Origin of the sequence: Halovivax cerinus, from assembly GCF_024498195.1 — an archaeon.
GTDB lineage: Archaea > Halobacteriota > Halobacteria > Halobacteriales > Natrialbaceae > Halovivax > Halovivax cerinus.
The window spans coordinates 2,677,674-2,906,338 of the sequence record NZ_CP101824.1; the positions used below are offsets into that span (position 1 = coordinate 2,677,674).

The following is a 228,665-nucleotide window of genomic DNA, read 5'->3' on the forward strand; positions in this document are numbered from 1 at the left end:
AAGCCATCGAACTCGGTGGCGAAGTGGACGACACGACCGAGACCAGCCCGGAACAGAGCGAATAACGCTGCGGCGACGACCCCGTCCGTCGAGGGTCGTGCCGGCGACCGGAACCGATCACGAAACACCCGATCCGATTCCGGTTCGCTCGTCCTGTCAGGGTTGTACTAGTGTGTCGATAGGTGGGCACCGTCGCACTCGAAGAACGAACCGGTGAGGGTGATCCGACCGCGACCGAAGTGTCCGTTTTCTGCCTCGTCGTGACCGATTAGCGGTGCCCGAGTTTTCCTTGCTGTGCCGTATCGAGTTCGTCTCTCTCTCTCTCTCTCTCTCTCTCTCTCTCTCTCTCTCTCTCTCTCGATTCGGGTCTCGACTCGTGGTGGAGACGTCGAACCCGTTCGGGAGTGGAGGTCCGTCTTCGACCGAACTGGACATCTTGCATCGACCGATCGACCCGTCTGGCATCGACCGATCGACCATCTGACGTCGATTCCAGACCCGGCGTCCGGTTCGCCGCTCGTCCGTTCGATGGGGGAGCGTTTCGCTCGCCGGCTTCGTGAGCCACCACGGCGGGCGTTGGAGAAATAATACCAAGTAAACCCGCCTCGATGCACCAACATTTAAACCAAAGTGCGCACAAGGTGGTCCTGATGACGAGCAACAAGATTCTCGGGATCGACCTGGGGACGACGAACAGCGCGTTCGCGGTGATGGAAGGCGGCGATCCGGAGATCATCGTCAACGCAGAGGGCGATCGGACGACGCCGTCGGTCGTCGCGTTCACGGACGACGACGAGCGACTCGTCGGGAAACCGGCGAAGAACCAGGCGATTCAGAATCCGGAGCACACGATCTCCTCGATCAAACGTCACATGGGCGAGGAGGACTACACCGTCGAGATCGAGGACGACGAGTACACACCCGAGGAGATCTCGGCGATGACGCTCCAGAAGATAAAGCGCGACGCCGAGGACTACCTCGGCGACGAGATCGAGAAGGCGGTCATCACCGTGCCCGCGTACTTCTCCGACCGCCAGCGCCAGGCGACCAAGGACGCCGGCGAGGTCGCCGGCTTCGAGGTCGAGCGCATCATCAACGAGCCGACGGCCGCGGCGATGGCCTACGGACTGGACGACGAGTCCGATCAGACTGTCCTCGTCTACGACCTCGGTGGCGGGACGTTCGACGTCTCCATCCTCGACCTGGGTGGCGGGGTCTACGAGGTCGTCGCGACGAACGGTGACAACGAACTCGGCGGCGACGACTGGGACCACGCCATCATCGACTGGCTCGCCGACGGGTTCGAAGACGACCACGGCATCGACCTGCGCGAGGACCGACAGGCCCTCCAGCGGCTGAAGGATGCCGCGGAGGAGGCCAAGATCGAACTCTCCTCGCGCAAGGAGACGGAGATCAACCTGCCGTTCATCACGGCGACCGACGACGGCCCGATCCACCTCGAGGCGTCGCTCACCCGTGCGAAGTTCGAGTCACTCACGTCGGACCTGATCGAGCGGACCGTCGAGCCGACGGAACAGGCGCTCGACGACGCCGGGTACGACAGAGACGACATCGACGAGGTGCTGCTGGTCGGCGGGTCGACCCGGATGCCGCAGGTCGCAGATCAGGTCGAGGATCTCACCGGCAAGGAGCCCCAGAAGAACGTCAACCCCGACGAGGCCGTCGCGCTGGGCGCCGCGATTCAGGGCGGCGTCCTCGGCGGCGAGGTCGACGACATCGTCTTACTCGACGTGACGCCACTCTCGCTCGGGATCGAGGTCAAGGGCGGACTCTTCGAGCGCCTCATCGAGAAGAACACGACGATCCCCACGGAGGAGTCGAAGATCTTCACGACCGCCGCCGACAACCAGACCTCGGTCCAGGTGCGCGTCTTCCAGGGCGAACGCGAGATCGCCGAGAAGAACGAGATGCTCGGCGAGTTCCACCTGACCGGCATCCCGCCGGCTCCGGCCGGGACGCCCCAGATCGAGGTCGCCTTCTCCATCGACGAGAACGGCATCGTCAACGTCAGCGCCGAGGACAAGGGCACCGGGGAATCCGAAGAGATCACCATCGAAGGCGGCGCCGGTCTCTCCGATGATGAGATCGACCGTATGCAGCGCGAGGCCGAAGAGCACGCCGAGGAGGACGAACAGCGCCGTGAGCGCATCGAAGCTCGAAACGCCGCCGAGGCGACGATCCAGCGCGCCGAGACGCTCCTAGAGGAGAACGACGACGTCGACGACGACCTCCGCGACTCGATCGAGGCCGCCGTCGACGACCTGGAGGAGACGATCGACGATTCGGACGCCGACGCCGAGGACATCGAAGCCGCGACCCAGGAACTGAGCTCCGAACTCCAGGAGATCGGCAAGCAGATCTACCAGGAGGCAGCCGCCGGCGCGGAAGGCGCTGGTGGCGCGGGTGCTGGCGCTGCAGGCGGCGCGGCCGGTGCCGGGATGGGCGGCGGCGCTGGTGCCGGTCCCAATCCCGGACCGGGCGGCGCTGCCGACGACGGAACCGAAGAGGAGTACGTCGACGCCGACTTCGAAGAGGTCGACGACGAAGCCGACGACGAGTAGGACCGTCAGTTTCGTCGGGGGTCGTCCCAGATCCCCGGTCGCTTCAGCGTCACCGTCGGGTTCGGACGACTGCGGTTCCGGTCACCGTCGAACGGTCCCTTGAAGTGTTTCAACCCAGTATCTGGAGGTAACGAATGAGCGAGGACTTCTACGACGTGCTCGGTGTGAGTGCCGACGCGTCCGCCGAGGAGATCAAGCGGGCCTACCGGGAGAAGGCCACCGAGTATCACCCGGACGTCTCGGACGAACCGGACGCCGAAGAGAAGTTCAAGAAGATCCAGAAGGCAAAGCAGGTACTCACCGACGAGGAGAAACGCGAGGCCTACGATCGGATGGGCCACGACCGCTACGAACAGGCCGAGAAACACGGCTTCGACGCCAGCGAGGCTGGCGGCGGCCCGTTCGGTGGCGGTATGGGTGGCGATCCGTTCGGGGGTGGCGGTGGGATGGGTGGCGGCCTCGGCGACATCTTCGAACAGGTGTTTGGCGGCGGAGGTGGCGGCCGCCGACGGCCACGCGCCGGCCGGGACCTGCGAACGGAACTCGAGATATCCCTCGAAGACGCCTACGACGGCGTCGAACGCCAGTTCTCGTTCGAACGACCGACCGAGTGTGACACCTGCGGTGGCACCGGCCATCCGCCGTCGGCCGACGCCCGTCAGTGTCCTGAGTGTCAGGGGCGCGGGCAGGTCACCCAGGTCCAGCAGACACCGCTGGGTCGGGTCCAGCAGACGACTACCTGCCGACGCTGTGAGGGCGAGGGGACGCTGTATACGGAGACCTGTAGCGACTGTCGCGGCGACGGCTACGTCCGCGACGAGGTGTCGCTCACGGTCGACGTGCCGGCCGGCATCGAGGACGGACAGACGCTCCGGATGGAACGTGAGGGCGCACCCAGCCCGGAAGGCGGCCCGGCAGGCGATCTGCTGATCGACGTTTCGATCGCCGACCACGAGGAGTTCGACAGAGACGGCGCCGACCTGCACTATCACCTTCCCGTGTCGTTCCCGCAAGCGGTCTTCGGCGACGACGTCACCATCCCGACGCTCGACGGCTCCGTCTCGTTCGACGTTCCCGCCGGCACCCAGAGCGGCGAGAGGATGCGCCTCGGCGGAAAGGGTATGCCCCGCCTCCGCGGTCGCGGCTACGGCGACCTCTTCGTTACCGTCCAGGTCGTCACGCCAGAGTCGCTCAACGAGGAGCAACGCGACGCACTGGAGGCGTTCGCCGAGGCCGGCGGCGACGAGATCGAGATCGCAGACGGCTTCTTCGATCGGATCAAGCGCGCGTTCTGATCCCTCGTCCCGTTCGCGCTCCGCACGCTCGTACGCACTCGACGCCGTCGGATCGAGGAACCACGTCGATTTGGATCACCGCGTTTTTCGCTCATCGGGCCGACGGCCACGTATGGAGACCGTCGCCGACTTTCTCACGCGTGATCGACGGAGCGGCCGGCCGGCGCTGGTCGACGCGACCGGCCGCACGTACGACACACACTGGGTGTGTACCTCGGCCTGGAAAGCGGGGAACTTCCTCAGACACACCGGCGTCCGTGGCGGCGTAACCGTCGGCGTCGTCGGTGACGGACCGCTCGCCCTGCTCTCGTTCTTCGGTACCGCGTTGCTCTCGGGCCGGACCTGGTTCGAGCCGCCGTCCTCGCTCGACGGGTACCCCGAGGTGCGGACGCTCGTCGCACCCGCCGATCGCGTCGACGCGTACGACGCCGACGCGCCGATTCAGCGGGTCTGCTACGGGGGAGACCCGCCGGCACCCGAAATCCATCACCTCGACGCGGGGCTCTGGAGCGAGAATCCGTCGTTCCCGCCGACGGACATCGGTTCCGAAACGCCGCTGCTCGTCGACGCGACTGTCAGTGGCGATAAAGATGCGGACCCCGGTGCACCCGCAGCGTCGATATCACACGGCGAGGCGATCGCCCAGGCGCGGTCGATCGCGGCCGAGTTCGACGTCGGCCCCGGGACGCGCGTCGTGGTCGGCCCGACGGCGTTCGCCCGGGCCGGTCCGTTTGCAGACCCGCGGGTGGTCGTCGCGGGCGTCCTCGCACCGCTCGTGGCGGACGGCGTCACCGTCCTCTCGCCCATGGAGGCGACACCCGGCGAACCGACGGCGGACGATCTCGTCCTCGGTCCCAATGAGTCCGAACCGATCTCCGGGCGTCGACTCCCGCTCTCGGCCGTCGAGCTGGACGGGTCCTAACTCACGTATACGGCGACGAGGATCGCCGTGTCCGGTACAAAGCGCCCGTTCGGGCCTGTGAGCCGCTACCGCTCGGTCACTCAGGCCGCTTGCACGCTCGGGGGCCGCGACTATGGACTTCCTCGATGCAGGTCGGGGCGGGTGTCACGACATGAACTCACTCGAAGACCTGTTCGAACACACGCTCCGCCAGCAGTACTACGCCGAGACGCAACTCGTCGACGAACTCGACCACATGGCCCGACGGGCCGACAACGACACACTGAGCGATGGGTTCGCCGACCATCGCGACGAAACGCGCGAGCACGTCTCCCGGCTCGAAACGGTCTTCGACGAGATCGGGTCGACGCCGGCGCCGACAGAGGACGCCGTGCTCGACGGGATTCGCGAGGAGCGCGAAGAGATCGACGACTCGATCGACGATCCCGGACTGCGCGACATGGGCTACATGATCGGCGGCATGATGACCGAACGGATCGAGATGACGGGCTACGAGGGTCTCGTGTTGATGGCCGATCGACTCGACTACGGGAGCGCCGTCACTGACCCGTTGAAGGCCAACAAAGACGACGAGGAGTCGGCGTTCCGGGAACTGGAGTCGATGTCCGAGGCCTCGGAGATGAGGTCGTTCTGGGACCGGATCACGCCGTCCTGATTCTGCCTCGGGTGGCGATCGGTCGCACAGGCGGAATGACTGGCTGCGGTCGACGATGTCCCCCATCGAACTGGGTCCGAGCGCGACGCTCGTCGCCCCGTTCGGGTCGAACGTGCCTGCCTACGGCTTTTGTCGGTATTCGTGATAGGGACGGCTATGGACGCCGCCCAACTCTGGCTCGACATTCGGACGCAACTGGCCTCCCTGGACGACGGGGCGGAACTGGAGACGCCCGTGTCGGGCCGCCGATTCGCCGTCGACTCGATCGACGACGATCGCATCGCGATCCGGATCGCCGACAGCGGGGAGGAGCGCTCCCTCCTTCGCGAGCAGTTCGACCTGTTCACGGAGCGACTCGACGACCACCCGGTACGCGTCGAACACCTGCAACCCGGCGTCGAACCGTACGTCGCCGCGCTGACGCTCTCGTCCGCCGTGACGGTCGTCGGCGACGAGGTCGTGGTCGACCCTGAGCGCGCGACACCCGGGGAGAGTCCGTACCTCGTCTCGCCGGCCGAGGCGCGACGGCCGCCGGAACGGCTCCACGACGACGCCATCCTCCTCGCGGAGCACGTAGAACGGCTCGACGTCGGGGAGCCCGGCGAGTTGGAGACGACGGCGTTGAGCGACTGCTACGTACTCAGTTCGGACGTACAGCGTGGAGCGGGTCGGCTCCGCAAGCGGTTTCGCGACGAACTCCTCGATCGACTCGGCCCGGATCAGCAACTCCACGGTCGTTTCGGGACCGTCAGGCGGACGACGCGAGAACGCCGATCGCTCCGTGACGAGGCGACCGTCTTCGACGCGCTGGACGAACACGACATTCCGCGGGAGTGGGTGACGGGGATCGACGGGGAGAAACTGGACGTCGTCCTGTCGGTCACCGACCTCGAGGAGTCGGCCGTCTACGACGTCGAGGAAAGTGTCTACGTCCAGAAGACCGGCGTCGACGAGGACGAGAAGTACGAACTCCTCGCTGGGGTTCGCGACCAACTCGCCGACCTGGAGGGCGAAGCGGGAGACGAACTCAGAGACGAACTCGCGGACATCGAATCGCGGATCGAAGCCGCGATCGGTGCTAGCTGAGTTGTCCGCTGAGGGTCTGTCCCGCTGCCCGAACGAGGGTCTATCCCGCTCCCGAAACGTCTCTCTCTCTCTCTCTCTCTCTCTCTCTCTCTCTCTCTCTCTCGCGACCGTGAGACCGGACATGTGCAGGCACAGGCGCTATCGACGGTCCGCCCTACCGACCGTCGAATAATCGTACAGCGACTGGCCAGTCACCACCTCGACCCGCCCAATTCCCGATGGCTTCGGCGCTCCTTTCACCTGTTGTGGCTCGTCGACATGACGACGGCGGTGCTGCTGATCGTCGCCCCGTACGCGAAGGAACTGAACCCGATCACGGTACTTTTCTACGAACTGTTCGGATACCCGGGCGTTGCACTCGCCGCAGCCACCTACGCGGGGATCGTCGTCGCGGTCGGTCACTCCCTCTCGCATCCGATCGATCTGGCGTTCCTCCTCTCGACGGTCGGGCTGTACGTCTTCTTCGTGTTCACCAACGTGATCGTCCTGGCGTTCGATCGCACGATTCGCGGGATCGTGGCGGACGCATCGGCCGTACTCGTCGGCGTCTGAGTGTACGGTTCGTTCCCGTCGACGGCTCCCCAGAGAAATCGGCAGAAGGGCGCTATCGCGCTTCGTCGAGCGCCTCGAGCGCTCCAGGGTTCTCGATGCTACTCATATCGCCCAGGTTCTCGCCGGTGTAGGTGGCCTCGATCGCGCGGCGGATGATCTTGCCCGACTGGGTCTTGGGGAAGGCGTCGACGAAGAGGATCTCGCGCGGGCGGAACGGCTTCCCGTGTTCCTCGCCGACCTGTGCGCGCAGTTCCTCGCGGAGGTCGTCGGTCTCGTCGTACCCCGGTTCGAGGATGACGTAGGCGACGACGGCGGTGCCGGTCGTGTCGTCCGGCGCGCCGACGGCGGCGGCCTGGTTCACTGCCGGGTGGTCGATGAGCGCCCCCTCCACTTCCGCGGGCCCGACCTTGCGACCGGCGACGTTGAGGGCGTCGTCGGCGCGGCCGTGGAGGAACCAGAAGCCGTCCTCGTCCTGCTGGGCCCAGTCGCCGTGGTCCCAGAGGTCGTCCCAGCTCGACCAGTACTCCTCCAGGTATCGTTCGTCGCCGGACCAGAGGGACTTGGTCATGGAGGGACAGGAGTCGCGCGCGACGAGGAAGCCGCGCTCGTGATCGTCGGCGACCGACTCGCCCGTCGAGTCGACGATGTCGATGTCCATGCCGAGGCCCGGTCCACCGAGGGTACAGGGCTTCAACGGGGTGATCGGCATCGGCATGAGGAAACAGCCGCAGATCTCGGTCCCGCCGGAGATGTTGACGATCGGCGCCTCGCCGCCGCCGACGTTTTCTGCGAACCAGCGCCAGGACTCGGGATCCCAGGGTTCGCCGGTCGACCCGAGGATTCGCAGCGAGGAGAGGTCGTGGCCGTCGAGCCACTCGTCACCGTGTTTGCGCAGGGCACGAATCGCCGTCGGCGAGATCCCGAACTGGGTGAGGTCGTGGCGGTCGATCATCTCCCAGAACCGGTCTGGTTCGGGGTGATCCGGCGCACCTTCGTACATGAACGCGGTACCGCCGAACGTGTGGACGCCGATGAGCGTCCACGGCCCCATCATCCAGCCGATGTCGGAGACCCAGAAGAATCGATCGGACGGCTTCAGATCGAACCCGAAGTACAGCTCCTTGGCGCACTGGACCTGCACGCCGGCGTGGGTGTGGACGATGCCCTTCGGCGTCCCAGTCGTCCCCGAGGAGTAAAGTAGCATAGACTCCTGGTCTGCGTCGAGCGATTTCGTCCGGTACCCGTCGTCCTGGGTGGTGACGGCGTCGGTCCACGTTTCGTCTCGCTCGTCGTCCCAGGGCATGTCCGCGCCTGGTTCGTGGCCCAGGCGCTGGACCGTCACCGTGCGCTCGACGTATCCCGCCTCGTCGATCGCCTCGTCGGCGGCGTCTTTCAGCGTGATCTCGCCGCCTCGCCGGTAGAACCCGTCGCCGGTGAACAGCACCGAACACTCTGCGTCTGCGATCCGGGTCGCGGTCGCGTCGACGCCGAAGCCGGAGAAGATCGGAACGACGATAGCGCCGACCTTGAAGGCGCCGTAGAGGATCGAGACGACCTCGGGGACCATCGGCATGTACAGGCCCACTGTGTCGCCGGTCTCGACGCCGACCGACTCCAGGTAGTTCGCGACCTGGTTCGACTGACGGGCCAGCTCGTGGTAGGTAACCTCCCTGACCTCGCCGTCTTCGCCCTCCCAGATGGTCGCGACGGTGTTACGCGTCGGTTCGTCCACGTCCGCCCACCGGTCGACCGTGTTGTGCGCGACGTTGAGCTCGCCGCCGGGGTACCACTCGGTGAACTGTGGCCCGTCGCTGTCGTCTCTGACGGCGTCGTACTCCTCGTAAAACTCGATCCCGAGGTACTCGACGACCTCGTCCCAGAACCAGTCCACCCCGCTGTCGTCGGCGCCGTCGAGGTCGGTCGTCGTCCGTTCGATCAGCTCGTCGTAGTCCTCGATACCGTACGTCTGCATGAACTCCCAGACGTTCGTCGATTCGACGAACTCCCGTGACGGTTCGTACGCGACTTCCGATACGTCCTCGAGTGATTCCATGGCGAAGCGTTCAGGCGGAAACCACAAAATTGCTTCTCATCGCGTGAGTCTCCCCCGCGAGTCGTCGTCGAATCTGTCTGTGGGGCCGGCGGTCTGCCGTGAGGTCGGCTGTCGGCTGACGGTGCACGCGGGTCCGGTCGTCGACGACGTACGCGATGACGCGGGGGCAACCCCTATTGTCTTGGATGAGCTACCAGTCGGTATGTACGTACGGGACGCGAAGAACCGGGAGGAGGTGTGGTTACTCGACCGGATCGACGAACTCGGGCTCGACGCGACTGCGTTCCGTTCGCGCGACTACGTGGTCGCCATCGACGAGGTTTCGAACGAGAAAGCCGGTTTCGGCCGGATTCGAATCCACCGCCCGGACGACGGCGACTCCATCTGTGAGCTGACCAGCATCGGCGTCCTCGCCGAGTGGCGCGGCCAAGGCGTCGGCGCGCACGTCGTCGAACGGCTGGTCGAGTACGCCGGTGACGAGGGTTTCGAGACCGTCTACGCCCTGACGAGCGTCGGTCCCTACCTCGCGCAGTTCGGATTCGATTCGATCGATCGCGACGCGCTTCCCGATACCCTCAAGCGACGCCTCGAGGCCAAACGCGACGGCGTCGATCCGGACGCGACCCCGCTCCGCGTCGCCGTCGACCGGTTCCACGTGCCGGATCGCTTGCGTGAGGCGTTCAAAACCGCCAGCAAGGAAGACGCAACAGGAGACGACGAAACGGCTCCCGAGGAGTTCGGTATCGACCCCGAGACGGCCACGTACAAGTACGACACCGGGCGGTGAGTCCTGGTCGTCGGGGCGTCCCGCCGGCTGCGACGGAGACGGTCACGATCGGTCGTAACGCCGGCGCCTGATCGAGTCCGCGCCGTCGCAATCCCGAGCACGTGGCGTCCGATTCCGGCGCGACGCTCGTTCGATTCTCAACCTTCAAGCCCCGTCGCCTCCTTTCGTCAGACCATGTTCGATCCCGACGACCTCGAGTCGATCCGCGAGGCTGCGGACGACTGGCGCGAGGAGACGGCCGGACCGGTCGTCGACCGGTTCGGCGAACGACAGGAGACGTTCACGACGGACACGAACGGGCAGACGGTCGACCGGCTCTACACGCCGGCGGACGTGGCCGATACCGACTACGAGGCCGATCTCGGGTTTCCGGGCGAAGCGCCGTACACGCGTGGCGTCTACTCGACCGGCTATCGAGGCCGACTGTGGACGATGCGCCAGTACGCCGGCTTCTCGACGCCGGAAGACACGAACGAGCGCTATCACTACCTGCTCGACCAGGGTCAGACCGGCCTCTCGATGGCGTTCGATCTGCCGACGCAGATGGGGTACGACTCCGACGCCGACATGGCCGCCGGCGAGGTCGGGAAGGCGGGCGTCGCCATCGACTCGTTAGACGACATGCTCACCGTCTTCGACGGCATTCCGCTGGACGAGGTCTCGACGTCGATGACGATCAACGCGCCCGCGAGCGTACTGCTCGCGATGTACATCGCCGTCGGGGACCGACAGGGCGTCGACCGCGAGGAGCTTCGCGGGACGATCCAGAACGACCTCCTGAAGGAGTACATCGCGCGAAACACCTACATCTACCCGCCGGAACCCTCGATGCGGATCATCACGGATATCTTCGACTTTTGCGCCGAGGAGACGCCGAACTTCAACACCATCTCCATCTCCGGCTACCACATTCGTGAAGCCGGGTCGACTGCGGCGCAGGAACTCGCCTTCACCCTCGGAAACGGAATCGAGTACGTCGAGGCGGCCGTCGACGCCGGCCTCGACGTCGACGAGTTCGCCCCGCAACTTTCGTTCTTCTTCAACGGCCACAACAACATCTTCGAGGAGGTCGCGAAGTTCCGCGCCGCCCGTCGGATGTGGCACGACATCATGGAGGAGCGCTTCGACGCGCAGAACCCCAAGTCCAAGCAACTCAAGTTCCACACCCAGACGGCGGGCTCGATGCTCACGGCCCAGCAGATCGAGAACAACGTCGTCCGGGTGGCCTACCAGGCGCTCGCGGCGGTCCTCGGTGGGACCCAGAGCCTCCACACCAACGGCAAGGACGAAGCGCTGGCCCTGCCGACCGAGGAGTCGGTCCGCACCGCCCTCCGCACCCAGCAGATCCTCGCTCACGAGTCCGGCGCCGCGGACACGATCGACCCACTCGCAGGGAGTTACTACGTCGAGAGCCTCACCGACGAGGTCGAAGCCGACGCGTACGACCTGCTCGACGAGGTCGACGACCGCGGCGGGATGTTGGAGGCCGTCGAGTCCCGGTGGGTCCAGCGCCAGATCCAGGACACGGCGTTCGACCGCCAGCGCGAGATAGAGGACAAAGAGCGGATCATCGTCGGCGTCAACGAGTTCGAGATCGAGGACGAAGAGCCGGAGATGGACGTTCAGGAGGTCACGGAAGAAGACCAGCAGCGCCAGATCGACAGCCTGGAGGACACGCGTGCACTGCGTGACGAAGAGAAAGCGGAGGCGGCCCTCGAAGCCGTTCGCGAGGCGGCTCGCGGCACCGACAACCTGATGCCCGGTATCATCGACGCGGTGAAGGCCCACGCCACGGTCGGCGAGATCTGCAACGTCCTCCGCGAGGAGTTCGGCGAGTACCAGGGCGGCGGCGCGGTCTGACCGACCTGCTGGCGACGGGAATTCGACTCGCGGTGACGATCGGGCCCGACAGGATACCCCTGGACGAGCCCAGGCTCTGGATGGATGCTCGACGTTCGCCAGCGACCGCCAGTCAGTGTTCGGTCCGTCCTGTGGACCGATCGCGAACGTCGGCTTCGAACTCGGCGGGCACGTCGACCCGATCGCCGTCGGTTTCGATCGTCATGGTTTCCTGATCGATTGGATCGGTTTCAGAAACGAACGGCGGGACGATGGTGTAACCCTCCGCACGGACGGTGCCAAAGTCCTCAGAGACGTACAACGCCTTCTGCTGTCCCTCTGCCACGATCTGAATCGAACTGTACAGGGTGACCAACGTACCCAGAAAGACGAATCCGGAGACGGAGCGGATCGTGACGTCCACGTGGTCGCCCTTCGCTCTCGCACCCGTGTCCCGTACGACAACTGATGGGTCGAATTCATGCTGGGCCGAGCCCCAGGACGATGGCAGTCGTTGGCGTCCGCGCCCGTTCAATAGTGCTGCTCGGACCGACGACACTGTTGACCGGGTCGATGCAGAACGCAACACTCTCACCAATTCGGGCCCGATCCACCCGACGATGCGTTTCGATCACGCCGGAATCGCGACCGAGGATGCGGCCGAACTGACGGCCCTGTTCGGCGACCTCTGCGGGTTCGAGGTGGCCCACGAAGAGACGTTCGACGGGATGCGCGTCGTCTTTCTCGACGTCGGGGGTGGCTATCTGGAACTGCTCGAACCGACCGGGAGCGGGACTATCGCCACGTATCTCGAGGAGCACGGCCCCGGGATCCACCACCTCGCGTTCGAGACCGAGGACGCGGCCGGTACGCTCGAAGTCGCCCGTGAACTCGACATCGGCCTGGTCGACGAAGAGCCACGGCCCGGCGCCTGGGGCCACGACGTCGCTTTCCTCCACCCGGCCGACACCGGCGGCATTCTGATCGAGTTCGTCGAGCACTGATCGTCGCGACCGTTCGTTCGACCGCGCTTCCCGGTCACCCGAAATTTTCGATCATGGCGTCGTCCGGATCGCCGCCGGCGTCCTCGATCGCGTCGGCGACCGTCGTGACGAAGTCGCGGAAACCGAAGGCGTACACCTGGCCATCGTCGACGTGTTCGGCGATCGAGTCACGGAGGCGTGCGCCGTCGCCGGCGTCGACGATCGTCACCGGAACGCCCGCCTCTTCCAGGACATCGAGCCGATCCTCGTGGGCCGGCTGCTCGTCCCGGTAGATCACGACCGCGTCGTGACCGTGTGCCAGTGCCGCCTCGGCGATGGCGACGCCCGGCCCAATGCCCGGACCGCCGGCGACGGTGACGACGTCGCCCGCTCCGTCGTAGGCGATCTCGCCGAACGGGCCCTCGATCTCGATGTCGTCGCCGGGCGTTCGCTCCGCCAGCCACGGTGAGAGGTCTCCCGCCGGATCGATGCCCACAGTGATCTCGAACGTCTCGTCGACGGTGGGCGAGGAGAGGGTGTAGTGACGTGCGAGTTCCTCGTCGTCCGGCGTCGCGCGAACGAGCACGAACTGTCCCGGCCGCGCGTCGAATCCGTCGGGCGTTTCGAGGGCGAGTGCGATCGTGTTCGGGCCGACCTCCTCGATCCCGCTGATCGGGACTGTCGCGTTCATATCCGCGTTTCGAGGGACGGGGCCATATGGGTTCTCCTCTCGGACGGTCCGGCATCCGTCGGGTACACCATCGGACGATTCCACCGACATACCGTCCTCGGGTACGCCCCGGCCCGTTTCCGTCGAGTACGGTACCCGTCCGAAACCCCCATTCCCGACCATCTCGTCGTCGCCGTCGAACGTGCCGTCTCCACTCCGCCCCTATTTCCATTTCGCTCCCCAGGGATATTGGACTAAATCGGTGGTGTAACCGTTCTCTCGTGCGGTCAGTCAGTGGGGGTTTCAGAAGCCTTTTCCTCTCCCCCGGGCAAGGGCCGCTAGAATATGCCAGCGGATCTCAACTGGGCCATCGGCGGAGAAGCCGGGGACGGTATCGACTCCACCGGCAAGATCTTCGCCCAGGCGCTCGCCAGAGCTGGACGGCACGTGTTCACCTCGAAGGACTTCGCCTCGCGCATCCGCGGGGGGTACACAGCCTACAAGATCCGAACGTCCGTCGACGACGTACAGAGCGTCGTCGACCGCCTCGACATTCTCGTCGCGCTCACCCAGCGCACTATCGACGAGAACCTCGACGAAATGCACGACGGCAGCGCCGTCATCTACGACGGTGAGCGCTCCTGGGAGGCGGAGATTCCCGACGAGGTCACCGCCGTGGACGTCCCGTTGAAGACGCTGGCCGAAGAGGCCGGTGGAGCGATCATGCGTAACGTCGTCGCGCTCGGTGCCGCCTGCGAGATCACCGGGTTCGACGTCGCGTACTTAGACGAGGCCCTGGAGAAGCGCTTCGGCGGCAAAGGCTCGAAGATCGTCGAGAACAACAAGGAGGCCGCCCGGCTCGGTCGAGACCACGTCCGCGAGGAGTACGACCTAGACCACCTCGGCTACGACCTCGAAACGACCGACGAGGACTACGTCCTGCTGAACGGCAACGAGGCCATCGGGATGGGCGCTATCGCCGCCGGCTGCCGATTCTACGCCGGCTACCCGATCACTCCCGCGACGTCTATCATGGAGTACCTGACGGGCCGGATCGACGACTACGGCGGTCACGTCGTCCAGGCCGAGGACGAACTCTCGGCGATCAACATGGCCCTCGGCGCGGCACGCGGCGGCGCCCGTTCGATGACGGCGACCTCCGGTGCCGGGATCGACCTGATGACCGAGACGTTCGGCCTGGTCGCTACGAGTGAGACGCCGCTCGTCATCGCCGACGTCCAGCGCTCGGGCCCGTCGACGGGGATGCCGACCAAACAGGAACAGGGCGACCTGAACATGGTGCTCTACGGCGGCCACGGCGAGGTGCCGCGATTCGTCGTCGCCCCGACGACCGTCACCGAGTGTTTCTGGAAGACCGTCGAGGCGTTCAACCTGGCGGAGACGTATCAGACGCCGGTGTTCCTCGTCTCCGACCTCGCGATGTCGGTCACCGAACAGACGTTCCCGCCCGAGGCCTTCGACATGGACGCCGTCGAGATCGACCGCGGGAAGATCGTCTCCGACGAGGAAGTCGAGGAGTGGCTCGACGACGAGGGTCGATTCCGCGCTCACGCTGCAACCGACGACGGAGTCAGCCCGCGTGCCCTCCCGGGGACCCTCGACGGGGCCCACATGAGCACCGGCCTCGAACACGACGAACTCGGCCGCCGGACGGAGGACACCGACGTCCGCGTCCAGCAGGTCGACAAACGAAACCGGAAGGTCGAGACCGCAAAGGCCGAAGAGGACTGGGACTACCGCGAGTTCGGCGACCCGGATGCCGACGACCTCGTCATCTCGTGGGGCTCGAACGAAGGTGCTCTCATCGAGGCGCTCGACCTCCTCGAAGAGCGTGACGTCTCGGTCCGCGTCCTGTCCGTACCGTACCTGTTCCCGCGGCCCGACCTCACAGAGGACATCGAGGCGGCCGACGACGTCGTGGTCGTCGAGTGCAACGCCACGGGGCAGTTCGCCGACGTTATCGAACACGACACGCTGACGCGAGTCAAACGGATCAACAAGTACACAGGTATCCGCTTCAAGGCGGACGAACTCGCGGACGACATCGAAGCGGAACTCTCCACGGAGGTGCCAGCACAATGAGCTCAGACGTCCGATTCACCGACTTCAAGTCCGACAAGCAACCGACCTGGTGTCCCGGCTGCGGCGACTTCGGGACCATGAACGGCATGATGAAAGCCCTGGCGAACACGGGGAACGACCCGGACAACACGTTCGTCGTCGCCGGTATCGGCTGTTCCGGCAAGATCGGGACCTACATGCACAGCTACGCGCTCCACGGCGTACACGGGCGCGCTCTGCCGGTCGGCACCGGCGTCAAGATGGCCCGTCCCGATCTCGAGGTGATGGTCGCTGGCGGCGACGGCGACGGCTATTCGATCGGATCCGGTCACTTCATCCACGCCGTTCGACGGAACGTCGACATGTCCTACGTCGTCATGGACAACCGCATCTATGGACTGACCAAGGGCCAGGCGTCGCCGACCTCTCGATCGGACTTCGAGACGTCGACGACCCCCGAAGGCCCCCAGCAGCCGCCGGTCAACCCGCTAGCGCTGGCGCTGGCGTCGGGTGCGACGTTCATCGCCCAGTCGTTCGCGTCCGACGCGATGCGTCACACCGAGATCGTCGAGGCTGCGATCGAACACGACGGCTTCGGCTTCGTCAACGTCTTTAGCCCGTGCGTCACGTTCAACGACGTCGACACGTACGACTACTTCCGTGATACGCTGGTCGATCTCCAGGAGGAGGGTCACGATCCGACCGACTACGAGGCCGCGGAGGAGGTCATCCTCGACGCCGACAAGGAGTACCAGGGTATCCTCTACCAGGACGACGAGTCTGTCTCCTACGGCGAGCAACAGGGCCTCGGCGATAACATGTCGGAGATTCCGGATGGCGCGCCCGAGGACGCCATGGACCTCGTTCGGGAGTTCTACTGACCGCTTTCCGTTCGCGGACTTCGACGCTACAGCGACGTTCGAGGAGGTCTCGACTCGGTTTCACACCGTCCCGACCGACTCGTCTCCCGTCGAGTGGGAACCGTCACACCAGTTCATGGGTGGTGGTAGCATAGATCTACGTAGAGGGACGATGACTACCGCTCACCGACACCCGCCAACGAGGACCGTACCGTCCGTCGATGCGGCGACGAAACGTGCGATCGACGCACTCGAATCGGCCGGCTACGAGTCGATCGACGCCGCGGTGCCCCACCAGACCCGATCGACGTGGATCGTCCCGGCGACGACGGCCGACGGTCGAGTACGAGTACACGTCGACCCCCGTTCCGGTGCGACGCGAGTCGTCGAGACGTCTGAGTGATGGCCCGAGGACCGACGCACCGACGATCCCCGGGTTGTAGCGCCACGACGCCACGCAGAGCGAGTCGTCCGGGACGGAAGCGATAGCCGTCGGTGACTGAGGTGACGCAGTCGTCCGTAATGGGACAGCCGCTCGTCCGTAACGGAACAGCCACTCGTCCGTAATGGGACAGCCACAGTCGTTCGCGTCGGGCGTCGTCGAGCGAATCGGGCCGTCACTCGTCGACACCAGCAAGCGTTATGAGGGTTCGGTCCACCCTGTCGAGTATGACGGAGTTCTCGACACGAGTCGAAAACGTCTCGATCAGTGGCATCCGCGAGGTGTTCGAAGCGGCCGGGGATGACGACATCAACCTCGGCCTCGGGCAGCCGGACTTCCCGACGCCCGAGCACGCCTCGCAGGCCGCGGTCGAGGCGATCGAGTCACACGAGGCGGATCCCTACACGGGAAACAAGGGGATACCCGCACTCCGTGAGGCGATCGCCGGCGCCTACGACCGCGAGTACGGACTCTCTGTCGATCCGGGTGACGTCATCGCGACGGCCGGCGGGAGCGAGGCGCTTCACCTCACACTCGAAGCCCACGTCGACGCGGGGGAGGCGGTCATCTTTCCCGATCCCGGTTTCGTCGCGTACGATGCGCTCACCACTATCGCCGGGGGCGACCCCAACCCCGTCCCTGTGCGCGAGGATCTGACACTCGACCCCGCGACCGTCGAGGACGCCATCACGGAAGACACCGCGGCGTTCATCGTCAACAGCCCAGGTAACCCGACGGGGGCGGTCGCCTCCGAGGACGACGTGCGCGAGTTCGCCCGCATCGCCGACGAACACGACGTGCTCTGCATCTCGGACGAGGTGTACGAACACATCGTCTTCGACGGCGAGCACCACTCGCCGATGGCGTACGCGGAGACGGACAACGTCGTCACCGTCAGCGCCTGCTCGAAGACGTACTCGATGACCGGCTGGCGACTGGGCTGGGTCACGGGGTCGAACCGTCGCATCGAGCGCATGCTTCGCGTCCACCAGTACGTCCAGGCCTGTGCCTCCGCACCCGCCCAGTACGCCGCCGAAGCGGCTCTCTCCGGGCCCCAGGACCCCGTCGAGGAGATGGTCGCCACCTTCGAGGAGCGCCGCGACCTGGTGGTCGACGGCCTGGAGGACGCCGGCCTCTCCGTCCCGACCCCGTCGGGCGCGTTCTACGCCATGCCGGAGGTGCCCGAGGGCTGGTGCGACGAGGTACTGGACCGGGGCGTCGTGGTCGTTCCCGGCGAGGCGTTCGGCGAAAACGGTCGGGGGTACGCTCGTCTCTCGTACGCGACCGGGACGGAAGAACTGAAGGAGGCCCTGGAGATCATCGACGCGGCGACGCGGGCGGTCCGGTAACGCGACTCGAGCCGGGGATTCGCATCGATGCGTGCCCAGCAGCCGACGCGTTGAGGCGAGTCTCGCGGCCGTGGCGTCGAGGCTCGCTCGTTCTCACCGACTCGGTCGACCCCCGACGGTTTTGTTCGCGTCCGTGGTGGAGATGCCTATGGCCGTCTCCCGCCACGGTTCGGGCGTCCGAGCCGACATCCGGGCGTACGCGTCGCAGGTTCACCCGGTGTTCATGCTGCCGCCGGTCGCGGCGTCGCTGTTCGGCGCCGTCCTCACGACCGATTTCGAGCTCGTCCCGGCTGCGGTGCACGCCGTGGCGATCTTCGCGGCGGTCTACACGGCGCACGTCAAGGACGGCTACGTCGACTACCACGTCCGAGGCGAGGACGACGATCACCCGCTCACCGTCGCCGGCTGCCGGTTCGGCCTCGTCGGGGCGACGACGCTCTTCGCGGGTGCCACGCTCGTCCTCGCCGTCGACGTCACCCTCCTCGCCGCCGTCCTGACCCTGCCGACCTGGGTGATCGCGTACCTCCACGCGCCGCAGTTAGACGTCCACCCGATCGGGGCGACGATGGGCTACCCCGCGGGAATCGGGGTGGCGATCCTGGGCGGGTACGCGTCCCAGACCGGTGCGGTTTCGACGCTCGCGATGGCGTTCGCGTTCGTCTTCGTACTCGTACTGACGGGGATCAAGATCGTCGACGACACGACCGACGTGGCCTACGATCGAACCATCCGAAAGCGCACGGTTGCGGTGGTTCTGGGACCCGATCGGGCCGTCGCCCTGGCGTACGCGGTGATCAGCGTCGGCCTCGCGATCTGCCTCGCGTTCGCACTCGTTGGACTGTTCCCGCCGGGGAGCGTCGCTGCCGTCCTCTCCCTCGCGCTGGTCGCGATCGCCGCCCATCGGGCACCGCCGAAACTCGCCACGATGTTACTGATTCGTGGCTCGTACGTCTTTCTCGCCGTCCTCGTCGCGGCAGTCTGGTTCGAACCGCTCGCGAGCGTCCTGTGAGGACGCGAGTGGCTCGGGTCACTGACCGACGGCAACTGCCTGACCGACGCCTCGAAGTCCGGCCTCGCTGCCGAACTCACCTCGGGTTGTGCTGTCTCGCCCGCCGAGTATGCTACCCGGTCGCCTACTGTCGGTCATTTCCGCTCGGTGTCCACTACCGACGTGTCCATTCCAGCGACCGGTCGCCATCCTCGAACTCCCTCGTCATATGCTACCGTTCCTCCCGTCCACTTATACGACGCGATGATCTATATACCGTATGAGTGAAGAATCCGGGCGGCGGAACCTCCGCATGCCCTCGAACGACGAAGTGTTCGCCGTGGTCACCGACCACCTGGGCGGCAACCACGTGCAACTGCAGTGCGCCGACGGCGTCGAACGGCTCGGACGCATCCCCGGTCGCATGAAGTACCGCACCTGGATCGAAGAGGACGACGTCGTCGTCGCCGAACCCTGGGACTGGCAGGACGAGAAGGCGACCATCGAGTGGCGATACACCAGCCAGGACGCCACGCAGCTGCGCCGCGAAGGCCACATCGACTGATCGAGCCGATTCTCTTCGTCTCTCTCTGCCCGAAGTGGACGCGCCGCCCGTCCCCTCGGTGTGTTCCGACCCGATAGAAACCGAGCCTCGGTCCCGTCTCTGTCCGTGCGCCCGCGACGGTGACGGCCGCGGAAACGTTTTTACGTCACATGTGCGACGCTCACGTATGACGCACGACGTCGCGTTTCTCACGGACCTCGACCTCCGGGACGAGCAGGTGTCGGTCGCCGAGGGGCGACGCGAATCCCACGCGGCCGACTGGGGTGCCTCCCAGCTCGACGAGGGTGTGCTCCCGGACGCCGTCGTCTACCCCGAATCGACCGCCGACGTCTCGGTCGTCCTCGCCGCAGCGACCGACCGCGGCGTCCCGGTCACGCCATACGCGGCGGGGACCGGTCTGGAGGGGAACGCGGTGCCGGCCCACGGCGGTGTCAGTCTCGACCTGACGCGGATGGACGCGGTCGTCGACTACCGGCCGGACGACTTCCAGATCGACGTTCAGCCGGGAGTTATCGGCTCGGCGATCGACGCGCACGTCGGAAGCGACGGCCTGTTCTTCCCGCCCCTACCCTCGTCGGGAGACATCTCGACGATCGGCGGCATGCTCGCCACCGACGCGAGCGGCATGCAGACCGTGAAGTACGGCGAAGTGGCCGACTGGACCCTCGGTCTCGAGGCCGTGCTGGCAGACGGGACGGTGATCCGGACCGGCTCGCGAGCGGTGAAGACCTCAAGTGGGTACAACCTGACCGACCTGTTGATCGGTAGCGAGGGGACGCTCGCGGTCGTCACGGAGGCCACCCTGGAACTGGCCGGACGACCGGCACAGAAACGCGGGGCGCGTGCCATCTTCAAGACGCTCGACGCGGCGACCGCGGCCGTCTCCGACGCCGTCCGCTCTGGTGTCGACGTCGCCCGCATCGAAGTCGTCGACGGGCTGAGTGCCCGGATGGCGAACGCGTACCAGGGGAGTGACCTTCCGGACGCGCCCATGGTCTTCCTCGAGTTTCACGCGAACCACGGCGTCGACGAGGAGATCGCCCTCTGCCGGTCCATCTTCGACGAATACGCCCTCGATCGCTTCGAGACGGACGGGGACGAAACCGAGATGGCGGACCTCTGGGCGGCGCGACGTGACCTCGCCTACGCCGTCGCGAGCTACGACGCCGATCTGGATCCGCTCCACCCGGGCGACGTGACGGTCCCGATCAGCGCCTATCCCGAGATCGTCCGCGAGACGAAGCGGTTGGCCGACGAGGCCGACCTGCTCGTCCCCTGCTTCGGCCACGCCGGCGACGGTAATCTCCACTACAGCGTTCTCGTCGACCGGTCCGACCCCGACCAGGTCGAGCGCGGCGAGGAACTGTACGCCGCGATCGTCGAGCGCGCGATCGAACTGGGCGGGACAGCCACGGGCGAACACGGCATCGGTCAGGGAAAACGCGAGTATCTCGAACCGGAACACGGCGACGGTGCCGTCGACGTTATGCGATCGATCAAACGCGCGCTGGACCCAACTGGTACGCTGAACCCTGGCAAGATCTTTCCGGAGTCGGAGTAAGGGGAGCGGGTTCGGGATCCGGCGAGTGACGAGTGATCGGTGTGGTCGAGTTGGGACAGGGGCTACTCTGATCAGTCGTGGACGAGCACGTCGAGGACGTCCGGACCGTCGCGAGCGAGCGCGTCTCTCAGGGCTGGCTCGATCTCCTCGGGCGTCTCGACGAGCGTTCCCCGTGCGCCGTGACTCTCGGCGTTGGCGACGAGGTCGACGGGCGGATCGAAGTCCATCCCGGGAAATTCGTAGTCGGCTTCTTCGCCACCCATGAGGTCCAACGTGTTGTTCTTCAGGATGCGGTAGTTGCGGTTGTCCGAGACGACGACGGTCAGATCGAGGTCGTATCGGGCGGCGCTGTACATCGCGTGTGGGTAGTAGAGGTACGAGCCGTCGCCGACGAAGCCGACCACGTCCCGAGGGTCGTCGCGATCGGTTTCGGCGATGGCGGCGCCGACCGCGGCCGAGAGGCCGTAGCCGAGTCCACCTCCCTTGTTCGAGATGTACTGTTCGGGTTCGAACGACCAGCGCGTGAGCATCGCGTACTTCGAGGTGACGCCCTCGTCGACGACGAACGCGTCACCGGCGACCCGTTCCATGGCGTCGACGAGTTGGGCCTTCGAGGCGCGGGGGTCGTCTGGCTGCTCGTCGCTCGTCATCGTCGCCATCTGTGCCTCGACCATCTCGGAGACGGCGTCGACGTACTCGAGACGCTCCTCGCGGACCGCCTCGGGGAGTCGCTCAGCGACGCGATCGGCGACGGCCGCGAGCGCCTGCCCCGGATCACCGACCACCGCGACGTCGGCCGGCTGGTTCTTGCCGACCTCCCAGACGGCGTCGCTCACGTGCAGACAGGTCGCGTGGTCGGGGACGAGCGGCTCTTCGTGGCGGGTGAGCGTGGTGTTGGTCGAACAGCCCGCGAACAGGATCGTCTCGGCCGACAGCAGCGTGGAAGCGAGGTCCTCGTCCGGCGGGACGTGCGAGATCCACTGCGGGTGGTCGGTCGGGAAGTTCACCTCGGAGGAGAGGATCTCGCCGTGGACGCGGGCACCCGACGCCTCGGCCAGATCGACCGCGGCCTGGACGGCGTCGACGCCCGCGCGGGCGACGTGATCGCCGACGACGACGATCGGATTGTCGGCCTCGACGAGCGCGTCCGCTGCCCGCTCGATCGCGTCCGGATCGCCGGGCCCCGCGGTCGGGATCCGCCCGAGGCGCTCTGGCTCGTCGTCTGTCTCGGCCATCGTCACGTCGAGCGGGAGACCGAGGAAGACGGGGCCCGTCGGCGGTTCGAGCGCGACGCGGAACGCCCGTCGGAGCATCGTCGGCAGCGCGTCCACGTCTAACACCTCGTCTGACCACTTGCAGAACTGGTCGGCCATCGAGGCGAGTTCGCCGGAGAGGATCGGCTCCTCGTGGCGGAAGTCCGTGCTGTGGTTGCCTGCCGTGACGACCAGCGGCGCGCCGACCATCTTCGCCGCGTACAGGTTCCCGAGTCCGTGGGCGAGCCCCGGAGCGATGTGGAGGTTCACCACGCCGACGGGCAGGACGTCTGGGTCGTGGTGTGCGTGGTAGCGGCGCGTCTGGGCGTATCCCCCGGCCATCCCGACCGCGACGTCCTCGTGGAGCCCGAGGACGTACTCGACGTCGCTCTCGCCGAGCGCGTCGATGACCGGTAACTCCGTCGTTCCGGGGTTGCCGAAGACGTACTCGACGCCGTAGCGTTCGAGGGCGTCGACGAAGAGGTCGGCGCCGGTGTCCATCGTCATGGGCTACCGTCTGGCGCGAAATTACATCAAGGTACGCGTCGATGGCATCGGTGATCGGAGTCGAGCGTGGTACGGCCGCACTCGACGGAAGCCACTCAGGCCGTCGAGACGATCTTGATCACGTCGCCCTCTTCGAGTTCGTACTCGTCGGAAATCTCGCGCGAGGAGCGGGCGTCGACGGCGTGGAGGTAGCCGTCGCCGATGTCGGAGTGGACGGCGTAGGCCAGGTCGACCGGCGTCGAGCCGCGGGGGAGCAAGAACGCGTCGGGGAGGACGTTGCCGCTCCCGTCGGACCACTTCGAGGCGTCCTCGACCGGGTAGGCGGTGAGGTGGTCGAGTAGCTCGTAGATTGCGTAGTCGAATGCGGCCTGGACGCCCGTGCCACCCCACTCGGCCATCGTGTCGGCGAGCTCTTCGAGGGCGTCGCGCTGGGCGTCGCTGACGCCCTCGCCGATCTCGATCGTCTCGTCGCCCGGGTCGTAGTCGACGAGGTCGTTCTCGGCGGCCCGTCTGAGGGCGAGTTCGCCCTCCGCAGTCGTCGGAATCACGGGTTTATCGAGGTCGAGCAGGCGCTCGACGTTCTCCTGTGGGGCAATGTCGATCTTGTTCGCGGCGACGACGATCGGTTTGGTCGTCGCGCGGACCTCGCGGGCCAGATTCTCGCGGTGTGCGTCGTCCCACTGGATCGGGTCGTCGGGGTACTCGAGGTCTCGAAGTATCGTCGCGATCTCCGTGGGGCCGGCACCGAAGCCCGAGAGCATCTCGGCGAGTTCGTCGTCCAGGTCGAAGTCGGGTGAGCGGGAGGCACGCTCGACGCCTTCCCAGTTGCGATCGACGATGCCGGCGAGCCAGAGGTCCATCTCTTCCTCGACGAAGTCGATGTCTTCGAGTGGATCGTGCGTGCCGACGTCGACGGGTTCGCCTTTCTCGGTCGTCCCGCCGGAGGCGTCGACGACGTTTACGATGACGTCCGCGTTCGTCAGCGCGTCGAGGAACTGGTTGCCGAGACCCTTCCCCTCGTGGGCGCCGGGGACGAGACCGGCGACGTCGATCAACTCGACGGGGACGTAGCGCTTGCCGTCCTCGCAGTTGTCGGCGTTACAGCGCTCCTCGCGTTCGAGACACGGACACTCGGTTCGGACGTAGCTCACCCCTCGGTTGGCGTCGATGGTCGTGAACGGGTAGTTGGCCACGTCCACGTCGGCCATCGTCGCCGCCGTGTAGAACGTCGACTTGCCGGCGTTCGGCTTCCCGGCAAGCGCGATCGAGAGCATACCCCTCCTTGCTGGGAGGCGGAGAATTGTCTTTCGGTCCGCGAGATCTGTCGGTGCCCGATGTCGGGACAGCGGTGAGACGGCGGACCGGACGGAGGCAGAAATAGCGTTTTCGCCGTGACGTCCAACTCGGAGAGGTAGCAACGACCGTCCGAACCCGGATCGAAAATACACGCATACCGGTATGTGCAAGATAGCAACTGCTATGCCGGACTGGGTCGGATCTCGTCCGTGGCCAGTGGCGGCGAGCGTGATGGCTTCGAAGAGTGGCGGATCGGCGTTTGTTACCTGCTCGGTATCCTCTTTTCGATGGCTCTGAGTGGGCTGTTGTTGAGCGAAATAGGGTTCGGGGGGTACGAGTACGTTAGTATTCTCGTCGGTATCTGCGTGTTTTTGGCACTTTCAATCGTGACCGAGTGAGTCCGTGTGGACCTGTTCGCCCGTCGACCTGTGCCGCCGAACGATGCCTGCACTCGTGCGTATTTGTACGTTGATTGTCAAGATGCCGGTGCTATCGGTTACACAATGGCCAGTAGATAGCCCGCGACGGTAGTCGTGGACGGTTGTCAGAGGCTGACCGCCATCATCACTTCGTCGACGTACTCGCCGTCGATCTTGTAGTGGCCCTCGCGCACGGCTTCGGTCTCCCAACCGTGTTCCGCGAGGAACTCGATCGCGACGTCGTTCGTCGAGGGGACGCTGTTGTAGACCCGTTCGTAGCCGTTCGATCCGGCCCACTCCAGCCCCCTGGCCAGCAGGTGCGAGCCGATGCCGTGGCCGCGGTAGTCCTCGATGACGCCGACGGTGAGTTCGGCGGTGTGACTCAGCTTGTCGAGTTCGGGCGCGTGGATGTGCACCCAGCCGACGACTTCGTCGGCGACGGTCGCGACGAAGAACATCCGCGATTCGAGTTCGTTGTGTCTGAGCAGTGCGTCCTGGTGGTCGATCTCGTCGGCCACGGACTCGGCGACGATGTAGCGCCGTTCCCGGGCGACCTGCCGGATCGCGCCGACGACGCCCGCGAGATCGACCTGGCGTGCCGGGCGAATGTGGAAGGTAACCTCGCCACTCGCGTACTCCTCCTCGGCGCCGGCGTCGAGCGCGACGTGGTAGTGATCGCCGTCCGCTTCCAGGTAGCCGTCTCGTTTTAGAATCGCGACGTGGTGTCTGAGCCCGCCGGGATCGACGGGGAGCTCATCCTCGAGCTCGTCCATCGTTGCCGTCCCGTGGCGCTCGACGTACTGGTAGATGGCCCTCCGATCGTCGTGTCCGAACTCGAGCGTGTCGACAAATGCCATGGGTAACGATAACTCGCACCACTACTTAACTGTTGGCAGCCCCGGCACCGGGAATTCGACGGAATGGCCTGAGGCGAGTACGACGGAACCGTCCCTTACCAAGACGGTCGTGCGTCAGTTGCGTGGCGCCGACGTGGCCACTCTATTTGACACCCCGCTACGGGATGGAGTGTGAGTGAGACGTGGTATCGGGACGGACGGTACCGTGGGACCTGCACAGTCCCGTCAGGCGTCAGTCATCCCTCCGACAGGGGTTCGTGTGTCAGTCGGTAGCGTCGGCCGGCGGGCGTCGTCGCTCGTTCGACGGACTCGACGTCGTACAAGAGCAGGTTGCGCTCCTGTTTCGTGGTCACCGGAAAATCGTAGTGCCGTGCGTCGTACGCGGGCGACTCGCCGCTCGCTCGCCGTTCCGAGACGAACTCGCGGTGGCGATCGAGGCGGCGTCGGCCGACGTCGGCGGCCATCGACCGGACCGACGCGACCCGCTCTGCGAACACGTCGAGTAACCCCTCGTCCAGCTCGACACCGACCGACGATCGACCGGCGCACATCGCCGCCAGACTCGTCGTCCCCGTCCCCCAGAACGGATCGAGAACCGTGTCGCCGTAGACGCTGTACATACAGCACAGCCGGTACGGCAGTTCGAACGGGAACGCCGCGGAGCGCTCTCGCTCACCCTCGTCGGGAAGCGTCTGCAGTTCACCCGTCAGGTCGGTCCAGAGGTCAGTGAACCAGCGGTTGCGTTCCTCCCAGAAGTACGCCGCTTCGTACCGTCGGTCGGCACCGGGTTCGAACGACCGCGACTCCGCCCCTTTCCGGAAGACGAGTACGTACTCGTGTTCGAGCGTGACGTAGGCGTTCGGCGCCAGCATTCCGCTGCCCATGAACTTGGCGGCGCTGTTCGTCGGCTTCCGCCAGAGGACGTCCGGGAGGGGATCGAAGCCGCGCGACTCGAAGTCGGCGGTGACTCGTGCGTGGTTCTGGTAGACGCGAAACCGATCGTCGACCGACCGCGTCGCGTCCCCCACGTTGATACAGGCCATCCCGCCGTCGACGAGGACGCGCTCGACCTCGTCCCAGACCCGGCCGAGCTGGTCGTGCATCAGGTCGAACGCCTCCCGACCGTCCCCCTCGTCGAGTGCCGATCCGATCGCCGGGTCCAGCTCGGCGAACAGGTCGTCCCACATCTCGATCATCGGGTACGGCGGCGAGGTCACAACCAGCTCGACGCTCTCGTCGTCGATCGAGTCGAGGGACCGGGCGTCGCCGACGACGATTCGGTGGGTCGTCTCCACGATGCACTCTGTCGGCGTCGGTCCCTTAGCGCTTTCGTCACTGGGAGATGGACACGCGGTCGGCGCCTGCGTGCGACCGACTGGAATCGTCCGCTCACCGGCTCACGAGAAGCCCGCTCGCAAGCTCACGAGGATTGTACGCAACCGGTTCACGAGGATTGCACACAACCGGCTCACGAGGCGTTGGACGACTCGTCGGCTCCGTCAGTGTCCGAATCGCCGTCGGCGTCTCCCGTCTCGGTTTCCCCCGTCGACTCGCCATCGGAGTCGTCGACCGTCTCGGAGTCGCCGCCCGCGTCGGACGCGTCGTCCGTGCTGGACGGTTCCTCTGTGTCTGTCGATTCCGAGGTGTGCTCACCCTCGTCGGTGATCGTGTCCACGATACTCGACGCCTCCTCCGTCGGCGATTGCACGTCGTCGATCGGTTCCCACCCGTCGTCGGAGCCGCGTCGACGGCGGAGATACGCGATCGCCGCGGCAACCGCGACGAGCGTCAGGAGTCTGGTGAGCCAGGATCCACCCGTTCCATCACCCTCGTCGTCGTTCGTCTCCGTGTCGGCGACGGGATCGGGCGTCTCGACCGGCAGTGATTCGGCCGCTGGCTCGACCGATGACGTCTCCGACGATCCGAGCAGGTACCCCATCGCGGCGCCGACTGTCCCGGCGCCGACGACCAGTGGTATCGAGACGCCTCGTCGCGACCCCTCCGCGTCTTCGACGGCTTCGAGAATCGACTCACGCATCGGTGACTCGAGACCCGCCCCGATCGCCTCTTTTACGAGCACCTCCGGCAAGCGCTGTTCGGTGGCCATAGCTCACGCCGTCACGATCCTGGTAAATAGTAGTGTACCACGTTTCGATCCAGGCTCGGGAGCGCCACCGGGATAATCGGGTATTTCCCGCAGGCGTATACCGCGTAGCCACTTCCTACCGCGGTGCGCTCACGAGACAGTCAGACTCGAGAACGCTTCGCCTCCCGAGTTTCGAGCCGGACCGACAGCTCGGTTCCATCGGACCTACAGCCGAGACACTCACGTCCGGCCACTCCCGGTATCGATCGAGTAACGATAGGTATCGACGACCTGGGTTGGTCTATGCGTCCGTTGCGAGGCCCGGCTCGAACCCGACGGCCAGCCCCGATCGCCGACGTCCGCACGGCGTTCTGGGTCTCGCTGATCGATACGGTGACCATCGGGTGCTGGTTTACGCTCGTCGTGATAGAATCGCGAACCCACTTTACGGCTCTCGCTGGACTCGGCGTCCTCTGGTTCGGTGCACTCCTTCGAACCGGATTCGTCGTCACCTCTCTCGGGTGGGACCACACCATGACGAACCCGCGGTGGATTGTCGTCTCCGGAATCTACACGGCGATCTGGATCGGGTGGTTGTTGATCGCCGAAGGAATCGGCGGCCGGATCGGCGTCTCACTGGCTGGCGCGGTGCTCGTGGTCGCCCTCACGCTTCACTTCGCTATCGCGAACGGGATGGCCCGGCCGCGCGCACCACGCTCTCCCGAGCCGGGGTCGATCGACTGGTCACTCGCGTTGGCACCGGCCGTGGTCCTCGCGAGCGGCGCGACGGTACTTCTCGGGTTGGTCTGGTACGTGGACGTCACGATGTACGCGACGACACTCGCCGTCGGTACGCAGACGATCGTCCTCGAGGTGGACACGATCGCCCACGGAATCGCCGCGTTCGGATGCGGTTCGTTCCTCGGAACGCACCGGCTACTTTCGAGTGCCGCCTCGTGGTGACGTGTCCGAACCGAGCGTCGACCCGTCGTCGGCACCGACCAGTTGCAGTGAACGTGTCGCTACGTCTGCAGGCGAGCGGTCGTCTCGTCACCGTCGTCGTCGACCGCTACCAGTCCATCCTCGGACAGATCTGTCAGCAGGTCCCTGAGCCACTCACGACCGTGCTCGCCGTTCGGCGCGTAGTCCACCCGAATGCGGTGGCCGAGAGCGTCGATGGCCAGCTCGTCGTGGGTTCCGAGGAGCCGAACGATCCGCCCGCGGAACTGTCGACGGCTCCCCTCGAAATCGGGTTGTGTCGGGACGTCGGGTGCCGTAAAGTCGCCGTTTTGGTAGGCGTAACACCACTCGCGCCACGGACAGCCGGCCTCGTCACACCGTGGGCGCTTCTCGCAGGCGACACCGCCGAGTTCCATGATCGCATTGTTCCAGACGCGGGACTCGCCGTCCGGCATGAGCCGCTGGGCGACTCTCTCGAACGCTTCGTCGTCGTCCGGAACGTCGAACGCGCGGTACAGGACCCGCTTGACGTTGGTGTCGACGACGGCGTCGCCCGCGTCGAACGCGAAACTAGCCACCGCGTTGGCAGTGTACGGTCCGACGCCCATGAGTTCCTGCAGTTCGCCCGGTGACTCGGGAAACGACCCGTCGAACTCGTCGACGACCTGTGCGGCCGCCTCGTGGAGGTACCGGGCCCGGTTGTTGTATCCGAGGCTGTGATCGCTCCAGAAACCGACGACCGCTGCGCGGTCGGCCGCGTCGAGCGACTCGACGGTCGGCCACCGATCGAGAAACGCACGCCAGGCGTCGACGACGCGGTCGAGTTGCGTCTGCTGGCTCATCACTTCGCACACGAGAATCGCGTACGCGTCGTCGGTCTCGCGCCACGGAAACGAGCGGTGGTCCGACTCGTACCACTCGATCAACGCCTCCCTGAGTCGTCCAGCGTCTTCGGGTACGAACCGCCCCGTCTCCTCGCTCATCGCCCGGGGTTGGGACGTGGGTCGTTTAGGCGTGGCGATTTCCGGACTCGTCGCGAAATCCCTTTCCACGCGGCGGTCCACGTGCCGTGTATGAGTCTCGAGACGCTCGCGGACGAGATAGAGTCGACGTATAACGGGCTCGATTCGTCGGTATCAGTCGAACTCGACGGAGAGACCAGACACGAACTCGCGATGTTGATCGCCGCGCTCGACCCAGACGAAGCCGACGAGCTCGTCCGCCGGGCCGTCCACGGTCTGTTCCAGACGACGGTCGAGACCGGCCGCCTCGACTTTCACCTCCGGGCCGGCTACGACGTCACGTACGACGAGTACCTCTCCGGAATGACGTTCGACGAGATGACGGGCGCCGATCAGTACCCACAACTCGACGACGAACGACGGTACCAGTTCTAGGGGTGATTTGTGGGTATGGGTTCGGGCGGACCGTGAACGGTTCCGGCCCCCGGCCGACGGGTCGGTGCCACACGTCGCGTCTCCGTCACGGCCGTGCTCCAGCGCGTCGCGACGTCGTCCTCAGTGGCCGCCGTCGGTCGTCGCGGTGGTGACGTCGCTCGCCGCGTCTTCGACCGCCGATCCGAACAGGTCGACCGCGAGGTCGATCTCTCGTTCGGTGACGTCGAGTGGCGGCAGCAGGCGAACCGTTCGGTGCCCACACCCGAGTGTCAGCAGGCCGCGTTCGAGCGCCGCCTCGACGACGCGCTCACGACGGTCTTTTCCGTCGAACTCGACGCCGATCATGAGTCCCGGCCCACGAACGTCCGTGACCCCCGGGAGGGCAGCGTCGACGAGCGATTCACGGAGATGACGGCCTCGCGTTTGGACGTTCTCGAGCAGATTTTCCTCCTGTATGACGTCGAGCGTCAGCGCCCCCTGGAACGAAGAGAGGAGGTCGCCGGCACCCCACGTCGAGGAGATTCGGCCCGTCTCTTCGGGGAAGACGTCGGACCGTGAGACGGTTGCTCCGACGCGCATTCCCTTCGCACAGGTAATCACGTCGGGCGTGAGGTCCAGGTGGTCGACGCCCCACATCTCACCGGTACGACCCAGCCCCGACTGGATCTCGTCGGCGATGACGGCGACGTCGTACTCCTCGCGGATGGCCTGGAGGTCGCGTGCGAACTCGGGGTGGGCGGGTCGGTATCCCCCTTCACCCTGGACCGGTTCGACGATCACGTACGCGAGTTCGGCGGCGTCGACGACGCCCTGTGAGGGGTGAAGTTTGTCCGCGAGGACGTTGCCTCCGGGCCCGTCGGTTCGCCACCGACGATCGTACGCTTCGTCAGTCGATGGGTAGGGAATCGACATGATGCCCGGGATCTCGGGGTATCCCTTCCGGTGAACTGTCTTCGACCGGTTGAGAGAGAGTGCCCCGAGGGTCCGTCCGTGGAAAGCCCCCTCGGTCGTGACGCCGCGGTGGCCGCCGCTCGCGTAGCAGATCTTGATCGCGTTCTCGACAGCTTCCGCCCCGGAGTTCGAGAGGAAGACGGTGTCCATGTCGTAGTGGCTCGTGACGTCCGTCAGTCGCTCCATGAGTTCCGTCGGGCCCGGCCGGTCGCTGTCTTCCGGCGGCCAGTCGCTACTGACGTAGAAGTCCTGGCCCGCGATCTTCGTCGGATCTGGCAGGTCGAACGCGGCGAGTTTCTCTTGCAACGTCGGGTTGTTGTATCCGAGCGGTGCGGCGGCGACGTGGCTGGTGAAATCGAGGAGCACGTTTCCGTCGACGTCGGTACAGAACGGCCCGATCGCCGGTGCTGACGTGTCCCACACGAAGTCGTAGACGTACGTACTCGGTGCCGAATACTGGTGGTGATAGTCGGCCCACTGCTGGGCCCGGCTTCCTGGCATCGACTCGACCGATGGCTCAACCGCGTCTCTGTCCATAGGTACGCTGAGTAACGAGTACGCTAAAAAATATTCGTTGTCCGCGTCGAATCGAGTCCGGTGCTCCGCCAAGGTCGGTGCGTCCCGTCGTGGCACCCAGCGGTCGTGGCGACCGGCGGCGATAGCCCCGAAGCCGTCCGATCGACAGCACCCGTGGCCACGTGGTTTGTCCACTGGTCGTCAGCTGTGTTCGAGTGACGATCAGTTCTGACGCAGACCGTCGCGACGGATCGTCACTGCGGGACGTACTGCGCTTCCCACTCTTTTCGTGCGTCGAGTTCGCGTTTGCCCCGTCGTGTTAGTGTGTAGAAGTTCGTCCGTCGATCACGCTGGCCCTTCTCGACGAGTCCCTTGTCCACGAGGGTGTCCAGGTTCGGATAGAGGCGGCCGTGGTGGATCTCCTTCTCGTAGTACGCTTCGAGTTCTTCCTTGATCGCGAGTCCGTGGGGCTCTTCTTTCCCCGCAATGACGTAGAGCAGGTCGCGCTGGAATCCGGTCAGGTCGTACATGGCTAAGTACTATCGGTCCTTATTCTCGGAATTTTATAAATATTCCGAGTTACCGTTCCCAATCTCGTCCAACCTTGAGTTCGTGGCTGATTATCACCCGCTGACGCTACTCTCGGTTCGAAGACCCGTCTCTCTCGCGTGTTTTCGTCTTTACAGGTTAGGTGACGGACTGGCGATCGGCGGTCGACCATCTGGTGAGTCATCCGTACGCCTTCTCGATCGAGTGTGAATTCGGCGGAGACGCCGCTACGCCGAAGTGATCGTGGACCTGGGGCTCGTCGATGTGCCACGTAGCACACACCTGTCGGTTCGCTGGTACTGTGTGCGTCGGAAACAGGAAAGCGGATCTCGCGACCTGAAAAGGGTCGCGAGATTCGCTTGCCGCCCTGAATTGGTCCCCGCTGACGCTTCGGCCCTCCAAGCGAAGCGTCACCTGAATCGAGCGCATCCCTCTACTTAAATGTACCGACACAGTTCAAACTGTTCGGAACAGTCAGAACCGACCGATAGTTTCGTTGGATGATATGGACAGTAACGGTGGTAGTCAGATCTCCCGACGGAGAGGAGTGTCGTCCACCGTTTACGTTACATCTCTCTCGTCTTCACCTACCGAGCCCGGTGGCCCGACGCTCCTGAGTTTACATGTGTTCTTCTTCGAGCACCCAGCCGAGCGCGCGTTTGTAGTAGGTGAACATCTCCCTGACGCCGTCGTGTCGCATGTCCTCGCTCTCGAGTTCCTCGGCCAGGAACTCGTACTGCTCGCGAACGTCGGATTCGTCTCGCATGGATGCGCTATTCGCGCGCGGGTCACCTAAAGCCCCGGCTGCCCGGCGTCGTCCGCGTGTTGCGCATTCGTCCCGGGTTCGTCGGCGTTACTGGTCACCCCGTGCGCTTCTTCGCCGTGAGCGGTTGTTTGCGTTCGAGGTCGCAGTCGAACGCCGGGTGTTCGACGAGGTGCCAGAGGACCGCGTGTCGTCGGCTCCCCGTCAGTCCCGGCCGTTCGAGGTCGGCCGCCGTGAAGGTGGCCGGGAGCGACTCGTAGCGGTCTCTCAGTTCGTCGAACGAGTCGAACACCTTCCGGTTGCCGGTCGAGGTGACTCCGCGACGTTCGACGACGTATCGCCCGTCGGGGCGTCGGGTTCCGATCGTTCGTCCCAGGACGCGCTCGGTCGCGAGCGCCTCGTCCAGGGCCCGCCGGAGGTCCCTCGCTGCCGATTCGGTGAGTCGGAGTTCGTGTCCGTCGACGCGTACCCGGACGACGTCCCGTCTACCGTCGGCTTCGGACTGTCGGCAGACCGTTCGAACGGCTGTCCCATCACCGGAGAATTTCTCGATCAGGAGCGCGAGTACTCCGTGGCATCGCTGTCCGCTTCTTGCCGGATCGATGTAAGCGTTTGCCTCGACCGGTGTCGATGGGTCTTTGGCCGCGGCGAGCGTCGGTTCCGGGTATGAAGGTCCGGGGTGAGCGCGAGTGCACCGAGTGCGGGACGCGCTGGTCGTACTTCGAGACGGGGGCCGTCGCGTGTCCAGGCTGCGGCAGTCTCCGCAGCGTCGGTTCGGGCGACCGTCGACGACACACCGACGCCCCAGTATCACTCGATCTCACTCCCGTCCGTGCCGAAATAGACGACCGACCCCTGACCGACCTGACAGCGCACGCGACGGAACTGTGTCGCGAGTACGTCGCCCGCCGCGGGTTCATCTCCGGAGGCGACCTCCGTCCTCTCGACGAGACGTTCGTCGCTGCACTCGAACTCCGGTACGTTGATGGCCTACTCGCTGGCCGGCGGGCGCTCGCCGACGACGAACGACTGTACACGCTCGCCTTGCTCCGGGACGCGGACGAAGGAACCCGACCCCCGGTCTCTGACGTACCCGGCTCCGTGCGTTCGGCACGCGGGCTCGCCGTCTCGCGCGCGGTGACGGAGTACCGTCGAGCGATCGGTGACTGGTGCGACGACCGTCGGCTCGAACCGGAGATGGCGACCGCACTCGAGACGCTCACCGATCACGCCACGCGACTCGACCAGCTCGATGGCGACGTGCGTCCCGAGACGGCAGAAACCATCCTCACGGCGGCGGGGTCGCTCGGCGACGCGATCCGTGGAGAGAGCGAGTGCGATCCCGACGCGATCGTCGCCGACCTGGACGACCTGGAGTACCTGGAGTGAGTACGCCGCCGACGCCGATCAATCGATCCCGCCGACGCCGCTCGCCGCGTCGGGCAGGTCGTGCGGTTCGGCGTCGATCCCGAGTTCGTCGAGCGCCGCTTTCAGGTGCTCGTCCTTCGCGTACTCGGCGCCGTCATCCTCGCGGATGCGCTGGGTCGTGGCGAGTACCTCCGCGCGGCGGTCGTCGGGGATGTCGTACTTGTCCGTCGTGAGTTCGATCACGAGTCCGTCCTGGTCGTGCGTGTACAGCGACTGGAAGATTCCGCGGTCGAAGACGTTGTAGCCCCGACCCTTCTCGTCGAGTGCCTCCATGACCTCCTCGAACCGGTCGGGGGCGAAACGAAAAGCGAGGTGGTGGACGGAGCCGACGCCGCCGCGCTGTGGGTTCGGGTTCGACGGCCGATCGCCGACGAAGAACGTCACGATGCGGCCGTCGCCGGTGTCGAAGAACAGGTGGGTCTGGGACGGGTCGTCGAGGTTCGGCTGGCGAAGCACGAGTCGCATCCCGAGTACGTCGCGGTAGAACGCGATCGTGTCCTCGGCGTTCGACCCCCAGATCGTGACGTGGTCGGTCCCGGTGGTTCGCATCGGACTATCGGGTCGCTCCGCACTCACGGGAATGGATTCGTCGCTCATAGGTGACTAGTGGCCCTTCGACGGGAAATAGCTGTGTCTCGCGGCAGTGCCACGATGGCGAACCTGACACAGGTCGCAGAGAGACGTCGTCCGGACGGGCGTGCGTTCGACCGAGGGCGGGCTATGGAAAAATGCTGGCCGCCTTTACGGAAGACCGCTACGGAAGGTCGACTTCGACCCCTTCCTGAATGCCTGCTGCCTTGACCGTGTTGTACAGCAACATCGCACGCGTCATCGGGCCGACGCCGCCGGGGACGGGTGTGATCTTGCTCGCCTTCGGTTCGACGGCGTCGAAGTCGACGTCACCGACGAGCTCGTATCCCTTCTCGGTGTCCGCGTCCACGCGGTTGATTCCGACGTCGATCACGACGGTTCCCTCGCTCACCATCGAGGCGTCGATCATGGCGGGGACGCCGACCGCCGCCACGAGAATATCGGCCTGGCGCGTCTTCGCAGCGAGGTCCTCGGTCCGCGAGTGGGTCACGGTCACCGTCGCGTTGCCGTCGTCGGCCTTCTGCATGAGCAGGTTCGCGAGCGGCTTGCCCACGATGCGCGACCGGCCGACGATCGTCACGTCGGCACCCTCGGTGTCGACGTCGTACGCCTCGAGCAGTTTCTGGACGCCGTGAGGCGTACAGGGGCGGTACCGGGCGTCCCCGGCGACGAGCCGACCGACGTTCTCCGGGTGGAAGCCGTCGACGTCCTTCTCGGGCGCGATCCGACGGATCACTTCGCGGTAGTCGACGTGGTCCGGGACGGGATCCTGCACGAGGTAGCCGTGGACGTTCTCGTCGGCGTTCAACGAGTCGATCGTCTCGTAGAGCGTCTCCGGGTCGGCGTCGCCGTCCACGTCGACGTGGTGGCCCTCGATGCCGACCTCCTCGCAGTCGCGCTGTTTCATGTTCACGTAGGTCTGGCTCGCGGGGTCGTCACCCATCAGAACCGTTGCCAGACCGGGTCTCGCACCGGCGTCGGCCAGCGTCTCGATGGCGCCTTCGAGCTCGCCGCGAATGTCAGCTGCAACTGCGTTCCCGTCGATATGTTCGGCCATACTCGAATCCCCGAAGCGGATCGTAAAGAAGGCTCGGCTTTGCCCCTGGCTCCGGGTACACCGTCAGCGTCGCCGCGGACCGCTTGTCGCCGATAGTGTCTGATTTCGACAATAACTGTCGGTTTGATATAGTTTTACGGTGGTCGGTTCGAATTCCACTGCATGGTCGATCCGTCGATGGACGCGTTGCACTCCCACGTCGCCGAACACTTCGGGGACGCTCTTCGGAGCGTCGCCGGCTACGACGAGGAGGGTCTCGACGTCCGGTACATGCGCGACGACGTCGCCTCGCTGTACGACGAGGCTGATCACGGTCGAGTGTTTCGAAATCTCCGCCTGGAGGCGATGGACCACCCGACGCAGGAGTCGCTGTTCGCTCACGACGATCTCCAGAGCACCTACCGGGTCTACGACGGAGCGATCGAGGTCCACATCGCCGTCTCGGAGACGACGGGTGTCCTCGTCTCGCTCGACGACGATGCCGACGTGGACCTCCGGGTGACGACGGATCGGCTCCTAGAGGCCCTCGAACGGTCATCCGCCGCGAGTGACGCCGATCCGCGACCGGGTGACGAGGCGTCGTCGACCGACGCCGAGTAGCACCGTGACCACTACTTTCGTCCCGAACGAACGCGGTCGGCGTCCGTCGGGGTTCGACGACGAACCGTCGCCGGGGACACTCACTCGGTAGAACCGGTGTCTCGTCGGTTCGTCGTCATCCGTCTGACCGGGAACGGTCACTCGTACAGAGGGTTCGCCTCACAGAGGGTGGCGACCTCGTCGCGGACCGACGCGCGAACGGCCTCGTCGTCGGGGGCGTCGATCACGCGCGCGATGAGATCGCCAACCTGTTGAACTTCGTTCACATCGAAGCCGCGCGTCGTCAGCGCCGGCGTTCCGGCGCGGATGCCGCTCGGGTCGAACGGACTGCGCGTCTCGCCGGGGACGGTGTTGGCGTTGAGGACGATGTCGGCCGCCTCCAGGGCGTCTTCGGCGTCCCCACCCGACGTATCCGGGTGTGACTCCCGCAGGTCGACGAGCACGAGGTGATTGTCGGTACCGCCGGAGACGAGCGAGAAGCCGTGATCGACGAGCGTCTCCCCGAGCACCTGTGCGTTCTCGACGGTCTGTTCGGCGTAGTCTTCGAACGCCGGTTCGAGCGCCTCGGCGAAGCCGACGGCTTTGCCGGCGATGTTGTGCATGAGGGGCCCGCCCTGGCCACCGGGGAAGACGGCCGAATCGACGTCGTCGGCATATGCCTCGTCGGTCATCACGATCCCGCCGCGGCCGGCCCGGATCGTCTTGTGCGTACTGCCGGTGACGAAGTCGGCGACGCCGACGGGTGACGGGTGGACGCCGGCGGCGACGAGTCCCGTGATGTGTGCGATGTCGGCGAGGTGGAGCGCGCCGACGTCGTCGGCGACGGACTGGATCGTCTCCCACTCGACCTCACGCGGGTACGCGGAGTACCCCGAGACGATGATGTCGGGTGCGAACGCTTCGGCCTGCTCGGCGAGGCCGTCGTAATCGATGTAGCCCGTCCCCGCGTCGACCTCGTACTGTTCGACCTCGTAGAGCTGGCCGGTGAAGTTCGCGGGGTGGCCGTGGCTCAGGTGCCCGCCGTGGTTGAGATCGAGCGAGAGGATCTTGTCGCCGGGTTCGAGCATCGCGTAGTAGACCGCCTGATTGGCCTGCGTACCGGAGTGGGGCTGTACGTTGACGTGTTCCGCGCCGAAGAGTTCTTTCGCGCGCTCGATAGCGAGACTCTCGACCGTGTCGGCGTGTTCGCAGCCGCCGTAGTAGCGCGCTTCGGGGTACCCTTCGGCGTACTTGTTCGTCAGGGCGCTCCCCTGCGCACTCAGTACCGCTTCGCTCACGTGGTTCTCGCTCGCGATCATCTGTAGCGACGTTCGCTGTCGGTCGACTTCTGCCTCTAGCGCGTCGGCGACGGCCGGATCGACGGCCCTGACTGCATCGTGGTCCATACGCGATATCGGGCCGGGCCGGGCCATAAGTGTACCTTTCTCCATCATCGAACCGGGTGCGCGGAATCCGGCCGTGATGGGTCGGACGTCGAGCACTCGGGGAGCCTCGGACGCCGATCACCCAGAGAATTCCATCGCTGACCGTCGTACGAAACCCATCAGTCGATTTGGATTTACGTGTTATCTGTGTGAACTTCGTCCGATACAACTAATTATGACTACGCGCATTCCATAACTCGAATGATCGAGTGGGAGGTGGGGGGTGACCACCTTCGCGTCGTGGATTCGGATAACGCCGAACTGCTCGTCTCCGGCGATCTGCGAGACGTCGACCGATCCGACGCGGACATCTGTCGCCCCGTCGACGACGTACTCTCGATGACGGCGACGGAGCTACGCTTCCCCCACGCGGTCGTTTACGCACACGCGATGGGGACGGGGACACAGCACGAACTCATCCCGAACGGCGAACCGCTGTCACTGCCCCCTGGTGAGTACGTGATCGACGTCGACACGGAGATCAAGACCTACGTCAGAGCGACCGGCCGCCTCCGCATCGATCAGACCGACGACTACGAGTCCATCGTCATCTCGTTTCCGGATCGTCGTCGTCTCCTGTGTGGATTTCGGAGTCGACAGGAGTTTCCCATCGGCACGATCACCGTCCCGGACTCGCCGGACGGCCTGGCGTCGGCCCTCACCTATCTGTCGACGTCGCACAAGACGTCGAGCCCCGATCGCTCGTACCCGACGCTGCGTGGCCACCCGCCGCTGTTGAGGAGGGGTCCACGCCTGGACGTTCCGGACCAGATACGGTCACGGCGGCCGGAGACTGGGATCGAACTCACCGTCCCGCCGTCGTACGAGTGGCTGTTCGTGCTCGCACCGCTTTCGTACTACCTCCAGGCGACCGTCGAGACGGCACCTGTCGATACGCCGCAGTTGCGTATCCCCGCTGAGGGTGTCGAAGCATCGTTCGCGTCGTTCCCGGCGTTCGAACACGAGGTCGAGCGGCTGTTGCGAAAGGTGTTCTTTCTCGATTGCCTCGTTCGAAACGCCGGGCCCTACGGGACGAAACTGGCCGAGGCTCGATTGCTCGACGTCCTCGACCTCGAACCGACGGAACTGTACGGCGCCTCGCCCCAGGAGCGCCTGGCAGCCTATCTCGCGATTCCATACGAGGCGATCGAACATCGACTCCCCGAGTGGCATCTGGCGATGTACGTCACGCCGGAGCCCGACCTGTTCGAGGTACTCCCGTTCTTGCTAGACCGGATGAGTCTGTGCTATCTGCCCCGGACGACGGAACTCGAGGGCAGAGAACTCGTCGAGCGATCGCTCGATGACTTCTACCGGGGGACGAATCGGCGTCGGTCGGGCGTCGGGCAGGTCCCGTCCGTAGACATCGTCAAACCGGAGCTCCGGACGGGCAAGGTCCACGGCTGGCTGGGTGAGGGCGTTCCGATCGACGTGTTCAAATCGGCCCCCGACTCGTACTACAATCGACTGGAGTACCTGAACCGGCCGTCAGAGCGGACGCGCATCTGCGTCGTCCTCAACGATCCGTCGATGGAGGGCGAACACGCGGACGTGGCGGACATCTACCGCGATCGATCGGAGGACCTCTCCATCGACGTGACGGTCGAGGAAGGGTGTACGGTCTCGGAGCTCGCGGACATCTTCGCATCGTCGACCGATTTCGTCCACTACATCGGCCACTGCGAGGACGAGGGACTTCGGTGTACGGACGGGTTCTTCTCGGCATCCTCGCTCGATCACTGTTCCGTCGAGACGTTCTTCCTGAACGCCTGTGGCTCGTTCAACGAGGGTCGGACGCTAATCGAGCGCGGCAGCGTTGCCGGTGCGGTGACGTTCACACAGGTCCTGAACGATCACGCGGTCAAAGTCGGTTCGACGTTCGCGAAGCTCCTCGTACACGGGTTCAGCATCGAACGCGCTCTGGGGCTCGCGAGACGGCGAATCATGATGGGGAAGGATTACGCCGTCGTCGGCGACGGGACGCACACACTCACCCAGGGCGAACACCGAACGCCGCTCACCATCGTGCTCGAACCGCTCGAAGGGGATCGATATCACATGACTCTCGAGTGTTACTCGACGCGAGTGACCGGCCGGTATTACTTTCCGCACGTCCCCGACAACGAGTACGCCTCGCTCTGTGGAAACCGAACGGACTTCATCCTCGATCGTGAGACCCTAGAGACGTTCCTGGCCGAATCGGCGGCGCCGGTCATCTACGGAGGCGATCTCTACTGGTCGCTCGATCTGGCCAGACAGGTGTCTGACTGGAACGAGGAGACGTAACGATACGGTCTGACGGTGTGAGAACGCGGATTGGTTCGGTGACGGTACGGTCTGACGGTGTGACGTTACGGTCCGCCGTAGGAACTGACTCGCTTGGCGCGTAGCACCGGCCACTCTCTGGAGTGAACGCTGTCGGTGAGCCGCTCTACGAGTCGATCGACTATCCGAAGCGATTCGGCGTCTCGACCGCTGAAGGCGGTCGTCGAGGGCGCAGTTCGCCATTCGTGGCCTGGACTGAGAGTACCACCCATGGGGACTGACGGTTCGGCCGTTACTTATATAAAGGTACCTGATTGTGCGGTATGGCTGATATTTCAATTTAGAGGTAATTAAACGTGTACTCCTGGATGAACGGACATTCAAGCGCTCTATCTCCTAATTTCTCCCTCTCACACCACCACCAATCACAGAATTCAACCTCGATGGCGGTTTCATTGGGACTCGTATGAAACTTACCGCCTGAGAGGGGCCATCAAAATTAAGTACTCACGGATCGCTTACTTCTCAATAGGCATGGAATCGAATTTACTGAACCGCCAGATTGACGATATCGTCGAAACAGTACTGTCGGAAACTAGTGGTGACGTCTACATGGTCAACCCCTCGTGGGACGCGATCGAGGACTTCGTCTCCGTCGCGACCGCGTACGACGGCGACCTCCCGATGGTGCACATGCTCGCGGACGAACGGACGTTGAAAGACGTCATGGACGACTTCATCGTCGCGAGTAATGCCGCGGACCTGATCGACGAGGACGCCCTCGCGCTGCGTACCCTAGAGGAGACCCCGGAGAACTCCCTGCTGGTCACGGAGGACGCCGTGGTCGCCATCGTACACGCGGCCGATCGCGTCGGTGGCCTCGTCTCCGACGACGACGAGTTCGTCCAGGCGACGATGGACACCTACGCGGACCGCTGGGAGGATGCCGAAGCGTTCAACCTCCGGACGCCGCCGATCACGCGCGTCCGAGAGACCCTCTCGGACGAGATCAGCCCGGACGCCGAGGAGGACTTCACTGCCATCCTCGGCTCGCTCGAAACGGCTCGCGGTGACGGCGAGGGCCTCGACGAGGTGACCATCTCGCTGCTCGTCGCCGCCCGTAACGAAGCGCTGCTCTACGACATCAGCAAGTGGGGCGAGGACGTCGGGATCGCCTCGAAGGCGACGTTCAGCCGAACGAAGACGAAGCTCGAGGACATGGGCCTCATCGACACGGAGAAGGTTCCGATCGACGTCGGCCGACCGCGACTCCGCCTCAAGATCGGTGACGACCGCCTCGCCGAAGCCGACAACGGGCAACTCGCGACGGTCGCCCAGAGCATGCTCACGTAGGACCGATCGCAGGCACCCCACGAATCGGGTACACCAGTGCCCGTACGCGAGTATCGCTCGCGTGCGTCATTCTTTCGTCGCGTCGCCACCCCGTAGTGACAGCTCTCTCGGACCGACCGCCCGGCCGGTACCAGCTATCGACAGCAAGGGTGACCCCGGGATCGTCCCGTCTCGGGATCGGATTCCGTCGAGAACGTAATTCCCAAGGTCACTGCCACCGTCGTGAGTGGTATGTACGATGCCGTCACGGTCGACCGTGAGCGTACGTCGCTCGAACTGGTCGCCGACCGCGCCGAGAGCTACGGATTCGACGGCATCGTCGTTCGAAACGCCGACTCGGTCGATGCGCTGGACGGCGTCGACGTCGGAGATTCGATCGACCTCGTGGATGGTGCGACCGTCAGATCGGCGGACCCACACCGTGCCGGCGGGGCCGTCGGAAACGCCCGCTCCGAGCACACGATGGTCATCGTCGAGGGCGGCTCGCCGTCTATCAACCGGTTCGCGGTCGAGACCGTCGCCGTGGACGTCCTCTCGCGACCGATGGCCGACGACGGGGACGTCAACCACGTGCTGGTGAAGGCGGCCGTCGACAACGGCGTCAGGATCGAGTTCGACCTAGACGGCGTTCTCCGTCGGACCGGCGGCCGCCGCGTCCGTACGATCCAGTCTCTCAGGAAACTCCACGAACTCGTCACGTACTACGACGCCCCCTACGTGGTGAGCGCCGGCGCGACGTCACACCTGGAGCTGCGCGCCCCGCGAGAGCTCTGTGCCGTGGCTGACCAACTTGGAATCTCGGCTGCGTGGCTCAGAGATGGTCTGGCGGAGTGGGGACGGCTGGCGGCGCGCAACCGTCACGTTCGGTCCGGGTCTTTCATTGAGCCCGGGGTCGAACGGGGGCGATATGAAGCGGACCGTTGAGGAGCACGCTGCCCGATTCGACGAGCACGCACCGGCGTACGACGACTCGAAAACGCCCGAGTACCGGGCGTGCGCCGACCTCGTCGTCGATCACGCCGCGCCCGGAGCCGACGACGTCGTCCTCGACCTGGGCACCGGCACCGGCGCCATCGCGCTGGCGCTCGCCGGGGACGCAGAGCGCGTCGTCGGTCGAGACATCAGCGAGGGAATGATGGACGAAGCACGGGCGAAGGCAGCCGACGAGAGTATCGAGAACGTCGCGTTCGACTACGGAACCTTCCGGGAACCCGCCTACGATGGGCCGGCGACGATCGTCGTTTCGAACTTCGCGATGCACCATCTAGCGAACGAGGAAAAGCGCGAAGCGATCGATCGGATCGCCGCGTACGACCCCGACCGGTTCGTCCTCGGTGACGTCATGTTCTTCGGCGAACCGGACCCCGACGAGCCCTTCTTCAGCCCGGACGTAGACGACCCGGCGACGGTCGGACACCTCGTCGACGCGCTGACCGACGCCGGGTTCGCGGTCACGGCCGCCGAGCGCGTCCACGACCAGGTCGGGGTTCTCGTCGCCGAGCGCCACTCGGACCGTGAGGCGGCCCCATGAAACACCTGCCGAAGCACCTCCGGCCGCGCTGGCGATACCTGGCCGTCGGACTGGAGACGCCGGCCGGCGAGTCGATTTCCAGGCGGAGCTTCCAGCGCGAGTGCTGGTACGCCGCGCAAAACCTCCTCGGCGATCCGGGAAGCGCCGCGGTCGACCTGACAGTCGTCTCGTTCGCGTTCGACGACCGTGAGTCGGACGTGGCCGATCGCGTGACGGACGGGACCAGTCCGGGATTCGGGGAGGCACTCGTCAGGGTTCGCCGCGGAGAATCCGACCCGGCGAGGGCGGCGCTGGCGTGCATCGACTGCGTCGACGACACGCCGATCGGACTCTCCGTTCGCGGCGTCAGCGGGACGATCCGCGCCGCGCGGGACTCGTTCCTCGAACTGGCCTGACGAGGCAGTGACAGGGGACGGGTCCAGACGAGGCGGCCGTGACGGCGCGTCGATTCGCGTCTGTCGCCCGCGGCGACGTCACCCTGGTAAGAAAACTATTTAGGACGCGGTGGGCAACGGTTTACCGAGAGAAACGTCGTGTCCGGAACTGAACGTGCGTCCGCACTGCATCCTCCACGAACGGCCGTCCGTTCGCCACCGACACGACAGACCTCGATTTAGCGTGATACTATGCAGGGACAAGCCCAACAGCAGGCCTACGACCGCGGCATCACGATCTTCTCACCTGATGGCCGACTCTATCAGGTCGAGTACGCCCGCGAGGCCGTCAAACGTGGTACGGCGAGCATCGGCATCCGAACGAGCGACGGCGTCGTTCTCGCGGTGGACAAGCGGATTCCCTCGCCACTGTTAGAGGACTCCTCCGTCGAGAAGATACACAAGGCAGACGACCACATCGGCATCGCGAGCGCCGGTCACGTCGCCGACGCCCGTCAGCTGATCGACTTCGCCCGTCGCCAGGCCCAGGTAAACCAGTTGCGCTACGGCGAACCGATCGGCGTCGAGGGGTTGACGAAGGAGATCACGGATCACATCCAGCAGTACACGCAGGTCGGCGGCGCGCGCCCGTTCGGGGTCGCACTGATCGTCGGCGGCATCCAAAACGGCGAACCGCGCCTCTTCGAGACCGATCCCTCCGGGACGCCGTACGAGTGGAAGGCCCTCGCGGTCGGCGCCGACCGGGCCGAACTCCAGGAGTACCTGGAAGAACACTACGACGACGACGCGACGCTCGACGACGGCATCACCCTCGCGCTCGACGCGCTGGCCTCCGTCAACGACGGCTCGCTGCTTCCCTCGGAGGTCGGACTGTCCACCGTCGACGTCGAGACTGAGTCCTTCGAAATCTTCGACCAGGACCGGATCGAGTCCGCCCTCGACGATGCGGACCTTCTGGGCGAAGACGAACCGGAAGACGACGACGAGGAGTAATCGCGACGTCCTTCGTTCGCCCCCTCCGCCGAGCGACCGCGTCGTTCGGCCAGCCCGTCCGCGTCCACTCGTCAGCCCGTCCGCGTCCACTCGTCAGTCCGTCCGATGGACGGTTCCGGCGTTTCGGTCGGCGTGCGCCGGGAACCGAGAGCGACCGTCGGATCGGGTCGGACGCGTCGGGAAACACTCTTGTAATCGCCCGGGAAATTTACCGGTATGATATCACTCGACGAGGCGGTGACGGCGCAACTCGAGTCACACGGGGAGCGCTTCGAGGTCCTGGTCGATCCGGACGCAGCGCTCGCCATCAAGCGCGGCGAGTTCGACGGTGACCTGGAGGACGTCATCGCTGCGGAGGACGTCTTCGAGAACGCCTCCCGGGGCGATCGGCCGGCGGAGACGGCACTGGAGGACGTCTTCGGGACGACCGACCCGCTCGAGATCATCCCCGAGGTGATCGACCGCGGCGAGATCCAGATCACGGCCGAACAGCGCCGGGAGATGCAAGAACAGAAGCGAAAGAATCTGATAACGCGCATCGCGCGCAACGCGGTGAACCCGCAGATGGACGACGCCCCGCACCCACCAGACCGTATCGAGAGCGCCCTGGAGGAGGCGGGATTCCAGGTCGACCCGATGGAACCGGTCGAAGAACAGGTCGACGACGCGCTCGACGCGCTTCGGCCGGTCATTCCGATCCGGTTCGAGGAGGTGACGATCGCGGTGTCACTCCCGGCGGAGTACGCCGGCAGCACGCAGGCGAAAGTACGCCAGTACGGCGATTTAGAGCGCGAAGAGTGGCAGGCTGACGGCTCCTGGATCGGCGTCGTCACGTTTCCGGCCGGCCTCCAGAACGACTTCTACGACCTCGTCAACGAACACACGAGCGGCGAGGCCGAGACGCAGGTGGTCAAGGACAAGGACGACCTGAACACGCGATAGATCGGTTCGAACCGGATCGGGACGCCTTCGGCTGCCGGGCGTACTCGGTTCACTCGCCACGGGATTCAAGACGGTTGAGTGCGTAGATTGCGCCATGGCTCACCGAACACGAATGGGGGTGACGGACTACCATCGCTGATCTCGACCCGGCGGGACGACGAGCGGCGAGCCCTCGCGTGTCCGGCGATCGAACGGCGAGCGCTCGCCCCGTCGGCGGACGAGCAGGTGGTGCTCGCTATCCCACGCGACGACCGGCGGGTGTGAGACTGTCGAGATCGGGGTGGCGCCGTCGATGAACGCCGTCGTCGCCAAACGCGTCGACTCGGGCGTCCCGGACACGAGTGAGATCACCGACCTCGCGTCGGCCGCCGGCTACACCGTCGTGGGCGAGTGTACACAGACGCGAAGCGCGGATCCCGCGTTACAATTTGGCGAGGGAAAAGTCGACGAACTCGCAGCCCTCGTCGCAGAGACGAGCGCGGCGACCGTCGTCTTCGACAACCGACTCGGCCCGTACCAGACGTACAACCTCGGCCGCCGCCTACCCGAGGGCGTCGAGGTGATCGATCGATTCACGCTCATCCTCGAGATCTTCGGCCAGCGCGCCCAGACGCGTACGGCCCAACTCCAGGTCGAACTGGCGCAATTGCGCTACGAGTTGCCGCGTGCGGAAGCGAAGGCGAGCCTCGCCCGACGCGACGAACACCCCGGATTCATGGGACTCGGCGAGTACGACGAGAGCCGGGAGGAGGACATCAAGGCCCAGATCAGTCGAATCCGGGACGAGCTCGACTCGATCGAACGGACCGAAGAGCAACGGCGCGAGCGCCGCCGGGATTCGGGGTTCGACCTGGTCGCGCTGGCGGGCTATACGAACGCCGGCAAATCGACGCTACTCCGACGGCTGGCGAGCGACGTGGCCGTCGACGAGAACGAGGACCTCCACCCGGATCTCGACGCGACCGCCCGGTCCGAAGACCGCCTCTTCACGACGCTGGGAACGACGACGCGCCGTGCCGACATCGAGCCGCGCGACGTGCTGGTCACGGACACCGTCGGGTTCATCTCCGATCTCCCACACTGGCTCGTCGAGTCGTTCAAGTCGACGCTGGATTCGGTCTACCGGGCCGACCTGGTGTTACTCGTCGTCGACGTCAGCGAACCGATCGACTCGATCCACGAGAAACTCGTGACCAGCCACGACACGCTCTACGAGCGAAACGAGGCGCCGATCGTGACGGTCTTCAACAAGATCGATCGGGTGAGTGAGGACGATCTCGCCGAGAAGCGCGACGCCCTCTCCGGACTCGCGCCGAACCCGGTCGCGGTGAGTGCTCGCGAGGGCGAACACGTCGACCGGCTGTTAGCGCGTATCGACGCGGACCTCCCCGACTGGGAACGCGAGCGCCTCGTCCTTCCGATGACCGACGAGACGATGAGCGTCGTCTCGTGGATCCACGACAACGCCCACGTCGAAGACGTCACCTACGGCGATACGGACGTTCACGTCGCGTTCGAGGCGCGTCCGGAGATCGTCTCCAGGGCGCGGACGCGTGCGGGTGACCTGCGCGAGATCGCCGCCGACTCGGTCTGAGACGTCGATCGGCGTTCGGCTGCCGGTCTCCCACGCAAACCCTTTTCCCGCCGTCCGGTGGCGATGTGGCATGGTCACTCACGACACGCTCTACGAACTGTACGAGTCCTACGACACGGACGCGCTGCGGGCGTATCAGGAGTTCGTCGACCTCCTTCCACCGGTGGACTCTCGGGTCGTTCTGGAGTTCTGGGAGCGGGCGGACGCCGAACTCGAGCGACGGAAGGACCGAATCCGATCGGCCTTCGACGCCGGTGAGACGCTCGCCGGCGTGGCCTCGCGCGCGACCCGCGATCAGGCGTTCACCGCGCTCGATCTGTACTCGTCGCACGGGCGGCCCGTCACGGTCCTCGTTCTGGACGTCGACGAGACGCTTCGCTCGGCCGGAGGGACGGACAACGAGATTCCGCTCGAGACCCTCCACGCAATCACCGAGTTTCACGAGGCGGGCGTCCCCGTCGTGATCTGCACCGGGCAGACGCTCGAGAACGTCAAGGGATTCGCGATTCAGGGACTCGGCAGCGAACTCGTCCACTCGGGCGATCTCGCGATCGTGTACGAGGCGGGGACCGGCGTCTTCGCGCCGGGACACGGCGCCGAGACGAAGCAGTTGCTGTACGACGACCTGGCTGAATCCATCCGTTCGATCTTCGAGGACGTCCGTGGTCGCGTCCTGACCGAGGCGCCCGCGGACCTGCGTCGCGGCTGTCACCTGCAGGGTAACGAGTTCAACGTCACGGTAAAGCCCAACTACGAGATCGGCTCGCCCGCCGCTCGCGAATTGATCGACGACGCGCTCGTCTACCTGCTCGACCTGCTCGCCGACGCCGTCGACGAACACCTGTCGGCGGCTGGATCTGACGCGTCGATCGAGCCCGGACGCGTCGATCACCGTTCGCTGACGCGGGCGTTCTACGCGGACGCCGATCCCGAGATCCGACGTGTGCTCGAACGCGACGGTGTCTATCCGGGGACCGACGCGAACGGCCGATCCGACGCCTATACGGACGTACTGGAGCGCATCGACGTCGCGTACTACGAGGCCGACGCCGCCGAGATCGGTAGCCGGGAACTCACCAAGGTGGCGGGTGTCGAACGGGCGTTCGACGTCCTCGACGTGGCGGATCCGTTCGCGCTCGTCATGGGCGATTCGAAGAGCGACCTGCGGGTGATGGAGTGGGTGGCCGAGACCGACGCGGGCATCGCTGCGGCGCCGGAACACGCCTCCCAGGCGGTTCTCGAACACGCACTCGCGACCGACGAACTCGTCTTCGACCGCGGAAAGAGCGTCGACGTTCTGCGGACGATCGCGGCGATGAACGAGTTCGCCCTGTTGCGCGAGTGAGCGGCTTCGACCGTGACGGTCGCGTCTCGTCTCCAGTGGTGCTCTGTGCTCCCGAGGTTCGAGCCAGTCTGCGGGTCGGTCCGTTCGCCTCGCGTGCTTTCGCGGTTCTTTTCATCCGGGTCCACCAAGTGAGGCGTATGACGCTCACGGACGAACAGCGCGCGATTCGGGACGTCGTTCGCGATTTCGCGCGCGAGGAGATCCGCCCGACGGCGCGCGAGGCCGACGAAACGCAGTCGTTCCCGGAGGACGTCTGGGACGGCCTCGCGGAGCTCGACCTGACCGGCCTGACCGTCCCCGAGAAGTACGGCGGATACGACGCGGATCCGGTGACGGCGAGCGTCGTCTACGAGTCGGTCGCGTACGGGTCGCTCGCGGTCGCCACGGCGCTGTCCGTCCACGGGCTCGCGACGTCGTGCATCCGGAGCTTTGGCTCCCCGTCCCAGCAGGAACGCTGGCTCCCGGAGATGGCCGACGGGCGACCAGTCGGCGCGTTCGCGCTCTCGGAACCGCACGCGGGATCGAACCCCGCCGCCATGACCACCGAGGCCCGGCGGGAGGGCGACGAGTACGTCATCGACGGCGAGAAGCAGTGGATCACGAACGGCGTCCGCTCGGGTGTGATCATCCTCTTCGCGAAGACCGACCGCGACGACCCCGACTCCGTCACGCAGTTTCTCGTCCCGAAGGACGTCGACGGACTCACGGTCGGGGAGACGGAGGACAAACTGGGACTCCGGGCGAGCGACACGACGTCGCTCACGTTCCACGGCGTACGCATTCCGGCCGAAAACCGACTGACTGAGGAGGGACGTGGTCTCTCCGCTGCGTTCGAGATTCTCACCGGCGGACGCGTCGCCATCGCCTCGCAGGCGGTGGGACTGGCCGACCACGCCCTGGAGGAGGCGATCGACTACAGCCAGGAGCGCGAGCAGTTCGGCGGACCGATCGCCGACATCCAGTCGGTCCGACACACACTCGCGGAGATGGCGGCCCGGACGGAGTCGGCACGACGGCTCACCCGTCACGCGGCCCGTGAGCGCGCTGCGGGCGCGGACGACGCGCCGATGGCCGCGAGCATGGCGAAGTACGTCGCCAGCGAGGCGGCGATGGACGTGACGAACGACGCCGTCCAGCTCCACGGCGGCTACGGCTACGTCACCGAAGGCGAGGTCGAACGCCTCTACCGCGACGCGAAGATCACCGAGATCTACGAAGGGACGACGGAGATCCAGAAGACCGTCATCGCGCGCCACCTGCTCGACTGACGGCGGCGCCGTCCTGGATCGGGCCGACACCCCGTCGCGTTCGGCGGCCCGTTTCTCCGTCGTCGAGTCCCCCAGGAAATTCGCCCGCACCCCGCCCACCGATACGACTTTCTTCGACCGCCGTCTCCGCCAACCCGTGACCGAGTACGACGCGGTCGTCTACGATCTGGACGGAACGCTGGTCCGCCTGGACGTCGACTGGAACGCGGTGGCCCGCGAAGTTCGGGCGATTTATCGCGAGGCCGGCGTCGAACCGCCGGCCGAGGACGCCTGGACGCTGTTGACCGGGGCTGCCCGGATCGATCGCCGCGAGGACGTCGAGTCCGTCATCGCAGCCCACGAGTGCGACGGCGCGGAGACCGCCGATCGCCTCCCGCTTTCCGATCACGTCGTCGACCGGTCTATCCCGGTCGGGATCTGCTCGCTCAACTGCGAGAGCGCCTGCCGGATCGCGCTGGAACGCCACGGGCTGCTCGAGTCGGTCGAACGCGTGATCGGTCGGGATTCCGTTCCGGCGATGAAACCCGATCCGGAACCGTTGCTCACGGCGATCGATGCGCTTCCCGTCTCTCACGAGAACGTCCTGTTCGTGGGCGATTCGGGGAGTGACGCGACGACCGCCGAACGCGCCGGCGTGTCGTTCCAGTACGTCGAGGACGTCCTCGACACCGAGTAGGAAGACCGGTCAGGATTCGATCCGTCCCGCCTGCGGTCCGACTCGGCGGCTAGCCGGCGGCGACTCGGAACGTCAGTTCGTCACGTCGTTTTCCTGCCGTTTCGCGTACGCGAAGACGGCGAGGCCGGTGACCAGCCAGACGACGGCTCCCACGCGAATGGCGAACTCGGCGCGGGTACCCCAGGTGGGCAGGTCTGCAGGGATCGAGAGGACGGCGACCGTCGGTGCGCCGACGACGATCGTCAGGACGAACGTCACCTGCATCACCCAGCCGTAGTCGAGGCCCTCGGGCGAACTCGTTTCGACGGGTTCTGGCACACCGGAACTCTCGCTGCCGGTACCTTAAAGTCGACGTCACGCACCCGGAGTGGGTCGCCAGCGCATCGTACGGCGCCGCGTTCCTCATCGTGCCTCGCGTTGGATCATTCGCGCGTCTTAGGGGTAGCACGTACGGCGTCGTCCGCTCCGATCGCGGCACGGTGGGACGCCAACCGGTGGAATTTACCCCATCGAGCCGAAGGAATCCACTATGACGACCGTCCGCGACCTGCGAGCCAAGGCGGGGTCCGAACCGATCACCATGCTGACGGCCTACGACGCTCCGGCGGCGGAGATCGTCGACGAGGCCGGCGTCGACGTGATCCTCGTCGGAGACAGCGTGGCGAACGCGGCGCTCGGATACGAGACGACGCTCCCGGTCGACGTCGACGCGATCGCCCACCACGTCGGCGCGGTCACCAGAGCGACAGAGGACGCGATGGTCGTCGCCGACATGCCGTTCCTCTCGTTCGGGACGGACGAGCAATCGGCGATCGAGAACGCCGGGCGAATGCTACAGGAAGAGGGTGCGGACGGAGTCAAACTCGAGAGCGGTCCACACACCGTCGACATCACCCGGCGCCTCGTCGAACTGGGGATCCCGGTGATGGCCCACCTCGGACTGACACCCCAGCACGTCAACCAGTACGGCGGGTTCCCGCGCCAGGGAACCGATCAGGAGAGCGCAGAGCGGATCCTCGAACTGGCCCGTGAGCACGAGGACGCCGGCGCGTTCGCGCTCGTTCTGGAACACGTCCCGTCGAACGTCGCGCGGGACGTCACGAACGCGATCGAGATCCCGACGATCGGGATCGGGGCCGGACCCGAGTGCGATGGGCAGGTACTCGTCTTCCACGACGCCGTCGGGATCAGCGAGTGGTCCCCGTCGTTCGCGGCGCAGTTCGGCGACGTCAGGGCCGAGATGTCGTCGGCCGTCACCGAATACGTCGACGCCGTCGAGTCGGGAGCGTTTCCCGCCGACGAACACAGTCACGAGGAAGCGGATCTCGACGAACTGTACTGACGGTTCCGCCAGAGTCACGACCGCGGCGAGACCGCGGTCTCGACGAACGACGCCAGTGCGTCGTTGAACGCGTCCGCGCGTTCGACCATCGACAGGTGGGCCGCGTCTTCGATCTCGACGAGCGACGCGTTGGGTATCGAGTCGGCGAGGTACTCGTGGAACCACGGGGGCGTGAGCTGGTCGTCGCTCCCGTAGAGGGCCAGGGTGGGGACGGTAATCTCGTCCAGTCGATCGCGGACGTCGAATCTGTGACAGGTGAGAAAATCGCGGTGGGTGACGGCCGACCCCGTCTCGCGCATGGTTTCGATCGACCGTTCGCGCGTCGTCCGATCGGGATCGAGAAAGAGCTTGCCGGGCTCGTGGAGGAACTGGATCGCCCGTTCGAAATCGTCTTCCAGCCACTCTAGCAGGTCCGCCAGGACACCGAGGCGAGCGCCCGTCCCGGTGAGGACGGCCGCGTCGACGTCGGGGTCGCGTTCGAGGAGGAGGTGCTGGACGACGGCACCACCGAGGGAGTTGCCGACGAGGACGCGGTCGTCGGTCTCCTCGAGGACGGCGAGAACGTCGTCCGCGTACGCCGAAAGCGTCTGGTACCCGGCCGTGGCGTCGACGTCGTCCGATTCGCCGTGGCCACTCAGGTCGAGCGTCGTGATCGGAAACTCGGTTGCCAGGGGGAGTTGTGCGTTCCAGACACGACCCGTCGCGCCACTCCCGTGGACGAAGCAACATCCGGGTGCGGATCCCTCCCCATCGCGTCGATCGACCCGGCGATAGGCAGTTCGTCTCCCCTGGTGCGTGACGGTCTCCATACGTCCTGTACGACGACCGGTCTCTTAAGCGCCGGTATCCGTTTTCGGACCACGGAGACCGGCCCCCGATCCAGGGGGTCGTCGCCGACGCCATCGTGGCGTCCGAGCGCTGCCCGTCGTGGTTTCATCCCGGTGTCTGGACCGATCGTGACGGAACTGATCGTGACCCGATAGTCTCCCCACCGGTGACGGTCCCGCTGCCTGGATGTTCACTGCCAGCGCAGTGTGAACCGCGAACAGTCACCTTTGATCGATTCGGGGGATGTAACGGGGTCGATGGGGAAAGTTATATATACTAGTGTCCCTTACCTGGGGTTAGTAACACATGACACTCACCCAGCGTACCGGCGAATCACCGGTAATGGTGCGGACCTACGAGTACGACGACCGACTCGTCGTCGCGGATCTCGCGGATGCGTCCGCAGAACCGACGCTCGACGTCGTCGACGGGACGGCGATCGTCGTCGTAGACGACGACCAGTACGAGATCGACCTCCCGGCGGACGGGTCGGTAGCGCACACGTTTATGAAAAACGGCGTGCTCAGCATCGAACTGGAGGGTACCCGATGAAGCTTACCGTCAAACCGCTGAAACAGAAGGACGCCGGCCGCGGACTCGCCGCGATCGATCGCGCCTCGATGCGCGAGATCGGGCTCGAGAATGGCGATTACATCCTGATCCAGGGTAACAGCGACGGCCGATCGGTCGCACGCGTGTGGCCGGGTTATCCCGAGGACGAAGGGAAGGGAATCATTCGTATCGACGGTCGCCTTCGACAGGAGGCGGGCGTGGGGATCGACGATCGGATCTCGGTCGAGGCGGCTGACGTCAAGCCGGCGACCACCGTCACCGTCGCGCTCCCGCAGAACCTGCGTATTCGTGGCGACATCGGACCGCTCGTGCGCGACAAGCTTTCCGGACAGGCCGTTACGGAGGGACAGACGGTACCGTTTTCCTTCTCGTTCGGACCCATGGCCGGCTCCGGACAGTCCGTTCCGCTGAAGATCGCCGACACGTCGCCCACCGGGACCGTCGTCATCACCGACTCGACGTCGATCCAGATCGCGGAGAAACCGGCCGAACAGATCTCCAGCCCCGGCGGCGGCACGGAGGGCGTTCCGAACGTCACGTACGAGGACATCGGCGGCCTGGAGGACGAACTCGACCAGGTGCGTGAGATGATCGAACTGCCGATGCGCCACCCCGAGCTGTTCCAGCAACTCGGCATCGAACCGCCGAAAGGTGTCTTGCTGCACGGCCCGCCGGGCACGGGGAAGACGCTGATGGCGAAGGCCGTCGCAAACGAGATCGACGCCCACTTCGAGACCATCTCCGGGCCGGAGATCATGTCGAAGTATTACGGCGAGTCCGAAGAGCAACTGCGCGAAGTGTTCGAGGAAGCCGAGGAGAACGCGCCCGCGATCGTCTTCATCGACGAGATCGATTCGATCGCCTCCAAGCGCGAGGAGACCAGCGGCGACGTCGAACGTCGCGTCGTCGCCCAGCTCCTCTCGTTGATGGACGGCCTCGAAGAGCGCGGCCGGGTCACCGTCATCGCGGCGACGAATCGCGTCGACGCCATTGATCCCGCACTTCGACGCGGTGGCCGCTTCGACCGCGAGATCGAGATCGGCGTCCCGGACAAGGAAGGCCGAACCGAGATCTTGCAGGTCCACACGCGCGGCATGCCTCTCGTCGATTCGATCGACCTCGATCAGTACGCGGAGAACACACACGGCTTCGTCGGCGCCGACCTGGCGACGCTCGCCCGTGAGGCGGCGATGAACGCCCTGCGACGCATTCGCCCCGAACTCGACCTGGAAGAAGAGGAGATCGACGCGGACGTCCTCGAGTCGCTGCAGGTCTCCGAGACCGATTTCAAGGAGGCGCTCAAGGGCATCCAGCCCTCGGCGCTCCGCGAGGTCTTCGTCGAGGTGCCCGACGTCACCTGGGATTCCGTCGGTGGGCTCGAAGCAACCGAAGAGCGCTTGCGGGAGACGATCCAGTGGCCGCTCGACTACCCGGAGGTCTTCGCCGAGATGGACATGCAGGCACCGAAGGGCGTCCTCATGTACGGACCGCCGGGGACCGGCAAGACGCTGCTCGCGAAAGCCGTCGCCAACGAGTCCCAGTCGAACTTCATCTCCGTCAAGGGTCCGGAGCTGTTGAACAAGTTCGTCGGTGAGTCGGAGAAGGGCATCCGCGAGGTCTTCGAGAAGGCGCGCGCGAACGCCCCGACCGTGATCTTCTTCGACGAGATCGACTCGATCGCGGGCGAACGCGGCCGGACCACCGGCGACTCCGGCGTCTCCGAGCGGATGGTCAGCCAGCTGCTGACCGAACTCGACGGGCTCGAAGAACTGGAAGACGTCGTCGTCATCGCGACGACGAACCGGCCCGATCTGATCGACCCGGCGCTGCTGCGCCCCGGTCGGCTGGACCGTCACGTCCACGTGCCGGTCCCCGACGAGGCAGCCCGTCGGAAGATCTTCGAGGTCCACACCCGGGACAAGCCGCTCGCCGACGCGATCGACCTGGACTGGCTCGCGGCCGAGACCCAGGGCTACGTCGGCGCGGACATCGAGGCCGTCGCGCGAGAAGCCTCGATGGCAGCCACTCGCGAGTTCATCAACTCGGTCGATCCCGAGGAGATGGCCGACACCCTCGGCAACGTTCGCATCTCGAAGGATCACTTCGAGCACGCGCTCGAAGAGGTCTCTCCGAGCGTCACGCCCGAGACCAAAGAGCGCTACGAGGAGATCGAAGAGCAGTTCGACACCGCCGAACCGGCACAGGAGAAAGACCAGCTCGGTCGGACCTTCCAGTAGGCGGGTACGAGTACGTTTTGTCTCACGCGACGCCGTGACGGAGATCCGGTCGAGGTGGACGAACCAACGTTCCCCCGGGGACGGACACGCAATAGCCCGCCTCCGACGACGTGCAGGATGAGCGTCAGTTGACTGTCCGGAATCGAAAAAGTTCGATTTATTCTACTGTATCTTCTATCGGACGAATCCTGCCGTGCGTGCCATCCCTGATGGCCCCGACATCGCCCGCGCCTCTCTCGCTGCCGCGATCGTCCTCGCGATACTCGCCGCACTTGCCTTCGTTGCAACGGCCGTCGCGGATCTCGCGGACCTCTCGCAGCCGACCACGGCGACGCTGCGAACGATCGTGGGTATCATCGTCGGCGTCGGCATCGTCCTCGCTACCGTCAACGGCGCGCTCGGTAACGACGTGCGCGTCGGTCTCGCTCCGGTCGTCGCAGCCATGCTCGCCGTCGTCGTCTGTCTGCTAGCGACGCTTGCACTCGGACTCAGCACGCCGGACGTTACGTGGACCGGCGTTTTCCTCATCAGCGCGTACGCCTTCGTCCTCGCCATTGCGGCCGGTGTCGGCGGGTTCGCCGTCGGCCGTGCCGGCCGCTGGCTGGTCGGTTCGATCGTAGGGTAGGTTCGTCGGTCGACCCGCTGCCGGTCAACCCCAGCGACACCCGGTAGGGGAATTCCCCAATTCCGTCTACAGCTCCGCCAGCACTTCTTCCGCGTGGCCCTCCGGATCGACGCCCTCGTAGGCGGCCGCGATCCGTCCATCTCCGTCGACGACGTACGTGTTCCGGAAGACGCCGTCGAACGTGTTCCCGAACATCTGTTTCTCGCCGTAGGAGTCGTACGCCGTGGCGACGCTGCCGTCCTCGTCCGAGAGGAGGTGGAAGTCGAGGTCGTAGTCGTCCGAGAAGTCGGCCAGGTCGGGGACCGGATCGTCGCTGATGCCGAGCACGGCGGCGTCGACTTCGTCGAGTTCCGGTCGCGCGTCACGGAACTCGCAAGCCTCGACCGTACAGCCCTCGGTGTTCGCACGTGGGTAGAAGTAGACGATCACCGGCTGGCCGGCGAACGACTCGAGCGATATCGGTTCGCCGTGTTGATTCGGCAGTTCGAACGACGGCGCGTCGGATCCTACGTCGAGCATACCCGATAGATCACAACCCCGTCCCGTAGGAGTGTCGGTTCTGGAATCACCGGTTTCCGGGTCGTCCGAGACGTCGCAGCCCGTTACTCGAGCGGTTTCGCCGCGTCGCGCTCGATCAGCGGATCGGCGTTCGCCTCGGGGAGGGTGACGACGTCGTCGCTCGCGAGGGTGTACTCGCGGTCGTCCACGCCGAGGATCGAGCCGACGTCCGACGTGATCTGGACGGTCACGCGGTCGACGGCCTCGTCAGCGTCTGTGCCCGCGACGTCGGTGGAGCCGTCCGCCTCGTCGGCGGGATCAGCTGTTGTGGAGTCTTCACCTGCCGCCGGTTCGTCGATGGCCGCGGAGGGATCGTTCGGGGGAACCGTTTCGTCCCGACGTCCCTCGCTCGCGCCGGCCGTATCGGTCGCAGAACCCATCGCGTCCGCCACGTCGAACGAGTCCTCCTCGGCACGTTCGGCAGGATCCGTTTCGACCGGTGGCTCGTCACTCGGCGGGGCGGGTGGCGCCTCTGTCGTCGCCTCAGTCTCGTCCAGTGTCCCTTCCTCTACAGCCCCCGTCTCTCGGACCGTCTCCGTTCGGTCGGTCCGTCCACCTCTGGTGTCGGCCGTCCTGCCCTCCAGCACCGAGAGGATCTCCGTCTTGTTGGTCTCGATGCGCTCGACGAGGTCGTCGAAGAGGGCAGCCTCCTCGCTGGTGAGACCCTCCGAGTTGGCAGTCATTCCCGCAGCGGCGAGGCTCGCCTGTTTGACGAGTTTTCCCATCCGCCGTTCGTAGATGGCCTCGGCGACGTCCTTCGCGGCTTCTATTTCGTCGGTGAGTCTGGCGACCTCGGGCGAGGCGAACGGATCCTCGTGTGCCGCGGCGATTTCGTCGCGTTCGGCTTCTAACCGTCCGATGTACTCGCCGACGTCCTGGTAGAACGACGGGCGCAGTTCCTGGAGGCTGTCCTTCTGGCGTTCCGTGTTTCGGACGGATCGAAGTTCCTCCAGATTCATGTGTGGTGTGGGTCGAATCGGTCGGCGCCGTGACGATCGGTCGCTGGAGACGGTCTCCGGATCCGGTCAGGTCCAGCGCACCGGGACCGGACGGGCCGGTTCGTCGATCAGGCGCCTGGTTCCTTTTAGACGCCCGATTCCTTTTCCTTCTCCGCGCGGCCGCGTGCCATGAGGAACATGGCGACGTGCTCTGGTAGTGATTGCTCACCGTCCGTGACTGTAAAGCTGTCGCCACCGAGTTCGACGGGCCCGGCCCGCTCGACCGTCACCCGAATCTCGTGGCCGGTGAACGTCTCCGGGACGGCGTCGACCAGCGGGTCGAAGTCGTCGAGTTCGTCACGGGGAATGCGACGAACCGCGAGTGAACTCCCGCCGTGGAGGCTGCCGGGGAGTCTGATCAGCCGGTTGGTGTCGGTCGTCACCGGTTCGTCGATGGGGGCGTTCTCGGCGGTCACCGTCCGATCGGCGAATCGCTCGGCGAGCTGGGCGACGGCGGTGTGGACGGTCACGTTTCCGGCGGCGATCGCCTCGCGGTTGTTCGTCGCTGCGTTGAGTGCTGCCGTAGCCTTTCCGTCCCCGATCCCGTCGAAGGTCTGGAGTCGCTCTCGTGCCTCGTCTTCGTCCATCGAGAGGAGCTCGTCGACGAAGTCGACGAAGCGATCGTGGATGCGCCCGCCCCAGCCCCCTTCGGTACGAATCGTGCGGCGCTCGGTTGGCGTCTCCCTGCCCAGCCCCGCGACCGTCTCCGTCTCGATGAGGTGGTCGAACTCGAGTCCGATGCCGCGAACGTAATCGACGATCTCGCGACGGTGTTCCCGTTCGAGGTGGCGGATTTCGTCGTCGCGGACGTGGACGTGGTAGCCGCGGCCGCCGGAGAAGACGATCTCCATGTCGTCGAACCCGAAGTCGTCCTCGAGGAAGTCGAGGAGCCGTCGGAGCGCGTCCTTGCAGGTCGCGAGCATTTCGGCGTAGGAGTCCTCGCCGAGGGTGACGCCGGGCAGGTGATCCGCGTCGAGGTCGAAGACGAGATCGGACCGCTGCCACCCCTTCTCGTCCATCGAGTTCGCGCCCGGATCGTCGTACAGCCCGGCGGAGTAGTAGACGTGGCGCGGGCGTTCGCGTTCGAGGAAGGTCTCGATATCGCCGATGTCGAGGACGGATCGATGGCGAATCATCCGCGTGTTTGGGCCCGGCGACCAGGGAATGTACCCCCACTCCCTCGCCTCGACGGACGGGGGAGGTGTGATCGATGCGCGCCGATAGTAGTCCCTGAATCGGCCGCGAAGGTACGCACGCGTTCGCTCCTCCATTCGGCCCCCACTCGCCCGCGGGTACGTATAACTGTATTGGACGGGCCTCCAGACTCGGCGCCCGGTCCGGGGTTCTCGCTACCCGCGGACGAACTCGGAGAGGCGCTCGGTCAGGCCGGTATCGGTCGTCAGTTTGAGGTAGTAGGCGTCGCCGCCATCCTCGTAGTAGTTCTCGATGCGGCGGGTAATCTCGAAGCCGAGGTGTTCGTAGAACTGGAGCGCGTTCTCGTTCGTCGTGCGTGCGTGACACGTGACGGACCGATGCTGGTTCGCGACCTCGGACACCAGCCGTTTGCCGATGCCGTGTCCGCGACAGGTCGGATCGACTGCCAGAAAGAGGATATAGCCGTCGCGACGGACCGTGACGAAGCCGACCAGGTCCTCATCGCCGTGGTCGTGGACGATGCAGTAGACGGTCGATCGCCGGTAGGCATCCGAGAAGAAGTCCCACCGCTGCTTCAGGACCCCCTCGCGTTCGCGAATCCGCTCTTTGAGCTCCCAGGCATCGTCGACGAACTCGTCGCTGCCCGCAGAGACGACACGGCTATCGACGTTGACGCTCACTGTCTCTGGGTACCAGCGTCGTCACTATAATTCTGCCGGCACCCCATATTCCGAATCGATGCACATACCGCCGTGGAACGCGTCGACTCACGCATGCCGTACGAGCTTCGGCCGCACACGGCCGACGTGGCCGTCGCGGCTAGCGGACCGACCCTCGCCGCTGTCTTCGCGGCGACCGCGGAGGGGCTCGCCGCCGCGAGTTGTGACGACCGATCGGAGGCCGGGGAGGGACTCGCCGTCTCGGTCGAGGCCGAGTCCCGCGAGGCGCTGCTCTTCGAATACCTCGACGAACTCATCTACGTCCGCGACGTCGAATCGGTCCTCCCGGTCGACCACGCCGTCGACGTGCACGAGACGGAGGGGACCTGGGCCCTCTCGGGGAGCGCGCGCGGAATCCCGCTCTCCGAGATAGACGCTCGCGAGGTCAAGGCGGTCACCTACGCGGACATGCGCTTAGAGGAGACCGCGGACGGGTGGGAAGCGTACGTCGTATTCGACGTGTAACCCTCGTCGACCGCCACCACCCGCTTCAGGAGTCGCCGCCCGGTATCGGACATTGGAAGCCAGGTGCCAACGCCTTTTAGGACCGCCGACGGACCTACGGGTATGACCACCTACGACGCGAACGGCGTGACCCTGGAGCGGGTCCGCGAGTACGTCTGGGAGATACCACAGGACGGGGACATGCGGACCCCGGCGCGAGTACTCGCCAGCGAATCGCTCCTCGACGAGATCAGCGAGGACAAGACGCTCGAACAGCTCACGAACACGACCCACCTCCCGGGGATCACCGACTACGCGATCTGCATGCCGGACGGCCACCAGGGCTACGGTTTCCCCGTCGGTGGGGTCGGGGCGATGGACGCCGAAAACGGCTGTATATCGCCCGGAGCGGTTGGCTACGACATCAACTGTGGGGTAAGAATGATGACAACTAACCTCACCTACGACGACGTTCGGGGACGCGAACGCGAGCTCGTCGACTCGCTGTTCGCGAACGTGCCCTCGGGTCTCGGCGGCGGCGGCATCGTCGAGGCGGGGATCGACACCGTCGACGAGATCCTCGCACGCGGCGTCGACTGGGCGCTGGAGAACGGGTACGCCGTGCAGGACGACCTGCGTCACTGCGAGGACGAGGGCGTTCGCGAGGAGGCGGACCCGGCGATGATCTCGCAGAAGGCGAAAGACCGCGGAAAGAACCAGATCGGCTCGCTCGGGTCGGGCAACCACTTCCTCGAGGTCCAGCGCGTCACCGACGTCTTCGACGACGAGGTTGGTGCGGCGTTCGGCCTGACGGCGGACCAGATCGTCGTGCTGATCCACTGCGGTTCGCGCGGGCTGGGTCACCAGACGTGCAACGACTATCTGCGGAAGATCGAACAGCACCACCAGGGGCTACTCGCCCAGCTTCCGGACAAGGAACTCGCGGCGGCGCCGGCCGGGTCACAACTCGCCGAGGAGTACTACGCGGCGATGAACGCGGCGATCAACTTCGCCTGGGTCAACCGCCAGCTGATTATGCACCGAACCCGGGAGGTGTTCGAGCGTGTATTCGACCGTTCGTGGGAAGACATGGAGATGGATCTCCTGTACGACGTCGCACACAACATCGCGAAGAGGGAGACGCACACCGTCGGCGCGGACGAGACGGAACGCGAACTCTACGTCCACCGAAAAGGGGCGACGAGAGCCTTCCCTGCGGGCCACCCCGAGGTCCCGGCTGCCTACCGTGACGTCGGCCAGCCAGTCATCATTCCGGGGAGTATGGGTGCAGGAAGCTACGTCCTCCGCGGCGGTGCGGCTTCGATGGACCTCACGTTCGGTTCGACGGCTCACGGCGCCGGCCGCCTCATGAGCCGCACGCAGGCGAAGAACGAGTACTGGGGCGGTGACGTGCAGGACGAACTCGCGGCCGATCACCAGATCTACGTCAAGGCCCAGTCCGGTGCGACGGTCGCCGAGGAGGCGCCAGGGGTCTACAAGGACGTCGACGAAGTCGTGCGCGTCTCCGACGCACTCGGAATCGGCGACAGAGTCGCCAGAACGTTCCCTGTCTGTACCATCAAGGGCTGACGCGTCTCTCTCTCTCTCTCTCTCTCTCTCGCATCGGCAACGGCTGGGCTCGGGTGATCTCGATCGATCGCGGCTGGGGCCACTATCGAAACCCTGGCTCCAGTTGCGAACCTGGCTCTATTGGCGACGCGTCACGGCGATCGCGTGACAGTTCGATCGTCGCCCACCTCGACGTCACTGCAGTTTGAACGGACTGTCCTCGTCGTCCTCGTCGTCTTCGTCGACGTAGGGTTTTCTCGCACTGATCGTCACCGAGGCCTCCGGGTCGTCCTCGTCGGCCCAGGGACTCTCGTAGGCGGTGAGTTCGAGGTCGGTCACCTCCCAGCCTTCAGCCTCGATCAGTTCGACGAGCGTTCGGCCGTCCGCGAGCATCTCGTCTTCCATGGGCTACCCTCGATCCCCGGTCGTGTAGGTGTTGTGCCGTACGAGTGAACCCCTGGTGATACCCGTACAATCCGGGAGTTGCAGTCGAAGGACCCCTGCCGTATCCCGGGCCGAGAGTGACCCGTTTCGACGATGGAACCGGTTCGGTGGATCGGCCGACATGTACGCTTCAAATACAGTCTACTGACATGACTACGAGAGGTGCAGTTCGACCGACACACCAGCTGGAATGACGTTCGACGCACACGTCAATTGGACGGGCATTCGTGTGTCCGGTCCGCTGGATCGCCCTTCGCAGGGTCGGGTCGGTCACTCGCCCGCCGGATTGTCGACGTCGAGCGCTTCGGTGACGAGCCGCCTGTGTGCTCGTCGGAGACGTTCCGAGAGCGCCTGGTGGGAGATCTCGAGTTCCTTGGCGAGTCCCTCCATGTCTACGTCGCGCGGGATCTCGTAGTATCCCGATGCGAGCGCCGTCACGAGCGTCTCGTACTGCGCGTCGGTCAGACCGTACCGGCTCCGCTCGGTGAGTTCGAGTTCGTGTACTCTCGCGACGTCGATGGTGATCCCTGCGTCGGTCGCGGCGTCGTACGTCTCGGAGAGTGCGTCGCGTTCGGGGACGAGGACGCGAAGCCGCCACTGCGCGCCCGAGCCCCTCGCGTCGAGTATCGTCGCCTCCCTGTCCGTCAGGTGTTCGACCGTCTCGACCACGGAGTCGGCCCACCGGATCCGGTACCGGTGTTCGTCCTCGCTGTTTGCGAGTCGGTTCGCGCTATCGACGGTCGGGTCGTCCGCGAGCTGCGTATCCAGACCGTCGAGCGCGTCTGGCTCGCCCCGGAACTGCACGTGTGGCATCGTCGAAGCCGCGTCCGACGCGACGATCGGCTCGATCCGTACCTGGAGCGACGGGAGCCGGTCCAGTGATCGAGCGAGAGCGAACTCGTGAGCCGGTATCACGAGTTCGGCTGTCGTGCCCATAGGGGGGCAACCACCTCCAGTCAAATGAGTTGTCTTCAGTCGGCCGTGACCGTTCGCGCGTCCGATCGGTCCGTGGCTCCGGACCAGCCATCGTGTTCGGTTCTCGTCTGCGTCTCCGCCATCTACGGGCGGCGCAGACCGAGTGGCTGGGACCGTTCAGTAGACGCCGGGTATCGCACTGTCGAGCGACGCCGTCACTCCATCCCTCCTTCCCACTCACACAATCTCTCACACTCTCTTACTCACACATATTCTCTCTCACACCCTCTTACTCACACATATTCTCTCACACACCCTCTTACTCACACACATTCTCTCACACACATCCACTCCCTTACATCACTCTCTCGAACCACGTGACCCGAGGGGTTCACGGTGTTGGCCGTGATCCGGCGTCGGGGAACGAGTTTATGCGGGTTCGGCGTGAATAGCGTGGCGTGCTCACCGACTCGTTCGATCGCGACGTGACGGGCGTTCGCGTCTCGCTGACCGATCGGTGTAACTTCGACTGCGTCTACTGCCACAACGAGGGGCTGGGAGACACGCGGGGTCCCGCGGCACCGCGGGATCACGAGATGGGGGCGGACGACGTCGTCCGCTTCCTCGAGGTCGCAACCGAGTTCGACGTCGAGGCGGTGAAGTTCACCGGCGGCGAACCGATGCTACGTGAGGATCTGGCGGAGATCGTCGCTCGAACGCCCGACGAACTGTCGGTGTCGATGACGACGAACGGGACGTTCCTTCCCGGGCGCGCCGAAGCGCTCGTCGATGCCGGGCTCGATCGGGTCAACATCTCACAGGACGCGCTCGATCGGGAGACGTTCGCACAGGTTACACAGAGCGGGGCCTACGACGCCGTGTTGGAGGGCGTCGGCGCCGCGCTGGACGCCGGACTCGACCCCGTCAAACTCAACGTCGTGGTCTTCGAGCGGACGGCCGGCTACGTCCCCGAGATGGTCGAACACGTGGCGGCGAATCCGGGACTCAGACTCCAGCTGATCGAGTACATGCCCGAGTTGACTGGCAATCCGGAGTGGGCGATCGACATGGCGCGTGTCCACGACTGGCTGGCCGAACGAGCGGTAGCGGTCGCAAACCGCGAGATGCACGATCGGACACGGTACTGGATCGCGCCCGACGATGGGGACGAGCGTGGCGGCGAGGACCAGGTTCCGATCACCAGGGACTCGGTCGACGACGAGTCACCGCCGATCGACGACGCCTCGCTGGGACTGGTCGAGATCGTCGACCCGGTCGAGAACCCAACGTTCTGTGCGAATTGCCACCGCGTCCGCGTGACCCACGACGGGTTTCTCAAAGGCTGTCTCAACCGGACTGACGACCTGCGGTCGATGGGCGAGATGACGAACTCCGAGATCCGCGAGGCGTTTCGTGAGGTCGTGGCGAATCGCGTCCCCTTCTACGGCGAGTACATGGTGCGGACGGACGAGGGTGGCTGGGAGGTAAACGACGAGTACGTCGAGCCACGCGCGTCGGTCGACTGACGGGGACGGCGGGCGTCGCTGACTCCGTCCGCTCCTGTCAACCGATGGAAGAACTTTAGGTGGTCTGGAAAATGGAGCCACCTAGCATGCGATTCGACGACGCGTTCAAGGGAGGCCTCACCGTTCTCGGCATCGTCGCGATCGCTCTCGTGGCGGCGATCCTCGACGCTTCGTTGGATGTACCCAGTGAGACTGGCGGTGCGCCGGCGAGCCAGCAGTCCGGGCCTGTCGACCCGGTCGTCGTCCCCGAGATACCGCTGTTCGTTCAGGTGCTGGCGCTCGTCGTCGTGGCCTGTCTGGCGGGAGTTGTGGTGCTTTACATCGTCGACGAACCGATGGAGAGTCTCCTGATCGTCGTCGGTATCGTTCTCGGCGTGGCGCTCATTCTCGGGGTGTACACGCTGTTCAGCATCGTCGGTACCGGGCCCGGTCTTCGGGCCGGCGGATCCGAACCGACCGCTACCGGGATCGCGAGCTCGACCGAGGGGCAAGGCGGAAACGTAACTGCAGCGACGCTCTTCGCCGCCTCCCTCGGCGGCTTCTTCGTGGTATTCTTGGGGACGTTGGTGTACGTCCGCTGGCGAGGCGGTGAGACGGACCGGGCGGCGACCGACGAACCGGATCTGGACACTGACGCACCGGCAGTCGCGGTTGGCGCGGCTGCGGGCCGTGCGGCGACGCAGCTCGAAACGACCTCCCGACGGGATCTGGAGAACACGATCTATCGGGCATGGCAGGAGATGACGTCACTCTTACCGGTCGAGTCGCCGGACACAACGACGCCCCGGGAGTTCGAGGCGGCGGCGGTCGACGTCGGGCTGGAACGCTCCGACGTCTCGGACCTGACCGACCTGTTCGAGGCGGTCCGGTACGGGTCTCTCGAATCGACGCCCACCCGCGAAGAGCAAGCGATCGACATCCTTCGGCGGATCGAATCACGGTACGGGGCGGACGACGGGAACGAGGTCGATCGCAAATGAGACACCGGGCGGCCGTCGCCGCAGTCGTGAGTGTCGGGTCGTTCGTACTCGGGGTCGCCATCCTCGTTGGCGGTGTCCCCGGCGACGTGTCGATCGCCGTCTTGTTACTCGTTGGGATGGCGACCGCGATGGTTGCTGCTTGGTCCGTGGTCAAACGTCGCGGCACGCAGCGTCGGTTCGACCTCCCCTCGGTCGAACGGGGACGGGCGGCTCCGATTCCGGGAGCGACCCTCGAGGACGCGGTTGGCGAGTTCCACGAACGAACGACCGGAGCGGGACGGCCGGGCCGGCGAGCGGCGGCCGGCCTCTACGGGATCGCGATCGCCGTTCTCACCCGGTTTCGCGGACTGCCCGAGGACGACGCGACGGCGCTGCTCGACGACGGATCCTGGACCGACGATCCGTTCGCAGCCGGCTTGCTCTCGCCGACCCGCTCCGTGCCGTATCGGGATACGGGCCTTCGAACGAGGCTACTCCAGTACACGTCCCTCGTTCCGACGGCGACACTCCGCAATCGTGTGACGCGACTCATCGAGACGAAATCCCGGTACACCGTCGCCATCGAGCGGACCGCCGCAGCGGTGACGAGAATCAGCGACGAGGCTCGCGGCGGGACGATCCTTCGTGGGGAACCCGATCACGTCGAGCCACCAGCCGACGGTATCAGCGTCCGGACGACCGATGGTCCCGTCGCGGCGCCGACGGAAGCCGGCCACCACCGGACGGCGTACTGGAACGGCATCGGCCTCGTCGCGTTGCTTCCCATCACGGTCGGCCTGTACGCGCGCGAACCGGCTGTGGTCTTGCTTGGCGCCGTAGCCGTGGCGTTCGCCGGTGTGGCATCGATCACGCGGGCTCCGAAACCCGATATCGACGTCACAAGAACCATCACGCCGGAGGAGCCGAAACCCGGTGAGCGCGTCGACGTGACCGTCACGATCGAGAACGCCTCGGCTTCGACGCTGTTCGACCTTCGGTACGTCGACGGCGTTCCGGCCCCGCTCTCGGTCGTCGCGGGGTCGGCGCGTCTCGGGACGGCGCTCGGCGCCGGTGAGTCGGTCTCGTACGAGTACACGCTGCGAGCGAGCCGCGGCCGCCACGAATTCGATCCCGGGCTCGCGGTGACACGCGATCTGTTCCAGTCCGAAGAACGGGCGACGTACGTCCCATCGGAGTCGGTGATCGTCGCCGAACCGCCCCCGACGCCGCTGTCGCACGATCCGGCGCTGCGGCGGGTGGCCGGCACGTTCGGGTCGAGTTTCGCGACCGACGACGGCGGTGACGGAACGGCGTTTCACTCGGTGCGTGAGTACCGTCGTGGTGACCCGCTGAACCGCATCGACTGGAACCGTCGTGCGCGCACGGGTGAGCTCGCGACGCTGGAGTTCGAAGAAGAGTACGCCGGAAGCGTCCTTCTCCTCGTCGACGCCCGGGCCGCTGCGTACGTTACGCACGAGCAGGGCGCACCGCACGCCGTCGACCGGGCGGTCACGGCTTGCAGCCGGCTGATCCCGACGTTGCTCGAAGAGGGTCACCACGTCGGTCTCGCGGCGGTCGGTCCCGCCGTCCGTGCGGCGTCGACAGACACGTCGGCTGGAGCGTGCTGGATTCCACCCCACACCGGTCGGACACACGAGCGCCGACTCGTGGCCGCGATGTCGGGACACCCCCAGTTCTCACCGTCGGTTCCGACCGGCGCGACCCGATGGCGGACGCAACTTCGCGATCTCAAACGGCGACTCTCACAGAACGTGCAGGTGCTCTTCGTCTCTCCGCTCGTCGATAGTACCAGCGTGGAAATCCCTCGCCGACTCGAGGCGAGCGGGCACGCCGTCTCCGTTCTGAGTCCGGATGCGACGGCGACCGCGACGGTGAGCCAGCGTCTCGCACGTGTCGCCAGGCTCATCCGTCGGTTCGACCTGCAGCGAAGTGGCATTCCGGTGATCCAGTGGGATGCCGGCGAGACCATCGAGGGGGCACTCGCCGGCGACGGGCGGACCGTCGGATCTGGACCCGGCGTTCTGGATACCGGTTCGGACGAGTCCGGACGGGAGGCTACTCGGTCTGCAGGTGCGTCGACGGACGAACCGAACGACGCCCCGACGGACATCCCAGAACGGGTGTCACACGCCGTATCTGGGCCCGAAGCCGGTGATCGCTCGTGACGACACACGACGCTCGACCGTCGGTCGTCGCCGGGATGTGTGCCCTGATTGCAGGCGTCGTCGGCGTCGCTGTCGCGGTACTCGGATCGGCCGAATCGGCTGCCATCGCCGTCCTCGGATTCGGCTTGCTCGTCTGGGCCGTTCGACGTGGCGGAACCGTTCCGCTCGATCTGGGCGCGATGATCCTGTTCCTCGCACTGGTTCACGCGACGGTTCGATCTCCCGGCGTGGTCGTAGCGTTCGTCGGGTCGCTCGCGGTGGTCCTCGCCTGGGACTTCGGACACACGGCTCGTGACGTGGGGCGCCAACTCGGGCGGGAATCCCGGACGAAGCGGCTCGAGATCGTTCGAATCGGGACGTCGACGCTGGTCGGACTGGTCACCGTGACGCTCGCGTCCCTGGCTTTCCTCTCGGTTGGGACCGTCGGTTCCGTCGGTGCAGTGATCGCGCTGGTCCTGTCCGTCCTCTTCGTGACGATCGCGCTGGGTACCGGCGTCACCGCGGTACGCTCGCACGACGACGTGTTCAGGGACGTCTGAGAGTCGACTCGTGACCAATAACCGTACGTCGTCGTTACACGAGGGATACGGTGCCGTGCGACGGGGTCTCTTCTGGATAGGGGCCCGGCGTTTCGTTGCCCTTATGTACCCGAGGGGGTGTACCTTCGGGTACGTTACGCTGTAGGGGGTCCGCCCCCGAGTCCAGACGGGCGACGATAGAACGCGGGTCGTGGTAGCCAAGCAGGCCCAAGGCGCATGGTTGCTAACCATGTGGCGTCAAGCCTCCGGGGTTCGAATCCCCGCCACGACGTCCGTACCACAGAACAGGCTGGTGGGCCGAGCAGTCGGTTCCACCAGGGACACGCAGATACACGATACATGAGCGAGGAAACACCGCACGAATCCGAAGACGAAGACCTCCAGTACTTCGTTCGGATCGGTCAGACCGACCTCGACGGGACGAAGTCCGTCGAGCGGGCGCTGACCGGTCTCGACGGGATCGGCCGGCGAACGGCCAGGCTCGTCGCGAACGAAGCTGGCGTCGACCGAACCGCCACGTTCGGCGCACTCGACGAGGCCGCGATCGACGAGGTCGTCGGCGTCGTCGAATCGCTGGACGAACAGATTCCCGACTGGCTGACGAACCGTCCGGGCGACTTCTACACGGGCGAGACGGAACACGTGGTCGGCAACGACCTCGGTCTCACCCGACAGCAGGACATCAACCGGATGAAGATGATCGACTCCTACAAAGGTGCCCGCCACAAGCGCGGCCAGAAGGTTCGCGGCCAGCGGACCAAGTCCACCGGCCGCACCGAGGGGACGATCGGCGTCAACGTCGAGGAGATCCGCGAGGAACAGGCCGAGGAGGCCGCCGCTGCCGAAGAGGAGGGTGATGAATAATGGCGCTCGGAACCGACACCAAACACTACGAGACGCCGAACCACCCCTACCAGGGCGAGCGTATCGCGAGCGAACACTCGCTACTCGACCGCTACGGCCTGTCGAACAAGGAAGAACTCTGGCGAGCGCAGTCCGAACTTCGATCCTACCGACGCGAAGCTCGGGAGCTGCTGGGACAGGCCCAGGGCGACGAGGTCGTACAGCGGCGATCCGAGGAGTTCCTCGGTCGCCTGAAGCGCGTCGGCGTCCTCGACGAGGCCGAAGGACTCGGCGACGTTCTGGGACTGGAGATCGAAGACGTTCTCGAACGCCGCCTCCAGACGGTCGTCTACCGCAAAGGGCTGGCCAACACCCCCCAGCAGGCTCGTCAGTTCATCACGCACGGCCACGTCACGATCGGCGATCGTCGCCACCGCGTCCCCTCCTACGTCGTCGACGTCGACGAGGAAGACGACGTGGCGTTCGACGGGACCAGTCCGCTGGCCGACGAACTGCACCCGGAACGCGCGGAGGGCCAATAACATGAGTCAGGACGACGACAAGTGGGGTATCGCCCACGTGCACGCATCGTTCAACAACACCATCATGACCGTGACGGACCTCACCGGTGCGGAGACGATCGCGAAGTCCTCCGGCGGGACAGCGGTCAAACAGAACCGCGACGAAGCCTCGCCCTACGCGGCCATGCAGATGGCCGAGGGTGTCGCCGAAGAGGTCAAGGCAGCAGGTATCACCGGTCTCCACGTCCGCGTCCGCGGACCTGGCGGCAACCTCCAGAAGTCACCTGGTCCCGGTGCGCAGGCGACGATCCGGGCACTCGCACGCTCGGGTATCGAGATCGGACGCATCGAGGACGTCACGCCGATCCCACACGACGGATCGCGCGCACCGAAGGGCAAGGGCGGATTCTAGATCCATGGCAGCCGACTACGACGTCGAGTTCGTCGAACGCGCCGATCGGGAGGCCAGAATCCTCGTCCGCGGGATCACCCCCGCGTTCGCCAACGGCATCCGCCGGGCGATGATCGCCGACGTCCCAACGCTGGCGATCGACACCGTCCGGTTTATCGAGAACTCCTCGGTCATGTTCGACGAGCAACTGGGACTGCGACTCGGCCTCGTCCCGCTGACGACGCCGCGACACGACGAGTTCGGTGAGGAGGACGTCGTAACGCTCTCGATCGACGTCGAAGGTCCCGGAACCGCCTACTCCGGCGACCTCGTCTCTGCCGAACCGGACCTGGTGAAACCTGCCGACGAGAACGTCCCGATTATACACCTGAAGGACGGCCAGCGCCTCGAAGCGGAAGCCGACGCGGTCTACGACCGTGGAAAGGATCACGCGAAGCACCAGGGCGGCGTCGCCGTGGGCTATCGCCACCTTCAGCACGTTACAGTGGAGGGAGACCTCCCGGAGTTCGAGGACGAGGAGCGACGGATCGTCCGCGGCGTCATCGAGGACGACGGCGACCTGATCCCGACGAGCGAGTTCGGTCACGACCTGACCGAGCGCTATCCGGGTAAGGAGGTTTCCGTCGAAGACGTTCCGAACGCCTTCGTCTTCCACGTCGAGACCGACGGTTCGTTCTCCGTCGAGGAGCTGGTGACGCGGGCCATCGATTCGATCGACGACCGCGCAGCAGAACTGGAAGCAGCCGTACAGCTATAACAGAGACCAATGACCCGCCACCACACTTCGGACCCGACGTACGCCGGCGCCGCGAGCGACGAGACCGGCGACCGATCCGTTCGGATCGAAAGCGGTTTGAAGGGGCGGCGGGTAGACGGAAGTGCACGCAGGGATAGCCAAGTCAGGCCAACGGCGCAGCGTTCAGGGCGCTGTCTCGTAGGAGTCCGCAGGTTCAAATCCTGCTCCCTGCATCACTTCTGGGCGAGTTACACTCGCAAGCGGACCACACAGACTATCGGAGGATATCAATGAGTACGAAGACCAACCCGAGGCTCACAGACCTCATCGCCGAGTTGAAGTCTACGTCCCGCTCCCGGGACGCGGACGTCTGGCGCGACATCGCCGATCGCCTCGAGAAGCCCAGGTCGAACCACGCAGAGGTAAACCTGGGACGCATCGAGCGATACGCACGCGAAGACGAGACCGTCATCGTCCCCGGCAAGGTGCTGGGGAGCGGTCGTCTGCGCAAGAACGTCACCGTCGCCGCCGTCGACGCGTCGTCGTCGGCCGCGACGAAGATCGACCAGGTCGGCGAGTACGTACCGATCGAACAGCTGTTAGAAGACAACCCCGACGGATCCGACCTCCGGGTGATCGCATGAGCGTCGCCGAATTCGACGCCGACGTCGTCGTCGACGCCCGCGATTGCATCCTGGGTCGCGTCGCCAGCCAGGTCGCCCAGCGCGCACTGGACGGCGAACGCGTCGCGATCGTCAACGCAGAGGATGCCGTCATCACGGGCGACACGGAGGACGTGTTCGAGACCTACCGAACCAGAGCACAGCTCGGGTCCGACCGCGGCCCCAACTACCCGAAACGACCGGACACGATCTTCAAGCGCTCCGTCCGCGGCATGCTTCCGTACAAGAAGCCGCGCGGACGCGAGGCGTTCTCGAACGTTCGCGTCTACGTCGGCAACCCGTACGAGGGAGACGACGACCGCGAGGCGACGGTCCTCGAGGATACGTCGCTGGATCGCCTGTCGAACATTCGCTTCGTCCACCTGGGCGAGGTCGCAGATCAACTGGGTGCCAACGTCACATGGTAACGAACACGAGCGGAAAGAAGAAGACGGCCGTGGCGCGGGCCACCGTCACCGACGGCGAGGGCCGCGTCCGGATCAACGCACAGCCGGTCGAACTGGTCGAGCCGCAGATGTCGCGACTCAAGATGCTCGAGCCGTTCCGCATCGCGGGCGACGAGCTGCGAGACGGGATCGACATCACCGTCCGCGTCGAGGGCGGCGGTATCAGCGGACAGGCCGACGCCGTCCGCACCGCGATCGCACGCGGTATCGTCCAGCACACGAACGACGCCGAACTGCGCGACGCGTTCATGTCGTTCGATCGCTCGCTGCTGGTGAACGACGTTCGCCAGTCCGAATCGAAGAAGTGGGGCGGCCCCGGCGCACGGGCTCGCTACCAGAAATCCTACCGCTAAGGTGATTCAACTATGATGGTTCCGGTCCGGTGTTTCACGTGCGGCACGGTCGTCGCCGAGCACTGGGAAGAGTTCGAAGAACGCGCCCGCGAGGGTGACGAGGACCCCGCCGAGGTCCTGGACGACCTCGGCGTCGACCGGTTCTGCTGCCGGCGCATGCTCGTCAGCCACACCGACCTCGTGGACGTCGTCTCGCCCTACCAGTAACCCATGCAACAGGAACGATACAACCGGTACGAGAAGGCCCGGATCCTCGGCGCCCGCGCGCTGCAGGTGTCCTACGGCGCACCCGTACTGATCGAGACCGACCAGACGGAGCCGATCCTCATCGCCGCGGAGGAGTACGACGAGGGCGTGCTTCCGTTCACGGTCAATCGAAGCCAGGCATCGACATGACGCTGATCACCGACGTCCGGCTGCGCGAGATCCTCGATTCCCGGGGCAACCCAACGGTCGAGGCCGACGTCGTGACCGAGAGCGGCGGCTTTGGCCGCGCTGCGGCTCCGTCGGGGGCCAGCACGGGCGAGTACGAGGCGATCGAGCGACCGTCGGGCGAGGCCATCGCGGCGGCACGCGAGCGGGCCGTCCCCCGGCTCGTCGGTGACGCGTACGCGGGCAACCAGCGCGAGGTCGACGCGATCCTTCGGGCGGCCGACGGGACCGACAACTTCGCGGAGATCGGTGCCAACAGCGCGGTCGCCATCTCGATGGCGGCGGCGAAGGCCGGCGCGGACGTCCTGGGTGCGCCGCTCTTCCAGCACCTGGGTGGGACGTTCCGGGGTAACTCGTTCCCTACGCCGCTCGGGAACGTCGTCGGGGGTGGCGAACACGCTACCGACGCGACGGACATCCAGGAGTTTCTCGCCGCGCCGGTGGGAGCGCCGAGCGTTCAGGACGCGGTGTTCGCGAACGCGGCCGTCCACGCAGCCGTGGCGGACGTGCTGGACGAACGGGACGAGCCAGCGGGCAAGGGTGACGAGGGCGCGTGGGCGCCGTCGGTGACCGACGCCGAGGCGTTCGAGATCGTCGACGACGCGGTCGGCCGCGTCGAGGACGAGGTCGGGTTCGAAATCGGCTTCGGGCTCGACGTTGCCGCGTCGGAACTCTACGACGCCGATGCCGACGAGTACGTCTACAGCGACCGAACCCGCTCGACCGACGAGCAGATCGCCTACGTCGCCGACCTCGTCTCCGAGTACGACCTCGTCTACGTCGAGGACCCGCTCGACGAGGACGATTACGACGCGTACGCCGAACTCACGGATCGAACCGGTGACGAGACGCTGATCTGCGGCGACGATCTCTTCGTGACGAACGTCGATCGTCTGCGTACCGGTATCGATGGGGGTGCGGCCAACGCCATCCTGATCAAGCCGAATCAGATCGGTACCCTCTCGGACGCGTTCGACGCGATCGAACTCGCGACCGAACACGGCTACGAGGCCGTCGTCTCCCACCGTTCGGGTGAGACCGAAGACGCGACCATCGCACACCTCGCCGTCGCGACCGACGCCGCCTTCATCAAGACGGGGGCCGTCGGCGGCGAGCGCACCGCCAAGCTGAACGAACTGATCCGCATCGAAGACGACGCACTATGACAGAGAACGATACACCACAGGAGGGTCTCGACGCCGCCGAGGATGAGATCGACGAGGAGCCGGCCGAAGGGGCCGGCCCCGCCGCCGAATCCGAGGAGGTCGACGAGGCCGCAACAGCAGAGACCGCCGAGGCGCCCGCCGAGGCCGAACCAGCCGACGAGGAACTCGACGAGTCGGGTCCGTCGCTCGACGACGACGTCATGAGCGACGAGGACGCAGACCTCCTCATCCCCGTCGAGGACTACCTGGGTGCCGGTGTCCACATCGGGACCCAGCAGAAGACCGAGGACATGGAGCGGTTTATCCACCGCGTCCGGACCGACGGACTCTACGTCCTCGACGTCTCGATGACCGACCGTCGCATCCGGACGGCTGCGGACTTCCTCGAGAACTACGCGCCGGAGCAGATCCTGGTGACCTCGTCCCGTCAGTACGGCCGCTTCCCGGCCGAGAAGTTCGCCGAAGCCGTCGGCGCCCGCGCCCGAACGGGCCGTTTCATCCCCGGCACGCTCACCAACCCGAAGTACGACGGCTACATCGAACCGGACGTGCTGGTCGTCACGGACCCGATCGGCGACGCCCAGGCCGTCAAGGAGGCGATCACGGTCGGCATCCCGGTCATCGCGATGTGCGACTCGAACAACCAGACCGGTAACGTCGACCTCGTCGTTCCGACCAACAACAAGGGTCGAAAGGCCCTCTCGGTCGTCTACTGGCTGCTGGCAAACGAGGTTCTGGATCGCCGCGGCGCGGAACCGTCCTACGCGCTCGAAGACTTCGAGAGCCTGGTGTAAGGGTCGAGTTTCTGTGTCTTCTGTTCGTCCTGTACCCACGAGCGACTGCCACCTTCGTTCGATCACACCGTTCGGCGACCGGACAGGGAAAGAGTTACCTGTCGACCGGTTCGACTCCCGAACATGAAGGACGTCCTCTACGAGTTCGAGGAGGAGACGATCCCACCGGTCGTGGCGATGGCAGCGGCCGCGTTAGTCGGACTGTTCGCTCTCGGGTTCGTGTACAAACTCGTCTCTGTGCTGGTGCTCTAGTGCGTCTACCGGTCGCCGGACGGCGAGCGTCGACGGGGTGTGTGCGACCGAGAAGACAGCAATTAAGCCGGGAGGGACGAATCCTCAGGATATGACTCGTTCGAGCGCTCCCGGGAAGGTGTATCTCTTCGGGGAGCATGCGGTGGTCTACGGCGAACCGGCCGTTCCCTGCGCGATCGAACGGCGGGCGCGAGTCGGCGTCGAACCGCGAGACGACGCGACGCTGCGCGTTCACTCCGACGACCTCAGTCTGGACGGGTTCACCGTGGAGTACTCCGGTTCGACGACGGGAACTCCGGATATCGACGTGGCAGAGTCGCTGGTCGACGCGGCGATGGGCTACGTCGACGAAGCGATCGGGCAGGTGCGCGACGTGACCGGCGATACCGAGACCGGTTTCGACGTGACTATCGAGAGCGACATTCCGCTGGGGGCGGGCATCGGTTCGTCCGCTGCCGTGGTCGTGGCGGCGATCGACGCGGCGAGCCGAGCCCTCGGCGTCGAACTATCGACTGACGAACTCGCCGAACGGGCCTACCGGACCGAACTCGCCGTCCAGGACGGGCAGGCCTCGCGTGCCGATACGTTCTGTTCTGCGACGGGTGGCGCCGTTCGCGTCGAGGGAGCAGACTGTCGGTCGATCGCGGCGCCCGACCTGCCGTTCGTGATCGGGTTCGACGGCGGTGCGGGGGACACTGGCGCGTTAGTCGCCGGCGTCCGCCAGCTTCGCGAGGAGTACGACTTCGCCGCCGAGACGATCGAGTCGATCGGCGATATCGTCAGACGGGGTGAACGGATTCTCGCCGACGGAGACGTCGAGGAACTCGGTGAACTGATGGACTTCAATCACGGATTGCTCTCGGCGCTCGGTGTCTCCTCGCGATCGCTCGATTCGATGGTCTGGGCCGCTCGCGAAGCCGGCGCCCACGGGGTGAAACTGACCGGCGCGGGCGGCGGCGGCTGTATCGTCGCGCTGGATCCGACGCCGGAGACGGCGACGGCGTTGCGGTACCTGCCCGGCTGTGAGGAGGTGTTTCGTGCGGAACTTGCGACCGACGGGGTGAAACGACTCGAATGACGATCGTCCTGAAACTCGGCGGGAGCGTGATCACCGAGAAGGACCGCCCCGAGACGCTCGACGGCAGGGCGCTCGACGAAACGGCGGACGCGATCGCCGAGGCGCTCGCAGACGGGACCGTCGAGGACATCGTTCTGGTCCACGGCGGCGGTAGTTTCGGCCATCACCACGCGAACGAGTTTGGCGTGAGCACGACCGCCGGTAGCCACGCGGTCGACGCCGTCCACGCGATCCACGGCGCGATGACGACACTCAATCGGTTCGTCCTCCAGCGGCTGCTCGACCGTGACGTGCCCGCCGTACCGGTCGCCCCGTTTTCTGCCGCCTATCGAAGCGGAGACGGTGCCCTTACCCTCCCGACCGGGCAGGTCGAGACGCTGCTGGGGGAGGGGTTCGTCCCCGTGTTGCACGGCGACATCGTCGCCCACGTCGGTGCGGGCGTGACCGTCGTGAGCGGTGACGAACTCGTCGTCGAACTGGCCGACCGCCTCGGGGCCGATCGGGTCGGTCTCTGCTCTGCGGTGCCGGGCGTCCTCGATGGGAACGATGCGGTGATCGAGCGAATCGAGAGCCACGAGGACGTCGCGTCGGTGCTCGGTGACAGCGATACGACGGACGTGACCGGCGGGATGAGTAGCAAGGTCCGCGCGTTGCTGGCGCTCGACGGACCGGCGTCGATTTTCGATCTGGACGGATTGACCGCGTTTCTCGCGGGCGAGCGCCCAGGGACGACCGTCGACGGCGAGCGTCAGTGACCCGACCCGGTATCGTGGAGCGAAGCGACCCGTCGGAGTCTCGCCAGGTGTCGGTCCGTTCGCGCTCTCTCTCGGTGTTGCAGACGACCGCCGTGTCGAAGCGGAGGTCCCCGAGTCGTCGCGTCCCGTGGTTCGAGCGTGCAACGACGGGCTACCCACGTAGCCGGCCGGGAGAATATCGATGAAGCGCAACAGGGTCCGGCCGATCGCGTGCTGCCTGCGCAGGTCGACGGCGACCGCGCTGACGCGCCGGGTCAGGACGCCGTTCGTCCTGTCTTCGCCGACCTCCAGGCCGTGGTTCATTGTCCCGGCGTCCCGGCTCCGTCATCGGGATCGACGATCGCTGCGTCTGGTCGGACGTGCCGTGACCGGTCACGACACTCGCAGTGGCGCCGGTGACCGACTCGGGATACTCCGGGCGGCTTCGTCTCGGCCCGACCCCTGACGGGCCCGTGTCCTGGTCACGTTCGATCGCCGGCCCGTCACCAGCGTCGGCGGCGGTACCGCCGCGAGGATCCACGCCTTTAAGCCGATCGGGCCTGTACCCCCGGACAACCGAGCGAACGGTCGTCCCGGGACGAACGGAGGGCGACCGGCGATCCGCCGGCAGACGGCGATGTGGGCCTCCGGCCCGTACGCCCGACGGCGGACGACTCGACGCAGTCGGGACCCCGCATCCGGTCGAGCAGTCGACCGTGCTCGCGGGCGCCGGTCGACCCCTGCGGGGCGGGCCGACTCGGACACAACTATGGAAATCGAAATTGCAACGATAGGCGGCTACGAGGAAGTTGGACGGCAGATGACTGCCGTCCGCGCGGGCAACGACGTCGTCATCTTCGACATGGGACTGAACCTCTCGCAGGTTCTGATCCACGACAACGTCGAGACCGAACGGATGCACAGTCTCGATCTGATCGACATGGGCGCGATTCCGGACGACCGGGTTATGTCCGACCTCGAGGGCGACGTGCAGGCGATCGTCCCGACGCACGGTCACTTAGACCACATCGGCGCCATCTCGAAACTCGCCCACCGGTACAACGCGCCGGTCGTCGCGACGCCGTTTACGATCGAGCTGGTCAAACAGCAGATCGAGAGCGAACAGAAGTTCGGCGTCGAGAACGATCTGATCAAGATGGATCCCGGCGAGACGATGTCGATCGGCGACAGCGGCCAGGTCGACCTCGAGTTCGTCAACGTCACTCACTCGATCATCGACGCCATCAACCCGGTCCTCCACACGCCCGAGGGCGCCATCGTCTACGGGCTGGACAAACGCATGGATCACACGCCGGTCATCGGCGACCCGATCGACATGGAACGCTTCCGCGAGATCGGTCGAGAGGGCCAGGGTGTCCTGTGTTACATCGAGGACTGTACGAACGCGAACAAGCAGGGTCGCACGCCGAGTGAATCCGTCGCGAGACGCCACCTGAAGGACGTCATCTACAGTCTGGAGGACTACGACGGCGGCATCGTCGCGACGACGTTCTCGAGTCACATCTCCCGGGTCACCTCGCTCGTGGAGTTCGCCAACGATATCGGCCGCCAGCCGGTCTTGCTGGGTCGGTCGATGGAGAAGTACTCTGGGACCGCGGAACGACTCGACTTCGTCGACTTCCCCGACGATCTGGGTATGTTCGGTCACCGCAAGTCGGTCGACCGAACGTTCAAACGCATCATGAACGAAGGCAAAGAGAACTTCCTGCCCGTCGTCACTGGCCACCAGGGAGAACCGCGCGCGATGCTCACCCGGATGGCCCGCGGCGAGACGCCGTACGAACTGGACGAGGGCGACAAGGTCGTCTTCTCTGCGCGCGTCATCCCGGAACCCACCAACGAGGGCCAGCGCTACCAGGCCGAGAAGCTCCTTGGCATGCAGGGCGCACGCATCTACTCCGACATCCACGTCTCCGGCCACCTCAACCAGGAGGGTCACTACGAGATGCTACAGGCGCTGCAACCCCAGCACATCATCCCGGCCCATCAGGACATGAAGGGCTTCTCTGGGTACGTCGGCCTCGCACAGAGCGAGGGGTACAAACTCGGTCGTGATCTGCACGTCACGTCGAACGGCAACCTGATCCAGCTGGTCGAGTGAGATGACGACCCCCGAGGCACGCGAACAGGCGGTGCTCGAAGCGGTCCGGAAGCGGCGCGAACTCGTCAACGACGCGATCCCGGAGGAGTTACCGATCCGTCGTCCGGAGCGCCTCTACGAGGCCTCGCGGTACCTGCTCGACGCGGGTGGCAAGCGCCTCCGGCCGTCGGTGTTACTCGTCACGGCGGAGGCTCTCACCGACGTCGATCCGCTCACGGAGTCGTATCGGTCGTTCGAACCGCTCGACGATTCGTCGCCGATCGACATCCTGGCGGCAGCGATCAGCGTCGAAGTGATCCAGTCGTTCACCCTGATCCACGACGACATCATGGACGACGACGACCTTCGACGTGGCGTCCCGGCCGTCCATCGCGAGTACGACGTAGAGACGGCGATTCTCGCCGGCGACACGCTGTACTCGAAGGCGTTCGAGATCATGCTCGATACGGGCGCCGAGACGGACCGGATGGTCCGCGCGCTCGACGTCCTCGCGAACACCTGTACGCAGATCTGCGAGGGCCAGTCGCTCGACGTCCAGTTCGAGGAACGCGACCGGGTCACGACCGACGAGTACCTGGAAATGGTCGAACAGAAGACGGCGGTCCTCTACGCAGCGTCGGCTGCCCTGCCCGCGGTCCTCCTCGGTGCCGACGACGAGACCGTCGACGCGCTCTATGGCTACGGGCTCGACATCGGACGCGGGTTCCAGATCCACGACGACGTCCTCGATCTCACCGTCCCGAGCGAGACGCTCGGCAAACAACGCGGCAGCGACCTCGTCGAGAACAAACAGACCCTGATCACCGTCCACGCCCGCGAGCAGGGTGTGTCGGTCGACTCCCTCGTCGACACGGACGACGTCGACGCCGTCACAGAAGCGGAGATCGACAGTGCCGTCGCCGAACTCGAAGCGGCAGGCAGCATCGAGTACGCCCGGGCGAAAGCCCACGAACTCGTCTCGCAGGGCAAAGGTCGCCTCGACGTCCTTCCCGAGAACGAGGCCCGGACACTGCTCGAAACCCTCGCCGAGTATCTCGTCGAGCGCGGCTACTGAGCCAGTACAGACCCGTTTTCGGCGCCGAATCGACGCTCGAAACGGAGCGTGGGTTTTTGTCCGCCAGGTCGGTACGTCCCGACATGACGCAACCGCAGGGTCCCAGATCACTCTCTCGCCGCACTCTACTCGCCGCTGGCCTGTCGGCCGGGATTACGGCCGTCGCCGGGTGCACCTCCCTGGTCGGAAACACGTCAGACGGGTCGACGTTCGACCCTGAGGAACCGTCCGACCCGCCGACGGGGACGCCGAACGAACTCCACTACGTGCTCGAAGAGCGAACGCCCCAGCACGAACTCGACGTCGAGTCCATCTACGAGAGCGACGGTGATCTGATCGTCGAGTACTACTCCGACGCCGACGCGTCGGTGGACGAGAACGCGACCGGCGAGAACGCCTCGATCGTCGTCAGGGAAGGTGGACCGCTGTACAACTTCACGATGGAAGAGGCGGGCGTGATCGCCGAAGCGTTCAACCAGGTGTGCATCCAGTACGGCTCCGGCGACGAGTACGACATGCTCGTCGGGGAGCTCGTCAATCCACTGGAAAACCAGCCGTGGGGTTGGGGCGCCGAGACCGCCTGGTTCACAGAGTACAACGCGGGCAACATCACGCGAACCGACGTCGTTCAGCGAATGGGTCAGTACGTCGTCTACGAGGAAGACGTGACGGCGAGCGAGTAGTGATGCAGACGCTTCTAGTGAGCGTCCACGCCGTTCGGTACATCCCCAATCGCCGAACCAGCGGTCGGGCGCGGACGTCCGTGGCCGAGTTGTCGAGAGCGATTGGAGCCGAGCGGTTCGGTAGCGTGATCGGAGCCGAGCGGTTCGGCCGGAACCTACCGTCCCTCTCGATCAGTCGGTGGGTGGCGAGACGGTAGTGGCGCTCTCGTTGGTTCCGACGGCCGTCTCTCCGTCGGCGGAGGTCTCGAGGATCGTCGCCATCGTCTCGAGTTCCTGATCGAGCGCGTCGTCACCGATGGCGTCAGCTTCGGCGGAGAAGTACGACCGGAACGTCGCGAACCGCTCGACGTACGCCGGCGAGAGTCGTAAGTCGGTCGACTGGCGTTCCCACTCACCGAGGGCCACCGTCTCGGACTCGTCGATCCCCGCGTCGGGTGGGTCCGGGTCGTCGCCTGCGAGTGTGGCGCGTTCGTACTCGATCCAGTGCTGTGTGAGCGTGGCGTATCGAGTGAGCAGGACGGCCTTCCGGACGCTGTCGGTCTCGAAGTACTCCGGTTGGCGATCGTCGAATCGGAGGTGTTCGGTCGTCTCGTGGCGTTCGCCCGACCGGTCCTCGTAACTCGCCGTCAGTTCCAGTGTCGATTCGTCCCCCGTTCGATTCAGTTGTAGCAGGATGACTCCACCCCTGCTGGCGCCGTCCTCTGTGGGGGAGGGAAACAGCGTGTTGACCGACATGAGCTCGCCGGTCGCGTCGTCGGCGTCGGGTGAGCCGTAGACGGATTCGATCTCGTATCCCGGGGCGTCCAGGGTGAGCTCTAGGTCGTAGACCATCGGCGTGACCATGTAGGCGAACTCCTCGCCCATCCGCTCCTCGAAGCGCTCGGCGGCGTGGACGCTGTAATAGTTCGCCCCGCGAACGGCCGTGATCGCGTCGACCAGTTCGGAGTTGAAGTCCAGTCCGACGCCGACGAACGTCGAGTGAATCCCGCGGTCGGCGTCGGCGTCGAGACGCGATTCGAGCCCGTCGGCGCTCGTCTCCCCGATGTTCGGCATCGCGTCGGTCAGGTAGACGACGCGAGTGTCGTAGCCCTCCTCGCCGACGTGCCCCTCGGCGAGCCCGCGTGCCCGGTCCATTCCCGCTTCGAGATCGGTCCCGCCGCCGGCCCGGATCGACTGGACGTCGTCCGCGAGGGCTGTTCTATCGCGGTCGCCCATCCGGTCTAGCGGTACGACGGTGTCGGCCCCGCTGTCGAACGTGACGAGTCCGAAGCGGTCGTCGGCCTCGAGCTGGTCGGTGAGCGCGACGACGGCGTCGGTCGCCGCGTCCATCTTCGGTTTCGTCTTCCGGTCCTCTGCCGCCGTCTCGTTGTCGGCCGTTCTTGGGCCGTCGTAGTAATACTCGGCCATCGGCGACGACATCGACCCGGACGTGTCGAGCACGACCACGAGGTTGAGCCGTTCGCGTTCGAAGTCGGAGGCGTTCAGGTTGGAATTCAGTCCGACGGAGAGGTACGGTTCCGTCTCGTTCGAGAGCGGATCGGCCGTGACGGCGCGGCTGTAGGCCGGACAGAACGACTCGTCACACTCGTGATCACCCGTTTCGAAGTAATAGTCGTAGTACAGTCCCTCGTGCGTGATGTCCGTGGTAGTCGGGAGGTACCCCGATTCGACGTTCTCACGAAACGCGTCAGCATCTTGTGCACCACCGACCGCGTACCCGAGGTCGTTGCCACCGGCGTCGCTCTGGAGTCCGCCGTACGAACAGCCCGCCAGTACCACCACGACCACGAGCGTGAGCGCCATGGGTCCGCGCTCGCGAGCCAATCGCACCATACACACTCTTCAAAGACGATATACTAATATATTCTCCTGGGTGAAAAATCGACTACACCCGATAGCTGGGTGCGCGTTCGGTCCGACCGGCCGGTCGAACATCGCGGCTGTTTTGATGGCTCCCCCTAAACTGACGGCTAATGGACGAGGAGGTACGCGAACGCGTCGAGCGCGAGGTCGAAAAGCACGCGCTGTTGAACGCTGTCAAGCACGAGAGCGACGCGAACGTCGGGGCGATCATGGGGCCGCTCATGGGGGACAATCCGGACTTCCGTCCCCACGGCGACGAGATTCCAGGGATCGCAGGCCCGATAGTGAACGAGGTGAACGACCTCTCCCACGAGGAGCGTCGTGACCGCATCGCCGAACTGGCCCCAGAGGAACTGGCCGAGATCGAAGCCGAGGACGAGGAGGACGAGTGGGACCTGCCCGCGCTCCCGAACGCCGAGGACGTCGAGGAGGTTCGGATGCGCTGTGCGCCGAATCCGAACGGGCCGTGGCACGTGGGCCACGCGCGGATGCCCGCGGTCATCGGCACCTACCGAGAGCGCTACGACGGCTGGTTCTGCGTCAGGTTCGACGACACCGACCCGGAGACGAAGCGCCCCGATCTGAACGCGTACGACGACATTCTCGAGGACGTCGAGTACCTCGGGTTCGAACCGGACGCCGTCTACCGGGCCAGCGACCGCGTCGAGACCTACTACGACCACGCCCGGGAACTGATCGAACTGGACGGTGCCTACACCTGCTCGTGTTCCGGCGAAACGTTCAGCGAGCTGAAAAACGACGGGACGGCCTGTCCGCATCGCGAGAAAGACCCGGCGACAGTCCGTCAGGAGTTCGAGGCGATGGTCGATGGGGAGTACGAGAGCGGCGAGATGGTTCTGCGGGTCAAGACCGACATCGACCACAAGAATCCGGCCCTGCGCGACTTCGTCGCCTTCCGGATGATCGATACGCCCCATCCCCGCGACGTGGCCAGCGACTACCGATGCTGGCCGATGCTGGACTTCCAGTCCGGTATCGACGACCACCTGCTCGGCGTCACGCACATCATCCGGGGTATCGACCTGCAGGACTCCGCGAAGAAACAGCGCTTCGTCTACGACTACTTCGAGTGGGAGTACCCCGAGGTCGTCCACTGGGGGCACGTCCAGTTAGACGCCTACGACGTCCCGATGAGCACTTCGTCGATCAAGGAGTCGATCGACGCCGGCGAACTGGACGGCTGGGACGACCCACGGGCTCCAACGCTCGCGAGCCTTCGGCGACGGGGAATCCGGGGCGAGGCGATAACGGACGCGATGGTCGGACTCGGCACCTCGACGTCGAACGTCGATCTGGCGATGAGCACCATCTACGCGAACAACCGGGAGCGAATCGACGACGAGAGCGACCGCTACTTCTTCGTCCGCGACGGCACCGAGGTCCAGCTCGGCGGAAGCCCGCCCGGGGAAGCGAACCCGCCGCTGCATCCCGATCACGAGGACCGCGGCGTCCGGGAGATCCCCGTCGGCGACACCGTTCTCGTGGAACCCGCGGATCTGCCCGACCGCGAGGGCCGCCTCTGGCTGAAGGGGTTAGGTTGCTTCCGCTACACCCGGGACGCGCTGCAGTACTCCGGCGAGGACATCGAGGTCGTGAGGGACGGCGACGTCGAGGTCGTCCACTGGGTTCCCGCGGACGACGCCGTCGCCGTCCGGATGCGAACGATGGAGGGTGACGTTTCGGGCCACGCCGAACCCGGCGTCGCCGACCTGGCGCCGGACGAGACGGTCCAGTTCGTCCGCGTCGGCTACGCCCGGATCGACCGCCACGACGACGGAGAGACGGTCGCGTACTTCTCACACCCGTAAGAAAACGGCGTGGAGACGAACGCTCGCCACGCTGGAGCGTGACGATGCCCCGTCCCCGGGTGGACTCAATCGCGGGTCTCTTCGACGGTCAGCCCAGCAGGTCGTCGCTCCCGTCCGGTCGCGGGTCGGCGACGACACCCTCCTGACGGCCGAGAACGCGAGCGTGGGCCGCACAGACGAGGCGATTCTCGGCCCACGGGATGTGGAGTTCCACGACGGCGGGCCGCTCGCAGTCGTCTTCGGCGCAGTCCATGGCGACTCTCGCGGGGCCGGCGAGTAGGATTTTTCGGTCCTGGCAGGCACGCGTCCCTGCCGTCCAGAATCGACCGGGTTATGGTGTCCGGGGCAAAGGACGAGACGATGACACGCGGCGCGATCGTCGTCGGTGCGTCGTCGGGCATCGGTGCGGCTCTCGCCCGCCGACTCGCCGCGGATGGGTACGAACTCGGGCTGGCCGCCCGTCGAACGGATCGGCTGACCGAACTCGGCGAGGAACTCCCGACGCAGGCGTACGTCGCGACGATGGACGTGACCGACACCGACGCGGCTCGCGAGGCCTTCGACGACCTCACGGCGGCGATGGACCGCGTCGAACTCGTCGTACTCTCGGCCGGCGTCGGGTCGATCAACCGCGAGCTGGAGTGGCCGCCCGAACGCGAGACGATCGCGGTGAACGTACGCGGATTCACGGCCCTGGCGACGGCGGCGATCGAGTACTTCGAGCGCGGACGGAGTGGGCCGACCGCCGATTCTGAGACCGCGACTCGTCGTGCACACTCGTCCGATCCGCCGATAGACGGCCACCTCGTCGGTATCTCCTCCGTCGCCGCGGGGTTCGGTAGTCCCGACGCCCCGGCGTACAACGCCTCGAAGGCGTTCGTGAGTCGGTACCTGGAGGGGCTTCGTCACCGCCAGTCTACACGACTCGCCGACGTCGCCATCACGACGGTCGAACCCGGATTCGTCGACACTGACATGGCCCTCGGCGATGACCTCTTCTGGCTGTGTTCGCCGGAGACGGCCGCCGATCGGATCCACTGGGCGATCGAGAACCGGCGAAGACACGTCTACGTCACGCGCCGGTGGCGCCTGATCGCCTGGCTGTTCGCGATACTCCCGGAATCCATCGCTCGACGGCTCCTGACGTAGTGGTGGCACTCGCTCGTCGTGGATTCACTCGTCGTGGAATCGGTCACGGAGGTCTCGAACGAGATGGGCAGCCGCGTCGCCGACGAGCGTCGAATCCGTTCCGTAGTGATCGACGAGCGGACAGAGCGCGTCGCCGAACGATCGCATGCACTGGCCCGGAGAGTGGTACCCGAGTTCGGCAGCGACCTCGGGCCAGGGTCGAGCCTGGAGTCCGCGACGAACGAAGAGCCGGTCGGCCCTGGTCGACGGGACCGCCGTGTCGAGGGTCGGCTGTTCGATCAGGTACCGCACCAGCACGGGTCGAAACGGGCCCGGATCGACGTCGAACAGCCCAGGACCGTACGCGGCGCCGGCGATCAGTCGCCAGTCGTGTTCGTCATGGGGGAGCGGTGGTGCGGCGTCGGTCGGGATCGAACGAAGGATCGCCCTCGCGGTGTCGGCGTCGAGGTCGCCGAGTGCGTCACCGAGGACTGCGGGTACACGGGCGGCGAATCTGCGGGCGTGTCGGTCTCGCAGCGAGCGGCCCGCGTCACTCGTCGGGTGGAGGACGATAGCGGAGTACGCTCCGCTACGGTCGTTCCGAGTCGTCGAGGTGTGGATCGCGCCGTAGTCGTTCCGCTGCCAGAAGCGAAGTAGGTCCGGCGTCGCGCCGAATCCCGACCCCAGCCAGTCGACGTCGTCGGCGCACTCCTCGTGTATCTTCGCGAGGAGGTGCGACCCGAGGCCCCGGGAACGGACGGCGTGATGGGTCGCGATCCGCACGATCCGGTACCCCACGGTCTCACCGGCCGACTCGTCCCTGAGCTGGCTCGTCAGGACGTCGGGGAGCATGTTTCCCCTGATCCGAGCGCCCTCGTACATCTCCGCGCGGGTCTCGGCGTCGAGTCCGCCCTCCCGTGCGAGCAGTGCCACGGCGACGACGTGACCGTCGTGTTCGAGCGTGCGGACGGTCACGTTCGGAGCGTCGAGCAGTCGCGCGAGGTCCGTCGGTTCGGTCCGGTAGTGCGCCAGGACGAGCAAGCCGAACGTCTCTCTGAGGCGGTGTTCGTCGCCGACGAGCGTCTCCGGGTCCGGACGCTCGTACGTGACGGATTCCGGCGTGGCGTCGGCGACGAGCGGGTCGACTGGCGGGCCGGCGTCGAGTGCGAGAACGCGGAACGCCCAGGTTTCGATGGGGTCGCCGGCGGCGTACCGGATCGGTTCGACGAGCGACAGTGCCGTCACGTCGTGGGGCGCGTCGTCGAGTCGATCACGGAACCTGACGGCGAATCCGCGCCCCGTTCCTTCGTAGCCGTGGACGGTCGTGGCGTAGGCGACCTGGTCTGCGGCGAGCGTGGTCTCGAGGATCGAGACCGGAAGCGTGGCGGCCTCGTCGACGATCACGACGTCGGGTTCGTCGATCCACGCGTCCACGTTACTCGCCGGTTCGAACCGCACGCGACCGCCGGTGTCCGTTCGGACGGGTATCGCTTCGGACGCGTCACGACCGGACGACGGATCGGTCTCTTCGGGTTCGCTCTCCCCGACGAGTTCGCGGGCCCGAGCGAACACCTCGCCGCAGCCGTCGGCTGACTGCGCCGTGACCGCCACGTCGAGACCCGATAGCGCCAGCGCTCCGGCAGCGAGACCCGCCGCGCTCGACTTGCCGCGGCCCCGATCGGCCTCGAGGACGATGGCTCGCGATCCGACGTCGGCGTCGCGAAACGGTTCGAACGCCGCGACCGCCTCACGCTGATCGGCCGTCAGGCACGCCTCGTAGGCCGTGTCGGGAAAGTCACCGGTGACCGCGTCGGATGGTTGCGACGGCTCGACCTCCAGCCGCGGTGCGGGGTGGATCAGCCCGTCTCGACGGACCCGGTCGTCGTCGACGTCGACGATCGCGATGCCAGGGTGGCGCCTGAGCGTCTCGACGAGGCGACGTCGAAAGTGTCCGGTGACCGATTCGACCGCGACGGGTGGTGCTGCGAGCGTTTCGTCGAAGGCGTCTCGCGTCTCCGGCCAGTCGTCGAGCGGCGGCGCGATGAGGACGAGGAGTCCCCCGCCGTCGACTGCCCCGACGACACTCCCGAGCGCGTTCGGTCGGAGTGCCTGGTGCGTGTCGATCGCGATCACCTCTCGCGTGGTACCGAGGAGGCGATTCGCGGTCGACTGCGAACGGTACTCACAGCGGAGTCGGTCTTCGGGACCGACGAGCGTCGTGTCTCCGATCGATACTGAGAGCGCGTCGAGCACTGCTTCGAGGTGCCTGTAGCCAGCCTCTCTGTCACCGGTGAGCACGAGGAGCCGCCGTTCGTCGACGGGCTTCGCGTCGGTACGGAGTGCCTTCGCGACCGACACCGAGTGCATACCCGACCCGTCGCACCCGCGTGGGGTAACTCCACCGTTCCGCACGGTCGGTCGGCCACCACCGATGCCGAGCGATCGGACCGGTGGACCGAGCGGATGGTCCGAATGCTGCGCTCGATCGACGGCCCTTCCGGGCACATTCGAACCGAACCGACGGTGGTGCGGTTGGACACCGATATCGTGATCGTAACGGGACACGTCTTCACGTCCCTCCCTATCTCGACCCGACGCTCTCGGGCGACCGTTCGACGTGCGCATCGGTGTCACCCCGAATTTCGTTTGAACACGCTTTTATGGGGGGCACCGTTACTCAAGCCTACACCCTACGCGGGGTTGATGATGCTCCTAGCCGCACAGGAACTCCGCCGGAACGTGATTCCGGAACGGGGCACCCAGCGCCCCACCGGCAGGGGAGCGCGAGCCCGCGCGTAGGAGAGGTGAACAACCAATGTCAGTCTACGTCACTATCGACGTCCCGGCCGACCTTCAAGAGGACGCCCTCGAGGCCCTCGAAGTCGCCCGAGACACAGGACGCGTAAAGAAAGGAACGAACGAAACCACGAAAGCGATCGAGCGCGGCAACGCCGACCTCGTCTACGTCGCCGAAGACGTCTCCCCCGAGGAGATCGTCATGCACCTGCCCGAACTCGCCGACGAGAAGGGTATTCCGGTCGTCTTCGTCGAGACCCAGGACGACGTCGGTCACGCCGCCGGCCTCGAAGTCGGCTCCGCCGCCGCCGCGATCGTCGACACCGGCGATGCCGACGACGACGTCGATGACATCGCTGGCAAGATCGAGGACCTCGAGTGAGGTGATCAGAGATGAGCGCTGAAGAGGGTGAAAGCGGCTCCACGCCCGCCGAAGTCATCGAGATCGTCGGCAAGACCGGCATGCACGGCGAAGCCATGCAGGTCAAGTGTCGGATCAAGGAGGGCGAGAACCAGGGTCGCATCATCACTCGCAACTGCCTCGGGCCGGTCCGCGAGGGGGACGTCCTCCAGCTACGCGAGACCGCACGCGAGGCCGATTCGATCGGAGGACAGTGACGATGGTCGAGACACGAACCTGCGATTACACGGGCGAAGAGATCGAACCCGGGACGGGCATCATGTACGTCCGGACCGACGGGACCGTGCTCCACTTCGTCGACTCGAAAGCAGAGAAGAACTACCTGATGGGCCGCGAACCGCGCGACCTTGAGTGGACCGAGGAGGGCCGTCGAGGCAAGGAGTCGACGCGAGCAGCGGAGACCGAGGCGACTCCCGACGACGCCGAACCCGGATCGGATGACGCCGAGGACGCGGACACGGAGACCCAAGAATCCGGCGACGTGGACGAAGCCTCCGACGACGCAGACGCACCAACCGACGGTGACGAATCCGACACCGCGTCGGACGAAGACACCGAAGAATCCGACACCCAATCGGACGGTGACGGTGACGAATCCGACACCGCCGCTGACGACGACGCCGAGGATTCCGAGGAGGCCGAGGCATGACCGATGACGAACGCACGTTCGTGATGGTCAAGCCCGACGCCTTCGCACGCGGACTTGTCGGCGAGGTCGTCTCTCGACTCGAAGATCGCGGGCTCAAACTCGTCGGCCTCAAGGTCGAGAACATGCCCCGCGACCGGGCCGAAGAGCACTACGCGGAACACGAGGACAAGCCCTTCTACGACGACCTGGTCGACTTCATCACGTCCGGTCCGGTCGTCCCCATGGTCTGGGAGGGACAGGACGCGACGCGACAGGTCCGCCAGATGATCGGCGAGACCGACCCGCTCGAGGCGGCACCCGGAACGATCCGCGGTGACTACGCACTCGACCTCGGTCGGAACGTCGTTCACGCGGCGGACAACGAAGACGTGGGCGCGAACGAGCGCGAGATCGCGATCCACTTCGACGAGGACGAGCTGGTCGAGTACGACCAGCACGACGCCTCGTGGCTCTACGAGTAGTCGCCCCGAGTTACTGGGGCCTCTCATCCAGTGTGCGAACTGACGATTCGATAGCGTAGTCTCTTCTTTGCCGGTGTAACCGTTAACACGTGGACCGTCGTGGGTCCCGGTGAGGAGTTCGCGGGAATCCAACCGCCGGATCCGTTGCGCTGTGGTATCGTTTCACTCCTCAACGTTTAACACTCGCGCGAACGAACACCTCTTCGGGTGTCCACAATGACCGAACACGAACTTCCACCACTTCCGTACGACTACGACGCGCTCGAACCATCGATTTCCGAACAGGTCGTCACCTGGCATCACGACACGCACCACCAGGGCTACGTCAACGGGCTGAACGCGGCCGAAGAGACCCTCGCCGAGAACCGTGAGAGCGGTGACTTCGGCAGTTCGCCCGGTGCCATCGGGAACGTGACCCACAACGGCAGTGGGCACTACCTCCACACGATGTTCTGGGAGAACATGTCCCCCAACGGCGGCGGCGAACCCGAGGGTGACCTCGCCGACCGCATCGAGGAGGACTTCGGTTCCTACGAGGGCTGGAAGGGCGAATTCGAGGCCGCAGCCGGCGCTGCCGGTGGCTGGGCGCTCCTCGTCTACGATCCCGTCTCGAAGCAGCTCCGTAACATCGTCGTCGACAAGCACGACCAGGGCGCGCTCTGGGGATCCCACCCGATCCTCGCGCTCGACGTCTGGGAACACTCGTACTACTACGACTACGGTCCGGACCGCGGCGACTTCATCGACAGCTTCTTCGACGTCGTCAACTGGGACTCCGTCGCGGAGGAGTACCAGAAGTGTCTGGATCACTTCGAGTAACTGCCCGACCGACAGCGTCGAACTCCGTATTTTATCGCCACCCGTCCCCGAGCGACTGCACCGGGGTGCACCGATCGTCGGCGGACGACGTCCGTCGTCGGCACTGCCGGGGGTTTTAGGACCCATCCGTTCGTAGCCGGGGGTATGCCACGACCGAAATCGTCGTTCGAGGAGACCTACCCCTGTGACTTCTACGAACCCGAGGATCTCATGGAGTCGGGACAGCTGTACACGGTTTACGAGATTGCCAGACTCCTCCAGGGCCTGGAGCCGACCGCAGAACTCGATCGGGAGACAGAAGATATCTTGCTCGACTGGGCGATCCCGTGGATCATGATCAACGCAGACGATCTCGTGGTCGCGGAACCCCAATCCGACGACGAGCCAGGCTACTACGGGTTGGCTGACTGACGGGCGACTCGGTCTGGCTGACGGTTTCTCCGTCGTTCGGACCCGGTACCTGTCGAACGACGAACGGCCGTCCGCTCGCGGACCTGCGATAGATTCGTTGGTGGCCTCGTCGAGTCGGACTGTCGGTGACGGAGACCGATTCCTCAGTGGCGTCGAGCCATCCGAGCCGCGAGCGAGACGTGTTCTGCGGGATCGTCGGTCACGCTCGGGCCGTGACCGGCGTGGAGTTCCCGCAGGCTATCGTCGATGGTCGACGCGAGCCGATCGATGCTATCGATCAGCGTCGCACGGTCTCCTTCGGGGAGGTCGGTACGTCCGAACCCACCGTTCTGGAAGACGAGGTCGCCGGCGAAGAGGATCCCCGCTTCGGCGGCGTACAGACACAGGTGATCGTCCTTGTGTCCGGGTGTGTGGATGGCTACGTAGTCGTGATCGCCGAGCCGTATCCCCTCGCCATCCGCGAGTTCGTCCGTGACGCCGTCGGCCGTGACGTCGAATCCGCGGACGGGCACGTCGAACCGATCCGTCACGTCCGACAGGGCACCGACGTGGTCCGGATGGGTGTGGGTCAGTACCACTTCGTCGATAGCGTCGACGTGAGACTCGATCGCGTCGACGACGTCGAAGTTCGCCCCGGTATCGACCACCACTCGCCGGTCGCCGTCGACGAGGAACGCGTTGCTGGTGAACGCCGTTTCCGCCGCGGCGAGGTTCACGATCATGGGTCGACTAGGACGGACACTCGTTTGTGCGTGTCGACTACCGATCGAGTCGTCGGAGAACGGCTCTCGATTCGACGATGTGATACGTCCTGATGGGGTTTCCGATTCACAACCTCTATGGGGGGTCCCGCCGAACTCCCCACGAATGAAACGGTCGCTTGCTGTGATCCTGGTCGCGGTGGTCGCGTCAGGTCTGCTGGTGAGCGTCGTTCTCGTCTCGATGACCGACCAGCCGTCCGGGGCGCCGTCGCCGATCAACGAAACGGCGACGACGGCGGTAAACTCGACCGTCGCGACGTCAGCACAGGAGTTCGACCGGACCACGTTCGACATCAGTGTCGCCGAAGACGGGTCAGCGAGGTGGACGTTCGAATACGAACGGACGCTCGAGTCGACGGAGGAGGTCGACAACTTCGAGGCCTACGCGAGTCGGTTCGAGTCCGAAGAGACCGACCTCTACACGAAGTTCACGGAACAGGCCACGGCGCTCGTCACGGACGGCCAACGCTACACCGACCGTGAAATGGCGGCGACGGACTTCAATCGGACGGCCCGTGTCGAGCGATCGGTCAATACGAACGGCGTCGTCGAGATGTCGTTTACCTGGGAGGGATTCGCCGCGACGGAATCCGGGCGAGTCGTCGTGTCCGACGTCTTCGAGGGCGGGTTCTACATCATGGCCGATCAGAAGTTGCGCATTCGGGCCGGGGACGGCCTCGCGTTCGATCAAGTGTACCCGGACCCGGAGGCACGGTTCCCCGAACTGCACGAACGCGACCAGGTGGTCTGGCGAGGGGAACGTGAGTTCATCAGCGGTCGGCCGTACGTCGTTCTCGTCCCGGAGGAGAGTGCTGGGGCGACCGGCGAGCAGGACTCCATTTCCACGCCGGTCGCGATCGGTGGTGCAATCGTGGGTCTCGGACTGGTTGCTGGGCTCGCGCTGGCAGTCGCGAGACGACACCGGTATCCGGATATATTCGCATCCCTCCCCTCCCCCTTCGAAACGCAGGAAACTGCCACCGGCGACGAAGGTGGACCGCCACCGGCCGACACGGGAGCGGCTCGCGAACCGGGCCAGGGGACGGATTCGACGAGTCCGATCTCCGACGCCGAACTCATGACGGACGAAGATCGCGTGGTCTCGTTACTCACCGAGAACGGCGGTCGCATGAAGCAGGTACAGATCGTCGAGGAGACCGACTGGTCGAAGTCGAAGGTCAGTATGTTGCTCTCGGAGATGGAGTCCGAAGGGACGATCAGCAAACTCCGCGTCGGCCGCGAGAACATCATCAGTCTCGATGGCTTCGAACCGGAAGCCGCGCGTTCGCCACACGAGAACGACTCCCGCTGACGGCCTTGAAACGGAACGCTTAAACTGGTTTCCCCGCAACTATTGAGTAGACACGTCGACCCCTCCGCGGGATGGGCGTGCGGGCTCCGTTGGTGTAGTCCGGCCAATCATCTTGCCCTCTCACGGCAAGGACCAGGGTTCGAATCCCTGACGGAGCACTTTGCTGCGAACGAACGTGAGCAGCAAATGCGACCCTGGATTCGAATCAGACCAGTCGCGCGCAGCGAAGCGAGCACGTCTGGGCGTGGTTCGAATCCCTGACGGAGCACTACAGCGAACGAGTTTTGCGAGTGAAATAAGCGCGCCCGGGTGGGTGTTAGCGGAGCGGAGTCACAGCCCGCACGGCGACGTTGTGCGGTTCGAAACGAAGTGAGAACCGCGAAACGCGAACGATACCGGCTGCAGGCGGTTCACATACTCGGTGGCGCACGAGTTTTGCGTGCCGTCGGGCGGTCGGCACCCGCCGACGACCGGAACGGGGTCGATCCGACCGCGAGATCGCTGCGCACAACTCGACGACGCCCGGGGAGGAACTGAGAGCCATTCTGCAACGTAGCACCTGGAGCGTCTCGGCAGTCGGCCACTGATTCATTCGATACCCTTCGACGAGGTGTATTAGCGCCAGTATCCCCAGAAACGCGGTAACCGCCCCTCCGAGCGCCACGACCCCGTCACCCGGTGCGAGCAACACCATGATACCGAATCCGATCACGGCTGAGGCGATACGTATCAACGCACGTTCTGGACCAGACATTTCATCTGGAGAGGTGTGTGGTGACAGTACCGATACCATTGCTGCGATTTACGTCTTAGTATTGTATGTTCTATACGATGTGTGTATGTGTGTGTGGTCAGCCAGTATTACTATTCTGTATGTAACACAGATACTTCTACCTACCACTCCTTCCGACAGTACCGTTGTTGTACTAGTAGCGTCCAGGCGGCATAGATTGAGTCGCGACGCCAGACTTCTCCGACCTGGGTGGGATCGACCGTCGCCAATACGGTATAAATCGAGTGCTATTACCGAATGTGTTAAAGACAGTCGGCGGTGTAGACCGATACAGTGACTTTCGAATGATAGAAATCGACGACTCCCTCCGGACGGTGTTCACTGGGCGTATCGAACGACGCGACGACGCGTACGTCGTCGAGGTTCCTCGGTCCGAGGTCGACCACCGATCGGTCACGGCTGGCGAGACGTACCGCGTCGCACTGATCGAGTCGACGAACGCTTCGTCGGGTCCTCCGGACGGGATCGCGGACCGACGGGAGACACCATCGAGACCGACGTCGCGACCGGAGCCGCCGGTGACGGAGGGAGAGGAACGCGAGGTGACTATCGAGGCGATTGGCGAGCAGGGCGACGGGATCGCCAAGGTCGAACGGGGCTACGTCGTGATCGTCGAGGGGGCAACCCCCGGCGATACGCCCACCGTCCGGATCGACGACGTTACGCAGAACGTCGCCTTCGCGAGCGTCGTGGACGCCGATCGGGCGATTCGCTGAGAGGCGCTCGTCCGTCGACGGTCCCACGCAGGGGGGGCGCCGTGCCACAGAATTCACTCCCAGGGTCGTTCGTTCGACCCCGGTTGCCAAGGACCACCTTTTTAGCCCCTCCGTCGTGCAGGACCGGCATGGACGAGTCGGATCTGGTCACGCGAACGGCGGACGTGCTCTCGACAGACCCGGATGCGTATCAGTCCGCGGTCGACGAGGAGGCCGTGATGTTGACGGAGGCGCTGGCCGAGGGCGTCTTCGACAACCCGCAGGCGATCGTCGGCCTGGAGTACGAGTTTTACGCCGTCGACGCCGACGACGCCTCCCTCGTTCGCGTCCCACGGCGATTACTGGACCTCATCGGCTTCGAGAAGGAGCTCGGATTGCACAACGCGGAGATGACGACGAGCCCGCAGCCGCTGTCGGCTCACGGGCTCAGGGCGCAGGAGTCCGAGGTCAAGGCGCGCCTGGAGACCGCGTTGTCGGTGACGAGTACGGAGGACATGCGCCTGGTGAGCGATTCGATGTGGACCATCCCACCCGCCGGCGAGACGGCCCGGGGCTACCTCACGGAGAGCGTCGAACGGTCGGTCGAGGTGGACGGGGACGAGCGCAGCCTCCGGTTCGCGGCGAACATGAGCGACTCGGCGCGGTATCACGCGATGGCGAACACGGATCGTGCGACGGCAGCGGGGATGCGGATCGACGCTCCACACGTCTCGATGGAGGCAGACACGGTGATGCCCGAGAGTTTGATCACTTCGATCCAGCCGCACTACCAGGTTCCCCACGCGGACGATCTCCCGGCGTACTTCAACTACGCGCTCCGGGTCGCCGGGCCGCTGCTCGCGCTCGGGGCCAATTCACCGTTCTTCCCGCCGGATTGTTACGACGACGGGACGACCGTCGCGGACGCACTCGCCGATGGCTGGCGTGAACACCGGGTCAGCGTGTTCGAGACGGTGCTAAACGCAGATCGCGAGGAACCGGGGAAGGTCAGGTTTCCGGCCGACCTGGTCTCGACCGAAGAGGCGGTCGATCGCATCGCCGCAGACGATGCGGTCGTCCCCATGCCGGTCCAGAAACACGGCCGATACGACGACCGGTTCGCCCACCTCAGACGGACCCACGGCACCTACTGGCGGTGGGTGCGCCCCGTCTTCGACGGCGTTTCCCGATCGGCGGCCAACGCCAGGATCGAGTTCCGGCCGATCCCCGCCCAGCCGACGGTTCGCGACTCGATCGCCTTCCAGGCGGTCTTTGCTGGTCTCATGGAGAGCCTCCCCCGGCTCGAACACCCGGTCGCCGACCTGGAGTGGGAGTACGCCCGCGAGAACTTCTACGGCGCGATGCGGGACGGCTTCGATGCGGAGTTGTTCTGGATCACCAACGACGGCCACGAGACGACCGACGTCGACGCGGTGTTCGCAGACATCCTCGCCTACGCCACGGACGGTCTGACCAGCCGCGGGCTCTCGAGCACGGAGGCGGCAGCCTACGTGGACCCTCTCCGCAAGCGAGTCAAACGGCGGACGGCTCCAGCCGATTGGAAGCGTGATAGAGTCCGTGAACTGGCCGACGACGGCGCGACGCTCGCGGAGGCTATCCCGGAGATGCAGCGGGCGTACGTAGACGCCCAGCGCGAGACGATCCTCGAGGGATCCTTCGCCGACTGGCTCTGAGTCGGTTCTCCGCGTCACGGGTCCACGGCGTCACGCTGTCGGTAGTCGATCGGGTCCGCTCTGATATTCGATCCGGTCGAGGTACGATGACGTGCGAGCCGGCATTGCTGGCGGTGTCACGATTCCGGAGCCGACCACCGGGGCCGCAACACCTTAGCCGCCCCTCCCGCAAGGTCCGTCCATGGTCACGTTCCTCTCCGGCGGGACCGGAACGCCGAAGCTCCTCGACGGAGCGACGGCCGCGTTCACGCCGGCGGAAACGACCGTCGTCGCAAACACCGGCGACGACGTCGAACTCGGTGGTCTCTTCGTCTCTCCCGACGTCGATACCCTTCTCTTCCAGGGGGGCGGGGTGCTGGACCGTGGCACGTGGTGGGGCATCAACGGGGATACGCACCGGACGCACGACGCGCTCCTCGACCTCGCAGGGTCGATGGGTCGCTCGACCGAGCCGACGTACCTTCCCGAATCGCGCCAGACAGCCGGTCGGGATATCGCCGACTGGCGGCGCTTCTCGGGCGTCGGCGAGTTCATGACGATCGGCGATCGGGATCGGGCGGTTCACCTCACGCGGACGAGCCTGTTAGACGAGGGAAAGACCCTGTCGGAGGCGACCGCGGCGATCGCGCGCGCCTTCGGCATCACGATCGACATCCTGCCGATGAGTGACGACTCGGTCGCGACGCTCGTCCACACCGACGAGGGTCTGATGCACTTTCAGGAGTTCTGGGTCGCGAACGACGGTGAGCCAGCAATCGAGAACGTCGAGTTCAGGGGATCGGCGACGGCCGAACCTGCGCCGGGCGTCCTCGAAGCGCTCGGGGACGTCGTCGTCGTGGGACCGTCGAACCCGATCACGAGCATCGGGCCGATGCTCTCGGTCTCCGGAATCGGCGACGCACTCGCGGAGACCACCGTCGTGGCCGTCTCACCGTTCCTCGGCGGGGACGCGTTTTCGGGCCCCGCGGCGAAACTCATGGGTGCGGTCGGTGCGCCGCCCGGAACCGCGGGTCTCCCCGCGGTGTACCCGTTCGCGGACGCCTTCGTCGTCGACGACTCGGACTCGGGGTCGTTCGATCGACCGACCGTCGAGACGGACATCCGCATCGACTCGCCCGACGACGCCCGTCGTGTCGTCGACGCCGTCGCCCGGGCGATCGATCTCGTGGAGTGAGTCGGGAGGGCACGTACCGACATGGCTACCGACTCACCGTTCGAACCGAGACTCGCCCTGGCGAGCCTGAGTGGGGAGTCAGACGCGACCTGGGCCCGGCAGGGTTCGGACGCGGCGGGTGCCGCGTTCCTCGGCGGTATCGCCCTCGACGAACCGGCCAGAGAGGCCGCTCGCGTCCTCGTCGCCCGCGGCCGGTCGGAATTTCTGCCACCCGATCCGATCAGCTTCGTCGACGAACAGCTCGCGGCGATCGGGTCCGCGCCGATCCGGCCCGGGATCAACGTTCGGTCGACCACCGTCGAGCCAATCGAGACCGTTGCCCGCGTCTGTCGACGCCACGATGCGCTGCTCGAGGTGAACGCACACTGTCGCCAGGACGAACTTCGCGAGGTCGGCTGTGGGGAGACGCTCCTTGGCGATACAGATCGACTCTGCGAGTACGTCTCGGCGGCCGCCTCGTCCGGGGCCACGGTGGGGGCGAAGGTTCGCGCGGAGGTACCCGGCGTCGACCTTCCTGCGACCGCTCGCGCTATCGAGGAAGCGGGCGCGTCGTTCGTCCACGTCGATGCGATGGATTCTGAACCCGTCGTCGCTGCGGTCGCCGACGCGACGGACCTGTTCGTGATCGCGAACAACGGCGTTCGCGACGAGCGGACGGTCTCCGAGTACGTCGCGTACGGCGCCGACGCGGTAAGTATCGGCCGACCGAGCGACGACCGGCGCGTGCGCGAACGCGTCGCGGCCGCTGTTTCCCGTCACCTGGGGTCCGACGACCGGCCCGGTCCGACCGACGGCGATCGGATCGCGTCGTCCGGGTCGGTGGAAAAGGGCTAAGGACGGTCCTCGCCCAGGATCAGTATGAACGGGCCCGCGGATCGCGCTCAACTCGCGCTGTTGCTCGAAGTCGCCGGGACGCCGAAACCGGGGAACGTCGATCGGGAGCGCGATCTGTCTGCTCTCCGTTTCGAGCACTTCCTCGCGGGTGCCGTCGGTTCGCGAACGGGACTCGACATGGCCGAGGCGGGCGACCCTGTCGGCGCGGCGTTCGAACGATCGGTCGCGGGCATGGCGACACAGGAGGGTGGCAACACGCAATTCGGTTCGCTCCTCTTGCTCGTCCCGCTGGTGAGCGCGGCCGCCGCCGAACTGACCCCGGAACGGTGTGACGACGTCGTCTCCGAGACGACGGTGGCCGACGCGGAAGCGTTCTATCGCGCGTTCGATCACGTCTCCGTCGCCGTGGACGATCCACCGGCGGACGCGGCCGCTCTCGACGTTCGTCGCGGCTCGGACGCGATACCGGCCGTCCGGGAGCGAGGACTCGACCTGCAGTCGGTCCTCGAACTGGGTGTGCCCGGCGACGACGTCGCCAGGGAGTGGGTGACGGGATTCGAGCGGTCTTTCGCGGCGGCCGACCGACTCGGGGACCGGTCCGGACCGGTGGTCGACCGCACCGCCGCCGTCTATCTGTCGCTGCTGGCCGAGCGGCCGGACACGCTCGTCGTGACTCGGCACGGGGAGTCGGTCGCCGCGGACGTGCGCGAACGGGCGTCGACGCTGGCCGAACGGGACGCGGTCGTGACCGATCGTCCGGCCGTCACCACATTCGCAGACGACCTTGTGGCCGAAGGGATCAATCCGGGAACGACGGCCGATCTCGTCGCGGCCGGCCTCTTCATCGCGCTGGAGCGAGGAACGATCTCCGTATGACCGGGTCGAACGAGTCGAATCGAAGGGTGGAGTCGGTAGCCAGCGATGGCGAGGATCCGTCGACTGCCGGTGGGGCCAAACCGTCCGACTGTGGCGCGGACGAAACCGCACCAGAGAGGGTGGACGACGGCGGCGTCGACTGGCCCGTCGAACTGACCGGCGTGACCGAGTCGCTGGTGACGACGCTCGGGCCGAACGACCGGTGGAACGTCGCCCCGCTCGGACTCTTCGCCGGCGACCCGGTGACGGCGACGACGTGGGGCGCCACGCGAACGCGTCGGAACGTCGACCGAACGGGTGAGGGATACGTCCAGTTCGTCACCGACCCGGTCACGTTCGTCGACGCGGCCCTCTCCATCGTCGAGACGACGAATCCGGTGGTCGATCAGGCCCACGCCTGGGCTCACGTCGAGTTCACGCGGGTCGATTCGGGCCACGATGGCGACACCGAGTGGGTCCGCTGGGCGCTCGTTCCGGTCGAGACGACGATCGTCTCCCGAACCGTCCCGACGCTTTCGCGCGGGCTCGGCGCCGTCATCGAGGCTAGCGTCGCCGCCTCGCGCCTCGGTACGGACGCCTACGACGAGTCGACGTGTCGGCGAACGATCGCTCGCGCGGGCGACGTCGTCGAGCGGGCGGGCAGTCCGCGCGAACGCGAGGCGTTCGATCGATTGCTCGCCCACGTTGACGAGGATATCACCCTCGAATAAGCGCTGCCGTCCCGTTCTGCCACGTTCCAGCGCGGGCGCTCCGGTCGTCGCGGCCACCGGAAAACGGTGTCTTTTAAGGTCCGCGGGTCGGAGCCACACGCATGGCCATCAAACCCGCCTACGTGAAGAAGACTGCGACGCTCCTCATGGAGCGCTACCCGGACGCCTTCACGGACGACTTCGAGCAGAACAAAGAGAGCGTCGAGAAACTCACGAACATCGAATCGAAGGGCGTTCGCAACCGCATCGCCGGCTACGTCACGCGCAAGCAGGGCGTTCCCGCGGCCTGAAACTGGTTTCGTTCGGACACAGATTCGTCGTGCACCGGTGGTGAGCGACAGCCGCGTGTCGAAGCGCCGCCTGGAAACGGACGTCCCCTCGTGGAACCACCGAGACGCCGTGGCGGGACGAACGCAGCGAGAAGTCGTTCGACGATCGACCGCCGCTCCTCGTCGCCTCAGCTGGTCGATCAGTTCGGTCGAAAAGACGCCTGCGGGATCGTTCGGAACCGGTTTCGGTGGTCAGGGCGTCAGTGCGAGGCGTCCGGGTTCCAGGAGAAGTCCGCGACCGTCCCGAGGACGACGGCGACCAGACCGACGATCACCGAGAGGAACGCGGTCAGGACCGGTGCGAGCGTATTTTGCCGTGGGGTGTTTTTGAGCAACTGGTTCCAGATCTCTCCGTAGAAACCGAGGATAGTATACGCGCCGTAGAGCACGAGGACGATCCCGAGGATGAGGACGAGGCGGTTGACGATCTTCCCGTTCATCAGCGTGTCGTAGATCGGATCGGTGATTTTGCTGAACATGGTCGATAGGGGTGCTCGCTGGTGGCCCGGTGGTCGACCGGTTCGCCCCCAGCGGCGTTCGTTGCTCGGACGATTTCGCTCCGGTCGCTTAATATCTTCTATCCGCGAGCGATCGTGATCGCTCACGTGGTGTCCGTGCTCCAGTCGACTCCGCAGACAGAGTCCAGTTTTGCACGCACCCAAACGGCTTTCTCCGCGGACTTCCGAGGGAAGCGCAATGAGCGTTAGAGTCGGAATTCTCGGAGCGACCGGTGCCGTCGGGCAGCGTCTCGTCGAGTTATTGGCCCCGCACCCGTCGTTCGAGATCGCGTCGGTGACGGCGAGCGAGTCGAGCGCAGGGGCGACCTACCGGGACGCGGCGAAGTGGCGCACGGGATCCCCGATTCCCGATGCGGTCGCGAACGTCGAGGTCGTCCCGACCGAGCCCTCGGCCGTCCCGGACGACGTGTCACTCCTGTTCTCTGCCCTCCCCTCGGACGTCGGCGCCCGGGTCGAGCCCGCATTCTGTGAGGCGGGGTACGTGGTCTCGTCGAACGCCTCGAACGAACGGATGGCGGACGACGTGCCGCTCGTCATCCCCGAACTCAATGCCGATCACCTTGCGCTACTCGACGTACAGCGGGCAGAGCGCGGCTGGGATGGCGCGCTCGTCAAGAACCCGAATTGCTCGACGATCACGTTCGTCCCCACGCTCGCGCCCCTCTCCGAGTACGGACTCGAACGCGTCCACGTTGCGACGCTCCAGGCCGTCTCCGGTGCGGGCTACGACGGTGTCTCGTCGATGGAGATCGTGGACAACGCCCTCCCCCACATCGGCGGTGAGGCCGAGAAGCTGGAGACCGAGTCGCGAAAACTGCTCGGCTCGTTCGACGGGTCGGCCATCGATCACCACGACGTGACCGTCTCGGCGTCGGTCAATCGAATCCCGACGCTCGACGGGCACCTAGAGAACGTCTGGGTCGAAACCGACGACGACGTCACGCCGGAGGCGGCCGCGGAGGCGATGGCCGCCTATCCGGGAATCGACCTCCACACGGCCCCCGATCCGTTCATCGAGGTGCTGTCCGAGCCAGATCGACCGCAGCCACGTCTCGACCGGAACCGGGGCGACGGCATGGCCGTCTCCGTGGGTGGGCTGGAATCGTCGGCGACCGGCGGCCTGCAGTACAACTGTCTCGCGCACAATACGATCCGCGGGGCGGCCGGCGCGAGCGTACTGAACGGCGAACTGCTCGTCGATCGCGGCTACGTCTGAGCCCGGGGACCAGTCCTCTCGCTCGCGGGCGGTGACAGTGCAAGCGAGGAAGCGACCGTCTCGTCTCCGGCGCCGTCGACACCGCGAGTCGCCCCTTCACCACGCTCGGGTTCACCGCGAGTCGAGCCTTCACCACGCTCGTGGCCGCTTCCGAACGGCTTAATCCGCCGGCGGTGACAGTCACCGTATGCGCGTAGGCGTACTCGGAGCGGGAACGATGGGACAGGGTATCGCCCAGGTCGCCGCACAGGCCGGCCACGACGTCGTGGTCAGAGACATCGAGTCTGAATTCGTCGAAGACGGACTCGACGGGATCGAGTCGACGCTCGCGGAGGGTGTCGAACGTGAGAAGGTGACGCCGGACGAGAAGGCGGCCACGCTCGATCGACTGTCGGGGACGACTGACCTGGAGACTGCCGTCTCGGAGTCCGATCTGGTGATCGAGGCCGTCCCCGAGGACATGGATCTCAAACAGGAGACGTTCACGTCTGTCGAGGAATCGGCGGATGAGGAGACGATCATCGCGTCGAACACCTCCGCGCTCTCGGTGACCGAGATCGCGAGCGCGCTGGAGCGACCGGAACGGGCGATCGGGCTGCACTTTTTCAACCCCGTCCACCTGATGTCGCTCGTCGAGGTCGTGGTTCCCGAACGGACGAGCGACGAGACCGTCGAGACGGCCGAGGCGTTCGTCGACGGAATCGGGAAGTCACCGATCACGGTCCGCGATTCCCCAGGATTCGCATCGTCACGTCTCGGGGTCACGCTCGGCGTCGAGGCCATTCGGATGGTCGAGACCGGCGTCGCATCGCCCCGCGACGTCGATCGGGCGATGACGCTCGGGTACAACCACCCGATGGGCCCGATCGAACTCACGGACGTGGTCGGTCTCGACGTCCGCCTCGACATCCTCGAACACCTCCGGGAGGAACTCGGCGAGCGGTTCAAACCGCCGCAACTGCTCAGACAGAAAGTCCGCGCTGGCAACCTCGGTCGAAAGACCGGCGAAGGGTTCTACGTCTGGGAGGACGGCGAGATCGTCGGGGTGAGCGACGGCGCGATGAGCTCCCCGGAGGGTGACCGATGAGCGACGACGCATCGGCGGACGACGCCTCGTCTGAGTCACCCGACGGTGCGGTCACCGGCGACGTGACCGAAACGTCGTTCGAGACGGTACAGGTCGAGATCGGCCAGCGTGCCGAGAACGTCGCGACGGTAACGATCGACCGACCCGACGCGAGAAACGCGCTCAACGGAACCGTCAGAGCGGAACTGAAGGCCGCACTGCCAGCGCTCGAAGCGGACGACAGCACCCGCGTCGTCGTCCTCACGGGCTCGGACGAGGCGAACGCGTTCGTCGCAGGCGCCGACGTGAGTGAACTCCGCGAGCGCGGGCTGGTAGAGCAGCGCGAGAAGAGCGAGCGACCGCGCGTCTACGAGGTCGTCGACGAGCTCGACGTGCCGGTGATCGCCCGGGTGAACGGCCACGCACTCGGCGGCGGGTGCGAACTCGCGACCGCCTGCGACGTCCGCATCGCAGACGAACGGGCCAAACTCGGCCAGCCGGAGATCACGCTCGGCCTCATCCCCGGCGGGGGCCGAACGCAGCGACTCCCGCGTCTCGTCGGACCCGGGCAGGCGAAACGCCTGATCCTCTCGGGCGACGTGATCGACGCCGAAGAGGCCCACGAGATCGGGCTCGTCGAGGACGTCTGTGCGCCGGACGAACTCGACGATGCGGTGTACGATCTCGCGGCGTCGATGGCTGCCAACAGTCCGCTCGCGCTCGAATACGCCAAAGACGCGATTCAGGCGAGCGCCCGGCTCCCGCTCGACAGCGGGATCGACTACGAATCGGAACTGTTCGTCCAGCTGTTCGCCACCGACGACAAGAACGAGGGCATCGACGCGTTCTTCGAGGACCGCGAACCGGAGTGGCGCGGTCGGTAGCGACGACCCGTACCCGGGTCCGTCGATCGGACGGACCGTCGTTCGATTGCAACGCGAGCACTCGGGTGAGTAGCGTATGCGGGTGGCGTTCTCTCAAATCGAAATCCGGCGAGAACGTCAGATCTGAACCGGCAATCGGTGAACGCGATGTCGGTGGCGGGGTTCGTCGATCGACGTCGACGGTGCTTCTTCAGTCTGCGTTGACGGCGGTCGGCTGACTCGTTCCGGCGGTCGCTCGATGGGTGGCGACGTCGTCCTGCGGGCCATTGATGAACAGGGCGTGGCCGATCAGGCCGGTCGCCACGAGTGCGCCACCCGGAATCGCCGTGATCGTCGGCAACCCGGCGACGGTCAACACGGCGGCGATTCCGAGCAGCGATACCGGAATGAGGGCCAGAACCAGATCGTAGTATCGAGCCATAGTTGTTACGTACTACGTCAAAGCGCTATATAAAGATTTTCCATATTCTAACTGTACTTGATCGGCTTACCACGACGATAGTGGGTGGATCCATAGCATAAGTTATGCAGTGAATTTCCCCCCTGGACGTGGGATGCGGCGACGCCAATCGCCGTCGAGACGAGACGACCCTGTAGCGCGAGCTGGTTCAGCCAGAACGGACCGCGGAGGAGAACGGAACGTTGCGGACAGTGAGGGGACCGAATCGAGAATGGTAGTGGCGAGGTGTTCGTGATAGACCGACTGTGACGCGGCGCTCGTACCCGACGCTCGCAGGCGTTAGCGGAGCTGATCTCTCTCTCTCTCTCTCTCTCTCTCGAACCCTGCAACCACATCGATCCAGTGAGGTCGGTCGTCGATCGGTTCGAACGGACGCCCAGAGCGACTACAGCCGTTCCTCACGGGATCGAACGACCCATTCGAACGTGAGGCGCGACCCGAGAACAGCGACGGAACCCAGGCCCACCATCACGGCCATGAACGACCACGGCACGTTCCCAGGGGCGACCGGCGACCCGCGGATCAGAAAGGCGACGTTCGTCGCGGCGAGCCAGCAGATCAGGACCGACCGGAGGTGCGTTGTGAGTCCGATCCGCCGTCGATCGCGGTACAGGTTCGAGAGCGTCGCACACCCGATCCAGCCGAGTACGAACGGGGCGATTGTCGCCAGGGCGTACCCCGGATCTTCGATCGGGTCGCCCCGGTGTCTCAGCAGTCCGAGCAGCGCGAGACCACCGATGACGAAGCTATCGACGGCGAGTGCCCTGATCTCTCCGTTCGCCACCGACTCAAATCGAGTAGGTAATCGCTCGAGCACGGTCGTGCGTCGGTGCCCAGGGACTATCCGTGTCTCGATTTCGCAGGAGGTGTCCGGGTCCACGGAGAGCAGAACTAATATATCACGACCACATATGTCGAGACAGATGGGTGTCGCCGACGAGACGCAGCGAGGCTGTGACGGCTGTGACCGGTCCGTCGCGGTGGCCGACCTCACGACCGTCTCGATGCCGGACGGGACGCTCGTCGCGTGCTGTCCACGCTGTACTCCACACGCCCGTGCAGCCGCGAAACGGGCCGCAGAACTGGATACGACGAAAGGAACCTGTGACGGCTGTCGAACGACCGTCGCGGAGTCGGATCTGGAGGACGTCGTTCTCACCGACGGCGCCGTGGTCTCCCTCTGTGGGTCCTGCAGGGAGGACCGACCAGGTCGATCGAGGACCCCGTCGTCGGGGGTCGCCGATACCGAGACGACGGAGATCGCACGTCGAAAGTCGCTGTGTACCCACTGTCACGAGTGGGTCGACGAGGAACGCTATCGCGTGACGCTCGTGGACGATCGGGCGGAGAAACTGTGTGAGACCTGCAAGGAGACGGCCGTGGAGACGGGGATCGTCGTCGACGTCTCGATGCGACGGACCGACGCGAGAGACATTCTCGGCGTCGACGAAGGCGCATCCACCGCCGCTATTCGATCCGCGTTTCAGACTCAGATCAAGAACGCTCACCCAGATCGCCCGACCGGCACCAGGGAGGCGTTTCGACTCGTCACGGAGGCCTACGACCGGTTGCGATCGTCTCAGTGAGCCGACCGCTGCCATTCGACATCCATTTCCGTGGGGGTGGATCGGGAACCGCGTCGGTTACGCCGTCTCCGGTGTGGACGCGTCGCGTCTGACGAATCCGATCGTCGCCGGATCGAAGAAGTAGGCGGTATCGCAGACGTCGCAGGCCGTCTCGAGCAACTGACCGTGTTTGTGCAGTTTCCAGAGTTTCGTCTGTCCCTCTTCGAGTTCCAGCGTGACCGGGTGACCGCAGTCGGCCAGCGTACACGGAAACCGGATGTACCAGTTCGGCACCGAAAGCGCCCCGAGGGGGGCGAGCTCGGCTCGCAGCCGACTGAGGAGGTTGAACACCGTCACCGTCAGATTCTCACGATTCAGCGTGACGCCCTCGACACCGTCTACGAATCCGCCGCCGAGATCTGCACGCTCGTACAGCGGCAGGACCGGAATCCCCTTCGCGATCGCGTAGCCGATCTCCTGGTTGATCCACTTGCTGTCGGCCGACGATTCCGTCAACACCGCGACGACGACGTCGCTGTTGGCGAGTCGTCCTTCCAGTCGGTCACGGCTCCGTCCGGACTCGACGGCTTCCAGGGCGAGGTGGACGCCAAACGGGAAATTTTTCACCGTCGCGAAGATCTCCTGGACGATCGCGAGGTCCGCCGGATCGTGCGAGACGAAGACCTGTTCCCCGGACATTTTCGGTTAGTCTACCACGGGTGTACACCATTATTAATGTACCTACATCCCTCGCAGGGAGGTGATGGTCCTGACTGAACCCCGGTGGGTTTTTAGATTCCAAAGGAGACTGGGTCGAACGATATCGGACGATCGACCGTACCTCGCCGACCCGTCGGAGTGACGTGACCATCACCGACCCGTCGGAGTGAGTACAATATCACCGACCAGTCAGAGTGGGTACAATACTACCGACCCGTCGGAGTGAGTACAATATCACCGACCAGTCAGAGTGACGTGAATACCACAGTCCGTTCAAAGTGGGTCGACCAGCGATTCGAGGGCGGCTGCCGGGTCGTCGGCCTTCGCGACGCCGCTGGCGAGCAGGACGCCTTCGGCACCGAGCTCGCGGGCGGCCACCACGTCCTGGCCGGTCGAGATGCCTGCCCCGCAGAGGACGGCGACCGACTCGTCGACGCCGTCGACGGCAGTCACGGCGGACTCGACGATCTCCGGGTCCGCCTGGCTGACTGGCGTGCCGGTCCCGATGAGTGCGGGCGGCTCGATCGCGACCGCGTCGGGTCCGAGTGCCGCGGCGGCGGCCGCCTGCTCGGGCGTGTTCGCGCAGACGATCGTCTCGAGATCGGCCCGGTCGCTCGCCGACAGACCCTCGTCCAGCTGATCGAGGCGGATCCTGTGCTCCGAGTGGTTGAGGAGTGTCCCGGTAGCGCCCGCGTCAGCGACCGATTCGGCGAGTATCGATCCCGTGTTGCTCCCCGGTTCGATCGGATCCACGTGCTGTGCCCAGGTTTCGACGCCCGTGTCGGCGACCGCGTCGATCGCCGTCGGTTGCGGGGCGACGGCCAGTCGGGCGTCTGTCGTCGGCTCCACAGCTGCAGCCGCCTCGGCGACCGCGACCTGATCGCACGGATACGTCTTGGTGTTGACGAGGACGAACATACCCGAACGGCTTCCGGGCGGCAGGAAAAGCCTTGCGAGTCGGTGGGACGGCGCGAAGCGGTCAGTCCTTGCGTTTGACGACGTCGCCGAGCGTGTAGCTGCCGGTGCTCGATCCGCCGCTCCACTCGGCGTCCTCGTCGCTCCCGCTGCTTGCGGTGAGCGAGACGTCGAGGAAGCGTTCGAGTTTCGACTGGACGTCGTCGCTCGGGAGCGTCTCACCGCGCTCGAGTTTTCGGATCAGGCTCGCCTTCTCGTTGAGTTCGTTCGCGAGGTCGGACTGACTCAGGCCCGCCTCCTCGCGTGCCTGTCGGATGGTGTCGTCGTAATCCGGCGCCAGTTCGTCCATCTCGTCGAACATGTCCGAACTGCGGCCACCACCGCCGCGACCGCCGGAGGCTCCGCCGGCTCCCGACGTGCCGGACGACGACCCGCTGGTCCCGTCGGATCCCGAACTCCCGGTCGAGTACTTCGTCGACGTACTCGAGGTCGAACTCGGCGTCTGCACCTCCGTCCCGAAGTCGGTACAGTTCGAGCAGACGTCCAGCTTCGCCCCCTCGACCTTGATGGTCTTCGGGGCCTGCGTCTCGGCGCCACACATCTCACACTGAACCATGCGCCAGGATATGTCGTGGCGAGTGATAAAGGATGCGCCCCCGGTGGTCGACCCAGCGGACGGCGCCTACTCGAGGGCCGTCCACGCGTAGTAAAACCGCTGCAGAGCGGTCAGGTGACCGACGGCGGCGAGGAAGGCGAGGAGCCACCAGACGAGTCCGTGTCCGCCGTACGTGCCCGAGAGTGGGACGACGAGCAGTCCCACCAGGCCGATGAGGGCGAGTCGATCCGCGCGACCGACGAGACCGCCGTAGACGCGGTCTAGACCGACTGCCTGAGCCTGCGTTCCGAGGTACGAGGTCAGGAGGACGCCGCTCACGGCGGCGAACCCGAGCGGGTAAGCGTCGATACCCGCGGCGAGTCCGGCGATGATCACGACATCCGCGTACCGATCGAGGACGTGGTCGAGCAGGTCGCCGGCCTGCGAAGCGACGGCCTGTTTTCGGGCGAGGGCCCCGTCCACGACGTCGAGCCAGCCGTTCGCCAGGACGGCCAGTGCGGCGACGGCGTACCACCACTGCTCGGCCACGCCCCCGAGATAGAACGCCCCCGCGGCGGCCAAGGCCATCGCGAACGCGACGACGCTCACCCCGTTGGGCGTCATCCCCGCACGGTCGAACCCGTTCACGAACGGTCGGAGCGCCCCCGAGATGTACGGACGGAGTGAGTCGAGCGTCATCCCAGGTACCCCACGAAGTCGACCGTCCCGGCGCTGGGATCGCGCTTTCCAACCACGACATCGGCGATGCGATCGGCGACGGACACCGGATCGATGTCGGTCGTGTCGATCTCGTAGACCGCGTCGCGACCGTGGATCTCGACCGCCTCGGCGAGGATGACGTCGAGCGCCTCGCTCTCGGCGTTCTCCCGGGCCTTCGCGGCCGATTCGCCCCGATCGCGAAGTCGTCGTTCGAGCTCGGTTGGCTCACACCGCAGGACGACGACGCGGTCTGCCTGGAGGTGGTGGGAGAGGTGTGACTCGACGACCAGCGGCGCGCGGTCGTCGACCGCCGCTTCGAGCGCGTCGAGGTCGGCGATCACGCTGTCTCTGTCCTCGTCGACGTCGGTGTACAGCGACTCCGATTCGAGGAGGTCGTTCAGGTGACAGACGCCGTCCGTGCTGAGGCGGTTCCGGCCGCTCGACAGTTCGGCGCGGATTTCGCCGTCGGTCGCCACCGACCCGAGATCAACTCCTCGGTCGCCGAACCGGTCGGGAAGGAGTTCCGTCGCCGACGTCTTTCCGGTCCCCGGCGTGCCGGTGACGGCGATCCTCACGACTCGTTCACCTCCCGGTCGGTGGCGGCTCCTCCGGCGTCGCCTCGATCGGGAGTCGGATCGCGAGCATCGAGTACGGCGTTGATCGCCTCCGCGGCTCGCTTCGTCTCCGACTCCGTCCCGCAGGTGACCCGGATGCAACCGGGGAGCCCGAAACTCGTACAGTCCCGGACGATGACGCCGCGTTCTTGCAGGTCCGACGCGACACCGGCCCCGTCCCCGACGTCGAAGAGGACGAAGTTCCCCTCGCTCGGCCAGGCGGGTGCCTCGACGCGGGTGGCGAGGTGCTCGCGGGCCCAGCGGACAGATTCCACGGTCATCTCGACGTGTTCTGCGTCCTCGAGGGCGGCCAGCCCGGCCCGGCAGGCGAGTTCGCTCGCGGCGAATGGGGTGTTCACCCGGGCGTAGGCGTCGGCCCACGCGTCGGGCACCACGGCGTATCCCAGGCGAACCCCGGCGAGGCCGTAGGCTTTCGAGAACGTTCGAATCACGGCGACGTCCTCACGCGCGTCGAATCCCTTGCGCCCCTCGATCAGCGCGACGGCGCTGTCCGTCTCCGCGAACTCGCCGTAGGCCTCGTCGACGACGACGAGCGTCCGGTCGCTCGTCCCGTCGGCCAGACGCTCGATCGCGTCGAGGGACATCGTCGTTCCCGACGGGTTGTGCGGACTGGTCAGGTAGACGATCCGTTCGCCGTCGTATGTACCGAGGATGGAATCAGGATCCTGCGCGAAGTCTCGGTCCTTCGAGAGCACGTACGCGTCGAGCGTTCCGTGGTGGAACCTGGTGCTCATGGCGTAGTACGCGAATCCGGGTTTCGGGACGAGGACGGCGTCACCTGGATCGAGCATCGCTCGCGAGAGGTAGTCGATCGCGCCGTCGCCCCCGTTGCCGAGCCAGATCTGGCCGGACGAGACGTCCCACCGATCGGCGAGCGCGTCGGTCAGGTCCGCGTGGGCGGCCTTCGGGTAGTCGCTGGCCGTCTCCGCGGCCTCGCGCAGGGCTTCGACGGCGGCCGGGGCGGGGCCGTGCGGGTTCTCGTTCGAGGAGAGCGTGACGAACGATGCCGGGTCGCGACCGAGTTCGCGCGCCACCTCCTCGATACCCCGGCCCGCCTCGTAGGTCGCGTGGGCCGAGAGGTCTCGTGGCTGCATGGACGATAGTGCTCACCGACGACTCTTAAGGTGTCCGCAATCCGGGAGTCCGCAAGTATTCGTCTGTGGGGGCGACAAGGCCGGGGACGGGTCTAGACGACGACAGGGCCTGGGCCCGCTCTAGACGAAGTCACCGAGCCCGGACTGTCCGTCGTCCCCCGATTCGTCGTCGCCGGACGCCCCGTCGCCGCTGGATCCGTCGGGGTCTCCGGATGCGTCGTCCACGCCCTCGGGGGAATCCGCCGAATCGACGTCGTCGCCCGACCCGTTCGATCCCACCAGTGTTCGTTGATTCGACGGCTCCGACCGATCGTCGTCCTGGGAATCGTCGATCGTCTCGTCGTCGGACCTGACGGCGTCTAGGAAGGCGTCGCCGGAGTGTTCGACCGCCGCTTCCTCGCGGCGGTTCTCGGCGTCCTCGACGATGGAACCGACCTTGTTGGTGTCTTTCCCACTTCCTGTGACGAACGAGACGTCGGCCTCGTCGAGTTCGTAGGCCGCCGCCATCTCGACGGTGAGCTCTCGATTCCGACAGTGATGCGTCATTTCGGCGAGGTAGGGCAGGACGTCGTTGCGGGCGGTCGCGATGCTGACTCCCTCGCGCTCGGCGATGCGGCCGGCGATCGCGTCGCGCGTGTCCCGGCTGCTGCGAGTCCGTCCGAGTTTCGACCAGTAACTCGGCGGCCCGTAGCGCGTCCAGCCGCCCTTCGGCTCGCGCCGGGAGGCGGCGACCCCGGCGGTCATGTTGTCCGTCGCGTAGCGCCAGTAGCTGTAGTTCTGCGTCGCGCGGACACGACCCAGCCACCGGTCCGCGTTCGAGAGGTACCCGTAGGCGTCTGCGAGTTCGGTCCCCGCGTAGTCCTTCGGCACGTTGTCCTCGATCCAGTTGATCAGGTCGTCCGGCGTCTCGTCGACGTCGTAGGATGCTTTCAGGGCCCCTTCGGCGTCCGTCTCCTTGATGAGATCGTCGAGGAAGTCGAAGATCCCCTCGGTCCGGTCGCGCTGGCCGGTGACGACGTCGTCTTCGGTGAGCCGGTCACTCTCCTCGGCGACCGCCTGGAGATCGTTGACGGCCGATCGGAGGTCGCCGCTCGTGTTCTCTGCGATCGCGCGGAGGGCGTCCTCCTCGAACTCGATCCCCTCCTTCCGGCAGATGTCGCGCAGGACGGGCACGATCGACCGGGTGGAGACGTCTCGAAACTCGATGGTCTCGCAGGCGTTGCGAAGCGCGTTACCCATGTCGTAGAACTCGTTTGCCACCAGCACCATCGGCTGGTTCGCCGACTTGACGACGTCCGTGACGGCACGCGATCCCCCGTAATCGGCGTTGCCGTGGAAGTTGTCGGCCTCGTCCAGGATCAATAGCCGGCGACCGCTGGTCCCGCCCGTCAGCGTTCCCGACTTCGAGGCCTCGCCCGCCACGCGCTCGATGATGTCTTTCCCTCGGTGGTCGCTCGCGTTGAGTTCCATCACCGGCCAGTCCATGTCGTTCGCGAGCGCGTGAGCGGCGGAGGTCTTGCCGACGCCTGGACTGCCGTGGACGATCACCGCTTTCCGGTGGTCGTCCCAGCTCTCGGCCCACTCGCGGAGTTCGTCCCGGGCCGTGTCGTTTCCGCGCACCGCCGACAGCGTGTCGGGTCGGTACTTCTCGGTCCAGTCGGTCATCGTGTGTAGTTGGGATGAGCCGCGTTTAGTGGTTCCGGAGACGCCCGCGACCGGCGTCGGCGATGCGCCTAACTCCGTCGTCACACACTACCCGGTATGGAGGTCGCGATCCTGACCGTCGGCGACGAACTGCTCGCTGGCGAGACGACGAACACCAACGCCTCGTGGCTCGCCGCCGAGATTACGGGACGCGGCGCTTCGGTTCGCCGAATCTGCACCGTTCCGGACGATCGACGCGTCATCGCAGACGCGGTTGCGGACTTTCATGGGCGGTACGACGCCGTGGTCGTCACCGGTGGGCTGGGCGACACTCCCGACGACGTGACGATGGTCGCCGTCGCGGACGCGCTGGATCGCGAGTTCGTCGTGAACGAGCGGGCCCGCGAGCGGCTGGTCGAGAAGATCGACCAACTCCGGACCGATCGGCCCGAGCTCTTCGAGGAGCACGACCTCGAACTGGACCCGGCGTCCAGTGCCCGTCTTCCGGACGGAGCGCGCCCGTTGGTGACGGACGCGGGCTGGGCGCCGGGCTGCGTGGTGGCGTCAATCTACGTGTTCGCCGGGATTCCTGAGGAGATGCGCGCGGCGTTCGACCGCGTGGCCGACGACTTCGGCGGCGACGCCGTCAGCCGAACGGTCTACACGCCCGTCCCCGAGGGCGCGCTTACGGGCCTGCTCGCGGACGCCGACGATCGATTCGACGTGACCGTCGCGAGTCACCCGCGGCCGGGAGCCGATCCGGGCCGGGTCAAGGTCGCCGGAACCGACCCCGAGACGGTCGACGAGGCGATGGCCTGGCTCGAAGACCGGCTGGAGACTGTCGATCCGCCGGACGAAGCACGATAGTCGCCCGTTTCGGCGATGATAACCGAATCCCAGTCGTCCACATCGTTCCCGCCCTCAGAGATCCCGGGCGACCATCTCGCCCCAGCCGTCGAAGCCGTGGCGCTCGTAGAACCCGTATGCGCGCTCGTTGTCGGCGTCGACGTCGAGAACCAGCCGATCGAGCGGGAGGTCCTGTTCGCTAGCCACATCGACGGCGGCATCCATCAGCGCGTCGGCGACGTCCGTACCGCGGTACTCGGGATCGACGTAGAGCTCGTTGAGGACGGCCGCGTCCCAGATCAGCGAGAGTGTCTCGGGGAGGACGAAGACGTAGCCGACGGGAGTGCCGTCGGCGAACGCCATGGTCACCGCGCGTGGCTCGTCGGCGAGACAGCGATCGACCCACTCGAGGTAGCGCGTTCGGTACTCGTCGGTCACCTTTCCCTCGTAGGCGGCCTGCTTGTCTGCACTCCCGGTCTCGCTCCCGAGTTCCAGTTCGAACGCTCGCTTGAACTCCCACAGCGCCTCGCGGTCGGTCTCCGGATCGTACGGTCGAACGTCGACGGTCATCGACGGACGTTACCCGGCGAGTCCCTTCGTCGTATCGGTATCCGTGAGACTGGCTGCCGATCAGCGCTCGGTGTCACCAGTCCGGACGTCCTCGAAGATGCGAACGCCGACGGCGAGGTAGCCGGCCAGTGCGACGACGAACCGCTCTCCGTTGTACGCGATCGGGAAGATTCGTTCAGGCTCGGGTTCGGGCTGGGGACCCGGATCGAAACCGGTCCGATAGTGTGTGTCCTCGGTCGTGCCGACCGTCGTCGACTCCGAGACGGTTCGCGTGCCTTCCTCGCTCGTCGAGAACTCGACGAACGTCTGGACGAACCCGTCGTGGTTCGAGAGGTAGAGTTTCCCCGAGAGGTCGTAGAACTGGTCGTGGAGCGGCCAGAGGAGGTTGACGCCGTTGAAGAACGCGTCCAGCAGGACGTGAGCGAAGAGCAGACACCCGAGCGTGGCCCAGAGGGTACGCGGTCCGCCCGGCCCCAGTCGAGTCCGGACGATCGACTCCGATCGAAGTCGGGTGTCCCAGTAGAGCGCCGCGCCGGGGACGAGGACCACGAAGATGTTGTGCAGTGCTGCCCGGTGGGTTCCGTCCCACACCATGCCGATCAACGTGTCCAGATCGAGTGCGGCCGTCGCCGCCAGCACGACCAGGATCGCCTTCGTGTCGAACCGGTCGCCGAGCAGGGCGATGCCCAGAAGGCCAGCCAGTCCGACGTGGACGACGGTCGATGGCATAGTGGGTCCTTCGCGTCGTCACCCTTGTACGTTTCTCCGTGACAGTCACGGGACACGAACGATCTCTGCCTCGTCACGCTTCGCGCGTCGACGTCCCGGTTCGATACGTACTTGCCAGTCCCGTCGAATGGGCGGGCATGAGCGACGACGGGATCAAGGGTGCCCTCGCCGAGAAGATGGCCGGAGAGGTCGTCCTGTCGAGCGATCCCGGGGCGACGATTCGCAAGTGGCGGACGGACTTCGGCATCTCGCAGACGGCTCTCGCCGACGAACTCGACGTGTCGGCGTCCGTCGTCTCCGATTACGAGAGCGGCCGCCGAGAGAACCCCGGGATCGGCGTGGTCGGGCGCATCGTGTCCGGCTTGCTCGCCATCGACGAGCACCGCGGTGGCGAGCGGATCAGACAGTACGGGAACGTTCTCTCGGCGGGGTTCGAGAGCGACGTCGTCTACGACCTGCGAGAGTACGCGACGACCCGCTCGCTCGGGGAATTGCACGACGCCGTCGACGCGACCGAGGTATCGTCCGGGAGTTCCGATCGGATCAGCGGGCACACCGTCATCGACAGCATCGAGGCCATCACCCGCCTCTCTAGCGACGAGTTCGTCCGCCTGTACGGCCAATCGACCAACCGGGCGCTCGTCTTCACCGGCGTGACCCGCGGGGAGTCCCCGCTGGTCGCCCTCCGGGTCGTCACCCAGACGCCGAACGCTGTCGTCCTCCACGGGATCGACGAATCCGAACTCTGGGACCACGCGGCGGACCTCGCGCGAATCGACGGCTACTCGCTCGCCGTCTCTACCGCGCCGCTCGAATCGATGCTCGAGACGCTCGCCGCGATGGAGTGATCGCACGAAACCGAGCGGCCGAATACCCTCCACACGTCTCGACGACGTGTCCGACGGGGTCGATCCGTGTCTTCGGCCCTTCCGTCGGCGGGCGACGTACCCGGTCGGACCGACCGCGTGCCGTGACTCCTGTGGACGGGATGTGGACTGTGGAGGAGATGTGGATGCCGATCTGGCGATCAGTCTGATCGGGTGAGGAGGGTCGGTCGGGTGAGGTGGATGTCGATCAGGTGAGGTGGATATCGATCGGGTGACCGTTCGCGTCCGATCATGTGATGTGGATGTCGATCGGGTGACCGTTCGCGTCCGATCGGGTGAGACGAGTTTCGATCAGGCGACCTGCGCTTCGTACGTCTCGGCGTCGAGAAGGTCGTCGAGTTCCGCGTCGTCGTCGAGCGCCAGTTCGAGCATCCACCCCTCGCCGTAGGGATCGTCGTTGACGAGTTCGGGAGCGTCGAACAGGTCCTCGTTGATGGCAGTGACCTCGCCGCCGACGGGGGCGTAGAGGTCGGAGACAGCCTTGATGGATTCGATCACGCCGAAGTTCTCGTCCTGTTCGATCGCGTCACCGACCTCGGGTAGTTCGACGAAGACGACGTCGCCGAGTTCGTCCTGGGCGAAGTCGGAGATGCCGATCGTGACCTGTCCGTCGGATTCGCTCGCCCACTCGTGCGATTCTCGGTAGCGCCGGTCCGCTGGGATCTCGAAGCTCATTATACCGTATCGATGAATGGGATGGGTTCAACCTTTGCCTTTTTCGTTCGGCCACGGACCCGGACCGAAATCTCGGTCCCCGGGTCTGCGTACTCGACGGGGACGTACGCGAGACCGATGGCGCGATCGAGCGTCGGACTCATGGTCCCGCTGGTGACCGTACCGATCGTTTCGTCGTCCGCCACTACCTCGTGACCGTGCCGTGCGATGCCGCGCTCTTCGAGGGCGAAACCGACGATTTTCTCGGTGACACCGGTCTCGTGCTGCTCGGCGAGCGCGTCGCGGCCGACGAAGTCGGTGTCGAGCGAGACGGTGAACCCGATACCCGCTTCGTAGGGGGTTCGCGGGTTCTCTTCGGGATGGAAGTCCTGCCCGGACAGCAAGAGCCCCGCTTCGAGGCGTAACGTGTCCCTGGCACCCAGTCCGCAGGGCTGGCACGTGTCGGCGAACGACCCCCAGATCGTCTCCGACTCCTCGGCAGGGAAGATGAGTTCGAACCCGTCCTCGCCAGTGTACCCGGTGCGGGCGGTCCAGCACTCGACGCCATCGAACGGGACGGCGGTCGCCTCGAATCGGTTCAGGGTATCGATCGTTCTGGCGTCGTCGGCCGCCTCGGCGACCGCATCGGGTGCCTCGGGGCCCTGTACGGCCACCATTCCGTACTCGTTCGTCTCGTTCGACACGGTCGCATCCAGGTCCCACTCGTCGCGGTGGGTGCGGAACCGGTCGGCCGTCGCCTCGTCGGACCCCGCGTTCGGAACGAACAGGTACACCCGGTCGCCGTCGCGGTCGGGGAGTCGATAGACGACCGTATCGTCGATAATCGTGCCGTCCTCGGCCGTGATCGTGCTGTACTGTGAGTCGCCCGGGTCGAGGCGTGCGACGTCGTTCGACGTGAGTCCGTCGAGCAACTCGCAGCCGTCGGGACCGGAGATCTCGAGCTGGCCCATGTGCGAGACGTCGAAGATGCCGACGTCCTCGCGAACGGCCTCGTGTTCCGCTCGGATGGAGTCGAATTCGACCGGCATCTCCCACCCGCCGAACTCGGTGAAATTGGCCCCGCGTTCCTCGTGGACGTCCCGCAACGGCGGCGCGTTGAGCGACATACGCGGACGATTGCGACGTGCGTAGTAAGGTCTTTTCGTCGGCCGGCTCCCGGACGAACGTACCGGCATCCGCACCGTCGGTCACCACGGGGCCTCGATCGTGGTGACCGGCGTCGCGTGACGGCACCCTTTTCGTCCGGGCCGCCAAGTGCGGACCATGTTCGAGCAGTTGCTAGAACGATTTCGGGCGCCGACGTCGGGCGTCGCACTCGTCGTCGACGGACCGAACGTCCTCCGCGACGAGTTCGACGTCGATCTGGACGACGTCATGGCCGTCGGCCGCTCGGAGGGGCCCGTGGTCGTCTCTCGCCTCTACCTGAACGAACACGCCCCTCCGGGCCTCGTTCAGGCCGCGGAAGCTCGTGGGTTCGAAGTGGTCGTGACGAGCGGCGACGTCGACGTCAAACTCGCTGTCGACGCGACCGCGCTGGTCGCGACGGGGCGAGTCGATACCCTCGCCGTCGTCTCGCGGGATACGGATTTCAAGCCCGTTCTCGAACGCGCCCGGAAGACGGGCGTGGAGACGATCGCCGTCGCGCCGGGCGAGTACGGTCGGTCGGACGCCCTCCGTAACGCGGCCGACCGCGCGATCACGCTGGCAGGCTGACGTCGCGTCACCACTCGAACTGGTCCCCCGGCGACGTGGGGATCACGCGTCGATTCCATATCGGTCCGTGTGGATCCGGACGCTTTTTGCGGCCGCTCGCGAACGCCACACCATGACCGTCGCGGAGTCGCCAGTGCTCGACAACCACATGCACCTCGATCCGGACGCGGGCAGAGGTATCGACGCCGTTACCGACTTCGCACGCTCGGGCGGAACGCACCTCCTCGTCGTGAACAAACCCTCCTGGCACCTCGGACCGCTCCCGGCCGGTGCCGACGATTTTGACGCGGTGTTCGAAGCGACGATCGAAATCGTCGACCGCGCGTCGGCCGAACTCCCCGGTCGCGCGTGGCCGGTGCTCGGCGTTCACCCGTCGCTCGTCTCGCGACTCGTCGAGAACGGTCACGAACCCGGCGACGCCGGGGAACTGATCCGGACGGGACTCGACCGCGCGGCGTCGTTCGTCGGCGATGGTCGGGCGCTGGCTCTCAAGTCTGGGCGGCCGCACTACGACGTGTCGGAAGCGGTGTGGGCCGAGTCGAACGACTGTCTGCGCCACGCGCTCGAACTCGCCAGCAACCACGATTGTGCGCTCCAGCTCCACACCGAATCGACCGAGGACCTGACCGAGGTCGCCGAGTGGGCGCGAGCGGTCGGGCACGATCCGCATCGCGTCGTCAAGCACTACGCGGCCGGTCGCCTCGACGGGGTCACGCCGAGCGTCATGAGCGAGACGGATCGACTCGAGCGGGCGGCCGAACGGGGTGAGCCGTTCCTCATGGAGACTGACTTCGTCGACGATCCCGATCGCCCTGGCGCGGTGCTCGGTCCGAAGACGGTGCCACGTCGCGTCCGCTGGCTCGCCGACCGTGGCTACGACGAAGCGATCCGACGCGCGCACGTAGAGACGCCCCGTTCGGTCTACGGGATCGACACGGAAGGGACGCTCACCCGGTGAATACGCCGCTCGTCGCCGTCGCTCGACGACCGTCCTGGACGCACGGAACTGACGATTTTGGACGTCGACGAGGTGAGTGCGATGTGTCACAGTCGGCGGACGAGCGAGTGGCGCGGATCGACGAAAGCGACGGGACTTCGTCGGGAGGCGAGGAGTGTCCGTTAGAGGGCAGATACGCCCCCGTGCGGTCGTGAGAAGGCTTTCGGGGCGTTCCACCGTAGAGAAAGGCATTTTACGCGGCCGGTGTAGGTTCGAGTATGAGCACGCCCCCGACGGAGTTCTATTCGGAGGAACGCTGGCAGAACTGGATCGACCGAATCGACGACGAGGAGATCGATCCGGAGGACGAATCGTCGGCCAGGTTACTGTTGAACCTCCAGGACGACACGGCCATCGCGGTCGCCAAGATCGTCTCCGCCTACGACGACGGCGATCTCGACGAGGAGACGGCCCTGGAGAAGATCGCCGAGGTCAGAGAGATCGTCCTCTCCGAGGTGGACATCGACGACGAGGAGACGCTGATGCTGGTCGACGGCGTCCAGACGAGTCTCGTCTGCGTCTTCTTCGCGGCGGAGGAGTACGTCGCCGGTGGCCCCGCCGAAGAGGCCACCGTCGAGGAGTACATCCGCGCCGCAGCGGACGCCGAGGCCGAAGAGGATCTCGACGCGGCGCTTGGCTACGCCGCACAGGCGGGAACCCTCGTCTTCGACGACGGGGACGTCGATATCTCCGTCGCCGAGGACCTGGAGTACGGCCTCGTCACGGAGTGGGTGAACGGACTCGACAGCCTCCAGAGCGCGATGAGCGATCCGGAGGTCGTCGAGGAGGACGAGTAAGGGGGCGCCGGCCGCCACACGTATTACTGAGCGGGACTGTCTTCAGTGCATGCCCAGCGAGGGTCGCGAGCGCGGCGTAACCGTCGTCATCGGAGCCGTGCTCATGTTCGGTCTGCTCGTCTCCGCCCTCGCGATGTACCAGGTCAACGTGGTCCCGACGGAGAACGAACAGACCGAGTGGGACCACCACCAGCGGGTGACCGGCGATCTGATCGATCTCCGAAACGCGATCGTCAACGCCGGAAATCAGGACACGACGCGGGAAGCCTCGATCGAACTCGGCGCCCAGTACGACTCACGGACGTTTTCGATCAATCCGCCAGATCCGGGTGGAACGATCAGAACGAATTCGACGGGTACCCCGCAGGTCGAGATCACGTTCGACGACGGGTCGACGGAGTCGTTCGACACCTCGTTCGTCGAGTACGAACCCGACTACACCGAGTACGACGCGCCGACGACGATCATCGAACACGGACTCGTCTACGACGAACACGGTCACGTGAACGTTACGCGCGACGCCGGTAGCGTCGTCTCCGACGAGCGGATCGTCGTTCCGCTGATCGAGGGCGACCTCTCCGAGTCCGGCCGGTCGAGTGCCTCCGTCACCGTCGAGACGATAGACGTCTACCACGTGTCGTCTGACGTCGACGAGATTCGACTCCCGACGAACGCGTACTCCAGGTGGGACGACTCCTACGAGGTATCCGAAAGTGGAGACCACGCCGTCGTAGACCCCAAGAGCGATCAGGAGGTCTACGTCGCCCAGATCGCGGTCGGAGACGACCGCACCGCCAACACTGACACCAGCGACAAATTGAACGAGTTCGGTGACCCGGTAACGGATCGCGGAAGTCCGACGGAGACGAACGAGTTCGGCCTCGCGTGGACGGACGATTCCGTTACCGCCTCGCCCGGGAACTCTGTGACCCTCACCGCGACGATCGACGACGATGTCGAGAACGCGTATGCGGACTTTTCGCTCCGTGATCCGAACGACGTCGTCGACGACTACGATCCGAAAAATCGGATCGCCTTCGACGAGAACGCCGAAGCGTCGTTCGACGTGGCCCTCGCGAACACTGCGAACGATGGAGACGAAGTGACGGTGTACGTCTCCAGCGGCGGAACCACTAGAGAGGCCACGGTGACGGTTCAACGCGGTAGTGGTGCCCCGACGATCGACAATCTGGATGCACGGAGCCAGGACCATTCGAACCACGCCCGTTTCGACGCGGAGTGGGAGGCGACCGCCGGCGACAGTCCTATCACGGCAGCGACGATCGAACTCGTCGATCGGTCGACGGGAACGGTCGAAGATACCGTGTCGTACGACGCAAGCGACATAGACGGCCAGAACCCGAGCGATTCCGGCGTGTCTCTCGAGGACAAACAGGGCGCTGGTCAGGAGTACTCAATCCGTCTCACCGTCGAAGACGCGAACGGAAACGTCGCCATAGACGAAATCGTTCGAACTGGCTGACCGGTAGCCAACCCGAGAATACGACGACTGTCGAAATCGCGAACGACAATATGATATAGTTCCTCGGACACACTCTATCTATGACCAGTGTCGGCATCGACGCGATCGAGATCTGGACGGGGAACCTCGAACTGGATCTCCCCAACACGTTCGCCCCGGCGCAGGGGAAAGATCCGGAGTACTACACGAAGGGCATCGGCCTCAACGCGAGTTCGTTCCCGGACACCTACGAGGACATCGTCACGATGGGGGCCAACGCGGCCTACCGGCTGATGGAGCGAAAGGGGCTGGAGCCGGACGATATCGGCCGGATCGATGTGGCTACCGAGAGTTCCTTCGATAAGTCAAAGCCGATATCGACGTACGTCGCAGGGTGTCTCGAACAGGTCTACGACGGTGACTTCCACCACGCGAACAAGGGCGAGCGAAAGTTCGCCTGTATCGCCGGAACGCAGTGTCTCGACGACGCGTACAACTGGATCCGCGCTGGACGCAACCGCGGGCGCGCGGCACTCGTCATCGCCACGGACACCGCACTGTACGAGCGCGACGACCCCGGTGAGGCGACCCAGGGCGCCGGCGCCGTGGCGATGCTGATCGACGAAGATCCCAGTATCGTCGAACTGACGACCGACCAGGGCTACGGGAGCGCCGACGAGACGGACTTCCTCAAACCGCAACAGCAGTTCCCGAGCGTCGACGGCAAGCGCTCGATGCAGGTCTACCTCGCCCGCATGCGTGAGGCGTTAGAGGACTACGAGCACGTCGCTGGCGACAGCCACCCGGACGACTTCGCGTTCGTCCCGTTCCACACGCCGTTCCCAGGCATGGTGCGCAAGGCCGCCGTCCTGGCGTATCGGCACATGATCCGCGACACCCCGATCGAGGACGAGTTGGCCGAGGAGATCGGGAGCCAGCCCCGCCGCGAGGCGTACGACGACGAAGCGGCCTACGAGGAGGCCGTCCGCGACTACATGGATGCGCTGAAAGAGACCGAGCGCTACCAGGACTGGTACACCAGCACGATCGAACCGACACTTTCGATCTCCCGAGAGGTCGGCAACTGGTACACCGGCTCGGTCCACGTGGCTCGCACCTCGGCGCTCATACACGCCCTGGAGACCGACCGTGACCTCGCCGGCGAGACGCTCGGCGTCGGATCCTACGGTAGTGGCGCCCAGGCCGAGGTACACGGAGAGGTCGTCGCCGACGGCTGGCGCGAAGAGGTCGCGGCGATCGACATCGCGGAGCAACTCGACGACCGCCGATCGATCTCGTTCGAGGAGTACGAGGCCATCCACGACGCCCACAACCACGACAAGGACGTCGAACCGACCGAGATCACTACGCCGGAAGACGAGTTCGTCTTCGACGGCTGGGGACGCATGGGCGAGCGCACGTACCGGTTCGTCGAGTGAGAGGGCCGTCCGCTCGGTCACCAGTCCGGCCGCTCCAACCGTCCCGTCTGTACGTCGTTCGACCGCTCGAACCGTCCAGTTGAGACGTCGTTCGCTCGTTCTAGCTGTTCACGTGGTAGGTTGTTCGCCCGTTCGAGCCGTTCAGTTGTTTCTCCATTACCCCTCCAGACATCCACACTGGCTGTGTTATCGCAACCAGGAGTCTGTCGCGAATTTCGATCGCGGTGTCGGCCGTGTCCTGCCGACCGCTCCGGCGACGCGTTCGCCGGGGACCGCGCTCTCGGGGGTGGCCGGACGTATTAGATATCGAACAATCGGTATCAGTGGACTAATGTGAGTTGCGAGAACAGGTGGAGACATGGACGCGTCTCGGGATCCGCCCGACTGGCTCACCGAACAGCCGGGATTGACAGCGCTCGCGGTCGTCAGCATACTACTGGCGTTGCTGGTGATCGTCCCGTACCTCCAGTACGTGCTGTTCGGTGTGGTCCTCGCGTACATCGCCCATCCGGTCCAGCAGCGACTGGAGCGCTACGTCCGGCCGACGATCGCGTCGCTCGTCGTCGTCGCGGCGACCGTCGTCGTCGTGTTGCTCCCGCTCGTGTACCTGCTAACCGTCGCGTTTCGTCAGGGGCTTCTCGTCGTCGAGTGGATCCGGGACGAAGAACTCGACGTCGCGACGATCGAACAACTCCTGGAGAGCAACGGCTACGCCGTCGATCTGGTAGAACTCTACGAGGCGAACCAGGATCGTATCGCCTCCGGGATCCAGCAACTGACCGACGCGGCGATCAACGTCGTCGGTGGTCTCCCGAACATGTTCATCGGGCTGACGATCACGACCTTCGTCCTGTTCGGGCTGCTTCGGGACGGCGTTCGCCTCGTCGAGTGGGTCCAGTGGGTCATTCCCGTCGACGACGAGATTCTGGCCGATCTCCAGGAGGGAATCGACGAACTCATGTGGGCCTCCGTGGTCGGCAACGTCGCAGTCGCGGTCATCCAGGCCATCATGCTCGGCGCCGGCCTGTGGGTCGCAGGCGTCCCGGCCGTGATCTTTCTCACGGTCGCGACGTTCGTCCTGACCCTCCTGCCACTCATCGGCGCGTTCGGTGTCTGGATCCCCGCATCAATCTACCTCCTCGCGACCGGTAGCACGACCGCTGGTGCGGCGATGGTGGTGTACGGTATGTTCGTCACGTTCTCCGATTCGTACTACCGGCCGGCGATCATCGGCCAGACCGGCGGGTACAACGCCGTCATCGTCATCGTCGGTATCTTCGGGGGCCTGGTCGCCTTCGGCGCCATCGGTCTGTTCCTCGGCCCGGTCGTCCTCGGCGCGACGAAGCTCGTCCTCGACAGTTTCGCCCGTGTTCGAACGGGGGAGGAACCACCCGGTGCGGTTGCCGACGCCGATGGGGGCCCGAAACCTGGCTCGGATGCGACGGATGCGGACGACTCGACGGGGTCCGAATCGGGAGGCGACGGAGCCTCTCACCCCGACGAACCGACGGATCGAACCGGCTGAGTACCCGGACGAGTGACCGAGACGGACATCGAAAGAGGTGCGTTCATTATCCCCCCGTGGCAAGTCACGTCTACTGTGTACCGTCACGTCGCCGACGCAGTGTCTGGCGGAGGGTTCGAACCGACGGCGAACTGGCGGCACCGAACGTAAACAATGGACGGATCACGCACGACGGGGAGTCCGTACGCTCCTCACACGGACACGGAGACGGCGGCCATGCTCGATGCGGTGGGGGTCGACTCGGAGGAGGCGCTCTTCGACATTCCGGAGCCGGTGCAGTTCGACGGTGACTTCGGAATCGACGCCCGCTCGGAACGAGAGGCTCGCCAGCTGGTCGAATCGATTCTCGAACGAAACGACGATCTGGTCGAACTGCTCGGACGGGGCCACTACGGCTACTACATTCCCTCGCTGGTCGACCACCTCTCGGACCGCTCCGAGTTTCTCACCTCGTACACGCAGTACCAGCCGGAAGTTTCGCAGGGCTTCCTGCAGGCACTCTTCGAGTACCAGTCGATGCTCGTGGAGTTGACGGGCCTCGAGGTCGCGAACTGCTCGATGTACGACGCCGCGACGGCGCTCGGCGAAGCGGCGACGCTCGCCGACCGGGTTCGCGGGGTCTCGGGCTCGGTCGTCCTCGTTCCCGAGATCCTCGATGAGAACAAGCGCTCGACGCTCGGCAACTACGTCGCCGGGACCGACCTCGTCGTCGAGACGTACGCGATGGACGACGGCGCGGCCGACGTAGACTCGATCGCCGATCGGCTGGACGAGGACGTCGTCATGCTGTACGCGGAGAATCCCACCGTTCGCGGGACGATCGAACCCGGACTCTCGGCACTCGGCGACCTCGCGACCGAGTCGGACACGTTGTTCGTCCTCGGCTCCGACCCCGTCGCCCTCTCGCTGCTCGAACGGCCGGCCGACGTCGGCGCCGACGTCGTAATCGGAGACGCGAGCGTCCTCGGATTGCCGACCGCCTACGGCATGGGCCTCGGCCTCTTCGCGACGCGCGAGGACTACCTGCGTCAGGTTCCCGGCAGACTGGTCGGTGCGAGCGAAGACGGCGACGATCGTCGAGCCTACACGCTCACCCTCCAGACGCGCGAACAGCACATTCGCCGCGAACGAGCGACGAGCAACATCTGCACGAACCAGGCCTGGGTGGCGCTGCGGACGGCGATCCACGCCGCGACACTCGGGCCGGACGGGTTGGTCGATCTGGCGACGCGCGACGTCACCCGGGCGCGCGAACTGGCCGATCGGGTCGACGCCCTCCCCGGCGTCACGGCGCCGGTTCACGACCGACACCACGTCCGTGAGTTCGTGGCCAGTGTCGACGGCTCCGCGTCGGGGATCGCCACCGACCTCGAGGACCACGGATACGCGGTGCACGCCCTCGGCGCGGACGAACTCCAGATCTGCGTCGCGGGCGCGACCGACGACGAACTCGATGGATTCGTCGACGCCCTCTCGGAGGTGATTCGATGAGTGACGACGGATCGGCCGAGATTCGCCACGACCAGGCTCGCTGGTCGACGAACGGGACGTACGAACCGCTGCTCTCGGAGAAGGACTCGACGAAAGTCACAGTCGACGCCGACGCGGCGGGTCTCCCCGACGACCTGACTCGGGACTCGCTCGAGCTCCCGGGTCTGTCCGAATCGGAGCTCTCGCGTCACTACACGCGCCTCTCCCAGCAGACCTACGGGATCACCAGCGGGCCGTACCCGCTCGGGTCCTGTACCATGAAGTACAACCCGCCGTTCACAGAGGACGTCGCGGCGCTGCCGGGGGCGGCGGTCCACCCCGACCGCTCAGAGGCGTCGATCCAGGGAACGCTCGAACTCCTGTTCCGGCTACAAGGCTACCTCGCCCGTATCGGCGGGATGGACGCCGTGACGCTCCAGCCGCCCGCAGGTGCGGCCGGCGAGTTCGTCGGCATCCGCGTCGCCGCGGCCTACCACGAGCACAACGGCGAGGGCCACCGCGACGAGGTCATCGTCCCAGAGAGCGCGCACGGAACGAACTTCGCGACGGCGGCGCTGGGCGGATACGACGTCGTCTCGCTGCCGAGCGACGAGCACGGCCGCGTCGATCTCGACGCGCTGGAGGCGGCGTTGTCGGAGAGTACGGCTGCGTTGATGCTTACCAACCCGAACACGCTCGGGCTGTTCGAGCGTGACATCGAGGAGATCGCCGCGATGGTCCACGACGTCGGCGGACTGTTGTACTACGACGGGGCGAACTTAAACGCCCTCCTCGGTCGGGCCCGACCCGGCGACATGGGCTTCGACGTGATGCACTACAACGTCCACAAGACGTTCGCGACGCCCCACGGTGGCGGCGGGCCCGGCGCCGGTCCCGTCGGTGTCGTTTCGGAACTCGCACCGTTCCTCCCTGCGCCGCGCGTGCGCGATGCGGACGAGCCGACGGACGCCGGCGTCGAGACCACTGAAGCCGACGCCCCGGATCCGACCGCCGACAGCACCGGCGCGGCGTACGAACTCTTCGACCCCGAGCACACGATCGGGCACGTCCACGGGTTCCAGGGCAACTGGCTCGTCCTGGTGAAGACGTTCGCCTACATCGCCCGCCTGGGCGACGAGGGACTCGCGGACGCGAGCGCGAAGGCGGTGCTCAACGCGAACTACCTGGGGAGCCAGATCGACTACGAAATCCCCTACGAGCCGTTCCACCACGAGTTCGTCGCAAGCGCAGGCGAGCAAGACGCCGCCGACGTGGCAAAGCGCATGCTCGATTACGGCGTCCACCCGCCGACGACGAAGTGGCCCGAGATCGTCTCGCAGGCGCTCATGACCGAACCCACCGAAGTCGAGTCGAAGTCCACGCTCGACCAGCTCGCTGCCGCGTTCGACGCGGTGGCCGAGGAGGACGACGCGACGATCGAGGCCGCACCGTCTCGGACCACCGCAAAACGCATCGATCAGACGAGTGCGGCGCGAACCCCGCGACTGTCCTGGCAGGCGCTCGACGACGAGTAGCAGTATGCCGTGATCAGGTGGACCGAACGCGCTCGGCGATTCGTTCGAGCGTGTCGTACTCGTCTGCGGAATACGCGATCACCCGACAGTCGGTGACCGCGTCCGGCTCGTAGTCTCGGATCGCCTCGAAAACGGTCCGAGCGCCCGCCTCGAACGAGAAGCCGGCCGCACCCGTCCCCAGAACGGGGACGACGATAGACTCACACCCGAGATCGTCAGCCATTTCGAGTGCGTTGACCGTCGCGTCCCGGATGCTGTCCGCCGTCGCCCGCCCGTCGCCGTAGTGGGGCATCGCGGCGGCGTGAATCACGTACTCCGCGTCGAGATCGTATGCGCCGGTGACCGCGACCGCGCCGAGGTCGATCGGTCCCTTCGACGTCGCCTCGTCGTTGATCGGGCCGTTGGCCCCGCGCCGAAGCGCACCGGCGACGCCGCTTCCCATCCGCACACTCGTCCCGGCGGCGTTCACCAGTGCATCCGCACGCTGTCGGGCGATATCGCCCTGGACGGTGGCGAACTTCACAGGGGAAGTAGGGCTTCGAGGACAGTGAACCATCCGCCGGGGGTACGTCGGTCGACGCATCAGACTCGACTCGCTCGACCGTGCGATTCGACCGTGTACATCGACGGCTGGTACGACAAAGCGGTCGACGGTGCCGATCGTACGATCGTGTGTCGACCGATTTAGTCCCCCCACAATCCTCACGGTGTGGTGAACCACCGACGTAGCGTCGGCGGACGACCGAGACCCGCTCACTGGCGTGGGTCCCGTTCGGGGACTCGCTTCCAGCAGTCGGACAGCCGCGATTCGACGGAGACTGGTATCAGTCTCAGGGAGCGTCTCGGGGGTCAACGAAGCGGTTCTCAGGCCGCTTCGCTGACGTGTTCCCAGATCGAACACCAGTCTTCGACTGCGACGTACCCCTCGACCTTCGCACAGGCGCCCCACGTGTCGCCGTTCTCGTCCGGGATGTACTCGGCACAGTTTCCGCAGGACTGTCCCGGTCGAGCGACCCCGTCTGCGATCGCATCTACCGACTCCATCAGGCTACCGGCGTCTTGACTCTGGAGTTCGTCCGGCGTGCGCTCCTCGCCGGCTTGCGAACTCGCGGTCTGGTAGGCCGCCGGCACCTCGGCCGTCGCCAACTCGTCTTCGGATACCCCATCGGGGACCTCCGGTTCGGGCAACGTCTCGTAAATCGTACACCAGTCCTCGCCGTCGATGTACCCCTCGACCTCCGCACAGGCACCGAACTCGTCGCCGTTTTTGTCCGGAATGTAATCGGCGCAGTTCGCACAGCACGTCCCCGGTTGATGCGCGTCGTTCTCCTGGGCCGCCTCGTAGTCGGAGAAACTGACCTCCGATTTCGGACGCACCTCGTCGGGGTCGCGTTCTTCGGCTCCCAGTGAGGTCGCAGACACGTACACGTCTGGAACGGGACCGCTTTCGAACTCCTCTCGTGAGACGCCCGCCGGGCGCTCCTCGCCGTTCTCGTCGTCGGGATCCGTCGTCTCATCGCCGTCGTCTCCGTCGGTGCACCCACTCAGTGCTGCGACACCGACAGTCGCCACGAGGTACCTCCGTCGACACCACATATCGCCGTTCGATACTCGGTTCCACCGAGAACGCCGCTGTGACATACTCGTGGCGTACTCCGAGGTGACTTTGTTAGGTGTCTCGTACGAGCGGTGTCCGCTACGGCGGGTACGACAGGAGTGTTGACGCTGGTTATTACTTCGCGTTCTCGGTCGATTACCGGGTATCTCTCGTCTGGGTCCGACCGGCTCACTCGGTGCTGGTCGTCGAGGGAGTCGTCGTCGGGACCGGCTCGAGTTCCGCGGTGAAGTGTCTGAGCTCCGGAATCGGCGGGTCGGATGCGAGACGGAGGCCGCGCACCGACTCGTGGTCCTCGAAAACCGACCGAACCGTCTCCGCGACGTGGTCGAAGTGGGCCGGGCCGTAGGTTCGGCGGGGGACCGCGAGGCGGACGAGTTCCGGCCGGTCGGCGTCGGGGAAGGCGAAGCTGCCGAGTTCGACGCCACGAACGCCGCCCTCCAGGTAGCATTCACAGACGAGTGCCTGGCCCGGGAATTCGTCTGCGGGGATCTGTGGGAGGGCCGCAGCCGCGTCGATGTAGACGGCGTGGCCGCCGATCGGTTCGTAGACGGGAACGCCGTCGTCGGCGAGTCGCTCGCCGAATTGCCGGACCTGCTCCACCCGATCCGCGACGTAGGCCGCTTCGACCGCTTCCCTGAGGCCGACTGCGAGCGCCTCCATGTCCCGGCCGGCCATCCCGCCGTAGGTTGGAAACCCCTCGTAGAGGATGGCCCGGTGCTTGCACGCCTGATAGAGGTCGTCGTCGTCCGTCGCGACGAATCCCCCGACGTTGACGAGCCCGTCTTTCTTCCCACTCATCACGAGCGCGTCCGCGTAGCCGAGTTGTTCGCGTGCGATCTCGGCGACGGTCGCGTCGTCGAACTCGTCCTCTCGTTCGGAGACGAAGTAAGCGTTCTCGGCGAATCGACAGGCGTCGATGACGAACGTCGCGTCGATCTCCGCGGCGAACCGGGCGACCTCCCGCGTGTTCGAAACGCTGACGGGCTGGCCGGCCGCCGAGTTGTTGGTGATGGTGAGCACGACCGCCGGGATGGCGTCGGTGCCGACGTCGTCGACGATCTCGCGGGCCCGATCGATAGAGAAGTTGCCGTCGAACTGGCCGCCGCGGGCGGTGGGATCACGGGCCCCGTCGACCGGGCAATCGACCGGCCGGGCGCCCTGGTTCGCCACGTGCGCTCGCGTGGTGTCGAAGTGGGTGTTGTTCAGGACGACGTCGCCCTCGTCGACGAGTGATCCGTAGAGGACGTTTTCGGCGCCGCGACCCTGGTGGGCGGGGACGACCTGTGGAAAGCCCATGACGTCCCTGACGGCCGATTCGAGGCGTTCGAAGCTCGACGACCCGGCGTAGGACTCGTCGCCGCGGTGGAGGGCCGCCCACTGCTCGTCGCTCATCGCGCCCGTACCGCTGTCGGTGAGCAGGTCGATATAGACGTCGTCTGCGTCGACGTTGAAGACGTTGTATCCGGCCGTTTCGAGTGCTTCCTCACGCTCGGTGCGTGACGGCAGTCGGATCCGCTCTGAGACCTTCGTTCGGTACGTTGGCATACTGGACACAGGGGCGTTGGCGTGAAGAAATCGAGTGATCGTGCCTGTTCATCACCGATCCGATACTCGCTCTCGTGGCGGTCCCCGTCCAGCAACCGATATCCGCCACCACCGGTGGACGAGGCCGTCGGAGACGGCAGGGGTGCGGCGGGCATGGGACCGCCCGGTTACGGCAGTCGTGTTAGGGGGCGTGCGATCGTGACCGTCTCCGCTTCGAGCGAACCGGTCACGAGCGGTGCCCGTCGATCCGGCCAGTTCGCGATCCGTCGTCACTGGCTGAGAGTCGATGCTCGTCGTGACGGGACCGGTACCGTCCCGTCGGTCCGGGCGAAATCAGTACGATTTATTGGGCCGGTCGTGAAGGTTCGAGCATGCACAAACACGTTTCTCTGTTGACGCGCACGGACGCCGTTTCGCACGACGAGTTCGTCGACCGTTGGCAGGCCGCCGACCTAGACGAGGAGATCGACGGCGTCGTCCGCTATCACGAGGTCCTCCCGACCATGCCGGAACACGCTGAGTTCGACGGCCTCGCGGAGTTCTTCTTCGAAGACGAGGCGGCCTACGAGGACGCAGTCGACGACGATTCGCTCGTCTCGAACGTCGGCGGGGAGTTCGCCGAGGCCGTCGCGGACGAGCGCGGAATGGCCGGCGAGCCGATCGTCCAGCGCGACGACGTCGACGGCGACTCCGACGAACTGTTCAAGCACTCTGCCTTCCTCGTCCGGCAGGCGGACATGACCCACGAGGCGTTCGTCGATCACTGGCAGAACAACCACACGCCGATCGCTCGCGAGATCACCGGCGTCGTCAAGTACGACACCGTCGTCCCCACGGATCCCGACGCCCAGCCGTTCGACGGCATCGCGGAACTGTACTTCGAGGACATCGACGCCCTCTACGACGCGCTCGGCAGCGAGGGCTCGCGTGACTACGAGGCAGTCGGCGAGATGGCCGAGAAGGCCCGCGAAGACGTGAACAACTTCCTGGCGATCGACGAGCGACCGCGCTTCATCGGCCAGGAACACCTCGTCAGCGGGCGGTGATCCCCGTGTCCGATCTCGCCGCCCAGGTCCGCGAGTCGCTTCCGGAACTGGATGAGATCGAGGACGCAGGCCTTCGCGACCGGGTCGTCGAGGCCTGGATGCTCGGCCTCGAACGGGGCGGCTGGCAGGATATCGCCGATATCCCCTACGCCTGGAACATCCACGAGGTCACCAACGTCGAGCACGTCCGCGGCGTGACGAAGATCGCGCTCGAGGCCGCGCGCCTCCAGCGGGAGTTCCACGGCGCCGACCCCGATCTCGACGTCGTCGTCGCAGCCTGCCTCTTGCACGACGTCGGCAAGTGCTACGAGTACCCCGAGTTTGTCGACGACGCCCTCCTCGACGAACCGGACCCGACCTACGTCAGCGAGGAGATCCCCCACTCGATCTCCGGCTACGCGCTCGCCCACGAGGTCGGCTGTTCGCTCGCCGTGCAGCGGGCGATCCCGCACTTTCTGGGAGAGGTGCCGACGCGGACGCTCGAAGCCGAACTCGTAAAGAGCGCGAACTCCGCCTCGTCGAATGCGATTACAGAGGCGTCCATGGGTATCACGCTCCAGGAGTGGGTCGAGGAGTACTCACAGACGTCCTGACCGGCCTCACCTCCGGACGCCGTTCCGGTGGCGATCCCGGTCCTTCGATCCGGGTACGCGACGCCGAGTCACTGGTCAGTCGTCGAGGGGTTCGTCGAGCACCCGTTCTTCCGGCGTCGGTGCGCTCGGGTGGAGGCCGTATCTGGCGACGCCGTACAGTAGCGTCGTCGTGATCGCAGTCAGGACCAGGGCACCGGCGATCGCTTCGAGGGCGACGAGTCCGACCGATCCAGCGAGCCTGGCACCGAGCGCGGCAGCGGCCTCGGAGTCGGGTGCGGTCGCCAGTCCGTACGGGACGAATGCGACGAACGCAACGATCCAGCGACGTCGTACTGCGTTCGAGAGGTCCGCAACCGAGGTGTTCGCCGCCAGGTTCGAGATCCCGGCGGCACCACCGGCGAGCAACGCGAGCGCAAAGAGCGTCCGGAGCGAGGGGGCGAGCCCGTCGGCCATCCCCACGCCGACGGCCGTGATCGAGACGGACCCGAGGAACTGGACGCGAGACCGGGTGGTGTCGTGCATGCCCGTCGGTAGTGATCCATTACACTAAACTCTCTCGAACCGGCGATAGGGAGTCTGTCCTGACTGTTCAGCGATCGTGAGCGACGACAAACAAAGGACGTATTACCGGGCCGTTCCGAAGTCCCGTCGTGCCCCGTCGAATCGATTGCGACCGACTCCCTCACGCGGTACCGTTCCGCGGTGACGATCCTGGCACCCCTTCAGGTCGGGTGCCGGTCGGTACCGGTCGCCGCCTCGGCTCGGAATCGACCGGTCTCGCTCACACGGATGGTGCTCCATGAGCCTGCTCTGTCGCAGTCTTCGGGCCATTCGGACGGTCTGGAAACGAGACGTACTGTCCAGGCCGGATCGGTACCAGGTGTACGTCTCCTTTCCCACCGACGAGACGCACTCGCGATCGGAGCCGGTCGCCGATCACGTCGCCGAAATCGAGCGTCTCTTCGAAGGGTGGGTCGACGTCTACGCCAGAGCGTCGGGCCTGGCGGTGGTCTCGGACCCGGTTGCGGCCGACCGCGTCGATCTCTCGCAGTTTCGATCCCTCCTGGATCGGATCGAAGAGACCTACGCCGCGACGCACTCGCTCGTGCGACTCGAAAAGTGGCGGACGATCGACGACGCACTCGTGAAGTCGTTCGTCGTCGTCCCGGTCAGACCGCTCTTCCCGCCGACCGAACAGCGCACGGAGAACCGACCGCTGACTGCCCCCGCTTCCGAGTGACGGCCAGTGCTGGCAGCCGTCGGTTTCTGACGGACGATCAGTCGTCTTCGGCTCCGGGCCCGGCCTCGCGGTCGGTACCGCGTCGCTCGCGCGAGGTCGTACCGCCGGTCGTCTCGTCCGGCGCCATCGCGTTGGCACCGCCCATCCAGCGGTCGATGTTCTCCGAGACGTAGTCCTTGCCGCCCCAGCCGAAGGCGACACCGGCGCCGATCGCCACGGCGGCCGCCAGGCCCCAGGCGAGCGCCCGGGCGAACACGTAGAGGATACCGACGTCGATCCCCATCGTCTCCAGGCCGATGACCAGCGCCGTGGCGTAGAGGAAGATTCGCGCGCCGTTCGCGAACCACGACGTGTACGCCGTCTCCGTCGCCGCGCGCGTGCGTTCGATGATGTCGCCGATGAAGTCCGCCACGACGAACCCGATCGTGATGACGAGCAGGCCCGCGACGAAGGCGGGGAGGTACGATACCGCCGTCGAGACCCACTCTGACAGCGTCGGAATCGCCAGTACGTTGGCCGCTGCGAGGATCGCAAGCGCGTAGACGAACCACTTGCCGAGTTTACCGAACGCGCCGGAGACGGCCCGTTCCGATCCACCGAGGACGCGCCCGAGCGGCGTTTCGAGGACCATCCGATCGAGTTCGATCCCGTCGGCGATTCGGCGGACGACCCCGGCGACCGCCCGGCCGACGACCCACCCGATCAGGAGGATGACGATCGCCCCGAGCAATCGTGGAACGTAGACCGCGATGTCCGCGATCGGATCCTGCAGGTAGTCGGGGACCTGTACTTGCTGGACGACCAGTTGCATGTCTCCCATAGCCGTAACGAGGGAGGAGACAGCTTTCGTAATTGTGAGGCTACAAAAAAGTCGGCCGTGAAACAGTCTCGGCGCACCGAGTGCGAACGCGTTGAATGATGGATTACGACCACAGGATCCACAGCATCCATATCCGTGTGTACGGGCCATCAGCGACCGATTCCACGCAGATCAGAACCTGTGTGCTGTGTCGCCTCGGAAGGAGCGAGTAACAATGCCGTTTTACTTTTACACCAACGCTGCCTGCGAGAAATGGCCGTGTCGTGTGCGTACTCCGGATCGACCGGCGACGCTGGCTTGCGATTAGACTGCTTCGAGCCCGGCGTCGCGTCGGAGCGTGTTGATGTACGTGCGGAACCCGGTCTCGAGGTCGAACTCCGGGTCGTACCCGAGATCGGTCTGGATGGCGCTCATCTCGAGTTGCTGGGTCCAGGGCAGTTCACCGTCGTCGCTGACGGTGATGTCGGCGTCGGGCATGATCGTCTGGACGGTCTCTGCGGCCTCGCGGATGGTCGCGACCTCGCCGCGGACGTTGTACACCCGCTGAGAGAGGTCGGACTCGTCGGCGAAAGCGGCCAGGCGGAACGCCTGGGCGATGTCCTCGACGTACTGCCAGTCGATTACTTGATCGCCGTACTCGACGCTGAACGATTCTCCGAGTGCTGGCTTCTCGACGATGTTCGCGAGGAAGGCCGAACCGCCGGTCTCGCGATAGGGGCCGTACGCGACCGTCGGTCGCAGGGCCACGTGGTCTAACCCGTAGTCTTCGTGGTAGATGCGAGCCTGGTGCTCGTTGTACTCCTTCGTCGCGCCGTAGAGCGTGTCGGGGTAGACGAGGTCGTCTTCGGTGACCCAGTCGTCCTCGTAGTTCGTCGGCGGCGCGAAGACGGCCGCGGAGGAGGCCCACGCGACGCGCTCTACCTGATCGTCCAGCGTACGTGCAGCCTCGAAGACGTTGTTCGTCCCCATGACGTTCACGTCGATCGCCGCCCGCGGGTTCTCGCGGGCCGTGGTCGTCAGGAGCGCGGCCAGGTGAACGATGCGCGTCGTCCCCGTCTCGCGGACGGTCCGGATCACGTCCGTCGGATCGGTGACGTCACCACGCACGACGTCGACCTCGTCGGCGACGCCGAGTTTCGCCAGAATGCTGGTGTCGGTCGAGAGGTCGTAGGCGACGGCGTCGTGGCCGTGCTCGATCAGATCGGCACAGATGAACGAGCCGATAAAGCCGGTTCCGCCGGTTACGAGTACGGTTTCGTCGGACATTCGTTCGAACAGAGGCGTTCCACGGTAAAAAGTGTATGCAGATCGGATCGAATCGCGTCGGACGAGGCCCGACGGGCGACGACGGTTACTCGTGGAGTCCGCCGACCGCCTCGTAGAACGACGAGGTGAGGTGTGCTTCCATCTCCTCGTCGCGATCGATGCGTACGTCGATAACGGTCGGTACGTCGCGGCGTTCTTTCGCGGCGACGAGCGCCGACGCGAGGTCGTCCGGCGCAGTGACACGGTCGCCGACAGCGCCGAAGGCCTCCGCGACTCGCACGAAGTCGGTGTCGTGGAACTCGACGCCGGCGATGTCGCCGTCCTCGTCCTGCATCTGCCGAACCATACCGAGGCTTGTATCGTTCAGGACGACGAACGTCGGGGCGACGCCGTACTCGACGGCGGTCTCGACGGAGTTCATGGTCATGGCGAAGCCGCCGTCGCCGGCGACGGAGATGACGTCACGGTCGGTGGTCAGCGCGGCGCTGACACCGGCGGGCACGGACCAGCCCATGCCGCCGACGCCGCCGCTGCCGAAGTAGGTGCGGACGCCGGGCGTCTGCAGGTAGTTGAGCAGCCAGAACCGGTTGTTCCCGGAGTCGGCGGTAACGATCGTTCCGGCGTCGACGACGGCCTCGATCTCTTTGATCGCCCGCTGGGGTTTGATCGGTGAAGCGTCGGACTCGCAGGCAGGGGCGTGGAAGTCTTCGCGTGCGCTGGCCGCCCGGTCTCGCGCCGCCTCGGAGTCTGCGCCGGCGTCCTTACCGGCGCGCGTTTCGAGCCCGGCGAGTGCGTGGGTTGCGTCGCCGATCAGACCGACGTCCGCTGGGTAGACCCAGCCGGCGTTGCGCGCGTCGATGTCGGCGTGGACGATCGTCTGTTCGTCCGGGCGGATGAAGCCGGGTGCCTGCCAGTTGGTGTCCATCGGGTTGAGCCGACAGCCGACGACGCAGAGGACGTCCGCGTCGCTGACGAGCTGGTTCGCCCCCTCGTGGCTGAACGAGCCGATGACGCCGCCGGCGAGTTCGTGCGTCTCGGGAATCGTCGACTTGCCGAGGTAGGAGGTGACGACGACGGCGTCGTAGGCCTCGGCGGTCGCCTGCAGCTCGTCGTAGGCCTGGGCCGCGTGGACGCCGTTGCCGGCAATGATGACCGGTCGGTCCGCGTCGGCGAGCGCGTCGGCCGCGTCGTCCAAATCGTCCACGGCGGGAGCCGCTTTCCACGTCCGAACCTGTTCGTCGGCGTCCCAGACGGGTGGCGTTGGATCCTCGGGCACCTCTTCGTGGACGGCGTCGCCGTCCAGGATGACGGCCGTCGGTCCCGGTCGACCGGCGACTGCGTGTTTGAACGCGAGCTGGAGGCTGCGGATGGTCTCCGTCGGCGTCCGGGGGAACCAGTGTTCCTTGGTGATCGAGTCGAGGATGTTTGGCAGGTCGAGCCCGCCGTAGTCGCCGCGCGATTGCTGGTAGGGCGCGAGCGTGGAGTACTCGCCACGTTCGGAGGCTTCCGTGATGGCCACCATCGGTGACGAGGCAAGTCGGCCCTCCATCTGTCCGATCGCCCCGAGGCTGCCGATCCACGGGCCCTGTCCGGCCAACACGCCCGGTGTCTGCGTGAGACGTCCGTGTACTTCGGCCATGACGCTGGCCTCGCGTTCGTCGCGCGGTCGAACGAGCGTGATCGAGGAGTCGGGAACTTCGTCGAGCAGTTCGATGACCCGGCCGCCGGGGTACCCGAAGATGTACTCGACGTCGAGGTCGTCGAGCGTCTCGACGAGCGCCTCGGTCGTTCGCGTCATCGACGAGTCACCTGCCGATTCGCGTTCGGTCGTCGGTACGGGGCGGCGGACGGTCGGTGCGCGTTCGCGTCCGTCGACGCAGTCGGGTCTGGCGATCGACCCCCAGTAACCTGCATGACATAGTGTTTCGCGTGCGGTACCTTTGTTTTATTGATACCGACCGAATCGACCGCGACCGTCGAGGCGGTCTCTGCCCGCCGGATCCGTATGCCTGCGTGGAAACCGCACAGACGGTCGAACGGTAGCCTTTTTGGTCGATCCCGCGAGGCTATCGAATGGCAATGACGTTTCACGAACGCGGCTTCATGGAAGGGACGCTGGGAACGCAGGCGGTCGACTGGGAAGGCCGTATCGACACCCAGCGGCTGCGCGAGGAGCGAAAACAGCGCGCCCTGGAGCGCCTGCAGGAGACGGACCTCGGCGCGATGCTCTTGCTCTCTGATCCGAACATCCGCTACGTCACCGGCCTCGCGATGACCGGCGGCAGTGGCGCCGATCACTACACCTTGCTGACCGAGGACGGTGACGTGGTCCACTGGGATACGGCCGACCACGCGAGCAACCAGCGCGCGAACTGCCCGTGGCTGCAGGACATCCGGTACGCCTGTCCCGGCCTGGGGAACGTCCCGCGCGCGTCGGGCAGCGACTCTGCGCGTCGCTTCCTGATCTCGACGATGGTCGAGACGGTGACGACGGCCATGGACGAGTACGGCGTCGCGAACGAGAAACTCGGCCTCGACGTCGGCAACTCGGGACTGGTCTCCGGGTTCGAGGACACCGGTGTCGAGGTCGACGTCGCGACGTGTAACGCCGTGATGGAGGACGCTCGCAAGATCAAGACGGAGGACGAGATAGAGGCGTTGCGGATGGTCGCGGCGATCTGTGAGGCCGGCTTCCAGACGATTACGGAGACCGCGACGCCCGGCATGCGCGAGAACGAGGTCTGGGGCGAGGCCGTGGGCGAACTCTGGCGCCACGGCGCGTTCGTCGGCGGCGGGTACCTCACCTCAGGCCCGAACACCTGGCCGAAACACCAGGCGAACACGACTGATCGGATGATCCGCCCCGGCGATCTGGTCTACGCCGACATGTACAACATCGGCTATCTCGGCTACCGTTCGTGTTACTACCGCACGTTCTCCATGGGCGAACCGACCCAGGCCCAGCAAGACGCCTACGAGACCGCGCGCGACAACCTCTACGACGTCCTCGAACGGATCGAGCCCGGCGCGACGACGGACGAGATCGCGCAGGGCTTCCCGGACATGGAGGGCGAGCACGCCGACTTCTACGACGCCGACGAGCACTGGCAGATGACCACCAACCACTGGGCCCACGGCCTCGGGCTTCAGCTCTACGAGGTTCCGCTCATCTGGCGCGGCCTCTCGCCAGACCACCCGATCGAGATCGAGGAGGGCATGACGATGGCCGTCGAGACGCAGGAACCCGCCGATCGGCAGGGCGTCCGCGTCGAGGAGATGGTCGTCGTTCGCGAGAACGGCGTCGAGATCCTGAGCCAGTGGCCCGTCGAGGAGATCACGACGATCGACTACTGAACCCGACGGTCCTGCCGTTTCTCGGCCGCCCGCGGACCCGTCGAGATGCGGACGAGCCGATCGGAGTCGAGAGATGTATAGTGGTCTCTGAGAAACCAGTTCGTATGCAACTCGGGACCGGACTCTTCACCGGCCAGCGCCGACCCGACGACGAGCGAACGACGAGCGAGCGCTACGACGAGATTCTCGACCTCACCGCCCACATCGAGGACGTCGGGATCGACAGCGCGTGGGTCTCCGAACACCACTTCCTGGAGGACGAGTACCTCTCCGGGACGTTGCCGACGCTGGGCGCGATGGCGGCGGTAACTGACGAGATAGAGATCGGTTCCTGCGTGGCGCTCGGACCGCTGTACGATCCGATCCACCTCGCCGAGGACGCCGCGACGGTCGATCTCCTCTCGGGTGGCCGGAGTACGCTCGGACTCGCGATCGGATCGCATCCGACGGAGTTCGACGTCTTCGGCGTTCCCCTGGAGGAACGCGCCGACCGGCTGGCCGATCTCGTATTCTTCCTCGATGGCGCCTGGAGCGAGGGTGACCTCGGCTACGACTCCGACTTCCACGACGTGCCAACCGACGTCTCGATCACGCCAAAACCTGACGACGGACACGTCCCCCTGATGCTCGGTGGGGCGGCAAAACCCGCGGTTCGCCGGGCGGCCAGAACTGCCGAGGGCTGGTGCGCTCCGTCCTCGCTGTCGATCGAGGACGTTCGCAAGCGCGTCGAGGACATCAGGAACGTCCGCGAGGCCGAGGACATCGACGGCGACTTTACGATCTACGTCCTCCAGCACGGGTGGGTCGGCGACTCCTGCGAGGAGGCGTGGGAGGCGATGCGAGACGGCTACCTGTTCATCCAGCGTCGCTACGCCGAGATCTTCTCCGGCGAACCCGTCGACTCGCTGGACGAGGAGCGAATTCAGGAACTCAAAGAACAGGCCATCTTCGGGACGCCCGAGCAGGTGACCGAGGAACTGGACGCCTACCGGGAGGCCCTCGGCGACGATATCCACTTCATCTTCCGGACGTACCACCCCGGAACCGATACCGAGGCGATGCGGGAATGTATGACCCGTCTTGGTGAGGAGGTCGCGCCGCAACTGCGATAAGACGGTTTTTGCCTCGGTCGCGGGTACCGTGGTCCATGAACGTTCGCCCGCTCCGTGCCGACGAGATCGATCGACTGATCGACGACTGCTGGCTGCCGTTCGCCCGTGAGATGGCCGACCTCGACGCGTACAACGAACTCGCCGAAGACGTCAGGGCGGACGCGCGGTCGTACCGGCAGGCGAAGCTGTCGGATGAGTCGACCGCCACCTTCGTCGCGACGGTCGACGACGAGCTGGCCGGATACGTGCGGGTGACGGCCGATCAGTCTCCGCCCGTGTTCGCTCGCGGGCCCGAAGCGACCGTCGGGGAAGTGTCCGTCGCGCCGTCGCATCGTGGCGACAGTCTCGCGACGGCACTCCTCGATCGAGCCGAGTCGTGGGCCGAGGACCGCGGCTGTGAGTACGCTACGTTGTCGGTCAACGAACGGAACGAGTCCGCACGGGCCGTGTACGATGCACGCGAGTACAGCGTCCGTCGGTACAAGGTGGACAAACGCCTCGGCCCCTGAACCGACTGCGCGATCGAGCCACGCAGGTATCGGCCACCGGCCGTGGATTTCGATGCTGTGGTTCGTCCGATCCGAACGGGCGGTCGACACTCACCGCGGGTTCCTGAGTGCCGCTTCGACGAGTTTCGACTCGGCCTTCCGGAGGTGCTGGTGGAACGTCGACGGGGCGATGTCGAGCGAGTCGGCGACGTCCTCGCCGGAGGCCAGTCGCGGCCACTCGAAGAACCCGCGGAAGTAGGCGGCCTCGATGCTCGATCGCTGTTGCTCGGTGAGCGAGTCGAGCGGGTGGTGCCCGTCCGCTGCGAGTGATCCGTCTCGCGTGAACTGCCTCCGGGAGAGCAAATCGATCTGCGGGTAGATGTCGGTCATCGCATCGACGAACGCCCTGATATCCGTGTGGGGCGAGAGCTGGACCGTCAGTCCGATCTCTCCGTCTTCGAGGATCGCCTCGTCGACGTACCCGCCCCGGGAGGCGATCACCGAGAGAATCGTCGGCTCCGTGAGCCGTGCCGAAAACTGGATCGAATCGCCCGTCTCTCGAATCGTCAGGTCCGCCCAGGTCTCCGTCGTCTCGCTGAGTCGTTCGAGATCGTCGACGGCGTCCGGGGTCACCGTTCCGTAGAGATGGAAATCCGATTCCGACACCTGCGTGACGTGGTCGATCCGGGCGGTGCCGTCCATCCCGATGGCTGCATCCAGCTGGCCGAAGGCGTCCGGGACGTGGAACTCGATCTCGACCACTTCGTCGCTCACGAGCGCTCGTTTGCGTTCAGTCGCAGCGATCGCGTGACCGATCACCTCGCCGAGCTGGGCGACGACCGCACGCTCCTGAGCGGTGAAGGCGGTCGGCCGATCGGTGTAGACGTTGAGAACGCCGTAGACGGTGTCCTCGTGAACGATGGGGATGGCTGCGGAAGCCTGGAAATCGTAGGCTTCGGCTGTGTCTTGCCAAGGATCGTACCGATCGTCCTCCTGTGCGTTCCGGGTAACCTGGAGCTCGCCGGTTCTGAACGCGCGACCGGTCGGTCCACGACTTCGTTCGTCGGCTGGGTCGGTCGAGATGGTAACGTCGTCGAGGTAGCCCTCGATACCGGCCTCAGCACGCATCGAGACGGTTTTCGAGTCGATCCCCGCCGTTCCCACCCAGGCAAATTCGTAGCTTTCGGCGGCCGCGAGGCGCTCGACGACCGTCTGTTCTATCTCCCGGCGCGTCGACTGGTCGATCACCGCGTCGGTGAGTTCTCGGACGACCTCGTTCAGCCCGTTGAGCGCTTCGAGCCGTTCGCGCTGGTCGACGAGTTCGCGTTCACGCTCGTCCCGGTCGATCGCCGACGCGAGGATGGACGCGACGGTTCGGACGAAGTTCGTGTCGGTCTCGTCGACCGACCGGCGCTCGGTGTCGTGGACGCCGAAGATACCCCACGGCTCCTCCGTCGGCCCGATGACGACGCTGATCCCGCCTGCGACGTCGTGATCGGTGAGGAGCGCCGGCCCGCTGAACCGGGTCTCCTCGCGGAGGTCCTCGACCACGACCGGTTCCTCGGTCCGGAGCGTGTAGGCTGCCTGCGAGTCGTCCTCGGTCGCCGAGACCGCCGTCTCGCCCACGAGCCCGTCGTCCCAGCCGACCCCCTCGCACAACTGGAGCTCCTCGCCGTCCTCGTCCAGATCGAGCACCTTGCAGTACTCGGTGTCGAGCGTCTCGGCGACGAGTGTCGTCACGTCGTCGAGCAGTTCGTCCACGTCGTGCATCTCGAGTGCTCGACGGGCGATCGTCGCTACTACGTTTTGTTGCTCGACGCGTTTTCTGAGTCGGCGTTCTTTTCGCTTGCGAGCCGTGACGTCGCGCGTGTAGACGGAGACGCCCGAATCGGAGGGGTAGATCGTGTACTCGTACCAGACCCCGGTCGTGTGGCTTCGCTCCTCGTCGACGACGGGTTCCTGTGTGGCTCGAGCCGTCTCGAGTGCCGATCCGAACTGCTTCGACGTCTCGGTGGCCGTGACGAGTCGGTCGCCGATGTCGTCCTCGTCGACGTCGAGTATCGCCTTCGCACGATCGTTTACGTACGTGAGTCTGTCTTCGTCGTCCAGGCCGTAGACGCCGTCCGAGACCCGATCGAAGACGGCGTCGAGCTCTCGCTCCAGCTCGTCGCGCTGTCGTTCGACGAGATCGGCGTGATCTTCGAGACGACGTTCGTACGCGCGTCGATCGGTCATGTCGCGCGTCACTTTCGTAAATCCCGTGAGGGTCCCGTCGTCGTCTCGGATCGCCGTGATCGTCACGTTCGCCCAGAACCGGGTTCCGTCGGCCCGACAGCGCCACCCCTCGTCTTCGATCGACCCCAGTCGCCTCGCGGCCTGCAGGTTTCGTTCCGGCACCCCCTCGGCGACTGCTTCGTCGGTGTAGAACGTCTCGAAGTGCGTCCCCACGATATCGTCCGATTCGAACCCCTTGATTCGTTCGGCGCCGTCGTTCCAGCTTTCGACGAATCCGTTCGGATCGAGGGCGAAGATCGCGTACTCGGTAACGGCGTCGACGAATTCGTCGAACTGGATCGAGATACCTCGTCCGTTCGCCAGCGTTTCAGTGCCGGATATCGACGAGGGTTGGCCGTCGCCGCCGTCGACCTCGCGCCACCAGACCCGGGCGCTCGCGCCCACCTTCTTCGTCTGGACGACGTCTCGATCGGCGAGCCGCTCGAGGCGTTCGTACGTGGCCCGACGTCCCAGGTCGAGCCGAGAAGCGACCTCCGACGTCGAGAGCGGTTCGGCGCGACCGTCGAACGCGTCGACCGTCTCCCGGAGTGCGTCCGTCAATCCCTGTGTCGTCATTATCCGGCAAATGGACCGTACCGCTGTCAACCCTCCGCCGGCGGATGCCGGGTCTATCGGCTGGGCCGACTGTCGTTGCCTGCTGAACCGATCGGACGAATCGAACGGAGTTACCGAATCGGTATCGAAAGATTACCCTAATCGTTGGCGCTCGTCACTTAGGGTCGTCCGGTTCTTCGTACGAGATACGTCGGTGGTAGTCCGGGTGACGACGGGCGGCGTTCACACTCGCCCCCGTCTCGCCCGCACCGCCGACGCACTGGCTCGGTCGTCGTCGCGCTCCCGTTCTCGAGGGGGCGACTCGATGGTCGACGCCGAACGACGCGCGATACCCATGACACAGGCATACCCGCACCCCACGATCGAACTGACCGAACAGAACGACCTGACCGACAGCGAACGATACCGGCTGCTCTCGTCGGAGCGTCGGCGCCGCGTTCTGGCAATTCTCGCGAATCAAACCGGTCCGATCTCGTGTGACGAACTCGCCGGGATGCTCGTCGCCGAGGTGCGCGGGAGCGACGCGAGCGAGGACGTCCGTCGTGACGTCGCCATCTCGCTTCACCACTCGGATCTGCCGATGCTCGACGACCTCGGAGTCGCCACGTACGATCCCACGGCGAACGTCGTCGTCCGCGATGGACGCTGACCGTCCATCGACGGGTCGAACTGTCCCGGTGAGCACCGCCCGGCAGTAGCCGGCGCCATCGCGCGTTTTGCCGCCGGTGAGTACCCTGCACATCGAACCACTGTCCAGGCTATCGGAGCCAGTCGATCGAATCGAGTTCTCCTGCCGTGTTCGAACCGAACAGCCGGTCGTCTCCCGAACGACGTGGGCTCGGATGTGTCGACCAGCGGAGTCGGCACTCGATCGAATCGAGTACTCGCAATTCATTCGGAGGTGGGAACGGCCGTTACCCGGTCTTGTAGACGCCCCTGGCGTCGGCAACGTGCGCATCGTCGTCGGCCGCGTAGACATCGACGTCGACGACGCCCACGTCGCCGCCCTGACGGACGACGTCGGCTTCCGCGTAGAGGTCACCTGTCCCTGCGCTCAGGTAGTCGATTCGCATGTCGATCGTCGGCACCGGCTGGTCGACGAGCGAGACGAGTGCCGCGCCGCCGACGGTGTCGGCGAGCGTGAACGTGACCCCGCCGTGGGCCATGAGTCGATCCTCGTTCCAGGAGAGATCGTCGGTCATCTCCAGGTGCCCTTCGGCGTGACCGTCGGCACACTCGGTGACTTCGATCCCGAGTAACGATGCGAAGGGCATTCCCTCGAAGAACGCTTGCGGATCCATACTCGGATGGTATCGAACGGGGACACTAAAACCGGTCCGATCCGTCCGCGCGACGCGATCGGTACCGTCTCGGTGATTGAGTCGCCCGTATCGGCGAGCCTCGTGGAGACACTGTCGTCTCCGGGTCCACAACTCGGAGAGCGACGACCAACCTCGTCGGTCAGCGCGCCTCGGCCGGATCCTCGTCGCGGGTGATGAACTCCAGGTGCTCTGCGGACTCGATCGTCTCCTGTAACTCCCGGTTCTGTACGGATTTTTCCGCCACCGGAGGGACGTACAGCGTCTGTATGGGGTTGATCTCGTCGGCCATGGATTCGAACGCCTGGAGCTCGAACCGCAACAGCTTCGAGTCGGTGATCGGGTACGTGGCAGTCTGGACGATCGTTACCTCGTGATCGGGCGGATAGAACCGCTCCAAGTACTCTCGAAGCCGCGTGAATCGGGCCGGTTCGTTTCCGGTGCGCTCAGAGTACTGAACGGCCTCGACCGAGCCGACTTGCCAGATCATCGCCGGGACGTTCGAGTTGAGCTCGAATTCACGGAGCAGGAGGTCGGTCGCCTCGAACATCTGGATTCCGTTTCGAGACGGATCCAGCCCGAGATCGCAGTAGAGGCAGTCCATCGAGGAGATACCCGGTTGCACTTCGACTCTCAGCCCGGCTTCAGTGGCTCGCTCGGTCACCCACTGACTCGGCGTGACGAAGACGAGCGGGTGTCCGTACAGGGCGAACGCGACCGGCCCATCGATCTCTCCGGCACGGTCGATCACCCGCTGTGCCATCCGCTCGTAGGTCTCGATGCGATGCTCTCCCTCCGTGTACTCCTCGGTGAGGTCGACGAGTTCGTCCACCCGGTCGCCGACGTACCGTTCGAGCATCTCGGTGTGGTAGTCGACCGTGAACAACACCTGCGACTTGTCGATAGCCGCCTCGGCCTCGTTCGTCAGTTGCCTGATCGCGACCATCCCCAGTCCGATGACGTAGATGTCGACCGGATCGTCGCTCACCGCTCTCGCCGCTGATTGGGTAGTTGGCGTCACGTCAGCACATACCATTTCCAGACCTTATTACTTTCGTCTGTAATCAGTACTGTGACACCGCGTCTCGTAGTGAGGGAACGTGTACCGTCGAATCACGGCCGTCCTCCGCCGACGGTTCGAGGGACCGACGGCCGAGAACGAACGCGGTCGGTGCCGCAGAAGGGTACGCGTTCGACCCTGGCGAGGTTAGCGAATCCGAACGATGATCGTCACTGAGACGTCGGCTCGGTTGACGTCACCCTCGTCGCCTGCGACGGTCTTCACGGTGAGGTCGTCGCCGCTCGTAAGCGCCTCTGTTTCCTCCGCTGTGAGGTCGTACCCCTCGAGTGCAGCCTCGGGGTCGGTCTGGAACGCGTTCAAATACGATTCGTCGGTCAACGTTTGGTAGACGGCGTCTTGGGCCGTGGCAGTCGCGGACATTGCAACAGCGATTTCCATAAACGATCACTTATAGATTTCGTCAGTGGACAAGCATTCGACGGACTCGATACGGTCTCGGCGCACGGGCAATCCCGATATCCACGACCGGACGAACCGTCCTCCGTGGTCGAAAACCGGACCGCATCGAGACGGCCGCTACCTGAACCAAGGTGAGAGTTCCGCCCTGGTGGGCGAGCCTGACTCCGATATTCTACGATACAGCCCACTCTACGCTTACTCGAACTTCTCGAACGGCTGCTCGCACGCGGTACAGAAGTGCATCGAGCGACAGAGCGACGGCCCTTTCGGGTGCTCGCGCTCGGTCTCCGTCGAACCGCAGTAGGGGCACTCGGCGCCCGACTCGTCCCCGCTCGTCGTCACACTCGGATCGAATCGTCTCATAGGATTATCGGTGGTGTCAGATGCTCAGCCCGAACTCCCGAAGATCCGCCTTGCCGGCCTCGGTGACGAGTCCGACCGACCATTCGGGGCTCCAGACGAGGTTGATGTCGACGTCGTCGACGCCGTCGACGGCTGCGACTGCCTCGCGAACGTCGGTCTGGAGCATATCGCGGGCCGGACAGCCGCTGTACGTCAGGGTCATGTCGACGCGCGCGAGCCCGTCGTCGACGCCGACGTCGTAGATGAGACCCAGATCGACGATGCTGACGGGCATCTCCGGGTCTTCGACCGCGTAGAGGGCGTCCCAGACTTCCGCCTCGGTCCCCGTGGCGCCCGCGCCGGTCGCGGGCAGGTCGTCGACGACCGGCCCCTCGCGGTACTCGGTGTACGCACAGGGTGTGGCGTCGGTCTCTGGTTGTGTTTCGGATGGCATCGTGTGGATAGGTGTGGTGATCAGCTCGCGTGTGTCTGTTTCGTCTCGCGTGTGTCTGTTCGCGTGGGCCCAGGTCACTCGGGCCGGTCCATGATCAGCGTCGCCTCGTCACGGCCGAGTTCGCGATACGTGTGCGTGAAGTCGTCGTAGAGTGCGTCCCAGTCGTCGGTGTGACGTCCGTTTCGACCGCACGCGGCTGGGACGAGCTCGTCCGTGATGTCGCCGTCGGCCGGCACTGGCGTTCGCAGGCCGTACGATTCGAGCGTCGGGACGACGCGATCGAGCCAGCGCTCCCCGAGCGTGGCGAGCGTCTCGGTCCGGTAGCCCTCCTCGACGATCGTTTCTTCGACGGTCGCGGCGTCGGGGAGCGCGTCTCCGTCGGTGTAGGGTTCGGCTCCCGAGCCGTCCGCGCTGACCGTCTCGGCTCCGAACGGGACGGGCTCGGCCGGGACGAAGATGGCCAGCGCGTGCGGGAAGAGTCGGTCGACGGCGTCCTGGAGGTGGTCGGAGCCGTCGTCCCCATCGGCCAGCCGTTCGAGCCAGTTCTCGGCGTGCTCGACGTGGTAGTCCTCCTCGCGCTGGATCTTGCCTACGCGGTCCGCGATAGCCGGATAGGCCGACTCCGCGAGGGCCTCGAGGCGGAGCTCCTCGGCCACGTCGAACAGGTACGAGCGAACGATCGCGTCGGCCCACTCCCCCTCCGGGAACGGGAGTTCCGCCAGCGTCGCGTGCCGAAAGGTCTCGGGGGCGCGTTCCCAGAGGAGGTCGGTCTCGTCGTAGCCCAGTTCCTCTAGCAGATCGTACCAGAGGCGGGCGTGTCCCAGTTCGTCCTGGGCGATGTTCGCGAGTGCGAGGTCGGATTCGAGCGTCGGGGCGTGGACCTGCCACTCTACGTATCGTTCGGCGAGGACGAACTCGTCGTCGGCGAGTGCGCGCAGTTCGGTTTCGAGTGCGAGACGCTGGTCCGGCGTGAGTTCGATCTCGGTGGCTGCCATCAGTCGTCACCTCGCTGTCGGTCGGCTTCGGCCTGCTCCTGTTCTTCCTGGGAGGCGATGACCTCCTTGGCGTGTTCCGTACTGGAGGTGTAGGCCATCGCCCAGCGGTAAGACTTGTCGGTCGTGCCGCCGAAGGCGACCTCCTCGGCGTCGACCTCGCCGACCTCGTCCTGCGGGACGACCCAGAGACTCTCGGTCGGCTTGCGACGCCCGTGCTGGATGACCGCGAACTGCTTGGCCATCTCGCGGTCGGGCGCGTGAACGTTGCCGCAGTGGGTGTGGTAGTCGCCGGGCTTCTCCTGGCGGAAGACTTCCCAGATCATGGTCAGTCGGCCGCCGGGGCAGCCTGGCTCCCGGGCAGGTTTGCGTCGCCCTCGATCGTGTCTCGGACCCAGTCGACGGCCTCCTGGGCGGCCTTGCGCGAGTCGATCTGGCCCTTGCCGGGCTCGAACTCGTTCTTCGAGACGGTGAAGAACTCGTCCCAGTCCAGATCGTCCTCCTCGACGTCGTACTTGCCGTCGCCGAGTTCGCGAATCCGCGGGTACTCCGGGATCTCCAGGCCGTAGGACTTCGCTTTCGGGACGTAGGCGTCGAGGAAGGCGTTGCGAAGCTCGTCGTTGGTCTTCTGCTTCAAGCCGACTTCCGCGGAGAAGTCGTGGTGGGTGGACTTGTCGTCGGTCGGGCCGAAGAACTGGATGATGCGTGGCCACCACTCGTCGAAGGCGTCCTGCAGCATCTGCTGTTCCTTCCGTGAGCCGGTGGCCATCCGGGCCATGATATCTTCACCGTGTTTGACGTGAAAGCCCTCCTCGAAGCACACCTTGTCCATCGCGTGTGCGTACGGTTCCCAGCTCGAGGACTTGAGCGTCGCCTGCCGGCGCATGGCCGCCCCGTCGACGAAGAAGGCGATCATCGGCACCTCCGCCCACGACTCCATCGGGTAGTGGAAACAGTTGAGGAACTTGCCCTCACCGTTCTCGAGTTCGTCTAACATCTCCTCGCGTGTCTTGATACCGAGCGACTCCGCAGCCCGGTAGAGCAACTGGCCGTGGCCGATCTCGTCCTGGACCTTCGCGGAGAAGGCCAGTTTGCGATCGATCGACGGTGCCTGGCGGATGAACGGCTTCTCCAGGTACGCCCCCATGATCTCGCTGTTGGCGTGGAACTGGATCATCCGCGTCGCCGCCTTCCGGTACTCCTCGGGCATGTCGTCGGCGGGCGAGAACGCCCGCGGCGCCGCCCGCTCTTTGACGGTTTCGACGTCCATTGCTAGGTGTGGATACCGGTGCCACCCTGTAAGTGATTACCCCGTTCATACACGGGTTTTAAATACCGAGTGAACGGCGGTCGCGTTAGACGTCAGCAACGTCACCCCATCGACGTTCGATCGTTTCATCGTCGGCGTTCGAATCTCCCGACGTCAGCGTTCGACCACCAAACCGAACGCGTCGACCACTGTGTCCCGTTCCGCGATCGGTGGCCGACGCTCCTCGATCGACCCGTCAGGGGACGACGTCGAAGGCGTACAGTGCCAGCGCGACGCTTCCGGCGACGATTCCGATCGAGAGAGCGTACCCCGGCGCGGTCGACGCGACGAGGAGGCCGCGGGATCCGGCCGCGAGAAAGACTAGCGAGAGCACGAGGAGCCAGACGGTACCGACGGCGTCAAGCACCCCCGCGGTCGTCGCTCGTCTGACCGCATCGATGGACGGATTCGTGTCACCGTCCGTTCCGTCGCCAGACGCCGATTCATCCATACATGCCAGTGAGTTCTGACAGATAATAAATCGTCGGACCCGTCGGAGCGACGCGTTCGTTCGACGAACCTCACTGCTAGTCGCCGGGCGCGCCGTCCAGGTGGTCGAGCAAGCGGTCGTGGAGCAGGCCGTTCGACCCCAGGAGGGGTGCCCGGCCGTCGCGTTCTACCGCGAAGGGATACTCGCTGCCGTCCGCGTCGGTGATAGTCGCACCCGCTTCGTGGGCGATGACGATGCCCGCGGCGACGTCCCAGGGGTAGGTGTCGTACTCCCAGATGGCGTCTGCGCTCCCGCTCGCCAAGTAACACAGGTGCAACGCGGCGCAGCCGAGGCGACGGACGCCGCGGGCTTCCTGGTAGAACCGCGTCAGGAACGACCCGTCGGGGTCGTAGCCCGACAGGAGCATACTCTCGTCGAGTTTGGACCGGTCGGTCGTTCCAAGCGGCGTGCCGTCAGCGTAGGCGCCTTCGCCCGCGATGGCGCTGAACGTCTCGTCCGTTTCGGGCACGTGGACGACGCCGAGGACGGGTTCCTCGTCGGACACGAGGGCGATCGAGACGGCGTAGTTCGGGTTGCCGTGAGCGAAGTTACCCGTCCCGTCGAACGGGTCGACGACCCAGGTGTAGCTCGGTTCGCTCGGCGTCGCGTCATCAGGTACCGGCGCTTCGGTACCCTTCAGTCGGCGCTCCGTGTCTGGCGTTGCCCCGTCGGGGACGTTCGCGTCGCCGGCGGGTCGAACAGCGGCCCATTCGTCCGCTCCGGAACCCCCGCGACTCTCCTCGGAGACGATGGCGTGGTCGGGGAACTCGTTGGCGATGACGGTCGAGATGATCCGGTTGGCCTGGTGGTCGGCCTCGGTGACGATGTCGGACTTGTCGGATTTGTACGTGATGTCTTCGACACGGCCGTGCAGTTCACGGAGCGGTTCGGCGGCGCTGTGTGCGGCCTCGATCGCGATGCGGCGCGCTCGCTCTAGGATGGACTCCGGGCGTGTCTCGCCGAGGCGGCTGAACCCAGCTGGGGGATCGGCCTCCGGTTCGCGGATCGACCAGCCGAGTTTCTTCGTGATCGCCGTGAAGAAGCCGTAGCCGTACGAGGTTCGGACGATGTGTGCGCGCGTCTCGGCGCCCGTAATCAGGACGTCGTCGGTCGGTTCGAGGACCGTGTGTTCGCGACCGCCGTCGACGGTGAGGCTGGTCTCGCCGGCCGGCTGGACGTGAATCTCGGCCGTCGGGGCACAGACGATCGGTCGGACACCGAGTGCGTGGGTCTGGAGCGGAATCAGTTGCAACGCGTAGTTGTTCGCCGGATAGTGAAGCGGCCCGTTAGCCGAGAGCGAGACGCCGGTCGAACCCGTTGGCGTCGACACCGCCAGTCCCGTCCCCTCGAATTCGCCGACGTACTCGTCGTCGACCGCGACGTCGAGTGTGGTGACTTTCCGTCCGATCGGACTCTCGGGCGGGACGTGCTCTAGCATCACGTCGTTGATCCCGGTGGTGTCGATTCCCGGCGCCTCGATGGCGAGCTGCTGGCGGCTGTCGACCCGGGATCGTCCCTGGATCGCCTCGTCGAGCGCGGCCTCCATGTCGTCGGGGTCGACCCTGGCGAGAAACGAGAGCGTCCCCAGGTCGATCCCGAGCATCGGTACGTTCCGCGGGGCGAACGTCTTGATACCCTCCAGGAAGGTGCCGTCGCCGCCGAGCGTGACTCCGAGGGTGGCGCGATTCTCGTCGTAGACGGCCGCGATGTCGTCACCCACGTCGACCGTCGAGAGGCCGATTCCGCGATCGGTACACCACGTCTCCAGCCGCCCGAGCGCGCCCCCCGCGTCGGGGCTGACGATCGCGATCACCTCGTCCGTCGTCGCCAGCCGTCGTCCCTGCATCGTGCGAGGTGTCGGGCGTGACGGGTAAATTACTGTCGCACGGTCGCTCACCGGGACCTGACTGCCGACGTCGATCCGACTGCCGACGTCGATTCGACTCGAGACCGTCGATTACTACAGTGTCTCTCTACGGGCGATGGTCGCCGGGTTGGGGCCGATCAGCTATCGGTGCGACGGTCGATTTGGTCTCGGAACGAAGATGGGGTCGGTTTCGCCACGGTGCTCTCACGTTTCGGTATACAGATGTACCAGCCCGGTCGAGTTCGTTCCGTGACCGACCCTCGGCCATTTATCGACGGACGCGACGGTGAACTGGACGTCGATCGAATACTCGTCGAGACGATCCCGATCGCGAAACTGATGGGTTCGTTCCTCCTCGTCGGACTCGTCTTCTTCGCTCTGGCGACCCTCACCACGTCCCTGGGACTGTTCGAGTTCCTCCTCGTCGTCGCGGGGCGGTTCGTTCTCGTCCTCGGCGGGTTCGTCGTCCTCCTGTACGTCATCGTGCGGGGGAGCCAACTCGCAGACGAGATCGCGGACCACGAGTCGCAGGAGACCGGGAATTGATCGAACCAATCGGTGAGTGTGCGTGTCGGACGGTGGGTGGCGTGTCCTATCAGGCCGCGCTGGAGTCGATGCCGTCGATCTTGACGAAGCCGTAGTCACAGTCGGGGCAGTGCCACTTGACCTTCTCGCCCAAGTGGACAAGCGTGCTCGCGGCGCGGTAGAAGACCTTCTCGTCGCCACAGTCGGGACACTCGTGTTCGAGTTCGAGGCTCATGCGAGACGTTCGTTTCCGTATCAAATTGAGTGTACTGGTTTCTCCGGCAGGTCGGAACCTAGACGACCCGTCGGGACGTTCGGATGTATATGAGCACAACCGTCGACGAACTGCGAAACGAGATCCGTCTGGCCGTCGGGAGACACGATCGGATCGAATCGACGGCCTTCACCAAGGAGGCCCTCGCTGCGATCTGTGAGGCCGTCGACTACCGACTCGAGAGTGACGGCCGCCCCGCCACGTCGGAGATGCGCGCCGGAATCTTGTGGACGCTCGACGAACTGGATACCGACGATCCTGCTGAGGCCGACCGTCCGCTCCGCAAGACCGAACTCGAAGCGATCCTCGCGGCGCTTACCTGAGGTGTCTCGCACCGCTTCCGGCTCGGACGGCGATCTGGCTGTGTCGACGGCGGTCGGGGCGTCGGTTAGTCGCACCGACGGCGAACGAGACTCCGTATCGGAGCGGGGCTGCCCACGACTGGAGGTCATCGAGGAGTGGTTCTTGGACGGACGTACGGGGGTTTCGCTCGGTCCCGGCCAGGTGGGTTCGGTGACCCGGACTTAATAGCGGGCGCGGCCATGGCTCGGGTATGCCCATCTACACCGGTCGCGGCGACGAGGGGAAGACGGATCTACGGGACATGTCCCGCGTCTCCAAGGCGAGTGAACGGATCGAAGCCTACGGCACCGTCGACGAACTGAACGCCCTGCTGGGGACGATTCGCCCGACCGGTCAGGACGATATCGACGACAAACTCGCCACCGTGCAGAATCACTTACACGTCGTCCAGGCGGACTTCGCGAATCCGGACCCCGACGAGGAGGATCCGCAGGTCGAAGAAGAACACGTCGAACTGATCGAGACGTGGATCGACGAGTACGACGAGGAACTCGAACCGCTGACGTCGTTCATCCTCCCGACCGGAAGCGACAGCGGCGCCGCGTTACACCACGCCCGAGCCGTCAGCCGCCGCGCGGAGCGGCGCGCCGTTGCACTCTGGACCGAAGACGAATCGGTCAACGCAGCCGCCGTCCAGTACCTGAACCGACTCTCGGACGGCCTGTTCACCCTCGCGCGTGTCGTGAACCACCGCGACGGGGAAATCGAGGACGCGCCCGAGTACTGACTCCACCCTGGAATCTAACGACACGTATAAGGGCCGGCGTTCGGTACACTCAGGTACCGGGTTGGTGATCTAGTCCGGTTATGATACCTCCTTCACACGGAGGAAGTCGGCAGTTCGAATCTGCCCCAACCCACTTCTCCGACGCACCAACGAGGAACGGAGTGACGAGTCTGTGTCGGAGAAGTGATTGACTACGATTCGAACCTTGGATGTCGCAGCGCCGAACGAAGTGAGGCGACCGTCTTCGTCCGGTTTAACTCCGCCCAACCCATTACTGTCTGAGAGTCGATGATCGAGTCGCCCCGCCGAAGGTCTCGATATCGGGTTCTACACAGTCGTCGTACTGTTGCTCAATCGTGCGCAATGACGGATACGGCTCACCGACACCCGTGGTATTTACTGCGTCGTTGACGCATCGGTACTACCGTCCCGCTGGCCGGCGTATCGCCTTCAGCTCTTCACACTGACCGCGGTTTAGCGAGAATATGTACCACTTCAACGTACACGTTTATCCGTTCTCATTCGAGACAAGTGATTATGTCAAAACGGATTCGTCGTCGGAGACTGATCCAATTGGGTTCTGTCGGTATAGCTGGACTGGCTGGCTGTTCCGAAAGGAATGGGGAAGGAGATACGTCACTATCAGATACACCTATGGACGGGGATCGGTCCGAACACGACACACCCGATACTCACTCTGAAGGTGACGAGCAGCGTTCTGTTGATATTCTGGAACACGATGGGCTGGTCGGCGCTCAGTATTATGCCTGGTACAGGGGAGAGGACGGCTTCGCTGCCCAAGGGTTCGGAGGGACGCATTCCGACGGATGGCTTTCGCAGACGCCTGGTGAGCCAGCGTTGGGCGCATACGATTCACAGGACCCTGATGTAATCGACCAACATATGCGCTGGAGTCTCGAACACGGGATTAACTGGTGGATCATTACAGTCGGTGGTCGAAACACAGCAACGTACGAGGCGATCACCGAAGGGATTCTCGAAGCAGATCTGGCGGAGCACATGTCTTTTACGATGTTGACCGGTTTCGTTCCCTCCCAGCAGAATGAGAGATCGAAATACGATGTCGGCGATCCGGATATCCGGACGAGTCTGCGTACTTTTATGAGCCACTGGAAGGACGATTTTGCAACTGACCCCAATTATCTCCACTTCGATGGGAGACCCACACTCTACTTTTGGGATTCCGAGGCCTACGTAGGTGATGTTTCGGGCGTCTTCGAGGAGGTATTTGACGAGGTAGGGGTTGACCCCTACGTCATCGGTGGGCCGAAATATTACGCACAACCCGCGGCAATGGATACTAAACACGAACTGTACGATGCGATTCTCGACTATCATGGAATCTACCCAGATCGAGAATACATGGAGAATTATCGAGAGTATATCATTGACCGACACCGTCGATGGCGTGTCGCAGCGGACCATTTCGATGTCGAGTTTATACCCTCTGTGACACCTGGATACAACACGTCGGCACGAACAACCGAGATAGGTGGCGGTCACTTTTCTACCTTCCTCGATCGTGATCCGGACGCGTTTAGAAAAGAGTGTAAGACACTCAATGGATTTGGGACGCGGAATGCAGTCGTCGTTACCTCGTTCAACGAGTGGCCCGAACATTCTGTTATCGAACCGAGTGTTACAGAGGGGAACACGTTTCTCCAGATCGTCGGTGAAGAACTCACGACCCAGGGCGACGTCCCATCGGGAGTAACCGACTATACAACGATAACTATAACGTTTGACAAAACAGTGATGCCGAATTCGCAGGACAGCCGCGAATTGGCCTTTTTGTGTAGGAATATAGAGCTGAGTGCCGATGACGGAACCGTTGATTTGAACGTTGGATCCAGTACTGAGTCCTACATCGCTCTCTCGGGTGTCTATAGTAACGAATCAGATTCGGTTTCGACGTATCGATGGCTGGGAGGTACCACTGCAAAAACGGAACTTCTAGTTCCCGCCTCAGGAGTGACCACGCTCGGACTCACGGGTCGCGCTATCCAGGACACTATTCAGGCGACTGTCGACGTCGATGGGAACACTCTCGGTTCGGTACCTCTCGGGGCGAGTGACCAAACATATACGATTCCATAGTATTTGGGTGGTATAGGGCCGGGATAGCTATCGAGGATATCGAACCAGTCTGGGTCTGTCACTCTTGCGTCCGTCGCCTGGGTCCACTGCATTCTTCCGATGGGTGCGCTCTATCTCCCCGGGTGACCGTCATACTGGCACTCAATAGCAGCAGGCGACGGATGTGTCTGGGCTGATGGCTGATCGCGAGCGACACCGTCAGCAACGCGTGCCGAGATCGACGTCCGGTGACTGTCGATAGCGAAAGACGACATCAGCACGCGACGCTGGCATTTCAGCGCCACGAACCCAGGTGTGTCCGCGCAGGCGCCGTTCAGAGTAGCGGTAAGAGGACCGAGCCCGTGGCGGATTCGGTGTCCGTGTCGAAAACTACCCACCCTACCGGCTCTAGGGTCTACGTTCAGTCAGCTCTGTGGAGTGAGGAATCCCACCGCGCGAGCGGCTGCGCCGCAATATCCATCTGCATTTGCGTGAGTTGTCGCAGGGAGATGCGGTTCGTATCCTTGAGAACTTCGGTGTTCAACGTGTTGGATCGATTAGTCACAACCTGGCTCAGACGGGCGATTTACACCTTACCAGCGACAACTCGTCGGATCTCGTCGCACACGATGGGAGACCGACACTGGAATCGCACCGCTGTCGAACGTATCTTTCCGGAGATCAAACATTGGACATCCACGTTCGGATATAGGTTCGGAACTGCCGACCCAGAAACTGCCGAGACACGTCTCTTGAGTCGGCGTTCTACGAGAATAGCGGTACCTGACCGATGCCGTTGATTTCGCCCCAACCCACTTCTCCGACGCACCAACGAGGAACGGAGTGACTAGTCTGCGTCGGGCTAGAGATATTTCCAGCGGAGCGACCGGAGTTTGTACCCCAGTGACCCCGCCTGATAGCCGTTCCAGCCGCTGATTCCGCCGAGCAGCGTCGCGGCGTCGTACCCCTCCTCGTCCAGGACCGTCGTCGCCCGCTTGGCCACCATTCCTAGCTTACAGACGACGACCACGTCCCGATCCCGGGGGATCTCGTCGAGTCGGTCGCGCAACGGCGACTCGTTTCCAGACTGGAGGTCGGAGTAGACGGGGACGTTCTGACTGTTCTCGATCGCCGTCTTCTGGAAGTCCGGTCTCGGACGGATGTCGAGGACGAACGGCGGGGCCCCAGAATCCAACCGCTCGTCGAGTTCTGCGGGACGGATCCGTGTCATGGTAACACTATTGCATTGTGTGCCCAAAACCGTGATGGTTCGTCTTCGCCAGTCCATCGGAACGTGGTGTGCGACGGCCCGATGACTCCCGTCTGCTCGCCGGTATCTCCGTGATCTGATCGGTGACGTTCCGTAGGATCGCTGGGTTCGGTGTGAGCCACCGACCCTCGAATATCTCGGCCGTGTAACCCTGGACGAACAGGTCGTCGTCCGTGGCGAACGGCAACCGTTCGAGTGCTCTTGCCGGTCGCTGTCATGGAGCGTTTTCTGCGCCGATGAACTCGGCGTCCACCCACTCCGAGTGTTCCGGTTCTAGTCCGAACTATCATCAGGAGCCTGCCGGTCGTGGGTGACCGTCGTGCGTTCGGCTTCGAACGGCCGGGCGTCGGCCAGGTCGAACAGGTGGGCGACGTCCTCGCGACCGTACTCGTCGAGTATCTCTCGGAGGGCCCTGCAGGTGAGCGTGTCCGTCGCACCGACGGCGGCCAGGTCAAGATAGCGTTCGCCCAGGACGGGTACGTCCCGATTAGTGAGGGTAGCCACCCCGTGGATGGCCGTCGGCCGATCGGCGTCGAGGTCGACGCCGTGGTCGAACGACGCCCAGTCGGTCCCCTCGATCTCGATACCGATCTCCTCGCACGCGTCTTCGAGCGTCGTGTACTCGCCGAAGGCGTCCCAGACCTCCGGCTGGAGATCGACGTGGGTGAGGCTGGTGTCGAAGAGTCGATCGAACCGGTCGGCTGTCGAGCCGTAATCGTCTGTCGGACCGGCGTCGCCGGCCGGGTACGAGCCATCGGGTCGGTCGGAGTCGCCTGTCAGGTCGTCGTCCGCTTCGATAGCGGCGTTGACGCGCCCGCGGAGGTGCGGCAGGTCGAACCCGTCGCCACCGTAGGTCAGACAGAGAACGGGCCCATTGCCGCGTTCGACCCGACTCTCGATCCAGTCGCAGGTTCGTTCGACGAGGGAGAGTTCGGACGACGGATCGGTCCCGTCGCGAAACAGTACCGTCACCTCCCGTTCTCCGTCTGGCACCTCGTACGCGAGGCAGACGGCGAGCAACTCGAAGTACGACGAGTCCTCGAAATCGGGCGGTCGCTCGTAGGGATCGAGCGTCGGACTTACGGTCTCGATGTCGAGGGCGAACCGGCCGGTCATACGGAGTGTTCGCTCGCGCGGACGGTATGAACGTACCGGTGGACGCGTCTGCGTAGCGTGCGGGTCACTGGCCGCTCACGCCGTCGGAGTCGACGCCCGAGACCGTCAGGGCCAATTGGGGTCGACGCCGGTGAGCGCCGCGCAGGTGTTCCAGAGGGCGAGCCGCCGGTCCGAATCGTGGACGCGCGGGTCCGAATCCGTCGGCTCTATGCCGTCGAAGTAGGTCCCGGACGCGTCGACCATGTCGTCGACGAGGTGGACGATGGGATCAGCGCCATCCGCGACGCTGGTACCCACGAACGGGAGCAGGTCCGTGAGCGTGATGACCGCCCGGATCGGGAGGGCGACGTCCCGGTAGAGATCGCTTCCAGGGACGAAGCCCGGGTGGAACGCGTTGACGGCCACGTCGGCGACGCGGTCTGCGAGTTCGACCGCGAAGCAGAGGTTCGCGAGTTTCGACCTGGCGTACGCGTCGAACGCCTCGTAGTCGTCGGTACAGGCGAGTCGTGAGACGTCGAGCGCGGGATCGGGCCCGGTAGCCCCGGGTCCGTCGGGTGACCGGTCCGCGGATCGCGAGTCGGTAGACGACGCGGTCGCGATCGGCAACCCGCCTCGGGTGTGTATGGCGGAGGAGGTGACGACGATCCGGCCGTCCGGCGCGGCCCTGACGAGGTCAATCAGGTCGTGTGCGAGGAGGTACGGGGCGAGCTGGTTGACGGCGAAGGTCAGCTCCACCCCGTCCCAGCCTTCGGCGCACTCGGATCGACTGAGAGCGGCGTTGAGGACGAGCGCGTCGAGCGTCTCGGTATGGTCGCGGACCGCGTCGGCCAGCGCGGTGACGCCGTCCGGGTCTGCGAAATCGGCGCGGACGAACGTAGCCTGGTTTCCGGCGTTCCGGACGTCGTCGACGAGTGCGTCGCCGCGCTCGCGGTTGCGCCCGTGGACGACGACGTCCCAGCCGCGATCGGCGAGGCGTCTCGCAGCATTGGCGCCGATACCGGTCGTCGCACCCGTGATCAGGACCGTCGGCGCGTCCCGGTCGGGCGTGTCGTCCGTCACACCAGGTGTGGCGTCGGTCATACAGGGTGTGTCGGTCAGCCGATCGGAAAGCTGTTCCGCGGAGCACGGCCGACAGCACGTTCGAACTCGACTCACCGTGGCCACGTCGGCCCCAGTCGAGCCGGGCGGCCCTGAACTGTGTGCAGTCGCACAGCCCCGTTACCGGATTGACCGGCGGTTTCAATCCACCGTGTAGCGCCGGTAGCGTCGGATCGCGTACCGGTACGAGCCGTAGGAGATCCCTGCCGTGAGCAGGAGGTACACACTGAGGCCTGCGGCGACGAGGACCGTCGCGGTCAGGTGTCCGGTGACCGCGAACCACGTGACGAACAGTGCGATCATGGTTCCGGATCCGACGACGAACGAGTACGTCATCATCACGAGCGTCGACGGGACGACCGTCTCACTCCCCCAGAACTGCCGCTCTTCGTAGATGGGGTACGCGGCCCCGATCCCGAGCGCGAACTGGCCCGCGGCGAGGCAGGTCCCGATTCCGACGGCCGCGAAGGCGAGCCCGTCCAGGGGGTCCGTCCCGATGGCAACCGTCGCGAGCGGAACCAGTACCGCCACCGGAGCGCCCATCGCCAGGCCCGCGAGCAGACGGCCCCGGACGAACGTTCGTGGATCCGTCCCGGAAAGCACCAGCAGGGGCACCTGCGGTCGATCGTCGCCGAGCGGATTCAACCCGAAGGCCGCACCGGCGACGTACGTCCCGAAACCGACGCCGGTCCCGGCGAGGAGCACCCCGAGCCGTTCACCGGAGGTCCCGACGACGGTCGGCGCGAGCGGTGCGGCGACGAACAGGATCATGACGAGGTGGCTGAGATCCTGTGGATGGCGGACGGCGCGGACGAGCTGGCCCCACGCGATTCGCCCCGATTTCGTCCACGCGAACGGCCGCGGCGGGCGAAAGCCGCCGGATACCGTCTTCGTCTGTCGCGTCCCACCCTCGCGCGTCCCGTCACTGAACCAGAGCCCGGCCGCCAGTCGCGTCGCGACGGCGAGGCCGACTGGTGTGAGCGCGAGCAGGGCGAACAGGACGCCGACGGCACCGATCGACATCGGTCGTGCGAGCGGCGTTCCGACGAACGCGAGGGCGAGGTAGTCGGCGAGCGGCGCGAGTGCCAGGGTCGAGGCGATCGATCGCACCTGTGCGCCGCCGTCGACGAGGTATCGAGCGAGGAACTGCGAGCCCACGACGAGGCCGACCACCGCGAGGAGCCACCCGACGTGCAGGATGCGGCGTGCGCGCGGGACCCGTCGCAACGCGCGCAGGATCGCTATACCGACGGCGTATCCCCAGACCGCCGTCACGCAGACGAGTGGGACCATGACCAGGCCGCCCGTCACGACCAGCCACGGCGCACCGAGTCCGAGCGCGAACGCCGCGACGACCGCGATCGCGGGAAGCCCGAACCACGTCGCCAGTCGTGCGATCTCCGCGGTGATGAGCCCGATCACGATCGCTCGCGGGTGTACCGTCAGCAGGACGAGGTCCGCAGCGTCGATGGAGCCGATGCGTTCGACCGTCCGGAGGGTCGCGAGCAGCACCAGCCCGATCGGGATCGCGGTCGCGGCGGGCCCGAAGAACGGGTTCTCGACGACGGCGGACGCGGTCCGGCCGAAGACGAAGCCTGCCGGGATCGAGAAGAGCAGGACCCAGCTAAAACACAGCGCGACGACCACGAGGCCGAGGATCCGCCGGGCGTCCCCGACGTATCGCCGAACGCTGCGGACGTACTCGGCGCGTCCGATGCGGAGCCCGGCACGGAGGTGTCGCCGTGCGCTCATTCTCCACCGGGGATCGCCTGCGGTTCGCGCTCACTCGTGACGGCGAGGAAGGCGTCTTCGAGGGAACTGCTGTCGCCCGTTTCCGCGCGAGCGGTCACTTCGGCTGGCGTCCCCTCGGCGACCAATCGCCCGTCGAACAGGACGCCGACCGCGTCCGCGACTGCTTCGACGACCGGGAGGATGTGCGTCGAGAGGAAGACGGTCGTCCCCGCGTCGGCGAGGTCGACGATGGATTCCCGGATGCGCCGTGCGGCGCGTGGATCGAGCCCGGCCGTCGGTTCGTCAAGGAAGAGGACGTCGGGATCGTGCAAGACGCTCTGGATGAACGCGGTCTTCTGTCGCATCCCCTTCGAGTAGGCGTCGATGCGCTTGTCGGCGTCCGCCGTCAGGTCGAACCGATCGAGGTGCTCGTCGATGCGCTCGGCCGCCGTCTCCGTCGGCACGTCGCGGAGGTCGGCGACGTACTCCAGTTGCTCGCGGGCGCTGAACTCCTCGTACAGCGGTGGCGTCTCCGGCAGGTAGCCCACGAGCGACGCCATCGCCCGCCGGTCGGAAACGGGCGTCCCGCAGACGCGAGCCCCACCGCCCGACGGCTGGGCGAGTCCGGTCAGCAGCCGCATCGTGGTCGTCTTCCCCGCGCCGTTCGGCCCGAGAAAGCCGTACACCGTCCCCGACGGGATCGAGAGCGAGATGCCGTCGAGCGCGACCTCCGAACCGTAGCGCTTGCGGAGGTCTCTCGTTTCGATAGCGGGGTTCGCTGCGTCTTCGACGGGCATGAACTAATCGAACTTTCTAGGGACCCTACATACCAGTTTCGGACGTGAGGCCGGATCGATTCGGTCGTGGTGTCGGGTTTCGTCGGTCGACACGCCCTACCGGTCTCAGTCGCCCGCAGTCACGATTTTGGGATGCAGATAACGCAGGGGGACGCCACCGAATCCGATTCCAGAGACGGAGACGTTGGTATCGTACACTACTCGGATCGAGCCCATTCGATCGCCTCGTCCACGTCGGCTTCGGTCACGCCCTCGTCTTCGAATCGTCGTCGCACCGCCTGCGTTCGGGAGATACATTCCGCGACTGAACTCGCATCGTCTTCGTCTGTTGCTCTGCGGCCGGCGAGGGTAGCCAGCGCGTCGGCCTGCGTTGCCCCGTCAGCCGAATCGCCGGTTTCGGTGTCCGTCGCGGTGAACCGGCCAGCCTGGTCCTTCGAAACCCGGACCGTCGTCACGGCACTCATCGTACGGAGCCGATAGGTGACCGATCGGCTAAACTGATCCCCCTCGGCCGGCGGATAGATACTGCGTTTGCGGTCAGGACGCCGTCCAGGGGCGAACGTCGCCGGGGCCGTCCGCGACCTGGGTTCCCACGTTCTCGACGGTGACGCCGCCGTAGGTGACGGTGCTCCCCGGCCCGGAGAAGATGCCGACGTCGCAATCCGCGGCCGTGGCGGCGGTCAGGGTCGCGTCGACGTTCTCCCGGAAGCGGACGGCCTGATCGTCGGCGCCGCTGGCGGTGATCGACGTCATCGTGAGGGCGTCCGTATCGTCGACGATGATCGAATTCTGGAACGGGCCCTCGACCCGGAGGTTCGTGATCGTGGCGCCGTCGAAGCCGGCGACGTAGAGACCCGAACCGCCCGCGACGTCCTTCGCGTCGGTCCTGATGGTGACGGCGTCGATGGCGAGCCCGCGCCGGCCGTCTTCGACGTGGCCGAGCGTGATCCCGCGGGCGTTGTCGATACAGGAGACGTTCGCGATGCGCAGGTCGGAGATGGGTTCGTCGGGGTCGGCGCGGATGGCGGTGTACTCGCAACCGGAGACGGACCCGTCCGAGATGGCGATGGACTCGAAGGGACCTCGATGGAGGTGGACGCCGTGGTCGGGCTCGTTGGCCGCGTCGATCTCGAAGTATCGCAGGCGACACCGCGTCGTCGGCGTATCGTTGTCGGCGACGAGGCTCGTCGCCTCGCCGTCCAGCACGCCGTTCCACGCGGTGCCCTCGGGCTGGGTGTCGAACTGGACGGGCGCGTCGGAGTCGCTCTCGCCGCCGCGGGTGGCCCGGAAGCCGTCGATGGTGACGCCGGTCGAGGAGACCACGTCGACGTGGTGGTGATAGATCCGGTCGCCGTGGACGTTCTCGAGACGGACGCCGTCGGCGTGGGCCGGAACGATCCCGTTCGATCGCGGTGAGTCGAGCCGCACGTTCGCGACGCGCCAGTTCGACGCCCCGCCGTAGCCCGGCTCGTCGTAGCCTCGATTCGAGAGGAGCGCGTTGCCCACCTCGTCGTCCGTTCGGGGACCTTCGAAGACGGTGGCCCGACCTGCGCCCACGATCGCCGTATCGTCGCCGATCAACGGTGTCCGCTCGAACAGGTACCGACCCGGTGGGAAGCGGACGACCCCGCCGCCCACTTCGGCGACCCGGGCGAGCAAGTCGTGGACGTCCTGGCCCACTTCGGTCTCACCGTCGCCCTCGATGCCGAAGGCGGCGACGTTCCACGCTGTTCGCCCGTCGTCCTCGGTGATGTCGTCGATGGATCGGACGTCTGTGGACTCGTCGGCGAACGGGTTCAGTGAGGAACAGCCGGCGAGGAGGGTGGTGCCGGAGGCCGCGGCCGCGAGGAGGGCTCGGCGGTGGGACGAGGGGGGCATATAGGTGGATTCGGGTGGTTGAATAAGAAGTTCCTGAAAGCAGAACGGTTTGTGAACTAGGCAATTTACATGACGGGATGCTACCTGAATTGCGGAAGAAACCCTATTGAGTCATGAGTCTTTACTTGAGCACCTTGATTCTCATAGAGAAGTGAACCACATCATCTTCGGAAGGAAAGCTACACATGAACTCGTTCTATAGCACACCATCATGGACGCTGAACAGGAGACCCTCTCCGACGTGGAAAACAGTGGGACCCTGGAACTCGAAACCCTCCGCACGCACCTCTGGGAAGCTGCCGATATTCTCCGCGGCAGTATCGATTCCGCAGACTACAAGAATTACATCTTCGGCCTCCTCTTTCTGAAACGCGTTAACGATCGCTTCGAAGAAGAGACCGAAGAACTCTCCGAGAAACACGATATCCCCGAAGACGTCGTTCGCGACGACCCCGGACTTCACACCGAGTTCTGGGTTCCCGAACGCGCTCGTTGGTCGACCATCGCCGAAGCGACGGACGACATTGGCGGCACGCTCAATAAGTCACTGCACGCGATCGAAGACGAGAACGACGAGATCGACGAACGGGTGCTGACGAGTATCGACTTCAACGACAAGGAACGGCTCCCGAACGAGGTCCTCGACAAGCTCGTCACGCACTTTTCCACCTACCGCTATCGAAACGCCGATCTCGACGATCCCGACATCTTCGGACGGGCGTACGAGTATCTCATCCGCGAGTTCGCCGACGACGCTGGCAAGAAGGGTGGGGAGTTCTACACGCCGCGTGAGGTCGTCCAGCTCATCGTCGAGTGTGTCGATCCCGACGAGGGCGAACGCGTGTACGACCCGTGTTGTGGCTCTGGCGGGATGCTGATCTACTCCGCCCACCACGTCGCTGACAACGGTGGGAGTATGGATCACCTCGCGCTGTACGGCCAAGAGCGTAATCTGGACACGTGGGCGATCGGCCAGATGAACATGCTGCTCCACGAGGTCAAAGACGCCCAGATCGCGAAGGGAAATACCATCACCGACCCCAAACACGTCACCGAGCAAGACGAGCTGGAGGTGTTCGACAAGGTGATCGCGAATCCGATGTGGAACCAGAAGGAGTGGTCAAAGGACTGGGTCGAAGAGAACGAACCCTACAACCGCTTCGAGTACGGCCTTCCACCGTCGAATCGTGGCGACTGGGCGTGGATCCAGCTCATGCTCGCGTCGCTCAACGAGACGGGAAAGGCGGGCGTCGTGATGGACAACGGCGTGCTCTTCCGGTCGCGCTCGGAGAAGAAGATCCGCAAGCCGATCCTCGAAAACGACCTCGTCGAGGCGGTGATCGCGCTCCCCGAGAACCTCTTCTACAACACGTCATCGCCGGGCTGCGTGCTGATACTGAATAAGGACAAGCCCGAAGAACGCGAGGGGAAAGTACAGTTCATCTACGCGGAAGACCAAGAACTGCGCGAGTCGGGTGTCCAAATCTACGAGGAACTCTCGAATCAGAACGAAATCACCTCCGAGGGTGTCGAATATCTTGCCGAGACGTATCAGACGGGCCGCGAAGAGGCCCACCATAGTCGGTTGGTCGACTTGGAGGAGATCGAAGAGAACGACTGGAATCTGAACGTCCCGCGCTACGTCGACACGACCGAACCCGAGGAGCCGATCGACGTGACCGAGAAGTTGGAGGAGTTAGACGAACTGGAAGCCAAGCGGCGTGAGACGGACGAGAAGCTACAGCAGTACATGGAGGAACTGGAATACAAATGAGTAGGACAACATCTGAAGCAAAACGGGTCTTGCTAAATTCCCGCGAGATAGAGATCCCAGCAGATTGGGACGTGGTAACGGTTGGAGACGTCTCTCAAAAGACCAAGGGGAAAAAGCCGGACGCTCTTTATGACAATCCAGCACAAGATAGACTTCCGTACCTAACAATCGCTGCGTCTCAAGGCGAAGTAAGCCAGTGGGCTAATTCCGAGGATGGGAAACGCGCCTCTGATGATCATATTCTTATGGTATGGGACGGAGCCAGTTCTGGAACCGTATTCAAATCTTTTGAGGGGATCATAGGCTCTACTCTTGCTGCCTTTGAGTTTGATGAAGGTGACCTTGATAGTGACTTCGCATACTATTCTCTCAGCCATCATGAAGATCGAATCTCAGAACTATCAGAAGGTACTGGGATAACTCACGTTCCGCGTGATTTCACCCAGATATTCCAGATATTGAAACCTCCACTTCTTGAGCAGCGCCGTATTGCTGGGATCCTCTCAAAGGTTGACGACCAAATAAAACTAACAAATGATATTATCAAAAAGGTAGAAGAATTGGAGAAGGGATTACTTCAAAACCTATTCAAACTATTTTTTGAGCAGGATTGCAAAACGATCCAACTTGGCCCTTTCTCCGTAACGATCCCCTCCCATTGGAGTGTTGAAATGTTGGATGATCTAAATAAAGACGAATATCCGATATGTTATGGAGTATTAAAGCCCGGCGATTATCATGCGGATGGAGTTCAATTGTTAAATATCGAGGATATCACTGACACTGGTGAAGTGTTATCAGATTCCGTTCATAGAATCAGTGAAGAACTTCATGAGCAATACTCCCGGAGCGAGATCCAAGGGGGCGAGGTCGTTGTATCGGTGAAGGGAACTGTAGGGAGAGTCGTCCATCTTAATGACGATATTGAGAAATCCAATATTTCTCGGGATTTGGCAAGAATCACGCCGACTGAGCGTTTGGATCCACGTTGGTTGAGGTATTGCCTTTCTACGAAAATATATAAGGACTTAATAGAAGTGTATTCGACGGGATCTACTCGAGCTTCTCTGAATATTGGAGACCTGCGAGAAATCCCGGTCGTCTGCCCACCTATTTCGGAGCAACTGGAAATATCTGATGTGATTGAAACTCTCGAATCCACCCTTGAATGTGAGAGGTATCGGAAACAAAAATTACAGAGTCTGAAACACGGGCTCATGCAGGACCTCCTCACCGGGAAAGTAAGAGTGAATGATATAACAGTCGAAGATAGTTAGGGGATAATGGCAGACGAGTACGGTTCGGTCGAACGCCCGGCCCTCGACACTTTGGCAACCCTCGGCTGGGAGGTTATCGACCAACAGCGCGAGACGTGGGACGACCCGCGCGAGACACAGACCAGCGCCGTGCTCGAACCCCGAATTCGCGCTGCCGTCGACAAGCTAAATCCGTGGCTCTCGGAGAATAATTTGAATCGAGTCGTCCGCGAGATCCAGCAGGTCGCCGGGACGAGTACGATGCACGAGAACGAGCTCATCCACGAGAAGCTCGTCAAGCATACCTCTGTCGAGCAGAATCGGGGCTACGGCAAGAAACACCAGACGGTCGAGTACATCAATCACGATCGGCCCGAGACCAACGACTTCCTCGCGATCAACCAGTTCCCCGTTGAGGGCAAACACGAGACAATCCTCCCGGATATCGTGCTGTTCGTTAACGGCCTTCCACTGGGAGTGATCGAGTGCAAGGACCCGACGATCCAAGACCCGCGCTCGAAAGCGCTTGAGCAACTCACCCGCTACCAGAACGAACGCGAACAGACCGCCACCGAAGGAGCCGAGGAACTCTTTCGGTACAACCAGTTCTCCGTCGCGACGTGGCTCGACGGCGCCGTGATGGGCACCTACGGCACGCCCAAACGAGAGTACAAACCGTGGCGGGATCCGTACCCCGTCGACGACGAGTATCTCGCCGACCAGTTCGGGTTCGACGAGTACCTCCCCGCGCAGTACCGCATGCTGTACGCACTGTTCGAGCCTTCGCGGTTACTTGATCAACTGCGGAATTACACCGTCCACGAGAACAAGAAACAGGGGCGGATCAAAATGGTCGCGCGCTACCAGCAGTACCGGGCGGTCGAGAAGGCGCTTGCCCGGATCGAGAAGCGCCACCAGCGCGAAGTTCCCGGCGGGGTGGTCTGGCACACCCAAGGCTCGGGCAAATCGCTCACGATGCTCTTTCTCGCGCTCAAGCTCCGCCGGGAGATGGACGACCCCACACTCGTCCTCGTCACCGATCGCCACGCACTCGACACCCAACTGCACAACACCTTCGAACGCTGTGGCTTCCCGAACCCACACCAAGCCGGCGATATCGACGATCTACGCGAGAAGCTGGCGAACCACGCCGGCGAGACGATCACCACGCTCATCCAGAAGTTCCAACTCCACGAAGAGGAGTCGGGCGACTTCCCCGTCCTCTCCGAGGACAACGACATCTACGTGATGGTCGACGAGGCCCACCGCACGCAGTACAAACACCTCGCGAACAACATGCGGACCGCCCTGCCCAACGCCTTCTACGTGGGCTTCACTGGGACGCCCATCGAGAAGGAGATGCGCGACACGCGCAAAACGTTCGGCAACTACATCGACTCCTACACGATCGACAAGTCGCTTGAAGATAACACCACGGTCGAGATCCTGTATCAAGGCCGCCTCGCAGACATTCATCTGGACGGAACGGATCTCGATCGCGTCTTTGACGGTCACACGGACGAGGAGAAAGCCGAGATCAAGAAACGCTACGCCCAACAGCGAGATCTGGCCGAGGCCCAGTCACGCATCGACCGGATCGCGCTGGATATCATCGACCACTACGAGAACGAGGTCGCCCACCCGTTCAAAGGCATGGTCGTCACGACGAGCAAGCGCGCGGCGATCACGTACAAAGAGACACTCGACGAACTCAACGGTCCCGAGTCGCGCGTCGTCATCTCACAGGGCCACAACGACCCCGAGGACGTCAAGCGCTGGGCACCGTCGGGGTCGGAACTCACCGACTACAAAGAAGAGTTCGTCAACCCCGAGGGCGACGTCGAACTGCTCATCGTCTGCGACATGCTCCTCACTGGGTTCGACGCCCCCGTCGCCCAAGTCATGTATCTGGACAAACCGCTGCGCGAACACAGTCTGCTGCAAGCCATCGCCCGCGTGAACCGTCCGTTCGCCGAGAAAAACTACGGGCTGGTGATCGACTACTACGGCGTTTCCGAAGATCTGCAAGAGGCCCTCGCGATGTTCAGCGAAGACGAGGTGGCCAACGCGATGGTCCCGCTGGAGGACAAAGAACCCGAACTCGAAGCCGCCCACAGCAAGGCGGTCTCCTTTTTCGACGACATCCACGACGAAGAGGCGTGTTTGCAGACGCTCGAACCCGAGGACACGCGTATCGAGTTCACCAACCAGTTCAAACGGTTCTCGACGCTGATGGACACCGTCCTCCCCGACCCGATGGCGAACCCGTACAAGGAGGACCTCGAACAGCTGAGTACGATCTACGGGCGGGCGAAAGAGCGCTTCCGCGACGACGAGATGAATCTGGAGGGCTGTGGCCAGCAGGTCCGTGAACTCATCCACAAGCACATCCGTACGTCGGGCATCGACGTGCTGAACGACGAGCCCGTCTCGGTGATGGACGAAGCCGAGTTCGACACGAAGCTTGATACGTTAGAGAGCGACGAAGCCAGAGCGAGCGAAATGCAACACGCAGTCACCCACGAGATCAACGTGCGTTTCGACGAAGACCCGGTCCACTACGGCTCACTGCGCGAACGAGTCGAGGAGTTGATCGAGGAGTATAAGCAAGGCCGACTCGACGAGATCGAGATTATCGAGGAACTCAACGGCGTGATGGACGAGATCCGCTCGCGCAAGCAACGGGCCCACGAACACGGGTTCGAGGGGACCACGGAACTCTCGTTCTATCACTCGATCGCGGACGTCCTCGACACTGACGATCGGGAGGTCGATGACGAGCACCTCCTGGAGCTGACGGGCTCGATCGTCGGGAGTGTCGAAGACCTCGCGGAGATCGTCGAGTGGAAAGAGCGTGTTGGGGTCCAAAAAGAGATGCGCCAGCAGGTCCGTATTGAACTCTACAAGACGGATCTCGACTTGACTGACGACCAGCGCGACGAATTGACCAGCCGGATTATTCAGCTCGCCCGTGCCCACTACCAATGAGGCAAATGCGTCAGTTCCACATCGGCCAGACGATGGTCCCTTACGAGATCGATTGGTCAGCCGATCGCGAAACGATCAATCTCGCAATCGACGATACGCTCACCGTCACGGTCACGGCACCGATGGAAGCTTCGTACGACGATATCGAGGAGACGCTGGAGGCAAAACAGGAATGGCTACTGGAGAAACTCTATGGCCTATCGGAGCAATCCGGCCCTCCGTATCCGAAGGAGTTCCTAAGTGGGGAGAAACTCACCTACCGCGGCCGAGAGTACCCGCTGCATGTCGAGGAATCGGATGTTCGTCAGCCCGAACTGTTTTTTGATGGGGATACGTTTACGCTCTCCGTCCATAGCTATGATGCACCGTCGGATCACGTGAGCGTCCGTCGTAAACGCCAAGCTGTAGTCGACTGGTACGTTGATCGGGCCAAAGCGGACCTCCAACAGCGTTGTAACCGGTACCAATCGAACGTTGGTGCCACAAAGATCACCGTAGATGTGTGTGAACTGTCCGGGAGGTGGGGTGAGTACGAAAACGGGGTAGTTCGATTGAACTGGCGATTAATTCTGGCACCAGTTCGGATCCAGGACTATGTAGTCATTCACGAATTAGTACATTCGACACATTCCGACCATACGGATGGATTCTGGAACGCCGTGGGATCGCTACTTCCAGATTACGAGGAACGGAGAGAGTGGCTCCGTGTGAACGGTCGAACCCTCTCAATTTAAACTACGTTCACTTTCACTCTGGGTAGATAGCTCTTATATTCTAAGATGTCGAAGAACCTATCTGTGATTCAAATTTATGAATCGAAGGGCCTTTTTACGAACCTCACCGGGCCTTGTGGGCATGGGTATCGCTAACAGTCCCGTTGGTGCTAATGGTTCCGCGAGATCCGATGTTGCGGAATTTTTCGAACCGCTTCGCAGCATGGACAGAGAAGAAATTGACCAGACTATATTGAATTGTGCAAATGGACTGTGTATAGACAGTTTACAATCAGATGTCCCTCTCAGTGCCATTGAAGAAAATTCTGAAAAGGTGAACTCCCACCTCCGTAGAATCAGATTTGGGATCAGAATACTCAATGAACAGAATCTCACCACCGTTATCGAGGAGTCGATGGTTCAGGAACACGAGAATATTGCTAGACGAACTACTCGGTTTATTCCCCTCATCGGGAGTTTCAATCGCTTGCAGTCAGTAGCGTGTGAAGTTTCCACCCAACCCAATGAAAACTCTGTTCGGAAATTCCTTTACGCAAGTATCGCCTTCGGGTTGGAGGTCTCGCTTTGGCAATCCACAGTTCCGTATCAAATGGCCTGGAGAGGGGTCCGGTTTACATCTACTCGAACTTTCCTAAGGTATGCAGATAAAGGGTGTAATGGCTGCATTGCCTTTGTAATGAGTGAACTCCACTGGGCAATTAGAGCAGTACCATACGAGATCTCTTCGGATAATAACGTCGAATTTGTTTTTACTGAATTACAACAACTCCATGCAGAAGCAAAAAACCACGAATCAATCGATTGGAGTTTCAACAAGTCTAAATCCGATATTCACAATCTTATTGGTAACACCAGTATCGATGGCATCGGTGGCGGTGGCGTCGCTCCAATAACTGCGCATCCCTCAGAGGGTGGGCCCTCAAATGGGTTTATAGCAATCATCGTATGTATATTGTTATATATATGGGTAAAAAATTAGATTGACATACTAATAGACGCAAAATGTCCGATTTTTGGTTGTGGGTCCAAAACTGAAATAGAATCGCGAATAGAATTACCCCTGTTCAGCGTGCTCCTTCACTCCCTCAGAAAACTCGGACAAATTCATCGCTGCGGCGCAGTGTTCACAGCAGTACCGAACGGACGTTCCGTAGGTCTTCGACAGCATCCTCGGCGGTTCAACGGAAACCCGGAAGAGGACGTCTGGATCCACGTCGCGATCACACCGGTAGCACTCGCGCGTGCGAGGCCCCTCGCCGCTGGCCCTGCTCGTGGCGGTCGCTTGATCGACGGATCTCATCCGAGATCACCACGGTACGGTCCTACTGACCACCCGGTGGATCTCGGCCCCCAATCCCGGGAATCGAAAGCGAACGACGGACAGCGTTTCGACTCTCTGAACCGAGAGCGGGCGAGACCTTTTTGATGCGGTGGTGTGTACGCAATCATGGTTGACAAATCCGGTTCCGGATTTGGAAACCACGTCTCGGGTGTCACAACCACCCGGGGCATTTCTCGCAGCCCCCATAGCGGAGTCCGTGGCTTCCGTGCGGATGATTGACGTGACGGGTAATATAGTTACCGATGGTGTGTGGAATTTTAGTCCTGGATCTATAGTTCATCCTGATCCTGCCCACGAATGGGGCCGCGGTCTCCTTCCACCACGCTGCACCGCTGCAGACCTGCGTCTGACGAACGCGAATCCGTTCGAATCGGTCGGTCGGATGGTTCGGGCCTCCCTTCGAACAGCCCAGTACGGAGTACGACGGTAAAAAGAATTAATAGTGGTTGAAATAAAATTAGAACCAATGTCAGAGTGGCGTCTGAGTCGGGTCGAACGCACCCAGAATCCGGAGGACGTCGTCGATGGGTAACCGCAAGCGTCGCCGACGTCGATCTCGGCGGTCGTCGAAGACGGACGAGCGCGAGTCGAACGAAGCGTCCCGGTCGCGCCGGCATGCTCGATCCGAGTCGGCCGACGCGATGGCACCCGGCCCGATTGGGGTGCCAGTGATAGGAGCCGGACAGCAGACGCGCGACGAACCGGTCTCGCTCGGCCCGGCGGCGAGCAAACGTGCGTCCGAACTCATCGCCGAGTTCCAGAATCGCCCCGATGAGATTCCGATCGACAACAACCGTCAGAATCTGGCGTCGCTCCAGCGCAACATGGACGCCCACGAGGCGACGGGACCGGCCGGCGACGCCGGGGTGCCCGACTCCGTTCGTGACGTGATTTCCTCGTCGGGGCACTCACTCGACGCGTCGATCCAGCGCGCGATGGAGGATCGCATGGGCGACTCGTTCAGTGACGTCCGGATTCACACCGGACCGACGGCTGCGAACGCCTGCGAGGCCATCAACGCGCGGGCGTTTACGGTCGGGAATCACATCGCGTTCAACGCGGGCGAGTACGACTCCGAGAGCCCGGAGGGACAGCACCTATTGGCGCACGAACTGGCGCATGTCCGCCAGCAGACCGGCGGCGCACTCTCGATGATGCCGCAGGCGAACGTCGAGTTGGAGATCGACCCCGATCCACAACTCGAACGCGAAGCCGAGGAGACCGCCCAGCGGGTGATGGACGGCTGCGAACTGGGGATTCAGCGGCTCTCCGGAGCCGAGGTCCACGTCCAGCGATTTCCTTGGGACCAGAGTAATCTGGATGCGTTTGATGAGGGTGGCTACGACAACGAGGAAGATGAGGGACTTGGCCATCCAATTAAAAATTGCGCGGCGAGATTTGGCACGGCAAAACGTAAAGATTACAGAAAAACGTTTTTCGAATATTATCCGCACCTGAAGGGTGAGGTCGAAGTTCATCATGCAGTTGAGCAACAAACCCTGCGGCGGTATCCAGACGTGGTGTCTGAAGCAGAAATCCATTCGTTAGAAAATTTGCGCGGGATCCCCAACCAGAAGCGAGGCCAGTTACACAGGGGAAAAATACGCCAGGAATGGGATCTCTTCTATAAAAAGATGGATTCCCGTGATGAAGAGGTCACGAAGAAGAAACTTCTCGACAAGGCTACGGAAATCGATAACGAGTATAGGGAAGAATTCGTTCCGGCGGTGAGATAACATGTGTGCCTTTTATTCAATTCATCCAGAGGTCGCAGGTGGATTAGGAGAGAGAACCGAGATGGATACGACTCGAAGCCCACCGGAAGTTCATACACTTCACTATGAATTCGATGGGTGGCTGGGCGACGATCTACTAAGCTCTCATCCCTGCTACATCGTGAGCGAGCAACTGAAAAGAGTACTCGAGTCGAGCAAGTTGACAGGGTTTAGACTTGACGACGTGTGTACCTCAAAATCTGACCAGTTCAAGGAGTTGCAATCTACCAAAGAATTGCCCACGTTCTATTGGTTAAAGGTCGAGGGGGAGCCAGGGAGTGATGATTTTGGAATTTCTGATAAGTACGAACTGATCGTTTCTGACGCTGCGCTCGACCTGATGAACGACAACACTCTCGAACAAGCAATGATAGAAGAATACGAACCGGAAGAGGAGACGTAGTTCCTACGCCTGAGTACTCTCCCGTTTCAACGCACCGTGGTGATCCCGAGCAGACGCTAGTCGCGGGGACCGCCGTGTCGGGTCGTGAGGTAACATTACCCGGCCTTCACGGTCGGGACCCACATCGCGTTCAACGCGGGCGAGTACGATCCGGAGAGTGCTGAGGGCCAGCATCTTCTGGCGCACGAGTTGGCACACGTCAGGCAACAGACAGGTGGGGCGATCTCGATGATGCCGCAACAGAACGTCGAGCTCGAGATCGACCCCGATCCGCAACTCGAACGCGAAGCCGAGTCAACCGCCCAGCGGGTGATGGACGGGGGCGAGCTCGGGATTCAACGGCTCGGAGACAGTGATGTTCACGTTCAGCGGCTTAGCCAGGAGGGAAAAGAACGGCTGGAACGGCTTCGCGATCGACTCGACCTGACCAACCCCACAGAGGACGAGGTACGAGAGGCTGTCGAGGCGATTCCAGTGGATCTCGCCGAGCTGTCCGATCCGGAGGAGATCAAGCAGCTCTTTCGTACGGGAAGCAACCAGCAGGTGTCAAACGCTGAATCTCTCGTCGTTGCCGAAGCTGTATTCGAACACATCAAACGTGTTGAAGCCGAGACTGATCCACGGTTTGCGGGATCGCTCCTCCCCGTGGCGGGAAGTAACCGTGAAGACGCGCGGCTCAGCCTTGCTGACGGCATCGACGTCGATACAGTTCACCACGAACTCGGTCACGCTGTAGCCGATGCACACGGTTACAATGTTGGTGACCGTGCAACATATACCAACAAGAATCGTTATGATCCTAGCCGTAATAACTTCCCAGAGGTTCCAGAGTCGGAATATCCGGAGCATCACCTGACTCAGGTTGATCCCGGGGATGTACCCCAAGAGCTGGAACGACTCATCGCCGAAGTGAACAACGCGTGGGAACGGATGCAAAGCGCTCACACGGACAATTCGGACAACGAGCATATGTACACGTTTGAGGCGTTTAGCGACATCGACAACTATTCTGCTGTGCACGCACACGAGACGCTAGCGCACTTGCACGAAGCAATGCAGTTCGATGAACTCAGACATCCTGCGAACTGGTTCTACCGTCACGGCGATCTCCTTCGAGCGTACGTACAGGTCTTCGACCCCTGCCCGACGAAGCGTAGTCTCATCTCGCACCTCCACCGAGAGGACCCAGAAGTGAGCCCGTTTTCGAGCGATCCCTACCCGGGTTCCGATCCGGATCAACGAGCGATCGAGGCGTGGAAGAAGGACGTGAAGACCACTCTCGAGAAGGACGATAAGTTCGCGAACGCTGGCCAGTACTACGAGGTAGAGCACTATGAGTGAGTACATCGTACTGATCGAGGACGGAGTGGAGATAGGTGAGATCGATCTCGATGAGAGCACAGCGACGTACAGCGGCTCCAATTGGTACCTTGAGGAGAAGGTAGAAGACATCAACGACGGGATTCGAGAGACAGAACTGAGCCCGATGCCCGACGAGCCGGGGAAGTTTCGATCGAAACACTCCGTCACGAAGACCGGAGACAGCTTGAAGGAATACCTGCTCCCGCTGATCGAAGACGAGGTTGAGTACGAGATCGTGGAGCGCGAAGAGTAGTCACCTGCTGGGGGATGCTAGCTGTTCGTCTCGCGGTGCGTGATCCGCCCGGAGGACGACGTGCGGCTGGCCCAGCGCACCCCTCCTCGTCGAAGCCACGGTCGCCGGCCCGGGACAGCGAGGACACGAGTCCGATTCCGGACGACATCGACGTGCAGAACGAGGTCTCTCCACCGCAGCACTATCGACACCTACGACGAGAGCCGGCCCAGTGACACCTAGGTGCCCGAGCCGGTCCGGGACCGTGATCTCCTCGTCGGGCCACTCGCTCGACGCGTCGATCCAGCGCGCGATGGAGGATCGCATGGGCGACTCGTTCAGTGACGTCCGGATTCACACCGGGCCGACGGCTGCGAAGGTGTGTGAGGACATCAACGCTCGGGCGTTCACGGTCGGGAATCACATCGCGTTCAATTCTGGGGAGTTCGATCCGGAAAGTGCGGAGGGCCAGCATCTTCTGGCGCACGAGTTGGCACACGTCAGGCAACAGCCGGGCGGCGCGAACGGAGTGAGGGCCGCCGGAGGACCGAGCGGGAGGAACGCAGTGACGACACGCGAGACAGGCGGCGTGTTGTCGATGATGCCGCAGGAAGGTATCGAGTTGGAGATCGACCCCGATCCGCAACTCGAACGCGAGGCCGAGGAGACCGCCCAGCGGGTGATGGAGGGCGGTACGGAAACCGAATTCCGGGTGGGAACGTGTCTGAAAATGACTTCCGAGTCGATGTAGCGTACGACGCGGTCGTGACGAACGACGGTGAGTTAGAACGGGTGGACGGTCACGCCGTCGAGTCGGACTGATACGCGGGTTCACGATAGAGATACGTCGGTCGGACCAGCTCGTGCGATGACGGTACGCTCGATTTCACACGCCCGCCGACACCGTCCGGTCTCATGGCAATCGTTATGTTCCAGTGACGTGAATCCCCTGTATGGACGACTGGAGCCTCCGCGACGACGTCGGAATTCTCGTCGTGCTGGGGATGACGCTCGGGGCGGCCCAATCGGTCGACGGCACCGCCCCGTCGCTCGCGATACTCGTCGTCGGCGCCGGTATCGCCGGCCTCTGGATCGGGAAGTTCTTCCTCGAAGGCTATACGGACGCGATCACCGACTGAGGCGACACTCCTGACCGGTTAGCGGCCGTCCAGTTCCCGAAACCGCGTCGCGACCACCGACTCCCTCGTCACGATCACCGAACCCGCGTCGCGACCACCGAATCCGCGTCACGATCACCGAATTCCTCGTCACGACCGTTTTCGATATCCTGTCATGGATAGCGGTCCGTGTTCGGCCCTGGAGACGTCGGGACGGCGTCGGTCTGTACAACAGAGGATGCGGCGCGACAGTGGCTCGTCACGCGATCCCGCGAGCCGTGGACACAGCATCGCGAAACACACGTCGGCGGCCGTACTCCCAGACGCCGACGTACAGCAGGGTGCCGAGCAGGAACAGCGCGCCGCCGAGCACGAACGCGGTCGTGCCCGGCAGCAGATTCCCGGCGGCGACGGTACCGACGACCGCCCCGGCGAGCACAACACCCGCCACCGAGCTGATCGACGGGACCCGGCCGTCACCGTCGTCTACCACCCATCGTCCGAGCAGGTACGCGAGCGCCAGCCCGGTGATCGCCGCGAGGCCGAGCGCGACCGTCGAGACGGACGATCCGACGATCCCGCCGAGGAGGACGACGTACCCGCCGATGGCGAGCCCGGCGGCCACGCGTCCGAGCGCGACGACGCGACCGACGCCCGGGACGGACGGTGTACTCGCGCCGTCGTCCGTTCGGTGCGCTGCACCATCCTGTCGGTCCGCTACTTCCACTCCCTCCTCCGGTTCGTCGGCGTCAGCGGTCGGCGCGTGCGTCACGCGCTGGCCGACGTGGACGTACTGGCTTCGCCCGGTTTCCGGCGTGTCTCCGTCGCCCGCACTAACCGTGACATCGCCGTCACGCTCCCCGTCACCACCGTCACCGACCGCGTTCAGACCGCTCCCGTCCCCGTTCAGTCCGCTCTCGCCTCGCCATCCCGCAGCGCTGGGATCGTCCCAGCCCGCGTCCGCGGCTACGTCGACGCTCGGCGATTCACTGACGACGTCGTCGAAGCGGATCGGAAGCCCGGTGGCGAACTCGAACGTCGGGTGGTCCTGGAGCTGGAAGTGCAGGTGGGGTTCGGAGGAGTTCCCGGAGTGGCCACAGCGACCGACCGGCTGTCCACGCTCGACGCGGTCGCCGGGCGCCACCGAGAGACTCCCCGGGACCAGATGGGCGAGACAACTGTACTCCCCCTCGGCGTGGCTAATCGTGACGGTGTTCCCGGTGACGCTTCGCTTGAACGGGTGGGAGTAGCCGCCGCCCCGGCCGAGTTCCGGATCGCCGTCGCGGACGGTCACGACGACACCGTCTGCCGGTGCGAGGACGGGTTCGTCGTAGCAGTAGTAGTTTGCCACGCACTCGTCTGTGCCAGCCGGCCGGGTCCGTCCCTCCTCGTCGGTGATCACGAAGTCGTACGCGTAGCGCTGCGTCGCCGGGAACCACGAGTGTGACCACTCCTTGATCGGGCTGCCGTTGACCACCGTCCACGACCCGTCGACGGGAAGCCTGTAGTCGACCTCCTGATCGAAGGTCTCCGGACCCGGAAGCGATCCCCGATGTCTGGCGATCGCGACGACGCTCCCGAGCAGCTGCGAGATGTCCTGTCTGGCCATCGGGGGATTTACCACAGACAGGACGACGCCGAACAGGAAAGCGAGCTGGGCGACCGTTCCCATCTCCATCTCGATCCAGTCGCGCGGTTCCGGCGCCGCCGATTCGTCGTCGAGGCCGACGACGTCCTTGCCCAGTCCGACCAGGATGGCGGCGAGCGGCCACAGCCAGAACAGAAACAGGAGTTTCAGCAGTGACAGTACCTCGAGCCCCGGGACGACGTCGCCGACGAATCCGACGACGCCCAGCATCCCGAGGCTGAACGGACTCACGGAACCGATCCGATCGCGGAGGCGTGACACCACCGATGTCGTCTCGGAGGCGGATGCGGGTTCGGTCACTAGGTGGGTCCAGGACGGTTGGGGTACTAACGTTTCTGTGAACTACACTTCACACGGGTAGCCCGCACACCGCGGTCCGGTTCGATCGCGTGCCCGATGCGAGGGTTCAATGTGGTCCGGGGCTTCCGCGATCGTATGAGCGACGACCGGGAGCGAACGCCGGAGACGGACGCGTTCGCGCTGCTCGGCCACGAGATCAGACTCGACGTGCTGCGAGCCTTCTTCGAGCGCTACGAGCCGATCGATCCCGACTCCCGCGACGAGGTACGAGCGGACCGAACCCTGTCGTACGCCGAACTGATGTCCGCGACGGGGGTCGAAGACAGCGGCAAGTTCAACTACCACCTGGAGAAGCTTCGCGGCGCCTACGTGGAGAAGGTCGATGGCGGCTACGTGCCGACGGCGAGCGCCATCGGGCTCTACGAGGCGGTCCTGGCGAACCGGCCGACCGAGTCGATCGCGGTCGACGTGGAGATCGACGAGCGCTGTCCCTACTGCGAGACGGACCTGGGGTGGCGCTACGAGCAGGAGTACCTCACCGTCGAGTGCCCCGCCTGCGACGAGTTCTGGGGACTAACGTATCGATTTCCGAAGAACGGGGTGGCCGTTCGTGCGGGGACCGACTGCTTCGGGGCGCTCTACGACCGGATGATGTACCACGTCGGACTGGCCGCGACGGGGCAGTGTCCGTCGTGTGCCGGAGTAGTGCGATCGACGATCCCACGCGAGCGCCTCGACGGCGAGTCGACGCCGACGGTGGAATTGACCTGCGAGACGTGTTCGTGGCTCGCGACGGTCGACGTCGTCAGCGCGCTCCAGTTCGACCCGCTCGTGACGAACGCACTCCTGGAGATCGGGGTTCCGATCGAGCGGTCGACCGGTATGCGCGAGACGGAGGACGTGCTTCCGACCGTGATCGGCCGGCCCGATTCCGACGATTCCAGTCGGGTCACGATCGTCGTCTCGTGCCACGACTCTACTGCTGAGATAGTGGTCGACGACGAGTTCGACGTCCACGACGTCAGCGTCAGTGAGCGGGCTCGACAGGCCTAAGGAGAGTCACGCCGAGTGACGACTGGCTACGCGAATCGTATCACAAACCGCCTCTCGAAATTACGGACGATGGGATCGGCAGTTGGCGAACCGATCGGGCCGTGACCCGATAGGATTCGTGCCGACGGTCGACTGATCGCCCTCGATACCGTTCGGACCGTACCGATACTTGAATTTTCTCCCGAACGTGTTCTTTCGCAAACACTTTATCGCGGATCGATATTGGTGGAGGTGATGTCACAACACAACTCCATCTACGACAGTATCGGCGGGTCGGAGACCGTCGAGGCCGTCGTCTCCGACTTCTACGACTTGGTCTTCGACGATCCGGTGCTCGAACCGTACTTCGAGGGAACCGATCGCGGGGCCCTGTTCGCCCACCAGGTGCAGTTCGTGAGCGCCGTCGCCGGCGGTCCCGCCTCGTACGAGGGTGACGACATGGAACGAGCCCACGAGAGGTTGGGGATCACCGAGGAGGCGTTCGACAGGGTCACGACGTATCTCGCCGACGCCCTTCGACAGAACGACGTCGACGAGGCGGCCGTCGATTCGATACTCGACCACGTAGCGGCGTTCGAACCCGAGATCGTCGATCACTGAGCGGCACCCCCGTCCGCCCCGGTGCAGAATCCGTTCGACTGGACGCAATCCGGTGTCGTGCTGTCTCGACCAGTTAGGTGATCGAGGTCGAAACCGATGCCGATATCGGTACCGACGCGGCGGGAAATTCATTCCCCGTCGACAGGTCGGCAGCGACCGTCGTTTGGCGCGGTCCCGGATTCGGGGGTGTAACCGTTGGCTCGGGTCACGCAGCCGGTACGTAGCGAACCCGCTCGTCTAGTGCGCAGTCCGTCGAACCGAAAAGTCGATAGCGCACCCCCCAGACAGGGTCTGGTATGACACGACGCAGACGGATGGACTACGCGCGCTGGGCGAAAGGCGGATTCCTCCTGGGCCTCTCCCTGCTCGTCTTCGGTGCGGGGGGCGAAGCGATCGGTCACGCCCTCGTTGGTGCGCTCCCCGCGTGGGAGGACACACTCTTCACCGCATCCGAGGCCGTCGGTATCGTCGTCGGCCTCGTCTCACCGTTTCTCTTCGGCGTCGCGCTCCCGTTGACCGAGTGATCAACATTCGGTTCGACGTGCCTTCGATGGCGGTCCCGGCGACCAGACGAACGTCGCGGATACATCGGAGACGACACGATCGCTGCCTCGACTGCCGCTCTATCCGCACCCAGTACGAGCGGCCACTTCTCCTGGGTCGGTCGACCATCGCCACGTCGGCGCACCCATCGCTCGAACCAGTGGGTGCGGTCGTAAACAGAACGACTAAGTGGCATACAATGAAACACCGTCGGCGAGATGAGACTGTTCAGCCGCCTGAAGACCGGATTCGGCATGGCACGGCGCAGCGGTCGCGTCCTCCGCGCACACCCGAAGTTGCTCGCCTTCCCGCTACTCGGAGGCCTGTCGGGTATCGCGTTCGTTGTCACGCTGTTCGGGAGCCTCTATGCCACTGGGCCGCTCTTCGAATCGCCGGGGCCGGCCCTCTACGGGGCGCTGTTCGTCGCGTACCTCGTGGAGACCTTCGTCGCTTCGTTCTTCACGGCGGCGCTGGTCGCGGCGACGCGGACCGCGTTCCGTGGCGAAGAGCCGTCGATCCGAGACGCCATCGCCACCGCGTGGCGACACAAGTGGCCGCTTCTCGCGTGGTCGCTCGTCGCGGCGATCGTCGGCGTGATCATCCGGGCGATCGAGGGCCAGGACAACCTCGTCGCGCAGTTGCTCGCCGGCCTCTTCGCGGTCGCGTGGGGCGTTATGACGTACTTCGTCGTACCCGTGATCGTCTTCCGGAATCCATCGGTGAGCGAGATGTTTACGGAGAGTGCACGGACGTTCAAGGACACATGGGGCGAGTCCATCGGCGCGATGGGGGCCATCGATATCGTGTCGTTCCTGCTCGCGCTGGCCGGCGCCGGGGTGGGCGTCGTCACCTTCCTGCTCGTCGGCGGCCTGGGGACGGCCGGGCTCGTCGCGACTGCGATCGTGGGCGGTTCCGCCGTCCTCCTCGGACTCCTGATCGGCAAGTCACTCTCCGGCATCGCGAAGACGGCGCTGTACGTTTACGCCACCGAGGACACCGCACCGGAGTACTTCGAGGACATGGACTTCGGCCGCCTCGGCGGCGACGACGCGACGTCCTCCGGCGGCGGTCTCACCGGCACCCTCGGCGGGTCCGGGCGGGGGCGGATATAACCGAGCGGTCGACAGTCGCGTCGTGGTGTGGACGCCTGCGGGAGCGAATTGTCGGTGTAGATGCCCGGGGATGCGTGCCGGTCTCGTCGTGGCCGTGAGCCGTTCCATCTCTCACTCGTCGTCTTGGGTGGCTTTCACCCACAGGCCGCAGGCGATTGCTCCGTCGGCGTGAACGGTGATCGTGACGATCCTCGAGATCCTCCCACTGGTAGTCGTCATGATCTCCGGGCCGCAGATCGTGAGCGCGGTCTTCTTGGCGACGAGCGAGCGATGGCGAGCGAACTCGATCGCGTTCGTCGCCGGGGCGGCGGTCTCCGTTCCGCTCGTCGTGTCCGCCGCGTACGCCCTCGACGTGGGCGTCGTCGGCCGGGGATCGCCCTCGACGGCGCGGATCGCCATCGTACTCGCTGCACTCGTCCTGGCGATGGTCCACACGTATCGCACCCGGGACCGTGCCGAGCCGCCGCGGTGGATGGGGGCTCTCCAGTCGTCCTCCCCGGGATTCTCCTTTCGGCTGGGCTTTCTCCTGATCGGGTTCTTTCCGACCGATCTTCTCACGTCGCTCGCGGTGGGTTCGTACCTCTCGGGGCGCGACGCACCGCTCTGGCACGCCGCGCCGTTCGTCATCGCGACACTCGCGGTCCTTTCGATCCCCGTGCTCACGCTCTTGGCCGGCGGTGATCGAGCCGAGCGTGCGCTCCCCTCGGTTCGCGATCGGCTCGTAGCCAACGGGTGGCTCGTCTCCGAGGTGGTGCTCGGATTCTTCGTGATCATGACCCTCTCGAACCTGCACGGGTGACGCCGGTCGTTTGCCGCGTCGAGTCGAGCGTCGACGCGGTCAGGCCCATCGTCGCCCGCCATACTCTTTTACCGTCTACACGAACACGACCTCAATGAACGGGTTTCGGCCGTCTATCGCGAACCGTCGCGGCGTCGGCGTGAACTATTCAGGTGCCGACGCGAAGCACCGCCGTGCCGATGGAGGGGACTGATCACGCGTGCGTCTCGACAGGGGATTCCTCCTCGCGCTCGCGCTCGTCTTCGTCGTGTTGACGGTACTCGTCGTGGTGCCGTTTCTCCAGTACGTCCTCGGGGCGGTGCTACTCGCGTACGCACTCTACCCCGTCCAGCGGCGCCTCGAACGTCGGGTATCGTCTGCGACCGCCGCGCTCACGCTCGTGTCGGTGACGATCGTCGGGCTCGTCGCCCCGTTCGTGGTCGTCCTCTCGACGATCGCGGCCGACGCCGGTCGAGTCGTCGAAGACCTCGACGCGGAGTCGATCCGGCTCGACACCCTCGAGACGCGTCTCGAGGCGGTCACCGGTCGCGAGATCGCTCTCGACGGCTCACTGGTCGGCTCCAGCCAGGACCTGGCGATGACCACGATCGAACGGTCGACGGCCGCGTTCAGCTCGCTCGCGACCTTCCTCATCGGTATCGTGCTCGCGCTCTTTTTGTTGTACTACCTCCTGAAGGATGCCGACGTACTCGTGGACTGGCTCTACCGCACGGTGCCGCTCCCGGATGCGGTCCAGCGCGACCTGTACGACGAATTCTCGGACCTCCTGTGGGCGGTACTCTTCGGTCACGTCTTCGTCGGCGTCGTCCAGGGAGTGGTCGCGGGGATCGGTTTCTACGCCGTTGGCATCCCGAACGCGGCGTTCTGGACGGTCGTCATGATCGTCTTCGCGATGGTGCCCCTCATCGGGACGATCCCCATCTGGGGCGGCGCCGTGATCTACCTCCTCCTGCTCGAACAACCAGTCTTCGCGGCCGCGCTGTTCGTCTACAGCGTCGTCGTGGTCGGCGTCACGGACGACTACCTACGGCCGTTCGCCGTCGACCGGTACGCCGAACTCAACCCGGCGGTAATTCTCCTCGGCATCCTCGGCGGAGCGGCTGCGTTCGGCATCATGGGACTGTTCTACGGCCCGGTCGTCGTCGGGGGGCTGAAAGCGATCCTGGAAGTCATCGGCGACCACTGGGATCACCTGGACGACGCCGCCGGCTGAGTGACACGTACCGACGGACCCTGTTCGGCCCGTCGAACGTCCCTAATCGTCGCTCACGATCCTATCGACACGTGGGTTCGGGCGCGTCGGATCCGGACGCCGCGGCAGGTCGGTCCGGACGTCGGCCCGACCGTCCTCGGCGACGGCTTCCTGGTAGGCGTCGGGCATGACGACGACGAAGTCGTCACAGACCGCGGGCCACTCCGAGAGCAGGGCAGACGCTCGTTCGGAGTCGGTGTAGGCCACGTGGTTCTCGAGCAGGCGGTGGAGGATCGCTTCGTCTCGGTCCGACGGGGCGTCGTCGACCGATACCGAATCGGCGGTGATCCTCGCGCTGCGTTCGCCCGTCGGGTCGTAGACGTACGCGACGCCGCCGGACATGCCGGCGCCGAAGTTGCGTCCGATCTCCCCCAGGACCGCGACGACGCCACCGGTCATGTACTCACAGCCGTGATCACCGACGCCCTCGACGACCGCCTTCGCTCCCGAGTTTCTGACCGCGAAGCGCTCGCCGGCGACGCCTTCGACGTAACACTCGCCGTCGGTGGCACCGTAGAGCGCGACGTTGCCGATCGCGACCGTCTCGGCCGGGTCGTAGCGGACGGCGTTCGGCGCATCGACGGTGACGAGCCCGCCAGAGAGACCTTTTCCCACGTAGTCGTTGGCGACGCCGGTGAGGTGTAACGCGACGCCGCTCGCGAGGAACGCACCGAAGCTCTGGCCCGCCGTCCCGTCGAGGGACACCGAGATCGTCTCGGCGGGAAGGCCAGCCTCGCCGTACCGACTCGCCACGCGGTTCGAGAGCATCGTTCCGACCGCGCGGTCGACGTTTCCGATACAGGTCGAGACGGACACCGAGTCTCCGTCGGTCAGAGCCGGCTCGGCCCACTCGATCAGTTCACGATCGAAGTGATCGGCGAGGTCGTGATCCTGCTCGCGACGCTTCGTTCGCACGGTACCGTCCGGTTCGGCGAGCATCGCCGAGAGGTCGACGGGGGGAACCTGACCCCCGGTCTCCCCGCCGGTATCGCGCCCGCCACGGCCGCCGTTGGAGTCTTGCCGGAGGCACTCGACGCGACCGACCATCTCTTCGACGGTCTCGAATCCGAGCGCCGCCATGTGTTCGCGTAGTTCGCCGGCGACGAAGGTCAGGTAATTGACGACGTGGGCTGGTTCGCCGGGGAAGCGTTCACGAAGGTCGCCTCGCTGTGTCGCGATCCCGACGGGACAGGTGTTCTCGTGACACTGTCGAGCCATCACGCACCCCTCCGAGACGAGCGACGCGGTGCCGAAGACGTACTCTTCGGCGCCCAGCAAGGCGGCGACGGCGACGTCGCGCCCCGTCTTCAACCCTCCGTCGACCGAGACGCGGATACGATCTCGGAGACCGGTCTCACACAGCAGCTGATTCGCCTCCGCGAGGCCGAGCTCCCACGGTCGACCGGCGTGTTTGATCGACGTCCGTGGAGAGGCGCCCGTGCCACCCGAGTGACCGGAGATGTGTACCACGTCCGCGTTGGCCTTGGCGACGCCCGCCGCGATCGTCCCGATCCCGGCCTCGCTGACCAGCTTCACGTTGACGTCTGCGTCCTCGTTGGCCGCTTTGAGGTCGTAAATGAGTTGTTTCAGGTCCTCGATGGAGTAGATGTCGTGCAGCGGCGGTGGCGAGATGAGTCCGACGCCCGGCGTCGACTTGCGGATGCGGGCGATCTCCTCGCCGACCTTCGATCCGGGAAGGTGACCACCCTCACCGGGCTTCGAGCCCTGCGCCATCTTTATCTGGAGTTCGTCCGCAGCGGCGAGGTACGTCGACGTGACCCCGAACCGAGCGGATGCGATCTGTTTTACGGAACACTCCCGTTCGGTTCCGAACCGTTCGGGCGGTTCGCCGCCCTCTCCGGTGTTCGCCTTGGCTCCGATGCGGTTGGTGGCGATCGCGTTGTTCTCGTGTGCTTCGGGAGACAGGCTGCCCAGCGACATCGCCGCGGTCGAGAACCGCGTCACGATGTCTGCGATCGGCTCGACGTCCGAGATCGGTATCGGCTCACGATCGGAGTCGAACGCGAGCAGACCGCGGAGGGTCTGGAGTTGCTCGCTCTGATCGTTTATCGTGTCGGCGAACTCCAGGTAGCGATCGAAGTCGCCCGTCCGAACGGCGTCTTGCAACGCGCCGACCGTCTCCGGGTTCCACTGGTGGTGGACGCCGTTCGATCGGTTCGTGAACTCACCCGTCCGCTCGATCGACGCGTCGGACCCTGTGTACCCGGCCCGGTGTCTCGCGAGCTGGTCGGCCTCGAGTTCCGCGAGTCCGATGCCGCCGATCGACGTCTCGGTCCCTGTGAAGTACTCGTCGACGACGTCGTCTGCGAGCCCGACGGCCTCGAAGATCTGGGCTCCCCGGTAGCTCTCGACCGTGGAGATGCCCATCTTCGCCATCGTCTTCGAGAGGCCATCTTCCAGCGCGCCGACGTACGCGTCGATCGCTGCGTCGGCGTCGGCACCGTCCGGTCCGCTGGTGATGTCGCGGATGGTGTCGTACGCGAGCGTTGGGCAGATGGCACCGGCACCGTAGCCGATCAGCGTGGCCGCCTGATGTACCGTCCGGGGATCCCCCGATTCGACGATCACGCCCGCTCGCGTACGAAGTCCCTCTCTGACGAGGTGCTGGTGGACGGCGCTGACCGCGAGGAGACTCGGAATCGCCGTCCGATCTGGCCCGACCGCACGGTCCGAGAGGATCACCAGTTCGTGTCCGTCCTCGATAGCGTCGGCGACGCGCCGTCGGAGTCGATCCACGGCGGCTTCCAGGCGCTCGCCACCGTCAGTCGCCTGCAACCCGGTACTGGCCTGGTCGCTGCTGGCCACCGAACCGTACTCGGCTGGCGACTCGTCGGCGGGTTCCGCGTCATCGACCGGAAACGTCGTGTCGACCGTGGTCACGCCGAGCCCGTCACCTCCGGGGGTTCGAACTCGTTCGAGTTCGTCTTCAGTGAGAATGGGGGAGTCGAGGACGAGTTGTCGGGCGTGTTCCGGTGACTCCCCGAGCAGGTTGCGCTGACGGCCGAGGCGACACTCGAGGCTGGTGACGAGGTCCTCCCGGACGTAGTCGAGCGGCGGGTTGGTCACCTGGGCGAACAGCTGACGGAAGTACGACGGGAGCGGGCGGTTCACCGACGCGAGGACGGACAGGGGCGTGTCGTCGCCCATCGAGCCGACGGGATCCATCCCGGTGCGGGCCATCGGTTCGACGAGCGTCTCGAGTTCGTCGTGCGTGTAGCCGAACGCCGCCTGGCGGGCACGGAGGTCCGACGGCGGACTCGTCGAGGGCGGGCCTTCCGTCTCGTCGGTCTTACCGTCGCCGAGTCGGCGCTGTTCGTTCGCGACCCACCGGCCGTAGCGATCGTCGACGAGGTCGTCGAAGACCTCGTCGTCCGTCCGCACTCGGCCGGATTCCGGATCGACGACGAGCAACTCGCCGGGTTCCAGTCGGCCGCGTTCGACGATGGCGTCGGGTTCGAGTTCGATGGCGCCGGTCTCGCTCGCCATGAGTACCCGGCCGTCGGTCGTCACCTCGTACCGGCAGGGTCTGAGCCCGTTCCTGTCGAGCAGCGTGGCGATTCGCCTGCCGTCGGTCGCCGCGACCAGCGCGGGTCCGTCCCAGGGTTCGACGAGCGACGCGTGATAGTCGTACCACTCACGACGGTCGTCGGCCATGGTTTCGTCTTTTCGCCAGGCTTCAGGAATCAGCAGCCGAAGACAGTGCGGGAGTGACCGACCCCCCGCGAGGAGGAGGTCTATCACCTCGTCGAGGCAGGCGGTATCCGACTGGTCCTCGTCCGCCACGATCGGCCGGATCGCCTCGATATCTGGGAGGTCGTCGCTCGCGAGGTCCGCTTCGCGGGCCCGCATCCAGTTGACGTTCCCTCGCAGCGTGTTGAACTCGCCGTTGTGGATCGTCCGCCGGTGCGGGTGGGCGAGGTGCCAGGCCCCGAGCGTGTTCGTCGAGAAGCGCTCGTGAACCATCGCGAACGTCGATTCTACCCGATCGTCGGTGAGGTCGGGGTAGTACGACGACAGTTGCCTCCCGGTCAACAACCCCTTGTAGACGACCGTCTCCCGGTCGAGTGAACACACGTACGTGTCGTCCGTTCCGGGCGCGTCCAGCGCCGAAATCTCCGACTCGAGTGCGCGTCGGGCGACGTACAGCTGTCGATCGAACGCATCTGGATCCGCACCGTCGAGTTCGGCTGCCGGGACGACGAAGCACTGGTAGACTGCGGGTTCCGATTCGCGTGCAGTTTCGCCGAGGCCCCGGTCGTCGGTCGGAACGCGACGCCACGTCGTCGTCTCCAGGTCGTACCTCGAAAGGACGGTTTCGACCAGTTCGACGATCCGTGCTCGGGCCGATTCGTCCGTCGGGAGGAAGATCGTTCCCGCCGCGTAGATATCCGGAAGCGACACCTCGAGGACGTCTCGGAAGAATCGATCGGGCGTTTGGAGGAGTATTCCGGCCCCATCGCCAGTGTTCGCCTCGGCGCCGGTCGTGCCGCGGTGTTCGAGCCGTTCGAGCAGCGAGAGACCGTCGTCGACGATCTGGTGACTCCCGTCCGATTCCAGGTCGGCCACGATGCCGACTCCACAACTCCCTCGTTCGTCGCCGGGGGCGAGCCCCGTGGCGTGCGGTGGCGTGTTCGCTTCGTGCCGGCTCATACGACAGGTGTTCACACGATCGGATAAGAGGATACGCTATAATGATTATATGTTGTATTATGACCTATTATCAAATATAAGGTCAGGTACGGGTCGTCGATGGTCCCGGGAAACCGACTAGACGAGGACGTTCGCAAAACGGGTGGGGGAGAACGGAAGGTTTGCATGCGTGGCCCCCGTAGGCCACCACGACGATCTCGTGACCGATCGTGACGACGGTACGTCGGCGGTGTCGACTGCAGGACCGACCGACGAGACCGACCTGTCGACGCCGACGGCGTCGGCCGCCGATCAGCGTCCGACGCGAGACGTTCTGTCTTCGTTGATCGACAGCGGCGTTCACGAGATGAACCGTGAACGGTCGGGACTGCTCCTCTCGGGATTCTCCGCCGGACTCGACATCGGATTCGGTCCGTTGCTGATGGCCGTCGTCTTGACCCTCTCGACGGGTGGCTTTGGCGATCTTCTCACGGAGGTGCTCGTCGCGAGTGCCTACGCCGTCGGATTCATCTTCGTCATCATCGGTCGATCGGAGCTGTTCACGGAACACACGACGCTCGCCGTGATCCCCGTCCTCGACGGACAAGCGACGGTCGGCCAGCTCACCCGCCTCTGGGGACTCGTGTACGTCGGAAACGTGATCGGTGGCGCGCTATTTACCGTCCTCGCGGTCCAGTTGATGCCAGGTCTCGGCGTCGTCTCGACGGACGCGTTCGCCGAGATCTCCTACAAACTCGTCACGCACGACGTGTACTGGCTTTTCGTGGCCGGGATCTTCGCGGGGTGGCTGATGGGACTGCTCGCCTGGCTCATCACGGCTGCACAGGACACCACCAGCCGACTCCTCCTCATCTGGATCGTGACGGCTACGATCGGTCTCCTGCACCTCCCTCACTCGATCGCCGGCAACGTCGAAGTGCTGTTCGGGTTGCTCGTCACGAATGCCGTTACGGTCGGCGACTATCTCGTCTTCCTCGTACTCGCGACCGTCGGAAACGCGCTCGGCGGCGGTGTGTTCGTCGCGTCGTTGAAGTACGGCCACGTCGTCCGCGGCGGGACCTGACGGCCAGTGGACACGCTGTGAATCGATCGGCAAAATCGCACACACTATTAAGTATGTGACGTTCAGTGTGGTATCCTATGGCAACGAACGAAGTTACCCTGGAAAGCAGGGTCGCAGGATTCACGGCCAGCGGAAAACTACACACACTTTCGGTCTGGTTCATACTCGCTCTCAGGCTCATGATGGGACTGGCGTTCCTCCAGAGCGGCGTCGACAAGGTCCTCGCGTCGGACCCCTTCAGTGCCGGTGGCTACCTCGCGAGTCGCCAGGCTGGACCGGCGGCCGACCTGTTCACCTCGATGGCCGAGGTCGGCTGGTTCGTCGAGTTCGTCAACGTGGCCGTTCCGTGGGGAGAGGTCCTCATCGGTCTGGGACTGCTCGTCGGCGCACTTACCCGGCTCGCGGCGTTCTGGGGCGCGTTCATGATGCTCACGTTCTACCTCGGCAACTGGGAGGTCTCACACGGCTACATCAACGGCGACTTCGCGTACATGCTCGTGTTCCTCTCGGTCGCCGCGTTCGGTGCGGGCCGAATCTTCGGACTCGATCGGTACCTGGAGTCCCTCCAGGTCGGCGGGCAGGAACTCGTCGAACGGTATCCGTGGATGCGGTACATCCTCGGGTGAGTCGGCGGCACGAACGGTGCCTCTCGACGTCCGTCGGACGGCAATCTCGGTTTCTCGTCGCCGTTCAGTAGTGTAGACACACGGTTGCGTGTTCGACGGCCGGGCGGTTCGCGCTGCCCATGGTCACACCACGCAGGCACGTGAATCGAGGTGATCGACGTCTCCGGACGGTGTCCATCCGTCACGGCGTCATCGGCGGTTCGACGGCGTCGTCAGTAGCGAGCGAGCCATTCGCCGCCCTATCGGCCTGGTGAACCGTCGCGTCCTGACCGTACGCACGACAATTGACCACCCCGATCGACGGCCGACCGGTGTCCCAGTCGTGTGGACGATTTTTCGGACCGGTCGATCGGAGAGACGGACGCGACACCGTCGAGGCCGACGAGTTCCGGCCGGTGACTGTCCCAGTGATGTCGACGTCTTCGCTTCGCTCGCCCGTATCGATCGGTGCACTGGACGGCGTGTCGCTCCGGGAGTGCACATCGTCCGCACCGGGAGGGACGAGGATGGCCGGACGGGACAATACAATTAAGTTCCACTAGTTTCTATATTAATTTATGTACGATAAGACTACGCGTATAGAGAGTAGTGTCGGCGGTTTCACCGCGGTTTGTGAACTGCATGGCCACGCTACCTGGTTCATCCTGGCGCTCAGGCTGTTGATGGGTGCCACGTTCGTCGAGGCCGGCCTGTCGAAAGTGTTCGCCGGCGACTTTACTGCGAGAGGATATCTCGCGGGGAGAGAGGCCGGACCGGCGGCGGACCTGTTCGTCTCGGCGAGTCAGGTCGACTGGTTCGTCGCCTTCGTCGACGTCGCCGTTCCATGGGGAGAACTCTTCGTCGGCCTGGGACTGCTCGTCGGTGCCCTCACGCGATTGGCCGCGTTCTGGGGCACGATCATGACTCTCCTGTACTACCTGGGAAACTGGGACGCCGGACACGGGTACGCCACCAGCGACCTGTTGTACGCGCTCGTGTTCCTCTCGCTCGCCGCGTTCGGGGCCGGTCGGATCGCCGGCCTCGATCGGTACGTCGAGCGGTACCGCGTCGACGGCCGGCCGCTGGTCGAACGATATCCGCGGGTACGGTACCTGCTGGGGTGATCGAACTGCTCTGGGTCGTCCGTCTCTCGTCCCGGGCTGACAGTCGCCAGCAGTGAGCAGTCCGACCGGGATTTAAGCCGTCGCCCGTGGGCAGAAGAAGACGCCCATGCCTGTCCAGAACCTCGCCAGAAGCACGGTGGTTACGGCAGAAGCGGACGAACCGGTATCGAAGATTGCGAGCCGCATGGACGACGAGCACGTCGGGAGCGTCGTCGTCACGGACGGGGACGAACCGGTCGGTATCGTCACCGACCGCGACCTGGCGACGCGCGTCCTCGGTAACGGCTCGAACCCGGACGACACGACGGCTGCTGACGTCATGTCCGAGGACCTCACCACAGTCACGGACTCGGACGGCTTCTACACGGCCGCCGAGCGGATGGCGGAAAACGGGGTCAGACGGCTGCCCGTAACCGATGCGGACGGGAACTTGGAGGGGATCATCACCGCCGACGATTTCACGGAACTCCTCGCAGACGAACAGGCGCAACTGTCCTCGATCATCCAGGCACAGCGTCCGGCGTACGAGTAGGCCGAGTTCGTCTTCGTCTCCGGGTCGACGGTTCATCGGCGACGGACGGATCCGTCCGACTGAAATCCGTCGAATCCCCGGGTGAAATCCGTCGAATTCCCGAGAGGTGATCGGGTCGTGACTCGCGAACTCACGCGCCGCCGTTCTGACCCAGCGACCCGTCGGCCGTACAGTCTCGCCTGGTCAGAAGGCGGTCTGAACAACGTGGCCGGGACCGTGACCGATCGGATCGCTTCGTCCTGCGTATCCGCCGGTGACCCGGTCGACTCCGCGTCGGTCGGTAGCCGGTCCGTACGTGTCTGCGCGTTCGGCCGTCCTCGGCGGCCGCGTTCCAACCGCAGTGTCTCCTGAATCGAATCGATTCTGTGGCCCGAGCGCGCGCCCGAAGACGATGGCGAGGCTCTCGAATCGGCCGTCGAAGCCGGACGATCGCTGCGACCGGTCGATCGCGGTCGGTGCCGATACGATACTGCTTACGGCGGCTACCGGCGCGTGTAGCCTCTCAATAGTAATAGAAGCGAGTGAGTTGGCTGTGTCTATGAGCGACGTATCACAGCACGGTCGATCACACCGCGGACTGGCGGGCTCACGTGACGAGACCGACGGCGCAGGGCCGGAGGGGTCGACCTGATGTGCGGAATCGTCGGCCACGTCGGCACGGGCGACGCACTCGAACCGCTTCTCACCGGACTGCAGAACCTCGAGTACCGCGGCTACGATTCGGCGGGTATCGCGATCCAGAACGGATCCGGGATCGACGTCGCCAAGCGGTCGGGCACGGTCGACGACCTCCTCGCTGCGATCGACCGGTCACGTCTCGAGGGTCACCTCGGTATCGGTCACACGCGGTGGAGCACGCACGGCCCACCGACTGACGAGAACGCACATCCTCACACCGATACCACCGCGGACGTGGCCGTCGTCCACAACGGAATCATCGAGAACTACGCGTCGCTCAAGACGGACCTCGAGGCGGCGGGCCACGAGTTCTCGAGCGACACCGACACGGAGGTCGTCCCGCACCTGATACAGCACTACCTCGATCGGGGTGACGACATGGCGACGGCGTTCAGGCGCTCGATCGACGAACTCGCCGGGAGCTACGCGGTCGCGGCTATGCGAGACGGCGAGCACTCGCTCTACGCTGCTCGTAACGGATCACCGCTCGTCGTCGGCATCGCCAAAGACGGCTACTACCTCGCGAGTGACGTTCCAGCGTTCCTCGAGTACACCGACGACGTGATCTACCTCGAAGACGGTGACGTCGTCGAGCTCGGTCCGGATGGGTGTTCGATCACCGATGCGACCGGAGAGGCGGTTCGTCGCCGTCGTGAGCGCGTCGAGTGGGACCCGGAGGAGACGGGAAAGGGGGAGTTCGATCACTACATGTTAAAGGAGATCACCGAACAACCGACGTCGATCGCCCAGGCGACGGAGGGTCGATACGACTCGCGAACCGGTGCCGTCTCGTTCGAAACCGTCCCGGATGGGACGTTCTCCGACGTCGATCGGGTCGTCCTGGTCGCCTGCGGAACGTCCTATCACGCCGCTCGATACGGTGAGATCAGTCTTCGACGAGCCGGCATCGACGCGGTGGCGCTGCTGGCGAACGAGTACGGGGTCGCCGCCCCGCCAGTCGACGAGCGGACGCTCGTCGTCGCCGTGACACAGAGCGGCGAGACGGCGGACACGCTCGATGCGCTTCGCCGGGCCGGGGAGAGTGACGCGACCACGCTCGCCGTCACGAACGTGATCGGGTCCAGCGCGGCACGCGACGCCGATCATCGCCTGTTTATCCGTGCAGGGCCGGAAATCGGCGTCGCCGCCACGAAGACGTTCTCGTCGCAGGCGATTCTGTTGACGATGCTCGCACGCCGAATCGCGGACGAAACGGCCGGCACACGATCGCCTCCCGCGAAGGCCGACGTGGCCGAGGCCCGTTCGTCATCCGTCGCGGACCGCTGGTCGGATCTCGACCGATTGCCGTCGCTCGTGGCGGACCTCCTCGAGACGTCGTCGGCCGAGTCGATCGCTCGACGGTACCGAGACGATCGAGCGTACTTCTTCATCGGACGTGGGCTCGGCTATCCGGTGGCACTCGAGGGGGCACTCAAGTTCAAGGAGATCACGTACGAGCACGCCGAAGGGTTCGCGGCCGGTGAACTCAAACACGGCCCGCTCGCGCTGGTGACGCCGGAGACGCCGGTGGTTACCGTCTTCACCGGGACGGAGGACGCCCAGACGCTGAAGAACGCCGAGGAGGCGGCAACTCGCGGAGCGCCGATCGTCGCCGTCTGTCCGGATGGCCATCCAGCACTCGACGTCGCCGACGCGCACCTTCGAATTCCGGACGTCGACCCGACCCTGTCGGGGATTCTCGCGACGGTGCAACTCCAGTTACTCTCCTACCACGCGGCGTCGTTGCTCGAACGAGCGATCGACAAGCCCCGTAACTTGGCGAAGAGCGTCACTGTAGAGTAGACCGGACCCTCGTCGTGACGATAGCGTCCGAATAGGTGGGATTAACGAGACGATACCGGTCGTAAATATTCCCATTATCGAAAGCAGGAGGCCGGTTTGTCTCTCCTCAGGTCGGCTACGGCCGAACCGAATCCGGTGGGGGATCGCGGCTGAATCGTACCCGGTACGACCTCCATAATAAATAGGGTCCTGTCGCTACCGATCCCCTATGGCACCCGAATACGACGCCAGATGGACCCCGCTCGAAGAGGACCGTCAAACGGCCGCCCCGAACTGCGTCTCGTGCGGAAATCGCGTCACCAGACAGTTCGCCCGGGTGTTCGGCGACAACCGCGACGTCGTCCACGCGTGCCCCGAGTGTTCGACCTATCGAGAGATGAAAACGTCGGACTTCATCCCCGAAGCACACAGGTAGACGGCTGACGTCCGATAGACGCCACGGTGGTCTGTCGAACCGACGCGATTCAGGCCCACTGTCCTCGGTTTCGGCTCTCCCGTCGACCCGGTCACTGCGGACGGCCGTCGGACCACACGTCTCAGGCTCCGGCACGTCGGTACCCGATCGCGGTCGCCCCGGTCGTCACCGCGTGCCCCGGTCGAACGCCCGCTCGTATCCCTCGACGAGTCGATCGACGCCGAGTGTGGCGCGCGTGATCGTGTGATGGGTTTCGAGTCGCGGGTTGAACTTCGCCTTGTACCGATTGATGCTCGGTACGCCCGCGCCGACCAGGTCGTACCGCTCCGATCCGTCGTCGATCCCGTCCGCGATGATCTGCCAGTCGAGCAGATCGTTGACAGGCACGTCCGTCGCCTCGAGCTTCACGCCGCCTTGCCAGCGAAACAGCGTGTCTTCGGACGCGAGGACCAGGATTCCACCGCGAAATTCTCCGTCGACGCGACAGACGTAGGGGCGAACGCTCCCCGCCGGGAGCGCGTCGTAGAGCGCTCTGACGTACGATGCGTCGAGGTGGAATGGACGACCCTGACTCTCGTATCTGGCGGTGACCTGGTCGATTATCGGTTCGATCGCCTCCCGTCCCGCCACGTCGACCGCGACGGCATCCGGAGTCGACTGAACGTTTCGGCGGGCGTCTCCGCTGAAACGCTCCAGGACGGCCTCCTTCGACGCATCGAGATCCACGACGTACGTGTACCCGACGGTCACGTCGAACTCGTTCCAGGTGAACGGTCGGAGATCGGCGATCCCCGCCGTCGTCACCTTCCAGTAGACCGGGCCACAGCGTTCTTCGAGCCGATCGAGACAGCGCTCGACGAACGCCTGGACTCGCCTGTCCGATTTCCGTCGCTTGAGGTGGTCCATCGAGTGGAGCGTCGGCCCGAGGTAGACGGACCAGGAGTGTGGCGGTGGGGAGAAGACGGCCGAAAACGGCCCTTTCGTCAGTTCGAACGCCGGGAAGATCCCGACCGGCTCCTGTCCTTTGAACCCGGCAGCGCGTGGACGGTCGTCCCCGTCTCGGCCGCCTGCAGCGCGAGCGCCTCCGCCCGGAAGAGCGGATTGGACCGCGGCGCGCGCTCGACCAGTCGATTCCACTCGTCGGCCTCGGTTTCGACGTCGTACCAGTCGATATCGACGCTCATAGGTACCCGAGATCGGAGAGGCGGTCCTCGACGGCTCGGTCGTCGGTGCGTGTCGTCGGACCGGGATCGTACGCCGGATAGGTGGCCGTCTCTGTCTCGTCGACGATCGGGAGTGGGGCGCCGTCCATGGTTTCGTCTATCGGGACGCCGAAGAGCGCACAGATCGTCGGCGCGACGTCGAAGAGGTGAGCGTCGGGGATCGATCCGCTCGCGAACGCGTCCCCGGTCGCCGAGACGATGCCCGTTCGTTCGTGGTTCCACGGTTCGATCGGCTCTCCATAGGGCTCGCCGGCGACGCGAGCGACGATCGCCGTGTCGAAGTCACGCGGCACGGTCACGACGTCGGGGCCGTTCTCGACGTGCGGACCCGCGAAGAAGTCCTCCCGGGGACCGACACGCTCGAACACGTCGTCACCGGTCGGCGTCGTCAGACCGTCCAGTACGTCCACGACCTCCGCTCGGACGCGCTCGTAGTCGTCGGGGGGAACGCGTCCGTTCGGTTCTCGGCCCTCGACGTTGAGCCTGACACCGAGTTCGCTCTTCGAGCGGACGTACGCGATCGAGTTCGGGAAGTCGACTTGCTCGCTGCCGGCCCTGACGAGGTCTCCGGGGACGTGCCGGCCGATCGGTTCGGCGAGACCGACCCGATCCAGCGCGCCCGCGACGCGCTGGGTCGTGATCCCGACCCTGGCGGCGAGTTCGACCGCCCGTTCGAGCGGACCCGGATCGTGCTCGCCCGCGTCCTCTCCCTCGAGGAAGTCGTTCTCGAAGGCGCGAGACCACGTCGGCATGCCCTCGCCGCCCTGGCGCGTCTCCAGGACACCGCGGGTGCGCAGGATATCGTTCACGCGTACCTCGACGTCGCGGACTGGACCCATCCCGTGATCGCTGACGAGGAGCACGGCCTCCGGAGTGTACTCGTCGAGCGTCCGCTCGAGTTCGCGGTCGACAGCCCGGTAGACGGCTGCCACGGCGTCCTCGTCGTCGGGGCGTTCGTGGAACACGGAGTCGGTCAGCTGGAACTGTACGAACGCGAACGCCGGGTCGAACCGGTCGAGGAGGTATCGAAACGCCCCACCACGTCGGCGAATCGTCCGCTCGTAGGCCGCGATTCCGTCGACGTCGTCCCAGCTCTGTGGATAGATGTGATAGGGTCCGATCGCCTCCTCGACATCCGCGAGCAGGCCGTCCGGGTGACAGTGGGGGTCCTCGGGTGCGGTAAGCCCCGGGATCAGCGCCCCGTCGAACGGGCGAGCCGGGTGGGTCACCGGCACGTTGACCACGACGCTGGTGTGCCCGTGTTCCGAGAGCAGTTCCCAGACGGGACGCGTACGGACGTGCGTCGCGTTGACGACGTCCCAGTCGTAGCCGTCGAAGGTGAGGAAGTCGAAGACGCCGTGCTTTCCGGGGTTGGTGCCGGTGTACAGCGATGGCCACGCGCTCGCGGTCCACGGCGGTATCTGCGACTCGAGCGGCCCGTCGGGGCCCGTCCTGACCAGTCGATCGATCGTCGGTGTCGTTCCCGTGTCCAACTGTGCCTCGAGAATCGGGTGACAGCACCCGTCCAGGCCGACCAGCAGGAGGTCGGGCCCGGACGTCTCCGCGGATCCCTCCATGGGCGGCTGTTCGCGCTCTGTCGCTTTGTTATCGCGTCTGTTCAGCGCGTACGTTCGCGTTTCACGAGGAGTCTGCGTCCGTGATGGGTCGGCGTGCCCGACGTACGGCGGTCGTACACTGGGCTCGACCGGTGTAGCGAACGGATGCTAATGTCCCGGTCCGCCGTCGGTCGGCGCGATGGAACCTGGCAACGTCGACCCTCGGTGCGACCGTGGTCACCGATGACCGATCGCTCGATGGACGCTGTCGACCCGATCGCCCGGTCACCGGAGATCGAGGGCTCGATGGACGCGGCCGATCGGGACGACCGGTCGCCTGGGATCGATCGCCCGACCCATCGGTCGAACCGACGTCCGGCCGACATCTTCGACTTCGTCGAACGATACGTGGACGACTACTGGCTCTACGGGTCCGGAAAGGTGGCGCTCCGGGACGTCGTGGCCGCGATGCTGCCGTCGCAGTCGGACCGGGCGGTTTGCCGTCGGCGGAGATTCGGGAGGGAGGAACCGTCAGACCGGCGGTGGAACGTCCTCCTTCCGGCGTACGTCCCGGACGCGGTCCCGGAACCGCTCCGGGAACTCGGCGTCGAGCCCCGGTACTACGTGATCAGCCCAGAGCTGAAACCGTCCGTCGCCGACGTGCGTCGCCGTGTCGACGGCGACACGATCGCCATAGTTACCATCGACTACTTCGGGTTCCCCCAGCCGGCACGCGAGCGGGTCGCGAGCGTCGCCCGCGAGTACGATTGCTATCTCGTCGACGACAACGCGCACGCGACCCTGAGCGTCTCCGATGGTCACCTCCTCGGCACACGAGGCGACGCGGGCGTCACCAGCCTCTGGAAGACGTTTCCCGTGCCGAACGGCGCGATCTGTTACGTCCGGAACGAGGCGTTGCGCGGGCGGTTCGAACAGTCCGACTGTTCTGGCGTCAGGGGGACGCTCACCGGCGCGGACGCCCGGTTCGTCTTCACACGCGCGATCAGACGGGCACTGGACCGTCGGCCGGGCCTCTCACGACGGTTCGCGTCGGTCGAAGAACGGTTCTACGGCGCCGGCGTGGCGCCGCCTGCGGCGCGCTACGAAGCCGCCAAGCGACCCTGTTCGAAACTGACCGCGGTCGTCTGTGCGCGAACCGATCCGATCGCCGTCCGCGACCGTCGCCGTCAGACGTATCGCGCGTGGCTCGACGCGTGTGCACGTTCGACCGGTGTTCGACCGCTCTTTGGAGACCTTCCGGAGGGTATCTGTCCGCAGTGCGCGCCGGTGGAGGCCGATCGACCGGGTCGAGTCCGGAACCGACTGACGGCGGCCGGTATCGACGTCCACACCTGGCCGCGGCTCCCGACTCTCGTGAGGGAGACCCCGACCTACGCGACGGCGCAGTATCTCGCAGATCACGTCCTCGCGCTCCCCGTCGATCGTCGGGTCCAACCGGAGCAGGTCGCCTCGGTCGGCGCATCTCTGTGAAAGCGGTCGTCCATCACCTCCGCCCGGCATCGACCTCGCAGGCACCTCCGGCGTCTGCGTCCGCCAGTTCCTGGGCGTCTGCGTCCACCGACTCGTCGGGCGTCTGCGTCTCCCAACCCCTCCAGCAATTACGTCCACCAGTTCCACGGGTGTCTACGTCTCCCAGCTCCGCCGGCAATTACGTTCAACAGGTCCGACCGGGTACCTGCGTCTCTCAGTTCGGCCGGCGCGTTCACCGACCCTCCTGGTGACTACTCCGTCGGTTCGTCGCGCTCGACGGTTCGCTCCCGAACGGAGACACCCTTCCGACCGAGGTGCTGGAGTTGTTTTCGGGCGAAGTCTTCCTCCCGCGACCCGCGCGTCGCGAGGACGTAGACGAGCGCTCCGCCGGCGGGGCGCATCGTCCGGCCGGCTCGCTGGGTCCCCTGGCGGCGGGAGCCGCCGAGCCCCGAGGCGATGATGGCCAGGTCGGCCGTGGGGAGGTCTAGCCCCTCGTCGCCGACGCGGGAGACGAGGAGTCGCTGGCGCTCACCGCTTCGGAACTCCGAGAGTAACCGCTCGCGCTCGTGGTGGGGCGTCTCGCCGCTGAGGAAGGGTATCGAAAGTGCATCGGAGAGGTCACGGCCCTGATCGAGGTAGTCGACGAAGATCAGGGCCTGCCCGTCGGGATGAGCGGCCAGCAGGTAGCGGACCTCGTCGACCTTCGCGGCGTTCTCGGCGGCGATCCGGTACTTCTCACGTCCCTCGGCCGCGGCGTACGCGTTGCCCGCCTCCTCGTCCCAGGGGACGTACCTGATCTCGAGTTCGGGTTCGGCGACGAACCCCGCGTCGAACAGCGCGTCCCAGTCGGTCCCGATCGGCGGCCCGACGAGGGTGAATATCTCCGCCTGTCGGTCGTCTTCGCGGATGGGCGAGGCGGAGAGGCCGAGTCGGTACCGCGACTGGAGGTGCGTCGCCCGCCGATAGACGTCGCTCGGCACGTGGTGGACCTCGTCGAAGATAGTCAGCCCCCACTCGCGTTCGTCGAAGAGGCTGCGGTGTCGATCCATCCCGGCGATCTGGTAGGTCGCGATCGTAACCGGCCGGACGACCTTCTGCCCGCCGTGATACTGGCCGATCTGGGACGGATCGAGCGTCGTGTTCGTGACGATCGCATCGGCCCACTGCCGGGCGAGGTCACGACTCGGGACGAGGACGAGCGTCTCCCCGCCGACGCGGGCCATCGCCCCCAGCGCGGCGACGGTCTTGCCGCTGCCGGGCGGTCCCACGAGTACGCCGGCGCCCTGATCGTCGAACCGTTCCACCCAGGTCCGCTGATAGTCGCGCAGGGAGACGGTGAGGTCCACGTCCAGCGGATCGCCACCCTCGAGGTCGCGGTCGTCCTGGACGGGGTAGCCCGCCTCGTAGAGTTCGCGCTTGAGGGCGGCCTCCGCACCCTCGCGAACCCAGTCTTCGGTGTCCGAGATCGGCGCGTGGACGTGTGCGTCGTCTAGCACCTGGCGTGCGACGTTGCCCATGATCTCGGGCGATTGGGCCTCTAGGACGGTGTACCCGTCCGAGTGCGTCCTGAGCCGAAACTGCCTCGCGCGGTCCCACTGGCTCTCGATCCAGTCTTCGAGCTCGTCGTTGCGCTCGCCGAGTGCTTGCCGGATCGTCCGACGCAGGCCCGCCAGGTCGTCGTGGGGTGCCTGCCAGACGTCTTCGGGACGGACGACGTACCGGTAGCCGCCGTCGCCAGTCGTTTCCTTCAGGTGTGCGAACTGCGAGAGCTGCGCTCGCGTGAACTGTTCCGGCTGGTCCACGACGATCTCTCGGCGTTTCGGGAAGACGACGACGCGTTCGCGGGCGCTCAGGTCCTCGAGTTCGCTCGGGTACCAGACGACCGGGTCGGCGTCGACCGGGAGCCGTTCGATCGAGCCCACCGATTCGAGGCGGTCGAGCGCCTCGGTGGCCGCTTCGTGCGTCGTGTCCAGCGCGTTCGCCACCGCCCCAGCGGTGACGACCGGTCGCCCTTCCGCCTGGCACACGTCGTGAAAGGTGGCGAGCGAGAACGAGTCATTCGCCGGCTCCTCACCCGTCTCGTCCGGATCCGGCGTCTGTTCGACGGCCGGTATCGCCCGGTCGTCTTCGTCGCGCTCCCCTCGCGCCCCCGATTCCCTGGCGGCTCGCTCATCCGTCCCCGCAGCGTCGTCGGTCACGCTCTCGCCTATAGCGGTCGCCGCTAAACCCGTTTCGGCTGCGCGACTGGCGACGAAGCGGTTCGGCCACCCCGCTCTCTCACTCACACACTCTCTCTTTCTCTCTTTCTCACTCACACACACACACACTCTCTCTCTCTCGAACCTATCGCCGTCCCGATCGGGGGAACGGCTATGCGTTTTCGGTCCGTACCGTCGTGTATGTATCGGGCAATCCTCCCCGAAGGCCAGATCGTCTGTGATCGGTTCGAACACTCGGACGAAGGAATCGAACTGTACGACGAGGACGACGAGTTCGTCGCGTTCGTTCCGTACTCGACGCTGAACGCGTTGATCGACGAGGAGGCGTACGGATCGGACGAACGCTCGATCATGTAATCGGCTCGGACCACCCAGCCGCCGTCCGTCGCCTACCGAATGGCCAGCGGCGTCGAGCACGGTGACGCCTGCCGTGAATTTCGTCGGGGTCGATCCGCAAAACCGGGGTCGACACCCCGTTAACGCCGTCGCATCCTCAGGCGGTCACGGATTCGTCGATCGCGTCGAGCTGTTCTCGGTAGCGGTTTCTGACGGTAACGACCGTCGTCTGGGCCGTCTCGGCGACCGCGCGCTGCGGGATCGTCTCGTCGCACAGGAGCCCGGCGGCGTAGATCGCGGCGGCGGCGAATCCCGTCGGCGACTTCCCCGAGTGGAGTCCGAGTTCGGTCGTCTCGTCGATGATGTCGATGGCCGTCGTCTCGACGTCGCTACTCACGTCGAGTTCCGAGCAGAACCGTGGAACGAACTGCCTGGGGTTCGTCGGCTCTAAGTTGATGTCGAGTTCGTCGGCGATGTACCGGTACGTACGCCCGATCTCGCGCTGTTCGACCCGGGAGACCGCGGTCACCTCTTCGAGACTCCGTGGAATGTTGCTCTTTCGACAGGACATGTACAGCGCGCTGGTCGCGACACCCTCGATCGATCGGCCGCGGATCAGGTCCCGATCCAGCGCCTGTCTGTAGATGACGCTGGCCGTCTCTTTGACCGGATTCGGGACGCCGAGAGCGCTCACCATGCGGTCGATCTCCGAGAGCGCGTACTTCAGGTTGCGCTCGCCCGCGTTCTTCGTTCGGATGCGCTCCTGCCAGACCCGCAGTCGGTGAAGCTGACCGTGTTTTCCGGCGTCCATCGAGTGCCCGTTCGCGTCGCGGTTGCGCCAGTCGATGGTCGTCGTCAGTCCCCGGTCGTGCATCGATTGCGTCAGCGGGGCGCCCACCCGTGACAGCTCTTCGTGTTCTCTGGCGTCGAACGCACGCCACTCGGGACCGTAATCGATGGGATCCTCGCTCAGGACGAGTCCGCACTCCTCGCAGACTAACTCACGCCGATCCGGATCGTGGATGACCGTCTCGGTCTCGCAGTCCGGACACCGACCGTCGCCGACGGTGGTCTCTTCACGGACGTTCTTTGTGGTGACGGACCGTGTCATCAGTGGATTGGCAGACTCAGGCACGCACCGTAAGGGCTTGCCATGGTTTCAGGAGAAATACGCTCTTACTCGCGTCCCTCTCGGCGCCGAGCCGGTTTGCGTTCTCGTCCGTCGCATCGCACACGAACGGTCACCGTTCACGTCGTGTGTCCGCGTGAGAATCACACCCCGAACGCGAAGGCGGTTGTCTCGTCGGCTCCGAGAGCGGCCTTACGTCGCATGCGTGATACTGTCCTCCGAAACCACAGGCGATGCGTCCGAACGGCCCTGCGGTATAACGACGAGCGTACAAGCGTCGCCACGGTGCAACCGGCTGATCGCCGATCGACGACCCCATTCGATACCCGGCCTGGTATCGGTTACGAGCGGTGTCCGATGCCCGATTCGTGTTTGGGACGCGTCGCGTCGGTCCGAAGCGTGTCGTCGAACTGCGAGTACCGGCGGGCGGCGAGCCGGACATCGATTGCGGAGACGTCGGACGCGGACGCGTCGCCGTTCGGCCGTCCTCGGAGCGGTCGAAACCGCCACATAGCGGGCGACCGATCGTCGGTTTCGGGTCGCCTGTCTCGGCGTAACCGGTCGTTGTCACGGTTCCCATCGGGTCACGCTTTTGTCGGTCCGACTGTTCTGTCTGCGGTAATGGACCGCGAGGCTCGTCTGTGGCTTCGAGATCGGACCGGTCGAGGGTGGTGTCTTCCGGCGCCTTCGAACAATTCCGTCGATGCGAGACGGACGGTACACTGGTCCCTCTCACCGACTGCCGCGAGACGTAGTGTACCGTCGACGCGGACTGGTGGATCGACGGAACGCCACCGTTCGTCGCCGCCCGATCGTGTACGAATACCCTGTAAATCCGGTAGCAGACGTTTGCAAACGGTGAAAAACGTGGGGGTGTTTAAGAGTTTCACCGTGGGGTTACCAGTTGGTGTGTCATACGTGAATCCGATCGGTAGCCAGAGGGTATCGACGAGGAGCGACAGCGTCCCCACTCGTCAGCAGACACAGTCGTCAGTATCGGTCGAATACGACCGCCATCGAGACGAGGGTCGGAGGTAATGTCGTCCGTCGATACATCCCTGCCGGAAGAAATTACGTCGGTCACCGACGATTCGAGCGCCGACGGTCTCTCGAAGGACGTCATCTTCGAACTGCTCAAGAACCGGCGTCGCCGGGAGGTGCTTTCGTACCTCCTCGACTGTGAGGGGACCGTCACGCTCTCAGAACTGGCCGAACAGATCGCCGCCTGGGAGAACGACACGACCGTCGACCAGCTCAACTCGGACCAGCGAAAGCGCGTCTACGTCGCCCTCTACCAGACGCACTTGCCGAAGATGGACGACGCTGGCATCATCGAGTACGACCAGGATCGCGGCTTGATCGACCTGTCCGACAACGCGGACTTACTGGTGATGTACCTCGATACGGAGACACACACGCACGACCGATGGGACCGGTGGTACGCCGCGTTGAGCCTCGCCGGACTGCTCGTCTTGCTGGCTGGCGTCGGCGGAGTACCGGTCGTCGGCGCGATACCGCTCTCGATTCTCTCGGTGCTGGTCGTTGGCGCCGTCTGCTGTCTCTCGGCAGTCCACGTCGTCGTCAACAAACGGATCCAGCGCCACGTCGACGGTAAGCTCTCCCGGATCGAGTGACCGTCCAGTCGCCGTTCTATCGTCGTTCCCGGTACCCGTGTGACGGTTCGTCGGTTGGAGGCGGACACCGGCTACGCGCGCAGCGGTCCGGTATCTTCGTCCTGCTGACCGATCTCCGTCAGCCTGCCCTCCGACCGGTCTCGATCCGCCGTGTCCTCGTGTCTCGCAGACAGTTTCCTCCGCCGTGTCTCGCAGACTGGTCCCGCCGCCGTGTCTCGCAGACTGGTCCCGCCGCCGTGTCTCACAGACCATCGTTTGCGCGGTGACCCGCAGATAGCGTTCGCCGACGTGTCTCACAGGCAGTCTTCGTCGACGTGTCGTCTCGATCGACGCCGCCACCCTGTGTGCTCGACGCGCCTCGATGACGAGCCATCACCTTCTTCCGTCCGATCGATCGGTCGGGGATACGCGTCGGCGTTCGGTTTCGGGTCCGTCACCGGAACCGGGTGTCCCGGATTCGACGTCCGGGCATGGAGCCGTCTTCGCCCTTCCTGCGGGAGACTTTAGGGGACCGACCTCGTAGAGACGGTTGGCTCCCGTCGATATCGACCAGTACCGGTACAGTTCGCGTGCCAGCTTGCTGTTCCCGGCGCGGGAGCCGATTTCTCTCCCGTGTAACGGCTGGAAGCGACGCACTCGGTTCGTCTCGGTTCCGTCGCAGTACCGGTACAGCCGACAGCCTGTACTACCTCACGGACCGGCTGGCGACCCACAACGCCGGATCGAGGTGGTCGAGAGCGTGTCAGTCGAAGCGAGCGGGATCGACCGGTTCACCGTCGATCGAGAGGGTGCGAACGTCGGTCCGACCGTCGTAGGGGGAGACGTCGAGCGAGGTAACCTCGCCGGTGACCTCCCAGACGGTGCGAGCGTCCTCGGACCCCGAGAGCCACCACTCGGCCCAGTCGTCGCCGTACGCCTCGCCCTCGGTGAGCCATCTGGCGTGGTCTGCGGCCGGTTCGATCTCGCCGTCGACATCGATCCGGTACCGACACTGTCCGGCGAGTTCTAGCGTGTGTTCTCGATCCGGTACGTACGCCGCACGATCGAGTTCCTCCCCGTTCACCGCGAGCGTGCGGACCGCCGTCTCGCCGGCGTAGTCCGTCAGTTCGAGCGAGGTGATCTCGCCGGTAAACTCCCAGGCGGTGCGGGCGTCCGCGGACCCCGAGAGCCACCACTCGGCCCAGTCGTCGCCGTACGCTTCACCCTCGGTGAGCCATCGCGCGTGGTCTGCGGCCGGTTCGATCTCGCCGTCGACTTCGACCCGGTATCGACACTGCCCGGCGATCTCCAGCGTGTTCCGGGCGGGTCGATCGTCGAATCGCGACGGGTCGACCGATTCGCCGTCGATCGTGATCGATCTGACGTCGGTCGCACCGTCGTAGGGCGAGACGTCGAGTGAGGTGATCTCGCCGGTGTAGTGCCAGGTCGTGCGGGCGTCCTCGGACCCCGAGAGCCACCACTCGGCCCAGTCGTCGCCGTACGCCTCGCCGCGAGAGAGGTAGCGACGGCTTGCGGACGCCGGAACGATCTCGCCGTCGACCTCGAGTCGGTAGCCGAACTGGCCGGCCAGTTCGATCGTGTGGTCGTACGCAGCGGTGATGGTGTTCGACCCGGCGAAGACCTCGTCGACCGACGTCGGACACCCCTCCGGGACGCGGTCGGTCGCGTTCGTCCCGTTTCCGCCGCCGTCTACGTACCGCACGTCGGCGCCTGGGTGATGGCGTTTTTCTCCACGCCACTGCGTTCCCTCGACGTAGATCTCGCAGCGACCGCCGTCGCGACCGATATCCATCGCGTACGGGTAGTCTCCGGCGACGAAGTCCGAATCGTAGACCTCGACGCGACCGTCGTGTTCGTCAGTGTTCCAGACCCACAGCGGTCGCCCGTCGCGTCCGGCCGGCGTGTTCACCGCGACGCAATTGTCGACGACGCCCCGGGACAGCCGGAACCCGGCGACCCAGTTGTCCTTCGCGTAGCAATTTCTGAATCGGACCGTCCCGCGTCGCCCGTTGGCGTTCGATCCGGGTGCCGACGCGTAGAACGCGTTGTCGTGGGCCCCCTCGACGTAGATCCGATCGAAGTCGATGTGGCCGGCGTGCTCCGGCGAGACCCAGATGCCGAACTGCGGGTGACGTCGGTCGCCGATTCCGGCTTCGACGCCGTCGCCCATGTAGACGTTCTCGATCCGCGAGGTGCCCCCGCCGGTGTCGGCCACTCCCAGGGCCCTACCGCGATGACCGAATTCGCCCCTGAAGGCGACGTTTCGGATCGTCCAGTTCGTCCCGTCGGCGACGATCGTCGCCGCGGCGCCTGCTGCGCGCTGATCGAAGATCACGTTCTCGAACGTTTCGCCGTCGTCGAGACGGACGACTCTGCGTTCGCCCGGGTCCAGGGTGACGACGTCGGAATCGTCGCTCGCCGCCGACCCCTGTCCAGCGAGTCCCGCGGTCGCCGCAGCCGCAGCCGCGAGCTTCAGGTAGCCCCGTCGGTGCAGTAATCCCGTCTTATCCGAATGCTGGCGGGATGTCTCCGTGGTAACCGTTGATTGTCTCTCGTCCCGTTCCGGTAGATCGCGTGCCATGCGTTGTGGACGAGTCCGGGGAACGGCCATAAGCATTCTGGAACCAGTATAATTAAATTTTCGATACAGTATTCGTCTCTAACGCTGGGTTCGGGGACCCAACGAGGAACTGCTCGGAAGCATATAGTGTCCCGGTAGTGTGAGTCTCTCCGGAGATGACTCGTAACGCGATTGTACCTGACTTTCGACGGCGAGTCTGCGTCGACGTGGTGCGGTAACTGGTCGGTGTGAAGAAGAGTGCCAGGTGGAGTCGGGCGTCCCTATCAGAACACCCAGCAGGTGAACGGACTGCAGCTCCCGGACCCATCAGACGGCGTGTCGGGTTCAGTCGCGTCGGCGCCCGACGCCGCTTCCTCGGCGCTCGTCGGACACCCATCGGGGACTCGTGATCCGTCCGGTTCGCCATCGCTCCCGTCGATCGAGATGGTCGATCCGCTTCGTCGCTGCAATCCGCCGTGGAAGTCGGTGTCGAACCGGACGTTCGTCGCCTCGACGTGCGTCTGTCCGCCGTTCGCGCCGGCTGCGATGGCGTAGTGACGCCCGTTCACGTCGAGGTCACAGTCTCGGATCTCGACCGGTCCGGGCGCCCACGCCCAGATTCCACGGCCGTCTTTGTGTCGGTCGTCGTTCAACGCGACGCAGTTCTCGACCCGTCCCTTCGCGAGACGGTAGTGAGCGACCCAGGAGTTCGCCGAGTAACAGTTCTTCAACGCGACCGTTCCCGCGCCTTTCGGAGCGGAACAGTAGAAGGAGTTGTCGCCCATCTCCTGGACGTTCACCCGATCGATCTCGAGGTGGCCGGCGTGTTCGGGTGCGACCCAGAGGCCGAGGCCGTGTCGGTGCCCCGCGCTCGCACCATCACCGAGGTAGACGTTCTCGACCACTGAGGTACCGTCGCCGGGTTCGGTGACACCCATGATTCCGGTCGGTGGTGAGTCCATCCGGCCCTCGAAGCCGACGTTTCGGATCGTCGTGTTCGACGCGTGGGCGTCGACCGTCGCCGACGCTCCCGACGCGGTGACGTCGATCAGGGTATTCTCGAGTGCCTCCCCAGCATTCAGACTGACGACACGGTGCTCGCCCGCATCGACGGTAATCGTCTCGTACTCCGTCGCGCTGACGAGTCCCGCTGCGCCGACGCCGACCGCTGTTGCGCTGCCGAGCCCGGCCAGTTGCAGGTATCGTCGCCGTCCCATCGATTCGGTTCCAGAACCGATCCGTGTCGATCGATCGTCTTCGATCCGTTCGCGTGCCATGTCCGGTAACACGAGGATACTATTATAAATCTTACCCTGTCTAACGAGTATAATTTGATGAATGTAGTATAAATATGGGTGTTGCTACGTGTATGTAGTGAGAATATCCATAGTACTATTCGATCGGCCGTCGGTCCACTCGTCCGGCGTGTGGTCGAAGTAACGACCTATTACCGGCGTGGACGGGCCAACGCAGTTCCCTCACGAAGACGAGTACCGACCGAGTCGGTGACGACGACTGCCATCGGTACGGGTGTCCACCCGTCGGTCGGCGATCGGGACGGACGGATCGCTGGACGAACCGGTTATCGGCCGCGCGCCGCCTCGGCCGGCGACTCGGGGCACGAGTCCGGACAGACGTCTTCGGGTTCGCGGTCGGCTTCGTCGACGATGTCGATCGTTCCACCGTCGACCTCGTTGAGACCGCCGTGGTACTCGGTCGAGAAGGCCGTGTCCGAGACCTCGACGGTCGATCCGGATCCGTTCGCACCGGATTCGATAGCGTAGTGTCTGCCGTTCATCGCCAGGTTACACCCGCGGACCTCGACGGCTCCAGGCGACCACGCCCAGACGCCGCGGCCGTCCTTGTGTTCGCCGGTGTTGACCGCGGTGCAGTTTTCGACCGTTCCGTCCGCCAGTCGAAAGTGAGAAACCCAGGAGTTCGCGGAGTAACTGTTTCGGATGTCCACGGTACCGCCGCCTTTGGTTCCGGGGGCGGAGCAGTAGAACGAGTTGTCACCCATCTCCTGGACGTTGACGCCGTCGATGTCGATGTGGCCGGTGTGATCGGGCGCGACCCAGACACCGAGCCCGATTCGGTGTCCCTGACTGGCGCCGTCGCCGAGGTAGACGTGTTCGATTGTGGATGTGTTTCCGCCCGTGTCCGCGACGCCGAAGACGGCTTCTTTTCGATCGACGCGACCCTCGACGCCCACGTTTCTGATCGTCCAGTCGGTGCCCATCGCGCTGATGGTCACGTGGGTGTCGGGAGCCGTACAGTCGTAGACGACGTTCTCTAACGTCTCTCCGTCGCCGACGGAGACCGTCTTACGCTCCCCCTGTTCGAGCGTAATCGTCTCGTACTCGGCCGAGTCCGCACCGGCTGTGCCCGCGACGCCGGTCGCTGCGACTCCAGCAGCCGCGGCGACGGAACTGACGAAACTGCGGCGAGTAAATCGCGGGTTATCGTGGTCGGTGGTCGAACCGGTGTGGGGGTAATCGGTCATACACTCCCGTAACAGGACGTTTAATACATAAACTTTTCCGTGTAACTAATGTCCGATCCGGTGAGTGTCCGTCGCGAGAGGTACTCACGTGCGACGGTGTTTCGTGACGGCCGGTTGGTTTCCCGTGGTTCGTCGGATTCGGAACGTGAACTCGACGCTGGCGACGTGATATCGAACCTGTCGAGTACCCATCGACACCGATCGCGTTCCCCTGTCGGAACGACGATCAGAGAGGCGGTACGAATCCGAGACCTGGAGTGATATCGAACCGGATGGGCGACGGATGGAATCGGTCTGCGGCGTGGCGGTGGAACAGGCGGAGATCGAATCCCGGCTGGCGATCACCGATATCGGTCACTGCCGCTTCCAACTTCGTAGAGGACGAACTCGCCGTTCGAGACGTACCGGGCGGACCCGTCGTAGGACTCCAGGTCTTCCAGTGCGGCCGGGTCGTAGTTGAGTCCCCGGTAGAGTCCGTGCTCGCGGACCGTGTCGAATTCGCTCACCGCGAGGAAGTACGGGTCTTCGTCCGCGTAGGCGTACTGGTAATCGCCAGCGTTGAACTCCGCCGCGTCGACGACACCCGTACCCGGCCCGACGATACCCGCCTGAGCTGGGCTCATCGACTCGACGCCGTAGATGGCGTGGTTGAACCGGTACGTGGTGTAGCCGTACCCCGCGTAGGGCTGGTCGTCGGGTCCGTTCGTGATGGCGGTCTCGTACCCGTGGTAGGTCTCCTCGGAGACGTGCTGTGTCGGGCTGTATATGAACGGCGAGGCGAAGACCGTCGCCAGCGCGAGCACGAGACACGCGCCGAGCACGATGGCGACGAGGGCGTTCGGCACGGCCGCTGGCGCGTACCGGCTGGTCCAGCCGACGAGCCCCGTCAGGGCGATCGCGCCCACGATCGTCAGGACCACCGCGATGAACCCGACCTGCCTGAACGCCATGGTCGACGTTCCCAGGAAGTAGACGGCGACCATCGCTCCCAGCGGGAGCAGGGCGGCCCCGAGGTACGTTACGGTCGTTCGAGCCTCCGGGGCGGACCGGCTCCGCCCGATCCAGACGATGAGTACGTAACAGCCGGCGAACAGTCCGATCAGGCTGGTGACGAGAAAGAGTTTGGCGAACAGTTCCGGGACACTCCCGCCGATCTCGGCGAGAGAGGCACTCCGCTGACCGACCGCCTCCTCCCCGCCGACGTCCGCGCGAACGAGTCCGTACGCCAGTCCCAGGACCCCCTCGCGAAACCGCTCGTTCGCCAGGACCCAGACACCGAAAGCGCCGGCGAGGGCGGCAGTGTGGCCGTACGTCGTCGGGTGTTCCAGGATCGGGTGGGCCTCGTTCGAGCGGCGGCGGACGAGATACTGCACCCCCGTGATGCTCGCCAGCACGACGACCGCGCTGGCCATCTGCTGTGGGTGAATCAGCAGCAGGGTGAACCCGGTAAGGGCGATGAGCGCGCTGTAGGGCGACCCGACCAGGGGCAGGCGAACCGGCGGTCGACGGTAGAGGTAGGCGAAGACGGCGAAGAGGAAGACCGGCACGAAGAACAGGGCGTTCGTGTTGCTGTGTGCGCCCATGTGCGTCGCGACGTTGTTCACCGGGAGGACGAACCAGGCACAGACGGCGGCGATGCCGGCGGCGAGCGGGCGGTCTGTGACCGCGTAGACGATCAGCGGGACGAACAGGACGAAGGGGACGAAGAGCACGACGACCGCGAGCATGAGCGCCCGCGGAACGTCGAACCCGCCCGCGACCGACAGGGCGGTGGCGACGCCGTGCAATCCAGGATACAGGAGTTCGTGGGGCGCCAACGTTCCGGCGTGGAAGTCCCGCACCCAGCCAAGGTGGGTGAGACCGTCACCCATGCCGATGAAGAAGTACCCGCGGACGAGCGGCAGACTCACGATCGTGGTGACGACGAACCCCCCTAATCCGATACCGATCGCCTGGTGGAGTCCGCGCATAGAAAGCGCCATCGTCACCGCGATCACGAGCGCGAGTCCGAACAGTATCCAGGTCGACGTGGGCGTTCCCGCGTAGATCGACGGTTCGTATCCGGTGGCTGGATTCGACCGAGCGATCAGTATCGCGGCGGCCAGTGCGACGAACCCGACGGTCAATACGGTGTTGGCGTGGAACTTACGCATCTGTTGCCCCTCGTGACGGCCATCGTCCGTCGTCGTCTCGTCTCGTCGGACCCGACGGGGCGCTCGTACCGGTCCAGGTGGGTGTGAACGTCGACCGACCGCACGCACCACCATCGTCCGACGGATTGATCCAGTGGCTCGACGGACGCCTCGATCTCGTGTCACTGGGGCGGCGTCCGAGACGCCGTCCACCGACTCCGGGGGAGACGCCGTCTCTCCCGGTTCGTTCGCCGCGGCGGGCGGCACGCGGCTGATGGGCGACGAGACACATTCGTCTCGGTGCAAGCGTGGTCGGTCGTTTGTTATCCCCAGACTAGCCGATCGTACGGTCGTCGATCGCCACTGGCCGAGGCCGCCGGTTGCCGGTGGCCCGTCGCCTCCCGGCCAGCATCGATCTGGCTGTCACCGTTGACTGCGGGTACTTTTGGCGAATCCGGTGGTGTCCGTGGGTGGAGATACCGAGGACACGATGTCAGAAATACGTATCGACGAGGTGCGAGTCGACGGGTCTGAGCTCGAGTGTATCGTCAGCGCGACCGGCGATCTCGATCGGTTCGTCGCCCGGGAGTCGTTCCGGGTCTCGTACGACAGATCCATCGAGGGGGTTCCGCGCGCGATACTGGTGATCCCCGCGCTGGCCCAGCTCTGTCCGGTCGCCTGGGCCAGGGGTGGTGACGTTGCGGCACCGGTGGTCGACGAGCGGTTCGCCAGGTCACTCAGGGACGTCCGCGACGCGCTGCTCGACATGCACGACTTCATGGTGGGTGGGTCACTCCGCGCACCACGTACCGACCCGCCGGATCCGCCGGCCACTGACGAGAGCGGCCTCCTCTTTACTGGTGGTGTCGACTCGACTGCGTCGTACGTCCGCCATCGGGGGGAGTCGCCGACGCTCGTGAGCGTTCGTGGGTGGACGATAACGCCGGATCCGTCGGACGACAGGAAATGGGAGACGATGCGTGAGCGCGTCTCGGCGTTCGCCGATCCGCGCGGGCTGGAGACGGCGTTCGTCGAGTCGAACATGCTCCGCTTCCTCGATCACCCGATGTTGCTCGCTCACTACAAGCGCTACGTGGACGGCGCCTGGTACAGCTCGGTCGGACACGGTCTGGGACTTACGGGGCTGTGTGCGCCGCTCGCGTACGCGAGCGGGATGAATCACCTCTACGTCGCCGCCACCCACTGGGAGGGGATCGATCTCGCGTGGGGCTCCCGTCCAGACGTCGACGACAACGTCCGCTGGCGCGGGACGCAGTGTCACCACGACGGGTACGAACTGACGCGTCAGGAGCGCATCGATCTCCTCGCAGAGTACGCGGCGGATTCGTCCCACGACCTCACTCTGCAGACGTGTAACGAACGCCTCTCCGGGAACTGCGGCCGGTGCGAGAAGTGCTACCGGACGGCCATCGGCCTGCGACTGGCCGGTCTCGATCCGAACGAGCACGGCTACGCCTTCGCCGACGACGACTATCGGATCGTCCGGGAGGCGTTCGAGCAGGATCGCTGGGTGCTCGGTCTCGACGAGCGACACATGTGGGAGGACATACGGAACCGGACACGTGAGACGCGCCCTCGATCGGCCCCGGAGCGCGACTTCTTCGACTGGCTCGACGCCGTCGACCTGGACGATCTCGTCGACGCGTCGAGTCCACCGCTCTCACACCGCGCCCTCCGGGCGGGCGCCCGAACGCTCCCGACGGGCGCGTACAGGCGTCTGTATCCGGTCTGGAAGGAAGTATCAGTCGTCGGACGGCGGCTCGTGGATTCGTCCTGAGCAGTCGTCTCGGCACCGCCGTCTCGCGCAGTCGCAGAATCGGCGCTACTCCATGTACCCGAGACCCCTGAGTCGGGTCTCGACGTCGGAGAAATCGTCGTCGACGGAACCGTCGGTCTCGGGTGCGGAGACGTCGTGTCGACGGACTTTGGTGCTCGCCGGCTGCGAGCCTCGATCGAACGCGTCGAAGAGGACGCGCCCGTCGGCGCTCGCCGGGACCGGTTCGTCGAGAGCGTGGAGGATCGTCGGTGCGACGTCGACCACGCGAGCGCCGCGAAGCGTCGCGCCTGCGTCCATCGCCTCGCCACGGCACAACATGATCCCGGTGCTCTCGTGACTGGCCACAGTGGAACCCGTCTCGCCGAAGGGTTCGTCGGTGATGGCGTTACGCGTCTCGTATCCGGAGCGTCCGTTCACCACGAGATCGGGAGCGCTATCGTCCGTCGGGAAGAGTTCATCGCCGTCGAACACGCGGAGTATCGGTTCCTCCGAGTCGGGGTCGGTCACGGACTCGAAGAGGTCGGTCAGGTCCGACTTGAGCGCGGGGACAGCTCGCGGTTCGACCGTTCCGTGCGCGAACCGGTCGGTGTCGTTGACGTACACGTTTCCGGCGTCGTGCACGAACGCCGTCGTGTGCGCGTAGTCGACGTCGTAGAGGGCGTGATCCCCGGGGATCGACTCGGCGACCGAGTCGACGAGTCCTCTGGGGAGCGCTGTCGCCAGTCGTTGCTCAGAGATGCCGACCGTCTCGAGCATGGATGTCACCCGATCTCTGGTGATACCGAGCCTGGAGAGGGCCCCTCTCGTACCCTCGTCTTCCCGTCTGGTGAGGTAGCCTGCCTCCTCGAGGAAGTGATTCACGTAGACGAGCGATGCTATCTCGCCGAAGCCGTGGTCCGACACGACGTAGAGGTCGGCGCCACACTCGTCTACGTACTCCATCACACCGCCCAGAACCTCGTCGAGCTCCCGGTAGTGCGCTCTGAGCCGCTCTTCGTCCCAGACGAGGTGTTGAAATCGATCCGGTGCGGTGAAGACGAAGAAGCAAAGGCGCCAGTCCGGGGTTCGATCCAGCAGCAGGTCGAGCGCCGCGCGTCGATCGTCCAGCACGTCGCCGACGGCTGCCTCGAACGCGTCGAGGTCGTCCGCGTACGACGGATAGTCGAGGCTGATCCGATACGACGGGATCTCCGCTGCGATCTCTTCGGCGAGTTCGGGCGGGTGCGTGAACGTGGCGTCGGTCGACGGGGTCATCATCCCGGAGACGATGGAGCCGTCGATCTCGTCCGGTGGGTACGTCAGGGGGACGTTCCCGACGATGGCGGGCGAGAGCTGGTGCCAGAGTGACGGTTGTCTGACGTCCTGGCTGGTGTACATGCGGTGCGTGTACTCCGGAGAGAGCTTCTGGAAGCCATATATTCCGTGTTTGTCCGGCCACACGCCGGTCGCGATCGAGGGCCACGCGAGCGGCGTCGTCGGTGGTCGCGTACTCTCGAGTGGGCCGGCCGCCCCTTCGGCCCGAAGGCGGGCGAAGTTCGGGAGCGTACCGTCGTCGGTCCACCGATCGATAAACCGCCATGGGACGCCGTCGAGACCGAGAACGAACGCTCGTCCGGTCCCTGCTGTCGAGCCTGACATGTGATCTCTCGAGGTGCACCTGCACCTGCTACCGGCCGAGTTGGTATCGCGGCGGTTTTGTTAAGGGGGCGCTGTGATGTCGGACGTCCGTGGAGTCTGTTCGACAGGACGGACCGCCAGGTCGACTGGTTCGCGATCGATCGACTGGACCCGCCCGCCGGCCGTCGGAATCGGAGTGATCCGCGTCTCGTCGGGTCGCCGTGTTCCGGGCATCGACTCACCCGTCGTTCGTGACGGTTTCCGGCCCCGTTTGCCTCGCATACGCTTCACACGCCAGTCATAACAAACCGCTTCCCCCGCGGTCTGTTGGTATGTCCGTCTATCCAGAGGCGATGGACCGTGGGTAGCATCGTCATCTCTATCGACGCGGAACTCGGCTGGGGTTTTCACGACCTCCGTCGCGTCCCGGCGGGACGCGTCGAGAACGCTCGCTGGGGCTGGGAGTCGACGCACGAGCTGTTGGACCGATACGACGTGCCAGCCACCTGGGCCGTGGTCGGTCACCTGCTCCTGGAGGAGTGCGACGGCCGGCACCTGGATCACCCGACGCCGCCCGGCTGGTTCGAGCGGGAGCGGACGGTCTGGGCCGACCGTCCGGATCTCAGATTCGCACCCGACCTCGTCGACCGGATCGTCGACTCGTCGGTCGAGCACGAACTGGCCGCACACTCGTTCTCACACGTCCTGTTCGGCGACGACGAAACGACGCCGGCGATCGCCCGGGCGGAGTGTCGCCGCTCGAAGGCCGTCGCAGCGGAGTGGGGGCTCGATTTCGACTCGTTCGTCTTTCCCCGAAACGACGTCGGCCATCGAGACGCCCTCGCCGAAACCGGGTTCTCCGTCTACCGCGGCCGCACGTCGCTTCCGGAGGGTGCCTCGAGCGTCCTCTCGACGCTCGCACGGGACGAATCCCTACTCGTCGAACCGCAACTCGACCGTCACGGACTCGTCGACGTTCCGGCATCCGTCTTCCTCTTCGGTTTCGAGGGAGCGATCAGGCGCGCTGCACAGCGTATCTGGAGCGATCCGATGGTCGAACTCGCACGACGAGGGATCGATCAGGCCGCCGCCAGCGATGGGCTGTTCCACCTCTGGTTGCACCCGAACAATCTCACGACGCCCGCCGACGTCGACCGACTCGAGCGTGTCCTCGAACACGTCACTCACCGACGAGCAGACGGCCAGCTCAGGGTCGAGACGATGCGAACGGTCGGCGAGCGTGTTCGGTCTGCGCACTCGCCCGTCGTGGACGGCGATCAGACCCGTTCGCGGTCGGTCCAGCGACTGTGACGACGGTCGGTGTACGCCGACTGGCTTCGGTTCGCCGACTCGCTGGACCCGATTCGCCGACTCGTTCGCGTCGGTTCGCTCACTCGTGTCGCATGTCGGCGGTCACCGCGTTCCGATCCGACGGAGACTCGCGGGTTCCGAGGGCCCGCAGATATACCTCGTAGACCGCGTCCGTCGTCCGATCGAGGCTCAGTGACTGGACCGCCCGACGTCCGTTCGAGCGCCGGTCGGACCGCAGGACCTCCTCGAGGCCGTTCGAAAGCGCCCGATCTGACTCGGCGACGACGGCGGGTTCGACGTCGGCGAGCCGGCTGGGGACGTCACCGACCGGCGTCGAGACGACCGGCAGTTCGCACGCCATTGCCTCCTTCACCGCGTTTGGCGACCCTTCGCTCCGCGACGTGAGCAAGAGCGCGTCCGCCGCGGCCATGTACGTCGGCATTCGGTCGTGCGGGACTCCCGAGATCGTTCGAAGCCGGACCGGTTCCCGAAACCGATCCCCGACCGTCTCGACGATGCGTTCGGCCCGAGGGTAGTTCTTCACCGATCTGGACGGTGCGTACGGAAAGAGGACGTCGTACCCCGGTTCGGTCCAGCCCACCGCCGACCGCGCTTCGTCGCGATCGCGAGGCGCGAACGTCGACAGGTCGATTCCGTCGGGGACGACGTGCGCGTCGACGTCGAGCTCGCGGGCCATCGTGGACGACATGACGATAACCTCCTCACAGTGGCGTGCACACACGCGACTGAGCGGCGCGATCGATCCGTTGAGGTCTGAACCCCACAGCGAGAGGACTACCGGAACCCGACGCTGGCACAGTGCTGCAGGAGCGACCAGTCCGTAGTGGGCGTGAACGAGATCGTACGACGGATCGAGTGTATTCCTGACGTGGGTCAGGAACCGGAGGTAGTCGACCGGCGACCGACCGCCCGTCGACGTCGGGTCGCCGGGGACGGCCAGGACGGTCGTCTCGACGCCGCGGTCCGAAAGTGCCTCGATCTGCTGCGTCATGAAGGGCGCCTCCTCGTTCGTCGTGAGCGTCAACACCCGCATCGGCGAGCGACGACGCATCGTTGCGGCTTTGTTAGCCATTCCGTGCACACGTCGTATCCACGTCGAACAGCGGCCTTGGCCGGCGTGGTTGTCGGGAAGGCGCAACCGGTGAGTGGGCGGATGCGGTCGCGGTGGAGGGGTTTCCGTCAGTGGTCACCGGTCGTAATCATTCGATGATAACGCGAGAAACCTTTAACGTGTCGTTCGGTGAAGCGGTGATAGTCAGATCGCATGACACTCGTTGAGTACATCGCCGACCTGCTCGCGACGTCCCGACGATCGCCCTCGGCGCCGGAGCGGCGGGAGTCGTCCCGCGTCGTCGGGCCCGTCTCAGAACCCAGAACGGCGCGATCCGGTGGGCCGGACGACGATCCGGAGTCGACGATCGTCTACGAGTGTCGGCGCTGCGGGACGACGGTTTCCTCCGAAACCTCCGCGTGTCCACGCTGTGAGCGGGGTACGATAGCCGCCTATCCGGTCTCCTGACGCGGAGATCGGGATCTCGGTCAGAATTCGTCCCTCGTCACGGCGCCATGGTGAGCAGTCGGAGTCCGACGCCGAGCGTGCGTATCGGCGGTGTCGAGCGCAACGGGGAGGACGTGGCTGGGAGCCCGGATTTGGCTGTGCCACGATCGAACGTGATCACACGCGGGTCTCGAAGTAAGTCGTCGTCGACCACGAGATTTCGGCCCCATTCCGTCGCGCGACATCGGACAGTGGTCGTCACCCGACCCCTCTCGTCGTCTCGTGACGACCGATCGTCGTCAGGTCTCAGGTGATGGTCGATCGCGCATTCTCCGTTCATCGTGCGTCGAGGCGCGCACGAAGCGAGTGACGATTCGTCCCCTCGCGGGAGCCGTCACCGAGGGTCAGCACGTGGTGGTGGGTCCCCTCCAGGTCGAGCGCGTTGCGTCCGTCGAGGACGACGAGCGGATCGACCGCCTCCCAGTCGATCGTCCTGAAGGCCGTGTGCGGGGTCACGACGACGATCGCGTCGAGATCGGCGTCGGGGAGACCCGCCATCGGCAGTGGCGAGATACCGAGGTCGTCCGGGTCGACGAGCGGATCGGTCGCGACGACGGATGCGCCGCGGGCCCGCAGTCGATCCACGACGTCGAGCGCAGGCGCGTGTCGAAGCTCCGGAATCCCCGGACGGTACGTCAACCCGAGGACGGCGACGGTCGCGTTCTCGAGGTCTGTGCCGACGGCGTCGAGTTCTCTGCCGAGTCGGTCGACGACGACGGCCGGCATTCGGTCGTTGACCCGCCTCGCGGTCGCCGTCAGCGGGGTGTCGACGTCGATCTGGCCCATCAGGAAGTGTGGATAGTTCGGGATACAGTGGCCGCCGACGCCCGGGCCAGGATCGTGAATGTCACAGACCGGCAGCTGGTTCGCGGTCTCGATCGCCTCGAGGACGGAGATTTCGAGATCGTCACTGGTCCGGGCGAGCTCGTTCGCGAGCGCGATGTTGACGTCGCGGTAGATTCCCTCGAAGACCTTGACGGCTTCCGCGGTCGTGGCGTCGGCAACCGTCGTCACGCCAGCGGCGTTCACGGGTTCGTACAGTGTCGACGCGGCGCGGGTACTCGCCGCATCGATGCCCCCGACGACCTTGGGGTACTGACCGCGGATGTCTCGGAGCGCCGTGCCGGACGACGTTCGTTCCGGACACACGGCGACGCCGAACGAGCCGCGATCGAGTCCGGTCGCTGATTCGAGCGTCGGGGTCACGACGTCCCTGGCGGTTCGCGGCGGGACCGTCGATTCGAGGACGACCAGGTCGCCCGGGTCGAGTCCGGCCGCGATATCCTCGAGGACTGCCTCGACGGTCGAGAGATCCGGTTCGTGATCGTCACCCACCAGCGTCGGGACGATGACGACGTGTACGGTCGCGTTCGCGGCGGCCGCCGGCCCGTCGGTGGTGGCCGACAGTCGACCCGCGTCGACCTGGTCCGTGACGAGTGGATCCAATCCGGGTTCGTCGACGTGTGCGTCGCCAGCGGACACGCTCGCGACCACCTCCGGATCGACGTCGACACCGGTGACGCGCACTCCGGTATCGGCGAAGACCGCGGCGAGCGGGAGCCCCATCTTGCCGAGTCCGTAGACTGCGAGCGGTATCGCTCCGCCGGTGAGCGCCTCCCGTTCCACCCGGTTCGAGACGCCGCTGTCGTAGAGGCGGTGGCACGCGGCGTCGGTCACTTCGGACTCACCTCGATGTCCGTCTCTCCCGACACGAGTCGGTCGATCTCGCGAACCGTCTCGAGGGCGCGGAGACCGTCGGCCGCCGTCACCGCCGGTTCGATGCCCGTCGTGACCGCGGACACGAAGGACTCGAGTTCCACGCGGAGTGGTTCGCGATTTTTCACCTCCGGCCGCTCGATGACGCTCTCGTGGCGGTACCGACGGCCGCCGTTTCCGGAGACGAACTCGGGGAACGAGTCACGATAGAGCAGGACTGACTGGTCGAGGTAATCGATCTCGACCAGACACTCCGCCGCCGTGATCGTCAGCCGCCGCACCTTTCGCTGGCTCACACGACTCGCCGTAACCGTGGCGACGACGTCGTCGTACTCGAGCGTCGCCGTCGCGTGCTGTCCGTCGGCGGTACCCGTCGCCGCCGTCACCGTCGGATCACCGCCGACGAGCGACTGGACGACGTCGACGTCGTGTATCATGAGGTCGAGCGTCACCCGGTCGGTGGCGGTTCGGTCGATCGGCGGTCCGAGTCGCTTGGCCTCGACGGCGATGACGTCAAGGTCTTCGACGAGCGACGCTGCGGTCTCGACGGCGGGATTGAACCGTTCGACGTGACCGACCTGGAGGACGAGTCCCCGGTCTTCGGCGAGCGCCGCGAGGTCCCGGCCCCTGTCCATCCGGGTGGTGAGCGGTTTCTCGACGAGCACGTGGACGTCGGCTTCGAGACAGCGCTCGACCGTCTCGTAGTGGGCGGCAGTCGGTACGGCGACGGACACGAGGTCGCAGGTCGACAGGAGGGCCTCGACCGATCGAACCGTCGTGCCGTACTCGTCGGCGACTCGGTTCGCGAGCTCCGTATCGAGGTCGGCGATACCCGCGAGTTCGACACCTCTGGACTCGCTGTAGACGCGAACGTGATTCTCGCCCATCGCGCCGACGCCGATGACGCCGGCGCGCGGGGGTACGGGGGCGGTCTGCCTCGTCTTGGTGGTAGCGTGAACGGTGTCTGTCATGGTCTGGTGAGTGGTCCGGGCGGGCGTTTCTGACGGTTCGTCGTCACGGCGACGACACCGGCGTCGGGACGGTCGATCATCGGTCCTCGAAGTGTGCCGAGACAGCGGAGACGACGGCTCGACGATCGGTTTCGTCGAGCGACGGGTGGACCGGTAGCGAGAGGACGCTCGCGGCCGCCCGCTCAGTCTCCGGGAACGACCGCGCGGCCGTGTGAACGGATTCGTACGCGGGCTGGCGGTGGATCGGTCTGTCGTAGTAGATTCCGGCGCCGATGCCGTGGTCGGAGAGCGTTTCGGCGAGTGCGTCACGGTTCTCCGCGCGAATCGTGTACTGATGGTAGACGTGTCGATACCCCGGCGGTTCGACCGGTCGATCGATCGGGAGGTGTGTCAGGTGATCGTCGTAGTAGCGTGCGTGCTCCCGCCTGGCGCGATTGAACGCGGGCAGTCGATCGAGTTGTCGCCGCCCGATCGCCGCAGCGATCGACGTCAATCGGAAGTTGTGTCCGAGTTCGACGTGGCCGTACGTGCGTTCTCCCGTCGGCCGCCCGTGGTTGACGAACCGTGCGACGCGCTCTGCGATCTCGTCCGAGTCGGTCGTAACCATTCCCCCCTCTCCCGTGGTCATGTTCTTCGTCGGGTAGAACGAGAAGCAGGCGGCGTCGCCGAGTGACCCGACGCGGTCGCCGTCGATCTCGGCGCCGTGGGCCTGACAGGCATCTTCTACGACGAACAGGTCGTGTTCGTCCGCGATGGCGACGAGCTCGTCCATTGGCGCGGGGCACCCGTACAGGTGAACGGGTACGAGACCGACTACATCGTCGCGCGCTTCGCAGCACTCCCTGACCGCGTCCGGATCGATCGCGTACGTCTCCGGATCCACGTCGGCGAACACGGGTTGACCGCCGGCCAGCCGGATCGCGTTCGCACTGGCGACGAACGAGAAGGGACTGGTGACGACCGTCTTCCCCGGTTCGACGTCGAAGGCGGTGAGGGTCGCGTGCAGGGCGGTCGTTCCGTTCGTCGTCGCGACGGCGTGATCGGTCCCGCAGTACTCGGCGAACTCGGATTCGAACAGCCGTACTTCCGGTCCATCGGCGAGTTCGCCACGTTCTGCGAGCGCTTCGATTCGATCGAGGGCGGCGGGTCCGACGTCGGGGTCCGCGAGTGGAATGTCTGCCATCGGTAGGTCACTCGATCTGGTTCGGTCGGTCGAGCGGTTCCGGGAGCGGTTCGGTTCGAGCGGGTGCGCCGAGCGCCAGCGTCTCGGCCGGGACGTCGTCGGTCACGACCGATCCAGCCGCGACGAACGCGCCGTCCCCGATCGTCACGCCGGGAAGGATCGTCGCGTTCGCGCCGATCGAGGCGCCGTCCTCGACAGTCGGTCCCTGGAGGTCGGCCTCCCGGCGGATCGGGTACTCGTCGTTCGTCAGCACAGCCCCGGGTCCGACGAAGACGTTCGATCCGATCCGCGTGTCACTCGGGACGTAGACGGCCGACTGGATACTCACGCCGGAACCGATGTCGGTTCGTCCGTCGATGGTCGTTCGGGTGCCGACCAGCACGTCGTCGCCGATGGTGGTTCGTTCGCGCACGAGCACGTGGTGGCCCGTCGTGAATCTGTCACCGATCGTGACGTCGTCGTAGATAATTGCGCCTCGACGAATCGTCGCGTCGTCGCCGATCGTCGGCGGCCGACCGCGTTCGGTTCCGATCGCTGCGTCGTCGTGTATGTGGCAGTTTCGACCGTAGGGTGCGTTGGTCACGTTCGATCACCGCGTACCGATTGGTGGCTTGGTCTTCGCATGTTGATACTCGACTGCACGATCCGGTTGCAATCAACCCACACCTCCGGCCATCGAGGCTTTGTTATCCATCACTTGCGGGAAACGTAGCCCCGATCTACGAGGGACAGCCCGAGCGAATGCCGCGATAGTGTACCGGCTGTCGACGGCGGACGACGATACCGACTGGTGCACGACGCAGCCGATCGGCGCCCCGCACGGTCGGTGTCTTTCTCCCTGACGACCGGTCTGTCCCGATCTGACGTCCGTCACGGTCTCTGACCGGTACAATCGGCTTTCGCAGGGGTAGCCGGGAGATAGTAAAACCCACGTCCGCCGTCTCGACGTCCGTGAGATATCCGATTACAGCCGCCACAGCCGAATCGGAAGCTTCGACGGAGGGCCCGGATGAGTGACGACGGACTCGGGAAGGCAACGCTCTTCGACGTGTTCAGCAACGCTCGGCGACGGATGGCCGTCAGGTATCTCATCGACGTCGAGGGGACGTGTGACCTCACGCCGCTCGTCGAACAGGTAGCCGCGTGGGAAAATGGTGTTGGACTCGACGACGTTACGCGTGCGCAACGACGACGCGTCTACATCTCCCTCTACCAGACGCACCTCCCGATGCTCGCGGACCACGGCGTGATCGACTGGGATCCCGAAACCCACCGGATCACGCTGCGCCACGACGGTCGAACCTTCGCGCCGTACCTGGAGCAGGCGGGAGGAGCCCGTTCCTGGGGGTTGGTGTACGCCGGTGCGGCGGTCGGTGGCGCCGCGGGTGTGTCCCTGGCCGTCCTGTCCGTCGGACCCGTCACCACGGCGATCGCGCCGACCATCGCAGCGATAACCTGCCTCGCCGTCCTCGTCGTCGTCGCAGTACAGGTTCTGTCCAGGCGAACCGGCGGACTTCCGTCGGTCGGCGCCGACGAGTGACGATCGCCGCCGTTCGTCGACACATTCTGGCACGTCAGGCACACCGTCTCGTCGATCTCCGACTGGACACGGCGCCGACACTGGTCATCTCGATATCGGTCGCTTCTGGGCGACTGACCCCCCTTCTCGCAGTGGAGAGCGTGTCGAACGAGTCCGGACTGTCCAGTCGATGATGGCCGCTACGGTCGCAGTGTGACCAGCCGTTCGAAGACGGTGGAGTACCGTCGGGTCGAACCGACCGTCCAGACGGGACGGTTTCTCCACGACGATGACTGGTGATGCGAAACGAAGGAACGACGAAAGCGGATTGACTCGAAAGTGATCGGTCGTGGCCTGAGTGTGCATTCCATCGATCGAGATCGGCCGTGGCCTGTCGTCCTCAGATGGATTCTGGTAGGTCTCTGTGTTCCCCTACACCGCGGTGACAGGCTGGCTACGTCACGGACGATCAGCTCGGTCGCCCCACTCGTTGATCGTCCACCCTGCGGTGCTCTGCGTCCGGGCCTGGACGATCTGCGGTGGCCGCGTGCGCGATCGGAGACGAAGATGGCTTCGTCCGTCCACATCTCGTCGGCGGCGGACGGTATCGTCGGCAGGGTAGCTCCGCAGGCGGTACGAAGCCGTAGGATAGTTTGAGCCGATCCTTCGATCCGGTGCCGGGTCTGCCAGGTGAGACGACGGCATGTATCCGGGTCCGGTGATACCTCGTTCGAGGTACATTCGATGTGGCCGGGACGTCGCGGTGGAACCGCGATCTCGGACCGTCAGCCGTCCACGACGATGGTATCGTCGTCGTCCGGATCGTCCGTCACGTGCGTGTGGAAGTACACGTAGTCGTCGGCGTTTTGGATGGTCGGGTCGGCGGGGACGTCGGCCTCGTCGGATTCGTACACGAGCGCGACGACGCGAACGGTTTCGTCCAACCCGACGATGGGCGTGACGCTCGCGGGCGTTCGGTCCCGTTCTCCCGAATCGAGGTCGTAGTGCATTCGCGTCACCTCGACGCTCTCTCCGACGGTCCCGTCCGTCACCGGTCGTTGCTGAACGACGACGGTGTACCGCTTCGAGGTCCCCTCTCGATTCGTCACCTCGATCGAGACCGGGATTTCGGTCTCCGGTTCGACGGCTTCCGGGACCGCGCCGATCGCACGGTCGCCGTCTTCGGTTTCGCCGTAGAGGGCGACCTCGCTGTAGGAGCTACCGGTCGTCGGCGAGACTATCGCGTACGCGAACACGCCGCCAGCGAGGCCGATTGCGGCGACGAGAACCACGGTCGACATCGCGGTCCGTCGGTCGGCCGGTGTGTCGGTCAGGTGCCCCAGCCACCGTCTCGGCCGGATAGCGAAGCGGTCCGCCGCCGGCTGGCGAAGCCGCCGCCACGTTCCGAGCAGCACCGCCACTACGGTCAGGGACGTCACCGTCGTTCCGATGCTCGCCGCCGTGAGGGGAACGGAGACGAGACCGAGTGCGACTACGACGACCGGCAGTACGGTGATCGAAAGGCCGACCGCGAGGGCGAATCGTTCCGCAATCGAAATTCCTCTGAGTCGACCCTCGCCGCGGCGCTCCTCACTCGACGGGATCGAGACGGTCGGAAAGAGGACCGCGCTTATCGAGTACCCCGGGACGAAGAGCAATAGCGCGACAGCGGCCAGTGGTCGTAGCGTGCTACTGGATGGAACCGACGTCACGACGTGCCAGCACCCGACGGCGAGACCGAGACAGATCGCCAGGTCGACGGGCAATCGCCGGGTATCGCCGACGTCGGCCGGCGTTTCCGTCGGCAGACTCATCTCACTCCCCCGCCATCATCGGGCCCGGACCTCCGGTGTGCCGGTGGCGTCCGGTTTTTACAGGACGTCCTCGATGTCATAGCGACCACAGCGCGGAGACGTCTTTCACCGGGTTTGTTATGTGATTGGTACGGGATCCGGCCGTGACTGAGCGAAGCCTGGCCACGCCCACGCCGCGTCACACCGTGGCCGATCGGAGTCCCACTCCGACTGAGCTCTCCGGCTGTGACCGGTCGGCGGGACGGCCATCGTATCGACCCTAGAACTCGACGTACCGTGATTCCCACTCCTGGCGCTCCTGGATCGCCTCGAGTCCCGTCCCGCTGATCGTGTAGTAGTTCGTCCGCCGGTCGAGTTGCCCCTTCTCGACGAGTCCCCTGTTGACCAGCGTGTCCAGATTGGGGTACAGCCGCCCGTGGTTGATCTCCTCGTCGTAGTACTGCTCGACTTCGGTTTTGACGGCCTGCCCCGACGGCCGATCGGCACCCGCGATGACGTACAGGAGGTCGCGCTGAAATCCGGTCAGATCGTGCATTGCTCACTCTCGCTGACGGTGTGATCGATCGGATATTTGTTATCCACGGCATACATCCCGAGACGCACTCAGATCTCCGTCGACCCACGGCCCGGTGTGAACGATACCGGGTCACCCGGTCCGGTGTGAACGATACCGGGGCACCCAGCCCGGAATGCGATACCGTACCCAGATCCGTTCAGCGTGACACCACCCCGTCCTAACGGCGACGTTCGGATCGTGCTCCCCCGGGTGAGCTATCGTCGCCCGTCGTCCCAAAAAGTCGATCTCTTCGTGCCCGCTAGCTGGGCTGTTCGACGATCTCGACGCGGATTCCGTCCTGATCGAACCGTACGTCGAGGCCCTCAACCAGCGATCGGTAGGCGGTCGTGTGTGAGCCCCCGCGTTCGAACCTGATGCACTCCTCGACGAGGTCGTTTTCGAGGAGATCGTTGATCCTTCGGTACACAGTCGCCGAGGAACAGTCCGTTCGGTCCGTCAGTTCCTTGGCGGTTTTGGGCCCGTCCTGGGTGGCGTAGAGGATCGTCCGCGAGCACTGATTGCCGAGGACGTCCAGGTGTTCCGCTGCGTCCTCGGCTCTGTGGGTCGTCCGTGGCGCTCGCTCCGAGGTGGTCGACTCACTCGACATCGGCCGGGCACCCCGTTGTCCGTCCGTCTCGTTTCGGCGCCACCGGAGGCGCGAACTGGCCGTGACCGACGTTCCCGTGTCGTTGACGATCCATCTACCATCCGTTATGGAAACCGATGTATTTGATAACTGACGACGTTACAGAGGGAAATATAATACTTCGTCGTGGTAATTTGCGATTTCGCCACGGTATCGGGCCCCTTCTGCTGTCCGTCGGGTTTGAACCGGCACGGGTGCGAGTGAAGTGGGACAGATCCGTGTGAATCGTTCGATACCGTCACCCTCACTGCTGTTCCATCGGCCGCGAGGAATCGGCCAACTGACGGTTCTGTCGACGGACAACCCGACGTTAATTCGTGCGTACGTGGTCGACGACTGGTAAACGGACTGGCGAATTTAATCACGTGCCGTCTCCTCCGTTGGGTACGCCCGACCCCGGGACACCGCCGACGTGTACCGGCGACGTCGGGATCGATCGTCGGCCGTCCACCCGCCGACGAAGGTGATCACATGGATTCACGAGAACAGAACTGGACGCCGATGGAATCGTCAGCAACGGGAACACACTGTCGAAAGTGTGGAACGCACGTCACACAGCAGTTCGCTCGCGTGTTCGGCGACAATGGGGACGTCGTTCACGGCTGTCCGTCGTGTACGACCTACAGAGAGATGCAATCGGGTAGTCACCTTCCCGGTGAGCGGAGCTGAGCGGACGCATCGTCGAGCGTGGCCGGATCGACGTTCGCTACAGCTGATCGTGCGCTGCGTCGCCCGCTTCACGTCGCGACGGCGATTTTCCTTCCGTGAGGAACCACTCTGGGTGGATCGTCCGTCGGTGCCGTTCCGCAGACCGGTCCGCCTTCTCCCCGAGCTCCTCGACCGGACTCCGCTACTCGACTGTCCTCCGGATGATAGTGTACGCGCCACTCGTCCCCCGAACCCAATCGTTCTCCGGCATACCTATAACAAATAGCACACGATTCACTACGTTAAAGGGACCGTTGCACGTACTGACCCACACTGATGTGTACAGATAGAGGGAGAGATTCGATCTGTAGCCCCCCACGGAGACAGTATGTCGAGCCGAACTGACGCGACCGGTGAGTTAGCTGAAAGTGACGTGTTTCACATCCTCGGCAACGACCGACGGCGGGAGATCGTCTCCCTCCTCGCGGCCGCGAACGGCCCCATCGACGTCTCGGACGTCGCCCGACGGGTGGCGTCCCGGGAGCACGACGACTCCGATACCGTGCCCAACAACCTCTATAAGAGCGTCTACGTCTCGTTACAGCAAACGCATCTGCCGCAACTGGAAGCCGAGCGGATCATCGTCTACGATTCGGACGCGAAGACGATCCAGCAGGGCGCCCAGTTCGATCACGTCTGTGAGTACATCGACGGAGCGACGGACGGGAACCGACTGTTCAGGCACGCGACGGGAGTGATCGCGACGATCGGGATCGCACTCAGCGGCGCGAGCGGTTTCGGCCTGGCGGTTACAGCGGTGATCCCACCGGCTCACTGGGCCGTCATGTCGCTACTCGCCATCGCGCTGTGGAGTCTCTCGTGGACGCGCCTCCGCGAGCGATTGGACCCGAACCTCGCGCGCTGACCGGATCGGACGCTTACGAGTCGTCCCCGGATCGTGGGTTCGACCGGGAGGCAGCGGGTTCCGACCCTGGTTTACAGATCAAGTTCTCCCGCCCGAGTCGTAACTTCGTGATCTCCCCGTCGGCTTCGAGCTCCGCTAACAACCGGCTCACTTTCGCTTTCGACCAGTCGACCGAGTCGACGATTTCGGCCTGTTTGATGCGACCGCCGTTCTCGGACAGCATCGAGAGTACCCGTTCCCGGTCCGTCACGGGCGTATCCGGTTCGTCACGTCTCCTCGGCACGTTCGATCGCCGACCCCGTCGACGTCGAACGAGCAGGCCGATGGTCCCAAGGACTCCGACAGTGAGCACGATTGCCACCACGGTGAAGCCGGTGTCTCCCGCCAGGAGGGGAACGTGTTCGATACCCGTCGAAACTGACGGCTCACTCGGTTCCATACGCGACACCTCGACGGGTGGATTCGCCCTGGGTCGGTTCGGTCGATCGAACGCAGGACCGCTTTCGAGAGGCGACGGACGGTCCGATCCGCGCCAGGTGGACCGTCGATCGCCGATCACACCATACGTCTTTTTCTCGCGGTTCTCGGGGATCCCGTCTGATACACCTCGTACCGTGAGCACTGCCCGATTCGGCTTCGTCGATGGAGTATCTGATCTCGGCGGGCTCTACGGCTCTCGAGGCACGCCGGGACGACCCACAGCAGACCCCGTTCATACACCGGGGACGCCGACGGCGTCGAAGCCGGTGACGCCCAGAACCGCCAGCACGTAGAGGACGACGAGGACCGAGATCCACGCGAGCAGCGTGATGGCCGCGGCCTGGATCCAGCCGCCCGGATACCGCCAGTTGACGATTGCGAGGTACGAGAGCAACACGAGGGCGGGACCGAGCAGCGGTATCCAGCCGAGGAAGAGTCCGACGACACCCCAGACGATCGCGCCGATGAGCGCCGTCACGATGGCGTAGGTGTAATCTTCGACGTCGACGACGACCTTTGCTCCGAGATAGATCCCGAGCGCCCCGATCAGTAGGCTAACGAGGAACACGACGAGGGAGTCGACAGCCAGTACGGATCCAGTCATACGTAGCACGCAGGGTGCGGGCGGCGTTAGTTATCGATCACGTACACAGGAACGGTTTCTCCCTCACCTTTAGTTGGTGTATCAGAATACCGTCTGCATAGAACACTGTCCAGGCAAAACGGAGATACCATGGACGCACGACCGAGGAGTCGACCAGCGAAAGCGAATTCGAACGACCGACAGTGGTACGATTGGCTTGCCGACATCGTCGCCGCCGAGCGACACCCGCCGGGGTGAGCGTTCGTCCGGAACAGATCGCCCACGAGACGCAGCGATCTTCGCCGATCGACGGGAGGTGCCTTCAGAAGGTACTTTGGTTCGCGACCGAGAGGTTCGGGCAATGACTGTCGATCTCGTCGTACGAAACGGGCGGCTGCTCACCCCGGAAGGGATCGTTCCCGGAGCGGGAGTGGCGATCGACGACGGCACAATCGTCGCCACCGGGCGACCCACTGCGCTTCCGACGGCCACGCGAACGCTCGACGTGGACGGCGCCGTCGTCGCCCCCGGCGTGATCGACTGCCACATTCACAATCGCGAACCGGGACTCGAGTACAAAGAAGACTGGGAGAGTGCCACCCGCGCGGCGGCCGCAGGCGGCGTGACAACCGTCGTCGGGATGCCGAACACGGACCCGATCGTGGACCGACCGGCCCACTTGGAGCGAAAGTTCGAGACGGGCGAGACGGGGTCACTCGTCGACTTTCAGAGTTACGCCGTCGTCACGTCGGAGAATCTAGACCGGATCGATGCCCTCGCCGAGGCAGGCGCACTCGGCTTCAAGATCTTTCTCGGATCGACGGTCGGCGACGTGCCGGCGCCGACGG

The 228,665-nt window shown here is 64.8% G+C and carries 219 protein-coding genes, 4 tRNA genes and 4 pseudogenes (2 of these 227 cut by a window edge); 138 read left to right on the forward strand and 89 right to left on the reverse strand.

The genetic code is table 11. The annotated features are described in order from the left end of the window. The 7 genes from NO366_RS12585 to NO366_RS12615 all read left to right on the forward strand — a co-directional run. Window positions 1-65: the final stretch of a nucleotide exchange factor GrpE gene (locus NO366_RS12585; RefSeq protein ID WP_256531139.1), read on the forward strand. It extends 1,402 nt beyond the left edge of the window; the window shows 65 of its 1,467 coding nt (coding positions 1,403-1,467); its start codon lies beyond the left edge, outside the window; it ends in the stop codon at window positions 63-65. 585 nt (window positions 66-650) lie between these two features. Then, entirely contained in the window at window positions 651-2,582 is a 1,932-nt protein-coding gene (gene dnaK / locus NO366_RS12590; protein WP_256531140.1) for a molecular chaperone DnaK, read from the forward strand. A 134-nt stretch (window positions 2,583-2,716) separates the two neighbouring features. Then, window positions 2,717-3,877, forward strand: a complete 1,161-nt coding sequence (gene dnaJ, locus NO366_RS12595) for a molecular chaperone DnaJ (RefSeq protein WP_256531141.1) — start codon at window positions 2,717-2,719, stop codon at window positions 3,875-3,877. A 112-nt stretch (window positions 3,878-3,989) separates the two neighbouring features. After that, window positions 3,990-4,799 carry a hypothetical protein gene (locus NO366_RS12600; protein ID WP_256531142.1) on the forward strand — a complete coding sequence of 270 codons (810 nt, stop codon included), beginning with the start codon at window positions 3,990-3,992 and terminating at the stop codon, window positions 4,797-4,799. 151 nt (window positions 4,800-4,950) lie between these two features. Continuing rightward, the gene (locus NO366_RS12605; RefSeq protein ID WP_256531143.1) at window positions 4,951-5,454 is read left to right on the forward strand and encodes a YciE/YciF ferroxidase family protein; all 504 of its coding nucleotides are present in this window, start codon (window positions 4,951-4,953) and stop codon (window positions 5,452-5,454) included. A 156-nt stretch (window positions 5,455-5,610) separates the two neighbouring features. Further along, complete coding sequence (locus NO366_RS12610; RefSeq protein WP_256531144.1) at window positions 5,611-6,540, forward strand: DUF7983 family protein; 930 nt, start codon at window positions 5,611-5,613, stop codon at window positions 6,538-6,540. Window positions 6,541-6,798: 258 nt separating this feature from the next. Next, window positions 6,799-7,092 (forward strand): hypothetical protein, encoded by a 294-nt coding sequence (locus tag NO366_RS12615; RefSeq protein WP_343217303.1) that lies wholly within the window; start codon window positions 6,799-6,801, stop codon window positions 7,090-7,092. Between the two features lie 52 nt (window positions 7,093-7,144). Here the strand turns inward: NO366_RS12615 and NO366_RS12620 are convergent, their stop codons facing one another. After that, window positions 7,145-9,145: an AMP-binding protein gene (locus NO366_RS12620; RefSeq protein WP_256531145.1), complete on the reverse strand. Its 2,001-nt coding sequence runs from the start codon at window positions 9,143-9,145 to the stop codon at window positions 7,145-7,147. Window positions 9,146-9,347: 202 nt separating this feature from the next. Here NO366_RS12620 and NO366_RS12625 point away from each other — a divergent pair, with 202 nt between their 5' ends. Then, on the forward strand, window positions 9,348-9,932 hold the full coding sequence (locus NO366_RS12625; RefSeq protein WP_256531146.1) for a GNAT family N-acetyltransferase: 585 nt from the start codon (window positions 9,348-9,350) through the stop codon (window positions 9,930-9,932). Between the two features lie 174 nt (window positions 9,933-10,106). Then, window positions 10,107-11,792 (forward strand): acyl-CoA mutase large subunit family protein, encoded by a 1,686-nt coding sequence (locus NO366_RS12630; RefSeq protein ID WP_256531147.1) that lies wholly within the window; start codon window positions 10,107-10,109, stop codon window positions 11,790-11,792. A gap of 112 nt (window positions 11,793-11,904) precedes the next feature. Here the strand turns inward: NO366_RS12630 and NO366_RS12635 are convergent, their stop codons facing one another. Next, on the reverse strand, window positions 11,905-12,195 hold the full coding sequence (locus NO366_RS12635; RefSeq protein WP_256531148.1) for a hypothetical protein: 291 nt from the start codon (window positions 12,193-12,195) through the stop codon (window positions 11,905-11,907). 196 nt (window positions 12,196-12,391) lie between these two features. Here NO366_RS12635 and mce point away from each other — a divergent pair, with 196 nt between their 5' ends. Next, a complete protein-coding gene (mce, locus tag NO366_RS12640) occupies window positions 12,392-12,775 on the forward strand; it encodes a methylmalonyl-CoA epimerase (RefSeq protein ID WP_256531149.1) in 384 nt (127 codons plus the stop codon). Between the two features lie 34 nt (window positions 12,776-12,809). On the opposite strand, the gene NO366_RS12645 is transcribed toward mce, so the two are convergent. Further along, the gene (locus tag NO366_RS12645; RefSeq protein ID WP_256531150.1) at window positions 12,810-13,445 is read right to left on the reverse strand and encodes an FAD-dependent oxidoreductase; all 636 of its coding nucleotides are present in this window, start codon (window positions 13,443-13,445) and stop codon (window positions 12,810-12,812) included. Window positions 13,446-13,769: 324 nt separating this feature from the next. On the opposite strand from NO366_RS12645, the gene NO366_RS12650 reads away from it, so the two are divergent. From NO366_RS12650 to NO366_RS12680, 7 genes are all read left to right on the forward strand, one after another. Beyond that, window positions 13,770-15,527 carry a 2-oxoacid:acceptor oxidoreductase subunit alpha gene (locus tag NO366_RS12650; protein WP_256531151.1) on the forward strand — a complete coding sequence of 586 codons (1,758 nt, stop codon included), beginning with the start codon at window positions 13,770-13,772 and terminating at the stop codon, window positions 15,525-15,527. Beyond that, on the forward strand, window positions 15,524-16,387 hold the full coding sequence (locus NO366_RS12655; RefSeq protein ID WP_256531152.1) for a 2-oxoacid:ferredoxin oxidoreductase subunit beta: 864 nt from the start codon (window positions 15,524-15,526) through the stop codon (window positions 16,385-16,387). Before NO366_RS12650 ends, NO366_RS12655 begins: the two co-directional genes overlap by 4 nt. Before the next feature lie 151 nt (window positions 16,388-16,538). Beyond that, window positions 16,539-16,769: a hypothetical protein gene (locus NO366_RS12660; protein ID WP_256531153.1), complete on the forward strand. Its 231-nt coding sequence runs from the start codon at window positions 16,539-16,541 to the stop codon at window positions 16,767-16,769. Between the two features lie 266 nt (window positions 16,770-17,035). Then, on the forward strand, window positions 17,036-18,157 hold the full coding sequence (locus NO366_RS12665; protein WP_256531154.1) for a pyridoxal phosphate-dependent aminotransferase: 1,122 nt from the start codon (window positions 17,036-17,038) through the stop codon (window positions 18,155-18,157). A 148-nt stretch (window positions 18,158-18,305) separates the two neighbouring features. Then, window positions 18,306-19,166: a UbiA family prenyltransferase gene (locus tag NO366_RS12670; RefSeq protein ID WP_256531155.1), complete on the forward strand. Its 861-nt coding sequence runs from the start codon at window positions 18,306-18,308 to the stop codon at window positions 19,164-19,166. Between the two features lie 259 nt (window positions 19,167-19,425). Further along, on the forward strand, window positions 19,426-19,710 hold the full coding sequence (locus tag NO366_RS12675) for a translation initiation factor eIF-1A (protein WP_256531156.1): 285 nt from the start codon (window positions 19,426-19,428) through the stop codon (window positions 19,708-19,710). A gap of 166 nt (window positions 19,711-19,876) precedes the next feature. Next, window positions 19,877-21,271: an FAD-binding oxidoreductase gene (locus tag NO366_RS12680; RefSeq protein WP_256531157.1), complete on the forward strand. Its 1,395-nt coding sequence runs from the start codon at window positions 19,877-19,879 to the stop codon at window positions 21,269-21,271. 71 nt (window positions 21,272-21,342) lie between these two features. Here NO366_RS12680 and NO366_RS12685 read toward each other — a convergent pair whose 3' ends face one another. Both NO366_RS12685 and NO366_RS12690 read right to left on the reverse strand, forming a co-directional pair. Continuing rightward, the gene (locus NO366_RS12685) at window positions 21,343-23,031 is read right to left on the reverse strand and encodes a thiamine pyrophosphate-binding protein (RefSeq protein ID WP_256531158.1); all 1,689 of its coding nucleotides are present in this window, start codon (window positions 23,029-23,031) and stop codon (window positions 21,343-21,345) included. Window positions 23,032-23,126: 95 nt separating this feature from the next. Continuing rightward, the gene (locus NO366_RS12690; RefSeq protein WP_256531159.1) at window positions 23,127-24,305 is read right to left on the reverse strand and encodes a redox-regulated ATPase YchF; all 1,179 of its coding nucleotides are present in this window, start codon (window positions 24,303-24,305) and stop codon (window positions 23,127-23,129) included. 231 nt (window positions 24,306-24,536) lie between these two features. Here NO366_RS12690 and NO366_RS12695 point away from each other — a divergent pair, with 231 nt between their 5' ends. Continuing rightward, window positions 24,537-24,725: a hypothetical protein gene (locus tag NO366_RS12695; RefSeq protein WP_256531160.1), complete on the forward strand. Its 189-nt coding sequence runs from the start codon at window positions 24,537-24,539 to the stop codon at window positions 24,723-24,725. 146 nt (window positions 24,726-24,871) lie between these two features. Here the strand turns inward: NO366_RS12695 and NO366_RS12700 are convergent, their stop codons facing one another. From NO366_RS12700 to NO366_RS12710, 3 genes are all read right to left on the reverse strand, one after another. Then, on the reverse strand, window positions 24,872-25,603 hold the full coding sequence (locus NO366_RS12700) for a helix-turn-helix domain-containing GNAT family N-acetyltransferase (RefSeq protein ID WP_256531161.1): 732 nt from the start codon (window positions 25,601-25,603) through the stop codon (window positions 24,872-24,874). A gap of 236 nt (window positions 25,604-25,839) precedes the next feature. Further along, entirely contained in the window at window positions 25,840-26,898 is a 1,059-nt protein-coding gene (locus tag NO366_RS12705) for a DNA-methyltransferase (protein ID WP_256531162.1), read from the reverse strand. Window positions 26,899-27,071: 173 nt separating this feature from the next. Then, window positions 27,072-27,710: an MSCRAMM family adhesin SdrC gene (locus tag NO366_RS12710; RefSeq protein WP_256531163.1), complete on the reverse strand. Its 639-nt coding sequence runs from the start codon at window positions 27,708-27,710 to the stop codon at window positions 27,072-27,074. Between the two features lie 282 nt (window positions 27,711-27,992). Between NO366_RS12710 and NO366_RS12715 the strand changes: the two genes are divergently transcribed. Beyond that, a complete protein-coding gene (locus NO366_RS12715) occupies window positions 27,993-28,652 on the forward strand; it encodes a hypothetical protein (protein ID WP_256531164.1) in 660 nt (219 codons plus the stop codon). A gap of 59 nt (window positions 28,653-28,711) precedes the next feature. Here NO366_RS12715 and NO366_RS12720 read toward each other — a convergent pair whose 3' ends face one another. Continuing rightward, window positions 28,712-29,632 (reverse strand): HhH-GPD family protein, encoded by a 921-nt coding sequence (locus NO366_RS12720; RefSeq protein WP_256531165.1) that lies wholly within the window; start codon window positions 29,630-29,632, stop codon window positions 28,712-28,714. Between the two features lie 90 nt (window positions 29,633-29,722). On the opposite strand from NO366_RS12720, the gene NO366_RS12725 reads away from it, so the two are divergent. Next, the gene (locus NO366_RS12725; RefSeq protein WP_256531166.1) at window positions 29,723-30,046 is read left to right on the forward strand and encodes a ribbon-helix-helix protein; all 324 of its coding nucleotides are present in this window, start codon (window positions 29,723-29,725) and stop codon (window positions 30,044-30,046) included. Between the two features lie 120 nt (window positions 30,047-30,166). Here NO366_RS12725 and NO366_RS12730 read toward each other — a convergent pair whose 3' ends face one another. The 4 genes from NO366_RS12730 to NO366_RS18670 form a co-directional block, all read right to left on the reverse strand. Then, on the reverse strand, window positions 30,167-31,534 hold the full coding sequence (locus NO366_RS12730; protein WP_256531167.1) for a class-III pyridoxal-phosphate-dependent aminotransferase: 1,368 nt from the start codon (window positions 31,532-31,534) through the stop codon (window positions 30,167-30,169). A 233-nt stretch (window positions 31,535-31,767) separates the two neighbouring features. Beyond that, window positions 31,768-32,043, reverse strand: a complete 276-nt coding sequence (locus tag NO366_RS12735; RefSeq protein ID WP_256531168.1) for a PadR family transcriptional regulator — start codon at window positions 32,041-32,043, stop codon at window positions 31,768-31,770. Between the two features lie 638 nt (window positions 32,044-32,681). Then, entirely contained in the window at window positions 32,682-32,828 is a 147-nt protein-coding gene (locus NO366_RS12740; protein ID WP_256531169.1) for a hypothetical protein, read from the reverse strand. Between the two features lie 94 nt (window positions 32,829-32,922). Beyond that, complete coding sequence (locus tag NO366_RS18670; RefSeq protein ID WP_425493222.1) at window positions 32,923-33,573, reverse strand: DUF7528 family protein; 651 nt, start codon at window positions 33,571-33,573, stop codon at window positions 32,923-32,925. Between NO366_RS18670 and NO366_RS12750 the strand changes: the two genes are divergently transcribed. Beyond that, window positions 33,492-34,214, forward strand: coding sequence for a DUF7117 family protein (locus NO366_RS12750; protein ID WP_256531171.1), 723 nt, complete (start codon window positions 33,492-33,494; stop codon window positions 34,212-34,214). The two genes, NO366_RS18670 and NO366_RS12750, sit on opposite strands and share 82 nt — an antisense overlap. Window positions 34,215-34,232: 18 nt before the next feature. Here NO366_RS12750 and NO366_RS12755 read toward each other — a convergent pair whose 3' ends face one another. After that, a complete protein-coding gene (locus NO366_RS12755) occupies window positions 34,233-34,850 on the reverse strand; it encodes a VOC family protein (protein ID WP_256531172.1) in 618 nt (205 codons plus the stop codon). 157 nt (window positions 34,851-35,007) lie between these two features. Next, window positions 35,008-35,901, reverse strand: a complete 894-nt coding sequence (folD, locus tag NO366_RS12760) for a bifunctional methylenetetrahydrofolate dehydrogenase/methenyltetrahydrofolate cyclohydrolase FolD (protein WP_256531173.1) — start codon at window positions 35,899-35,901, stop codon at window positions 35,008-35,010. A gap of 162 nt (window positions 35,902-36,063) precedes the next feature. Between folD and NO366_RS12765 the strand changes: the two genes are divergently transcribed. Next, window positions 36,064-36,501 carry a DUF7522 family protein gene (locus NO366_RS12765; protein ID WP_256531174.1) on the forward strand — a complete coding sequence of 146 codons (438 nt, stop codon included), beginning with the start codon at window positions 36,064-36,066 and terminating at the stop codon, window positions 36,499-36,501. Window positions 36,502-36,638: 137 nt separating this feature from the next. On the opposite strand, the gene glyA is transcribed toward NO366_RS12765, so the two are convergent. After that, window positions 36,639-37,886 (reverse strand): serine hydroxymethyltransferase, encoded by a 1,248-nt coding sequence (gene glyA / locus NO366_RS12770; RefSeq protein ID WP_256531175.1) that lies wholly within the window; start codon window positions 37,884-37,886, stop codon window positions 36,639-36,641. A 240-nt stretch (window positions 37,887-38,126) separates the two neighbouring features. On the opposite strand from glyA, the gene NO366_RS12775 reads away from it, so the two are divergent. The 11 genes and pseudogenes from NO366_RS12775 to NO366_RS12825 all read left to right on the forward strand — a co-directional run bounded on the left by NO366_RS12775 (window position 38,127) and on the right by NO366_RS12825 (window position 50,287). Further along, on the forward strand, window positions 38,127-40,211 hold the full coding sequence (locus NO366_RS12775) for a hypothetical protein (protein WP_256531176.1): 2,085 nt from the start codon (window positions 38,127-38,129) through the stop codon (window positions 40,209-40,211). A 513-nt stretch (window positions 40,212-40,724) separates the two neighbouring features. Further along, window positions 40,725-41,543 (forward strand): transcriptional regulator TbsP, encoded by an 819-nt coding sequence (gene tbsP, locus NO366_RS12780; RefSeq protein ID WP_256531177.1) that lies wholly within the window; start codon window positions 40,725-40,727, stop codon window positions 41,541-41,543. A 231-nt stretch (window positions 41,544-41,774) separates the two neighbouring features. Then, a complete protein-coding gene (locus NO366_RS12785) occupies window positions 41,775-42,467 on the forward strand; it encodes an RNase P subunit p30 family protein (RefSeq protein ID WP_256531178.1) in 693 nt (230 codons plus the stop codon). Beyond that, window positions 42,451-43,074: a class I SAM-dependent methyltransferase gene (locus tag NO366_RS12790; RefSeq protein ID WP_256531179.1), complete on the forward strand. Its 624-nt coding sequence runs from the start codon at window positions 42,451-42,453 to the stop codon at window positions 43,072-43,074. Before NO366_RS12785 ends, NO366_RS12790 begins: the two co-directional genes overlap by 17 nt. After that, window positions 43,071-43,457: pseudogene (locus NO366_RS12795) on the forward strand (Rpp14/Pop5 family protein); the annotation flags it as partial. The gene NO366_RS12790 and the pseudogene NO366_RS12795, both read left to right, overlap by 4 nt. 243 nt (window positions 43,458-43,700) lie before the next feature. Beyond that, window positions 43,701-44,462 carry an archaeal proteasome endopeptidase complex subunit alpha gene (psmA, locus tag NO366_RS12800; protein ID WP_256531180.1) on the forward strand — a complete coding sequence of 254 codons (762 nt, stop codon included), beginning with the start codon at window positions 43,701-43,703 and terminating at the stop codon, window positions 44,460-44,462. A gap of 216 nt (window positions 44,463-44,678) precedes the next feature. Further along, window positions 44,679-45,404, forward strand: coding sequence for a ribosome assembly factor SBDS (locus tag NO366_RS12805; protein ID WP_256531181.1), 726 nt, complete (start codon window positions 44,679-44,681; stop codon window positions 45,402-45,404). A gap of 292 nt (window positions 45,405-45,696) precedes the next feature. Then, window positions 45,697-46,998 (forward strand): GTPase HflX, encoded by a 1,302-nt coding sequence (hflX, locus tag NO366_RS12810; protein WP_256531182.1) that lies wholly within the window; start codon window positions 45,697-45,699, stop codon window positions 46,996-46,998. 70 nt (window positions 46,999-47,068) lie between these two features. Then, entirely contained in the window at window positions 47,069-48,343 is a 1,275-nt protein-coding gene (locus NO366_RS12815; RefSeq protein ID WP_256531183.1) for an HAD family hydrolase, read from the forward strand. A gap of 137 nt (window positions 48,344-48,480) precedes the next feature. Beyond that, window positions 48,481-49,611, forward strand: a complete 1,131-nt coding sequence (locus tag NO366_RS12820) for an acyl-CoA dehydrogenase family protein (RefSeq protein ID WP_256531185.1) — start codon at window positions 48,481-48,483, stop codon at window positions 49,609-49,611. Window positions 49,612-49,747: 136 nt separating this feature from the next. Next, on the forward strand, window positions 49,748-50,287 hold the full coding sequence (locus NO366_RS12825) for an HAD family hydrolase (RefSeq protein WP_256531186.1): 540 nt from the start codon (window positions 49,748-49,750) through the stop codon (window positions 50,285-50,287). 72 nt (window positions 50,288-50,359) lie between these two features. On the opposite strand, the gene NO366_RS12830 is transcribed toward NO366_RS12825, so the two are convergent. Beyond that, window positions 50,360-50,605, reverse strand: a complete 246-nt coding sequence (locus NO366_RS12830) for a DUF5822 domain-containing protein (protein ID WP_256531187.1) — start codon at window positions 50,603-50,605, stop codon at window positions 50,360-50,362. A gap of 211 nt (window positions 50,606-50,816) precedes the next feature. Here NO366_RS12830 and panB point away from each other — a divergent pair, with 211 nt between their 5' ends. Next, window positions 50,817-51,629, forward strand: coding sequence for a 3-methyl-2-oxobutanoate hydroxymethyltransferase (gene panB, locus NO366_RS12835; RefSeq protein ID WP_256531188.1), 813 nt, complete (start codon window positions 50,817-50,819; stop codon window positions 51,627-51,629). Window positions 51,630-51,643: 14 nt separating this feature from the next. Here the strand turns inward: panB and NO366_RS12840 are convergent, their stop codons facing one another. Continuing rightward, complete coding sequence (locus tag NO366_RS12840) at window positions 51,644-52,438, reverse strand: alpha/beta fold hydrolase (protein WP_256531189.1); 795 nt, start codon at window positions 52,436-52,438, stop codon at window positions 51,644-51,646. A 325-nt stretch (window positions 52,439-52,763) separates the two neighbouring features. Between NO366_RS12840 and NO366_RS12845 the strand changes: the two genes are divergently transcribed. From NO366_RS12845 to NO366_RS12855, 3 genes are all read left to right on the forward strand, one after another. After that, window positions 52,764-53,009, forward strand: coding sequence for a DUF7127 family protein (locus tag NO366_RS12845; RefSeq protein ID WP_256531190.1), 246 nt, complete (start codon window positions 52,764-52,766; stop codon window positions 53,007-53,009). Then, on the forward strand, window positions 53,006-55,267 hold the full coding sequence (locus tag NO366_RS12850; RefSeq protein WP_256531191.1) for a CDC48 family AAA ATPase: 2,262 nt from the start codon (window positions 53,006-53,008) through the stop codon (window positions 55,265-55,267). Before NO366_RS12845 ends, NO366_RS12850 begins: the two co-directional genes overlap by 4 nt. Window positions 55,268-55,460: 193 nt before the next feature. Then, window positions 55,461-55,892: a hypothetical protein gene (locus NO366_RS12855; RefSeq protein WP_256531192.1), complete on the forward strand. Its 432-nt coding sequence runs from the start codon at window positions 55,461-55,463 to the stop codon at window positions 55,890-55,892. Window positions 55,893-55,958: 66 nt separating this feature from the next. On the opposite strand, the gene bcp is transcribed toward NO366_RS12855, so the two are convergent. The 4 genes from bcp to NO366_RS12875 form a co-directional block, all read right to left on the reverse strand. Continuing rightward, complete coding sequence (gene bcp / locus NO366_RS12860) at window positions 55,959-56,411, reverse strand: thioredoxin-dependent thiol peroxidase (protein ID WP_256531193.1); 453 nt, start codon at window positions 56,409-56,411, stop codon at window positions 55,959-55,961. Window positions 56,412-56,494: 83 nt separating this feature from the next. Further along, entirely contained in the window at window positions 56,495-57,409 is a 915-nt protein-coding gene (locus NO366_RS12865) for a hypothetical protein (RefSeq protein WP_343217304.1), read from the reverse strand. 125 nt (window positions 57,410-57,534) lie between these two features. Next, the gene (gene priS / locus NO366_RS12870; protein WP_256531194.1) at window positions 57,535-58,719 is read right to left on the reverse strand and encodes a DNA primase small subunit PriS; all 1,185 of its coding nucleotides are present in this window, start codon (window positions 58,717-58,719) and stop codon (window positions 57,535-57,537) included. A gap of 78 nt (window positions 58,720-58,797) precedes the next feature. Beyond that, window positions 58,798-59,283: a GNAT family N-acetyltransferase gene (locus NO366_RS12875; RefSeq protein ID WP_256531195.1), complete on the reverse strand. Its 486-nt coding sequence runs from the start codon at window positions 59,281-59,283 to the stop codon at window positions 58,798-58,800. A 93-nt stretch (window positions 59,284-59,376) separates the two neighbouring features. Between NO366_RS12875 and NO366_RS12880 the strand changes: the two genes are divergently transcribed. Both NO366_RS12880 and NO366_RS12885 read left to right on the forward strand, forming a co-directional pair. After that, complete coding sequence (locus NO366_RS12880) at window positions 59,377-59,787, forward strand: archease (RefSeq protein ID WP_256531196.1); 411 nt, start codon at window positions 59,377-59,379, stop codon at window positions 59,785-59,787. Between the two features lie 102 nt (window positions 59,788-59,889). Then, on the forward strand, window positions 59,890-61,356 hold the full coding sequence (locus tag NO366_RS12885) for an RtcB family protein (RefSeq protein WP_256531197.1): 1,467 nt from the start codon (window positions 59,890-59,892) through the stop codon (window positions 61,354-61,356). A gap of 174 nt (window positions 61,357-61,530) precedes the next feature. On the opposite strand, the gene NO366_RS12890 is transcribed toward NO366_RS12885, so the two are convergent. Next, window positions 61,531-61,740: a hypothetical protein gene (locus tag NO366_RS12890; RefSeq protein ID WP_256531198.1), complete on the reverse strand. Its 210-nt coding sequence runs from the start codon at window positions 61,738-61,740 to the stop codon at window positions 61,531-61,533. Window positions 61,741-62,049: 309 nt separating this feature from the next. Continuing rightward, a complete protein-coding gene (locus tag NO366_RS12895; RefSeq protein WP_256531199.1) occupies window positions 62,050-62,715 on the reverse strand; it encodes a helix-turn-helix domain-containing protein in 666 nt (221 codons plus the stop codon). A 437-nt stretch (window positions 62,716-63,152) separates the two neighbouring features. Between NO366_RS12895 and moaA the strand changes: the two genes are divergently transcribed. The 23 genes from moaA (at window position 63,153) to NO366_RS13010 (ending at window position 80,213) form a co-directional block, all read left to right on the forward strand. Next, window positions 63,153-64,220: a GTP 3',8-cyclase MoaA gene (moaA, locus tag NO366_RS12900; RefSeq protein ID WP_256531200.1), complete on the forward strand. Its 1,068-nt coding sequence runs from the start codon at window positions 63,153-63,155 to the stop codon at window positions 64,218-64,220. 86 nt (window positions 64,221-64,306) lie between these two features. Continuing rightward, window positions 64,307-65,200, forward strand: a complete 894-nt coding sequence (locus NO366_RS12905) for a DUF4129 domain-containing protein (RefSeq protein WP_256531201.1) — start codon at window positions 64,307-64,309, stop codon at window positions 65,198-65,200. Next, a complete protein-coding gene (locus NO366_RS12910) occupies window positions 65,197-67,365 on the forward strand; it encodes a DUF58 domain-containing protein (RefSeq protein WP_256531202.1) in 2,169 nt (722 codons plus the stop codon). Before NO366_RS12905 ends, NO366_RS12910 begins: the two co-directional genes overlap by 4 nt. Beyond that, entirely contained in the window at window positions 67,362-67,904 is a 543-nt protein-coding gene (locus tag NO366_RS12915; protein WP_256531203.1) for a DUF7519 family protein, read from the forward strand. The genes NO366_RS12910 and NO366_RS12915 overlap by 4 nt, the downstream gene beginning before the upstream one ends. A gap of 187 nt (window positions 67,905-68,091) precedes the next feature. Continuing rightward, window positions 68,092-68,175: transfer RNA gene (locus NO366_RS12920), tRNA-Ser, on the forward strand. Between the two features lie 68 nt (window positions 68,176-68,243). Next, window positions 68,244-68,768 carry a 30S ribosomal protein S13 gene (locus NO366_RS12925; protein ID WP_256531204.1) on the forward strand — a complete coding sequence of 175 codons (525 nt, stop codon included), beginning with the start codon at window positions 68,244-68,246 and terminating at the stop codon, window positions 68,766-68,768. Then, window positions 68,768-69,289, forward strand: a complete 522-nt coding sequence (locus NO366_RS12930; protein WP_256531205.1) for a 30S ribosomal protein S4 — start codon at window positions 68,768-68,770, stop codon at window positions 69,287-69,289. The genes NO366_RS12925 and NO366_RS12930 overlap by 1 nt, the downstream gene beginning before the upstream one ends. A gap of 1 nt (window position 69,290) precedes the next feature. Next, window positions 69,291-69,680, forward strand: coding sequence for a 30S ribosomal protein S11 (locus NO366_RS12935; RefSeq protein WP_256531206.1), 390 nt, complete (start codon window positions 69,291-69,293; stop codon window positions 69,678-69,680). A 4-nt stretch (window positions 69,681-69,684) separates the two neighbouring features. Then, on the forward strand, window positions 69,685-70,437 hold the full coding sequence (locus NO366_RS12940; protein ID WP_256531207.1) for a DNA-directed RNA polymerase subunit D: 753 nt from the start codon (window positions 69,685-69,687) through the stop codon (window positions 70,435-70,437). 127 nt (window positions 70,438-70,564) lie between these two features. After that, window positions 70,565-70,649: transfer RNA gene (locus tag NO366_RS12945), tRNA-Leu, on the forward strand. Window positions 70,650-70,706: 57 nt separating this feature from the next. After that, window positions 70,707-71,060 (forward strand): 50S ribosomal protein L18e, encoded by a 354-nt coding sequence (locus tag NO366_RS12950; protein ID WP_256531208.1) that lies wholly within the window; start codon window positions 70,707-70,709, stop codon window positions 71,058-71,060. Beyond that, entirely contained in the window at window positions 71,057-71,506 is a 450-nt protein-coding gene (locus tag NO366_RS12955; protein ID WP_256531209.1) for a 50S ribosomal protein L13, read from the forward strand. Before NO366_RS12950 ends, NO366_RS12955 begins: the two co-directional genes overlap by 4 nt. Next, complete coding sequence (locus NO366_RS12960; protein WP_256531210.1) at window positions 71,500-71,898, forward strand: 30S ribosomal protein S9; 399 nt, start codon at window positions 71,500-71,502, stop codon at window positions 71,896-71,898. The genes NO366_RS12955 and NO366_RS12960 overlap by 7 nt, the downstream gene beginning before the upstream one ends. A 12-nt stretch (window positions 71,899-71,910) precedes the next feature. Further along, on the forward strand, window positions 71,911-72,105 hold the full coding sequence (locus tag NO366_RS12965; RefSeq protein WP_007704759.1) for a DNA-directed RNA polymerase subunit N: 195 nt from the start codon (window positions 71,911-71,913) through the stop codon (window positions 72,103-72,105). Between the two features lie 3 nt (window positions 72,106-72,108). Further along, the gene (locus NO366_RS12970) at window positions 72,109-72,294 is read left to right on the forward strand and encodes a DNA-directed RNA polymerase subunit K (protein ID WP_256531211.1); all 186 of its coding nucleotides are present in this window, start codon (window positions 72,109-72,111) and stop codon (window positions 72,292-72,294) included. Continuing rightward, window positions 72,291-73,496: a phosphopyruvate hydratase gene (eno, locus tag NO366_RS12975; RefSeq protein WP_256531212.1), complete on the forward strand. Its 1,206-nt coding sequence runs from the start codon at window positions 72,291-72,293 to the stop codon at window positions 73,494-73,496. The genes NO366_RS12970 and eno overlap by 4 nt, the downstream gene beginning before the upstream one ends. Beyond that, complete coding sequence (gene rpsB, locus NO366_RS12980) at window positions 73,493-74,290, forward strand: 30S ribosomal protein S2 (RefSeq protein WP_256531213.1); 798 nt, start codon at window positions 73,493-73,495, stop codon at window positions 74,288-74,290. Before eno ends, rpsB begins: the two co-directional genes overlap by 4 nt. 123 nt (window positions 74,291-74,413) lie before the next feature. Further along, window positions 74,414-74,542 carry a hypothetical protein gene (locus NO366_RS12985; RefSeq protein ID WP_256531214.1) on the forward strand — a complete coding sequence of 43 codons (129 nt, stop codon included), beginning with the start codon at window positions 74,414-74,416 and terminating at the stop codon, window positions 74,540-74,542. A 91-nt stretch (window positions 74,543-74,633) separates the two neighbouring features. Beyond that, a complete protein-coding gene (gene mvk, locus NO366_RS12990) occupies window positions 74,634-75,620 on the forward strand; it encodes a mevalonate kinase (RefSeq protein WP_256531215.1) in 987 nt (328 codons plus the stop codon). Next, entirely contained in the window at window positions 75,617-76,375 is a 759-nt protein-coding gene (locus tag NO366_RS12995) for an isopentenyl phosphate kinase (RefSeq protein WP_256531216.1), read from the forward strand. The genes mvk and NO366_RS12995 overlap by 4 nt, the downstream gene beginning before the upstream one ends. A 748-nt stretch (window positions 76,376-77,123) precedes the next feature. Beyond that, a complete protein-coding gene (locus tag NO366_RS13000) occupies window positions 77,124-78,476 on the forward strand; it encodes a ribonuclease J (RefSeq protein ID WP_256531217.1) in 1,353 nt (450 codons plus the stop codon). A 1-nt stretch (window position 78,477) separates the two neighbouring features. After that, window positions 78,478-79,530 carry a geranylfarnesyl diphosphate synthase gene (idsA3, locus tag NO366_RS13005; RefSeq protein WP_256531218.1) on the forward strand — a complete coding sequence of 351 codons (1,053 nt, stop codon included), beginning with the start codon at window positions 78,478-78,480 and terminating at the stop codon, window positions 79,528-79,530. 83 nt (window positions 79,531-79,613) lie between these two features. Further along, entirely contained in the window at window positions 79,614-80,213 is a 600-nt protein-coding gene (locus tag NO366_RS13010; RefSeq protein ID WP_256531220.1) for a DUF8159 domain-containing protein, read from the forward strand. Window positions 80,214-80,384: 171 nt separating this feature from the next. On the opposite strand, the gene NO366_RS13015 is transcribed toward NO366_RS13010, so the two are convergent. Continuing rightward, entirely contained in the window at window positions 80,385-82,046 is a 1,662-nt protein-coding gene (locus NO366_RS13015) for a vWA domain-containing protein (RefSeq protein ID WP_256531221.1), read from the reverse strand. A 140-nt stretch (window positions 82,047-82,186) separates the two neighbouring features. Here NO366_RS13015 and NO366_RS13020 point away from each other — a divergent pair, with 140 nt between their 5' ends. Continuing rightward, window positions 82,187-83,905: a glutamate--tRNA ligase gene (locus NO366_RS13020; RefSeq protein ID WP_256531222.1), complete on the forward strand. Its 1,719-nt coding sequence runs from the start codon at window positions 82,187-82,189 to the stop codon at window positions 83,903-83,905. An 88-nt stretch (window positions 83,906-83,993) separates the two neighbouring features. On the opposite strand, the gene NO366_RS13025 is transcribed toward NO366_RS13020, so the two are convergent. After that, a complete protein-coding gene (locus tag NO366_RS13025; protein ID WP_256531223.1) occupies window positions 83,994-84,158 on the reverse strand; it encodes a DUF8014 family protein in 165 nt (54 codons plus the stop codon). Between the two features lie 107 nt (window positions 84,159-84,265). Here NO366_RS13025 and NO366_RS13030 point away from each other — a divergent pair, with 107 nt between their 5' ends. Continuing rightward, the gene (locus NO366_RS13030; protein ID WP_256531224.1) at window positions 84,266-85,054 is read left to right on the forward strand and encodes an SDR family NAD(P)-dependent oxidoreductase; all 789 of its coding nucleotides are present in this window, start codon (window positions 84,266-84,268) and stop codon (window positions 85,052-85,054) included. Window positions 85,055-85,078: 24 nt separating this feature from the next. Here the strand turns inward: NO366_RS13030 and tmcA are convergent, their stop codons facing one another. Then, window positions 85,079-87,400 carry a tRNA(Met) cytidine acetyltransferase TmcA gene (gene tmcA / locus NO366_RS13035; protein ID WP_256531225.1) on the reverse strand — a complete coding sequence of 774 codons (2,322 nt, stop codon included), beginning with the start codon at window positions 87,398-87,400 and terminating at the stop codon, window positions 85,079-85,081. Between the two features lie 448 nt (window positions 87,401-87,848). On the opposite strand from tmcA, the gene rpl7ae reads away from it, so the two are divergent. The 6 genes from rpl7ae to NO366_RS13065 all read left to right on the forward strand — a co-directional run bounded on the left by rpl7ae (window position 87,849) and on the right by NO366_RS13065 (window position 90,590). Then, window positions 87,849-88,211: a 50S ribosomal protein L7Ae gene (rpl7ae, locus tag NO366_RS13040; RefSeq protein ID WP_256531226.1), complete on the forward strand. Its 363-nt coding sequence runs from the start codon at window positions 87,849-87,851 to the stop codon at window positions 88,209-88,211. Between the two features lie 11 nt (window positions 88,212-88,222). Then, a complete protein-coding gene (locus NO366_RS13045; RefSeq protein ID WP_254768506.1) occupies window positions 88,223-88,447 on the forward strand; it encodes a 30S ribosomal protein S28e in 225 nt (74 codons plus the stop codon). Window positions 88,448-88,449: 2 nt separating this feature from the next. Continuing rightward, complete coding sequence (locus NO366_RS13050; RefSeq protein ID WP_256531228.1) at window positions 88,450-88,899, forward strand: 50S ribosomal protein L24e; 450 nt, start codon at window positions 88,450-88,452, stop codon at window positions 88,897-88,899. After that, window positions 88,896-89,360 carry a nucleoside-diphosphate kinase gene (gene ndk, locus NO366_RS13055; RefSeq protein WP_256531229.1) on the forward strand — a complete coding sequence of 155 codons (465 nt, stop codon included), beginning with the start codon at window positions 88,896-88,898 and terminating at the stop codon, window positions 89,358-89,360. The genes NO366_RS13050 and ndk overlap by 4 nt, the downstream gene beginning before the upstream one ends. Before the next feature lie 216 nt (window positions 89,361-89,576). Then, entirely contained in the window at window positions 89,577-90,179 is a 603-nt protein-coding gene (gene sod / locus NO366_RS13060) for a superoxide dismutase (RefSeq protein WP_256531230.1), read from the forward strand. A gap of 144 nt (window positions 90,180-90,323) precedes the next feature. After that, window positions 90,324-90,590, forward strand: a complete 267-nt coding sequence (locus tag NO366_RS13065; RefSeq protein WP_256531231.1) for a DUF5827 family protein — start codon at window positions 90,324-90,326, stop codon at window positions 90,588-90,590. A gap of 143 nt (window positions 90,591-90,733) precedes the next feature. Here NO366_RS13065 and NO366_RS13070 read toward each other — a convergent pair whose 3' ends face one another. Further along, entirely contained in the window at window positions 90,734-91,312 is a 579-nt protein-coding gene (locus NO366_RS13070) for an MBL fold metallo-hydrolase (protein ID WP_256531232.1), read from the reverse strand. Between the two features lie 145 nt (window positions 91,313-91,457). Between NO366_RS13070 and NO366_RS13075 the strand changes: the two genes are divergently transcribed. The 9 genes from NO366_RS13075 to NO366_RS13115 all read left to right on the forward strand — a co-directional run bounded on the left by NO366_RS13075 (window position 91,458) and on the right by NO366_RS13115 (window position 99,729). Then, window positions 91,458-92,663, forward strand: coding sequence for a helix-turn-helix transcriptional regulator (locus tag NO366_RS13075; protein WP_256531233.1), 1,206 nt, complete (start codon window positions 91,458-91,460; stop codon window positions 92,661-92,663). Between the two features lie 83 nt (window positions 92,664-92,746). Then, window positions 92,747-92,821 (forward strand) — tRNA-Glu (locus tag NO366_RS13080). Between the two features lie 919 nt (window positions 92,822-93,740). Then, the gene (locus NO366_RS13085; protein WP_256531234.1) at window positions 93,741-94,172 is read left to right on the forward strand and encodes a TRAM domain-containing protein; all 432 of its coding nucleotides are present in this window, start codon (window positions 93,741-93,743) and stop codon (window positions 94,170-94,172) included. A gap of 128 nt (window positions 94,173-94,300) precedes the next feature. Then, a complete protein-coding gene (locus NO366_RS13090; protein WP_256531235.1) occupies window positions 94,301-95,845 on the forward strand; it encodes a glutamate-cysteine ligase family protein in 1,545 nt (514 codons plus the stop codon). 181 nt (window positions 95,846-96,026) lie between these two features. Then, the gene (gene cofD, locus NO366_RS13095) at window positions 96,027-97,019 is read left to right on the forward strand and encodes a 2-phospho-L-lactate transferase (protein WP_256531236.1); all 993 of its coding nucleotides are present in this window, start codon (window positions 96,027-96,029) and stop codon (window positions 97,017-97,019) included. 21 nt (window positions 97,020-97,040) lie between these two features. Continuing rightward, complete coding sequence (locus tag NO366_RS13100) at window positions 97,041-97,853, forward strand: beta/alpha barrel domain-containing protein (protein WP_256531238.1); 813 nt, start codon at window positions 97,041-97,043, stop codon at window positions 97,851-97,853. Between the two features lie 24 nt (window positions 97,854-97,877). Next, window positions 97,878-98,729, forward strand: coding sequence for a triphosphoribosyl-dephospho-CoA synthase (locus tag NO366_RS13105; RefSeq protein ID WP_256531239.1), 852 nt, complete (start codon window positions 97,878-97,880; stop codon window positions 98,727-98,729). Then, the gene (locus NO366_RS13110; protein WP_256531240.1) at window positions 98,726-99,439 is read left to right on the forward strand and encodes a DUF447 domain-containing protein; all 714 of its coding nucleotides are present in this window, start codon (window positions 98,726-98,728) and stop codon (window positions 99,437-99,439) included. Before NO366_RS13105 ends, NO366_RS13110 begins: the two co-directional genes overlap by 4 nt. Before the next feature lie 101 nt (window positions 99,440-99,540). After that, complete coding sequence (locus tag NO366_RS13115) at window positions 99,541-99,729, forward strand: 30S ribosomal protein S17e (RefSeq protein ID WP_256531241.1); 189 nt, start codon at window positions 99,541-99,543, stop codon at window positions 99,727-99,729. 239 nt (window positions 99,730-99,968) lie between these two features. Here NO366_RS13115 and NO366_RS13120 read toward each other — a convergent pair whose 3' ends face one another. Then, on the reverse strand, window positions 99,969-100,247 hold the full coding sequence (locus NO366_RS13120) for a hypothetical protein (protein WP_256531242.1): 279 nt from the start codon (window positions 100,245-100,247) through the stop codon (window positions 99,969-99,971). A gap of 217 nt (window positions 100,248-100,464) precedes the next feature. Between NO366_RS13120 and asd the strand changes: the two genes are divergently transcribed. The 3 genes from asd to NO366_RS13135 all read left to right on the forward strand — a co-directional run bounded on the left by asd (window position 100,465) and on the right by NO366_RS13135 (window position 103,452). After that, window positions 100,465-101,502: an aspartate-semialdehyde dehydrogenase gene (gene asd / locus NO366_RS13125; RefSeq protein ID WP_256531243.1), complete on the forward strand. Its 1,038-nt coding sequence runs from the start codon at window positions 100,465-100,467 to the stop codon at window positions 101,500-101,502. A 187-nt stretch (window positions 101,503-101,689) separates the two neighbouring features. Then, window positions 101,690-102,589 carry a 3-hydroxyacyl-CoA dehydrogenase family protein gene (locus tag NO366_RS13130; RefSeq protein ID WP_256531245.1) on the forward strand — a complete coding sequence of 300 codons (900 nt, stop codon included), beginning with the start codon at window positions 101,690-101,692 and terminating at the stop codon, window positions 102,587-102,589. Then, a complete protein-coding gene (locus NO366_RS13135) occupies window positions 102,586-103,452 on the forward strand; it encodes an enoyl-CoA hydratase/isomerase family protein (protein WP_256531246.1) in 867 nt (288 codons plus the stop codon). Before NO366_RS13130 ends, NO366_RS13135 begins: the two co-directional genes overlap by 4 nt. Window positions 103,453-103,642: 190 nt before the next feature. Here NO366_RS13135 and NO366_RS13140 read toward each other — a convergent pair whose 3' ends face one another. Further along, window positions 103,643-103,873, reverse strand: a complete 231-nt coding sequence (locus NO366_RS13140) for a DUF8015 family protein (RefSeq protein ID WP_256531247.1) — start codon at window positions 103,871-103,873, stop codon at window positions 103,643-103,645. A gap of 424 nt (window positions 103,874-104,297) precedes the next feature. Beyond that, window positions 104,298-104,696: a DUF3054 domain-containing protein gene (locus NO366_RS13145; protein ID WP_256531248.1), complete on the reverse strand. Its 399-nt coding sequence runs from the start codon at window positions 104,694-104,696 to the stop codon at window positions 104,298-104,300. A 139-nt stretch (window positions 104,697-104,835) separates the two neighbouring features. On the opposite strand from NO366_RS13145, the gene NO366_RS13150 reads away from it, so the two are divergent. Beyond that, window positions 104,836-105,498, forward strand: coding sequence for a J domain-containing protein (locus NO366_RS13150; protein ID WP_256531249.1), 663 nt, complete (start codon window positions 104,836-104,838; stop codon window positions 105,496-105,498). 57 nt (window positions 105,499-105,555) lie between these two features. Here NO366_RS13150 and NO366_RS13155 read toward each other — a convergent pair whose 3' ends face one another. The 7 genes from NO366_RS13155 to NO366_RS13185 form a co-directional block, all read right to left on the reverse strand. Continuing rightward, a complete protein-coding gene (locus tag NO366_RS13155) occupies window positions 105,556-106,176 on the reverse strand; it encodes a toll/interleukin-1 receptor domain-containing protein (RefSeq protein WP_256531250.1) in 621 nt (206 codons plus the stop codon). Window positions 106,177-106,470: 294 nt separating this feature from the next. After that, window positions 106,471-107,115, reverse strand: coding sequence for a triose-phosphate isomerase (gene tpiA / locus NO366_RS13160; protein ID WP_256531251.1), 645 nt, complete (start codon window positions 107,113-107,115; stop codon window positions 106,471-106,473). A 61-nt stretch (window positions 107,116-107,176) separates the two neighbouring features. After that, on the reverse strand, window positions 107,177-107,728 hold the full coding sequence (locus NO366_RS13165) for a multiprotein bridging factor aMBF1 (protein WP_256531252.1): 552 nt from the start codon (window positions 107,726-107,728) through the stop codon (window positions 107,177-107,179). A gap of 66 nt (window positions 107,729-107,794) precedes the next feature. Next, on the reverse strand, window positions 107,795-108,406 hold the full coding sequence (locus NO366_RS13170) for a CDP-alcohol phosphatidyltransferase family protein (protein WP_256531253.1): 612 nt from the start codon (window positions 108,404-108,406) through the stop codon (window positions 107,795-107,797). Beyond that, complete coding sequence (locus tag NO366_RS13175) at window positions 108,403-109,002, reverse strand: adenylate kinase family protein (protein ID WP_256531254.1); 600 nt, start codon at window positions 109,000-109,002, stop codon at window positions 108,403-108,405. The genes NO366_RS13170 and NO366_RS13175 overlap by 4 nt, the downstream gene beginning before the upstream one ends. Continuing rightward, window positions 108,999-110,156 (reverse strand): histidinol-phosphate transaminase, encoded by a 1,158-nt coding sequence (gene hisC, locus NO366_RS13180; RefSeq protein WP_256531255.1) that lies wholly within the window; start codon window positions 110,154-110,156, stop codon window positions 108,999-109,001. The genes NO366_RS13175 and hisC overlap by 4 nt, the downstream gene beginning before the upstream one ends. A gap of 120 nt (window positions 110,157-110,276) precedes the next feature. Beyond that, window positions 110,277-111,821 carry a replication factor C large subunit gene (locus NO366_RS13185; protein WP_256531256.1) on the reverse strand — a complete coding sequence of 515 codons (1,545 nt, stop codon included), beginning with the start codon at window positions 111,819-111,821 and terminating at the stop codon, window positions 110,277-110,279. Between the two features lie 96 nt (window positions 111,822-111,917). On the opposite strand from NO366_RS13185, the gene NO366_RS13190 reads away from it, so the two are divergent. Continuing rightward, a complete protein-coding gene (locus tag NO366_RS13190; RefSeq protein WP_256531257.1) occupies window positions 111,918-112,667 on the forward strand; it encodes a competence/damage-inducible protein A in 750 nt (249 codons plus the stop codon). Window positions 112,668-112,721: 54 nt separating this feature from the next. Here NO366_RS13190 and NO366_RS13195 read toward each other — a convergent pair whose 3' ends face one another. Both NO366_RS13195 and NO366_RS13200 read right to left on the reverse strand, forming a co-directional pair. Continuing rightward, window positions 112,722-113,216: a GNAT family N-acetyltransferase gene (locus NO366_RS13195; protein WP_256531258.1), complete on the reverse strand. Its 495-nt coding sequence runs from the start codon at window positions 113,214-113,216 to the stop codon at window positions 112,722-112,724. Window positions 113,217-113,276: 60 nt separating this feature from the next. Further along, window positions 113,277-113,945: a metal-dependent hydrolase gene (locus tag NO366_RS13200; protein ID WP_256531259.1), complete on the reverse strand. Its 669-nt coding sequence runs from the start codon at window positions 113,943-113,945 to the stop codon at window positions 113,277-113,279. A gap of 137 nt (window positions 113,946-114,082) precedes the next feature. Here NO366_RS13200 and NO366_RS13205 point away from each other — a divergent pair, with 137 nt between their 5' ends. After that, complete coding sequence (locus NO366_RS13205; protein WP_256531260.1) at window positions 114,083-114,793, forward strand: helix-turn-helix domain-containing protein; 711 nt, start codon at window positions 114,083-114,085, stop codon at window positions 114,791-114,793. Window positions 114,794-115,123: 330 nt separating this feature from the next. Here the strand turns inward: NO366_RS13205 and gcvH are convergent, their stop codons facing one another. Both gcvH and gcvT read right to left on the reverse strand, forming a co-directional pair. Next, window positions 115,124-115,507, reverse strand: a complete 384-nt coding sequence (gene gcvH / locus NO366_RS13210; protein ID WP_256531261.1) for a glycine cleavage system protein GcvH — start codon at window positions 115,505-115,507, stop codon at window positions 115,124-115,126. Continuing rightward, a complete protein-coding gene (gene gcvT, locus NO366_RS13215; RefSeq protein WP_256531262.1) occupies window positions 115,507-116,613 on the reverse strand; it encodes a glycine cleavage system aminomethyltransferase GcvT in 1,107 nt (368 codons plus the stop codon). The genes gcvH and gcvT overlap by 1 nt, the downstream gene beginning before the upstream one ends. Before the next feature lie 157 nt (window positions 116,614-116,770). Here gcvT and NO366_RS13220 point away from each other — a divergent pair, with 157 nt between their 5' ends. The 8 genes from NO366_RS13220 (at window position 116,771) to gcvPB (ending at window position 126,445) form a co-directional block, all read left to right on the forward strand. Beyond that, on the forward strand, window positions 116,771-117,220 hold the full coding sequence (locus NO366_RS13220) for an NYN domain-containing protein (RefSeq protein ID WP_256531263.1): 450 nt from the start codon (window positions 116,771-116,773) through the stop codon (window positions 117,218-117,220). A gap of 112 nt (window positions 117,221-117,332) precedes the next feature. Continuing rightward, window positions 117,333-118,178, forward strand: coding sequence for a TatD family hydrolase (locus NO366_RS13225; protein WP_256531264.1), 846 nt, complete (start codon window positions 117,333-117,335; stop codon window positions 118,176-118,178). A 257-nt stretch (window positions 118,179-118,435) separates the two neighbouring features. Next, window positions 118,436-119,014, forward strand: coding sequence for a DUF2150 family protein (locus NO366_RS13230; RefSeq protein WP_256531265.1), 579 nt, complete (start codon window positions 118,436-118,438; stop codon window positions 119,012-119,014). Window positions 119,015-119,063: 49 nt separating this feature from the next. Further along, a complete protein-coding gene (locus tag NO366_RS13235; protein ID WP_256531266.1) occupies window positions 119,064-120,497 on the forward strand; it encodes a hypothetical protein in 1,434 nt (477 codons plus the stop codon). An 80-nt stretch (window positions 120,498-120,577) separates the two neighbouring features. Then, the gene (hmgB, locus tag NO366_RS13240; protein ID WP_256531267.1) at window positions 120,578-121,915 is read left to right on the forward strand and encodes a hydroxymethylglutaryl-CoA synthase; all 1,338 of its coding nucleotides are present in this window, start codon (window positions 120,578-120,580) and stop codon (window positions 121,913-121,915) included. Window positions 121,916-122,273: 358 nt separating this feature from the next. After that, window positions 122,274-123,440, forward strand: a complete 1,167-nt coding sequence (locus tag NO366_RS13245; protein ID WP_256531268.1) for an AI-2E family transporter — start codon at window positions 122,274-122,276, stop codon at window positions 123,438-123,440. A gap of 153 nt (window positions 123,441-123,593) precedes the next feature. Beyond that, entirely contained in the window at window positions 123,594-124,931 is a 1,338-nt protein-coding gene (gene gcvPA, locus NO366_RS13250; protein WP_256531269.1) for an aminomethyl-transferring glycine dehydrogenase subunit GcvPA, read from the forward strand. Next, on the forward strand, window positions 124,928-126,445 hold the full coding sequence (gene gcvPB, locus NO366_RS13255) for an aminomethyl-transferring glycine dehydrogenase subunit GcvPB (RefSeq protein WP_256531270.1): 1,518 nt from the start codon (window positions 124,928-124,930) through the stop codon (window positions 126,443-126,445). Before gcvPA ends, gcvPB begins: the two co-directional genes overlap by 4 nt. A 13-nt stretch (window positions 126,446-126,458) precedes the next feature. On the opposite strand, the gene NO366_RS13260 is transcribed toward gcvPB, so the two are convergent. From NO366_RS13260 to NO366_RS13270, 3 genes are all read right to left on the reverse strand, one after another. After that, entirely contained in the window at window positions 126,459-126,968 is a 510-nt protein-coding gene (locus NO366_RS13260; protein ID WP_256531271.1) for a macro domain-containing protein, read from the reverse strand. 341 nt (window positions 126,969-127,309) lie between these two features. Continuing rightward, window positions 127,310-128,017, reverse strand: coding sequence for a high-potential iron-sulfur protein (locus tag NO366_RS13265; protein ID WP_256531272.1), 708 nt, complete (start codon window positions 128,015-128,017; stop codon window positions 127,310-127,312). A gap of 214 nt (window positions 128,018-128,231) precedes the next feature. After that, window positions 128,232-129,608, reverse strand: coding sequence for a tryptophanase (locus NO366_RS13270; RefSeq protein WP_256531273.1), 1,377 nt, complete (start codon window positions 129,606-129,608; stop codon window positions 128,232-128,234). Window positions 129,609-129,979: 371 nt separating this feature from the next. Here NO366_RS13270 and NO366_RS13275 point away from each other — a divergent pair, with 371 nt between their 5' ends. Further along, window positions 129,980-130,654, forward strand: coding sequence for an EthD domain-containing protein (locus NO366_RS13275; protein WP_256531274.1), 675 nt, complete (start codon window positions 129,980-129,982; stop codon window positions 130,652-130,654). Window positions 130,655-130,659: 5 nt separating this feature from the next. After that, window positions 130,660-131,247, forward strand: coding sequence for an HD domain-containing protein (locus NO366_RS13280; RefSeq protein ID WP_256531275.1), 588 nt, complete (start codon window positions 130,660-130,662; stop codon window positions 131,245-131,247). A 75-nt stretch (window positions 131,248-131,322) separates the two neighbouring features. Here NO366_RS13280 and NO366_RS13285 read toward each other — a convergent pair whose 3' ends face one another. Further along, entirely contained in the window at window positions 131,323-131,769 is a 447-nt protein-coding gene (locus NO366_RS13285; protein WP_256531276.1) for a hypothetical protein, read from the reverse strand. Window positions 131,770-132,046: 277 nt separating this feature from the next. On the opposite strand from NO366_RS13285, the gene NO366_RS13290 reads away from it, so the two are divergent. Continuing rightward, on the forward strand, window positions 132,047-132,487 hold the full coding sequence (locus NO366_RS13290; protein WP_256531277.1) for a hypothetical protein: 441 nt from the start codon (window positions 132,047-132,049) through the stop codon (window positions 132,485-132,487). Window positions 132,488-132,524: 37 nt separating this feature from the next. Here NO366_RS13290 and NO366_RS13295 read toward each other — a convergent pair whose 3' ends face one another. The 3 genes from NO366_RS13295 to NO366_RS13305 form a co-directional block, all read right to left on the reverse strand. Continuing rightward, window positions 132,525-133,307 carry a mechanosensitive ion channel family protein gene (locus NO366_RS13295; protein ID WP_382274186.1) on the reverse strand — a complete coding sequence of 261 codons (783 nt, stop codon included), beginning with the start codon at window positions 133,305-133,307 and terminating at the stop codon, window positions 132,525-132,527. Window positions 133,308-133,610: 303 nt separating this feature from the next. Then, window positions 133,611-134,573 carry an NAD-dependent epimerase/dehydratase family protein gene (locus tag NO366_RS13300; protein WP_256531278.1) on the reverse strand — a complete coding sequence of 321 codons (963 nt, stop codon included), beginning with the start codon at window positions 134,571-134,573 and terminating at the stop codon, window positions 133,611-133,613. A gap of 85 nt (window positions 134,574-134,658) precedes the next feature. After that, window positions 134,659-136,371: a thiamine pyrophosphate-binding protein gene (locus NO366_RS13305; RefSeq protein WP_256531279.1), complete on the reverse strand. Its 1,713-nt coding sequence runs from the start codon at window positions 136,369-136,371 to the stop codon at window positions 134,659-134,661. Between the two features lie 281 nt (window positions 136,372-136,652). Here NO366_RS13305 and NO366_RS13310 point away from each other — a divergent pair, with 281 nt between their 5' ends. The 3 genes from NO366_RS13310 to NO366_RS13320 all read left to right on the forward strand — a co-directional run bounded on the left by NO366_RS13310 (window position 136,653) and on the right by NO366_RS13320 (window position 139,548). Then, window positions 136,653-137,927: a M24 family metallopeptidase gene (locus tag NO366_RS13310; RefSeq protein WP_256534027.1), complete on the forward strand. Its 1,275-nt coding sequence runs from the start codon at window positions 136,653-136,655 to the stop codon at window positions 137,925-137,927. A 104-nt stretch (window positions 137,928-138,031) separates the two neighbouring features. Beyond that, a complete protein-coding gene (locus NO366_RS13315) occupies window positions 138,032-139,039 on the forward strand; it encodes an LLM class flavin-dependent oxidoreductase (RefSeq protein WP_256531280.1) in 1,008 nt (335 codons plus the stop codon). A 35-nt stretch (window positions 139,040-139,074) separates the two neighbouring features. Further along, window positions 139,075-139,548: a GNAT family N-acetyltransferase gene (locus tag NO366_RS13320; protein ID WP_256531281.1), complete on the forward strand. Its 474-nt coding sequence runs from the start codon at window positions 139,075-139,077 to the stop codon at window positions 139,546-139,548. Between the two features lie 90 nt (window positions 139,549-139,638). On the opposite strand, the gene NO366_RS13325 is transcribed toward NO366_RS13320, so the two are convergent. After that, window positions 139,639-142,377, reverse strand: a complete 2,739-nt coding sequence (locus NO366_RS13325; protein ID WP_256531282.1) for a bacterio-opsin activator domain-containing protein — start codon at window positions 142,375-142,377, stop codon at window positions 139,639-139,641. A gap of 334 nt (window positions 142,378-142,711) precedes the next feature. Between NO366_RS13325 and NO366_RS13330 the strand changes: the two genes are divergently transcribed. Beyond that, window positions 142,712-143,026, forward strand: a complete 315-nt coding sequence (locus NO366_RS13330; protein WP_256531283.1) for a DUF7344 domain-containing protein — start codon at window positions 142,712-142,714, stop codon at window positions 143,024-143,026. 265 nt (window positions 143,027-143,291) lie between these two features. On the opposite strand, the gene NO366_RS13335 is transcribed toward NO366_RS13330, so the two are convergent. The 10 genes from NO366_RS13335 to NO366_RS13380 form a co-directional block, all read right to left on the reverse strand. Further along, window positions 143,292-143,678, reverse strand: a complete 387-nt coding sequence (locus NO366_RS13335) for a PaaI family thioesterase (protein WP_256531284.1) — start codon at window positions 143,676-143,678, stop codon at window positions 143,292-143,294. A gap of 160 nt (window positions 143,679-143,838) precedes the next feature. After that, complete coding sequence (locus NO366_RS13340) at window positions 143,839-144,717, reverse strand: SAM-dependent methyltransferase (RefSeq protein WP_256531285.1); 879 nt, start codon at window positions 144,715-144,717, stop codon at window positions 143,839-143,841. A 186-nt stretch (window positions 144,718-144,903) separates the two neighbouring features. Beyond that, on the reverse strand, window positions 144,904-145,137 hold the full coding sequence (locus NO366_RS13345) for an Os1348 family NHLP clan protein (protein WP_256531286.1): 234 nt from the start codon (window positions 145,135-145,137) through the stop codon (window positions 144,904-144,906). A 234-nt stretch (window positions 145,138-145,371) separates the two neighbouring features. Continuing rightward, window positions 145,372-145,539: a 1,2-phenylacetyl-CoA epoxidase subunit PaaE gene (paaE, locus tag NO366_RS13350; protein ID WP_305880592.1), complete on the reverse strand. Its 168-nt coding sequence runs from the start codon at window positions 145,537-145,539 to the stop codon at window positions 145,372-145,374. 16 nt (window positions 145,540-145,555) lie between these two features. Further along, window positions 145,556-145,972, reverse strand: a complete 417-nt coding sequence (gene paaD / locus NO366_RS13355) for a 1,2-phenylacetyl-CoA epoxidase subunit PaaD (RefSeq protein WP_256531287.1) — start codon at window positions 145,970-145,972, stop codon at window positions 145,556-145,558. 74 nt (window positions 145,973-146,046) lie between these two features. Beyond that, the gene (gene paaC, locus NO366_RS13360; RefSeq protein ID WP_256531288.1) at window positions 146,047-146,967 is read right to left on the reverse strand and encodes a 1,2-phenylacetyl-CoA epoxidase subunit PaaC; all 921 of its coding nucleotides are present in this window, start codon (window positions 146,965-146,967) and stop codon (window positions 146,047-146,049) included. Beyond that, window positions 146,967-147,290: a 1,2-phenylacetyl-CoA epoxidase subunit PaaB gene (gene paaB / locus NO366_RS13365; RefSeq protein ID WP_256531289.1), complete on the reverse strand. Its 324-nt coding sequence runs from the start codon at window positions 147,288-147,290 to the stop codon at window positions 146,967-146,969. Before paaB ends, paaC begins: the two co-directional genes overlap by 1 nt. Window positions 147,291-147,292: 2 nt before the next feature. Beyond that, window positions 147,293-148,234, reverse strand: a complete 942-nt coding sequence (paaA, locus tag NO366_RS13370; protein ID WP_256531290.1) for a 1,2-phenylacetyl-CoA epoxidase subunit PaaA — start codon at window positions 148,232-148,234, stop codon at window positions 147,293-147,295. 235 nt (window positions 148,235-148,469) lie between these two features. Next, complete coding sequence (locus tag NO366_RS13375) at window positions 148,470-148,724, reverse strand: hypothetical protein (RefSeq protein ID WP_256531291.1); 255 nt, start codon at window positions 148,722-148,724, stop codon at window positions 148,470-148,472. A 76-nt stretch (window positions 148,725-148,800) separates the two neighbouring features. Further along, window positions 148,801-150,609, reverse strand: coding sequence for an NAD(+)/NADH kinase (locus tag NO366_RS13380; protein ID WP_256531292.1), 1,809 nt, complete (start codon window positions 150,607-150,609; stop codon window positions 148,801-148,803). 270 nt (window positions 150,610-150,879) lie between these two features. Between NO366_RS13380 and NO366_RS13385 the strand changes: the two genes are divergently transcribed. After that, a complete protein-coding gene (locus tag NO366_RS13385; protein ID WP_256531293.1) occupies window positions 150,880-151,176 on the forward strand; it encodes a hypothetical protein in 297 nt (98 codons plus the stop codon). A 49-nt stretch (window positions 151,177-151,225) separates the two neighbouring features. Here the strand turns inward: NO366_RS13385 and NO366_RS13390 are convergent, their stop codons facing one another. Continuing rightward, window positions 151,226-151,390, reverse strand: coding sequence for a DUF7838 family putative zinc beta-ribbon protein (locus NO366_RS13390; RefSeq protein ID WP_256531294.1), 165 nt, complete (start codon window positions 151,388-151,390; stop codon window positions 151,226-151,228). 89 nt (window positions 151,391-151,479) lie between these two features. On the opposite strand from NO366_RS13390, the gene NO366_RS13395 reads away from it, so the two are divergent. The 4 genes from NO366_RS13395 (at window position 151,480) to NO366_RS13410 (ending at window position 154,637) form a co-directional block, all read left to right on the forward strand. After that, window positions 151,480-151,752 carry a hypothetical protein gene (locus tag NO366_RS13395; protein WP_256531295.1) on the forward strand — a complete coding sequence of 91 codons (273 nt, stop codon included), beginning with the start codon at window positions 151,480-151,482 and terminating at the stop codon, window positions 151,750-151,752. A gap of 230 nt (window positions 151,753-151,982) precedes the next feature. After that, window positions 151,983-152,519 carry a cob(I)yrinic acid a,c-diamide adenosyltransferase gene (locus NO366_RS13400; protein ID WP_256531296.1) on the forward strand — a complete coding sequence of 179 codons (537 nt, stop codon included), beginning with the start codon at window positions 151,983-151,985 and terminating at the stop codon, window positions 152,517-152,519. Between the two features lie 58 nt (window positions 152,520-152,577). Next, window positions 152,578-152,652 (forward strand) — tRNA-Val (locus NO366_RS13405). Window positions 152,653-153,173: 521 nt separating this feature from the next. Then, entirely contained in the window at window positions 153,174-154,637 is a 1,464-nt protein-coding gene (locus tag NO366_RS13410) for a glycoside hydrolase family 99-like domain-containing protein (RefSeq protein ID WP_256531297.1), read from the forward strand. 841 nt (window positions 154,638-155,478) lie between these two features. On the opposite strand, the gene NO366_RS13415 is transcribed toward NO366_RS13410, so the two are convergent. The 7 genes from NO366_RS13415 to NO366_RS13445 form a co-directional block, all read right to left on the reverse strand. Continuing rightward, window positions 155,479-155,847, reverse strand: coding sequence for a rhodanese-like domain-containing protein (locus NO366_RS13415; RefSeq protein WP_256531298.1), 369 nt, complete (start codon window positions 155,845-155,847; stop codon window positions 155,479-155,481). A gap of 312 nt (window positions 155,848-156,159) precedes the next feature. Beyond that, the gene (locus NO366_RS13420) at window positions 156,160-157,002 is read right to left on the reverse strand and encodes a hypothetical protein (protein WP_256531299.1); all 843 of its coding nucleotides are present in this window, start codon (window positions 157,000-157,002) and stop codon (window positions 156,160-156,162) included. Between the two features lie 105 nt (window positions 157,003-157,107). Continuing rightward, complete coding sequence (locus NO366_RS13425; protein WP_256531300.1) at window positions 157,108-158,082, reverse strand: SDR family NAD(P)-dependent oxidoreductase; 975 nt, start codon at window positions 158,080-158,082, stop codon at window positions 157,108-157,110. Between the two features lie 159 nt (window positions 158,083-158,241). Continuing rightward, the gene (locus NO366_RS13430; RefSeq protein WP_256531301.1) at window positions 158,242-159,852 is read right to left on the reverse strand and encodes a hypothetical protein; all 1,611 of its coding nucleotides are present in this window, start codon (window positions 159,850-159,852) and stop codon (window positions 158,242-158,244) included. Then, a complete protein-coding gene (locus NO366_RS13435; protein WP_256531302.1) occupies window positions 159,849-160,628 on the reverse strand; it encodes an ABC transporter ATP-binding protein in 780 nt (259 codons plus the stop codon). The genes NO366_RS13430 and NO366_RS13435 overlap by 4 nt, the downstream gene beginning before the upstream one ends. 197 nt (window positions 160,629-160,825) lie before the next feature. Then, a complete protein-coding gene (locus NO366_RS13440; RefSeq protein WP_256531303.1) occupies window positions 160,826-161,092 on the reverse strand; it encodes a hypothetical protein in 267 nt (88 codons plus the stop codon). Window positions 161,093-161,165: 73 nt separating this feature from the next. Further along, window positions 161,166-162,506, reverse strand: coding sequence for a glycoside hydrolase family 55 protein (locus NO366_RS13445; protein ID WP_256531304.1), 1,341 nt, complete (start codon window positions 162,504-162,506; stop codon window positions 161,166-161,168). A gap of 211 nt (window positions 162,507-162,717) precedes the next feature. Here NO366_RS13445 and NO366_RS13450 point away from each other — a divergent pair, with 211 nt between their 5' ends. The 11 genes and pseudogenes from NO366_RS13450 to NO366_RS13505 all read left to right on the forward strand — a co-directional run bounded on the left by NO366_RS13450 (window position 162,718) and on the right by NO366_RS13505 (window position 175,511). Then, window positions 162,718-164,280 (forward strand): type I restriction-modification system subunit M, encoded by a 1,563-nt coding sequence (locus NO366_RS13450; protein WP_256531305.1) that lies wholly within the window; start codon window positions 162,718-162,720, stop codon window positions 164,278-164,280. After that, window positions 164,277-165,557 (forward strand): restriction endonuclease subunit S, encoded by a 1,281-nt coding sequence (locus NO366_RS13455; RefSeq protein ID WP_256531306.1) that lies wholly within the window; start codon window positions 164,277-164,279, stop codon window positions 165,555-165,557. The genes NO366_RS13450 and NO366_RS13455 overlap by 4 nt, the downstream gene beginning before the upstream one ends. Before the next feature lie 6 nt (window positions 165,558-165,563). Next, window positions 165,564-168,524 (forward strand): type I restriction endonuclease subunit R, encoded by a 2,961-nt coding sequence (locus NO366_RS13460; protein WP_256531307.1) that lies wholly within the window; start codon window positions 165,564-165,566, stop codon window positions 168,522-168,524. Window positions 168,525-168,529: 5 nt separating this feature from the next. Further along, window positions 168,530-169,258 (forward strand): M48 family metallopeptidase, encoded by a 729-nt coding sequence (locus tag NO366_RS13465; RefSeq protein WP_256531308.1) that lies wholly within the window; start codon window positions 168,530-168,532, stop codon window positions 169,256-169,258. Window positions 169,259-169,379: 121 nt separating this feature from the next. Beyond that, window positions 169,380-170,237: a hypothetical protein gene (locus tag NO366_RS13470; RefSeq protein ID WP_256531309.1), complete on the forward strand. Its 858-nt coding sequence runs from the start codon at window positions 169,380-169,382 to the stop codon at window positions 170,235-170,237. A 1,004-nt stretch (window positions 170,238-171,241) separates the two neighbouring features. Further along, window positions 171,242-172,336 (forward strand): eCIS core domain-containing protein, encoded by a 1,095-nt coding sequence (locus NO366_RS13480; protein ID WP_256531311.1) that lies wholly within the window; start codon window positions 171,242-171,244, stop codon window positions 172,334-172,336. A gap of 1 nt (window position 172,337) precedes the next feature. Beyond that, window positions 172,338-172,778: a hypothetical protein gene (locus tag NO366_RS13485; protein ID WP_256531312.1), complete on the forward strand. Its 441-nt coding sequence runs from the start codon at window positions 172,338-172,340 to the stop codon at window positions 172,776-172,778. 102 nt (window positions 172,779-172,880) lie between these two features. Next, a pseudogene (locus NO366_RS13490) lies at window positions 172,881-173,153 on the forward strand (eCIS core domain-containing protein); the annotation flags it as partial. 958 nt (window positions 173,154-174,111) lie between these two features. Further along, window positions 174,112-174,393 carry a hypothetical protein gene (locus NO366_RS13495; protein WP_256531313.1) on the forward strand — a complete coding sequence of 94 codons (282 nt, stop codon included), beginning with the start codon at window positions 174,112-174,114 and terminating at the stop codon, window positions 174,391-174,393. Between the two features lie 14 nt (window positions 174,394-174,407). Further along, window positions 174,408-175,066: pseudogene (locus NO366_RS13500) on the forward strand (eCIS core domain-containing protein); the annotation flags it as partial. Between the two features lie 259 nt (window positions 175,067-175,325). Then, window positions 175,326-175,511 (forward strand): hypothetical protein, encoded by a 186-nt coding sequence (locus tag NO366_RS13505; protein ID WP_256531314.1) that lies wholly within the window; start codon window positions 175,326-175,328, stop codon window positions 175,509-175,511. 238 nt (window positions 175,512-175,749) lie between these two features. On the opposite strand, the gene NO366_RS13510 is transcribed toward NO366_RS13505, so the two are convergent. Continuing rightward, a complete protein-coding gene (locus tag NO366_RS13510) occupies window positions 175,750-177,348 on the reverse strand; it encodes a peptidoglycan DD-metalloendopeptidase family protein (protein ID WP_382274249.1) in 1,599 nt (532 codons plus the stop codon). Window positions 177,349-177,573: 225 nt separating this feature from the next. On the opposite strand from NO366_RS13510, the gene NO366_RS13515 reads away from it, so the two are divergent. The 6 genes from NO366_RS13515 (at window position 177,574) to NO366_RS13540 (ending at window position 182,758) form a co-directional block, all read left to right on the forward strand. Next, entirely contained in the window at window positions 177,574-178,491 is a 918-nt protein-coding gene (locus NO366_RS13515; protein ID WP_256531316.1) for a helix-turn-helix domain-containing protein, read from the forward strand. A 234-nt stretch (window positions 178,492-178,725) separates the two neighbouring features. Next, the gene (locus NO366_RS13520) at window positions 178,726-179,091 is read left to right on the forward strand and encodes a group I truncated hemoglobin (protein WP_256531317.1); all 366 of its coding nucleotides are present in this window, start codon (window positions 178,726-178,728) and stop codon (window positions 179,089-179,091) included. A 296-nt stretch (window positions 179,092-179,387) separates the two neighbouring features. Further along, complete coding sequence (locus tag NO366_RS13525) at window positions 179,388-179,615, forward strand: DUF7860 family protein (RefSeq protein WP_256531318.1); 228 nt, start codon at window positions 179,388-179,390, stop codon at window positions 179,613-179,615. 237 nt (window positions 179,616-179,852) lie between these two features. Beyond that, window positions 179,853-180,746: a DUF6159 family protein gene (locus NO366_RS13530; protein ID WP_256531319.1), complete on the forward strand. Its 894-nt coding sequence runs from the start codon at window positions 179,853-179,855 to the stop codon at window positions 180,744-180,746. Window positions 180,747-180,927: 181 nt separating this feature from the next. Next, window positions 180,928-181,545: a GAP family protein gene (locus NO366_RS13535; RefSeq protein ID WP_256531320.1), complete on the forward strand. Its 618-nt coding sequence runs from the start codon at window positions 180,928-180,930 to the stop codon at window positions 181,543-181,545. Between the two features lie 199 nt (window positions 181,546-181,744). Continuing rightward, complete coding sequence (locus NO366_RS13540; protein WP_256531321.1) at window positions 181,745-182,758, forward strand: AI-2E family transporter; 1,014 nt, start codon at window positions 181,745-181,747, stop codon at window positions 182,756-182,758. A 42-nt stretch (window positions 182,759-182,800) separates the two neighbouring features. Here the strand turns inward: NO366_RS13540 and NO366_RS13545 are convergent, their stop codons facing one another. Beyond that, window positions 182,801-187,468: a glutamate synthase-related protein gene (locus NO366_RS13545; protein WP_256531322.1), complete on the reverse strand. Its 4,668-nt coding sequence runs from the start codon at window positions 187,466-187,468 to the stop codon at window positions 182,801-182,803. Window positions 187,469-187,730: 262 nt separating this feature from the next. On the opposite strand from NO366_RS13545, the gene NO366_RS13550 reads away from it, so the two are divergent. The 6 genes from NO366_RS13550 to NO366_RS13575 all read left to right on the forward strand — a co-directional run bounded on the left by NO366_RS13550 (window position 187,731) and on the right by NO366_RS13575 (window position 193,688). Continuing rightward, entirely contained in the window at window positions 187,731-188,531 is an 801-nt protein-coding gene (locus NO366_RS13550; RefSeq protein WP_382274247.1) for a formate/nitrite transporter family protein, read from the forward strand. A gap of 77 nt (window positions 188,532-188,608) precedes the next feature. Next, a complete protein-coding gene (locus NO366_RS13555) occupies window positions 188,609-189,157 on the forward strand; it encodes a DoxX family protein (protein ID WP_256531324.1) in 549 nt (182 codons plus the stop codon). A 557-nt stretch (window positions 189,158-189,714) separates the two neighbouring features. Continuing rightward, on the forward strand, window positions 189,715-190,260 hold the full coding sequence (locus NO366_RS13560) for a DoxX family protein (RefSeq protein ID WP_256531325.1): 546 nt from the start codon (window positions 189,715-189,717) through the stop codon (window positions 190,258-190,260). 106 nt (window positions 190,261-190,366) lie between these two features. Beyond that, window positions 190,367-190,792, forward strand: a complete 426-nt coding sequence (locus tag NO366_RS13565; RefSeq protein ID WP_256531326.1) for a CBS domain-containing protein — start codon at window positions 190,367-190,369, stop codon at window positions 190,790-190,792. A 630-nt stretch (window positions 190,793-191,422) separates the two neighbouring features. Continuing rightward, complete coding sequence (gene glmS, locus NO366_RS13570) at window positions 191,423-193,273, forward strand: glutamine--fructose-6-phosphate transaminase (isomerizing) (RefSeq protein ID WP_256531327.1); 1,851 nt, start codon at window positions 191,423-191,425, stop codon at window positions 193,271-193,273. Window positions 193,274-193,481: 208 nt separating this feature from the next. Beyond that, window positions 193,482-193,688: a DUF7563 family protein gene (locus NO366_RS13575; protein ID WP_256531328.1), complete on the forward strand. Its 207-nt coding sequence runs from the start codon at window positions 193,482-193,484 to the stop codon at window positions 193,686-193,688. Between the two features lie 165 nt (window positions 193,689-193,853). On the opposite strand, the pseudogene NO366_RS13580 reads toward NO366_RS13575, so the two are convergent. Together NO366_RS13580 and NO366_RS13585 are read right to left on the reverse strand one after the other, a co-directional pair. Next, a pseudogene (locus NO366_RS13580) lies at window positions 193,854-194,872 on the reverse strand (GNAT family N-acetyltransferase). Next, on the reverse strand, window positions 194,869-196,488 hold the full coding sequence (locus NO366_RS13585) for an alkaline phosphatase family protein (RefSeq protein WP_256531329.1): 1,620 nt from the start codon (window positions 196,486-196,488) through the stop codon (window positions 194,869-194,871). The pseudogene NO366_RS13580 and the gene NO366_RS13585 overlap by 4 nt, the downstream one beginning before the upstream one ends. A gap of 222 nt (window positions 196,489-196,710) precedes the next feature. On the opposite strand from NO366_RS13585, the gene NO366_RS13590 reads away from it, so the two are divergent. Continuing rightward, the gene (locus NO366_RS13590) at window positions 196,711-197,958 is read left to right on the forward strand and encodes a DegT/DnrJ/EryC1/StrS family aminotransferase (RefSeq protein WP_256531330.1); all 1,248 of its coding nucleotides are present in this window, start codon (window positions 196,711-196,713) and stop codon (window positions 197,956-197,958) included. 251 nt (window positions 197,959-198,209) lie between these two features. Here the strand turns inward: NO366_RS13590 and NO366_RS13595 are convergent, their stop codons facing one another. After that, complete coding sequence (locus NO366_RS13595) at window positions 198,210-200,156, reverse strand: DEAD/DEAH box helicase (protein WP_382274168.1); 1,947 nt, start codon at window positions 200,154-200,156, stop codon at window positions 198,210-198,212. Window positions 200,157-200,357: 201 nt separating this feature from the next. Between NO366_RS13595 and NO366_RS13600 the strand changes: the two genes are divergently transcribed. Beyond that, window positions 200,358-200,534 carry a hypothetical protein gene (locus NO366_RS13600; RefSeq protein ID WP_256531331.1) on the forward strand — a complete coding sequence of 59 codons (177 nt, stop codon included), beginning with the start codon at window positions 200,358-200,360 and terminating at the stop codon, window positions 200,532-200,534. Between the two features lie 136 nt (window positions 200,535-200,670). On the opposite strand, the gene NO366_RS13605 is transcribed toward NO366_RS13600, so the two are convergent. After that, window positions 200,671-201,624, reverse strand: coding sequence for a transcription initiation factor IIB (locus tag NO366_RS13605; RefSeq protein WP_256531332.1), 954 nt, complete (start codon window positions 201,622-201,624; stop codon window positions 200,671-200,673). A 1,055-nt stretch (window positions 201,625-202,679) separates the two neighbouring features. Between NO366_RS13605 and NO366_RS13610 the strand changes: the two genes are divergently transcribed. After that, window positions 202,680-203,276, forward strand: a complete 597-nt coding sequence (locus NO366_RS13610; protein WP_256531333.1) for a DUF7344 domain-containing protein — start codon at window positions 202,680-202,682, stop codon at window positions 203,274-203,276. 742 nt (window positions 203,277-204,018) lie between these two features. Here the strand turns inward: NO366_RS13610 and NO366_RS13615 are convergent. The 4 genes from NO366_RS13615 to NO366_RS13630 all read right to left on the reverse strand — a co-directional run bounded on the left by NO366_RS13615 (window position 204,019) and on the right by NO366_RS13630 (window position 210,492). Beyond that, the gene (locus tag NO366_RS13615; RefSeq protein WP_256531334.1) at window positions 204,019-205,857 is read right to left on the reverse strand and encodes a hypothetical protein; all 1,839 of its coding nucleotides are present in this window, start codon (window positions 205,855-205,857) and stop codon (window positions 204,019-204,021) included. A gap of 263 nt (window positions 205,858-206,120) precedes the next feature. Continuing rightward, window positions 206,121-207,113 (reverse strand): hypothetical protein, encoded by a 993-nt coding sequence (locus NO366_RS13620; protein WP_256531335.1) that lies wholly within the window; start codon window positions 207,111-207,113, stop codon window positions 206,121-206,123. 305 nt (window positions 207,114-207,418) lie between these two features. After that, on the reverse strand, window positions 207,419-208,339 hold the full coding sequence (locus NO366_RS13625; RefSeq protein WP_256531336.1) for a hypothetical protein: 921 nt from the start codon (window positions 208,337-208,339) through the stop codon (window positions 207,419-207,421). Between the two features lie 341 nt (window positions 208,340-208,680). Next, a complete protein-coding gene (locus NO366_RS13630) occupies window positions 208,681-210,492 on the reverse strand; it encodes a hypothetical protein (protein WP_256531337.1) in 1,812 nt (603 codons plus the stop codon). 469 nt (window positions 210,493-210,961) lie between these two features. On the opposite strand from NO366_RS13630, the gene NO366_RS13635 reads away from it, so the two are divergent. Then, window positions 210,962-212,269 (forward strand): hypothetical protein, encoded by a 1,308-nt coding sequence (locus NO366_RS13635; protein WP_256531338.1) that lies wholly within the window; start codon window positions 210,962-210,964, stop codon window positions 212,267-212,269. 45 nt (window positions 212,270-212,314) lie between these two features. Here NO366_RS13635 and NO366_RS13640 read toward each other — a convergent pair whose 3' ends face one another. Beyond that, window positions 212,315-213,907, reverse strand: coding sequence for an alkaline phosphatase family protein (locus NO366_RS13640; protein WP_256531339.1), 1,593 nt, complete (start codon window positions 213,905-213,907; stop codon window positions 212,315-212,317). A 339-nt stretch (window positions 213,908-214,246) separates the two neighbouring features. Here NO366_RS13640 and NO366_RS13645 point away from each other — a divergent pair, with 339 nt between their 5' ends. After that, window positions 214,247-215,197: a polysaccharide deacetylase family protein gene (locus NO366_RS13645; RefSeq protein WP_256531340.1), complete on the forward strand. Its 951-nt coding sequence runs from the start codon at window positions 214,247-214,249 to the stop codon at window positions 215,195-215,197. A 79-nt stretch (window positions 215,198-215,276) separates the two neighbouring features. Here the strand turns inward: NO366_RS13645 and NO366_RS13650 are convergent, their stop codons facing one another. Then, window positions 215,277-216,290, reverse strand: coding sequence for a glycosyltransferase (locus tag NO366_RS13650; protein ID WP_343217305.1), 1,014 nt, complete (start codon window positions 216,288-216,290; stop codon window positions 215,277-215,279). A 192-nt stretch (window positions 216,291-216,482) separates the two neighbouring features. On the opposite strand from NO366_RS13650, the gene NO366_RS13655 reads away from it, so the two are divergent. Then, entirely contained in the window at window positions 216,483-216,737 is a 255-nt protein-coding gene (locus tag NO366_RS13655) for a hypothetical protein (RefSeq protein ID WP_256531341.1), read from the forward strand. Window positions 216,738-217,052: 315 nt separating this feature from the next. Here the strand turns inward: NO366_RS13655 and NO366_RS13660 are convergent, their stop codons facing one another. From NO366_RS13660 to NO366_RS13675, 4 genes are all read right to left on the reverse strand, one after another. After that, complete coding sequence (locus tag NO366_RS13660; RefSeq protein ID WP_256531342.1) at window positions 217,053-218,453, reverse strand: nucleotide sugar dehydrogenase; 1,401 nt, start codon at window positions 218,451-218,453, stop codon at window positions 217,053-217,055. After that, on the reverse strand, window positions 218,450-219,463 hold the full coding sequence (locus NO366_RS13665) for a Gfo/Idh/MocA family protein (RefSeq protein ID WP_256531343.1): 1,014 nt from the start codon (window positions 219,461-219,463) through the stop codon (window positions 218,450-218,452). The genes NO366_RS13660 and NO366_RS13665 overlap by 4 nt, the downstream gene beginning before the upstream one ends. Before the next feature lie 76 nt (window positions 219,464-219,539). Next, entirely contained in the window at window positions 219,540-220,646 is a 1,107-nt protein-coding gene (locus NO366_RS13670; protein ID WP_256531344.1) for a DegT/DnrJ/EryC1/StrS family aminotransferase, read from the reverse strand. A 7-nt stretch (window positions 220,647-220,653) separates the two neighbouring features. After that, window positions 220,654-221,229 carry an acyltransferase gene (locus tag NO366_RS13675; RefSeq protein WP_256531345.1) on the reverse strand — a complete coding sequence of 192 codons (576 nt, stop codon included), beginning with the start codon at window positions 221,227-221,229 and terminating at the stop codon, window positions 220,654-220,656. Between the two features lie 426 nt (window positions 221,230-221,655). Here NO366_RS13675 and NO366_RS13680 point away from each other — a divergent pair, with 426 nt between their 5' ends. Continuing rightward, window positions 221,656-222,186: a DUF7344 domain-containing protein gene (locus tag NO366_RS13680; RefSeq protein WP_256531346.1), complete on the forward strand. Its 531-nt coding sequence runs from the start codon at window positions 221,656-221,658 to the stop codon at window positions 222,184-222,186. Between the two features lie 764 nt (window positions 222,187-222,950). Here the strand turns inward: NO366_RS13680 and NO366_RS13685 are convergent. From NO366_RS13685 to NO366_RS13695, 3 genes are all read right to left on the reverse strand, one after another. Next, the gene (locus NO366_RS13685) at window positions 222,951-223,979 is read right to left on the reverse strand and encodes a DUF1616 domain-containing protein (RefSeq protein WP_256531347.1); all 1,029 of its coding nucleotides are present in this window, start codon (window positions 223,977-223,979) and stop codon (window positions 222,951-222,953) included. A gap of 259 nt (window positions 223,980-224,238) precedes the next feature. Beyond that, window positions 224,239-224,514, reverse strand: coding sequence for a PadR family transcriptional regulator (locus NO366_RS13690; RefSeq protein ID WP_256531348.1), 276 nt, complete (start codon window positions 224,512-224,514; stop codon window positions 224,239-224,241). A 280-nt stretch (window positions 224,515-224,794) separates the two neighbouring features. Further along, window positions 224,795-225,142, reverse strand: coding sequence for a winged helix-turn-helix domain-containing protein (locus NO366_RS13695; protein ID WP_256531349.1), 348 nt, complete (start codon window positions 225,140-225,142; stop codon window positions 224,795-224,797). 540 nt (window positions 225,143-225,682) lie between these two features. On the opposite strand from NO366_RS13695, the gene NO366_RS13700 reads away from it, so the two are divergent. After that, entirely contained in the window at window positions 225,683-225,850 is a 168-nt protein-coding gene (locus NO366_RS13700; RefSeq protein WP_425493223.1) for a DUF7563 family protein, read from the forward strand. A 367-nt stretch (window positions 225,851-226,217) separates the two neighbouring features. Continuing rightward, window positions 226,218-226,754 carry a DUF7344 domain-containing protein gene (locus tag NO366_RS13705; RefSeq protein WP_256531350.1) on the forward strand — a complete coding sequence of 179 codons (537 nt, stop codon included), beginning with the start codon at window positions 226,218-226,220 and terminating at the stop codon, window positions 226,752-226,754. 13 nt (window positions 226,755-226,767) lie between these two features. Here the strand turns inward: NO366_RS13705 and NO366_RS13710 are convergent, their stop codons facing one another. Then, window positions 226,768-227,193, reverse strand: a complete 426-nt coding sequence (locus NO366_RS13710; RefSeq protein WP_256531351.1) for a helix-turn-helix transcriptional regulator — start codon at window positions 227,191-227,193, stop codon at window positions 226,768-226,770. A 273-nt stretch (window positions 227,194-227,466) separates the two neighbouring features. Then, the gene (locus NO366_RS13715) at window positions 227,467-227,838 is read right to left on the reverse strand and encodes a hypothetical protein (protein ID WP_256531352.1); all 372 of its coding nucleotides are present in this window, start codon (window positions 227,836-227,838) and stop codon (window positions 227,467-227,469) included. Window positions 227,839-228,178: 340 nt separating this feature from the next. Here NO366_RS13715 and allB point away from each other — a divergent pair, with 340 nt between their 5' ends. Next, window positions 228,179-228,665, forward strand: the 5' portion of a protein-coding gene (gene allB, locus NO366_RS13720) for an allantoinase AllB (protein ID WP_256531353.1). Its footprint extends 887 nt past the window's final position; only the first 487 of its 1,374 coding nucleotides appear in the window; the start codon lies at window positions 228,179-228,181; its stop codon lies beyond the right edge, outside the window.

Bases quoted from the DNA above. Each gene is read 5' to 3' on its own strand.
- dnaK (WP_256531140.1), top strand. From the start codon at position 651: ATGACGAGCAACAAGATTCTCGGGATCGACCTGGGGACGACGAACAGC.
- dnaJ (WP_256531141.1), top strand. From the start codon at position 2,717: ATGAGCGAGGACTTCTACGACGTGCTCGGTGTGAGTGCCGACGCGTCC.
- NO366_RS12600 (WP_256531142.1), top strand. From the start codon at position 3,990: ATGGAGACCGTCGCCGACTTTCTCACGCGTGATCGACGGAGCGGCCGG.
- NO366_RS12605 (WP_256531143.1), top strand. From the start codon at position 4,951: ATGAACTCACTCGAAGACCTGTTCGAACACACGCTCCGCCAGCAGTAC.
- NO366_RS12610 (WP_256531144.1), top strand. From the start codon at position 5,611: ATGGACGCCGCCCAACTCTGGCTCGACATTCGGACGCAACTGGCCTCC.
- NO366_RS12615 (WP_343217303.1), top strand. From the start codon at position 6,799: ATGACGACGGCGGTGCTGCTGATCGTCGCCCCGTACGCGAAGGAACTG.
- NO366_RS12620 (WP_256531145.1), bottom strand. From the start codon at position 9,145: ATGGAATCACTCGAGGACGTATCGGAAGTCGCGTACGAACCGTCACGG.
- NO366_RS12625 (WP_256531146.1), top strand. From the start codon at position 9,348: ATGTACGTACGGGACGCGAAGAACCGGGAGGAGGTGTGGTTACTCGAC.
- NO366_RS12630 (WP_256531147.1), top strand. From the start codon at position 10,107: ATGTTCGATCCCGACGACCTCGAGTCGATCCGCGAGGCTGCGGACGAC.
- mce (WP_256531149.1), top strand. From the start codon at position 12,392: ATGCGTTTCGATCACGCCGGAATCGCGACCGAGGATGCGGCCGAACTG.
- NO366_RS12645 (WP_256531150.1), bottom strand. From the start codon at position 13,445: ATGAACGCGACAGTCCCGATCAGCGGGATCGAGGAGGTCGGCCCGAAC.
- NO366_RS12650 (WP_256531151.1), top strand. From the start codon at position 13,770: ATGCCAGCGGATCTCAACTGGGCCATCGGCGGAGAAGCCGGGGACGGT.
- NO366_RS12655 (WP_256531152.1), top strand. From the start codon at position 15,524: ATGAGCTCAGACGTCCGATTCACCGACTTCAAGTCCGACAAGCAACCG.
- NO366_RS12660 (WP_256531153.1), top strand. From the start codon at position 16,539: ATGACTACCGCTCACCGACACCCGCCAACGAGGACCGTACCGTCCGTC.
- NO366_RS12665 (WP_256531154.1), top strand. From the start codon at position 17,036: ATGACGGAGTTCTCGACACGAGTCGAAAACGTCTCGATCAGTGGCATC.
- NO366_RS12670 (WP_256531155.1), top strand. From the start codon at position 18,306: ATGGCCGTCTCCCGCCACGGTTCGGGCGTCCGAGCCGACATCCGGGCG.
- NO366_RS12675 (WP_256531156.1), top strand. From the start codon at position 19,426: ATGAGTGAAGAATCCGGGCGGCGGAACCTCCGCATGCCCTCGAACGAC.
- NO366_RS12680 (WP_256531157.1), top strand. From the start codon at position 19,877: ATGACGCACGACGTCGCGTTTCTCACGGACCTCGACCTCCGGGACGAG.
- NO366_RS12685 (WP_256531158.1), bottom strand. From the start codon at position 23,031: ATGACGATGGACACCGGCGCCGACCTCTTCGTCGACGCCCTCGAACGC.
- NO366_RS12690 (WP_256531159.1), bottom strand. From the start codon at position 24,305: ATGCTCTCGATCGCGCTTGCCGGGAAGCCGAACGCCGGCAAGTCGACG.
- NO366_RS12700 (WP_256531161.1), bottom strand. From the start codon at position 25,603: ATGGCATTTGTCGACACGCTCGAGTTCGGACACGACGATCGGAGGGCC.
- NO366_RS12710 (WP_256531163.1), bottom strand. From the start codon at position 27,710: ATGGCCACCGAACAGCGCTTGCCGGAGGTGCTCGTAAAAGAGGCGATC.
- NO366_RS12715 (WP_256531164.1), top strand. From the start codon at position 27,993: ATGCGTCCGTTGCGAGGCCCGGCTCGAACCCGACGGCCAGCCCCGATC.
- NO366_RS12720 (WP_256531165.1), bottom strand. From the start codon at position 29,632: ATGAGCGAGGAGACGGGGCGGTTCGTACCCGAAGACGCTGGACGACTC.
- NO366_RS12725 (WP_256531166.1), top strand. From the start codon at position 29,723: ATGAGTCTCGAGACGCTCGCGGACGAGATAGAGTCGACGTATAACGGG.
- NO366_RS12730 (WP_256531167.1), bottom strand. From the start codon at position 31,534: ATGGACAGAGACGCGGTTGAGCCATCGGTCGAGTCGATGCCAGGAAGC.
- NO366_RS12735 (WP_256531168.1), bottom strand. From the start codon at position 32,043: ATGTACGACCTGACCGGATTCCAGCGCGACCTGCTCTACGTCATTGCG.
- NO366_RS12740 (WP_256531169.1), bottom strand. From the start codon at position 32,828: ATGCGAGACGAATCCGACGTTCGCGAGCAGTACGAGTTCCTGGCCGAG.
- NO366_RS12750 (WP_256531171.1), top strand. From the start codon at position 33,492: ATGAAGGTCCGGGGTGAGCGCGAGTGCACCGAGTGCGGGACGCGCTGG.
- NO366_RS12755 (WP_256531172.1), bottom strand. From the start codon at position 34,850: ATGAGCGACGAATCCATTCCCGTGAGTGCGGAGCGACCCGATAGTCCG.
- folD (WP_256531173.1), bottom strand. From the start codon at position 35,901: ATGGCCGAACATATCGACGGGAACGCAGTTGCAGCTGACATTCGCGGC.
- NO366_RS12765 (WP_256531174.1), top strand. From the start codon at position 36,064: ATGGTCGATCCGTCGATGGACGCGTTGCACTCCCACGTCGCCGAACAC.
- glyA (WP_256531175.1), bottom strand. From the start codon at position 37,886: ATGGACCACGATGCAGTCAGGGCCGTCGATCCGGCCGTCGCCGACGCG.
- NO366_RS12775 (WP_256531176.1), top strand. From the start codon at position 38,127: ATGATCGAGTGGGAGGTGGGGGGTGACCACCTTCGCGTCGTGGATTCG.
- tbsP (WP_256531177.1), top strand. From the start codon at position 40,725: ATGGAATCGAATTTACTGAACCGCCAGATTGACGATATCGTCGAAACA.
- NO366_RS12785 (WP_256531178.1), top strand. From the start codon at position 41,775: ATGTACGATGCCGTCACGGTCGACCGTGAGCGTACGTCGCTCGAACTG.
- NO366_RS12790 (WP_256531179.1), top strand. From the start codon at position 42,451: ATGAAGCGGACCGTTGAGGAGCACGCTGCCCGATTCGACGAGCACGCA.
- psmA (WP_256531180.1), top strand. From the start codon at position 43,701: ATGCAGGGACAAGCCCAACAGCAGGCCTACGACCGCGGCATCACGATC.
- NO366_RS12805 (WP_256531181.1), top strand. From the start codon at position 44,679: ATGATATCACTCGACGAGGCGGTGACGGCGCAACTCGAGTCACACGGG.
- hflX (WP_256531182.1), top strand. From the start codon at position 45,697: ATGAACGCCGTCGTCGCCAAACGCGTCGACTCGGGCGTCCCGGACACG.
- NO366_RS12815 (WP_256531183.1), top strand. From the start codon at position 47,069: ATGGTCACTCACGACACGCTCTACGAACTGTACGAGTCCTACGACACG.
- NO366_RS12820 (WP_256531185.1), top strand. From the start codon at position 48,481: ATGACGCTCACGGACGAACAGCGCGCGATTCGGGACGTCGTTCGCGAT.
- panB (WP_256531188.1), top strand. From the start codon at position 50,817: ATGACGACCGTCCGCGACCTGCGAGCCAAGGCGGGGTCCGAACCGATC.
- NO366_RS12840 (WP_256531189.1), bottom strand. From the start codon at position 52,438: ATGGAGACCGTCACGCACCAGGGGAGACGAACTGCCTATCGCCGGGTC.
- NO366_RS12845 (WP_256531190.1), top strand. From the start codon at position 52,764: ATGACACTCACCCAGCGTACCGGCGAATCACCGGTAATGGTGCGGACC.
- NO366_RS12850 (WP_256531191.1), top strand. From the start codon at position 53,006: ATGAAGCTTACCGTCAAACCGCTGAAACAGAAGGACGCCGGCCGCGGA.
- bcp (WP_256531193.1), bottom strand. From the start codon at position 56,411: ATGCTCGACGTAGGATCCGACGCGCCGTCGTTCGAACTGCCGAATCAA.
- NO366_RS12865 (WP_343217304.1), bottom strand. From the start codon at position 57,409: ATGAATCTGGAGGAACTTCGATCCGTCCGAAACACGGAACGCCAGAAG.
- priS (WP_256531194.1), bottom strand. From the start codon at position 58,719: ATGGAGGAGCGAACGCGTGCGTACCTTCGCGGCCGATTCAGGGACTAC.
- NO366_RS12880 (WP_256531196.1), top strand. From the start codon at position 59,377: ATGCCGTACGAGCTTCGGCCGCACACGGCCGACGTGGCCGTCGCGGCT.
- NO366_RS12885 (WP_256531197.1), top strand. From the start codon at position 59,890: ATGACCACCTACGACGCGAACGGCGTGACCCTGGAGCGGGTCCGCGAG.
- NO366_RS12890 (WP_256531198.1), bottom strand. From the start codon at position 61,740: ATGGAAGACGAGATGCTCGCGGACGGCCGAACGCTCGTCGAACTGATC.
- NO366_RS12895 (WP_256531199.1), bottom strand. From the start codon at position 62,715: ATGGGCACGACAGCCGAACTCGTGATACCGGCTCACGAGTTCGCTCTC.
- NO366_RS12905 (WP_256531201.1), top strand. From the start codon at position 64,307: ATGCGATTCGACGACGCGTTCAAGGGAGGCCTCACCGTTCTCGGCATC.
- NO366_RS12910 (WP_256531202.1), top strand. From the start codon at position 65,197: ATGAGACACCGGGCGGCCGTCGCCGCAGTCGTGAGTGTCGGGTCGTTC.
- NO366_RS12925 (WP_256531204.1), top strand. From the start codon at position 68,244: ATGAGCGAGGAAACACCGCACGAATCCGAAGACGAAGACCTCCAGTAC.
- NO366_RS12930 (WP_256531205.1), top strand. From the start codon at position 68,768: ATGGCGCTCGGAACCGACACCAAACACTACGAGACGCCGAACCACCCC.
- NO366_RS12935 (WP_256531206.1), top strand. From the start codon at position 69,291: ATGAGTCAGGACGACGACAAGTGGGGTATCGCCCACGTGCACGCATCG.
- NO366_RS12940 (WP_256531207.1), top strand. From the start codon at position 69,685: ATGGCAGCCGACTACGACGTCGAGTTCGTCGAACGCGCCGATCGGGAG.
- NO366_RS12950 (WP_256531208.1), top strand. From the start codon at position 70,707: ATGAGTACGAAGACCAACCCGAGGCTCACAGACCTCATCGCCGAGTTG.
- NO366_RS12955 (WP_256531209.1), top strand. From the start codon at position 71,057: ATGAGCGTCGCCGAATTCGACGCCGACGTCGTCGTCGACGCCCGCGAT.
- NO366_RS12960 (WP_256531210.1), top strand. From the start codon at position 71,500: ATGGTAACGAACACGAGCGGAAAGAAGAAGACGGCCGTGGCGCGGGCC.
- NO366_RS12965 (WP_007704759.1), top strand. From the start codon at position 71,911: ATGATGGTTCCGGTCCGGTGTTTCACGTGCGGCACGGTCGTCGCCGAG.
- NO366_RS12970 (WP_256531211.1), top strand. From the start codon at position 72,109: ATGCAACAGGAACGATACAACCGGTACGAGAAGGCCCGGATCCTCGGC.
- eno (WP_256531212.1), top strand. From the start codon at position 72,291: ATGACGCTGATCACCGACGTCCGGCTGCGCGAGATCCTCGATTCCCGG.
- rpsB (WP_256531213.1), top strand. From the start codon at position 73,493: ATGACAGAGAACGATACACCACAGGAGGGTCTCGACGCCGCCGAGGAT.
- NO366_RS12985 (WP_256531214.1), top strand. From the start codon at position 74,414: ATGAAGGACGTCCTCTACGAGTTCGAGGAGGAGACGATCCCACCGGTC.
- mvk (WP_256531215.1), top strand. From the start codon at position 74,634: ATGACTCGTTCGAGCGCTCCCGGGAAGGTGTATCTCTTCGGGGAGCAT.
- NO366_RS12995 (WP_256531216.1), top strand. From the start codon at position 75,617: ATGACGATCGTCCTGAAACTCGGCGGGAGCGTGATCACCGAGAAGGAC.
- NO366_RS13000 (WP_256531217.1), top strand. From the start codon at position 77,124: ATGGAAATCGAAATTGCAACGATAGGCGGCTACGAGGAAGTTGGACGG.
- idsA3 (WP_256531218.1), top strand. From the start codon at position 78,478: ATGACGACCCCCGAGGCACGCGAACAGGCGGTGCTCGAAGCGGTCCGG.
- NO366_RS13010 (WP_256531220.1), top strand. From the start codon at position 79,614: ATGACGCAACCGCAGGGTCCCAGATCACTCTCTCGCCGCACTCTACTC.
- NO366_RS13015 (WP_256531221.1), bottom strand. From the start codon at position 82,046: ATGGTGCGATTGGCTCGCGAGCGCGGACCCATGGCGCTCACGCTCGTG.
- NO366_RS13020 (WP_256531222.1), top strand. From the start codon at position 82,187: ATGGACGAGGAGGTACGCGAACGCGTCGAGCGCGAGGTCGAAAAGCAC.
- NO366_RS13025 (WP_256531223.1), bottom strand. From the start codon at position 84,158: ATGGACTGCGCCGAAGACGACTGCGAGCGGCCCGCCGTCGTGGAACTC.
- NO366_RS13030 (WP_256531224.1), top strand. From the start codon at position 84,266: ATGACACGCGGCGCGATCGTCGTCGGTGCGTCGTCGGGCATCGGTGCG.
- tmcA (WP_256531225.1), bottom strand. From the start codon at position 87,400: ATGCACTCGGTGTCGGTCGCGAAGGCACTCCGTACCGACGCGAAGCCC.
- rpl7ae (WP_256531226.1), top strand. From the start codon at position 87,849: ATGTCAGTCTACGTCACTATCGACGTCCCGGCCGACCTTCAAGAGGAC.
- NO366_RS13045 (WP_254768506.1), top strand. From the start codon at position 88,223: ATGAGCGCTGAAGAGGGTGAAAGCGGCTCCACGCCCGCCGAAGTCATC.
- NO366_RS13050 (WP_256531228.1), top strand. From the start codon at position 88,450: ATGGTCGAGACACGAACCTGCGATTACACGGGCGAAGAGATCGAACCC.
- ndk (WP_256531229.1), top strand. From the start codon at position 88,896: ATGACCGATGACGAACGCACGTTCGTGATGGTCAAGCCCGACGCCTTC.
- sod (WP_256531230.1), top strand. From the start codon at position 89,577: ATGACCGAACACGAACTTCCACCACTTCCGTACGACTACGACGCGCTC.
- NO366_RS13065 (WP_256531231.1), top strand. From the start codon at position 90,324: ATGCCACGACCGAAATCGTCGTTCGAGGAGACCTACCCCTGTGACTTC.
- NO366_RS13070 (WP_256531232.1), bottom strand. From the start codon at position 91,312: ATGATCGTGAACCTCGCCGCGGCGGAAACGGCGTTCACCAGCAACGCG.
- NO366_RS13075 (WP_256531233.1), top strand. From the start codon at position 91,458: ATGAAACGGTCGCTTGCTGTGATCCTGGTCGCGGTGGTCGCGTCAGGT.
- NO366_RS13085 (WP_256531234.1), top strand. From the start codon at position 93,741: ATGATAGAAATCGACGACTCCCTCCGGACGGTGTTCACTGGGCGTATC.
- NO366_RS13090 (WP_256531235.1), top strand. From the start codon at position 94,301: ATGGACGAGTCGGATCTGGTCACGCGAACGGCGGACGTGCTCTCGACA.
- cofD (WP_256531236.1), top strand. From the start codon at position 96,027: ATGGTCACGTTCCTCTCCGGCGGGACCGGAACGCCGAAGCTCCTCGAC.
- NO366_RS13100 (WP_256531238.1), top strand. From the start codon at position 97,041: ATGGCTACCGACTCACCGTTCGAACCGAGACTCGCCCTGGCGAGCCTG.
- NO366_RS13105 (WP_256531239.1), top strand. From the start codon at position 97,878: ATGAACGGGCCCGCGGATCGCGCTCAACTCGCGCTGTTGCTCGAAGTC.
- NO366_RS13110 (WP_256531240.1), top strand. From the start codon at position 98,726: ATGACCGGGTCGAACGAGTCGAATCGAAGGGTGGAGTCGGTAGCCAGC.
- NO366_RS13115 (WP_256531241.1), top strand. From the start codon at position 99,541: ATGGCCATCAAACCCGCCTACGTGAAGAAGACTGCGACGCTCCTCATG.
- NO366_RS13120 (WP_256531242.1), bottom strand. From the start codon at position 100,247: ATGTTCAGCAAAATCACCGATCCGATCTACGACACGCTGATGAACGGG.
- asd (WP_256531243.1), top strand. From the start codon at position 100,465: ATGAGCGTTAGAGTCGGAATTCTCGGAGCGACCGGTGCCGTCGGGCAG.
- NO366_RS13130 (WP_256531245.1), top strand. From the start codon at position 101,690: ATGCGCGTAGGCGTACTCGGAGCGGGAACGATGGGACAGGGTATCGCC.
- NO366_RS13135 (WP_256531246.1), top strand. From the start codon at position 102,586: ATGAGCGACGACGCATCGGCGGACGACGCCTCGTCTGAGTCACCCGAC.
- NO366_RS13140 (WP_256531247.1), bottom strand. From the start codon at position 103,873: ATGGCTCGATACTACGATCTGGTTCTGGCCCTCATTCCGGTATCGCTG.
- NO366_RS13150 (WP_256531249.1), top strand. From the start codon at position 104,836: ATGGGTGTCGCCGACGAGACGCAGCGAGGCTGTGACGGCTGTGACCGG.
- NO366_RS13155 (WP_256531250.1), bottom strand. From the start codon at position 106,176: ATGTCCGGGGAACAGGTCTTCGTCTCGCACGATCCGGCGGACCTCGCG.
- tpiA (WP_256531251.1), bottom strand. From the start codon at position 107,115: ATGTTCGTCCTCGTCAACACCAAGACGTATCCGTGCGATCAGGTCGCG.
- NO366_RS13165 (WP_256531252.1), bottom strand. From the start codon at position 107,728: ATGGTTCAGTGTGAGATGTGTGGCGCCGAGACGCAGGCCCCGAAGACC.
- NO366_RS13170 (WP_256531253.1), bottom strand. From the start codon at position 108,406: ATGACGCTCGACTCACTCCGTCCGTACATCTCGGGGGCGCTCCGACCG.
- hisC (WP_256531255.1), bottom strand. From the start codon at position 110,156: ATGCAGCCACGAGACCTCTCGGCCCACGCGACCTACGAGGCGGGCCGG.
- NO366_RS13185 (WP_256531256.1), bottom strand. From the start codon at position 111,821: ATGACCGACTGGACCGAGAAGTACCGACCCGACACGCTGTCGGCGGTG.
- NO366_RS13190 (WP_256531257.1), top strand. From the start codon at position 111,918: ATGGAGGTCGCGATCCTGACCGTCGGCGACGAACTGCTCGCTGGCGAG.
- NO366_RS13195 (WP_256531258.1), bottom strand. From the start codon at position 113,216: ATGACCGTCGACGTTCGACCGTACGATCCGGAGACCGACCGCGAGGCG.
- NO366_RS13200 (WP_256531259.1), bottom strand. From the start codon at position 113,945: ATGCCATCGACCGTCGTCCACGTCGGACTGGCTGGCCTTCTGGGCATC.
- NO366_RS13205 (WP_256531260.1), top strand. From the start codon at position 114,083: ATGAGCGACGACGGGATCAAGGGTGCCCTCGCCGAGAAGATGGCCGGA.
- gcvH (WP_256531261.1), bottom strand. From the start codon at position 115,507: ATGAGCTTCGAGATCCCAGCGGACCGGCGCTACCGAGAATCGCACGAG.
- gcvT (WP_256531262.1), bottom strand. From the start codon at position 116,613: ATGTCGCTCAACGCGCCGCCGTTGCGGGACGTCCACGAGGAACGCGGG.
- NO366_RS13220 (WP_256531263.1), top strand. From the start codon at position 116,771: ATGTTCGAGCAGTTGCTAGAACGATTTCGGGCGCCGACGTCGGGCGTC.
- NO366_RS13225 (WP_256531264.1), top strand. From the start codon at position 117,333: ATGACCGTCGCGGAGTCGCCAGTGCTCGACAACCACATGCACCTCGAT.
- NO366_RS13230 (WP_256531265.1), top strand. From the start codon at position 118,436: ATGAGCACGCCCCCGACGGAGTTCTATTCGGAGGAACGCTGGCAGAAC.
- NO366_RS13235 (WP_256531266.1), top strand. From the start codon at position 119,064: ATGCCCAGCGAGGGTCGCGAGCGCGGCGTAACCGTCGTCATCGGAGCC.
- hmgB (WP_256531267.1), top strand. From the start codon at position 120,578: ATGACCAGTGTCGGCATCGACGCGATCGAGATCTGGACGGGGAACCTC.
- NO366_RS13245 (WP_256531268.1), top strand. From the start codon at position 122,274: ATGGACGCGTCTCGGGATCCGCCCGACTGGCTCACCGAACAGCCGGGA.
- gcvPA (WP_256531269.1), top strand. From the start codon at position 123,594: ATGGACGGATCACGCACGACGGGGAGTCCGTACGCTCCTCACACGGAC.
- gcvPB (WP_256531270.1), top strand. From the start codon at position 124,928: ATGAGTGACGACGGATCGGCCGAGATTCGCCACGACCAGGCTCGCTGG.
- NO366_RS13270 (WP_256531273.1), bottom strand. From the start codon at position 129,608: ATGCCAACGTACCGAACGAAGGTCTCAGAGCGGATCCGACTGCCGTCA.
- NO366_RS13275 (WP_256531274.1), top strand. From the start codon at position 129,980: ATGCACAAACACGTTTCTCTGTTGACGCGCACGGACGCCGTTTCGCAC.
- NO366_RS13285 (WP_256531276.1), bottom strand. From the start codon at position 131,769: ATGCACGACACCACCCGGTCTCGCGTCCAGTTCCTCGGGTCCGTCTCG.
- NO366_RS13290 (WP_256531277.1), top strand. From the start codon at position 132,047: ATGAGCCTGCTCTGTCGCAGTCTTCGGGCCATTCGGACGGTCTGGAAA.
- NO366_RS13295 (WP_382274186.1), bottom strand. From the start codon at position 133,307: ATGGGAGACATGCAACTGGTCGTCCAGCAAGTACAGGTCCCCGACTAC.
- NO366_RS13300 (WP_256531278.1), bottom strand. From the start codon at position 134,573: ATGTCCGACGAAACCGTACTCGTAACCGGCGGAACCGGCTTTATCGGC.
- NO366_RS13305 (WP_256531279.1), bottom strand. From the start codon at position 136,371: ATGACGCGAACGACCGAGGCGCTCGTCGAGACGCTCGACGACCTCGAC.
- NO366_RS13310 (WP_256534027.1), top strand. From the start codon at position 136,653: ATGACGTTTCACGAACGCGGCTTCATGGAAGGGACGCTGGGAACGCAG.
- NO366_RS13315 (WP_256531280.1), top strand. From the start codon at position 138,032: ATGCAACTCGGGACCGGACTCTTCACCGGCCAGCGCCGACCCGACGAC.
- NO366_RS13320 (WP_256531281.1), top strand. From the start codon at position 139,075: ATGAACGTTCGCCCGCTCCGTGCCGACGAGATCGATCGACTGATCGAC.
- NO366_RS13325 (WP_256531282.1), bottom strand. From the start codon at position 142,377: ATGACGACACAGGGATTGACGGACGCACTCCGGGAGACGGTCGACGCG.
- NO366_RS13330 (WP_256531283.1), top strand. From the start codon at position 142,712: ATGACACAGGCATACCCGCACCCCACGATCGAACTGACCGAACAGAAC.
- NO366_RS13335 (WP_256531284.1), bottom strand. From the start codon at position 143,678: ATGGATCCGCAAGCGTTCTTCGAGGGAATGCCCTTCGCATCGTTACTC.
- NO366_RS13345 (WP_256531286.1), bottom strand. From the start codon at position 145,137: ATGTCCGCGACTGCCACGGCCCAAGACGCCGTCTACCAAACGTTGACC.
- paaE (WP_305880592.1), bottom strand. From the start codon at position 145,539: ATGAGACGATTCGATCCGAGTGTGACGACGAGCGGGGACGAGTCGGGC.
- paaD (WP_256531287.1), bottom strand. From the start codon at position 145,972: ATGCCATCCGAAACACAACCAGAGACCGACGCCACACCCTGTGCGTAC.
- paaC (WP_256531288.1), bottom strand. From the start codon at position 146,967: ATGGCAGCCACCGAGATCGAACTCACGCCGGACCAGCGTCTCGCACTC.
- paaB (WP_256531289.1), bottom strand. From the start codon at position 147,290: ATGATCTGGGAAGTCTTCCGCCAGGAGAAGCCCGGCGACTACCACACC.
- paaA (WP_256531290.1), bottom strand. From the start codon at position 148,234: ATGGACGTCGAAACCGTCAAAGAGCGGGCGGCGCCGCGGGCGTTCTCG.
- NO366_RS13375 (WP_256531291.1), bottom strand. From the start codon at position 148,724: ATGGATGAATCGGCGTCTGGCGACGGAACGGACGGTGACACGAATCCG.
- NO366_RS13380 (WP_256531292.1), bottom strand. From the start codon at position 150,609: ATGCAGGGACGACGGCTGGCGACGACGGACGAGGTGATCGCGATCGTC.
- NO366_RS13390 (WP_256531294.1), bottom strand. From the start codon at position 151,390: ATGAGCCTCGAACTCGAACACGAGTGTCCCGACTGTGGCGACGAGAAG.
- NO366_RS13395 (WP_256531295.1), top strand. From the start codon at position 151,480: ATGAGCACAACCGTCGACGAACTGCGAAACGAGATCCGTCTGGCCGTC.
- NO366_RS13400 (WP_256531296.1), top strand. From the start codon at position 151,983: ATGCCCATCTACACCGGTCGCGGCGACGAGGGGAAGACGGATCTACGG.
- NO366_RS13410 (WP_256531297.1), top strand. From the start codon at position 153,174: ATGGACGGGGATCGGTCCGAACACGACACACCCGATACTCACTCTGAA.
- NO366_RS13415 (WP_256531298.1), bottom strand. From the start codon at position 155,847: ATGACACGGATCCGTCCCGCAGAACTCGACGAGCGGTTGGATTCTGGG.
- NO366_RS13420 (WP_256531299.1), bottom strand. From the start codon at position 157,002: ATGACCGGCCGGTTCGCCCTCGACATCGAGACCGTAAGTCCGACGCTC.
- NO366_RS13425 (WP_256531300.1), bottom strand. From the start codon at position 158,082: ATGACCGACGCCACACCTGGTGTGACGGACGACACGCCCGACCGGGAC.
- NO366_RS13430 (WP_256531301.1), bottom strand. From the start codon at position 159,852: ATGAGCGCACGGCGACACCTCCGTGCCGGGCTCCGCATCGGACGCGCC.
- NO366_RS13435 (WP_256531302.1), bottom strand. From the start codon at position 160,628: ATGCCCGTCGAAGACGCAGCGAACCCCGCTATCGAAACGAGAGACCTC.
- NO366_RS13440 (WP_256531303.1), bottom strand. From the start codon at position 161,092: ATGAGTGCCGTGACGACGGTCCGGGTTTCGAAGGACCAGGCTGGCCGG.
- NO366_RS13445 (WP_256531304.1), bottom strand. From the start codon at position 162,506: ATGCCCCCCTCGTCCCACCGCCGAGCCCTCCTCGCGGCCGCGGCCTCC.
- NO366_RS13450 (WP_256531305.1), top strand. From the start codon at position 162,718: ATGGACGCTGAACAGGAGACCCTCTCCGACGTGGAAAACAGTGGGACC.
- NO366_RS13455 (WP_256531306.1), top strand. From the start codon at position 164,277: ATGAGTAGGACAACATCTGAAGCAAAACGGGTCTTGCTAAATTCCCGC.
- NO366_RS13460 (WP_256531307.1), top strand. From the start codon at position 165,564: ATGGCAGACGAGTACGGTTCGGTCGAACGCCCGGCCCTCGACACTTTG.
- NO366_RS13465 (WP_256531308.1), top strand. From the start codon at position 168,530: ATGCGTCAGTTCCACATCGGCCAGACGATGGTCCCTTACGAGATCGAT.
- NO366_RS13470 (WP_256531309.1), top strand. From the start codon at position 169,380: ATGGGTATCGCTAACAGTCCCGTTGGTGCTAATGGTTCCGCGAGATCC.
- NO366_RS13480 (WP_256531311.1), top strand. From the start codon at position 171,242: ATGGCACCCGGCCCGATTGGGGTGCCAGTGATAGGAGCCGGACAGCAG.
- NO366_RS13485 (WP_256531312.1), top strand. From the start codon at position 172,338: ATGTGTGCCTTTTATTCAATTCATCCAGAGGTCGCAGGTGGATTAGGA.
- NO366_RS13495 (WP_256531313.1), top strand. From the start codon at position 174,112: ATGAGTGAGTACATCGTACTGATCGAGGACGGAGTGGAGATAGGTGAG.
- NO366_RS13505 (WP_256531314.1), top strand. From the start codon at position 175,326: ATGGACGACTGGAGCCTCCGCGACGACGTCGGAATTCTCGTCGTGCTG.
- NO366_RS13510 (WP_382274249.1), bottom strand. From the start codon at position 177,348: ATGCTGGGCGTCGTCGGATTCGTCGGCGACGTCGTCCCGGGGCTCGAG.
- NO366_RS13515 (WP_256531316.1), top strand. From the start codon at position 177,574: ATGAGCGACGACCGGGAGCGAACGCCGGAGACGGACGCGTTCGCGCTG.
- NO366_RS13520 (WP_256531317.1), top strand. From the start codon at position 178,726: ATGTCACAACACAACTCCATCTACGACAGTATCGGCGGGTCGGAGACC.
- NO366_RS13525 (WP_256531318.1), top strand. From the start codon at position 179,388: ATGACACGACGCAGACGGATGGACTACGCGCGCTGGGCGAAAGGCGGA.
- NO366_RS13530 (WP_256531319.1), top strand. From the start codon at position 179,853: ATGAGACTGTTCAGCCGCCTGAAGACCGGATTCGGCATGGCACGGCGC.
- NO366_RS13545 (WP_256531322.1), bottom strand. From the start codon at position 187,468: ATGAGCCGGCACGAAGCGAACACGCCACCGCACGCCACGGGGCTCGCC.
- NO366_RS13555 (WP_256531324.1), top strand. From the start codon at position 188,609: ATGGCAACGAACGAAGTTACCCTGGAAAGCAGGGTCGCAGGATTCACG.
- NO366_RS13560 (WP_256531325.1), top strand. From the start codon at position 189,715: ATGTACGATAAGACTACGCGTATAGAGAGTAGTGTCGGCGGTTTCACC.
- NO366_RS13565 (WP_256531326.1), top strand. From the start codon at position 190,367: ATGCCTGTCCAGAACCTCGCCAGAAGCACGGTGGTTACGGCAGAAGCG.
- glmS (WP_256531327.1), top strand. From the start codon at position 191,423: ATGTGCGGAATCGTCGGCCACGTCGGCACGGGCGACGCACTCGAACCG.
- NO366_RS13575 (WP_256531328.1), top strand. From the start codon at position 193,482: ATGGCACCCGAATACGACGCCAGATGGACCCCGCTCGAAGAGGACCGT.
- NO366_RS13585 (WP_256531329.1), bottom strand. From the start codon at position 196,488: ATGGAGGGATCCGCGGAGACGTCCGGGCCCGACCTCCTGCTGGTCGGC.
- NO366_RS13590 (WP_256531330.1), top strand. From the start codon at position 196,711: ATGACCGATCGCTCGATGGACGCTGTCGACCCGATCGCCCGGTCACCG.
- NO366_RS13600 (WP_256531331.1), top strand. From the start codon at position 200,358: ATGTATCGGGCAATCCTCCCCGAAGGCCAGATCGTCTGTGATCGGTTC.
- NO366_RS13605 (WP_256531332.1), bottom strand. From the start codon at position 201,624: ATGACACGGTCCGTCACCACAAAGAACGTCCGTGAAGAGACCACCGTC.
- NO366_RS13610 (WP_256531333.1), top strand. From the start codon at position 202,680: ATGTCGTCCGTCGATACATCCCTGCCGGAAGAAATTACGTCGGTCACC.
- NO366_RS13615 (WP_256531334.1), bottom strand. From the start codon at position 205,857: ATGGCACGCGATCTACCGGAACGGGACGAGAGACAATCAACGGTTACC.
- NO366_RS13620 (WP_256531335.1), bottom strand. From the start codon at position 207,113: ATGGCACGCGAACGGATCGAAGACGATCGATCGACACGGATCGGTTCT.
- NO366_RS13625 (WP_256531336.1), bottom strand. From the start codon at position 208,339: ATGACCGATTACCCCCACACCGGTTCGACCACCGACCACGATAACCCG.
- NO366_RS13630 (WP_256531337.1), bottom strand. From the start codon at position 210,492: ATGCGTAAGTTCCACGCCAACACCGTATTGACCGTCGGGTTCGTCGCA.
- NO366_RS13635 (WP_256531338.1), top strand. From the start codon at position 210,962: ATGTCAGAAATACGTATCGACGAGGTGCGAGTCGACGGGTCTGAGCTC.
- NO366_RS13640 (WP_256531339.1), bottom strand. From the start codon at position 213,907: ATGTCAGGCTCGACAGCAGGGACCGGACGAGCGTTCGTTCTCGGTCTC.
- NO366_RS13650 (WP_343217305.1), bottom strand. From the start codon at position 216,290: ATGGCTAACAAAGCCGCAACGATGCGTCGTCGCTCGCCGATGCGGGTG.
- NO366_RS13655 (WP_256531341.1), top strand. From the start codon at position 216,483: ATGACACTCGTTGAGTACATCGCCGACCTGCTCGCGACGTCCCGACGA.
- NO366_RS13665 (WP_256531343.1), bottom strand. From the start codon at position 219,463: ATGACAGACACCGTTCACGCTACCACCAAGACGAGGCAGACCGCCCCC.
- NO366_RS13670 (WP_256531344.1), bottom strand. From the start codon at position 220,646: ATGGCAGACATTCCACTCGCGGACCCCGACGTCGGACCCGCCGCCCTC.
- NO366_RS13680 (WP_256531346.1), top strand. From the start codon at position 221,656: ATGAGTGACGACGGACTCGGGAAGGCAACGCTCTTCGACGTGTTCAGC.
- NO366_RS13685 (WP_256531347.1), bottom strand. From the start codon at position 223,979: ATGAGTCTGCCGACGGAAACGCCGGCCGACGTCGGCGATACCCGGCGA.
- NO366_RS13690 (WP_256531348.1), bottom strand. From the start codon at position 224,514: ATGCACGATCTGACCGGATTTCAGCGCGACCTCCTGTACGTCATCGCG.
- NO366_RS13695 (WP_256531349.1), bottom strand. From the start codon at position 225,142: ATGTCGAGTGAGTCGACCACCTCGGAGCGAGCGCCACGGACGACCCAC.
- NO366_RS13700 (WP_425493223.1), top strand. From the start codon at position 225,683: ATGGAATCGTCAGCAACGGGAACACACTGTCGAAAGTGTGGAACGCAC.
- NO366_RS13705 (WP_256531350.1), top strand. From the start codon at position 226,218: ATGTCGAGCCGAACTGACGCGACCGGTGAGTTAGCTGAAAGTGACGTG.
- NO366_RS13710 (WP_256531351.1), bottom strand. From the start codon at position 227,193: ATGGAACCGAGTGAGCCGTCAGTTTCGACGGGTATCGAACACGTTCCC.
- NO366_RS13715 (WP_256531352.1), bottom strand. From the start codon at position 227,838: ATGACTGGATCCGTACTGGCTGTCGACTCCCTCGTCGTGTTCCTCGTT.